This window comes from Maritalea myrionectae DSM 19524 (assembly GCF_000423365.1).
Taxonomy (GTDB): domain Bacteria; phylum Pseudomonadota; class Alphaproteobacteria; order Rhizobiales; family Devosiaceae; genus Maritalea; species Maritalea myrionectae.
Window position 1 is genome coordinate 57,672 of the sequence record NZ_AUHV01000002.1, and the last position, 230,686, is coordinate 288,357.

The window sequence follows — 230,686 nt, forward strand, 5'->3', positions numbered from 1 at the left end:
GCAGATTGTGGACATGCACCAATTGACCCTTGGCGATATCCATGCTCGCCACGCCGATCTTGGCGGCATATTTTAATATAGGCGTGCCGTTCGCAATATCATGGCGGGCAATCTTAAAGCCCATGCCCGCGTGCTGGTCCAGCACCACTGCTTCACCCTCGATAATCAATTTTTCGCCCGCACGAATGGGCCGCGCCACGCCCAATACATTATCCTTAGGGTCCAATAGAATTAGGCGGCTGTCTGTTTGCATTGGTGAAGCTGTTTTGTCTTTTTTATTCATAAGTTACACCTTTGCAATCGTGCAATTGTCGATGAACGACCAATCAAGTTCGAGGCCCAGACCCGGTTTTTCCGGAAGCTTGGCCATGCCCTGATTGATTTCAATGGGCGTCGCCAATCCAAAGTCAAATTTCGTGGTTGGTGTCAGCAGTTCAAAATAGCTGTTGTTGGAAATTGCTGCGCAAAGATGCAGGTTCACCAATTCCAACGGGTGAAATATCGTTGAATGCAACTCACAATTTGCACCGAAACTTTCGGCCAGATGCGCGGATTTTAATACGCCCGTCACGCCGCCCGACCAGGACACATCAGCACGTATGGAATCGACCACATTGGTCGACAGATATTCAGCCAAACTGTAGGGGTGTTTTGCCAGCACCTCAGTACCAACAATTGGTATATCCAAGGCAGCGGTCAACTTGCGCAGAGCCGCCGCATTTTCATCAGCTAGGGGCTCCTCTAGCCAAAGATAGCCGAGCTTTTCCAGTTCACGGCCCAACCGCAACGCTTCATCGAAGCTGTAGGGTGCGACCGGATCAGACATAAGCGTAAAATCTGGCCCCACTTCTTTGCGAACCGCACGATGAATTTCAATATCTTCACTGATATCCCTGCCCGGCGGATGTATTTTGTAGGCCTTAAAACCTTGCTGCTTTACGGCGCGCGCCTCGTCACAATATGCCTCGATTGAGGGCAAAACCAACGAGCTGCAATAGGTCGGCACTTCGTCAGTGTGCGCCCCAATATACTTATACAAAGGTTGTCCTGCCGCTTCGGCGCCGATCAACCAAAGACATATATCAATTGGTCCGTAGCTATAGATTGGCAAATGGTTCCACCATCTGTCTGCAACTCTAAATTGTTGCCAGATCTTTTCGCGATCAAGTGGATTTTGCCCCAGTAATAATGGTTCAAACGCGGCTTTTGCAAGATGGCCTGATCCTATCGCAGAGGCGCCAGCAAAGCCAAAAGAGGCAACGTCAATGCCAACATCTGTTTGCAAAGACAGGACAAGAAATTCGATGGGCCGCGACACGGCATGACCGTTGAGGGCCCCGGCCGCTAGGAGCGAACTATCCAGTCGACAACAATTTATGTCTAAACCGGTTATCCGCATCTCTAAAATTTCCCATATTTCAAATAGGCTTCCTGCGGATCAGTTCCGGCCAAAATGGCGGTGCGTACTTTATTTTCGGTTCCCATCGCTTCAATGGATTGGGCGACAATGTCAGCCACATTGGCTTTGGGCAGGCGCACCAGCCCATCCAAATCGCCGAGCAAAAAATCGCCCGGCTGGATCAGCACTTCGCCGATGATGATGTCCACATCAAAGCCCGTTGGCAGCCAGCGCCCCACAACATCGCGAGGTGTGTGGAAACGTCGCCAGGCCTGAAAACCTTGTTTTTTGAGAAAATGAGTGTCGCGGATGCCCCCATCGACAACGCAGCCAAGCACGCCCCTATCCATCAATGTTTCAGAGGACAATTCTCCCATATGGGCGATCGTGTGGTCATGGGGCTGTGATACCCAAATATGGCCCGACTTGGCTCTGGACAGCAATCCTGTCCATTCAAGCAGCGTCTGATGACCATCGGCAGTTTCGTCGACGCGCCCCTCAATCGTGAACACTGGCCCGCAAAGCACCTGATCAGGCAATAACGGGGTGATTTCGTGCGGCAAGGTGAAGTTGCGCAACCCCATTTTGCGCATAATGTCGTGCACGACGCCAGTGTAGCAGCTGCGTAGAGATTCAAGCAGTTGGTCCTGAGAATTAGCCATATGCCCTACCCCGCTTTATCCAGCTCGCTGCGGCTACCTTCGACCGCCATTTTGTCAATGGCGCCAAAATCCCAGTCTATGCCCAGTCCGGGTGTTTGCGCAGGCATGCCGAAGCCATCTTTCATTGCCATGCCTGATGTGGTGATCCGATCAAGCTGGGGGATATACTCCAGCCAGCGGGAGTTGGGCACGGCACAGCACAAGGAAACATGCAGCTCCATCAAAAAGTGTGGGCAAACCCAAACGTTAAATGCTTCAGCCATATGCGCGACTTTGAGCCAGGGGGTAATGCCCCCAATCCGTGCCACATCCACCTGCACAATGGAGGCGGCATCGCGGCGCAAATATTCATTGAATTGCGAAGCGGAATACATGCTTTCGCCTACGGCAATCGGCACATTGGTGGACCGTGCCAGCACCTCATGACTGCCAACGTCATCCGCATGCAACGGTTCCTCAAACCAGGCGATATTGTATTTTTCCAATAAGCTGGTACGACGCCGCGCCTCGGATAGTGAAAAGGCTTGGTTGGCGTCCGTCATGATTTCAAATTCATCACCCACCGCTTCGCGCACCGCTTGCAGACGCGCCTCATCATGGGCCGCCAGTTCGTGGCCGATTTTGATTTTGGCACCTTTGAAGCCTTCGGCTTTGCGCGCCAATGCATCAGCCACCAACTCTTCGGGGCTTAAATGCAACCAGCCCCCTTCCGTAGAGTAAAGAGGCATACGATCTTTGGCCCCACCTGCCATTTTATAGAGTGGCAGGCTGGCCTTTTTGCATTTTAAGTCCCACAGCGCGGTGTCAATGGCGGCGAGCGCCAGTGAGGTTATGGCCCCCACGCTCGTGGCGTGGGTCGCGAAAAGCAAATCGCGCCAGATTTTTTCAATTTCCGTCGGGTCGCGCCCCAATAGTCGTGGTGCCAGCGTTTTTTCCAACAACGACATGATTGCCGGTCCGCCTGTGCCGATCGTATAGCTGTAGCCGATGCCAGTCGCACCATCACTATCGGTGATAAACACCATGGGTGTTTCCTGGCTTTCAAAGCTTTGAATGGCATCCGTGCGCTTCACCTTCGGCGCAAGATCAACCATCAGCAGTTTGACATGTTCAATTTGAGCCATCGGAATGTCCAAGCACATTTTGGCCGGTCTCGGCATCAAACAGGTGAGTACGATCCAGCGAGAGGTTGAAGGTCAGTCGTTCCTCGCCCTCGATCGGACGCGGGTTCAGCATTTTGCCCTGTACTTCATTGTTGCCAATGGTTGAGAACAGGATGGACTCCGTGCCCAACGGTTCGGAAATGCTTACGCTGAGATCAAAACTGACAATTTCGCCCACATCTGACATGCCGTGTCCCTCGGGGGTCAGATCATCGGGCCGCACGCCAACAATGACCTGTTGTCCGACCTGGACATGGTTCCTTGCCCGGTTCGGCACCGGAATAGTCAAATTACCTTCAAGATCTATATGCGGCACGCCCTCTTTCTCGATCACCTTGCCAGACAGCTGGTTCATAGGAGGGCTGCCGATGAATGAGGCCACGAAAGTGTTGTTGGGGTGATCGAACACCTTAAGCGGGCTGCCCACCTGCTCGATATGGCCATCGCGCATGATCACGATCCGATCGGCAAGCGTCATGGCTTCAACCTGATCGTGGGTCACATAAACAATCGTGTTGTTGACCCGCTTGTGTAGCTTTTTGATCTCCGTGCGCATTTGTACGCGCAGTTTGGCATCCAGATTGGACAAGGGTTCGTCAAACAAGAAGACATCCGGGTTGCGCACAATAGCACGTCCCATGGCCACCCGTTGACGCTGGCCACCTGACAATTCGGCCGGCAGCCGATCCATCAACATGCCCAGGCCCAAGATTTCCGCTGCCTCTTCAACCCGCTTGTTAATTTCGCTTTCCGGATGTTTGGCAATTTTCAGTCCAAATCCCAGATTCTCGCGCACACTCATATGCGGATAGAGCGCATAATTTTGGAACACCATTGAGATGTTGCGGTCCCGCGGCGGCAATTTGTTCACCACCTTGTCGCCGATTTTGATGGTGCCATCGGAGATTTCTTCAAGCCCGGCAATCATTCGCAGGGTTGTGGATTTACCGCACCCGGATGGTCCGACCAGCACGACAAATTCAGAGTGCCTAATTTCAAGGTCAATGGCATGAACAACTTCAAGCTGCCCATAGCGTTTTACAACTTGCTGGAGTGAAACTTCAGTCATTTTTATCCCTTTACGCCGCCGAATGTGAGGCCGGCAATGAGGTGTTTTTGAACGATAAATGTCAGCACGAGAGCTGGAACAATGATGATAAAGGCCATGGCGCACATGCCGGCCCAATCGGTGGTGAACTGCGCGATGAAATCGGTCAGCCCCACCGGCAGTGTTTTGCTGTTTGTGGACCGGGTCAGGTTGCTGGCCAGAGCATATTCGTTCCAACTGGTGAGGAAGGCGAAAATACCTGCGGAGGCAATGCCGGATTTGGCCAGCGGAAACTCAATTCTCCAAAAAGCCTGCCACCTTGTGCAACCATCCACCTCAGCCGCTTCGGCCAGTTCTTTCGGGATTTGACGGAAAAAGCCGTCAATCAACCAGATGGTGAAAGGCACATTCAGCGCCACATAGACAAGGATCAAACCAAACTGTGTGTCGATCCAGCCCAGACGTGCCCATAGAATGAATAGAGGCAAGCTCAAGGCGATGCCGGGCACGGTGCGCGACAACATCAACCCCAGAAACAGAGTGTTTTTGAACCGAAAGCGATAACGGGCAAAGGCATAGCCGCCAGAAATCCCCACCACAATGGCAACCAAGGTGCTGGTGGTGGCAATGATGATTGAGTTACGGAAATAGGCCACGACCGGGATCGCGATCTGCGTTTCACCAATGCCAAAGATTGCGCGGAAATTATCTAGGGTCAGCCGCTGTGGAATCCAGATCGCTGGTTTCGCCAAAATTTCCTGCAAGGGCCGGAAACCGGATAGAATAACCCAAATTCCAGGCATGGTGATGATCAACATCACAATAAATGTGCCGATCCAGTTCAATGTTGTTTTGGTTTGCGAGCTCATTATTGTGCGCCTCCCATATAGCGCCGGGCTGCGACGAGTTTGGTGTAGAAGAAATAAGTGAACGCAATCGAGAGCAGGATGGAAACATAGGCCATGGCGTTTGCTTTACCCATGCTCGCGCTGTCATAGCCAGTGCGGGCAATCAAGGTCCAAAGCAACTCGGTGCGGCCTGCAGGCCCGCCCCCGGTCATGGTGTCGACCACATCATAGGCGCGCGCCACATCCAGCGACCGAATGGTCATGGCGATATAGGCAAACGGCATCAGATAGGGCAACGTGATGTGTCGGAAAGTTTGCCAAGCATTGCAGCCATCCACTTGCGCCGCCTCCAGCGGGTCTTTGGGCATGGCAAATAGCCCGGCCAGCAGCAAAATGGCGAAGATGCTTGTGCTCATCCATATCTCGGCAAAGGCAATCGCACCCATGGCCAATGTGCCATCAACCAACCAAGGGATGGCTTGATCCGTAATGCCTAACGATTGCAAGGCATTGTTCATGAGCCCGATATTGTCGTTGAAGATAAATTTGAACTGGAACCCTACCAAGATCGGCGAAAACATCATGGGAAACATCATGATGGTGCGCAGCGTACGCTGACCCCAAGTGATCCTGTTGATCAGCAAGGCAATGCCCAGGCCAAACAGAAACTCAAGATTTATAACGATGGCAAGGAACAGGACGGTACGGCCAAAGGCCACCCAGAAATCCCAGTCTGTAAAAATGCGCTCATAGTTGCGAAGCCCCACAAACTTCCACAAAGTGTCCGGCCTTGTCAGTTTGTAAGGGGTAAAACTGGTGTAAAGAGAAAAGAGTAGCGGGAACAGTACCACAATCAAAATCATGATAATGGCTGGCAACAACAACACATAAGGTGTTGCCTGTTCCGAGAACATCTTTCTCTTGATATTTGTCAAAACTGACATTTCATCTCCAACAATTCTGCCCAATTTTAGCAAGCAGCGGGACAATAGTCCCGCTGCTTTGTTTGTGTTGGGGTAAGGCTAAGCCTTAGCCTTCGTCCTCAATCAGCTGGTTAGCTGCTGCTGCAGCGTCATCCAACGCTTGCTGGGCGTTTTTTTCGCCAACAATGGCAGCTTGCAGTTCAGGGAACAGCTCATTGGAGATAGGAATCCAGAGATGTGTTGATGGCACAGCAAATGCATCCTCTGCCATAGAGGCACCGAATGTTTCAAAAACATGTACCAGCCAATCATCACCGGCTTGCTTGGATTCTTCAATGATAGCTTCGATGGCATCGGGGCGTGTGGGCAATAGGCCCGTACGCGCTTCTATCATTTGGCTGTCAAAGTTGGTCAAGAATGACACAAACGAAGCGGCAGCCTGCTTGTTGTCACACGCTTCAGTGATGGAGAAGGAGTGAGAGCCTGACCAACCAGTGCGTTTGCCGCTGGAGCCTTTTGGCGCCCTGATCAGACCAACATCACCCTGGATTTTGCTGTCATCGCTGTTGAAATAGCTTGCCCAGCCGCCCCAATCGAGGTTGAGGGCCACGTTGCCAGACGCAAAGCCAAGGCCCGTATCGTCCCAAAGATAGTTGGGCACACCGGCAGGCACTGCTTTTGCTTCGTACAGATCAACAAACCATTGCAGCGCGCGCACGCCTTCTGGTGAGTTAAAGGCCGCTTTGCCGTCCGCGTCAAAGAATGTGCCGCCTTCAGCGATCAGCATTTCATAGAACCGGCCAGAAATGCCTTCGTCCTTACCCACATATTGGGTGCCATAAAAGTTTGGCGGATCCGCGAAGAAAATGGCCTGGTCCTTGACCTGAGCCCATGTTTCGGGCGGCATTAGATCATAGCCATATTCAGCCTTAAAGTCGGCCTTATTCTTCTCATCCTCGTACAAAGACTTGATGTAATAAAGGTTGGACACGTCTGAGTGGCGGGCCAGTTGCACCAACCGACCATCAACAGTGCTTGCATTAATCACATTTTCTGAGATGGCGTTGATCGCTTCATCATCCATAATGACATTCAAGTCGACATAGAGGCTGCCATATTGAGGCGCGAAGCTGGTGTGGTTTGACCCCACACACCAATTGATTGAGCCCGACGCAATGTCTTGTTTAATCTCACGGTCCAGCTCAAAATGGTTTTTACGGGACAGGATTTCGACCTTAGCACCGGTCATTTCCTCCCATTCGGGGATGCGGGTATAAAGTGGCTCATATTGAGCACCCCCGATCAGTTTGACGCGCAGCGTATAGCCATCAAACTCACCGGCATGGGCCATGCCCCCTGCCATGGACAGTGCAGTTGCACCTGCCATAAGCGTTGTTGTTATTTTTCCTAACAGTTTCATCAATTCCTCCCTTGCGTGAAAAGCTGTTTAAGCCGTTAAAGAGAACTCCTGCTCGATTTGAGCATTTTGTTCTCCAATGGTCGGTGCGGGCTTGGTGCTCTTGAGCACCTCGCCGTCAACACGAATGGGCGAACGCATCGCTTTGATGGTTTTGCCTTCGCCAAGATCCAAAGTCTGGATCAAATCTAATTCTTGAAAGCTGCTTGATTGGAACATTTCTGGCCAATTCAACACCTCGGATGCCCAGATATCCGCATCCACGAATAACTTCATCCAATGTGCCGTATCTCTGGTTTTGAGATGGTCAGCTAGAAGTTGCTTAATCTCGTCTCGTTGCTCAAACCATTTGTCCTTGTCGTGCATCGCGGCAAGATCGGGCGCCCCGATCAGTGCGCCAAGCTGGTCGACGGGGGTCATGGCAATGGCCACATAGCTATCTTGGGTGGCATAAACCCCATAGGGTGCCGCGAGATAAGCATGGGCGTTGTTCACTGCGCTGCGTTTAGGCAGACTTTTGTCAGCATCATTCAGATGAGTGGTGAGCACTTCAAACTGGAAATCAATTAGCGCTTCGAGCAGGCTGGTTTGAATATGGGCACCACGGCCCGATAATCCGCGCCGGACAAGGGCCGCCAAGATGCCTTGCACGGCCATATTGCCGGCCAGTTGATCAGCCACAGCCAACCCCATGGCCGTGGGAGCCTGATCGGCATCGCCAGATAGCCACATTAATCCGGATTTGGCCTGAGCCAACAAATCCTGGCCGGGCAAATCCTTCCAATCTCCTGTTTCACCATAGCCGGAAATAGAAGCGTATACGAGCCCGGGATTGATAGCCTTGAGGCTTTCATAATCCAGACCAAGCTTTTTCATCACATGGGGGCGGAAATTCTGGATCACCACATCCGCCTTGGCACAAAGCTGCTTAACCTTGTTCAAATCTGCTGAATCTTTCAAATTCGCAGCATAGCTTTCCTTGTTGCGGTTAATAGCGTGAAACAGTGTGTTGGTGCCCGCAACGTCAATTTCAGATAGATAGAGATAGCGGCAAAGATCCCCCACTTCGGGGCGCTCAATCTTTATGACGCGCGCGCCAAAATCAGCCAACTTCAAGCCCGCCAGCGGCCCGGCCAGAAACTGGGAAAAATCCACCACCAAGAGGCCTTCCAGCATATCTGAATTTATGTGTGCCACGCCGTTCATTGAGGCAAGCTCCGCTTATAGTGTTCATTGATTTTCCGAATGGCTTCGCCAACGCTGATTTCTTCCATCAGCGCATTGCGCACAAACTCGCCGGCGCGGTCCTGAAACCACATATACCCCTTGTGACGCGGTCGTAGGTATGACCGCTCCAGCGTTTCCAGCGTGTTGTTAAAAAAGTCTGCCGATTGGCTGTTGCACCGGGCGTCAGTCCACGCAACCCGGTTACCAGGCTGTCCACCTGCATCAAAAAACAAACCTTTTTGGCAGTCTGCCGATGCAATCCAAAATGCATATTCGAGTGCAATTTGTTGGTGTCGTGAACGGGAGGAGACCGCAATGCCCGTTCCGCCAATCGGCGACCCTTTCGGGCCATTTGAACCAAAGGCCGGAATATTTGCGGCCGTAACCAGATGCGGTCGAAAACCTGTGCGGGCATAATTGGTGTAGCCATAGAGATATGGGCAATAGCTTTGCGCCGAACGGCAAGACAGCCATTCATAGGCGGCAATCGGATCCATATCAAAGCTTTCACGCGGCAAATGCCGCGCAACGCGCATCATTTGCGCGATGGCCCATTCGCCCACATCAACATCCATTCCCTGTTCGTCCTGACCAAAATCTTCATCAATATTGGCCAACACATTGAATAGGCTCATCAAAGCGTTGATGGGAATTAGCGGCCAGATCACTTTGCCGGCCTCTGCGAGTTCAACCACCTCATCCCAATGCTCCGGCACTATTGGCAGGAGATCGGGTCGCACAGCGGAAACAGGGGTGGCTGCATCTATTGCTAGCGCCCATTGATGGCCATTAAATGCATAGGAGGGATGCGAGAGCCCTGCTGACTGCGATTCGAGCGTGGTCAACTCGGGATCAAAACCCTGCCCGTCAAAATGGGTCAAAATCCCCGTGTCAGCGATATCGCCCACATGCGGGTGATCGATCACCATCAGATCATATTCCGCCATTTCTTCAATGGGCCGATCAGCGAAAGCTTGTAGTGATCGCTTTTCCCAAACGATGCGGACGTTTCGGTCGTGACGGTCACAAAACACTTCCGAGGTCACCACCATCGGGTCGAAGCCGCGTATGTGGTCCCAAGTCATGCCGCGCAGGGTGATCAATTCACTCACTATCACCCTCCCCAGCCTTGCGACCCACCTGACTTTGCTCAGCGCTTGCCTGCTTATACTTGACGGTCATCAGATGCTCGCAATAGAGCACCTGTTCACCCTCACCCTTGAAAACGGAGTAGCTCACCCGCACAAGGCCCATATCGTCATATTTGGGTTCTTTGGAAAGATTTTCGCGGATTGTGTAAATCGTATCACCAATGAATACCGGCTTGATAAAGCGCAGTCGGTCATATCCATAGGAAAAGGAATTGAGGCAATTGGTGGCCGCTAGTCCAAGACCATAAGCAAAGACTTGGGCGCCCGCCACAAGACGTCGGCCGAAAACCCCTTCTTTCTCAGCAAAGTGCGCGTCAGCCACATAGGGGTGCAAATCCATCACCATTGTGTTGAATTGCATCGCCTCCCCTTCTGAAATGGTACGGCGCAGGCTGCGTAAGCGATCTCCAATTTCAAAATCTTCGTAATACCAATTTTCGGCATTCCAGACCGGCACCTCGCCGTGCGCCTCAGGCATATCTTTTGGCGGTCGCACATGAGTGCCAATTTGAATCGTCATCGAACCCTCTCCTCCAACTTGAAAGCACTTTAATCTTGATTTTTTCATATGTCAAATATAGTTTTATATACAAAACATGGAGAAAAGATATGAACCAAGAGCCTAGATTCTTTGAAGAATTCAGCCTGGGGGAGAGAAGAACCACTTTGGCGCGCACGATCACTGAAACAGATTTTGTTGTGCATGCAGGGCATAGTGGGGATTATTTTCCCCACCACATGGATGAAGAATTTTGCAAAACCCAACCGTTCAAACAGCGGATTGCCCACGGGACCATGACTTTTACAATCGGGATTGGTTTAACAGCCACCACCATCAATCCCCACGCAATGACATACGGCTATGAACGCTTGCGTTTCCCCAAGCCTGTCTTTATCGGCGACACCATTCATACGGAGATTGAAATCAGCAAAGCTATTGACGATCCGAAACGAGCGGCATTTGGCCAGATCACGGAAGCCTGCTCCGTGCTCAATCAACGCGGCGAAACGGTGCTGTTTTGCGAGCATATTCTTCTGGTCAAGAAGCGAGATGCGTAGGTAATGCCGGCCAAGTTGCGCTTGTAGACTTCACTGAGCAACTGCAACAGTTCCGCCGAAGCTGGGACTTATGCCGCATCAAACTTCCACGCTCTTAGTCTGCTTTTGGCATCTCGACAAACACACGACGAGTTATGGTCCAAAGGGAAGTGTGACACCTTAGTACTACTTACAGTCACACCTCCCAATAGCCGACATCAAGTACCCGTCATTGTCCCTGATGCCCTCGGCCCGAAGTCGGCAGTCGAGCCTGGACGCGAAGGTGGACCAAACATATTGTCTGCGAGTTATGGCGATTTCGCCGAGTGGGGACTTATTCAGTCAATTGTGGCGAATGGGACGCAGCCAGGCAAACCTGATTGCGGCCATTTTCCTTTGCCTGATAAAGCGCAGCGTCGGCTCGACTTAATAATTTATCGATGGTCTTGTCAGTTTTCTGATAGCTAGCTACTCCAAAACTTGCCGTTATGCTGACCAAATGACCATCATCATTTGGAATGCGCAGTCGCATGAGTGATCGCCTGAATTCATCAGCAACCGCCACCTCCTCGCTGGCTTGAGGGCCGGGCAATAAAAACAAAAACTCCTCACCACCGATACGCGCAAACATCGCTGATTTGCAGTTTTTGATCGTCGGCACAAATTCATGCGCCATCCGGGTGATTTCCTGAAGCACTTTATCGCCAAGCGCGTGCCCATATGTATCATTGACCGACTTAAAATGATCAACATCCAGCATGGCGATGGTAATTGGTGGCACTACATCCTGCTGCAGATAGCTTTCTGCTTCATAAAAAACATGACGGCGATTGTAGGCACCTGTGAGTTCATCCGTTATGGAGAGCTTGCGCAAGGATTGCTCAGCCCGCTTTTGTGCGGTGATGTCTTGAAACAAAATCTGGATCACCGGCGTCCCGTCCCAAGGCAGCCGACTGGTCGTGATTTTGATCAATCTATCTGATCGGTCTTTGCAGGAGATTACACTTTCAATTTCGACGGCTTTCTGGCCCGCTGCGAATGCACTTTGCAGCAGTTCATTGACCTCCAAAAACTCATTTTCCCGAATGAAATCTAGAAAATGGCGCCCAAACAATTCAGACTTTTTTGCATGCAGCAATTGGCAGGCTTGGTCATTCGCATAAAGAATACCCTGCTGAGTGTGAAACAGAAGCCCAATGGGCATAGCGTCAAGCATGGCGCCCAATCGCTGCTCGGTATCGAACAGCGATTCCTGCGTTTTGACGATGGTGTTAACCGCGTCAATATCATCTGCAAACAGGTCGAAATCTTCCACTTTTTTTTCGCATATCTGTATGTTGAAGTAGAGTTAAGCCTAGTTGATTGAGGTTAAGAAATGTCACCTTCCCGCGGAAATATTTTGCCACCTGAAACATTCAACTCGATGGCGCAATGGATGTATCAAGATAGCTTGGGCACATAACTTTTCCTCGTTGCAGAGGATAATTGCTCAAATCAATCTTTCTTGTTGCGAGCAAATTGTGCCTTCAGCACGATCATTCAAAGACTCCGTTCACTTCCCGGCGCCATGGCAACAGTGTCTAAAAAGCACTGCTAATCGCTAGATCCTTCTTGCGGTTTTTCTAATCCTTTCGGCAAAGAAAGAGCCCCGACACCAACAAGAATTTTGGCGACAAGGTCTGCCTGCCTATTTGTGTCGGTCTTCACAAAGAGATTGCGCATATGAAATGCGACGGTGGTGTTGGAAATGCCGAGCCGCTCCGCAATGGTTTCGCGCCGATGTCCCTGCGTCAATTCTAGTGCGATCTCTGCCTCAGTTGGCGTTAAGCTGAAGAGAGAGGCGATTAGATCACGGGACAGGTGCGGACGGTGCGCCAGATCAGATAGAAAAGCCACGGCAACCGGCACCCCTTTTCCCGTTGGCATGGCGCCGGGAAGCGAACAGATTAGAACAAGCATGTCATGCACATCGGCAACGCCACCAACAGCCACGCCTGACACGAACTCTGCGCCATTCTGGCTGGCTTCGGTCGCCTCTGCAATTGCTGAATACATCTGTTTGGCTGTAGCGCGTTCGCGTAGTTGGATCTGTCCATCCACACTTAGCCCATCGGCCTCAATGGAAAAAACTTGGGCCGCCTCGTTCGCAAAAACCACCTGGTGATCGCCATCAAGAAAAACGATCCCCAGCGCCAGAAAATTGAGCGCGTGGGCAGCGGCGCTGTTCCAAACGGCATCACCGGCGGAAAGAGTTTTGAGGGCCTGCCACGTGCTGGCGACGTCCGCATCGAATTTGGATCGTATGCGTGCAACCTGCCCAAGGCGGGCATCAATGGAGGCCAGCATCAAATCATAATCGACGGGTTTGACCAGATAATCGTCTACACCAGCCAATTTGGCTCCAATTACATCTTCGCGCTCGCCCAATGCTGTCAAAAAGATAAACGGCACATCCGCCAAATCCGGCCGCTGAGTCCGCAAAATTTTCAAAAGCTCGCGTCCGCCAAGGCGCGGCATGGTGATGTCGCACATAATAAGATCGGGAACGAGCGTTTCCATTTCGCGCAGTGCTTCCACCCCGTTGGCCGCCAAGACCGGTGAATAGCCAGCAGCAGTGAGCTCTTCGCCAATGTCACCAAGAAGGTCTGGCTCGTCCTCTATGCACATAATAACTGGTTTTGGCTGATGCGGGATGGACGCCTACCTTTCTGATGGAAGTGTTGATTCTATTTTGGACTCCATGAAATCGCCCAAGGACTCTTAATTCAAGTCTTGCACATCGCTGCCCAAAGCTCACCCCGTTCGTTTGGAGGGGGGATTGTTGTGCAGTTTCGTTTATGTGAAGGTATAAATTGCCGGGGAGAAGAGCTCATGAAACGCATCGTTTTTGCTATTGCTGCGGCCACTGGCCTGTTGTTTGGCAGTCCTGCTAATGCCGTTGATGACGTTATGGTCGTGTTCGACGGGTCCAACTCGATGTGGGGCCAGATTGAAGGCGTCGCCAAAATCGAAATTGCCCGTGACGCGATGGAAAATCTGATGGGCGATTGGATCGCCGACGCCAATATCGGTCTTATGGCTTATGGTCACCGTCGCGAGGGCGATTGTTCGGATATCGAAACTCTCATCGCACCGGGGCGTGTGGATAGAACTGAATTTCTTGAGCAGGTTCGGCAAATCACTCCGCGTGGCAAAACGCCATTAAGCGCTGCCATCGAACGAGCAGCTAACGAACTAGCATTTCGCGACAATCCGGCAACTGTGGTTGTTATTTCTGACGGGATCGAGAGCTGCGAGCGTGATCCTTGCGCCTTGGCAGACGATCTAAATAGGGCTGGAATTGGTTTCACGGCGCATGTGATTGGCTTTGGGCTTGGCAGCCAGGAAGAAGAAGATTCACTCGCCTGCATTGCGGAAAAAACCGGTGGCAGGTTTATTGCCGCGTCGGATGCAGGTGAGCTGCAAGCGGCCCTTGGCGAGGTCAGCGCGACCGTGGCCACCCCCACCGAACCGAAACCTGAGCCAGAGCCAGAATATGACGTTAGCATTACTGCACCAGAAACCGCTTTGGCGGGGTCAGACATTGAGGTGAGCTGGCGTAACGCAGTGGATGGCCGCGATATCATCACCATCGTGCCCGCCGGGGCGGATGAAAGCGAGATCGAAAATCACATCCGCGTCAAGGACGACAGTTCTTCTGGCCTACGGGTACCCGGTGAGCCCGGCCTTTATGAAGTTCGTTATGTGCTTGATGAAGAGCGCCGCACATTGGCATCGACTCCAGTTGAGATCACGGAACCCGAGGTGACTGTTACGGCTCCGGAAACGGCCTTGGCCGGGTCAACCATCGAAGTCAGCTGGAGCAAAGCTGTGGATGGCCGCGATATCATCACCATTGTGCCCGCCGGGGCCGATGAAGACGAGATCGAAAACCACATCCGCGTCAAGGACGACAGTTCTTCGGGTTTGCGGGTACCTGGCGAGCCTGGCCTTTATGAAGTTCGCTATGTGATCGATGAGGGACGCCGCACGTTGGCATCAACCCCGGTCGAAGTTACTGAGCCAGAAGTGAGCGTTACAGCGCCGGAAACCGCCCTCGCCGGGTCAACCATCGAAGTCAGTTGGAGCAAGGCAGTCGCAGGCCGCGATATCATCACCATTGTGCCCGCCGGAGCTGACGAAGACGAGATCGAAAATCACATCCGGGTCAAAGACGACAGTTCTTCTGGATTGCGGGTGCCTGGTGAACCCGGTCTCTATGAAGTTCGCTATGTGATCGATGAGGGACGCCGCACGTTGGCATCAACCCCAGTTGAGGTCACTGAACCCGAGGTGACTGTGGCGGCTCCGGAAACCGCCCTCGCCGGGTCAACCATCGAAGTCAGTTGGAGCAAAGCTGTGGCTGGCCGCGATATCATCACCATTGTGCCCGTCGGGGCCGATGAAGATGAGATCGAAAACCACATCCGGGTCAAGGACAACAGTTCGTCTGGTTTGCGGGTACCCGGTGAGCCCGGCCTTTATGAAGTACGCTATGTAATCGATGAAGGTCGTCGCACATTGGCTTCAACCCCAGTTGAGGTCACTGAACCCGAGGTGACTGTGGCGGCTCCGGAAACCGCCCTCGCCGGGTCAAGTATTGAGGTGAGCTGGAGTAAAGCAGTCGCAGGTCGCGACATTATCACCATTGTGCCCGCCGGGGCTGACGAAGACGAAATCGAAAACCACATTCGCGTCAAGGACGACAGTTCTTCTGGTTTGCGGGTGCCTGGTGAACCCGGTCTTTATGAAGTTCGCTATGTGATCGACGAAGGTCGCCGCACGTTAGCGTCTACGCCTGTTGAGGTTACTGAACCTTCGGTCCAATTGACTGCGACTGAAACAGTGCGCGCCAAGGGTGATATTGCCGTGACGTGGCAAGGCGACACCAACAGCCGGGATATCGTCACCATTGTGCCAATGGGCGCTGAGGACGACGCTGTCGAGCAACATAAGCGCGTCAGAGACGATACCGAGGCGACATTGCGGGCACCAGAGGAAACCGGAATGTATGAGGTTAGATACGTCCTCGATGAAGGACGCCGGACACTGGCACGGGCCATCGTGGAGGTGGTCGCCGAAGATGCTGCGCTCGATACCGGTGGTTCGCTTGATGTGCCCAAAACGGCAGCACCCGGCGAAACGGTGCAGGTTGGTTGGACTTCTTCATCAGAGAGTGATCGTCAACGTATCTCGCTTGCCAGACGAGATCAGGCAGATTTCACCTGGATCGAGGCCAAAAAGACCGACAACGAACCGCCGCTCATGTTCACGATGCCGGATGAACCCGGCACTTATGAGTTCCGCTTGCTCGACCTTGCCGGCCCGACGGTGTTAAGTCGGGCGATCATTGAGGTGCAATGATAGAACTATCTTCTGGCGTCCCTATATGTGGACATAAGCGCTCGGATTTGTTGTTCTGTATCCAGCAGTTGAAGAGTTTCGTATTGGGGGCGTCATTGCGACCATATCAGTTTTTGAAATACGCTCTGATGGCTGCCGCTTTCTTGGCTGGCGCAACCACGCTTGCCTTTGCGCAGACAGCTGAAAGCCTGCCTATGCCGACAGGGCAAACGGTGCTGCGCATAGAAGGCGCAATTGCGCGGACAAATCTGAATGGCCAAGCGGTTTTTGACCGTCAAATGTTAAACGAACTCGAGCGGCATGAATTGGAAACGCACACATCCGTGACAGATGGCCCCCAGCATTTTGAGGGTTTTTTGATGCGGGACCTTTTGGACCTGGTAGGTGCCGAAGGTGAGATGGCGACAGCGCACGCGCTCAACGATTATGTGGTCGATATTCCCATGAGCGATTTTAAAGATTTCGATGTCCTCGTCGCCATGGAGATGAATGGCAAGCAATTGACCGCCCGGGATAAGGGGCCGCTCTGGATCGTCTATCCGCGTGACGATGTCGAAGAACTTCAGGACATCCGATATGATTATCGCTGGGTATGGCATCTCGACAGCCTAAAAATCCAATGACGCCGAGCCGACGGGCCGCCATAGGCTATGTGCTCACCGGATTCGCGATCGTGAGCTTTGCCGTGTTGTTGGGATTTGCGCTGATGCGCCTATCGAGCACGGAAGCTGAAACGCGACGCAGTGTTACCGACAACATGGTATGGGTGCTTGAGCGCACACGCTCCACCACCCTGTTGCTCGATAAGGCCGTCGCGAGCGATGTGGCGAACATGCCCTATGAGGCCGACCGCCAGTTGCAATATGATCTTCTTCTCAGTCGCCTGTCTCAGTTGCTGGAGGGCCCGCAGGCACGCCACTTGGAGCAGATCGGTTTTAAGCAAACCATCGCAGACCATCAAAAAGCGGTCCTGGCGATTGAACGTGACATTGCTGATCTGAAACAAGGTGACGTTGATGCGGCCATGCAGATTCATGAGGTCACGGCACCGCTTGTTACCGATCTCGGGCACGCGGCCAACCGCTCGATGGTTGTGCATTGGGATGAGACAGGTGCTCGTAGCGACGCGATTAACGCATCGATTGCTCAGGTCATCGTCTCTGTCATTGCCTTATATGGTTTGGGTTTGTTGATTTGCGTGATCATGGTGCGCGCCCTACTCGACAAACATCTCGCGCAGCAAGCGCTGCTGCACGAACAAAAAATGCGCGAAGCCTATCGCAGCTTTATAGATTTGGTCTCGCACCAGTTCCGCACGCCACTCGCCGTCATCGATTCATCCATGCAACGCATCAGTCGGGATCGCGCGGCAATGACACGGGACGAGATTGTGCAGCGGGCCGGACGCGTGCGGCAGGCGGTCGCGAACTTGACCCGGCTCATGGAAATGACGCTCAAGTCCATACGCTTGGAAGGTGGACAACTCGAAGTGAGCATGCAGACCTGCGACACAGCCGAACTGATCAATGGTGTGGCGGCGCGGCAGCGCGAACTTACCCCCGAACGGCGCATTGAGGTGCAGATTGCGCCGGAGACCCCCAAAAACTTGGTCACCGACCCTTTGTTGGTCGAGCAAATTCTGACCAACCTATTGAGCAACGCCATCAAATACTCTCCGGCGAATGAAGTGGTGAACATCGTAACCCGGGCTGAAGCGGATCGACTGGCCATCAGTGTGCATGATATGGGCATCGGGATGTCCAAAGATGAGCAATCACGCGTCTTTACCCGTTTTTTCAGAGCGAAAACCGCGCGCAACATTTCAGGAATCGGGCTTGGGCTGAATATATCTCAAAAGCTGTCCGATCTACTTGGAGGCACCCTGCGGTTTCAATCCCAACAAGGCGTCGGCTCCACCTTTACCCTTTCCCTGCCCCTGACAAATTGATCGCGGCCTGTTCAAACAAACGGGGCGATTCAGTGCCTGACGCTAGATAGTCGTGGGCACTGGGGTGCTGGATTCACCTTACTCCCCGGTCAGATTTCAAACATAGAAAAGCAGGTTGAAAATGACAAAGTTTTGCACGCTAACGACGATGGCAACAACACTTCTGGCGATGGCCATGGGGGCACCCATTTCCTTGGCAGCGCAGGAAGGTGACATTAAGCCCGGCGTCTATGCTTGGTTCAACGGGGCGAGCCCTGATAAACGGTCGCCTGCCGAAATTGCCGGTCAGTGTGCGCGCGCACCACATGTCCACTATCCAGATGGCTTTATGGTGGCCAAAAAGCTCAACACCGAAGCAGGCAATGACGGTGGCGCACCGTATGAATTTCAAGGGCACGGGCAATGCCAGTTTTCCAGCGGCCAAATGTCCTGCGATGTGGTCAGCGGTGCACCCGGCGAAGGGGGACGCAGCGGATCGCGAGAAGCGGCATACAGAATTTCAGCCAGCGACCATATTATCTTGTCCCGCCCCGGTGGCGACGACATAGGGGCGTATATCCCTTGCGACATCAAAGAGCTGGACCAAACAGCCGACGATGGCCGCAATGTACTCGATCAAATTGTCGTACGCGACGATGACGGTCCACTCCCCGATCTCGACCGGGCTTCAGCGGTCTCCGAATAACATTTAGTGCCCGGCGCGGGTCGTTCTCGGGGTGGTGGGGTCGACCCAGCCATAGGCCCGGGGCCGATCTTCGCCGCACCTGAAGCCCAGGGCAATCTTATCGGCCACACGGCGGGCCATTTTGTTGGCGTCAGGTGTGTTGCTCGCATCAATATACCCCACCATGCAGCTCTCCGCATCGGGGGCGTGCGCAACGGTACTCACAACCAAAAACTGGTGCTGCTGTTCCCCGGCGCCGACGAACCAGCGATGGATCGTGGCAAACGGCACCATATCGCCATTGAGGCGTTGGCCGCGCCATTCGACGGTGCGCGCCACATTATTGAAGGTTTGAAAACTCTCCCAGGGCCCAAATTGGGGGTTTTTGGTGTAATCGAGGGAAATTCGGCCATCATCATCTGACAGCATCAAATGCAAGTCGCCTGGACCAGGACATAGCAGTTGCGCATAGGCACCCGGGCCCTCTGGCGGGCTGGCGTCAATCACGGTGCAATCTGTCTCCCAGTTGTATTCCCAATAAGTGCTGTCCACTTCTAGCCCGTCCTGAGCCAACGCACTGACATTGCTCCCAAGGCCGCACATTGCGGCGAAAAGCAGCGCAATCCAAATTCTAAAACTCTGCATCATTGACTATATCCTCCACTCGGTGCCCCAACTGGCGTGTCAAGTTGGGCCATTGCTGCACTCATCGCCTCTGCTCGATCTGTGGCCGAGGTCGAAGCCGCCACGGTTTCGCGCTGTTCGCGAATAATGCCGGTTTCGATGTCGATCACCTGGGCAAAGACATATATCTCACCATCAACCTCGCGCTGCTTAAAATTCAGCCGGACGCGTGGCGGATTAAGCAAGCCAGTTTCACCAAGCGCACAGACACGTTCCAGGCTGTCCTCGCCTGGTTTGACGGGCAATATCCTGCCGGTTTCGCCCAGATGCAACCAGCTGCTCTCACGGCCACTGTCCTTCGCACTGGTCATCACGTAATCACTTAGCGTATAGCCTTGGGCCGCTGTCTTACCTTGGTCAGCAAGTGCCATCGCCAAGCCTTGCGCCGCGGCTGATTTCGTCATGTCAGAGTCGCTATCGCTGAGGTTTTCGCCCTGGCACCCCTCCATGTCGGGCATGGCAAGCGCGCGCGGCTCCATCGCTGCGGGATAGTCGAAGCTGAACCCCTGCACTTCGCCAGCCATCCGCCCGATCATGGACGCATGGCCATATACACGGAACGTCAATTCAGCCTTTTGGGTGCCAATGTCTTGGGCAACGTAGAGTGTTTCATCTGTAGCAGATTGCAGAAACAGCATGTTTTTGTCGTTTTGCGATAAGACGAATTGTCGGCCGCATTGACTGACTTTCACCTCATGCAGACCTTCGCTTTGCGGCTTACGGATGACCTGACCGGCGAGGCCCTCGCGATTATTAAAGGCCCGTGCGATGCGTTCCGCATCGGGCAGCGTGTTGCCGGGCATCACATCGGTTGTAATTTTGCCGCTGAACAACTCATAGGTGCCATCACAAGGCGGTGCCTGAGCGAAAGCGGGGTTTGCAAAGATCGTCAGGGCGAGAAACGGTACACATTTCATGCTGGAGCCTCACTTTCAATTTCTGATTGGTATGGGCGTTTAGGTCACGACATGAGGGCCGCTTTTATTCAGGGAAACACCCAATTTTCATGTTCGATTTGCATAATGCGCAGAGCCGGATCGGGAAGCGATCCATCAACCCGCAGATGGAAAACCACCAATTGTGGGCGCCCGAAATTCTTGAATGTCGCATGCACCGTGATCCGCCCTCGAAACATAGTCCGCTCATCTGGCGCAAAGACCTTCAAATCGCTGATCTGGGTATCCTGTGCATTAAATAGCGGATCGGCACCAACATTGCCCTGCGCCAGCCGCGCCACGACATCGGCGAAAAAATAGTTGCGTGCAACAGATGGGTGCAGCGGCCCAAGGGCACCGCCACTACTTGCACTCAATTGCAGATCATAGACATGGCGCACCAACGCCTCCGCGTCGCTAACCAGCGGATCCATTTCCGGCTGTAAACGCGAAACATCTTCACCCAAAAACTGGGCCGAAACCCAGCCTTTGGTCTTTTGGTCACGCCCTTCCACCAGGCACCATCGGGCCGGAAGGCTGGCGCGTTGGGCATCTGTGAGGGCATAATAATGCTCTTGGGTTAGAAACGGGACGCAAGTGATCATTTTCAACCCTGTGGCGTTGTGAGCGAATGCACCAATCGCCATATATTTGGTTCCCGGTCCGGCACGCACATTCAAATTGTCGTTGGCAGCAACGCCCCTGACCTGCCAAGCGTCTGGCCCATGCCCATCCATCTGTGCCAGACTAGAAGTTGCGGACAAAATCAGCAAGACAAGGGCCAGAAGATGCCTGATCATCATGAGGTGCCTTCAACGCCGGAAGCCGCCCCACTCTCACCGGCCGAGCCGAGTGCACGTTCTTTTAGCTTGCGGAATTTTTTCGACAATTGCTCAAGCTTGGCCTCCCATTCAGGGTCGGGACGTTGGCCCTCAATCGTTTTAAAATAGACCTGCATCATACAGGTGATGGCGAACGGCTCGAGCAGTGCCGCCTTGACGCTCCACGCGAAAAGTAGCGCAAAGATAAAGCCGCCTGCCGTCCATCCGCCAGGCATCAGATAAACGATCAGCGCCGCTGGCGCGAGCATCAACAAAAAGACCAAAAAGCCTAGGCCATAAACGATAAATGCCAGCCACGCGGCGTTCTTCAGCATCACTTTGTAGTTCTGGCCATAAAGCACCAATGCCTCCTTGGCAGACATCCATGCATTGTCAGATTGTGTGCGGATCGCATAGGCAAGGATCACCTCGTCCACGAAACCGACTGCGACGCTTAAAAACGCCTTCAGGATGCCGGCGAGCTGTTGCGCCCCCGGGATCGGCAATACGGTCAATATGCCCCGCACCAAACCAGAAATCGCCTTGACCACGCCCTTGATCAGCTGATCGATGGCGAACAGCACACTCGCCTGCCCGAAACGCTGTTTCACCACTGTGGTCGCATGCGTCAGCTGGCTACGCCCTTGCGGCAGTTTTTTGCCATCCATCAGTTCAAGGAGCACCGCAATATGGCCAGCCTTGACGATATAAAGAATATATTCGCGCGCCCAATACATAACCGCACCAAAGACGCCGAACCCGATGATGCCACCCCAAATGGTGCTGTTGGCCTGAAAATCCGGGCCGCCGACAATGCCGACGCCATAACCGATCCCAGCTCCAGTGCCGGTGACAAGGACATAGCCAATGGCAATCCCGAAATAAACCGCCATACGCAAAATGATGAAGGGCAAGGTGCGCCCCATCATTCCAAATGCACTGCCGATGTTGAAATCCCACATTTCATATCTTCCTTGTTCAAAAATTTGAGCCCGTTGTAGGCCAAACGATGCCACACCTGTCCCCGTTAGACCCCGTTTGTTTGAACGGGGCCCAACATCAATAGTTTCACAGCCAAAACAATCATCTAGGCCGTCGACATGCCGCTATCTGCCTCTCCATCCATTTTGAGATAGCTTTCCATCTCCTCGCGAATATCAGGCATCAACGCTTCAGCATGGGCGATCCGCGCATAGAAAAGTGTGAAATAGACAACCTTCACTGCCGTTACCAAGCGGGCAAGCACGGCGTTGCCCACAAAGCACAAAAATATGGCAATGAAGAACGGCATCCAACTGAAGACTGTTTCCGGGCCGAATGGCAGCCAAGCGGGAACGGTTGGGAACACATCACCGATTTTGCCGCCCGAAAAACCTTCCGGCATGGCGCCGCCGAAGAACAGGCCGATCGCGATACCAATCAAGCCACCCAGCACATAAGCAGGCCCAATAATGGCGCGCACCACGCCCCCCGCTATGTCGATGCCAAACACGCCAACCAGCGTTTCGGGCACATTGTCTTTTAACGCGGTGAGTTTTTGCGTGGCCTCGCTCGTCGACAATTTGTCTATGGCAAACACCGGCAGCAGAAAATGGTTCACCAGGTCCCATATCTCCACAAGCCCGCCCATGATGATGCGAATAAAAAAGCCGCCCTTGCCGCGCTGGCTGGCAATCCAAACGCTCAGCATATCCGCGAGGCTGAGCAACCACAAACGCCCGCGCATCCCTTTAAGCTGTTTTTTTACGCTCTTGCCATCCGGATCATTGCCAATCGCTGTTTCATAAACCAGGCGGCTGAGCGCCAGCTCGGTCATGTTGTAGTAAAAAAACTTGAATATGAAAGCGAAAATCCCGAATAGAATTAGCCAGGTGCCGAGGCCGCCTTTGCCGAGCACAATAGCCGCAATGCCCCCGAAAAACAGGCAAACGACCAACACGGCCATGGCACTCATCTTGAGAACAGGCACGATAATATCGTCATCTCGCGCGACAATGGTAAAAGTATGCTTGAGCAAATAGCCAAGTTGCCCAACCCGCGCGCCAATACCCGGGCGTTCAAATTTCATGGTTCATCTCCTCCTTGCGCAGTTGCAGGTCGAAACTTCAGCGGAGATGCTAATCGTAGGACTGAGGGGCAAGCCCCGTTCGTTTGAAGGGGTCAAAGGAGGCGCCCAGCCGAGAAATAGGCCTTACCTTGCTGCGCACACTGCGCTTCTGTCGCTGTGCAAGTTTACTTCGAGCAGTGGATTGCTGCGATTCTAACGGGAATTGGCCAGTCCACATATTCGAACAGCGAGAGCCGGTGAAGAACTATGGGGCAATCCAGGATAGGGAATGACTGTTGGGCTAGATGGTAAGCCGAAACAACACCGCAGGAATTTTGCCGTGAAAATTCAAATACTAACCTGAAAGAATGGCGGAGAGGAAGGGATTCGAACCCTCGAGACGGTTCCCCGCCTACTCCCTTAGCAGGGGAGCGCCTTCGACCACTCGGCCACCTCTCCGGGGTCGTGAATAACCTTAAGCTCATCATGGATGCAAGCCATTTTTTCAAAATTTTGACAATGTCTTGTGTACGCTTATGCTTGAAAGTTGCGTCGCGGGTTCATAATTTGGAAGTCATAATAATATGTGGGCGGCAGATGTGCCTATTTTCGGACACATATTAAAGTTTGCGAAACGCCCCTTTGTAAAAATCAGTTTCAAGATCGTGGCGCTTATCCGTCGTTTATTACTGACGAAAATTTGCTGCGAATCGTGTTTTAATAAGTTGTTTTTGGGAATGAATATGCTGCTAAATGCGATGAAACCACTGTTCAAATATGTGCTGGCGCTGGCCCTGGTGATGCCGACGACTGTTGGCTTCGCGCAGGCGTTTAACCCTGTCGGCACGTGGCGCACACGACTTGACGCGGAAGTGCGGATTGATCGGTGTGGGCGGCAGTTTTGTGGGGTGGTGACCAAAGCAGCCAAGCCGGGCTTAACAGATAAGCGCAATCCAGATCCGAAATTGCGCAATCGCCCTATTGAAGGCATCTTGCTGATCACTTTTAGCAAAAGCGAAGAACCCAAAGCATTTGTGGGCGAGCTTTATAATCCGCTGGATGGCAAAATGTATGAAGGCACGGCTAAAATGCCCAATCCTCAAACCATTCGCCTGAAAGGGTGTTTGTTTTACAGCATTCTTTGCCTGAAAGAGGATTGGGTTAAGATCGCGCCTTAACCCAAATCCGATCGGTTTTGTTATTTTGAACGCTGATTGAACAGCACTTTTTGGGCGTCCTTGTCGTTGGCAAGGTTAAGCTGCTCGCGGGCTTCCTTGCCCACTTCCATGCCCTTGGCCACAGCGTCGCGAGAACCCAGGCGCACCAGCCAATCTTTCACATGGGGAAACTCTTCAATATCCATGCCTTGGCCTTCCCAAAGGGTTGCCCAGCCATAAATGGCCATATCGGCGATGGAATAGTCGCCAGCCACAAAGTCGTTGTCAGCCAGGCGCTTGTTCAACACACCGTAAAGGCGGTGCGTTTCATCTTCATAGCGCTTCATGGCGTAAGGCAATTTTTCTGGCGCATATTTATTGAAGTGGTGGTTTTGCCCCAACATCGGGCCGAAACCGCCCATTTGCCAGAACAACCATTCATCCACCTTCACCTGCGCCCGCTCGTCGCTGGGGTAGAACTTATCGAACTTCTTGGCCAAATATTTCATGATGGCCGCTGATTCGAACACGCTGATTGGTTCGCCGCCCGGCCCTTCTGGATCAACGATCGCAGGAATTTTATTGTTTGGTGAAATTTTCAAAAAATCGTCTTTAAACTGGTCGCCCGCACCAATGTTCACCATGTGCACATTGTAAGGCACGCCCAACTCTTCCAAAAGGATTGAAATCTTCCATCCATTTGGCGTGGTCCAATAGTAAAGATCGATTGGCTTGTTTTGTACCGTTGACATAAAGTGCCTCACTGGTTTGAATAAGTTAAGGTCGGTTTATCGTAATTTTACGATAAACTATCAACCCCATTTCAAACACAAAAACGTGTACAGCACGAATTTGTTTCATATTGTCCAATCCTTGGATAATTATTGCGCGCATCATTGGATCAAAAGGACAATATTTTGGACTGGATCATTCTGTTTTTTGCCGGGCTTGGCGCCGGGGCGTTAAATGCGTTGGCTGGCGGCGGGTCATTTGTGATTTTCCCGGCGTTGATGCTGGTGGGCGTGCCGCCTGTGGCCGCCAACGCCACCAACACGTTTGCTTGCCTGCCCGGCTATGCCAGTGGCGCCATTGGCTTTTACGACGCGATCATGGCCAACAGGCAAAGGATCGTGCTTTATTCTATTATCGCGCTGGTGGCGGGTTATTTGGGGGCCGAAGCGCTGTTGCTCGTGTCCGACGCGCAATTCAGCACCATTGTGCCCTGGCTTATGCTGTTCGCCGTGCTCGCCTTCAGCTTTGGCGGGCAGTTGAACAGCTATTTGGTGTCGCGCAGCAGCGGCAGCAAGCGCGCGGCCCGCGCGGGGGCCATCGGCACCGCCCTGTTGCTCACCGCCATTTGCTTTTATGGCGGCTTTTTCAATGCCGGGCTGGGCATCATCCTTTTGGCGTTTCTGGTGCTGGCGGGCTATAAAGACATTAATGGCATGAACGGCATCAAGCTGTGGCTCTCCACCTTGGTCGCCCTCACCGCCGTGATCCGGCTGGCCATTGGCGGCTCGATATATTGGTTGGAAGGCTCTGTCGCCCTTGTGGGCGCCACCCTAGGCGGCTACCTCGCCGCCCGCCTCTCCTATCTGATCCCCGCCCTCTATGTGCGCCGCTTTGTGATCGTCTATGGCTTGGGGCTGACGGTCTATTTCTTTTGGCAGGTTTACGGGTGAGGTTTCACCCAAACCGCACAATCATGAAACGCAGCGCCGCCAAACGGGGGCACGGGGTCGGAACCGATTAAAGTGTTGATTCCTTTGCCGCCTTTATGGGCCTTGTTTTTAAACAGACTTTCGGCGATCAGCACGCCGCGTTGCATGCCGTCGAAGATTTTGGCTTTGAGGATCACTTCGCCGCGTTTGTTGCCGACGGTGACGTAATCATCTTCGTTGATGTTGAGCGCGGCGGCATCTTCTGGATGGACGAACACGGTCGGTTCCGGGTGGCGTTTTTGTGAACCGGGCGTTTCGGTGAAGCTGGTGTTTAGGAAAGCGCGGGCTGGGCTGGTGGCCAGGCGGAACGGATGCACCTCGTCGCAGGCTTCAATGGTTTCCCAATGGTCGGCGAATTTGGGCAGAATGGCCGGGTCGCATACAAATTCTACCGCTTTGCGCTCTTGCGTGGCGGGCCAGTCTGGCGCGAATTTGAAGCGGCCATCGTCCCATGCGAAGCCATCGCGATAATGGGCGTCGGCCACAGTGTCGGCGCGTTCGATATAGCCCTCTTCCGCCACCTCGTTTAGCGAGCCAAAGCCTGACTTTTGGAACGTCTCGTCGATCAGTTCGCGGTCTTCCATCTCAAAGGCGGCACCCTTGGCGTTCAACCGTTTGGCCAGTTCCTTGAACAACCAGTGATTGGAGCGGGTTTCGCCCGGGCCCTCTTGGATTTTCGGGCCGTAGAGAATACGCGTATGACCGCTGCGGGTATAAAAATCTTCATGTTCGGTGAACATGGTGGCGGGCAGCACAATGTCGGCCAGTTCGGCGGTGTCGGTCATAAATTGCTCGTGCACCACCACAAACAGATCGTCGCGCTTAAAGCCTTGGCGCACCAGTTCCTGATCCGGCGTCACAACCGCCGGGTTGCAGTTTTGAATCAGCATGGCTTTCACCGGCGGACCGTTTTTCAGTGCCTTTTGATCACCGGTCAAAATCGGGCCAAGTTCGCACATGTCCAGCAAGCGCTGGGGCTTGGTGGCGAGGTCTGATCCGGTGATCAGACTTTTATCGATGCCCCATGTGCCCGAGTTGGAATGGAACGCCCCGCCCCCGTCATATTGCCATGCGCCCAGCATGGCGGGCAAGCACAGCGCTGCATGCATGGCGGTGGCGCCATTGCGCTGACGGGTGAAGCCATAGCCGAGCCGGAAGAAGGCACGTGGGTTGTTGCCTAGCAATGCAGCCAGCTCTTCGATTTGGGCGACTTCCAATCCGGTGATCTCCGCGGCGCGTTCGGGCGTCCAGCTTTCAAGATGTGATTCAAACTCTGGGGAGAAGTCTGTGTATTTGCTCATAAATTCGCGATCGGCTTTGCCATCGCGCAACAAAATATGCATCAGGGCGCAGGCCAGTGCGCCATCTGTTCCGGGCTTCAAGAGCACGCCCATATCGGCCTGTTGCATGGTGGCGGTGCGGTAAATATCGACCACCACCACTTTCGCGCCGCGCTCTTTGCGGGCCTTCATGGCGTGGGTCATCACATTGACCTGGGTGTGCACCGGGTTGGTGCCCCAAATCACGATCACGTCCGATTGCGCCATTTCTTCCGGGTTCACGCCCTGCAAGCGGCCTGTGCCCGCCACATAGCCGGCCCATGAAATCATGGAACAAATGGTGCCATATTGCCGCGAATAGTTTTTGGCGTTGCGCAGGCGGTCAATCCCGTCGCGCATCACATAGCCCATGGTGCCCGCATAATAATAAGGCCACACGCTTTCCGCGCCGAACGCCTCTTCGGCGGCGAGGAATTTTTCGGCCACAATATCCAGCGCCTCATCCCATGAAATGCGCTCAAACTTGCCTTCGCCTTTCGCCCCCAGCCGCTTCAGCGGATAAAGCAAGCGATCTGGGTGGTGCGTCCGCTCCGCATAGCGGGCGACCTTTTCGCAGATCACGCCTGCTGTGTATGGATCATCCTTCGCCCCGCGCACCCGGCCCATGGTGCCATCTTCCAAAATCTCCACATCCAGCGCACAGGTGGATGGGCAATCGTGAGGACAGACGGTGCGTTCAATGCGGGCAACGGACATATGAAGGGACTTTCAGGCAAGGTTCAAGGCATAAAAAAGGGTCGCCGAAGCGACCCTTAAAAACTAACAAAATCGCAGCGATTAGCCAACGATTTCGTCGTCAGAGAAGAAATATTTGATTTCTTCCGCAGCAGTTTCTGGTGCGTCTGAACCGTGCACTGAGTTTTCGCCGATTGAAAGCGCGAACTCTTTACGGATTGTGCCTTCAGCCGCGTCAGCTGGGTTTGTTGCGCCCATCACTTCGCGGTTTTTCGCAATGGCGTCTTCGCCTTCCAAAACCTGCACAACAACGGGCTCAGAAATCATGAAGTCAACCAATTCACCAAAGAAAGGACGCTCTTTGTGCACTGCGTAGAAGCCTTCAGCTTGCTCGCGTGTCATGTGAATGCGCTTTGATGCAACAACGCGCAAGCCAGCTTCTTCAAACTTGGCGATGATTTTGCCAGTCAAGTTGCGCTTTGTGGCATCAGGTTTAATAATAGAAAATGTACGTTCCAAAGCCATTGAAATACCCTTATTTTGCTTTGTGGGATGTGGCCTGCGTTTTATAGACCTTATCGGGATATGACAAGCACCAAGATCATTTAGCTATGACAGACTGATGACAGGGGCAAAATGCCCCTATTCGATCAGCAATTCTTGGGATTCGATCACTTGTCCTGATTGATCCTTCACCTCAAAGCGCAATCGGTCGAGATCTTTGGGCGCATCGAACCACACTTCCATATTAAGCGGTTTGATCGCCATGGTGCACATGCCGCCTTCAATCTGCACAGTGAACGTGAGGTCGGCCACAAAGCGGCCCACATCCAATGTGTGTCCCGCCAAGCTCCAGCAGCCATTGGGGGCGAAGTACATATATTCAAATTTGATTTGATCGGTGCCGATACGTCTTACAGATGGGATGTTCTCGGGTGTTAACCCGAGAGATGGTTTGGTGTTAAACATTGGTTTTTGCGGGCCAGTGTTGACGCCCTGAGCGCTGGCCGCTAAGGGTTGTGCAAAAATAAAGAGCAAAGTCAGTATTATGGATTTCGGCAGTTTCATTCGAAGACCTGTTTGAAAATTTTTCAATGCACACCTAAAACATCAACGCTTAAATAATGGCGCGCCATTTGGTGTGAATGCTCAAACTAATCTCGAATAATGAACAAAATTAGGCCGTTCGAAAGCTGCTCGAAAAATGCTGAAAATATCCAATCTAAATTACTCCATTGAAGGTCGTACGCTGTTTGACAATGCGAGCCTGACTTTGCCCACCGGTTCCAAGGCGGGTTTTGTGGGCCGCAATGGTTCGGGTAAAACCACCCTGTTCCGCATTCTGAAGGGCGAAATCCCTACAGATTCCGGCACCGTGGAAATTCACCACCGCGCCAAAATGGGTTCCGTCGCCCAGGAAGCCCCCGCGACGCAAGACAGCGTGATGGATATTGTGCTGGAAGCGGATAAAGAGCGCCTGAACCTTTTGGCCGAAGCCGAAACGGTGACCGACCCGATGCGCATTGGCGAGGTGCACACACGCTTGGCCGAAATCGAGGCCCATTCCGCCGAGGCACGTGCAAGCGCGATTCTGAAAGGCTTGGGCTTTGACCAGACCAAGCAGAACGAGCCTTGCGCTAATTTATCTGGCGGCTGGCGTATGCGTGTTTCGCTGGCTGGCGTTTTGTTTGCCAAGCCAGACCTGTTGTTGCTCGATGAACCGACCAACTATTTGGATTTGGAAGGCACCTTATGGCTTGAAGGCTATCTGGCGAACTATCCCTATACGGTCTTTATGATCAGTCACGATCGCGACCTTCTGAACAAAGCGGTGAGTTCCATTGTGCATTTGGATAAGGGTGGCCTCACCTTTTATCGCGGTGCCTATGACCAGTTTGAAGAAAACCGCCGCCTGCAGATGGACATCAACAATAAGCAGCGCGAAAAGCAGCTTGAGCAGATCGCCCATATGCAGAGTTTTGTGGATCGATTCCGCGCCAAGGCCACCAAGGCCAAGCAGGCGCAGTCACGCCTGAAGCGCATTGAAAAGATCAAGCCGGTGGAAGCCCTGTTTGATGAACATGTGGCCCCCTTCACCTTCCCTCAGCCCAAACGCGCGGTCTCTGCGCCGATCATTGATCTTGAAAACGCCTCGACTGGTTACGACGGCAAACCAATCTTAAGCCGTATGAATGGGCGTATCGATCCTGAAGATCGCATTGCGCTCGTTGGCATCAACGGCAACGGCAAATCCACCTTTGCCAAATTGCTCGCGGGCGAATTGCAATTGATGGATGGCCGCCTCACCAAGGCGCGAAAGCTCAATGTGGCCCACTTCGCCCAGCATCAGATGGATATGCTCAAGCCCAAGCAAACACCGCTGGAGCATGTGGAACCGCTCATGCCTTATGATAGCGAGGCCAAGCGCCGCGCCCGTGTGGCACAAATGGGCTTGACCACATCGCGGATGGATACGCTGGCGGAAAATCTTTCCGGTGGTGAGAAAGCGCGACTTTTGATGGGGTTGGTGACGTTTAATGGCCCCAACCTCTTGATCCTTGACGAACCGACCAACCATTTGGACATTGATAGCCGTGACGCTTTGGTGCAGGCGCTCAATGAATATGAAGGCGCAGTTCTGATCATCTCCCACGATCGGCACCTGATCGAGGCCACAGTGGACCAGCTTTGGATTGCCGCGGAAGGCACTATTTCGGTGTGCGATTATGATCTGGACACCTACCAACGCTCCCTCACCGGCACCCGTGATAAGCCCGAGCCGAACAAGGCCAACAGCCCCGGCGACAAGAAGAAGGACCGCAAAGTTGCCGCGGAAAAGCGCGCCCAACTCGCGCCCTTACGCAAGGAAATCAAGCAGTTAGAATCAAAGGTTGAAAAACTGAATCAGCAGTTGGCCAAAACCGACAAAGCGCTTGAAGACCCGGACCTTTTTCAAAAAGATCAGGAAAAAGCTGTGCAATTGGGCAAAGATCGGGCAGATTTAGCCAAAGATATTGAAACAGCGGAAGAGCTTTGGCTGGAAAAGCTGGCAACATTGGAAGAGGCACAGGACGAACTTGGCCTCTAGCGGGGGTAAGTATGAAGCGTTTTGTGTTGAGTCTATTGATTTTGCTGGGGGCGGCATTCGCCCCCGCATTGGCGCAAGACCTCACTGATGATCAATATGACGAAGCGGTGGAATTTGCGCAAAACAACACACGTTTCGTGCTTTATCACGAATTCGGCCACTTGGTGATTTCCCAATTTGGCTTGCCGATTTTGGGCAAAGAGGAAGATGCGGCGGACAATATCGCTTCGGTCATCCTGCTGAGCGAGCGCGACGAAGAATTTGACAACATCCTATTCGACGCGGCCGACGGCTGGTATTTATCAGACATCTCCAACACCGAAGATTTCGAGGAAGCTGATTTTTACGACAGCCACAGCCTCGACATCCAGCGCTCCTATCAAATTGTCTGCCTCATGGCCGGGCAGAGCATTGAGACCTTTGGCGAATTTGCTGCAGAATATGGATTGGATGAGGACCGAATTGATCTGTGTGCCGTGGACTACGAGCAGTTGGAGCAATCTTGGGCTGTGATGACCGAGTCCTTTATCGACCCCTCGCGCGGTGAAGGCTACACCGCCAAGATTGTCTATGACGAACCCAACGATGAAACCGAGCTTTCCGCGACTCTCGTTAAAAACTCGGGCATGATGGAAGAGTTGCAGCAGCGTTTTGCGGACACCTTGCCAGAAGAAACAGTATTCCGCGCCACTTCCTGTGACGAGGCAAATGCATATTACGATCCCGAAGTACCTGAAATTGTTATGTGTTATGAATTGACGGACTTGTTCCTTGATCTGGTGATCGAGGATATTCTGGCAGAAGAATAGCCTACGCCTTTTTCACCCAGCGGCCATTGGGCTCTTGCTGCCAATAGGTCAGCTCGTGCTCTTCCGAAAGGGCTTTCCACGCCTGCCGCGCGCGGGTGACGGCGTCGGGGTCATGGCCGTTGAACATGAACACAACCCGCTCATATTTATCCGCTTTTTCGGGGACCGCGCCCTCGACATAAAAGCGGATTTGAGCGTTGTTGGGGTTTTCGGCGCTATTCGCAATCAGCACTGGCATTTCGGCCAGTTCATCCACTTCCATTTGATCGCTCAGCACCATATGGGGCAAAAAGCTGTCGGGCCGAAACGTCCATAGCGCCTCATCCAGTGCACTGAGTTTGGTTGGATTGGCGCACTCCACCATAGCGCGCCAGCCCCTTTCAAGCGTCTTTTCAAGCAAGACAGGCAGCACGGCCTCCAAAGGCTTTTGCTCCAAATGGTAGAACAAAATTTCTGTCACGCTGCCTGCTCCTTTTGTTTTGGTTATTCGTAGTGATTGCGCATCATTTGGTCGAGCAAATAAACACCAAAGCCTGTGGCCCAGCTTTTATTGACCGCCGTTGCTGGCACATTCATTGCCGTTGATAGGTCAAGGTGCGCCCAATCGGTTTCGCCCACAAAACGCTTCAAAAACTGCGCCGCAGTGATGGCCCCTGCCCAGCGGCCACCGATATTTTTCATATCGGCGTTTTTGCTGTCGATCAGCTTGTCATAGGCGGGGCCCATTGGGAAGCGCCAGACTTTTTCGTCTGTTTCCAAGCCTGCTGCCGTGATGTGCTCGGCCAGTTCATCGCTGTTCGAAAACAGTCCCGCATGTTCATTGCCCAATGCCACCATATTGGCGCCTGTCAATGTCGCAAGGTTGACCATAAATTTCGGCTTGAACGTTTCTTTTGTGTACCAAAGCGCATCTGCCAGCACCAAACGCCCTTCCGCGTCAGTGTTGAGCACTTCGATGGTTTGGCCAGACATGGAGGTGACAATATCGCCCGGGCGTTGGGCGTTGGCATCCAACATGTTTTCAACCAAGCCGATCACGCCAATCACATTGATTTTGGGTTTGCGCAGCGAAACGGTTTTCATCAATCCGGCCACCGCACCAGCGCCGCCCATATCGCCTTTCATGTCTTCCATGCCACCAGCGGGTTTGATGGACAGGCCCCCACTGTCAAACACAACGCCTTTGCCGACGAACGCCACGGGCGCCTCATCTTTCGCGCCACCATTCCATTTCATGATCGCCAAGCGTGGCGGACGAACTGACCCTTGCGCCACGCCCAACAGTGCGCCCATGCCCAATTCTTTCATTTTGGGCTCATCAAGCAGTTCGACTTCCATGCCATCTGCTTCAAGGCTTTTGACAGCGTCGGCAAATTCCAACGTGCCCAAGGTGTTGGCGGGTTCGTTCACCAAGTCACGCGCAAACAATGTGCCTTGTGTCACACAATCACGGGTTTTATGCGCGGCCTTGGCGCCGGCGACATCATTCACCTCAAGGGTCAATTTCAGTTCGGCGGGCCGCTCCTCATCCTTTGTTTTGGTTTTATATTTATCAAAACGGTAGTTGCTGAGTTGAAGGCCAGCAGCGATTTCCGCAACATTTTCTGCTTCAAAAATATCGCCATCCAAGATCACGCGCGTGTTTGCGCCCGGTCGAGTGCTCAACTGGTCAATGAGCTTGCCGCCGAATCCGGCAAATTCATATTTTGGGCTGTCTTTGAGCAGACCGTCCGTGCCCGCGATTACAAGCAAATCAGCATCGAGATTTTGTGGTGCCAATATCGGCAAGAAGCTGCCTTTTTTGCCTTTGAATTTTGCCGCGCGCGCCAGCTTTTCAATATCAAGACCCGTTTGATCCCAAATGGCTTTACTCTCGCCGCTGAATTTGAGGTCCGCATCTACGGTGATCACAATGTTTTCGCCTGCGCCCTTGCCATGTTCGGCAATGGCAATTGTCAACGTTTGACCCATTTCTCTATCCCATTTGTTTGGAGGTGCGCGCTTGGGCGCTTTTTTTGGATTTTTAATAAACTGCGTCAGAACGCAGAAAAGTGCAACCAGGATCAAAAAAATTTCGATAGATAAAATTGCTGCTAAAAAGGATGGTGGCGCCGCCAAAGCTGTGGCAAAAGTTATGTATGGAACTGCTGACTCGCTACATACTTAAAAAATATTTGGTTGCGGCAGCAGGCATCGCATTTTTGCTGTGCTTTCTCGGCTGGCTCATTCAACTGCTAAGGGCCGTCGACTTGGTGACCAATAAGGGTCAAGGCATTAGCGCCATGATCTATCAGTCATTCCTGAGCATTCCTGATATTTTGAACATTGTGTTATTTCTTTGTGTGGCGCTGGGCGTTTCGCGCACAGTGCGCGGGTTGCAGTTGTCGAAAGAGATTTTCCCGATTTATGCCGGGGTCGGCCTTCGCCCGTTAATCCGCTCTTGGACCATATTCATCTGTCTATCCATTTTTGCCAGCCTGTCCTTGGCCCATTTTATCGTGCCAACAGCCAAATATCATATTGCCGTGCAAAGCGATCAGATTAACGCGGATTTGGTGGCCAACTCATCACGACCGGGCCGTTTTACTCAAGTTGCCCCCGGCTTGACGATGATGATCCGAGAGCGTGCGCCAGATGGCACGGGCCTAGGCTTTTTCATTTATGACACGCGCGATCCATTGCGGTCGCAAACCATCGTGGCCGAAGAATCGCAACTCGCTCAGGTGGACGATGTGCTCACGGTGCGGTTAAAGCGCGGCGCAATCCAATATTATACCTACGCCAATGGCAAAATGAGTGGCTTGGAATTTGAAACATATTCCTTGGCCTTGGCTGACATTACCGACAGCAATTCGGCAAGCAGTGTTCTCTCCAACTCGTTGCAACTGCTTATGCGGGGCAGCGCCGACGGCCTTTCAGCGCGCGAACAATACAGCCTTCATCTGCGTAATGCAGGTGCCCTTTATGTATTCACCATGGGCCTGCTCGCCTTCTTCATGGTATCTCGTCCCAACACAATGCGCGGTAGGTCGCGTGTCAGCGTCGATTTCGTCGTGTTGAGCATCGCGGTGGTCGTTAAAGTTGTTGGCACCGGGGTCGAGCAATTCGTGTTTAGCTCCCCGGCCCTCGCGCCCCTGGTGTATGTCCCGGCCCTTTTGCCGCTATTGGTGGTGTTCCCCTTGGCCTTGCGGCAAGGGTTATTGCGGCGCCCACCGAAACTGGGAGGCGCTACATGACCTATCTCGGCCTACATGTGAGCATCAAGATCTTCAAATCGGTCCTTTTGGTGATGAGCCTGTTTTTTGCGTTGGTCGGCTTGATCGAAATTGTTGAATTTGGCAACCGGGCGGGCGCTGGCATTACCTCAAATCCGCTCACGACCCTTTCGTCTGCTGCACTCACCGCTGCAGTGTGGAGCATGGACCTCCTCCCGATTTCCTTTGTAATTGGCGGCGTGATCGCCATCAGCGATTTGCAAAATCATCGCGAACTAATCGTCGCCAAAGCTTCTGGCATTTCCATTTGGGGGCTTGTGCGTGCGCCGCTGATCTTCGCTATTCTTGTTGGCCTGAGTGTGAGTTATGCGCTTGACCCCATCGTGTTGCGCTTAAATGATGTGGTGGACGCTCAAATAAAGGCTCAATCCTCCACGTCCGGCACACTCAATCGTCGTTCCGGCTGGATCGAACAGCAAAACGCGGATGGCCGCTATATCATAAAGGCCGATGAGATCTTAAACACTGGTGACGCCATGAACGGCGTTCGGATATTCATGTTGGGCGGCAAAAATGGCGACAATCGCCAGATTATCGCGGCGCAGGCGCGCTATGAGAATTATGAGTGGGAACTGACCGATGGAACCATCAGCGAATCCGGTGTCCCGACCAAGCGATTTGAGACCTTCACCCTCGCCACAACGTTCAGCGCGGAGCAATTGCGTTTGCAGCTGGGGTCTATCTCGCGAATGTCCATTTTTGAGTTGAAAGCGCAATTACGTGATAAAACCATCACAACCCCCGCTGAATATGCCGCGCAAATGCGAATGCGGCGGTTGGAGGCCTTGCCAATTGTGCTCGTTGGCACATTATTAATTGCGTTTGCATTTACATCGGGTTATTCACGTCTGGGCACGTCGGGTACTCACATAATTTACGGAATTTTGTTAGGGTTTGTCGTGTATATTTTGACTAAGCTTGCCGACCGCGCTGGGGAATCCGGTGATATCAATGCGTTGTTGGCGGCATGGGGACCGGCGATTGTAGCAATTGTGGTTGGCACAACTGTTCTTTTGCAAAAGGAAGATGGATGAGCGTGACGCGTATATGCACGCATAAGGGGAAGTTCAAGTCTGCGTTGCTTGGCCTTGGTTTGCTGGCGACCTGCGCATTTGTGCCTGCCGCAATGGCGCAACAGACCGAGCTTCTGCCCTCCAACTATTTTGCTGGCCAAGCCCTTTCCACGACAAGTGATCTCAATTTTACCGCGCAAACACTTACGGTATTGCAAGAGCAAAACCTGATCATCGCCACTGGCGATGTTGAGCTTTCGGCAGAAGGCTATCTCATCAAGGCGCAGCGTGTGGTTTATAATCGCAACACGCGCGAAGTCGAACTTGTGGGTGACGTTGCGGTAAGAGACCCGGACGGGTTGGTCTATGTTGCCGACAAAGCCAATCTAACGGGCGATTTTCGCCAGGGTTTACTTGAGAACCTGATTTTTCAGGATGAAGCAGGCTACTGGCTCTCCGCCGCAGAAGCGGAAATCAAACCCAATCGCAGCCTTGACCTCAACGATGCAGACATTACCCCTTGCGGCACTTGTATCGATGAAAATGGACGTGAAATTGGCTGGCGGATCAAAGCGGTGCGCATTGTCCGCAACACCGAAGAAAAAACAATCTATTTTGAGCGCCCCTCTATGGTGTTCGCTGGTGTGCCGATTGCGACGATCCCCTATCTCACAATCCCAGACCCCTCTTTGACCGATTATGACGAACTGCTTAAAGCACGGCTGTCCTATTCCTCAGAGTTGGGCGTAGGCATCGCCTATCCTGGCTTTATCTTGCATGATCCGCGCACCAACTTAACGCTGACACCAACGATTTTCACCAACCAAGGTGTATTGGGTCAATTGGATTGGTCGCGTTCAACCAGAGTGACTTCTGTGAAGGTCACTGGCTATGGGATTTATCAGTTCAACCCTTCAGCCTTTGCAGGCAAGTTGGGTGATCGAAATATGCGAGGTGCAGTGCAAGCCTCAGCCACATATACGCCGACTGAACATTTGACCATTGGAGGCGCATATACGCTTTTCTCTGATCGCTCCTTCTTGACCGACTATGATGTTGGTGATCGCGAAGGCGACTATGCGGTCAATCGTGTTTATGGCACCTACCTCGAAGAGGATAGCTATGTCGATGCGCGTGTTGAGCAATATGTGGGCCTAGACGAAAACGGGGCGAGCAATGAAGCGCAGCAGGCGTTAATTGCCCCTAAAATTGAGGCCAACCATGTTCAGCAGCTGGCCAATGATTGGGGCGAAGTACGTCTATCTGGCAAGTTGATCCATCTTGAACGCGCAGATGATCACGCCACCATTGTAAACGGCACGCCACACGTGTTTGGTTTTGAAGGGGCGAAGTCGCATTTGACGCTTGAAGCGGGCTGGTCGAAGCAATGGGTTGCGCCGGGCGGACTATTGATTGCCCCCTATTTGGGTGCCCGCGCTGACGTGGCCCAATATGATGGGGCGAGCGGATATGCTGGTGCGCCAGCGGCCGATCTGGTGTATAGCGCCACACCAATCGCAGCGCTTGATGTTAGTTGGCCCCTGGTGGGCACCGACAGCTCTGGCACCAAGCATTATTTTGCCCCGCGCTTGCAGCTTGTTTCCCGCGGCGGCCCCACAAATACCGGCATCACCAATGATGATGCGCAAAGCTTTGTGTTTGATGACAGTAATCTGTTCAGTTTCAATCGGTTCTCCGGCGAAGATCGGCAGGATAGCGGCACGCGATTGGCGATCGGCGGCCAGTATAACGCTGACTTTGGGAATGGCCGCTGGGTCGATATTGTCGTGGGTCAATCTTTCCAATTGGGCGGCACCAACGCCGCATCTGTTGCCAATCCCAATCAAACGGGCATCGGCAGCGGTGCAGATCAATCCCCTTCCTATATTGTTGCGGGCATCCAAGGCGCGCCGTTTGACGGCGTCACACTTGGCGCCAAGACATTGATTGATCCGCAAAATGGGCAAGTTGCCAGGGGCTCAATTGCAGGAAAATATACCACCGACATTTTCAGTGCCGGCGCATTCTATAGCTATGCCCACCAGAATGTCTCACCAGGCGCGACGCAGGAACGGCATGAAGTGGGCGGCGACGTCCGCATATTCATTGATGATTATTGGAGTGTTGGCGCCTATTCCAACTATGATATCGCGGATCAAAGCTTTGTGAGCTACGGCAGCGATGTCAGCTATGATGATGGCTATTTGGGTGGGACGATCTATTATAACCGTTCATCCGCCAATACGCTTGATCCCAAGGACACCATAGGGGCGAAACTCAACCTGAAAATGATTGGCGATTACGCTTACGACTATGATTTTTAGTGGTGACTCCATAGACTACCTCAAAAAATAGCCGCATTTGGTCTGCATGTGTGCTAAACACCTTCCGAGATTAAATTGGGAACTATCGAGTATGCGCATTTTCAGCCTTGTCTTCATCGCGATGTTGAGTTTAACCACTTTCGCACCAGCCAGCTTTGCGGCCACAGTTAAGGTTGTCGTCAATGGCAAAACCATCACCGACACGGATATCAGCCAACGGGCAAAATTCATGCGGTTGGAGCGACGTGGAAAATCTAATAATGACCGCTTGCGATTGGCAAAAGAAGAGCTGATTGACGAAGCCTTGATGATCGGCGAGATGGAACGCATCGGTCGTTCGGTTCCCGATTCAGCCGTGCGCGATGCATATGCCAAAGTCGCCGTTAATCTTAAGCTTTCGACATCGAAGCTGAATGAGATTTTGAATGCCGCTGGGGTACAATCAAAGACCTTGAAAGACAAACTGCGAGCGCAGCTGGCCTGGCAAGGCGTGGTGGCCAACGTGTTGCGCCAAAAAGTACAAATCTCAGATTTGGAACTCGACCTCGCGGCCCGCGAAGAAGTCGGTGAGACCACAAATTACGATTTCATGCTCACCGAAATCGTGTTCCTCAACACAACGGGGACAACGCGCTCACGTACGAACGAAGCCAATCAATATCGTCGCAACTTCAATGGCTGCGACAATGCAGTTGATCTGGCGCTTTCCTATCGTGACGCTGCGGTGCGCAAGATGGGCCGTCGTCACTCGACACAATTGGCCAAGCCGGTTGCACAAGAACTTGCCAAGCTGAATGTGGGCGGCATCTCGAAGCCTCGCACAATTGCCAGCGGCGTACAGATGTTGGCCATTTGCGCCAAGACAGCAGCAGAAGATTTGACCTTCGTCAAAAACAAATTGCGCAATGAAGTTGGTACAGAAAAGCTGAAAGACGAAGCTGAGGAATATCTCGCGACATTGCGTGAACGTGCGTCTATTGAATATAGGTAAATCATGGGTTTGGCACCGCTTGCTGTTTCAATTGGAGAGCCTGCGGGCATCGGTCCGGATCTGATTTTACAGAGCTTTGAAAAACGGGTGGCCAACCGGCTGCCCGTTTTTTGCGTCTTTGGCGATCCCGATTTGCTGCGGTCACGGGCCGAGCAGTTGGGATTGGACATAAAGATTGAGGCCACAAATCCAGCCGCAGCGCCTGAGGTCTTTGAACACGCCCTGCCTGTGGTGGATTTGGGACATCGCGTTGCAAATCAGCCGGGTGTGTTGGTGCCAGAAGCTGCCAATATGGTGATTGATGCAATCAGCAAGAGCGTCAATGCCATCAATGAAGGGCAATGCCGTGGCTTGGTGACCGCGCCCATCCATAAAGCGAACCTTTATAAGGAAGGCTTTGATTTTCCGGGCCACACCGAATATCTGGCAGCGCTTTGCGCTGGAGACGGCATCCCCCTCACCCCAATCATGATGCTGGCTCATGGGGATCGCCGCGCGGTGCCGGTGACCATTCATATGGCACTGCGGCAAGTGTTTGAAACGCTAACGCCGCAATTGATCATGGAGACTGTCCGGATTGTTCATCGCGACCTGCAGAACAGGTTTCGTATCGAAAACCCACAAATCGGGGTGACAGGCCTTAACCCACACGCGGGCGAAGATGGCACGATGGGCAGTGAAGAGATTGACATTGTCGTGCCCGCCCTACAGCAACTGGAAGCTGAAGGTATCAAGGTGGCCGGGCCATTGCCAGCCGACACCGCCTTTGCGCCGCATATCTGGTCCCAATATGATGCGATGATCGCCATGTACCATGATCAAGCTCTGATCCCCGTCAAAGCCATTGGTTTTGACGAAGGCGTCAACATCACCTTAGGCCTGCCGATTGTGCGCACGTCGCCAGATCACGGCACCGCACTTACCTTGGCTGGCAAAGGCACCGCGTCGCCGAACAGCTTTTTAAAAGCACTTGCCATCGCAGATGAAATGGCACAAAAGCCTGAGACGCAGACATAGTCCCCCGTTCCCGATTGGTTGTGCATTATGAGCCAGATAGATGAATTGCCACCTTTGCGCGAGGTGATCGCCAACCATGGTTTGCGGGCCAAAAAAGAACTGGGGCAAAACTTTCTGCTCGATTTGAACCTTACCGCTCGTATCGCGCGCATTGCAGCGCCGCTGGATCAACACACCATTATTGAAGTTGGCCCTGGCCCAGGCGGGCTGACACGTGGGTTGTTGGCGTCAGGCGCGAAGAAAGTTATCGCGATAGAACGCGATGACCGTGCCCTGCCCGCTCTGGCAGAAATTGAAGCGGCTTATCCTGATCGATTGCAAGTCATCGCTGGTGACGCGATGGAGGTGGATTATCGCGCCTTGGCTGATGGTCCGACGAAGATCGTCGCCAATTTGCCCTATAATATCGCGACGCCGCTGCTCACAGGCTGGCTCGACGATCCTTGGCCCCCCTATTTCGACAGTTTGACCTTGATGTTTCAAAAAGAAGTGGCAGACCGGATTTGCGCCCCGAGCGGCAGCAAAGCGTTCGGCCGCCTCTCAATCTTGTCGCAATGGCGCTGTGACGCCAAAGTCGGCCTCAATGTCGGCCCAGGCGCGTTTACGCCGCCGCCGAAGGTTAGCTCAGCCATTGTGCATATGGTGCCGAAGCCGAGTGCCAATCAGGTGGCGGCGAACACTATTGAGCATGTAACGCGCGCCGCCTTTGGACAACGTCGCAAAATGCTGCGGCAAAGCCTAAAAGCGTTGAATGTAGATTTACCGGCCCTGTTTGACGCATTGTCACTGAAAGGCACCGAACGTGCGGAGCAACTGGATGTGGAGTGTTTTGTCGATATGGCCAGGTGGGTTGAGGCAAATCGCTAGGAATCTACCCCTAAAATGCAAAACACCCGCTCGAACCACGAGCGGGTGGACACAGCAATATTCGTGCCTAATATTGAGTATCGTGAGCGCAAATACAAAAAGATGGTGGACTGGCAAAACATCCAAATTGGCGGAAAATTTCCAAAATTTCAGTTCTGCACATCTCTTTGTCAGCACTAATTAATTAGCACGTTAGACAATCATTGTACAGGCTTGTGAACGTTTCGCGCCATAAAAAATGCGTGATGGTGAACGACGTTCACCATTTGGCGCGCTTTTCACCCAGTCACAAGATTGAATCAAGTTCGCTTTGCAAGCCACTGATAAAGTTGGACAAGTTTTTCTGCCGTGACGGCATCATACGTGCCGAATGAAGGATGGATGCAACGGCGGCACAGCTATCATCGAGATCGTGGTTCACGATGATGTAGTCGTAGCTTTCCCATTGCTTAAGCTCTTGTTGCGCTGTGGTCAGGCGACGACGGATCACTTCGGCGCTATCATCCGCACGGCGCTCCAGGCGGTGTTTCAGCTCCGCAATGGAGGGCGGCAGGATGAAGACGCCGATGATGTCTTCAGGGCACCTCTCATACAATTGGATGGCCCCTTGATAATCGATGTCGAACAAAACATCGCGCCCGGCATCAAGCTCAATTTCAATGGCTGCTTTCGGCGTACCATAATAATTGCCGTGCACTTCGGCCCATTCCAGCAGTTCACCCTTGTCGCGCATCTCGTTGAACTCGTCGACAGTTTTGAAAAAATAGTCCACGCCATCTACTTCGTTGGCCCGCTTTGGCCGCGTCGTGACTGAGATCGACAATTTGAGATTTGGATCTTGCTGCAAGATGGTGCGCGAAATTGACGTTTTGCCTGCGCCGGATGGCGACGAAAGAATGAGCATCAAGCCCCGACGATCAAACATGGAAGGTCCTATTCTATATTCTGTACTTGTTCACGTAATTGGTCGATTGCGGCTTTGAGATCAAGGCCAATTGCAGTCAGATCCACATGATTGCTCTTTGAGCATAGGGTGTTGGCTTCGCGGTTAAACTCCTGAGCCAGAAAGTCCAGCTTGCGCCCCACGGCACCGCCGCCATTTAAAAGCTTGCGCGCAGCGGCCACATGGGCGGCAAGACGGTCCAGTTCCTCGCGGATATCGGCTTTGGTCGCCAGCACCAGCGCTTCGGCGTGCAGTCGATCCTCGGCTAAGCCGTTGTCGCCCTCTTGCAACAAGGCAATTTGCCCTGTTAGCTTTTCCAAAATGACCTCGCGGCTTCGCGCGGGATGCTCTTCCGCTTTTAGGGTGAATTCAGCTATTTCGACCAAGCGCTGGGTCAGGAAGGCTTGAATGTTTAGACCCTCCGCCTGACGCGATGCGATCAGATCGGCGATTGCGGCATCGGCTGCCGCCAAGATTTCATTTTTGAGTTCCGCCAATTGATCATCGCTGAGCTTGGCTTCGTTGAGCTCCAACACGCCTTTCAGGGCCAAAATCCCGTCAAGTCGTGGACGATCCGCTTCCACTTTGCCGCTCAAATCATCAATCGCGGCCAGCACCGTGCTCAACGCCTGGGCGTTGACGGTGACTTCACTTTGCAAATGTTCATAAGTGAGGTTGAGATTGACCTGCACTGCCCCACGGGTCAACGCTTTGGTCAACTTCTGCCGGAGCACATTTTCCAAATCATCAAGCCCCTGCGGCACCCGCAAGCGCAGGTCTAACCCGCGTGAGTTGACCGACTTGATTTCAAGATTAAAAGACGCGCCAGAAATGCCCCCTGATGCCCGGGCGAAACCGGTCATGCTAGCGATGGGTTTGGACATATCAGCTCTCCTTTGCGCCTTTTCTTGCGCCTCTTTTATTGATTGCTGCTGTCTTCGTCCAGCTTTTCAGCTTCTTCTTGCTCCAGCGCTTCTTTTTCTGCCTGTGCCGCCGCCTCCTCTGCCGCGATACGTTCTTTTTCGATTTTGCGCCATGCCGCCACGTTCGCCTGATGCTCTTTATATGTGTTGGCAAAGGCGTGGCCGCCGCTGCCATCTGCCACAAAGTAGAGCGCGTCAGTCTCTGCCGGGTTGGCCACAGCCTTCATGGATTCAATGCCAGGATTGGCAATGGGGCCAACCGGCAAGCCATCAATTTGGTAGGTGTTATATTCAGTTTTGGCGTCAATTTCAGAACGCTTTAGCCCGCGTCCCAAAACGCCCTCACCCTTGGTGATGCCATAAATGATTGTTGGGTCTGATTGCAGGCGCATGCCTTTGTTCAAACGGTTGATAAAGACACCAGCCACTTCGGGGCGCTCTTCGGCCAAGCCGGTTTCTTTTTCGACAATAGAGGCCAAAATCACCAGTTCTTCGGGCGTTTCAATCGGCAGACCTTCAACGCGGTTTTCCCAAATCTCAGCCAGCGCTTCGTCATGCGCCACTTTCATTTGCTCCAACACGCTTTGGCGGGTTGCACCACGCTCAAAGTTATAGGTGTTTGGCAACAAATCACCTTCGGCTGGAATTTCGTCAATTTCACCTGTCAAAAGCTCGGCTGCTTTAAGGCGTTCCACGATTTGCCACGAGGTGAAGCCCTCAGGAATCGTCACATTATATTGGATGGCTCGGCCTTCGGTCAGTTCGGTCAAAATATCCCGCATGGATGAATTTGCAGCAATGCGATATTCGCCGGCCTTAATCTCGGTATCTTTATCCAGCGCCACGGTGCCAAAGCGGAAAATGAATGAGTTGGTGATGACACCTTCATCCTGCAGTTTGCGGGCAATGGTGGAAACGCCTGCGCCTTGAGGGACGGCAAAAATGATTTCGCTGTCCACAGGGCCATCCGCATTGAACTGGCTAATGCCATAATAAATCAGGCCGCCGCCAATCACGAGCCCCAAAATAATCAGGGACATGAAGGCATTTGCGACCTGCACAAATTTATTTGGCTTTTTGCGGATTTTGTTTTTGCGTTTTCCAAACATGGCACCCTGCTTATTATGATTTTGGCGCTATACTGAATAGATGATTGGGGCAAAAACAAGAGCGAAGATTTATCTTCCCCGCTCTTTTTGTCGATCCAGGCTTTTAAACCCTAGCTAACTTTTTTGAACACCAATGAGGCATTTGTGCCGCCAAAGCCAAATGAGTTGGACAGCGCCACATTGATCTCTTTAGCTTTTGACTTGTTTGGCACCAAATCGATCTCAGTTTCGACCGAAGGATTATCAAGATTAATGGTAGGTGGCGCCATATTATCGCGCATCGCCAAAATGGAGAAGATCGCTTCAACGGCACCCGCTGCGCCCAACAAGTGGCCAACAGCTGATTTGGTAGACGACATGGTCACGTTCTTCGCGTGATCGCCCATCAATCGGGTCACCGCACCCAGTTCGATCTCATCGCCGAGTGGCGTTGATGTGCCATGGGCGTTTACATAGTCGATCTCGCTCACGTCCATTCCAGCGCGTTTGATCGCTGCTTGCATGGAGCGGTAGCCGCCATTGCCATCGGCCGCAGGGGCCGTGATGTGGTGGGCGTCACCGGAAAGGCCATAGCCGACCACTTCGCCGTAGATTTTGGCGCCGCGGGCTTTGGCATGTTCATATTCTTCCAAAATGACGGTACCGGCACCTTCGCCCATCACAAAACCATCGCGGTCTTTGTCATAGGGGCGCGAGGCGCGTTGTGGATCGTCATTAAAACCTGTTGAGAGGGCGCGACATGCCGCAAAACCTGCCAAGGAAAGGCGGTTGATCGGCGATTCTGCGCCGCCAGCGACCATAATATCTGCATCATCCAGCGCGATCAGCCGTGCCGCATCGCCAATGGCGTGCGCTCCAGTTGAACAGGCGGTTACAACAGAATGGTTTGGTCCTTTCAATCCATGACGGATTGAAACATAGCCAGAGGCCAGATTAATCAAGCGTCCGGGGATAAAAAACGGGCTAATCCGCCGCGGGCCTTTTTCAGCAAGCGTGATGGACGCATCATAAATGCCCCCTACGCCGCCAATGCCCGAGCCGATTAAAACACCGGCCCGTTCTTTTTGTTCGTCTGTTTGCGCTTCAAAACCACTGTCTTGAAGCGCCTGACCTGCGGCCGCCATGGCATAAACAATGAAAGGGTCTACCTTTCGTTGTTCTTTTACATCCATCCAGTCATCAGGATTGAACTTGCCATCTGCACTGTCACCAAGCGGAATGCGGCAGGCGATCTGACATGCCAAATCTGACACGTCGAATTCGTCTACCTTTTTGGCTCCGCTCTTTCCGTCAAGAATATTCTTCCAGACGGTCTCAACATTCGCGCCCAAAGGGCTCACAATGCCAAGACCGGTGACAACAACTCTGCGCAACTTCATCTATGATGTCCTACGGCCGCTTACGGTCTTACTTCACAGCCTTTTCAAGGAAAGAAACTGCATCGCCAAATTTTTGGATAGATTCGGCGGCATCATCAGGGATTTCAACGCTGAATTCTTCTTCAAACGCCATAACCAGTTCAACCTGATCGAGCGAATCCGCGCCAAGATCATCAATAAAGCTGGCTTTTTCTGTCACTTTGTCGGCATCTACATTCAAATGCTCAACAACGATCTTGCGAACGCGATCTGCAATATCGCTCATATTTGGTTCCTCTTCACCTAAAAGTCTTCAATTTAGTTCAACGGCACCACATTTTGTGGCGAGTTGTCCGTTTAAATGCACCTCATCTTGAATAAAATCAAGGTTAAGGCTTGTTTGGACCCGTGTTCGACGGGGCATTATCATACTTTTCCACATTTGACCATATTGAGAAACAAATTCTCACCATGGTCTAAATCATGGCCATGCCACCATTAATGTGCATGGTTTGGCCGGTCACATATGATGCTTCGTCACTGGCCAAAAACACTGCGCCTGCAGCAACTTCGTCTGCTGTACCCAAGCGACCTGTCGGAATTGTGGCCAAAATACCATCCCGTTGCTTTTCATTCAATTCATCAGTCATGGCAGAGGCGATAAAGCCCGGTGCGATGGTGTTTACCGTCACATTGCGGCTCGCCACTTCTTGGGCGATCGCTTTAGACATGCCGATCAATCCAGCCTTAGATGCAGCATAGTTGCCCTGGCCGGGGTTACCGGTCACGCCGACAACAGAAGTGATGCCGATGATGCGGCCATAACGCTGCTTCATCATCACTTTAACAGCTGCACGCGACAAGCGGAACGCTGCGGTCAAATTCACCGCAATTACATCGTCCCACTCTTCGTCTTTCATGCGCATAAAAATATTATCGCGGGTGATGCCCGCATTGTTGACCAGGATATCCAGGCCGCCCATGGCTTCGACAGCGGATGGAATCAACGCATCAACACTGTCTTTATCCGAAAGATTGCAAGGCAAAATATGTGTGTCGCCAGAAATGCCACTCGCCACTTCTTCCAGTACGTTCACGCGTGTGCCGGAAAGGCCCACGGTTGCGCCCGCTTCGGCCAGTTTTTCGGCGATGGCACGACCAATGCCGCCGCTTGCGCCGGTGACCAAGGCTCTTTTGCCGCTCAAATCAAACATTTATTCTTCCCTTATCATTCCGGGGTTGTGTAACAAATTCTAGGACAGGCTTTCAACCAAGCTGTCAATATCCGCAGGCGTGTTCACCGCAATGGCCTTTGCATCGCGGTTGATGCGACGGGCCAAGCCAGTCAGCACTTTGCCTGTGCCCAGTTCGACAAGCGTATCAATGCCGCCCTCGCCGGTCATCCATTCAACGGACTGCGACCAACGCACTTTGCCACATACTTGCTCCACGAGGCGTTTTTTAATTTCGCTCGGGTCTGAAATGGGCGCGGCCAGCACGTTCGACACTACAGGCACCACCGGCTCTTTCAAATCAGCGCTGGCCAATGCAGCTTCCATGGCCTCAGCAGCTGGGCCCATCATGGTGCAATGGAAAGGGGCTGACACGGGCAGCAGCATGGCGCGTTTTGCGCCTTTGGCTTTGGCCATTTCTACAGCGCGCTCCACCGCAGAGGCCGCCCCTGAAACCACAATTTGTCCAGGCGCATTGTCGTTGGCAACTTCAACCACGGACCCTTGGGCCGCGGCTTGCACCACATCTTCCACATCGGCATATTCGAGGCCGAGGATCGCGGCCATCGCGCCTTCGCCAACGGGCACAGCTTGTTGCATGGCGCGACCACGCACCTGCAACAGACGTGCGGTATCGCCAATGGATAGTGCGCCAGCGGCACACAGGGCTGAATATTCGCCCAAAGAGTGTCCAGCCACATATTTGGCCACATCGCCAACATGAACGCCCTTGCTTTCCAGCACGCGGATCACGGCCATTGATACAGCCATCAAGGCGGGTTGAGCGTTTTCGGTTAGCCGCAAGGTCTCATCGGGGCCGCCAAACATGATGGACGACAATTTGGTTTGAAGCGCGTCATCGACTTCCTCAAACACTTTTTTCGCCACATCGAAGTTTTCGGCCAGCTCTTGGCCCATGCCGACGGCTTGGCTGCCCTGCCCGGGGAATGTGAATGCGGTAGAACTCATAATTTAAGGCCTCACTTAAATCCAAAAAACTATAGCTGAATATCGTATGTCAGCCAGTCGGTTTTACGCGCCATGCGATCATAAACAGCACGCGCACGGTAATTATTATCTGCAGTCACCCAGCGCACAATGGACCATCCATTTTCTTGCGCCAACCGCTTAATTTCATTGATCAGCTCCTCAGCCGCGCCAGTGCCGCGGTGGGATGGGTCAACAAAAAGGTCATCCAGAAACGCCCCTTTCGAGGCCGCCAAAGGGCGCAAAAACGGGCGAAAGTGGGCGATGCCGACAACATTTTTCTTTTTGTCCGTTGCCACAAGCCCTTGCAGCTCATTGGTGTCGTCCATCAACCAAGACCAGACTTGTTCACGCATGTCGCCATTTTGGGTCGAATTGTAAAAACGCGCATAGGCGGCGTAAAGCTCCGTCCAGCGCTCTTTATCTTTGGCCTGCAATGGGCGTACATTTGACGTGGACATAGATTGGCCTCTCCCCGTTTTTCTTATAAATTTTCGGGGAGTTTATAGTTTGCTCAGATTGAGACGCAAGGACAAACTCGGCCAATTGCGATTTCGCCTGTGTGTAAGTATGGGGATTGACCAGCCAAAAAAGCCGAGAAAATCGGTGCTTTAGGCTTGCTTTTTCAACCTGTCCGATTTACATAGCCCAAGTTCGTTTGGCCGGGGGCTGAACGGAGGACTGTTTGTTATTGCCGATTGGCAAGCGCAGCAGATGATGCCAGGAAGGGCATCGGCCTCCCGTGTTCCCGCTCTTTGTAAGATTTCTTTGACGCCTTTTGAAGGCTTCAAAGGGGCTTTGCGCCGGCGGATGAACGAAAGTGTAAACCAAACAAAAGGCGAATAATATGCCATTGTACGAGCATATTTTCCTGGCACGTCAGGATATTTCCACATCACAGGTGGAAGAGCTAACCAAAACAGTTACAGACCTTGTCACCACAAATGGTGGTTCAGTGAACAAAACTGAATATTGGGGTCTGAAATCATTGACATTCCGCATCAACAAAAACCGCAAAGCACACTACACTTTGCTGAACATTGATGCGCCAGCAACCACAATTGCTGAGATGGAGCGTCAAATGCGCATTAATGAAGATTTGTTGCGCTTTATGACTGTTCGCGTTGATGAGCACGAAGAAGGCCCATCGCCAATGATGCAAAAACGTGATGATCGCAATGATCGTCGCGGCCCACGTCGTTTCTAAGGAGAGTTGAGCATGGCTATTCGTGATCTATCCGGTACACAAACACGTCGTCCTTTCCAGCGTCGTCGTAAAACATGTCCTTTCTCTGGCGCTAACGCTCCACAGATCGACTATAAAGATGTTCGCTTGTTGCAGCGTTATGTTTCAGAGCGTGGCAAAATTGTTCCAAGCCGTATCACTGCTGTTTCTGCGAAAAAGCAGCGTGAATTGGCACGCGCAATCAAACGCGCACGTTTCTTGGGCCTTTTGCCTTACGTTGTAAGTTAAGTTCGGTTCGCCGAACGTTGGGGAAACCTCCCCTAACCGCAAATTGCGGGACAGCATTGGAGATTTAAAATGAAAGTTATCCTTCTTGAGCGCGTTGGTCGTTTGGGCACCATTGGTGACGAAGTGACCGTTAAAGACGGCTTTGCACGTAACTATTTGTTGCCAACTGACCGGGCATTGCGTGCCAACAAAGCAAACCGCGCCCGTTTTGAAGCTGAGCGTGAAGAAATTGAAAAGCGTAACGCTGAGCGTCGCGATTCAGCGATGGCTGTTGCCGAAGCTGTAAACGGCAAATCAGTCACCATCCTGCGTCAGGCTGGTGAAACTGGTGTGCTTTACGGTTCAGTTTCTGCTCGTGACATTACAGACAGCTTGGCTGAAGACAACATCAAGGTTGGCCGTTCACAGGTTGAGTTGAACGCACCAATTAAAGCTGTTGGCTTGCACAAAGTTGCGTTGAACCTGCACGCTGAAGTGATTTCTGAAATCACTGTAAACGTTGCACGTTCGCAAGACGAAGCTGATCGTCAGGCACAAGGCGAAGACATGACCGTCATGAATTTCGACGAGATCCCTCAAGAAATTGAAGACGCCGCCGAAGAAGCTGCTGAAGAAGCAGCGGACGAAGCTGAAGCTGCCGAAGAGGCTGCTGCGGAAGAAGAAAAAGCTGAATAAGCATTTCTTTGCAGACAAATTTATGAAGGCTGGAGTTTTGCTCCAGCCTTTTTTGTTGCCATTGAGAAACGTTGTGTGTTTTTCCGCCTATTGTATCTTTTCCCCATTGATCACAGGGCAACGAATAGGCAAAACAATAAAAGTGAATTCATCTGGGTTGTGACTGGCCAAACCCGTCATAATATGGACAATTGGTTCGGGGTCAGGACCCAAGGGGTATAAGAATGGAAGCGGCACAAAAGTTTGACGTAGCGCAGGCCGAGGACTATCGGCAGGCGCCACACAATGTTGAAGCAGAGCAAGCGCTTTTGGGCGCGATCCTTGTGAACAACGAGGCATTTGACCGTGTGTCAGATTTTCTGCTGGCCGAACATTTTTATGAACAAGTCCACGCGGACATTTATTCGGTGTGCACAAAGATTATCCGCACCGGCAAACGCGCGACCCCCATCACCGTCAAAACCTTTTTGCCGGATGATTTGACGCCCGAGTTCTCCATGACGCAATATTTGGCGCGTTTGGCGGCCGACGCGACCACCATCATCAATGCGTCTGACTATGGACAAACCATTTATGATCTGGCCATCCGCCGCAGGCTGATCATCGTGGGTGAAACACTGGCTAATGAGGCCTATACGGCAGATTTTGACAGCCCGCCTTCCCTGCAAATTGAAAACACCGAAAAAGCGCTGTTTGAACTGGCTGAAAAAGGCCGGTCAGATGGTGGCTTTGTTGATTTTAGTGCGGCCCTGCGCGAAGCGGTGAATATGGCGGGCGAAGCCTATCGTCGTGATGGGTCGCTCTCTGGTCTTGCTTCTGGTCTAGTGGATATGGACCAAAAAATGGGTGGCCTGCAACGATCTGACTTGATCATTCTGGCGGCGCGGCCCGCGATGGGTAAAACATCTTTGGCCACCAACATCGCGTTTAACATCGCCAAGGCTTACGAGCCAGAGGTGCTGCCAGATGGCACCATCAAGCCCGCCAATGGCGGCGTGGTCGCCTTCTTCTCCTTGGAGATGAGCGCGGAACAGCTCGCCACGCGTATTTTGGCGGAACAGTCGGGTATTTCCTCGTCCGATATTCGGCGCGGTAAAATCCACGAAAACCAGTTTTCCAAGCTGGTTGAAGCCTCCAACATCATGGCCAAAGCGCCGCTTTATATTGATGATACTGGTGGCTTGGCCATTTCCCAGTTGGCCGCCCGTGCCCGCCGTTTGAAACGTCAAAAAGGCATGGACCTGCTGATCGTTGACTATTTGCAGCTTCTGTCTGGTTCTTCTGCAAAATCTCAGGCCAACCGGGTGCAGGAATTGACCGAGATTACCACCAGCTTGAAAGCCTTGGCCAAAGAGCTGGAAGTCCCCATCATCGCCCTCTCCCAGCTTTCACGTCAGGTGGAAGCACGGGATGACAAACGGCCACAACTTGCTGACCTTCGGGAATCGGGGTCAATCGAGCAGGATGCCGACGTGGTGTTGTTCGTTTATCGGGAAGAATATTACCTCAAAGGCAAGATGCCACAGGAAAACACACCTGAATTTTTCGAGTGGCAAGCCAAAATGAATGAGGTTGAGGGACGCGCCGAAGTGATTATTTCCAAGCAAAGGCATGGTCCTACAGGCACAGTACAGCTACACTTTAATGCGAATCTTACACGTTTTGGCAATTTGGCCAAAGATGAGTATCTGCCAGAGCAGTTGGAATAGTTTGATCTGCATCTCATTTGCCTTGTATTGAGCCATTGGACACACATATGACCGACATCTCCGCTTCCTCGCTCTTGAGTTCAGGTCAACTCACAATTGATTTGAACGCAATTGCGCGCAATTGGGCCGCCTTGGACAAGATCTCCCCCGGCACCCTCACCGCTGCTGTGGTGAAGTCGAACGGGTATGGGTTGGGCCTTGAAGAAGTCGCCAAAGCGCTTTCGAATGAAGGGGCGCAGTTCTTTTTTGTGGCCAACCCGGAGGAAGGGTTGCGGCTGCGTGCAGCGCTGCCCGCCGCACACATTTTCATCCTGGGCGGTCTTTGGCCGCGCACCGCTGAGATTTACGCCCAGGCGCGCTTGATGCCTGTGCTAAATTCCATGTCGATGCTGGAAGAATGGCTGGCCTTTTGTGTGGAACAGGGCGAAGCCTATCCTTCAAGCCTTCATTTCGATACAGGCATGAATCGATTGGGCTTTCGGCTTTCTGATGTGAGCTGGGTGCGCCAGCAATTGGAAAAAACCGGTTATCAGCCGCAAATGATCATGAGCCATTTGGCCTGCGGTGATCAGCCCACTCATGAGAAAAACCGCACCCAATTGGCATTTTTCCAGTCGATCATGGCGCATTTTCCAGAAACGCCGGCTTCGCTCGCCAACTCCGCCGGGTTGATGGGATCAAAGCAAAACCACTTCCAATTGGTTCGTCCGGGCATTGCCCTTTATGGCGGTCGCGCCATCTCTGGCCGCAAAAATCCCCTGTCGCATGTGGTCAATCTTGAAGTGCCGATTTTGCAGGTGCGCGATGCCAAAACAGGCGAATCTGTTGGTTATGGCGCAGATTATACCTTGGAGCGGGACAGCCGCATCGCCCTCGCCTCTATTGGCTATGGTGATGGGTTTTTGCGCGCCCACAGTTCGTCCAACAATCATTTAGGCGCACGCGTGGCCATTAAGGGCCAGTTGGTGCCGGTCCTTGGCCGTGTCTCCATGGATACGACCGCCATTGACGTCACCGATTTGGGACCAAACGGCCCAGTGCCGGGTGAGATGGTTGAAATTTTGGGGCCAAATGTCTCTGTCGATGATCTGGCAGATGCGGCAGGCACCATCGGCTATGAGATTTTGACTGATCTACACGGCCGCTACCGCCGCACCTACATTGGAGCGTCAGACTAGTGGTTAAGCAAAAGGCGCAGTTTATTTGCCAGGCTTGCGGCAATGTCACGTCCAAATGGGCCGGTCGTTGCGATGGATGCGGCGAGTGGAACTCCATTGTTGAAGAACAAGTCAATTCAGGGGTTGGCTCGGGCCCAAAATCCGTCACAGCATCCGGTCGTCCGATTGAATTGGTGTCGCTCACTGGAGCCACTGACGATGCCCAGCGCATCACCACAGGCATTTCAGAGCTGGATCGTGTCACAGGTGGCGGCTTTGTTGTGGGGTCGGCCAGCCTTGTGGGCGGCGATCCAGGCATCGGCAAATCGACGCTTTTGTTACAAGCGGCCGCCGCGTTGGCCGCAAAAGGCCACAATGTCGTTTATATTTCAGGCGAAGAAGCGATCGCGCAAGTGCGGTTGCGGGCAAGCCGCCTCGGCGTGGAGCATACGCCCGTGCAATTGGCCAGCGAAACCCATGTCGAAACCATTTTGGCCACACTTGAATCTGCAGGCAAGCCAGACCTGGTGATCCTTGATTCCATTCAAACCCTATGGACTGATCGCATTGATAGTGCGCCGGGCACCGTGACCCAAGTGCGCACCAGTGCGCAGGCGATGACCCGATTTGCCAAAAAATCCGGCGCAGCGGTTGTGCTGGTCGGCCACGTCACCAAGGATGGTCAGATCGCTGGGCCACGTGTGGTTGAGCATATGGTCGATGCGGTGCTCTATTTTGAAGGCGAAGGCGGCCACAATTTCCGCATCTTGCGCGGGGTTAAAAACCGTTATGGCGCGACCGACGAGATTGGCGTGTTCGAAATGGCGCATATGGGCCTGCGCGAAGTGGCCAACCCTTCAGCCCTCTTTCTTGATCAACGGGATAAGGAAGCGACGGGCTCAGCCGTTTTTGCGGGCATGGAGGGCACACGCCCGGTGCTGGTGGAAATCCAGGCCCTGGTGTCGCCCTCGCCTTTGGGCACGCCGCGCCGCGCCGTTGTCGGCTGGGATAATGCGCGCCTCTCCATGGTGCTCGCGGTGCTCGAAACCCATTGCGGCGTTCGGATTGGTGCAAACGATATTTACCTCAATGTGGCGGGTGGACTGAAGATTTCTGAACCTGCGGCCGATTTGGCGGTCGCTGCGGCGCTGGTCTCTTCGCTGACAAACGCCCCATTGCCTGCAGACGCGGTTTATTTCGGTGAAGTCAGCCTGTCCGGTGGCATTCGACCTGTATCCCATGCGGGCACGCGCTTGAAAGAAGCGCAAAAGCTTGGCTTTAGCATTGCGCACACGGCAGAACTCAAAGATGTGGATAAAGGGCTCAGCATGAATTTGGGCACCCACAAACAATTGGCGGACCTTGTGGCGCAAATTGCCAGCAAGGCGCGGGCAAACCCGCAGCGCGAGCCTGTCGAGTAGGCCGTGGTCCACAGGTTATTTTAATTCTCAGCTAAGCCTTGGCAGGCTGGCCGATAAAGGGTAAATGAAGCACAGAGTGGTTCAAAAGGGATTTATTGATGATCACCACCTTTGATATTATCGTTGGCGTCCTTGTGTTGATTTCGGCACTTCTGGCCACCATGCGCGGCTTGACCCGCGAAGTTTTGTCGCTGGTCACCTGGGGCGGCTCCGCCGTGTTTGCCTGGTGGATGTATGCCAATAATCCTGATTTGGCCCGCAGCTACGTGGCCGACCCAACTGTCGCGGATATTGTGACGGTTTTGGCCAGCTTCATTGTCGCCTTGATCATATTGCATCTTTTGACCATGTGGATCGCCGATTTGGTGAGCGACAGCAAGATCGGGCCATTGGATCGCTCGCTTGGCTTTGTATTTGGCGGCATTCGCGGCGTGCTGATCGTTGTTGTGTTGCTGATTTTCGGCCAATGGCTTTTCGCCAGCGAGCTGCAGCGGTTCTCTGCCGACAGTAAAACCATGCCAATGCTCACCTCATTCGGAGATGATTTGATCGCAGCCTTGCCCGATAATGTGGAAGAAATGGTCACGGATTTCTTGCGCGGCAGCAGCGCGCCTGAGCAAGAGGTGCCTGTGACTGAAGGCACCGATCAGTTGGAAGAAGAATTGGGCACAAGTTCAACATAGGGCCCTTTGCGCCTAATTGTTGAGCGGTGCCGATGGTGAGGTCAGTTGACTCTCATCAAAGAGCGGCGTATTGAGCCGAAATTATATAGGTAACCCCTTTCATATCATAGGGCGGGAATGCTGATGCACGCACCACACGCAACCGGTCAGGCCGGTATCCAAGATGAAAACGAACCGTTTGATCTTGATGGGGACACTTTGCGTGAGGAGTGCGGCGTATTTGGCATATTAGGCGATCAAGATGACGCCGCTGCCCTCACCGCTTTGGGCCTTCACGCTTTGCAGCACCGGGGCCAAGAAGCCGCTGGCATCGTCACCTTTGATGGCGAACAGTTCCGATCCGAACGGCATATGGGCCTTGTGGGCGATCATTATACCGATGCGGCCACGCTGGAAAAGCTGCCGGGCAAAGCTTCGATCGGCCATGTGCGCTATTCAACAACAGGTGAAACCGCGCTGCGCAATGTGCAACCGCTATTTGCTGAGCTAAGTGCTGGCGGCATCGCCGTGGCGCACAATGGCAATTTCACTAACGCTCTGAAGCTGCGCAAAGAAATCATCAAAGACGGCGCGATTTGCCAATCGACTTCTGATTCAGAAGTTGTGGTGCATTTGATCGCGCGTTCGCAAAAAGAACGGTCATCGGATCGCTTTGTCGACGCCATCAGCCAGATGGAAGGCGGCTATGCCTTGATCGCCCTCACCCGCACCAAATTGATTGGCGCGCGTGACCCCAATGGCATTCGTCCGTTGGTGTTGGGCGATCTGAACGGCGCCCCCATTTTGGCCTCTGAGACCTGCGCGCTTGATATTATCGGCGCGAAATTTGTACGCGACATCAAAAATGGCGAAGTGATCATTTGTGAGCGGCAAGCCAATGGCGAAATTACCATTCAATCGCTGATGCCGTTTGGCGAAAAGCCTGAGCGCATGTGCTTGTTCGAATATGTCTATTTTGCCCGCCCTGACAGCATTGTGTCAGGTCGTTCCGTTTATAATGTGCGCAAAAAGATGGGCATCAATCTGGCGCGTGAAGCCAAAATCGATGCGGATGTTGTTGTGCCGATCCCCGATGGCGGCACGCCGGCAGCGATTGGCTACGCGCAAGAAAGCGGCATCCCGTTTGAACTGGGCATTATCCGCAACCATTATGTAGGCCGTACCTTTATTGAGCCGAGCCAGCAAATCCGCGCATTTGGGGTGAAGTTGAAGCACTCCGCCAACCGCGGTCAACTTGATGGCAAGCGTGTGATCTTGGTCGACGATTCTGTGGTGCGCGGCACCACCTCGTTGAAAATTGTGCAAATGGTGCGTGAAGCCGGGGCGAAAGAGGTTCATCTTTGTGTTTCCAGCCCAAAGATCACCCATTCTGACTATTACGGCATCGACACGCCGGACCCATCCAAGCTGATTGCCAATCAATATGTCGATCATGACGCCATGTGCGAATTTATTGGCTGCGACAGCCTGCATTTCTTGTCAGTAGACGGGCTCTATGACGCTGTTGGCGGCATTAAGCGCGATCCTCAAAATCCGCAATTCACAGATCACTATTTCACAGGCGAATATCCAACCCGCCTTGTCGATCTGGAAGCGGAAAAAGGAAATCTCAAAAAACGCTCCATGCTCAGAGAGGCAGGATAATCCATGACAGATAAAAACGATCTTGCTGACCGCGTGGTTCTGATCACCGGCGCCTCTCGCGGTATTGGCTATTTCAGCGCCATTGAAGCCGCCAAGCGCGGTGCACATGTGATCGCCATTGCGCGCACTGTTGGCGGCTTGGAAGATTTGGACGATGAAATCCAAGCAGCTGGTGGCAGCGCCACTTTGGTGCCGTTGGATTTGTTGGACGGCGATGCAATCGACCGCATGGGCGGCGCGATTTTTGAGCGCTGGGGCAAGCTGGACGGGCTTATGGCCAATGCGGGCATGTTGGGCTCCATTAGCCCCGTCAGCCATTTGGCGCCGAAAGAAGTCGATAAGGTCTTCAAACTGAATGTGACCGCCAATTTTCGCCTGATCCGCTCGTTGGAGCCGTTGCTCAAGCAGTCTGATGCGGGGCGTGTTTTGTTTGTGTCGTCCAGCTCAGCCTATAGCTGCAAGCCTTATTGGGGCCTTTATGCGGCCAGCAAAGCGGCGCTCAACGCTATGGCCAAGTCTTATGCTGGCGAAAATGCCAACACCAAGCTCAACATCAATGTGATCAATCCCGGCCCCACCCGCACGCAAATGCGCGCCAAAGCGGTGCCTGGTGAAGATCCGGAAACAATTCCACATCCGCGCGAGGTTGCGCCGAAATTTATTGATTTGATTTCGCCAGATTATACTGAAAATGGCCAGTATATTGACCTCAAAAACGACGGCAAAACCTCACCGCTATGAGCCGTAAAACCGCCCTATTCATCGGCGGTTTTGCCTTGTTCGCCCTCGGCGTTTGGCTCGGCATGCATGTGGAGTGGTGGGTAGTTGTCGACGCTTGCTATGACGCCGGTGGTCGCATCAATGTGGCGCGCGGTTTCTACAATTGTGAGCTTGAATAAGCTCACCCGCAACCGCCTCCCCTCCGTCACCCTCGGGCTTGACCCGAGGGTCCAAGCAGCATGTCGAAAGCGAAAAACACCTTTAATAGCTCCTGCCTCTTCAAGCGGGCGGTCATCCGAAATTGCCGGGTCAACCCCGGCTAATTGACAGCAGAATACTTCTGTCTTCGTCTAGTGCGCCCGGAAGCCGATGGCCAATGCTGCCGCGCCGATAATCACGGCGGCGGAGCGGTTCATCCATTTATAGACACGGGTGGAGGAGAGCCATTCGCGGGCGCCTGCAGCAAGGAGCAAATAGGGCACAGCCACAAGCAACAGAATGGCGGCGGTACATCCCAAGATCACAAAATAATCTGAAACGGTGATCGCGCTCATATCGAGCAGTACTGGTGCCAGCGCCAGATAAAACAGGATCGGCTTTGGGTTGCTCAGGCAAATGATATAGCCGTTCAGCGTGAGCGCAAATATGCCCCGCTTGTTGACCACTTCAGTTTTCTTTGGGGCATCACTGCTCATCCAGAAGCGATAAGCCAAGTAGAGCAGATAGGCCGCGCCAATAAATTTGGCGACCAGAAATGCGTCTGCATATAGCTCGCTTACGGCGGCAAGGCCCAGAATGGCCAATGTGAGCCACGTCAGGTCACCAAAGGTGATGCCCACCAGCATGGCGAACGCAGGTTTAAAACCGCGGCCAAGGGCCGTGCCCAAAAGCGCCATGATGCCGGGGCCCGGAATGGCGACGGCAATGGCAAGCGCAATGCAATATGCGATTAAAGAAACGGTGGTCATGTTCGGAACTCTGCAGGGTGAAACGAGGTTCGACGCTAATCCGGCTTTGGCGATTGGTCAAGTCATCTCCATCAATCCAGCGAATGGACCCATCGCGATAAATCATTTTTCTTGATGCAAGACTTATGACCTATTTGTGCCGAAGGAGTAGCCCCATGCTTTTAGGTTTTATCATCGCCACGTGTTTGATCACCATTGTGCCCGGCCCATCCATTTTGCTGCTGCTGGTGGTGAGCATTCGCCAAGGTACGATTGCCGGGCTGAAATATACGCTTGGGGTGCTGGCGGCGGATTCTATGCTGCTGACCATATCATTGCTCGGCCTTGGGGCGGTGCTGCAAAGCTCTGTGATGGCGTTCAACATCATCAAGTGGGCGGGTGTGGTCTATTTGATCTATCTGGGCATCAAGCAATTGCGGGCGCCCGCACAGATCACGATCAAGGCCGATCAAAAAGTGCTGCACCCCTTCACCCAAGGCTTCGCCATCACCGCGCTCAACCCCAAAGCCATCGGCTTTCTGGTCGCCTTCTTTCCGCAATTTATCGATCATCGCGGCGACGTTATGGCGCAATTGCTGGTGTTGGTGCCGCTCTTTATGGGGCTGGTGTTCTTAATCTTCGCCATCTGCGCTCTATTGGCGGGGTATAGTCGGCTTTTGTTTGAAAACCGGGCCGGACAGATCTCCATCAAATATGGTGCTGCAGCGGGGCTCATTGGCTCCGCCCTCGCCGCTGCCTTCGTGCAAAAGGCATAGGGGCATCTTGTTGCCCTCACCAAAGGCGCGTAGGGTTGACCGCGTGCACGGTGCACGGGAGCGTCTCGACAATGCGGTCTTTATATTCTGCCCTATTCTTGGTTGGCCTCTTTCTCGCCATGCCCTCCGCGGCCCTTGCGACCGAGGCCTGCGCCATTACGTCAAACATCGCAAGCGCAACGGGCGTCGACCTTTATGCTGCCCCCGATGACACGTCAGAAATCATCCGCGAAATCCCTCTGGACGATCTTGTTCTCTATCCGAATGAAGAATTGGCCCAGGCGCAACATGAGGGTTGGGTTTGGGTTCGGCATGACGCCACGCAAGAAGATATTTGGCAATGTGGCGAATATGGATGGGTGAGAATTGAAAACCTCACCGACTGCGGCTAGCCATTGGCGCAAAAAAAAGGGCCGCTTTCGCGACCCTTTGAAATTCTATGATGGCTTAAACTTGCCTTTTTCGTGGTAAGGATTTTGCCCACCACGGATCCAGATGCGGATCGGCACACCTTCCAAACCAAACGCTTCACGCAAGCCTTTGACCAGATAACGCTCATATGATTTGGGCAGCGCGTCTGGCCGCGAGCAAAAGATAATAAAGCTAGGTGGCCGGGTTTTGGCTTGGGTCATGTAGCGCAATTTGATGCGGCGTCCAGACACGGCTGGGGGCGGATGGCTCTCGGTCATGCCGGTCAACCATCGATTCAAGCGCGCTGTGGAAATCCTTGAATTCCAAGTCTTTTCCACTTTATGCACGGCTTCCATCAAGCGGTCGATATTCTTGCCACGCAGGCCAGAAATAGTCACCAGAGGCACGCCCTTAAGCTGCGGCAACAGGCGCTCACACTCCTCTTTCATCTCTTTGAGTTGGCCTTGCTTGTCCTTCACCAAATCCCATTTGTTCAGGGCGATCACGATGCCGCGGCCCTCACGTTCCACCAGATCGGCCAATTGAAGATCCTGCTTTTCGAACGGGATGGTCGCATCCAGCATCAGCACCACAATCTCAGCATATTGGATGGAGCGCAGCGCATCGGCGACCGAAAGTTTTTCCAGCTTTTGGTGTACTTTGGACTTTTTGCGAATGCCTGCCGTGTCCACCAGATTGATGGTTCGGCCTTGCCATTCCCATGGCACCATGATGGCGTCGCGGGTGATCCCGGCTTCTGGGCCGGTCAGCACGCGCTCTTCGCCCACCATTTTGTTGATCAGCGTTGATTTGCCCGCATTTGGTCGGCCCACAATGGCCACGTTCAAAAAGCGGTTCGGGTCATAAGTGCCCTTGCCGTCTTCAACGCCTTTGCCATCTTCTTCCAGCTCAACATTGATTTCGGGCATCATGCTTTCATCAAGGTTGGCCACCGCCGCCTCAAATTCAGCTTCGCCTTCTTTCAGGTTTTCTGCTGCCTCTTCAATGGTGGTGGCGACAATATTGTAAAGATCAGCCAGGCCCATGCCATGTTCGGCGGAGAGCGCAATCGGTTCGCCAAAGCCCAGTTTGAAGGCCTCGTAAAGGCCTTCATCAGCCAATTGGCCTTCATATTTGTTGGCGACAAGTGTCACCTTCTTGTCGGCCTTGCGCAGCAAGCGGCCGAAATGCTCGTCCATCGGCGTCACGCCAGCGCGGGCGTCGATCATAAACAGAATCACGTCCGCCACGCGGATCGCTTCTTCCGTTTGCTGGCGCATGCGCGCTTCCAGGCTGCCATCGTCCGCATCTTCATAGCCTGCGGTGTCGATCAGATTGAAGGTGAGATCGCCGATGCGGCCCGTGCCTTCGCGCCGGTCACGCGTTACGCCGGGGGAATCGTCCACCAGCGCCAGTTTTTTGCCCACCAGGCGATTAAACAATGTCGATTTACCGACATTGGGGCGCCCAACGATCGCAACAGATACAGTCATTTTGATGGCTCCAATTGGCCAGAATTAAATGCGCTATGCGCTTATTCGCTCGCGCCCGCAGCGTCCGTGCCGGTAATGCCTTGCGATTCAAGCTGCGCGACATAAAGCCCAATACGTTGGGCCAGATTGCGCGGCGCGGCCGGATCGTTTGCCACCGCATCGAATTGCGTGCGTGCTTGTTCAAACTCGCCAGCCTGATAATAGGTCAAGCCAATGGCTTCGCGGGCCGCGTTGCGCAGCGGATGGCCATCCACTTGCAAGTCGCCCACCCGTTGGGTCACGGCCAGCGGATCGCCGCCATCCACCAGCAAATAGGCGGCAAACAAAGCGGCCAACTCGCGCAAGCGTTGATCGCCCTGCGTGTTGGCAATGCCATCATAGGCAGCAACCGCTTCATCGATTTTGCCCTGTTGCGCCAATGCGGCTGCTTCGCGGAAGCTGGCCAGCGCCGGATAATTGCCTGCACCGCTCGCTTCAACTTCGTTGAGCGCGGCGATGCCCTCTTCATAATTGCCCTCTTCCACAAGGTCGAGCGCAGCCACAAATTGTTCAGCCGAGTTGTTTTGCTGCGAAGTCTGCCACCAGCGCCACGCTTCATTGCCGGCGACCACCAGCACAATGACCACGGCTGCGCCAATCACCCATGGGCCAAATTGGCGCCATAGCTTGCGCATGCGTTCATTGCGGAGATCTTCATTGACTTCGTTAAAAATTTCGTCTGACATTTAGATATGCTCTTTATTCGGGCCGTGTTTGAGTGCCGCACCATAGTGTGATGCAAAGGAAAATGCAATTTATCTTGGGCAAATTGCCGCGAATTTTCTACCCCCCTTTGAATTTTTCCAAATGCAGTTAAAATCAGCAGCTTATGGACGGATTAAACACACAAGAAATCGCACACTTCAAAGAAGTTTTGCTGGCAAAGCAGCAAGAGCTTCAAGCCATTGACGCCTTAGGCGAAGAGGCGCGCAAAGCGGTTGAACTCGACCAGCAATCTGTTGGCCGTCTTTCCCGCATGGATGCCCTGCAGGGCCAAGCCATGGCACAAGCCCAAAATCGGCAACGCAAACGTGAATTGACGCGCATCGAAATGGCCCTCACCCGCATCGAAAATGATGATTATGGCTTTTGCGAAGACTGCGGCGAGCCCATCGCCAAAAAGCGACTAGAGGTAGACCCCGCAGCTCCCTTTTGCATTCACTGCGCCCAGTCAAACGATTGATCACTTGATGATCATTCGGCTGGCGGCAACGCTCGCTGCCTGTTGCGCGTTGAGATCCTCAGCGCCATTTCAGTTTCACCGCCCATGCTCTTGCCGGCAGGGAGACCGGGCCGCTGGCCCCAAGTTTATCGGCGAGATGATCTTTCAACATTTGCTGGCGCTCGTCTGGCAGGCTCTTAACATATCCCGGCGCGGGCCCCGCTCCCAATGTGAACGGATGCCAAAATGCTTCGAAATCGGGAAACCGCGTCTCTTCCTCAATCGCGACAATCTCGGTGTCGGTGGCACCTGCGTCGCGGCAGAGCTGATCCAACCCCTCTTTCTGGCAGAACGGAAACCGTTCGCTTTCATCAAGCTGCGCCGCTTCCGGATCGATCGCAGCGGCTGATTTCCAAAACGCATCAATAAACCCCATGCCGCCGCTGGGATAGTCCCAAACATAGAAGGCGGCAGTGCCATTTGGCCGCAAAACCCGCCGCATCTCATCCAGCGCCTTCAGTTTGTCCGGGATGAAATTCAGCACTAGCGCGGAAACCACCCAATCCACTGACGCATCTGCAAGGGGAATGTCTGTGGCCTCCGCCACTTTAAACGAAACCCGATCATCCGCGATTTGCGCCGCGGCGTGGGTGATAAAATCCTCAGATTTGTCGGTAGACACGATGGATCGTGGGTTCGCCGTGGCAAGGATCGCCTCGGTCAGTGCACCGGTGCCGCATCCGATCTCGAGCCAATCGGCGTTCTGGGGCGGATCAACCCAACCGACAAACCTCGACGCGATCTTGCGGCTCCATCGGCCCATATAATGTTCATAGCTTTGGCCCGCGCTCCATGCGTCAAACTCAGATTGTGTCATTGTTTCGCCTCCCCCTATTTGGGTGCGATTTATGATATCGTCTCCGCATCCAAAAAAGGAACATAGCATGAAATTCGACCGTGAATTGATTTCAAATGGCAACCCGATGGAAGCCATCGTCGGTTTCTCGCGCGCCGTGCGCGTCGGGCCCTTCATCTCAATCGGTGGCACCGCCCCGGTGGATGCAAACGGGAACACCGTCGGCATTGGCGATGTTGCCGCCCAAACAAGGCAATGCATCGAGATCATCAAGTCAGCATTGGAGCAAGCAGGCTCAGGCTTACATCATGTGGTCCGCACACGTGTGATCCTGACCGACATTGACAATTGGAAGGCCGCGATTGACGTGCGCAAGGAATATTTCCGCGATATTCGCCCGGTCGACACGATCATGGCAATCGACAGGTTTGTGAACCCAGACTGGCTGGTGGAGATCGAAGCAGATGCGGTGATGAGCAGCTAATGTTCGCGACAATCGCCTGATTGCTAGATAAATGAAGCGATCACCCCAGTCTAGCTCCACTTAATCGAACAGCCCATCGACGGGAATTGCTCTTGTGGCCCTTGCCCGGTTTTTGCGATGGCCTGCATGGCATTGATCAGTTCCTTGGTGCGCCCGGTTGAATCTCCCATGCCTGCATCATCCAGGCGGCCGCGATATTGAAGCTCGCCATTTTTGTTGAGGCCAAAAAAGTCTGGCGTGCAAACGGCCCCGTAAGCGCGGCCAACCTCCTGCGTTTCGTCAACCAAATAGGGGAACGAAAATCCGAAGTGGCTGGCGAACTTTTTCATGTTCGGCGGGCTATCGTCGGGGGTATGTTGATAGTCGTTTGACATCACCGCCAGCACATTGATTCCCTGGCTCTGCAATTCTTTCGCATCGGCAGCCAACCGCTCACCAATCGCTTTCACATAGGGACAGTGATTACAAATAAAGGCGATCAGCAAACCGTTCTCGCCCAAATGATCCGACATGGTGAAGCTGTTGCCATCAGGGTCTTTGAGCGTGAAATCAGGTGCTTTCCAGCCGAAGTCGCAAATGGGGGTATCAAGTAGCATGGTTGGTATCCTTCATGTGGTGCTCAGTGCCGGGGATTGGGGCCCGACCCAATGGCCGGGCACCTGAATTGCCGCGTTGCCAATTAAGCGGCATTGGCTTGGTCGGCTGACCAGGCGTTGGGCGCGAAAGCCTTATCAATATCTGTCTCAGCAATATGGTTTGTGTAGTTTGACATGACTTTAAGGCTGGTGCCAAGGATGACATCCAGAATATGCCGACGGGTGTAGCCAGCATCCAAAAAGGCCTGGACTTCGGCATCAGATGGCCAACCGCGACTCTCATTGATCACACCAGCGAAAGTGCGCAAGGCTTCAAGCTTGGCATCAGCAATTGGCGTGTTTGTGCGCAAGGCCTCAATGATTTCAGCGGGCACTTTGGCCATTTGTGAAATCGATGTGTGTGCGGCCATGCAGTACTCGCAGCCGTTCAATCGGTTGTTGGTCATCAATATGATCTGACGCTCGGTTTCAGAGAAGTCAGCTTTGTCGAAAATGCCAGAAAGCGTCATGTAGCCTTCAAGTATCTCAGGCGCTTCCGCCATGGTGCCCAAAAGGTTGGGCACAAAACCATAAATGGTTTTTGCCTTTTCAAGCAGAGGTTTGGATGCTTCTGGCGCCGTGGACACGGCGTAAGTGCGAAATTCAGTCATGGACTTAATCCTTTGATCGGTTTCAAACTCGACCGATTGTTTATAACGATCGGTATAAACAAACTGCATAGTTTATAACGATCGGTCAATACAAAAGTCGAAAAATCTATAACGCCATGTTTTTACTTATTTTTGTGGGATACTGGACGTTCTTCAGCGAGCACAAGACCGCCCGGATCAGGCTTTGTGTTGAATGATCGGTCTAAAAAAAGTATGTTGCATTGAGCGATCATTTACCTGGAACGCAGCACCATGCCTTGGAAGAAAAATTTTGACTTGGATGAAGCCACCTTAAAAGCCACAGAGGTTTTTTGGGCCAAAGGCTATGAAGCCACATCGATCACTGATCTGGTGAATGCGATGGCGGTGAATAAGGGCAGCCTCTACAATGCCTTCGGGAGCAAGAAGGATTTATTCGTCCGCGCGTTGATGCAGTATGACCGCCTGTACCGTCAGAGATTATTGACTGAGATGGCGGCCATCGATGATCCGGTGGCGTCGATAGAGGCACTGTTTGATCGAATGATCGAAGAGAGTGAGGCCGACCGTCAACGCAAAGGTTGCATGCTGGTCAATACCGCACTCGAACTCCCGCACCATGATCCCGACATACAGAAGATGGTGACGTCTGCACTCCTAGAGTTCGAATTGTTTTTCGAAACATGTGTAAAACGGGGTCACCAACAAGGCACAATTTCCAACAAGGTTGACGCTCAGGCAGCAGCGAAGTCGCTGCTTGCCCAAGTTGTTGGCCTGCGCGTGCTGGCGCGCGGTGTATATGATCGCGAAAGCCTCAACGCCATTCGCGATCAAGCCTTACAAATCGTCAAAGGCTAAATGAGCCGAATTACCGGCCCGGGTTCAAAGCAGAAATGCACTGCAATCTCGCCCTACCCTAAAATAGTGGCACGCCGATCAATGCGCCATGCGCCCAGAAAGCGAACAGGACAAAGGCCACACCGCCGATCACGATGGCGATTACATCGTTGGTCACTGGTCCTGCAACTGGATTAGGTTCGCCCCGGCGTTTCACATTGATCCGGTTCCAAACGGCCCAGCCCAAAAAGCTCAAGAATAGAATGAGAGAGGCAAGATCGCCATTGACCAGCAAGTGCGCCAGCGCCCAGATTTTGACGGACAGGATCATTGGGTGCTTCACCGCCGCTTTAATTTTGCCGGCCGGCACGTAAGCCGCTGCCAAAACGATGAAGGCGATCAACATCAGGGCGTAGGCGATGTGGCGGAAGAAATAAGGTGTTTCATAAAGGATCACCGGGTCCATGCGCGCTTGGCCATAGCCCCAAACGATCAGAGCAAGACCAATCAGCGATTCAACCGCATAAAGGCCCTTCCACGTCATCTCACCGCGCTTGGCGATGAATTTTTCTCGGAAATCCGGCACCAACATGCGTGCCGAGTGAACGCCTAAAAACAAAACAATGCCCAAAATTAGCCAAACCATCTTATCCCCCTTTGGTGATTTGCGCTCAATGTAGGAAGGTTCTTTCATGGATGCAACGACTATAAGCCGTGTACCAAGCACTTATCCCTGCCCTTGACCAAGGTGTAAGAAACTGCCAGCACTTGTTTTTTTAGTTGTTTTTTGCGAGGCACCTATGTCTGAGTTCATCATCACCACCTATGATTGGGTTCCCGAAGTGCCGCGGGGCTATGTGCGCGATTTGCGCTTGCGCTGGGCGGCGGAGGAAGGGCAACTGCCCTATCGCGTGGAAAGCACCTCATTTCAAGATCGCGGGCCGGACCATTTTGCCAAACATCCTTTTGGTCAGGCACCAATGCTGACACACAAGGACCAGACAATTTTTGAAAGCGGTGCCGCGCTTTTATATTTGGGCGAGCAAAGCGACAAGCTGATGCCAACAGATCAGGCGCGCCGCTACAATGTCACCCAATGGGTGTTCGCGGCGCTTAACTCCATGGAAATGGCCAGCGTGCCCTGGTCACTGTTCAAATTCTCCGGCACGGACAATGATCAGTCCGGCTATCCCATGTTCGACAATTTCCTCACCAGCCGCCTGACCAACTTGGAAAAAGCCCTCGCGGAGCGGGAGTGGTTGACCGATCAATTCTCGGTGGCCGATATTGCCATGGTGGATGTGCTGCGCCTGATTGACCGGTTTGACGGCTTGGCCGGCTATCCGACTTGCCGCGCCCTGAAAGAGCGGGGCGAAGCCCGCCCTGCTTTTATCAAGGCGCATGCGGATCAGCTGGCGCATTTCAAAAGAGGTGACGGTTAGCCATCTTAATGCGGCATGGCCTCGGCAGCGGACCCGTCAAACAAATCTTTCTCCGCCAAAATCAATTTGGTCAGAAATCGCGCAAAAGCCTGTAGTCGCGGTGTATGGCGCATATTCGGATTATAGAGCAACCAAAGATCGCGATCTTTTTCTGATTTGAAGGGCGCAATGCGCTGCAATATTGGGTCATCATCGCCAATGCGACAGGGCAACTGCGCCATGCCCAGCCCTGCGCGCACTGCTTGATGCAAGGCAACATTTGAGCTGACGCGCACCGATGGCTGAGCATCCGGATAATAGTCTTTGACCCAGCTGGGTGTACGCTTGTCTCCCATGCGTCCGATCCATCTATGCACCGCGCCTGGTGCGGGCAAATAGTTTTTGGCGGCATAAAGTGCCAAATGCCGCGCCACCAGCTTTCGGCCCACCAAGCCTTCGGCTGGCGCGGCGGTCACCCGCAACGCGATGTCTGCATCATGCTTTTGAATGCTCACAATATCGTCGGCACTGTCGAAATTGACGCAAATGTCTGGATATTGGGCTTTAAACGCGCCCATTTTGGGTAAGATTACCGTTTGCAACAGATTTTCTGGTGCGGAGAAGGTCACCGCTCCCGTAAAGCTTTGATCATTTGCCCGCACGAGTTGATCTGCGTCTGCCAGCGCGTTCTGCATTGTTTTTGCGGCCGAAACCATGAGCAACCCCGCCTCGGTTAACTCATAACCTTCCGGCTTGCGCTCAAACAGGCGTGTACCAAGGCCTGCTTCAAGGGCCGCCAATCGGCGCGACACGGTGGCGTGGTTCACTTGCAGCTGTTTGGCCGCCCGCGAAATGTTCTGCGCCTCGTATATGGCAAGCAAAAAGCGATAATCGTCCCAATCATGCATGATAATTTTCGCACTCCATATTTGCATATAATGATAATTTACGCACGACCATAGAGCGCCTATTTCTGTTCTTCAACTTGAAAGGACAGAACATGAAGTCATTTATCCGTGCAAAATCTACGCTCATGACGCTCGGTTTAGCGTTGAGTACTGTCGCAACCCTTGCGACAACTGCCCCCGCACGCGACCAGATCGTGCTTCCCAAATCCGCCAGCTTTCCCGAAAGTATCGCCATCGACAGCGCCGGTGGCATCTATACGGGCAGCGTGACCTTGGGGAACATTATCTATCTCCCAGCCGATGGCGGCGCGCAAAAAATCTTCGTTGAGGGCGGCACAAATGGCGCCATATCAATTGGCGGCCTCTTGCTCTCGCCGCAGCAGAGCATTCTTTACGCCTGTAGCTCAGACTTGGGGTTGAACAGCTTAAGCGGCTCCGCAGCTCCGGGCCTGCTTGCGTTTGACGTGGCGAGCGGCGCGTTGCAAAAGCGTTGGGACCTTCCCGGCGGCGGCCTGTGCAATGATTTGGCGCAAGGGGAAGACGGCACCATTTACGTCACCGACTCTTTTGTGCCGCGTATCTTGTCACTCAAACCCGGCGCGGACGCATTTGAAACTCTGGTACAAGACGAGCGGTTCAGCGGCGAAGGCTTCAATCTGAGCGGCATTACAATTTTGGACAATGCCCTGATCGTCGCCAAGTTCAACAGCGGCCAGTTCTTCCGTATTGATCTCACCAGCACCCCTACTGTGGCGCAAGAACTCCAGCTCAGCCAACCCATCTATGCCCCTGATGGCATACGCGCCGTCGATGGCAACGGTATATTGGTGGCAGCCTCCAGTGGCCAAGTCGTGCACATCGAGATCGATGGGCTGGAGGCGAAGGTCACACCGCTCGATTATGCCTTTGATGCCCCAACATCGTTGGCTTTGCATGGCGAAAAAATCTACGTGTTGGAAGGCAAGCTCAACAAGCTGCCGGCGTTTGATCCGACAGCAGTCGCGCCAGAGCAGTTCACAATTTCAGTGTTACCTCGATAGGTAAAAAGAAACGGCGCGTCGATTGATGCGCCGTTTGAATTTTTGAGGTGTTTGTCGCCGACTTCCGGCCCTACGCCGCGCTGCGCTGGCTTCGGGCGTTCGGACCTAAAATTGCTCCACCGGAGCAATTTTCCGCTACGCGTCGGTCCTCACTCCCATTCGATCGTGCCTGGGGGCTTTGAGGTCACGTCGTAGACGACGCGGTTGATGCCTTTGACTTCGTTAATGATGCGTGTGGCAGTGCGGCCGAGGAATTCCATATCGTAATGATAGAAATCGGCGGTCATGCCATCTACGGAGGTGACGGCCCGCAGGGCGCATACGAATTCGTAGGTACGGCCATCGCCCATCACGCCGACGGTTTGCACCGGGAGCAGCACGGCGAATGCCTGCCAGATCTTGTCATATTGGCCGGATTTGCGGATCTCATCGAGATAGATCGCATCGGCCTTGCGCAAAATGTCGGCTTTCTCTTTGTTGATACCGCCGGGGCAGCGGATGGCCAGGCCCGGTCCGGGGAACGGGTGGCGGCCCACAAAGCTGTCGGGCAAACCAAGCTCGCGGCCCAGTTCGCGCACTTCGTCTTTGAAGAGTTCGCGGAGCGGCTCAACGAGCTTCAAATTCATCTTTTCCGGCAAGCCGCCCACATTGTGGTGGGATTTGATGGTCACGGAGGGACCGCCGGTAAAGCTGACGCTTTCAATCACGTCGGGATAAAGTGTGCCCTGCGCCAAAAACTCAGCACCGCCCACTTTTTTCGCTTCTTCTTCAAAGGTTTCGATGAACAAGCGGCCAATGATTTTGCGCTTTTCTTCCGGGTCAGACTTGCCGTCCAACTCGCCCATAAAGGTGTCTTCGGCATCCACATGCACCAGCGGAATATTGTAGTGGTCACGGAACAGGGTCACCACCTCTTCTGCTTCATTCATGCGCAACAGGCCATGATCCACAAAAATACAGGTCAGCTGATCGCCAATCGCTTCGTGGATCAAAACCGCGGCCACCGACGAATCCACGCCGCCGGACAGGCCGCAAATCACTTTTGCGTCGCCCACTTCTTCGCGGATACGCTCAACTGCCATTTCGCGATAGGCGGCCATGGTCCATGAATTGTCGCATCCGCAGATTTTATGGACGAAATTAGAAATCAGTTTCGCACCATCCGGGGTGTGCACCACTTCGGGGTGGAACTGCACCGCAAAGCGCTTTTTCGCTTCATGGGCAATCAGCGCAAAAGGTGCGCCGGGCGATTTGCCTTTCACCACAAACCCTTCGGGAATATCCACCACGCGGTCACCATGGCTCATCCAAACGGGGTATTTCTGCCCGACTTCCCACACGCCTTCAAACAGCGGGCATGGCGCGATGATTTCCACATCAGCGCGGCCAAATTCGCGGTGGTCGCCGCCTTCAACTTTGCCGCCGAGGGACATGCACATGGCTTGCTGGCCATAGCAAATGCCAAACACTGGCACATCCAGCGCCCAGATGTCGGGATGGATTTCTGGCGCCATTTCATCGGTCACGCTTGCCGGGCCACCGGAAAGGATCACGCCTTTGGGCTTGAGGGTTTCAAGCTTGTCGCCAAGATTGTTGAAGGGATGAACTTCGCAATAAACGCCCGCCTCGCGTACGCGACGTGCAATAAGCTGGGTCACTTGTGAACCGAAGTCCACAATGAGGATATTCTGGGTGGTGTCGTGGATGATGTCTGTCATGGCGACGCTTTACCCGCAATTGTGAGATTCCGCAACCGGGATTCACGCCGATTCTGGCAAAAAGTGAGTGCAATTGACGGTTTTATTTGCCCGGGCTGCCCGGCAACTTGAATTTACCGCCAAATCACCAGCAACGCGCCGATAAAGACAAGTGTTGCGCCGAGCATCGCCTGCACATTCACCGGCCGTATTTTGTGATCAAACAGGCCGAAATGGTCATAAAGCAAGCTGGCGCAAATCTGCCCCACAATCACCACCAGAATAAAGGGCGCCACGCCCAGTCGCGGCACGGCAAAGATCGACACCAAGACTTGATAGACGCCGATCAGTGCGCCCAGCCACACCCAGGGTGGCATGGTGCGCACCGCCTGCACATCGGGCATCGGCACCCTTGTTAGGATGGCAACCAAACTGATGGCGCAGGTCGCAATCAGAAAAGCAATCAGTGTCGCAATGATGGGATTGCCCAGGCCTACAGCCATACGGGCATAGATGGGACCCTGCGCCGCGATCAATGCGCCGCCCAAAATGGCGGCGACCATCAGCCCGCCGATTAGCCAGCCTGTTGGCATCGGCGCTCATCCAGCGTTTTGTACATATAGGTGGTGGCGTGGAATGCGTCGTCGGTGGCGTTTTTTCCAAAATTGGGAATGATCCCGGCCACCTTATAGCCCATGCGGTGATAGAACGGTTCTGCCCCGCCGCCTGTGCGTGTGTCCAGCGTGATCTGCCAGCGATGATGGGCCCTTGCCTCCTCTTCCAGCCGCGCGATCAAGTGATGGGCAATGCCTTTGCGGCGATGGTCAGGATGCACCATCATTTTAGAGACTTCCCCACGATGGGGCTGATTGTCGGGCATCCCTAATATCAATTGCGCCGTGCCCACGGCCCGCCCCTCTTCCAGCGCCAAAAACAAGGCCCGGTCGCCGCTTGCCACGGCGGGTCGGATCGACTCTTGCCAGAATTGACGCGCGCGCTCAGCGCTCAAGGGGGCGATAAAGCCAACCGCGGCGCCATTGTTCACCGTTTGCTGCAAAATCTCGACAAGCTGATCGAGTTGCTCGTCAAACGCCTCCAGGGTTGCGCGAATAATCTTCATGGTGCCTCACACAAGAACAATAAAATAGTCCGCACCGCTATCCGGTGGGGTGATAAATTCCGAACTGGCGAACAATTGATAGCGCAGGCAATCGCCTGCCTTCAGGCTAAAGTGATGGTCATCGACGCGGATAAAGAGCGCGCCCTCCAGCATGATCAAATGATGCTCTAACCCCGCCAGCGACGGCTGGTCATAGATAATCTGCTTGCCCGGTTCCAACGTGCCGCGAATGACTTCGGCTTTGAGTTTTTCAGCGGGTGGCGACACTTTGGTGCGTGTAAACCCGGATTTGGCGTCGTGCCACACCTCTTGGTCAGCCTCGCGCACCAAGGGCACAAACTCGTCTTCCACCATCGCCATCAGCCGCGACATGGGCAGGCCATAAACCGCACACAATTTGCCCAACACTTCGGCGGTTGGACTCACCTCACCTTTTTCCAGACGTGACAGGGTGGCGCGACTAATGGCGCTTTGCTGCGCCAATTGATCGAGCGTCAAATCGGTGTCTAATCGCAATTGCTTCAGCCGTGCGGCCAGATTGGTTGAAAAACTGTCCATATTGCCTCCATTTCTCTAAAATGAGATATTTTCTCATAAATGGCAATAGCTAATTTGTGCCGGAAAACGGCGCAATCGGGCTTATTTCCTGAATTCGCTTGACTTTCATCGCGCTAAATGTTGAATGGGCGCATTATTGGACCGGCCCGAAAATGATTTTTTGGCCACGCGCTATCAGAATGGCAATCAATGCCATATGCCGAGCAACGTGACTCGGATGCTGCCGGCGCCAACAAACGAAAGATATCCCATTGAGTTTTGAATTATTCGGCTTAGCAAAGCCGATTCTTGCCGTTTTGCCTAAACTAGGCTTGAACGAGCCCACCCCTATTCAATCAAAAGCCATTCCGGCTGCGTTGGATGGGCGTGATATTGTGGGCCTCGCCCAAACAGGCACCGGCAAAACCGCGGCGTTCGCGCTGCCGATCGTGCATAAATTGCAAGCCCAGGGCGCGGTGCCAAAGAACAAGCGTTTGCGCGCTTTGATCTTGTCACCAACCCGTGAGTTGGCTGCGCAGATTCACGAATCTGTACGCAACTATTCGGCCCGCACCAATTTGCGTGTGGCCACTATTGTTGGCGGCGTGTCTTATCGCGTGCAGAAAAACCAGTTGCAGCAGGGTGTCGACATTTTGATCGCCACACCAGGCCGTTTGCAGGACATGTTGAAGCAAAATGCGCTGACATTGGATGATGTGCAGATTGCCGTTCTCGACGAAGCCGACCAAATGCTTGATATTGGCTTCCTGCCTGCCATCAAAGAGATTTTGAACCTGACACCAACTGAGCGTCAGACCCTTCTGTTCTCTGCTACTATGCCAAAAGAGATCCGCAAGCTGAGCAATTCACATTTGCACCAGCCGCTTGAGCTTTCTGTGCCATCGAACAAACCAACTGCCGACAAAGTCGAGCAAATGGTTATTTCCATGGGCAAAGGCGACAAGATTGAAGCGATCTCTGACGTATTGTTGGAGCATGATGACAAAACAGCCATCGTATTCACCCGCACAAAGCGCGGTGCTGATAAAGTGACCAAGCGTCTTGGCGTGTCCGGCATCAAAGCCGCTGCGATCCACGGCAACAAGTCACACAATCAGCGCGAGCGTGCGCTCAAGCAATTCAAAAAAGGTGCCTGCAAAGTGTTGGTCGCGACTGACATTGCTGCGCGGGGCATTGACGTGCCTGGCGTTGGCTTGGTGATCAATTATGAATTGCCTGAAGTGGCTGAATCATATGTGCACCGTATTGGCCGTACGGCCCGTGCTGGTGCATCTGGCTTGGCGATTTCCTTCTGTGATGCTGAAGAGCGCCCCTATTTGGGCCTGATCCAGCGTTTGATCAAGTTGGATATTCCTGCAGTTGATTTGGAAGGCGAAAGCGTGGAAATCGAAATCCCACGTGGCGCCCCACCAAAACGCAACCAACGCCGCGGTCGCGGTGGCCCACCACGCGGTGGCCGTAACAATGGCGGCGGCGGTCGTGACGGGCAGCACAAAAATTCTGCCCCAAAAAATGCCCCCCGCAAAGGCGGCAAGCCACGCAGCCGCAAGCCACGTCGCGACGCAGCGTAGTTTGGTTGACAGGTAAAAATTTGAAAGCCGCTGATTTTTCAGCGGCTTTTTTTATGGGTGTGCTTTTGTGCGCGCACCCGCCGCCGGTAGTGTGCTCACGCCAAGTAGCGCCCCCGCAATCTTTGGGCGCAGCTACTCAGGCACACCTTCACTTCCACATCCCCATCGCTGCAAACCCCTTTTTTGGGATGGTGAAACATGTGGGTGGTGTCAATGCTAACAAAATGGGTGCAGTGGGGTGCGGAAACTCAAATGACACCAACAGAAATCGTAATCCACGGCCGGAGCATCCATGCATAGCTTTGACCGAGATCAACACGACCTAACACGCCCATGCTAATCTTTTTGGCATGACCCAGGATGAAATCATCGATTGGCTTTTGGCGGGTGATCCGGCCATTCAATACCAAACCTACCGCGATTTGCTTGGCGAAGAACGGCCCGAAATTCGTGCGCGCATTGCAACGGAGGGGTGGGGCGCGCAGTATTTGGCGGCGCGGAAGCCCGACGGGGTGTGGGGCGATCGCTTCTATCAACCCAAATGGATCAGCTCGCATTATACGCTGCTGGATCTGAAATTGTTGAATATTGCCCCCGATCATGACCCTATCCGCGATAGCATCCGCAAGATTTTTGCTGAGCAAAAGGCCGATGATGGCGGGATTCGGTGCGGGTATTCCCACCCCCGCAGTGATGTTTGCGTCAACGGCATGGTGCTGAACTATGCCAGCTATTTTGGCACCCCTGCCCCTGATGTGGCATCAATCATCGACTTTTTGCTCGGCCAACACATGCAAGATGGCGGTTTTAACTGTATGTCTAACCGTTCGGGCGCGCATCACAGCTCGTTGCATTCCACCATCTCTGTGCTGGAAGGCATCCACGAATATTTGCGCAATGGCTACACCTATCGCGCCGACGAATTAAAGGCCTGCGCAGCTGCGGCACGCGAGTTCATTTTGCTGCACCGTTTCTATAAGTCGGACCATACGGGTGAGATTATTCGCAAAGACTTCTTGCAACTCAGCTTTCCACCGCGCTGGTACTACAATATTTTGCGGGCCCTCGATTATTTTCAGGCGGCGCAGATCCCATGGGATGATCGAATGCAAGATGCAATAGATGTCTTGCGCACCAAGCGGCGAAAGGATGGCCGCTGGCGCACCGAGGCTGCGCGCGCGGGACAAGTACATTTCAAAATGGAAAAAGGCCGCCAACCCAGCCGCTGGACCACTTTGATGGCGTTGCGGGTTCTTCACGCCTATGGGCAACAGGACGGCAAATGATTTGTGTGCTGATCACGTGAGGCGCAAATAGGAACGTGCTTTGTTGAGCAGTTTCAGCATTAGAAAAGACAAGATGTAGGAACTGACGACCACCGCCATGAACTTTTTCGCATCTGTGCTCGGCCAAAGATAAATCATCACTGCGCCGTGCCCGACCAGCATCGCGATAAGTGCAATTTTGACATGGCGAAATGTCGAAATAAGCAGGCCGAGCGCCGTTATCGCGGCAAACAGCTGGTGCGTATAGTGAAGTGTAATGCCAAACCCTACGCCTCGCGATGTGCCAAAAACATTTATGATTGACGCGATGATTTGGGACAATATCCCCCAGTCAATAGCCGCAAGCAATACAATCAAAAATGCGCTGAGAAGAATATTTTTCGACGTTGCCATAAGTGCGATTTTCAAACTTCTCTTAGAAGACGTCGAATATTCAGACGCTATACGGCCGCTTTCAGCTCGCCTGCATGGTTTTCTATCGTCGGCAATTGGTCGAATTTGGCAATCGCTGCGCAAAGGGCGGTGAAGCAATTGCGGTCAATGGCGTCATCCACCATTTCGCGCATAATGCCGAGTGCTTTTTCAACCGGCATGGCCGCGCGGTAAGGTCGATCCGCGGTCAAGGCGTCGAAAATGTCGGCAACGGTCACGATGCGCGTGTCCATATCGATCTGATCGCCCTTAAGACCGTTGGGATAGCCTTTGCCATCCAAACGTTCATGGTGACCGCCAGCGACAGGTGCGATGTCGCCAAAAGCTTTGATGTTGGCCAATATCTCCATGGAAAAAACGGGGTGCTTTTTGATTTCTTTGAACTCATCCTCATCCAGCCGCCCTGGCTTATCGAGCACGGAGTTGGACACACCCAGCTTGCCAATATCGTGCAACAGGGCCGCACGGCGCAACCAGCGGCGTTTTTCTGCTGAATAGCCCATCTGCTCGGCAATCAGATCGGCGAATAATGTCACCCGTTCGGAATGGCCCGCTGTGAAGGGGCTTTTGCTGTCGACCACCTGCGCAAAGGCTTGAGCAATGTCGTCCAAATAGTCTTCGTCGGCGATGCGTGCGCCCTGGCCGGGCTCAAATTCATAAATGACATTTGAAAGGTCATCTCGTGCCAAGGTTTTCCAATAGGCTTGGTCATCGGCCAACGCCAAAAAAGCATCGGCCACCTTTGGATCAAACCAACTGCCGGACCGCGATTGCACGGCATTGATCGCTTCATCACGACCGTCATTCATATAATAAACGTCAACCACTTGCCCCAGCAGTGCGATTTGCGAATAAAGCGGGATTTCCGGGCCTTTCAGCTTGTCGGGCTGTCCCCGACCATCCCAATGTTCATCAAGATTCAAAATCCCCTGCTGCACATTGTCGTTGAAGTGCATTTGCCGGGCGATTTCTGCCCCGCGCTGACACCGTGTTTCCAGCAGTTCACGGGTGATCTCGCCACCATGGCGCAGCGTGCTGACAATCGAGCGGAATCGGTCGGCCATACTGGCTTTGACCCCCGATTGGGTGATCACAAAATTTAAGACCTGCGGCAGGCTCCCATCAACCTTTTTAAACTCTCGTTTAAAGGTCAAATCGTCGGCCAGATAGTGCGCGCAGATGCGCGCTGCATTGCTGGAACAGCCCAAGTCTTTCAGCAAAATCGTGTAATAGAGGTCGGACAATTGCGCTTGGGTCAGCCCAAGTTTTTGCCCGACATTGATGCCGGTCCAACACGCGCGGACGCAGTGGCCAACGGGCTGACCTTCAGTGATGTCCAGCGCATGGCTGAGCGCGGAAAGCAGTTCGGCCACGCGGATTTTGGTTTTTGGCTGCGCAGGTGCCATCTTCGCCTCTGACGAAAGGGATTTTCGCCAAGTTAGGCTGTTTGCTTTAACGTTCCACTAAAGCAGGCAATAATTTTAGGCGTTACGCTGCATCACGGCGAAGTAAAATCCATCCGTGCCGGTTGTGCCGGGCGTCAGGGTAATGGATTTGAGGTCTGATGACCAAGGTTGCGGCTTATCAAAGCCAAACAAATCCTGCCAAACCTCCCCTGCCGACACCAGTTCAAAGCTTGGATTTTCATCCAGAAACGCATAAATCTGGCCCTCATTTTCCTCTGGGAAAACGGAACAGGTGATGTAAACCAAAAAGCCGCCAACTTTGACAAAGGAAATGGCTTGCGAAAGCACTTCTTCTTGCTCTTGCAGGCGCACATCGAGTTGTTCGCGGCTTAGGCGCCATTTGGCGTCGGGACGGCGGCGCCAGGTGCCGGATCCGGTGCACGGCGCATCAACCACAACTTTATCCATGCTGTCGAGCAGGTCGTCCAGCGAACCATCTTCGGGCTGGCGCACTTGAATATTGCGTGTGCCCGCGCGCTTGATGCGCTCAAAAATGGCCGACAGGCGCTTGCGGTCGCTGTCATAAGCAAAGATTTGGCCCTTGTTTTCCATCGCAGCAGACATGGCGAGGCTTTTGCCTCCCGCGCCGGCGCATAGGTCAAGCACCTTTTCCCCCGGACGGGCAAAGATGAGATCGGAAACGATCTGACTGCCTTCGTCCTGAATTTCATACCAGCCTTTTTGAAAGCCTTCTTCTGCCTGCACATTCGGCGTGCGCGAGTCGCGCGTGCCCGCGGGCATACGAACACCGCTTAAGGCGGTTTCAGTGGCCACCGGCTTGACGCGTTTTAAGGCTTTGAGCACCTTGTCGCGGTTCGATTTGAGCGTATTCACCCGCAAATCAACTGGCGGACGACTGGCCAGGGCAACGCCCTCATCAACCCATTCCTCATCAAAATTGCGCTCAAACGAATTTTGGCACCATTCGGGAATGTCCGCCTGCACGTGCAGTGGCGCATCGGCCAGCGGATTGGCGCGCGTCAGCATCGCGGCCTCTTTTTCGCTCACAGGTTCGGGCGCAAACTTATCGCCCTCAAATTGAGCGTTGAGGCTTTCGGGCGTTTCGCCCCACTCGCGCACCAAGGTCGCCAGCGCCAAATGCCGCCCGGTGTTGCCACCCGCAATATGGGCATTGCTCAGTTTTTTGCGCAGGGCATCATACACAATGTTGCCAATGGCGGCGCGGTCGCCCGACCCGGCAAAGCGATGCGACAAGCCCCAATCTTTCAGGGCATCGGCCACAGGCCGCTTGCGCTGTTCAATATCATTGAGCACTTCAATCGCTGCACTTAATCTGCCCGGTAAACGCATTCTCGCCTCACAAAACCCAAATTAGCTCAATCACGAGGTCAATCCAGCCGATGGTCAACAAGGAAAGGCCCGCAAAATAAGCGTAGAACCGGCGATATACACGGTTTGTGGTGCAATGGATATAGGCATGCACATATCGCGTGATCACAAAGCCAATCGCACACAGCAAAAAGATGCCCGGCACAAACCGCACCGCAAGGCAAATCGCCACGCCGGCATAAAACAGCACCGGCAATTGGAATTGGTTGTTGAAATTATTGGCCACCTGTTGCGACTGTTCCGGCCAATTGCCGTCATTCAGCGCGATGTCCGCCACTTTCACTTCGCCCGATTGCACCAAGGGCAGCCGCAGCCGCCCCAGGTAAAATAGAACCCCAAGCGTTAGAGCCACTTGTGCAAAGGTGGTCAGCAAAAGCAGCTTTTCAAAACCTGTCATTAACGCCCACCGCGATAGTTCGGGCTTTCACGGGTGATCGACACGTCGTGCACGTGGCTTTCACTCAATGATGCGCCAGAGATTTGCACAAATTGCGCTTCTTCGCGGAATGATTTCAAATCTGGCGATCCGGTATAGCCCATGGCCGCGCGCAAGCCGCCAGCCAGTTGGTGCAACACATTGCCCGCCGGGCCCTTATATGGCACTTGGCCTTCAATGCCTTCAGGCACCAGCTTCATGCTGTCGCTGACTTCTTGCTGGAAGTAGCGGTCGGCAGAGCCGCGCGCCATGGCGCCAACAGAACCCATGCCGCGATAGGATTTATAAGAGCGGCCCTGATAGAGGTAAACTTCGCCGGGGCTTTCATCTGTACCCGCCAAAAGCGAACCGACCATGGCGCAATTTGCCCCACCGGCCAATGCTTTAGCCAAATCCCCTGAGAATTTGATTCCGCCATCGGCGATGATCGGAATGTCAGACTTTGCCGCCTCTTCAGCGCACGCCATCACGGCGGCCAGCTGAGGCACGCCCACACCAGCGACGATGCGTGTGGTGCAGATTGAGCCAGGCCCAATGCCCACTTTCACGGCGTCTGCCCCCGCATCGATCAGTGCGCGTGTCGCTTCGGCTGTGGCCACGTTGCCTGCAACGATCCGCACTTTTGAATTTTCTTTCTTCAACCGCGACACAACTTGCGCTACTTGCGTGTTGTGGCCGTGTGCTGTGTCGATCACCAACAGGTCAACCTCTGCATCGATCAAGCGCAGTGAGCGCTCATAGCCTTTGTCGCCTACTGTTGAAGCAGCAGCACAGCGCAAACGGCCTTTGCTGTCTTTAATCGCGTTCGGGTTCAGTTGGGCTTTTTCAATGTCTTTTACGGTGATCAGGCCGACACAGTGATAGTTTTCGTCCACCACCAGCAGCTTTTCAATCCGGTTGGCGTGCAGCAGGCGTTTGGCTTCGTCCTGCGTTGACCCGTCTTTCACTGTGATCAGATTTTGATGGGTCATCAATTCAGAAATGGGCTGTTGCATGTTGGTGGCGAAGCGCACGTCGCGGTTGGTCAAAATGCCCACGAGCTTGCCTATATTACGGCCGCCCATGCCACCATTCTCCACCACAGGCACACCAGAAATGTTGCGCTGCTCCATGATCGCCAAAGCTGCTTCCAAGGGCGCCTCTGGGCCAATGGTGATCGGGTTGACCACCATGCCGCTTTCAAAGTGCTTGACCTGCTTAACCTGCTCGGCCTGTTCTTCCGGCGTCAAATTGCGGTGGATAACGCCCATGCCCCCTGCTTGGGCCAAGGCGATGGCCATTTTGGATTCGGTCACCGTGTCCATCGCGGAAGACAAGATGGGCAATGTCAGCTCAATGTCTTTGGTCACGCGGGTGCGGATGTCGACATCTGCAGGCATCACGCTGGATTCAGCGGGCTGCAACAGCACGTCGTCAAAAGTTAAAGCGATATCGCCAGTTGCGGTGGAAATGATTTTTGCCACGGGTCGAGCCCTCCGTCGGAAGCAGATTTTTCGGAACGATCACAGGACGGTGGGGGAAGCGCCACCATACTATGGTTGGCGAGGGTCAATACCACGCGACTCTGTGTTTGCATAGAGGGGCAGCGCTTAAATTTTAAGAAGTTTTTAAGAAAAGCATTCCCGCCCCTTCCCGCCATCGTTTCCTATTAACGACGCGCTAGTTGGCAGTATTGACGGTCCTTTTTCCAAGCTTTTTAAAAATATCCAGCAAAATCAACCTTATATTAACCCTAACAAATACATAACGGTGGAAATTCAATCATTTGGGGAGAATCCATGTCTTTATTTAAAACATCAATTCTGATCACCACATCAACTTTGCTGATGAGCGGCGCGGCACTTGCAGCCGATCCGGTTGAGTATCCACCATTGCCTGAAGAATATGAATCAAACGGCTTTGATTGGGATGGGTTCTATGCTGGTATTGGTTTAAGCGGAAGTTCACTGAGCAACGATACCAACACAGTTAATCGGGCTTATGTTGATGCTATTATTGGTTTTAATGCCACTTACAATGATTTCCTTGTTGGTGTCGAGGGCTGGGCAAATGTCCATGACGCTATCAATATTGCCGACTACGGTTATGGCATCGGCGTCGAAGGCCGAATGGGTTATCTAGTGACTGATAGTGTGCTTGTATACGGCGGAATTGGCCAATATCTTTTTGACGGCGGCGCACTATATTCAACAGCGGGTATTGGCACAGAGTTTGCCATTTCTGACGAAATGTCCTTGGATCTCGAATACAAATATTGGTATACACAAGCAAATGATTATTCCGGCCACAGTTTAGGCGCTTCTGCCCTCTGGCACTTCTAATCTACGCTACAGCAGCATTTTTTAAATCCCCGGCCGTTGGTCGGGGATTTTTTGTTTGTAAAATTAGACGTAGATTGAAATTCCAACTTTAAATTCGGTTCTCCTTTGGTCATTGCTCGGCTTGATTTCGGCGTCCAAATTACGCCCGATCACTGCACAACAGATAAGGCCAAACGCCAACAATTTCTAAACCTTGAGTTGTGATTCTCAATCATTGGTCCATTTCCGCATGCAAGAAACCTCAGGCTAAATATCTTTTATTAAACAACAAAACTGAGCAGAGCCAGCTCATCTAGAGCCACATATTGTACTTCCATCAAGAAAACTTATCCCCGCCCCTCTGGACCATGATAAAATCAAACTCATCTCCTGCCCCAAGCGGATTGTTGACGGATGATCGGGGTATATGCGGCCAGCTGGCCGCGCGAAGGGAGAGACGGTGGGTTTGCCGGACGCGGTGGCCGCGCCGCCATGTTGGTTTTTCCCGACACCGAGGGCGTTCTTCTTAGGATGGGGATATTGGGTCAGCACCCCGAACCAGATTGGCTTAGCGAAAAATGCCGTTGGCGCGAGATGGGAATAGGCTCAATTTCTAGCGCAACATTGCGAGTTTTGCACCATCTCGTGCCCCGCAAACTGACGGATATTGTCCGGCAGCCTAAAGTGCTGCCTATTCGTTTTGATAGGAGCCGAATGCATGGGGATGCTGTTTGCCATTGTCGCCAATTTCATCCCACGCCGCGCGGGACGCGGTGAAAATATGGTGCGCGACGCGCAGATTTTCACCGCCTTCGGTGATCAGGCCGACGGGCACATAGAGTTTCGTGTCATCGTTCCGGCCGGGCAAGGTGGAGCCGCAAATTTGGCAGAACCAGCCTTCCCAATCCGCATCGGGCTTTTTCCAATATTGGATATGCTCCTGCCCCCGCAGCCAGGAAAATTCCTCATTCATGGCGAGCACAAGCGCCATGCCATTATTGCCTGTCGCCTTGCGGCAAATCGAGCAATGGCAAATAATAACGTCTTGAATGGGCTTATGAATTTCAAACGCCACCGCGCCGCAATTGCATTCACCTTTGGCCATAAATCTCTCCCTGAGCTTTTCTCACTATAAGATGGTGCACATGAATTTCAACGGGATTGGCCAATGCCTAAACACGTAAAATAAGTCATCCGGGGTGACAGGAAGAAATAAGACCGATAGACTGGTTGGACCACTGAATCAAAAAGCAACAATCGTATGTCAGATCGCATCACGCCACTTATTTTGGCGGTGGCGCTGTTTATGGAGTTGATGGATGCCACCGTCATCGCCACAGCCCTGCCCGCCATCGCTGCCGACATTGGCACAGACCCCATTTCGCTGAAACTTGCGCTTGCCTCCTATCTGGTGGCGCTGGCGATTTTCATTCCCATCAGCGGGTGGATGGCCGACCGTTATGGCGCGCGCAACGTGTTTCGCGGGGCGATTGTGGTGTTTATGCTAGGTTCGATTGCCTGCGCCTTCGCAGACTCCTTGTTCTCCTTTGTGGCGGCCCGGTTCCTGCAAGGTATGGGTGGCTCGATGATGACGCCGCTGTCGCGGTTGATCCTTATTCGCAATACGCCGAAAAAGGATCTGGTCAATGCGTGGGCGTGGCTCACCATGCCCGCCCTGTTCGGCCCGCTGGCTGGACCACCGATTGGCGGGTTTTTGACCACATATTTCTCCTGGCACTGGATTTTCTACATCAACATTCCCATCGGCCTGATCGGGCTTGTGTTGGTGACAAAATATATGGGCGGCACAGGTTACCGCGAGCGCCGCAAGCTGGATGTGATCGGCTTTCTGCTCACCGGCACGGCCTTCTCCGGCATCATTTTTGGTCTGTCGGTCATCTCCATGCCCGCGCTGCCGCCGTGGTTTGGGGCGTCCGTTGCCCTGCTCGGCTCGCTGTCCGGCATCGCCTATTATTTCCACGCGCGTCGCACCGAAAATGCGGTGCTGGACCTCAAAGTGTTTGAGGAGCCGATATACCGCACGTCGATCATTGCTGGCTTTATCTATCGCGTGGCGGGCGGTGCGTTTCCGTTCCTGTTCCCGCTGATGCTGCAAGTGGGCTTTGGTTATAGCCCGTTTGAGTCCGGCATGATTTCGTTTATCGGCGCCGGCGGCGCGATCTTGATGAAGTTCTTCCTCAAGCCTGCGTTGCAAGTGTTTGGATTTAGAATCCTTTTGATCGTTGGCGTCGCCATGTCCGCATTGCTGGCAGTCACCCATGGCTTCTTCACGGCGCAAACGCCGATCTGGTTGATCATGTCGATTCTGCTGTTTATGGGCTTCTTCCGGTCGATGTATTACACCTCATTGAACACCCTCACCTTCGCTGAAACGCCGGAAAACCAATCCGGCTCAGCCACTGTGATCAGCTCCGTGAGCATTCAGTTGGCGTTCGCGCTGGGCGTGGCCTTTGCGGCCTTGTTGCTGGATGTGTTCTCACTGATCAACGGCACTGAAGTGGGAGTGCGTGAAATGCAACTGGCGTTCTTCATTCTCGCCGCCATCACTGCTCTGGCGATGATCCCAATTTTGGGGCTGTCAAAGCAGGTTGGTGATGACGTTGCCGGGCATAAGGCCAAGGTGAAACCTTTGGCCTAGCGTCAGCCTTTGAAGCCTTTGGCGATCAGGTAGCTTTCGGAGGAATCCTGACGCGATGCTGGGGGCTTGGCGTGGAAGGTCGATTTAAAGTGGCGCTTGAGGTGGGCGAGCAACTCGTTTTCGGTGCCGCCTTGGAAAACCTTGGCCACGAAAGCGCCGTCCGGCTTTAAGATTTGGATGGCGAAATCAGATGCCAGCTCCACCAGCGCCATAATGCGCAAATGGTCTGTGGCTTTGTGGCCGGTGGTCGGCGCCGCCATATCGGAAAGCACCAGATCAACTTTGTGGCCGCCCAGCGCATCGATCAGCATGTCGGGCGCGTCGTCATCGTTAAAATCTTTCTGGAGGAAGATGACACCGGGCATGGGTTCCATTTCCAAATAGTCGATGCCCACGATTTTGGGATCATCGGCGTCCGCGCCCATAATCTCTGTGGCCACTTCGCACCAGCCGCCGGGCGCACAACCAAGGTCCACCACCCGCATGCCGGGGCGCAAAATATTGTGCTTTTCGTTCAGCTCAATCAGCTTATACGCAGCACGAGAGCGTCGCCCCTCTTTATTGGCGCGCAGCACGTAGGGATCATTCAGTTGGCGTTGCAGCCAGAGCGTTGATGAAATCTTGCGGCCCTTGGCCGTTTTCACCCGCGTCTTCAACCCGCGATCGGAGGCTTTCGAATTTGCTTTACCTGCTGCTTTCGCAATGGCCTTGCCACGGGCTTTCTTGCCGCCACCGCCGACTTTACTTGGCTTCTTGCTCATGCTTTCGCCCCTTTTTCGCGCCGCCGATAGGCTTTTTTGCCAAATTGGGCGCCATGTCCCTTGCCGGGCCGTTTGGACCATACACGGTCCTCCGACATCAGGGAAATCAGAATACCTTCGCGCAACCCCCGGTCGGCCACGCGGATGCGGTCGCAGGGCCATTCGCGGCGGATGGCTTCAAAAATAGCACAGCCGGGAATCACCAAATCGGCGCGTTCTCGGCCAATGCACGCATTGGCAACACGGCGGTCATAATCCATATTCAGCAACACACGCATGGTGTCTATTACGTGCTGCTCACCCATCCAAAGCCCATCGACTTTGGATCGGTCATAGCGTTCAAGACCCAAATGCAGGCCCGCCAATGTCGTGACCGTGCCCGAGGTGCCCACCAGATGCATCTTGCTTTCAGCAATGGCGCGTTTCAGCTTTTCGCGACCTTTAAAGCGTTTGAGATGCTCGCGCACATAGTCGATCATGTCTTCAAAGCTTTCAGGGGTAACATTTACCCCGTCAAACTTTTCAGCAATGGAGACCACCCCCACCGGCAGGGATTGCCAAGACCGGATCGACGCTGCCATTTTGCCGCGGGCCTTGGGGCGTCCGCCCCGAAAATCAAGCCACGCCAATTCAGACGACCCACCACCAATATCAAAGATCACCGCGCCGCTGGCCCCTTGATCCACCAGATCGGCGCAGCCGTTTACAGCCAATTGCGCCTCGGTTTTCCGATCAACAACTTCAAGCTCAATCCCGGTTTCCGATTGAATGCGCTGCAAAAACTCAGTGGCGTTGCTGGCCGACCGACACGCCTCGGTGGCGATAAGCCGCAGCTTGGCAATCTTATGATTGCCAATCTTTGTTTTGCATTGTTTGAGGGCATCAATGGTGCGGTTCATTGCAGCTGGCGACAGCGCGCCGGTGGTCGACATCCCCTCGCCCAATCGCACAATTTTGGAAAAACCGTCCACAACTTTGAAGCCGCTATCGGTGGGACGCGCCAGCAACAGCCGACAATTGTTGGTGCCCAAGTCCAAGGCCCCATAAATATTGGGTTTAGTGGAACCGCGCGCGCTTGTGTGGCGTTGGCCATTTCGTTTATGGGTCCGCGAATGGCCAGGAGATCGCCCATGGCCACCTCTGGCGCCTTGGTCCTCAGGACCAGTTGCCAAATGCCCTTCACCTGTGCCCTTTATAGGGGGCTGTGATGGGCGTTTCTGGTTTGCGGACCGATTCTTATCGGTCACTTTAATTGCTCCATCCAGTCCGGGTCGCTACGCTTCTGCGGCGCCCCAATGACGATGTGTTACGTGTTGAAATTAAATCTAAAGCAAAGGCCAGCGATGCGCAATGGTGAAAGATATTCAGAATTTGGGAAAAAACTTAACTTTTTAAAGAAGAATATATTCTAAATTCTCGATATAAGAACAATTTCATTACTGGCGTCACGTATCGTCCAATTCTATGTTGGTGATCATATGTTTAAAAGACTAATAGAGACCATTCGATCCGAGAAAAACCTATCCGCGACCATCCGGGCGCAGCTTGTTGATGGGCTTTTTCACCCGTTTGCCTCCCTTATTTCCGGCGCAGTTGCCGGTCTTTTTATCGCGACGGTTCTGTCCTTCACCGCGAATGATGCGCTGGTGGAGAACATGGCGTATGCCGTTGTTATTATTGCATTGGGCCGCATCGCGCTTGGCGTTTACTATTTGCGCTCTGGCCAACCTGTTACACCGCAAAATGTCAATCAATGGGAATGGGCCTACGCCATTGGCGGCACCGCGTTCTCATTGTGCTTGGGCATGGTGACATTCTTTGCGGTATTGCGCATCGACAATGGTGCCATCCATTTGATGCTGACCACGACCACAGCGGCCTATGCGGCCTCTATTGCCGGTCGAAATGCCAGCCGCCCTTGGGTGGCGCTGGGTCAGCTTTACTTTGCATCCGTGCCTATGGGCCTGGGCTTGGTGCTGCACGATACTGTGTTTTATGAGGTTGTGGGTGCCGCGTTGCTGATTTTCATGTTCGGCATGACGGACATTACCTTGGCCGTGCGCAAAACCATTATCAATGCGCTTGAAACTCGTGAACTGAACAAGGAATTGGCTGACTCCTTCGAACAACAAGCAAATCTGTTCGACGGGGCGCTGAAAAACATGTCACACGGCCTTTGCATGTTTGACCGGGATAATAAGCTCTTGGTTTGGAACCCCATCTTATGTGAAATTTTAGGGTGCCCACCTGATCGATTGCGCAAGGGTGAATCATTTCAAGAAGTGCTCACGCTGATCCATCCGGCAGACCGGGATCATTTTGCCTTCAATGGCAATGTTGAAACGGACAAGGCCAAGGCGAACTTTGAGCAAACGGTTCAGCTAGAGGATGAGCGGTTTGTTGATGTGTCCTCGCGACAAACTTCAACGGGCAACCGCGTGTTGGTGTTTGCTGACGTCACCGAGCAGAAAAAAGCCGAGGCGAAAATCAGAAGCCTGGCTTTGGTCGACCAGCTGACGGGCTTGATGAACCGCACCTCCTTGCAAACTGCGTTTCGCGACGTGTTGGAGAACAACACCACTGATCAAGAAGTTGCTGTTTACTTCATCGACCTTGATCACTTCAAAAATGTGAATGACACATTGGGCCACCCTGTGGGCGATGATTTGCTGCAGCAAGTGGCCAAGCGCATTTGCGATGTCTGCATGGATGAGTGTGACGTTGGCCGGATGGCTGGCGACGAGTTTTTGGTGATCCAAAAACTCTCCCCTCACGCGCGCACCCCTGAAATTTTGTCCAGCCAGATTATTGATGCGCTCAAGCAACCGTTCAATGTTGCCTCTCACTATGTTCGTATTGGCGCTTCGATCGGCATTGCGATTTCACCGAAGGACGGCACAGATTCGGGCCTCTTGTTAAAACGTGCCGATATGGCGCTTTATGCCGCTAAGAACTTTGGCCGGAACCGTTTTGAGTTCTTTGAACCTAAAATGGACCAAAAGGCACAACAAGTCCGCGCGATGGAATTGGACATCAAATATGCGCTGGAAGCGAACCAATTCCGCCTGGCCTTTCAGCCTATTGTTGACGCGAACACATTTGAAATTTCGGGATTAGAAACGCTCATTCGCTGGACACACGAAAAACGTGGCCGCGTTGCCCCGTCCGTGTTTATTCAGGTGGCCGAACAGACTGGCCAGGTGATTGAGATTGGTCGTTGGGTTTTGCGCGAAGCGATACGCCAAGCCTCAAAATGGCCAACGGACACGCCAATTGCAGTCAATTTCAGTGCCGTGCAATTCCAAGACACTGACTTTCCTAAATATCTGAAATCGCAATTGCGTCGCTATAAACTGGCGCCGGAGCGGGTGGAACTGGAAATCACAGAAACAGCGTTTTTCCAAGATGAGGTTGCCACACTGGATATTTTGAATCAGTTCCAAGCGATCGGCGTCAAAATCTCGCTGGATGACTTTGGCACAGGTTTCTCCTCACTGTCTCAGCTGCGCACGTTCCCCTATCACAAGATCAAAATTGATGGGTCCTTTGTGCGGGACCTGGAAACAAATGCCAGCTCCAAAGCAGTGGCAACGGCCGTGGCCCATATCGGCCAAGCGCTCAATATCCGCGTGGTGGCAGAATGTGTTGAATCGAAAGAGCAGCTTGAATATTTGCGCGACGCAGGCGTTAGCGAAATTCAAGGTTTCCATTTATGTCGTCCATTGAACAATGAAGACATTGTCAGCCTATTGGAAATTGGCAAAGGGAAGTTTGACCGCGATTTTTTGAAAGAGATCGCTGAGCGCAGCGATAAAACCGCCGCGCAATAGCTTTCAATTTGCATAGCTTATGAATTACCGCGCCCGCTACTCTGCAGCGGGCGCAGCTTTTTTAGACTGGGCAGCAACAAGTCGCTGCATCACTTTTAGCTCTCGGGAAGAAATACGCATACCGGCATCCGCCCACAGCGAGACCACGTCATCCAACTCTTCAAATGGAATTGGATTGGCCCGCTTCACGGCCTTACGGTAGGTGCAAAGGGCAGCTTGCTTTTGCTCGTTCTTGGCAATGAAACGCTGAACCGTTTTCAGCCCCTCACCCTTTTCTGCCAAAATATGCACAACGCCCATTTCGTATAGCTCTTCTGCGCTGAGCGTGCGGCCCGTGCGCACCAATTGCTCGGCTTTGGCAAAGCCCAAGGACCGCCCCAGGAAGGTGAGCGCGCCCATGCCGGGGAACAGGCCAAACATTTGCTCAGGAAACCCAAACTTGGTGCCCTTCTCGGCGCAAATATAGTCAAACGACAATAGGGATTCAAAGCCACCGCCAAGCGCATCGCCCTGCACCAAACCAATGGTCAGGAGTTCGCTATCAATGCTGCGCCAGTTCTTGTGCAATATTTCGACGCAGGATCGACCATAGGCATAGAGCCCGTCGCGATCCTTTGAGTTGATACAGTGGGAGAAATAGTCAAGATCGCCGCCCAAACAGAAGAAATCTGGATGCCGAGACCCGAGCACAACAAATTTGAAGTGCTCGCCCATTTCCTCTTTCAATGACCGAATATTGTAATGCCAGCCATGGAAATCATCGAGCAAAGCCGGATTATAAGCGGCCCGCCCCTCGAAATTCATGAAGCTCCACAAGGTGCTGTGGGAGATATCAAATGCATTCTCCAGTTGACCAAGCTCTGGCCAAAACCGGTTTGAAAGATTTGAAGGTGCTGCTGATCGCGGCATCAGCACCGTGTTTTCATTTTTTGGATTTTGTTCGCCTACAAAGTCGGAACTCGGCAGGCTGAAAGCTGCATTATCTGACATGATACTAAATACTAAAACATTTTTAAAAATAGGGGTTCAGTTAACAACATATTAACGGAATTTTCAATCAATTTTATTTAAATAGCAATATGCAACAATTAACCATGATTGTGTCAAAATTGTTACCAATCAACGTGTTAAACAAAACAATTAAAGAAAAATAGTAAATTTACCCACAGTTTAATGCCGATTTTTGCATGTGAAGTGCTGTTTTTCGTGTTGCTGCAGTTGGTTAGGTTTGTCATAAGCAAGAGATGACCCGACCAATCCTTTATAGCTTTCGTCGCTGTCCCTATGCCATGCGTGGGCGGCTGGGCATTCAAGCCGCGCAATTAGAGGTTGAATTGCGCGAAATCTTGCTGCGGGACAAGCCTGAGACGTTTTTGCAGACATCCCCCAAGGGCACCGTTCCCGTGTTAGATTTGGGCGATCAAGTGATTGAAGAAAGCCACGACATTCTGAAATGGGCGTTGGCGCAAAGCGATCCGGAAGATTTGCAGCATGGTGGGCAGGATCTCGATGAGATGCACGCTCTGATTGAGCAATCGGACAAAGAGTTCAAGCCCCTGCTCGACCGCTATAAATATCCAACACGATATGAGCTTGACGGCGGTGCGACAGCCCGCGATCGCGCCCTTCCCTTTCTCGACATGCTTGATGCCCGCCTTGCGGATGATGGCTTTCTGTTTCACGGTCGAATCAGTGTCGCAGACTTAGGCATTTGGCCATTTATCCGCCAATTCGCGCATGTCGATCGTGACTGGTTTTGGGCGCAAGACCGTCCCCATTTGATCGCTTGGCTCGACTATTTTTTGAATAGTGACCGCTTCGGTCAAATTATGCCCAAGTTCACGCCATGGAAAATTGGCGATGAGCCGGTACTATTTCCTATAAAATAGTCCCTAAAGAGCACCTGTTTGCTTGATTATGGTGTAGGGCATGGCTAAAGCTACCTCCCATAAAATGCAAAAGGATAGTTGATCTTGGCTTCTCATCAGATTTTACCTGCCCAACTTGCGCAGCCGCTCATTCGGCGCGCAGTGGACAATGCTTTGCTGGAGGATTTGGGGCAAGCTGGGGACATAACCACGCAAGCAACCCTCTCCCCTGACGCCACAGCCGTCGCGGTGATGAATGTGCGCGAAGCTGGCATCATTAGCGGCATCGAGCTGGCCCGAGCCGCCTTTGCGCAAATTGGCGATGGGCTGAAGTTTGAAGCGCATGTCACAGACGGCGATGCGGTGCTGCCCGGTCAAGACATTGCCACAATATCCGGCAACGCTCGCCTTATCATGTCGGCCGAGCGCGTTGCGCTGAACTTCATGTGCCATATGAGCGGCATTTCCACCTTCACCAAACGTTACGTGGATGAAGTTGCCGGCACTGGGGCCAAGATTTGCTGCACCCGCAAAACAACACCCGGCCTACGGGCGTTTGAAAAGTTTGCTGTGAAGTGCGGCGGCGGTGCCAATCACCGATTTGGCTTGGATGACGCGATCCTGATCAAGGACAATCATATTGCGGTAGCGGGCGGCGTAAAGCAGGCTGTGCTCGCTGCTAAAGCTTTTGCTGGCCATATGATTGCGATTGAAGTTGAAGTGGACACGCTGGAGCAATTTGCCGACGCGTTGGACGCAGGGGCAACCGCAGTGTTGCTCGACAATATGAGCCCGAAGCAATTGCGCGAAGCGGTGCACGCTTGCAAAGGGGCAGCCCGCCTTGAAGCCTCTGGCGGCATCAATCTGGATAGTGTGCGCAAAGTGGCAGAAACGGGCGTTGAGTTCATCTCCACCAGTCAAATCACGATGGCGGCCTCGCCGCTTGATATTGGCCTTGATATCAAGATCAACGACCAGGAATAGCAGTTTCATGCCCCAATTTGATGCGATCGCCACGCAAATGCTTGAGGCGGCTCTCGCAGCGAGCCATGTCATTCTCAAGCATTATCAGGGGCATATTGCGGTGGAACGCAAAGATGATGGTTCGCCCGTGACCGCTGCGGATGCTGCGGGGGAAGACATCATCATCAGTAAGCTGGCAGCGCTCGACATTCCGATTTTGGGCGAAGAGAGCGTGGCAGAAGGCAACATCCCAACATTGGGTGAGCGTTTTTTTGTGGTCGACCCGCTGGATGGCACGAAAGAGTTTATCAAGCGCAATGGCGAGTTCACGGTGAACATCGCTTTGGTGGAGCACGGTGTGCCGACCTATGGCGTCATTATCGCACCCGCCAAGGACACGGCCTATATCGGCACGCCTGGCGGCGCGTTTAAATCCACACTTGAGGGTGACAAACCCATCAATTGGCAACAAATTCACGCCGACCCAAATATGAAGTGCAAGATCGTCGCCAGCCGCTCTCATGCCCATGGCGCCATCAAGCACTTTTTGGATGAAGCTGGCCCTTGCGAAGATGTCTCGGTTGGGTCTTCGCTCAAATTCTGTTTGGTGGCTGAGGGCACGGCCCTTCATTACCCCCGGTTCACGCCCACTTGTGAGTGGGATATCGCCGCGGGCCATGCGATCTTGTGCCATGCCGGTGGGGCTTTGATTGAAGCCACAGGCGGGAAAATGCGCTACGGCAAAACCGAGACGGACTTTCTCAATCCGTTTTTTGCGGCTGCCGCTTCCCCTGCGCTGGCGGAAAAATGTGCTGACATTATGCGCCGGGCTATTGAAAAGGTCCGGTAAGACCTTATTTACGCTGTATTCTAATCCAATCGAAACGCATTCGCGTTATGAAAAGGAACAATGGGTGCGCTCATTTACCTTTTGTTGCCCTTTTACAAAAAAGTGAAGTCAAGTCTCTTGTCATTATGATTTTCCGTCATATATAGAGTTGATATATATCGATCCTATATGAGGCGACTATTTATAATGAATGTAAAAACCATCTGTCTCGCCATTTTGACTCAAGGCGAAACCACCGGATATGACATTCGCAAGCGCTCTACAGAGGGCGACTATGCCTATTTCATGGAAGCCAGTTTTGGTTCCATATACCCTGCTTTGTCCAAATTGGAGGAAGAGGCATATGTCACCAGCCGCACCGTGGCACAAGAGGGAAAACCCTCTAAACGTGTCTATAAGATCACGCCAACCGGGCGCGAGTTTTTCATCAATTCGCTTTATGACGAATTGAATGATGATGTCTTCCGCTCCGAGTTTTTGCTTTTCCTCCGCTTTGTTGAAGACCTGCCCCGCTCGTTGGTGGAAAAACGCGTCAATGAACGCATCGCCAAATGCAACGACGCGATTGAGAACGTCAAAAAGCTGGAAGAAGAATTTACCAAGCCCTCAGAACGCTGGGTTTTGAATTTCGGGCAGCACTGCATGCGCAGTGCCCGCCAATATCTAATTGACAATAAACAAGAAATAATCGCGCTGGCCAAGCAAGAAGATGTGCCTGCCCGCGCGGCCGAATAGGGACGAGATTTATGCGATTTCTAATGTCATATGGCGTTGCATTCCTGCTGTTGGTGGGTATCGGCGGTTGGATGGCCTCTGGTTACCTGGTGCAAGGCGGGCAAGGCCCCGGCAATGGCGAAACACAAGCGCTTGATGCGGTCGACTTGCCCGGCGCGGACAAAGCCAAAGACTTAATGACAGAGTTTGGCTTGATCAAAAGCGACGAAGAACAAGCTGCTGAAGATGAAGTGGCCCAAGCAGAAGCTGAAGCCGAAACAGCCGCTGCCGAAGAATTGCAGGCGGTGCGCACCCGCACATTCACAATTCAGCCTTTGCCGCTGGAAGTGACCCTTCGCGGCAACACGGCGGCAAAAGCCACCCTCTCCATTCGGGCCGAGACCACCGGCATTTTGGAGAGCCGCCACGTTGATAAAGGCGATGTTGTGAAGGCAGGCGATCTGCTGTGCTCGATCGATGCGGGCACGAGACAAGCACGCCTGGCGCAAGCTGAGGCAAGCTACGAACAAGCGAAAGCCGATTTCGAGACCAACAAAAAGCTGCGTGAAAAGGAATTTGCCCCGACAAACTCAGCCGCGGCTTATGAGTCCAGCTTGAAAGCAGCTAAGGCGCAGTTGGATGAAGCCAAGGCAGAATTGGCCCGCACTGAAATTTACGCGGAAGCCGGTGGCATTGTGCAGGAGCCAATGGCACAGCCGGGTGACATGTTGTCCGCTGGTGGCCCTTGCGTGACGCTGGTGCAGATGGACCCGTTGATCTTTGTTGGTGATGTCGCAGAAAGCAATATTGATGCGGTGCGCATTGGCTTGCCTGTGACAGTTAAAACCATCACTGGACGGGTAATTGAAGGCAAAGTGGCCTATATTAGCCCCACAGCCAACACAGCGACACGCGCTTTCCCAGTGGAAGTTGAATTGCCGAACCCCAATCATTCGGTTCGCGCAGGACTTACCGCTGAAGCAAGTGCTGTTTTGGGCACTGTGCCGGCGCATTTGATCCCCCAATCTGTGCTGACATTGGACAATGACGGCACCTTGGGCGTGCGCGCGGTGAAGGACGGTGAAGTCAGCTTTCATCCGATTGAAATCGTCCAAGACAGCCAACAAGGCATTTGGGTGACCGGATTGCCCGAAAGCATCAACATCATCACCGTTGGGCAGGAATATGTTGTCGCTGGCCAACAAGTGTTGGCCGACAATGAAACTGAGGAGACAACATCATGATTGGTGCCCTCGAGAACATTCTTCGGCGTCCCAAAACCGTCATTGTTGTGATGCTGGTGATGCTGATGGCAGGTATCTCCGCCTATATTAATCTGCCAAAGGAAAGCCAGCCCGATGTGGATGTGCCTTACCTTTATGTATCTGTTTCGCAGACGGGTGTGTCTCCATCGGATGCGGAGCGGCTATTGGCACGTCCGTTGGAAAACGAGTTGCGCAACCTTGATGGGTTGAAATCAATTTCATCGACCTCAAGCACCGGCCACGCGTCTGTGTTTTTGGAGTTTGACATTAATTTTGACAAAGATCAGGCGCTGGTCGATACCCGCGAAAAAGTCGACACTGCCAAGTCGAAGCTGCCTGACGATGCCAACGAACCGACCATCCATGAGATTTCTGCAAATGGTTTTGCCACCATTACAGTTGCGCTTTCAGGCGATGTGCCAGAGCGCACTTTGTTGCGCGTGGCGCAGGACTTGCAAGAAGATTTGGAAGGCATTTCCACGGTACGTGACGTCAATATGGCGGGTGACCGCGAAGAAGTGTTGGACGTTGTTGTCGATTTGCTGAAGCTGGAAAGCTACAATTTGACGACCAATCAGCTCTTTGATGCGTTGGCCCGGAACAACCTTGTTGTGCCTGCTGGTACATTGGACACCGGCCAAGGCAAATTCGCCTTGGAAGTGCCTGGTTTGATTGAGAATGCGGCTGACGTGTTCACCCTCCCCTTGAAAACTGATGGCAGCACCATCGTCACTTTTGGCGATGTAGCGTCCATTCAGCGTACATTTAAAGATGCGACAGACTTCACCCGCGTGAACGGTGAACCTGCGATTATTCTTGAGGTGAACAAGCGCCTCGGTTCGAACATCATCGACACATCTGATAATGTGCATAAGGTTGTGGAAGCCGCCAAGGCCGAATGGCCGACGACGATCCACGCCTCCTTTATGCTGGACCAAGCCAAGTTCTCGAAAGATATGCTGGATTCGCTGCAATCTGCTGTGTTGACGGCGATTGCATTGGTGATGATTGTCACCATCGCCATGCTGGGCATTCGCCCTGCGATCATGGTGGGTGTTGCCATTCCAACCAGCTTTATGATGGCGTTCTTCTTCCTGCAATTGCTGGGTTACACCGTCAACATGATGATCATGTTCGGCCTTGTGCTGACCGTGGGCATGTTGGTGGATGGGGCCATTGTGATTGTGGAATATGCTGACCGAAAAATCTCGGAAGGCATGGAGCGACGCGAAGCCTTTATCCGCGCGGCAAAGCTGATGTTCTGGCCCGTTGTGTCCTCCACGGCGACCACATTGGCAGCCTTCACGCCGATGTTGTTGTGGCCGGGGATCATCGGTAAATTTATGAGCTATTTGCCGATCATGGTGATCATTACCCTGATCTCCTCCTTGATCACGGCGATGATTTTCTTGCCCGTCATTGGCGGTTTGGTCGCGCGTAAACGCGTGAGCGAAAAAGAAATCGCCGCGGCAAAATCATTGTCAGTGCACAACCATTTCGACCCGAAAAAAGTGCCGGGCCTGACGGGGCTTTACATTCGATTTATGAATATGATTATCCGTCGCCCCTTGTTCGTTCTTATTGTGGGACTGGGCGTTATTGGCGGCGTGTTCTACACATTTGCCAACAACCCAACGGGCGTTGAAGCGTTTCCCAAGATCGAGCCGGAATATGCCACAGTGGCGGTTACGGGCCGGGGCAACTATTCGCCGGTGGAAATCCGCGATCTGCTGATTGAGGTTGAGCAGCAAGTGCTCAAAGTTGAAGGCATTGAAGATACTGTACTCAACTTTGGCTCAACCGGTGCGGTGACTTCAACACCACCAGACACCATCGGCAATTTGCAGCTGGAGTTTGAACCCTTCCGCGACCGTCGTTATGCGACCGAAATCTTTGCGGACATCCGCGCCAATGTGGCGGATATTTCCGGGATTGGCGTCGAACTGTTGGAAGCCGAAGAAGGCCCCCCAACGGGTAAAGACGTGAATATGCGTGTTGTGGCCCAAAGCTATGATGAATTGGCACCTGTTGTGGCCAAGATCCGCAATTATATCGAAAACGATATGGGCGACATGATCGAGGTTGAAGACGGGCGTCCCCTGCCCGGCATTGACTGGGAAATCAAGGTTGACCGCGAAAAGGCTGCCCTGTTTGGACTTGGTGTGCGTGAATTGTCACCTTATGTGCAATTGGTCACGTCAGGCGTCGCCATTGGCAGCTATCGTCCTGATGATGCCAATGACGAGTTGGATATTCAGGTTCGTTTGCCGAAAGAACAGCGCACATTCGACGCGCTAGACAGTTTGCGGATCATCACCAACCAAGGTTTGGTGCCAGTCTCCAACTTTATCGAGCGTAAAGCGGTGCCAAAAGTGGCGAACATTGAACGCCGCAATGAGAAGTACACCATGAGTGTGCGGGGCAATGTGGCAGAAGCTGAAAATGAAGATGGCTCACCTGTGACTGCCGCGCAAAAAGTGGATCAACTGAAAGAGTGGATTGACGGGCAAAGCTGGCCATCAACCGTAGACTTCGAGTTTGCGGGTGCTGATGAGCAAACCCAGGAAACCAACGCCTTTATGCAACAGGCTGGTTTGGGCGCCATGTTCTTGATGTTCTTGATCTTGTTGACCCAGTTTAACAGCTTCTATCAGGTGTTTATCACCCTTTCGACGGTGGTTATGTCTGTTGCAGGCGTGTTGCTGGGCATGATGATCACGGGTCAGGCATTTTCTGCCATCATGACTGGTGTGGGTATCGTGTCGCTGGCCGGTATTGTGGTGAACAACTCAATTGTGTTGATCGACACCTATAACCGTTTCCGCAAGGAAGACGGCGTTGACCCGATCACCGCATCTTTGATGACCGCATCGCAGCGATTGCGCCCGGTCTTGTTGACCACCATTACGACCGTCTTCGGCCTGATCCCGATGGCGATGGGTGTTTCAATTGACTTTTTCGCCCGCGAAATCGTTATTGGTGACCCATCCGGTGCGTGGTGGATTCAATTGGCCACAGCCGTGATTGCCGGGTTGAGCTTCTCAACGCTGCTGACCTTGATCATGGTGCCCGTGATGTTGTCTGCCCCAGCTGTTTGGAAAGACTTCTTCGTTTGGGTCTGGACATCAACAGTGGGCCGCAAAGCCGCTGCTGCCAAGGCCGAGGAAAACGTTGACGCTGAACAGGCTGAAGATGGTGAAGTCGATGCAGACCAAGTTGCAGCGCAGCAAGACGCGGCGCCCCAGGATCAGCCTTCCGACGCGACCATCCCCGGCGATACGGATAGTGCCAAGCAATATATCCGCAGGCCGGTGGAAGGCGCCTTGCTGGCTGAAGAAAAGAATGGCGTGACCATCGTGTCGCGCCCGACCCCGGAAGCGGCTGAATAGGTTCAGCCTTTTCAACCTCCAAAGCAAAACGGCCCCTTGCGGGGCCGTTTTTTTGTGTCGTGCGAGATGAGGCTATTGCGATGGTTCTTTATCTTTGTCGATCGAGATAAAGCCTTCGCTGCCAGCGGTTTCACGCGCCTTGCGCAAACGTTCGCCCGCCTCGTCAACTTCACGCTGGCGGTTCCACATTTGAGCATATAGCCCGTCTTGCGCCAGCAAGCCTTCATGATTGCCCCGCTCGGCGATCTTGCCATCGCGCAGCACAATGATTTCATCGGCATTGACCACGGTGGACAGACGGTGGGCGATCACCAATGTTGTGCGATCTTGCGCCACGGCATCCAGCGCTGACTGGATTTCCTGTTCGGTTTGAGTGTCGAGCGCCGAGGTGGCCTCGTCCAAGATCAGGATTGGCGGGCTTTTCAGAATGGTTCGTGCAATCGCCACACGTTGCTTTTCACCACCGGAGAGCTTGAGACCACGTTCACCCACTTGCGTATTGAAGCCGTCGGGCAGGCTTTCGATAAAGTCAGAGATTTGCGCCAAGCGTGCTGCCTCGCGCACTTCCTCATCCGATGCATCGGGGCGGCCATAACGAATGTTATATTCGATGGTGTCATTAAACAGCACGGTATCCTGCGGCACCATGCCCACAGCCGTCCGCAATGACTTTTGCGTCACGTCACGCACATCCTGCCCATCGATTTCGACGCTGCCTTCAATCACGTCATAGAAACGATAGATCAGCCGTGAAATGGTGGACTTGCCTGCGCCGGACGGCCCCACGACCGCAATCGTTTTGCCCGCAGGCACCTCAAAATCAATGCCTTTCAGGATTTCGCGATTGGAATCATAGTGAAATTTCACATTGTTGAATTTCAGGACCGGGCCGGTCACCTTGATTGGCTTGGCGTTGGGCTTATCCTCGATTTCCGCGTCTTGATCCAAAAGCTGGAACATTTGCTCGATATCGGTCAGGCCCTGGCGAATTTCGCGATAAACGAACCCGATAAAGTTCAACGGACGATAGATTTGCATCATGTACATGTTGATCAGCACAAAGTCGCCAACGCTCATATCGCCGGACATGACACCGTTTACCGACATCATGGAGATGACGATCATCCCCACCCAGAAAATGACGCCTTGGCCAAAGTTCAAAAAGCCGAGCGAGGTCCACATGCGGGTGGCGGCGCGCTCATATTTGCCCATGGCCCCATCAAAGCGGCGGGCTTCCATCTCTTCGTTGCCGAAATATTTGACCGTTTCGAAATTGAGCAGGCTATCAACCGCTTTGGAGTTTGCGTCCGTGTCGCTCTCGTTCATGGCCCGGCGAATACCGATCCGCCAGTTTGACGCCTTGATGGTGAAATAGAGGTAGCCCCAAATGGTCACCACCAATACCGCAAGAAAGGTCAACCCGAAGGCGAAGGTGAAGATGGTGGAGATGATCAAAAACTGCACCAGCGTAGGTGCCGTGTTCAGCATTGTGAAGCGCACAATGGTCTCGATCCCCTTGGTCCCCCGTTCAATGACGCGGGAAAGGCCGCCAGTGCGCCGCTGCAGGTGATAGCGGAGACTTAATGCATGGAGGTGCTGGAATGTACGGTGCGCCAACTGGCGCACAGCGTGTTGCCCCACGGAGGCAAACAGCACGTCGCGCAATTGCATAAAGCCACTTTCGAGGATGGAGCCGACGCCATAGCCGATCACCAGCAATATGGGCAGGGATATGCCCAGCCACATGGCCGTTTCCATGCCATCTGGTTGCCCGAGAATATCAACGATCCCTTTATAGGCGAGCGGCACGAGCGCCTCTGCACCCTTTGCAGCCAATAGAGCCAGGATGGCCCATACGACGCGCAATTTAAGCTCAGGGCGGTCGCTTGGCCACATATAGGGCCAAAGGTTTTTCACTGTCGAAAGTACGTCACCTTCTTCGGCGCTGACAGTCTGCTTTTTATTTTTATCGGCTTGATTGTCTGCCATTAGCTATTTGTACTCGCTTTTAGTTTTTCTGTGCTGGCCGCATCGTCGACCAAAATCTGTTCTATATTTGCGATAAGCCGCTCTAGGGGCGCTGCGCAGATGGAATAGCAGTTCTTTGTGCCCTGTCCTTTGCGCTCTATTATCCCGGCTTCCAAAAGCACTTTTAAATGCTGAGAGATTGTTGACTGGGCCAAGTCTATACAGGTGGTCAAATCCCCACAGCAGGGTGTTTTTTGCTGTGTCAAATAACGCAATATCGCCACACGTGCCGGATGCCCGACAGCGCGGGTGAGTTTGGCCAATTCTTCATCTTGAGGATCAGATAGCATACGCTAACTCCATAATGCGGAAGACAATTGAAAGCTGAGCAGGCGCAAATGGCCCCGTATCTTGGTGGTATTTCATTTCAAGTGAGGGCGGAACTGATGCCCAGCCGTCAAAATGAAAAACCCTTCATCGTATTTTTACGATAAAGGGTTTAACACCAAACTGCAAGGGGCAATTTTATTCGCTACGTTCCACATCGTCAGGTAGATCAAATACCTGCCCGGGGAAAATCAAGTTCGGGTTGCTGATCTCATTGGCATTGGCTTCATAAATCGTGGTGTAACGAATGCCTCGACCATAGACCCGGCGGGCAATGGTCCACAAATTATCGCCCTTGCGGATGATGGCTTTGCCAGACACGAAACGACCTTCGACATCGTCCACGGCGACCGCGGTGATGGTTGGAATTTCAGCTTCCGCTGATGTCGTTTCTTCGTCCATCTCAGCATCGTCCGCCGCAACCATCTCTTGCTCAGCTGAAGCGGTGCTGGCATCCGAGCTTGCGGACGCTTCAGGCGCTTCTGCCATATCGGTTGCATCTTCCGCCGGTGCTTCGTCGGCCATATCCGGTTCAGACGCCGGAGCCGCCTCTTCACTATCAGCCACATCCATCGCTGCATCCGATTCAGCAGGTTCTTCAATTGGCATCGCACCGTCTTCAGAGGTGGTTTCTTCACCTTCGGTGGCATCCATGACCGCCTCTTGTGTCGACGTCGCGTCGGCTGGCGTGTCTATCACAGTTTCAGCCGTAGCCGGTTCGTCACCAGCTTCCATCTCGACTTCCGTTTCAGCAGATGCCGACGGCGTTTCCGCCACAGAAGGCGCTTCCGTTTCCTCTGTCATATCCGCGTCAGTAGACGTCTCGGTCGCGTCCGCGACAACCATATCGTTGGTGTCAGCAGGCGCTGTTTCCTCAGCCACGTCTGCCAGCGTGTCAGATTCTGCAGTCGCCATCGGAGCAGTTTCTTCCTCCGATTCAGCAGTTGTCACCTCGTCACTCGAGGCGACAGATGCATCATTGGTCGCCACGTCCTTAGTGCTTTCATCTGAAGCACTCTCATCGGTTGTGGTTTCCTCCACAGCAGTTTCTGCATCAGCCTCAGGCTCCGCTTCAGCTGTTTCGACACGTTCAACAACGAAGTTGACCTCCGCCCGCGCAATCACGCTGGCCGTGTTGGGGTCAATTAGGTCAGCTCGTACACGTTGGCTTGGTTCCGTCAGAACATCATCGGTTTCCACCAGCCAGCGACCATCCTGCACTTCGGCATCGGCCACATATTCATTTTCAACATAGAGCCGGACAATGCCACCTTCCGGGCCACCACCCGCGATGAAGTTCTGTTGCCCGTCAATTTCAATTGCATCAATTGTCGGCTGTACGAACGCTTCAACGGCCTCAAGCACGTCTGCTGCGCTATCCGGCTCGGCGGCGGCGGTGCTATCGCGATCATCTGTTTCCAGCGCCGCCACGTCCATGTCGTCACTGGTCGCCTCTTCGCTAGGTGCAGCGTCGTCAGTTGCGGCTTCGGGCTCAGGTGTATCGGCTGGCGCGTTTGCTGCTTCCGTTTCTTCGGCTTCCGCCACCTGAACATCGTCGGCTTCACTCGCATTTTCCGAGTCATTTGAATCGGTTGGAGCAGGCTCTTCGCTTGTTGAGTCAGCAACTTCAACTTCTGATTCAACTTCCGTTTCTTCTGTGAAGGTTGCCTCTTCGGTGGCTTGAGCGTCGGCATTCACCTCCGCTTCGGCAACCTGCTCAACCTCTGCGGCTTCGGCGGCTGGTTCGGCTTCAGTTGCCTGCTCTGCGTCCGCATTGTTCATTTCTGCGCTATCGTCGCTTGGCGCTTCTGCAACCTCAATGTCCTCAGCACCTTCAGTTTCAGAAGTCGCCGTTTCCTCTGTCATATCGGTGGACGATTCTGTGGCCGCAGGCGTATCGCTTGTCGTCTCGGCAGGTGCCTCAGTTTGGGCATCAGCTGTTTCGATCGGCGCTTCGGTCGCGTCGTCGGGCTGTTCATCAAGCCCTTGAATAATCTCGCTGGCTTCGCCAGGTACGGCGGCGATCACGATGGGCTCTTTATCCCGCGCCTCATCAATCAACACAATTTCCGACTTCGCGGATTTGATGATGCCGCCCGCTGGGGTTGCCGCTTGCACAGTGATTTCAACACCGCCAGAAGCCAATGGCTGTTCAGGGACAAATACCCACTCACCTGTGCGTTCCGGCTCGGTTTTGCCCAATATCTCGCCATCTGCCAAAACAGAGACTTCATGCTCAGGATCGGCGGTACCAACAATGACAACCATACCGTCTGGCGCCGCGCGGGCGATGGTGAAGTCTGGCACGACAGGCTCTGTGGCCTCGGCCATATCAGTATCAGCGTCTGGCGCGGGATCTGCTGCCAAACGCTCATCTTCTGTCTCAACGGCATCATTGGCTTCAGTGGCCACATTTGCTGACTGGTCCGGTGAAGACCGCCCCATAACCTGCGACGCAACGCAGCTTAGAAATGGTCCGTCTTTTTCCGAACATGAGTTGATGGCCGGCGCCACAACGACGCCACCAACAATCAATGTAGTGGCCGCTGTAAAGCCCAAAGCAACGTAAAGATTAGATTTTGATGCCGTATCCGCCAGTTTCGCCTCCCCTTAGTCTTAAAACTACCCTGCACTTCGGGCAAATTACTCCATTAAGACTCGGTTTTCATAAGTTTATAAGTCACTGATTCATACAGCGCCTCGAACGATGCATCAATGATATTTGGAGAAACACCTACGGTAAACCAGCGTTCGCCAGTATTATCTCTCGATTCAACCAATACACGGGTGACCGCGCCCGTGCCGCCGTTTAAGATACGCACCTTAAAATCAACCAATTCAAGGTCATCAATGCGGTCCGAATATTTGCCCAAATCTTTACGCATGGCCAAATCGAGCGCATTGACCGGACCGTTACCTTCGGCCACAGACATGAGCATTTCACCATTCACCTCGATCTTTACAATCGCTTCGGACATGGTGATCAAATCGCCATTGGCGTTGTAGCGTCGCTCAACTGAGGTGCGGAAGCTTTCCACCCGGAAAAACTCAGGCAGTTGGCCAAATGTGCGACGGGCGAGCAAAGCAAATGACGCATCAGCGCCATCATATGAATAGCCGCGTGCCTCACGTTCTTTCACCTTGCGCAACAGCTGATCAAGGCGCGGCTCATCTTTTTCAACCTTCAGGCCCACGCGCTCTAAAACAGTCAGTAGATTAGACTTTCCGGCTTGCTGCGACACCATCACATTGCGCTCATTGCCCACCAAGGCGGGATCAATATGCTCATATGACGATGGGTCCTTGAGGATTGCTGATGCGTGAATGCCTGCCTTGGTGGCAAAGGCAGTCGCGCCCACATAAGGCGCTTGCCGCGCCGGGGCACGGTTGAGCAACTCATCAAACTGCCGCGATAAGGAAGTCAGCCCCTCGAGTTCCTTCTGCCCAACGCCAATTTCCAGCTCATCACAGAATGGCTTTTTAAGCGCAAAAGTTGGGATCAAGGAGATCATATTGGCGTTGCCGCATCGTTCGCCAATGCCATTCAAGGTGCCTTGCACATGGCGCACCCCTGCCCGCACAGCAGCCAATGTGTTGGCCACGGCTTGCTCCGTGTCGTTGTGCACATGGATGCCAAGATGGCTGCCTGGCACAGATTGCTGCACATGGGTGACGATGGCTTCAATCTCATCAGGCATGGTGCCGCCATTTGTGTCGCATAAGACGACCCAACGGGCACCTGCATCATAGGCTGCTTTGGCGCAGGAGATCGCATAATCCGGATTGGACTTGTAACCATCAAAGAAATGCTCGCAGTCGACGATGCATTCCTTTTGTGCGCTAAGCGTTGCTTCAACGCTGGACTGGATTGCTTCGATATTCTCGGCCTGCGAAATGCCCATGGCCATTTCGATCTGCTTGTCCCACGCCTTGGCCACAAAACAGATGGCTTTGGCCGCCGAGTTGAGCAAGCCCTGCACACCGGGGTCATTTTCTACGGAGCGGCCCGCACGTTTGGTCATGCCGAAGGCGGTGAACGTAGCGTTTTTGGTGCGGTCTTTTTCGAAAAATTCGGTGTCGACCACATTGGCACCCGGATAACCGCCTTCAATATAATCAACGCCTAAATTATCGAGCAATTTGGTGATGGTAATTTTGTCTTCAACTGAAAACTCTACGCCCGCTGTTTGGGCACCATCGCGCAATGTTGTGTCGAATAAATATAGGCGTTCTTTGGTCATGTTCAGTCCTGACTATCGGGCCATTCGGCTGTGTCGTGATCGGGGTGCTGGAAGTTTTTCATGGCAGAAAGCTGAGCTTGGAACTCAGGGTCTTCCGGGCGGATGGGCAATTCGTGCAGATCATCAAAACTTTTGATGCGTGCTGCATAATCGAGCTGCTTTGTGGGGGCGACTTTGTTTGGATCGTCAAAGCTGCCGATGGACAAAGAAATACCATCGCGGTCCCACTCATAGGTAAGCGGGGTGCCGCAATCTTTGCAAAAGCCGCGCTTGGCGACTGTGGAGCTTTGAAAATAGCTTGGCTGTCCCCGCGTCCAGGTCACCTTATCGTTGCTGAAGGTGGCGAATGCGCCAAAATAGCTGCCAGACTGTTTTTGGCACATGCGGCAATGGCAGATGGACCCGCCAAAATCATCGCCCAGCGCTTTGTAGCGCACTGCGCCGCACTGGCAGCCCCCGGTGTGAATTGATTCGGACATTTATGCGACCTCCCAATTGGTGATGCGGTTGCCCGCCTCGTCTTTTCCGTCTTTCAGTTTGATGCCCATGGCGGTCAGTTCATCGCGGATCGCGTCTGCTTCGCCCCATTCTTTGGCGTTCAGATGATCCAAACGCGCTTGAATTTTGGCTTCGATCTGATCGGCCTGCTCATGCTCTGGCCCCGCATTTTGGGCCGCTTGATAGGCCAACATGTCATCAAAGGTGATGAGACCCAAAAGTTGCATCGAGCCAAACAAGCGCCGCGCATTATGCTCACGATCACCGCCCGCGTGGCGATGCAGCTCGGCCAGCACACCGGACATGTTCATATCGTTGGCCAAATGCGCCAACAGCTTTGAACATGGGCCAAGCGCCTCATATTCGGCGCGGTTTTCCTCCACAAAATCCAACCCCAACTTCAACATGGTCGCTTTCCAGCGATTAAGGTTTTTCTCCGCCTCTTCAAGCCGTTTCAGGGTGAAATCGATCGGCTCGCGATAATTTGTCATGATCAAACCAAGGCGCAAAACGTCGCCCGGCCATTTGCGGTTGCCGAAGCTTTCGGTCTCCAGCAAGTCAGCAATAGTGTAAAAATTGCCCAGGCTCTTGGACATTTTTTCACCTTCGATCTGCAAAAAGCCGTTATGCAGCCAATAGTTGGCCATGCGGTCTGTCCCATGAGAGCAGCGCGATTGGGCAATCTCGTTTTCATGGTGCGGGAACACCAGATCAATGCCGCCGGCATGGATGTCAAAAATCTGACCAAAATAGCGCTCGGTCATGGCCGAGCATTCCAAATGCCAGCCCGGGCGGCCTTTGCCCCAAGGGCTATCCCATCCCGGCTGGTTTTCATCTGAGAGTTTCCAGAGCACGAAATCGCCTGGGCTTTTCTTATGTTCTTCCACCTCGATGCGCGCGCCTGCCTGCTGCTCATCAAGATTGCGGTTGGAGAATTTGCCATAGTCGGCCATGGAGGTAACATCGAACAGCACTTCGCCGCCCGCTTGATAGGCATGGCCCTTGTCGATCAACGTTTCGATCATGGTGATCATTTGCGCAATATTATCGGTGGCGCGGGGTTGCAAATCCGGGTCCAGATTGCCTAGCGCGTGCATATCGGACTGATATTGCGCGGCGGTGCGCTCGGTGACCTCGCGAATGGCTTGGTTCAGCTCCATGCCCGGATGCTCTTTTGCGGCGCGGGCGTTGATCTTGTCGTCAACGTCCGTGATGTTGCGCGCATAGGTGACATGTTCAGCGCCATAAACATGGCGCAGCAGCCGATAAAGCAAATCGAAGGCCACGGCGGAGCGTCCATTGCCGATATGGGCATAATCATAAACGGTGGGGCCACACACATACATGCGCACATTGTTGGGATCGATCGGATCGAAGCGCTCTTTTTGGCGTGTCAGTGTGTTGTACAGTTGAATTTCAGTCATGTCCCTCAGCCCAATATTGATTTTGCGGCCAGCCATAATCGGCCGTCAGCGGCGAGGATTTTGCAATGTCATGGAATTAGGAAATACAAAACCGCGCCGCTAAGATTTAGCGGATAATAATGCAGCCAATAATACAGATTTGGTTACGGTTTTGCTTCATGGGCGCACTTTGAGCGAAAAGTGCCAAGAAAATCAAGCCGAAATAGATTTTTTTAGCGCAAAACCAAAAAAGGGGAGCCAGACGGCTCCCCTTAAATTCTTATCATTCAGATGATTTTAGCTTTTTTTCTCACGATATGTGTCGTGGCACTCTTTGCATGTGCCGCCCAAATCACGCGGACTTGCACCTGCATTCGACGCGGCTTCCAGCTTGTCGAACAAAGCGACAAACTGATCCCATTCTTCCCAAATCAATGGTGTCGCTTCTGAATCAGCGCTTGTTGAGCCTTCAGGGAACAGCATTTTCAGCTTTGCGGCCAATGGCGCAATATCGCCAGGCTTGCCCGCTTTGAGTGCAGCACCCATGTCTTTCATGGTTTGCTGACGCTCAGCAATTACGTCTTCTTGGGCGCTGATACCAGATACAGCCCCCATGGCGAGTGCGATTGAAGTGGCAGCCACCGCGATCATCTTGAATTTCATTGTCTTCTCCCTATCACTTGCAAGTATGCGATTGCACAAAACTTATCGAAGTATGCCATTACAAAGTTACATTTGCATCAATGAAAACGCGCATCGCAGTGCGATGCGCGCTCACATTTACGTGATAGAAGGCGACAAAAATCTGGCTTTTATGAGACTTCAGCCAATTCCTTTTGGTGCAGCCAGTCTGCATGCTTTGGTGCTTTTTTGGTGCGGGACCATTCTTCAAGCATATCCCACTTCACCTCATCAAGCCGCTTCAACAGCTTCTCTTCTTCGGGATCTGGACAGGCCAATTCAACGCGGTGACCGTTGGGATCAAAGAAATAGATGGAGTGGAAAATTGAGTGATCTGTGACGCCCAATACGTCCACACCATTCTTTTCCAAGTGCTCTTTGAACTCGATCAATTCATCACGGTCTTTCACTTTGAAAGCGATATGCTGCACCCAAACCGGGGTGTTTTCATCACGGCCCATTTCCGGTTTTGTGGGCAATTCAAAAAAGGCCAACACGTTGCCGTTCCCTGCATCCAGGAACAAATGCATATAGGGATCAGGCTCATGGGTTGAGGGCACATGATCCTCAGCGATCGCGAGCACAAAATCCATATTGAGCATTTTTGTATACCACTCGACGGTCTCTTTAGCGTCTTTACAGCGATAGGCAACGTGGTGAATTTGTTCGATCTTCATTCTTTCCTCCAATTAGTTACAACGGTAACTATATCGACATAATAGTTACGCGCGAAACTAATTGCAACCGCAAATTTGCGGCTGCCCTTTTGACTTTAGTTGAAGGACAAAATGGGTTTGCGGCGAAGCCTAATCGGGCTTGTTCAAAAGCCGAACCGTTTGCTTGATTTCACCAAATGGTGCATCGCCATTGTCGGTCAAAAACTGAATCGAAACCTGATCGCCAGACTTTAAAAAGGGCGTACGCTGCTCGGCATCGGCTGCTTTTTCCGCCATGCGCGCTTCCACAATGCAAGAAAAGCCGATTCCATCGCTGGAAATGGGCAAGATTTGATCATGCGTGTTGGCGACCGTACCGCCGCCCAAAATGGTCCCGGCGCTCAAGCTGCGGGTTTGCGCTGCGGTCTTGATCAGTTGATAGAAGTCGAACACCATTTCTTTTTCCGTGCGTGGCTGGCCATAGAGCAATCCATTGACGCGGCTTTGCAACTGGCCCGTGACGCGCCCCTCGCCCCATGCGGCGCCCAGCTCGTCAGGCGTGACCACAACTGGGCCAAAGGCTGAAGCGGGTTTCGAATGAAAAAAACCAAACCCTTCCTGCAAATCACCCGCCACAAGCCGACGCAAGGACACATCGTTACACTGGGTGATCAATCGCACGGCGTTGCGGGCATCATCATCGCTTGGATTAAGCGGTACATCGCCCAAAATCACCGCGATTTCAGCTTCATAATCCAGCGCCAAATCATCGTCAGTGACTTCAATATCCTTTTCGGCCCCCAACAAATGATCTGATCCGCCCTGATACATAATGGGCTTTTCATCTTGCGGGTCCTGCAACGAGCCCTTTGCGGCGCGTACACGCTGCAAATGCGGTAAATAGGCTGAGGCATCAATCCACTGGTAGGCGCGCGGCAACGGCGCCAAGGTGAGATGCGGCTCAAACGCCTTACCAGCAATGTCGCCCTCATTGAGCTTGTGATAAAGCGCATCCAGCGCAGCATAAACATCCGACCAATTGTCCAGCGCCGATTGCAAGTTTGGCGAAATGGCAGAGGCAGAGGTGCATCGCTTCAAATCTTTGCTGACGATCGCCAACTGTCCGTCGCGTGTGCCATTGTCCAATGTTGCCAGTTTCATAAAGCCCCCTTGCTGGTGCCGGTTTGTCTAGAGTGCATTTGGGTCTAGACCCTGAGAATCAGAATTAATATGTTTTTGCCACAATAATTTGCCAGTGACGGATAGTTTTTGCCACCAAATCGTCTTAAAGAGCAGTCAGTGTGGCCCGATAAATCAAATGAATGGTCTTATGCTTCGCTTTGCAACCCTCGTGGTCTTATGTTTTTCAGTTTTTCTGCCGCAGTCGATTGCCTTTGCGCAAGCTGATAGCTGCCGTGGTTTGCAACGCGAAATCCGTTCATTCGAACGCAATCGCAATTTCCGCAATTATCGCGACAACTATAACGCATTGCGCGAGGCGCAAAAAGAAGTGAAGGCTTGGGAAAGCGAATTTGTGCGCCGCGGGTGCCAAAAGGCGCTCAACGCCGGCAAGCGCTTGGATTCCACCTGTCGCTCCATTGGCCGCAAAATTCAGAGCGAACGCAGGGACTACTCAAGTTTGGCAGCGCGCGTGCAAGAAGGGGCAGAAGTGGCCAAGGCCCGTGAACAAGCCCTACAACAATATGCGCGGTTTGGATGTGGCAACAATGACAGCGGCAACCGGACCATAAATAATCGCCAGCCCGAGCGTAAATCATTGTTTGAACGGATCTTCGGATCGAACGATGACAATGATATTATCGAGGAAGACTATTACGACCTCTATAATCGCGAGACCTATCGCACCGTTTGTGCGCGCAGTTGCGATGGCTTTTATTGGCCCGTGAGCTTTTCCACCCTTCCCGAATACATCCCGGACGATCAAGCCGTTTGCAAAGGCAATTTCCGGCAGGGTGATGTGAAGCTCTATTATTATTCCAATTCGGATGGGTCGCCCGAAACAATGATCGACCTTAACGGTACCCCCTATAGTCAAAGTCCGAATGCCTTCCGGTATCGTCAAGTTTATGATGAAACCTGCCAGCCGCAAGATGCTGCAAGCTATGGCAAAATTGAATTGGCTGCGGGTGGAAACTCATCGAATGCCGTGATCACCTTCGGCGACTTGAGCTTTCCCCTGCCTCGTCGCGATCCGCGCAAAAGACTGGAAATTGAGGTCGCAGCGGCCAGCTTTATTCCATTGCCGCGCCCCGACCCCAGACTTGAAAATGGCGGCAACAACGTTCAAGTTACTGCCGCCAGCTCTTATTCCGGACTTCGCCTTGTGAATTTCGGCGACAAAACCGTTAGGATAGTCGGTCCAGACACGCCGTACGTCCCAGAAGTGGCAGAAGGGTCTTAAGCTCTGGTCCATGGCTTTGACCTGTGAGCGCCAAGCGCAAAGGCATAAACAATTGCTTGCCTTTGCGGCCTGTTTCGGCCTTCAAATCATTCGTCCATTCTGACCATGTGTTCTCGTCCCACGGCTCTTGTGGCAACCGCTCGGCAGCGGTGGCGATAAAGTCTTTATCCTCATCAGCAACCACAGTTTCAACCGGGCCTGAGACCAGCTTTTGCCAGTCGCGAATATCGTGAACCTTTTGCAGATTTTCATGCACCGCGTTCCAAAGCTGTTCGGCATCGTCAACGCCCAGTTCAGCCAAGCGATCCTTCACGTCATCATAGCTCAAGCCATGCACCATGCGCGCATTGAAGCCATCCAATTCGGCAGGATCAAAGCGTGCGGCGCTACGCGACACCATGGAGATGTCAAAGCTCTGTGCCAACTCGTCCAGGCTTTCATGCGGTGCAACCGGCTGGCTGGTGCCGGTTAGAATAGCGATCAACGCAACTGCCAGCGCTTCATAGCCCTCTTCCCGCAAATTGGTGATCGACAACGATCCCTTGCGCTTGGAGAAGCCTTCGCCTGTGGCGTCGGTGAGCAAATTGTGGTGGCCAAAGGTTGGGGGCGTTGCGCCCAGGGCTTCGAACAGCTCAATCTGTGCACCCGTGTTGGTGACGTGGTCTTCACCGCGGATCACGTGGGTAACGCCCATATCGATATCGTCCACCACGGACGGCAACGTATAAAGATAAGAGCCATCTGCACGGATCAAGACTGGATCGGACATTGTGTCTGTGTTCACGACCTGATCGCCGCGGACCACATCATCAAAATGCACTTCTTTGCCTTCCAGCTTAAAGCGCCAGTGGGGCTTGCGGCCTTCGGCTTCAAAAGCGGCTTTTTCTTCGTCGGTCAGCTTGAGTGCGGCGCGATCATAGATCGGCGGGCGGCCCATGGCGCGGGCGCGCTTGCGGCGGCGGTCCAGCTCGTCCGCGGTTTCATAGCACGGATATAGACGACCATCAGCAATCAGCTTGTCTCGGGCAGCATCATGCGCGGCTTTACGCTCTGACTGACGCTCCAAGCGATGGGGTTTGATGCCGAGCCAGGCGAGGTCTTTTTCGATGGCGTCAGCATATTCTTTTTTCGAGCGCTCCAGATCCGTATCGTCAAAGCGCAGAATGAATTGGCCACCTGTTTTCAGCGCAAACATCCAGTTCATCAAAGCTGGGCGCGCATTACCGAGGTGAATATATCCCGTTGGGGATGGTGCAAATCGCACGACTGTAGACATAATTTTTCCTAATTTCCTTCGTCGCGAAAACCGTTTGTGATGGGGTATTTGCGGCCCAGGCCGAACGCTTTTTGCGTCAATTTCGGCCCAGGCGCGGCCTGTCGACGTTTGTACTCGGCGATATAAAGCAATTTTTGCACTTTGGCGACCACTTCCGGGTCATGCCCCTCGCCTACGATTTCATTAAAGCTCTTTTCGCCTTCCACAAAGCCTTCCAAAATCGCATCCAGCACTGGATAAGGCGGCAGACTATCCTGATCTTTTTGATCTGGTGCCAACTCTGCGCTTGGCGCTTTTTCAATGATGGATTGCGGAATCACCCGCCCCTCAGGGCCAAGGCAGTTTTTCGGCATGTTGTGGTTGCGCCAGTCGGCCAGATGATAGACCTGCATTTTATAAAGGTCTTTAATCGGGTTGAACCCGCCGTTCATGTCGCCATAGATCGTGGCGTAACCCACAGCCATTTCGGACTTGTTGCCGGTGGTGATGAGCATGGAGCCAAGTTTATTGGAGACGCCCATCAAATAGGTGCCGCGCATACGCGATTGTAGATTTTCTTCCGCCAGCCCTGGCTTGAGACCTTCAAACAGAGGAGCCAGCGCATCGGTCGCGGCCTCCACTGCATCGCCAATGGCGACGACATCATAGCGCACGCCCAATGCTTCAGCGCAGTCTTTGGCGTCTTTCAGACTGTCTTCCGAGGTGTATTTGTAAGGCAGCATAATGCAGTGCACATTTTCTGCGCCGATGGCATCCACCGCGATGGCCGCCACAACGGCAGAATCGATACCGCCTGAGAGGCCCAACACCACTTTTTGGAAATGGTTTTTGTGCAAATAATCGCGCAAACCCAAAACGCAGGCGCGCCATGGAGCGCCATCATTTGAGGCCAGCGGTTCAACCTTGTCGGTGTCGCACACCCAGCCGGTTTCGGCGCGGTGCCAATCGGTAATGATCAGTTCTTCTTCAAAGCTTTTGCCAATAAAGGCCAAGGATCGATCTGCATTCACCCCGAAGGACGCACCATCAAAGATAAGCTCGTCTTGGCCGCCAATCTGGTTGAGATAGAGCATCGGCAGGCCGCTTTCGACCACACGCTCTACCACCACATTCATGCGCAAATCATGCTTGTTGCGCCAATAGGGTGAGCCATTGGGGCAAAGCAAAAGTTCTGCGCCGGTTTCGGCCAAACATTCCACCACTTCCTTGCGCCACACATCTTCACAGATCGGCACGCCAACGCGCACATTTTGAATGTTGAAGGGGCCGGGCAAATTGCCGGGCGTGAAATAACGCTTTTCGTAAAACACGTCATCATTGGGCAGATCGTGCTTGGCGCGCCAATCGACAATGTCGCCGCCTTCTGCCAACAAGACGGCGTTGTAAAGTTGGAAATTATCCACCCAAATCGATGGGATCAGAAGTGAAATGTTTTTATCGCGCCCATGCGCGGCCAATTCCTTGGCGGCTTCCATTGCCTTTTTGACAAATTGGGGTTTGAACAACAAATCCTCAGGGAAATAGCCTGTGGGGAAAAGTTCGGGGAACATCAATATGTTCGCGCCTGCGGCCACCGCATCGTCGATCGCGGCTTTGCCTTTTTCTACATTTTTGGAAAGTGCGCCAACTGTAGGGTTAAGTTGCGCCAATGCAATTCGCAATTTATCAGCCACGCGGCCCGTCCATCATGAAGGTTCAAAACAGCCCATGCTTTAACGCTTTGCCCCTTTAAGGGCAAGGGCTCACATATAAATAAGGCCGGGGGAAACCCGGCCTTGAACAGTGTGTTTGGTGAGGATGTTAGAACGAGTAGGACAGTTCCGCCAAAATACCGTAGCGCCACATTGAGAAGGCCTGCAAATCGGTGACATAATTTTGCAGGGCAACTGTGCCATCGGTCTCGTAGGTGCCGTCTGGCTCACTGTCCACCCCGTCGGTAACGGTAGCGACTTCGTAGCGGGCTTCGCCACGTGCTTCCAAATACCATGCACGGCCGCCGACATTGAAATTCCAATTGTCAATGCTGGTGCCGACCATCACTTGCGCGGTGCCACCATAACCATTGCCGCTAAACTCAGTCGGGCCGGATTGAGTGACTTGATAAGTACCAAAATCAGTGGTTGGCACGATCCGTGCTGCCAACGTGCCATTGACTTGCGCATAAGGAATTGCTGCGGCCTCAGCAGAGATGTGGAATGCCCCCATATCAGCCTCACCCACTACGCCCAAGCGCAACGCATTGACGTCGAGATTATTGACAGTGCTGTCACCGCCATAAATGGGCTCGCCTGTGCCGACATCCCAAGACACGTCCGCAGCGCTATCGATGGTCGCGAAGTTGCCCCGGCCCATATCTGGCGAGTCGTTCCAATACTGATAGCCAGCGATCAAACCCAAACCGCCAGAATTGTCGCCATCCTCAAAGTGAATGGGCATATAGCCAAAGTCACCCATAAAATAGGCGACCTTGCCATCAGTTATTGCGGCGTCGGTTACGCCATCAGCACTGTTTGAATAAGTACCATTGATCAATGCGGAGTAACCGCCAACCAAGTTCACGAATGACTTGGTATAATCATCGTCAACACGCAAATAGAGCTCGCCGAAATGCGTTGTGTCGTTTGACGTGAAGCTTTCACCAAAGCTTTCCACATTTTGCCCGCCTTGTGCATACCAATATCGAACACCGGTTGTGAGGCCGACCCCTTCAAACGAGGAATCTTCCCACCCCTGCTCCGTGTAGCCGCCGCGCAAATCTGATGGAAAATCTGCTGCCAAGGCCGATTGCCCTGCAGTTAATCCGACAAGAGCTGATAAAATATAGCAAACTGATGTGTGCCGCATGATGCACTCCGAACTCAAAACAATTGTGCATATTTATGGGCTATTAAGGTTAATGTGCGGCTAAGTTTGTCTTAACAAAATAATAAGGGCGCCACAAAATTTGTGACGCCCCTATATCATTTCTAGCGTGTGTTTGCTTTAGATCGCAGCCAGTTCACGTGGACGCTCGGTCCGTTGTGTTTTCATTTCCTCGGCCACCAAGAAGGCCAACTCAATAGATTGAGAGGCATTCAAGCGCGGATCACAATAGGTGTGATACCGGCTGGACAATTCAGCTTCAGTAACCGCAGACGCGCCGCCAACACATTCAGTGACGTCCTTGCCTGTCATCTCCACATGCACACCGCCTGCATAGGTGCCCATTTGACGATGAATTTCAAAGAAGCTCTTCACTTCGGACAAGATCCGATCAAACGGACGGGTTTTATACCCAGTCGATGCTTTGACCACATTGCCGTGCATTGGATCGCAAGACCACACCACTGTGCGCCCTTCTTTTTCCACCGCCTCGATAAGGCGCGGCAAGTGCTCTTCAACTTTGTCGGATCCAAAACGGGTGATCAGCGTCAGGCGCCCTGCTTCATCTTCTGGATTCAGCTTGTCGATCAAACGCAACAGATCGTCCGCTTCCATTGTTGGACCGCACTTCATGCCAATTGGGTTTTTGATGCCAGCAAAATATTCCACATGTGCTTCATTGATGTCGCGGGTGCGATCACCAATCCAAAGCATATGGCCTGATGTGGCATACCAATCATTGGTGATTGAGTCACGACGGGTCAACGACTGTTCATAGCCCAACAACAATGCTTCGTGGCTGGTATAGAATTTGGTCTCACGCAATTGCGGTGTGTTATCCGCATTGATGCCCAAGGCGCGCATAAAGTCGATCGCGTCATCAATTTTTTGCGCCACGCCCTCATACTTTTCGTAAGAGTTGGTGCCCTTAATGAACTCCATAGTCCAATCGTGATTGCGCTCCAAATTGGCATAGCCACCAGAGGCAAAGGCACGGATCAGGTTCAATGTCGCTGCGGATTGGCGGTAGGCCATGATCATACGTTGCGGATCGGGCACCCGAGACGCCTCGTTGAACTCGATATCGTTGATGATGTCACCGCGGTAGCTTGGCAGCGTTACGCCGTCGATTGTTTCATTGTCTGATGAACGCGGCTTGGCAAACTGCCCGGCAACACGGCCAACTTTAACAACCGGCTTGGACCCTCCATGGGTCAACACTACGGCCATTTGCAAGAAGACACGGAAAAAATCCCGAATATGGTCGGCATGGTGCTCGGCAAAACTTTCGGCACAATCGCCACCTTGCAGCAAAAAGGCCTTGCCTTTTGCCACGTCTGCCAATTGATCCTTTAAACCGCGCGTTTCGCCTGCAAATACGAGCGGCGGAAAGTTTGAAAGGCGCTCTTCAACAGCAGCCAGCTCCGCCTTATCTGGATAAGCCGGAACCTGGCGGATGTCTTTCGATCTCCAACTATCAGGTGTCCAGTTATGCATAATTTTTACTCGCTTTCACATTTTCTAGTTACATAACCCGTAGGATTTACCAGAATTTCCCGACAGAAACCAGTTATTAAGGCCAATTTGGGTTCGGCAATCGCGAAAAAATGTCGCTTTGCTTTTGCCTGACAATATCGGTATGAACCAAACTGTTTCCCAACGCCGGAGTTGAACATGCGCGACCTCAACCATTCTCATAAGTTTACCGACATTCATTCGCGGTTGAGCGTTGGCCCGAAAATCAGCTATTTGCGCGACTGGATTTATGGCGGGATTGACGGCGCTGTAACGACATTTGCCATTGTGGCGGGCGTTGTCGGCGCAGAACTATCCGCAGGCGTTGTTGTGGTGTTGGGCATTGCCAATTTGCTCGCTGACGGTTTTTCCATGGCAGCCTCGAACTATTCTGGCACAAAAGCTGAAATCGACGACTATAACCGCGTGCTCGAAGTGGAAAAGCGTCATATACGCCAACATCCAGAAGGCGAGCGCGAGGAAGTGCGGCAAATTTTTGCCAATAAAGGCTATTCTGGCGAAGAGCTTGAGGAAATTGTCAATCTGATCACAACGCACGAAGATATGTGGCTGGAAACCATGATGGCTGAGGAATATGGCCTATCAAACGTTCAGCGCTCCCCTATTCGGGCGGCGCTGGCTACTTTTTGGGCCTTCCTTTTGTGTGGTGCTGTGCCTCTCGTTCCCTATTTCCTTGGCCTGCCCGCCGGCGCAATTGTTGCCGCGACCATGACTGGTGTTGTGTTTTTGGCCATCGGCGCTGTGAAGTCGTTGTGGTCAACTTGGAGCTGGTGGACAAGTGCATTGGAAACATTTGCCATTGGCATGTCTGCAGCTGGCCTTGCCTATCTGGTCGGCGCGGCATTGCGCGGCTTGGTTGGCGCATAGGAGACAAAATGTCGAATGTGCTCGTGATTTCCGCTCACCCGTTAAAAGACAGTCTTTGTGCTCATCTCACCGAGCAGATCAAGGCCGGGTTGGCGACACGGGATGCGATGGTGGCGCATCGCGACCTCTATGATCAGCATTTCGACCCGCGTTTACGGCCGGAGGAAAGAGCCAGCTTCTACAAGACCTATGATCAATCGCGCCTCAAAGAGGAAATTGCCGAGCTTGAGGCCGCGAACATATTGATCCTGGTTTTCCCAACTTGGTGGTTTGGTTTTCCGGCCATTTTGAAGGGCTGGTTTGATCGGGTATGGGCGCCAGGCGTGGCTTTTGATCACGCCGCGGACCTGTCTACGCTGCATCCTAAACTGGACAACCTCAAGCATGTGATTGCTGTTACAACGATGGGTTCACCCTGGTGGGTTGATCGACTTATCCTATGGCGTCCGGTGCGCCGGATACTAAAGACCGCGCTTGTCGGCGTGTGTGCCCCAAAGGCCAAGTTCGACTTTATCGTTCAATATCAGGCGGAGAAGATGGATCCTCGTAAGTTAGATCGCCTCTTGCATCGCATCCAAACGACACTGGCCCGCGCCATTGGTTAGAGGTATGTGGATCGGTGCGGTCCTTCGTTGCCGATTTGACCGTCGTCTAGCCCGAAGGGTGGTCATTTAGTCTTCTGGCAGTTCTCCTGCGGGCGGCTCCCACAATTCAATAGCGTTGCCTGCCGGATCAAGGAAGCGGAAAAACCGGCCATATTCCTCGTCGTCCGCACCAATTTCCTGTACGCCACGCGCACGCAATTCTTGGATGAAATCATCAATATTTTCCACCCGCAAATTGATCATGAACTGATTGGTCTTGGGGCCAAAATATTCGGTATCGGGCTTAAATGGCGCGATCACCGATGGCCCAGCCTCCTGATGAAGCCAAGCGCCCAAATTTATGTCGAACATTTCTTGGTAAAATGTGGTGAGTTCATCGCCTGCATCGCTGCGGAAAAACACACCGCCAATTCCGGAAACCTTACCCATTTCTGCCTCCCTGATTGGGCAGATTAAAGCGGCATGTTCGGATCAAGGCAAGGTAAAAGGCGTCGGGCCGAAGCCCGGCGCCTTTCAAAACTATTCGACCTTTTTGCCATATTCCAGCACATAGCTGGGTTGTTTCATGGTCACCAACTCTTCCGCCGCCGTTGGATGCACTGCAATGGTGCGATCAAAGTCTGCTTTGGTGGCCCCCATGGTGACCGCAATACCCGCCATTTGAATGATTTCGCCCGCCGCGTGACCAACGATGTGCACGCCCAAAACCTTGTCCGTATCCGCATCAGTAATCAGCTTATAGATTTCTTTTGCGGGTTTGTCGGTCAACGTGTTCATCATCGGGCGAAACGCGGCTTTATAAACATTGACCTTGTGGTAGCGATTACCAGCCTGGGTTTCTGTCATGCCGATGGTGCCCACCTCCGGTTCAGAAAATACGGCTGTGGGGATCAAGTCATGGTGCACGAATGTGGGATTATCATTGTAGAACGTTTCTGCAAACGCGGCCCCTTCCCGGATCGCAACCGGCGTCAGGGCAGCGCGGTCGGTCACGTCACCCACAGCAAATACAGTGGGGCATGATGTGCGTGATTGCTCATCAACGATGATCTCTTCACGCGCGCCGACTTCAATGTCGGTGTATTCAAGGCCCAACCCTTTGGTGTTCGGCGTGCGGCCCGTGGCAAACATCACCTCGCCGAAGGATTGCGATTTCCCGGTATTATAATTGACTTTGATCGCCCCTTGCTTCGACTTTTCCAAAGACTCAAGATCGGTGTTTGTCAAAATCTCAATGCCGCGCTCTTGCATTTGCGAAGCAACTGCGTCGCGCACGTCCTGATCAAAACCACGTAGGATTTGCGGCCCGCGATAAGCCAATGTCGTCTTCACACCAAAGCCAGCGAAAATACCGGCAAACTCGACCGCGATATAACCGCCGCCAACAATCAAGATTTCTTCCGGCAAATTTTCAAGGTGGAACGCTTCATTTGAGGTAATGCCCAATTCCGCGCCCGGAATGTTTGGCACAAAGGGGGTGCCGCCCGTGGCGATCAAGATGCGATCTGCCGTTAGTTCTTCGCCATCCTTTTGCAGCTTCACTGAAGTGCCACTGGTCAACTCCGCCCGATCTCGAAACAGCGTGACGCCCGCATTATCAAGGATATTGCCATAGATACCCTCAAGCCGTTTGATTTCTTTATCTTTATTGTCGCGCAGGGTTGCCCAATCAAATTGCACGTCTTTCATGGACCATCCGAAGCTTTTGGCCACTTCAAATTGCTCCGGAAACCGCGAGGCATAAACAAAGTGCTTTTTCGGCACGCAACCGCGAATAACGCAGGTTCCGCCCAAGCGATATTCTTCGATGACCGCAACTTTCGCGCCATAGCTTGACGCCAAACGCCCAGCGCGCACGCCGCCAGAGCCAGCACCAATCACTATCAAATCAAAATGACGTCCCATGAAATAACTCCATATTTAATTGCCTGTGATTGACCACAAAAAAGCCCCTTGGGCAACCCAAGAGGCTTCACATAATTGTGCTGATGGAAGGACTAGTTAAGTTCAACACCTTCTTCAGCCAAAGCTGATTTCACTTTACGCTCATATTCAACCAAAAAGTTGTTTTCCCAAACTTCTACGGCAGCTTTCAAATCGCTATTAATGCTGACATTGTTGTTCAGGAGTTTTTGGCCCGTGTCACTCTTGTAAAATTCTACAATTTCACCAAGTTCTTCAGGCGTAAACCGAATGGCGTAAATCCGGGCAAATTGCTTATAAAGGGGGTTGCCTGCGTCGATATACTCCTGCGCAACCTCCCGTGCCGTTTTTACGATCGTTTCAGTCATCTCTGGATCTTGTTGTGCAAGTGCTTGAGCCACGCGGCGTATGGAGTTGAGAAGAGACACTTCATAGACTTTGCCTGTGTCTGTCATTTCGACATACTCTTCCGCCACCGCCAGATGTTCGGGGGTTATCTCTTGTGAAGATGCTGTGGCCGATGTGGCGATTGACAAGAGACCTGCGACCAAAAGTGCAATTATTTTGTTCATATCCATTTACTCCCCGCTTGCTTATCCAAGCTGTTTTACCCCTGTCGCGTCAGCCAAATAAGCTTTTGCACAAAGGCCCAAAAACAAGCCATGTTGCACGACACCGGGAACATTCAATAGTTTTTCTGACACTGTTTGTGCATTGGAAATACGGCCAAAAGATGCATCAAGAATAAAATGCCCGCCGTCGGTTTCAAACGGTTTGTCACCACTTTGACGCAAAACCAACCCGCCCTCAGCACCAGTTTGTTGCATCACATCAGAGACAGCATTTTGCGTAGCGCCCAGACCAAACTTGTTCACTTCAATGGGCAAAGCAAATTTGCCAAGCGTTTCGACCAGTTTTGATGTATCAGCGATTACCACCATTTTGTCAGAGGCCGCTGCAACGATCTTTTCGCGCAGCAATGCACCACCGCCACCCTTGATCAGTTGCATCTGTTCGTCGATCTCGTCAGCGCCATCAACCGTCACGTCCAGTCGATCGATTTCATCCAATGTCGTCAGCGGAATATTGAGCGCTTGCGCCTGTTGCATCGTGGCAATAGAGGTTGGAACACAAAGGCACTCAAACCCTTTGGCCACCTCTGCCCCCAAATAATCAACAAAGTGCTTTGCGGTTGAGCCGGTGCCCAGTCCGATTCTCATGCCAGATTTCACTTCGGACATGGCGGCGAGTGCTGCTTGTTTTTTTAGTTCGTCAGACAAGATAATCTCACAATAATTGTAAAAGCCGATGATTTGCTCTCGACTTAACAAAGAACGGCGCAAATTCACAATAAATTTATTGCTTTGCCAAATTATTTTGGACAAGAACAGTTAAGTTTCATATTGTTTTAACCTAAAACTTGCTTTTTAGGAGGGGTGCCGTTCGGACGAGGGCTTTGCCGAACACAGCACATTTTGAATTCATTTGGAGATGATGGGGCTATGAAATTGCTCAAACGCACAATTATGCTTTTGCTCAGCGTGGCATTGGTTGGAGGCACTGTTCTTGAGGCGTCCGCGGACCGCGTTTATGACTCACGAAATAACCGCTGGGTCGATGCCAGTGAGATGCAATCCTCAGGTCGGCGCGGTTCTAGCGTTCGGCGCACGACAGTAGATTACGAAACCAAGCTTGCCAAAGGCACGATCGTCGTCGAAACTTCAGAGCGTCGCCTTTATTACGTTCTTGGCGACGGGAAAGCTGTAAAGTATGGTGTTGGCGTTGGGCGTGACGGTTTCCGCTGGTCTGGCACACACCGCATTACCCGCAAAGCAGAATGGCCCGGCTGGACACCTCCACCAGCCATGCGCAAGCGTGTACCTGGTCTGCCTGCTTATATGCCAGGTGGCCCGAAAAACCCACTGGGCGCCCGTGCGCTCTATATTGGCAGCACAATTTACCGATTGCACGGCACATCTGAGCCTTGGACAATTGGCCAAGCTGTTTCATCTGGCTGTATTCGACTGACCAATGACGACATTATTGATCTATATAATCGTTCAAAAGTGGGCGCACGCGTGATCGTTCGCCACTAAGGTCAATTGCTGATCAACAAGAATTGAACCGGGTTTTGCAAAAAGCCCGGTTTTTTCGTGCGCTTTTGATTGAACCGCAAACCCTTTGAAGTTAGCTTTCACAACATGAGTGATAATTCTTCCAGTAGACCGCTGATCGATCAGTTTGGTCGCGCAGTTACATATTTACGCATTTCGGTGACTGATCGCTGCGATTTCCGCTGCACCTATTGCATGGCGGAAAACATGACGTTTTTGCCAAAGTCAGAAGTGCTGAGCTTGGAAGAGATAGAGCAAATCGCTTCGATTTTTGTCGCCCGTGGCGTGACGAAGCTGCGCCTGACAGGCGGTGAGCCGCTGGTGCGGCGCGACATCATGACGTTGATTGAGCGATTGGGGCAGCAAAAGAATGATGGCCCGCTTGATGAACTGACCTTGACCACCAATGGAAGCCAGCTCAAACGCTTTTCCAGCCAGTTGGTGGCGAGTGGAGTTGAGCGGATCAATGTTTCTCTGGACACTTTGGACGCAGACAAGTTTGCCAAGATCACCCGCTGGGGCCGCTTGCAGCAGGTGTTGGACGGCATCGAATGCGCGCTTGAAGCCGGTTTGAAGATCAAGATCAATATGGTGGCGCTGCGCGGCGACAATGATCATGAAATTGTGCCGATGATGGAATGGGCGCACAGCAAGGGCATGGATTTAACCCTGATCGAAACCATGCCCATGGGCGCGGTGGACATTGATCGTCAAGATCAATATTTGCCGCTGACCGAGGTGATCGATAATATTGGTGCGCGCTATACCCTTGAGGATTTGCCGTTAGATACTGGCGGTCCAGCACGGTATAAACGCGTCAGTGAAACAGGCGGGCGTATTGGCTTTATCCGCCCCCTCACCCATAATTTTTGTGAGAGCTGCAATCGGGTGCGCCTGACGGCGACGGGCGAGCTTTATTTGTGCCTTGGACAAAATGACAAAGTGAATTTGCGCGACGCGTTGCGCCAGGATGGGCCACAAGCTGTTGCCGATCTGTTGGATCACGCCATGGCGATCAAACCCAAAGGGCATGATTTTGAAATTGACCGGCTAAAGCCCCAGCGCCATGTGGGCCGCCACATGTCAGTGACCGGCGGCTAAGCCCTATTTCTTTTGTTTATCGAATTCGGAAAAGTCTAAGGGCAGCGCCGTTGTGTATTTGATTTGCTCCATGGCAAAAGCTGAGCTCACGTCACTCATGGACATTTCAGAAATCAGCTTTTGATAGAAGCGATCATAATGCGCGATATCTGGCACCACAACGCGTAGAACATAATCGACATCGCCGCTCATACGATAGAACTCGACGACTTCGTCATGGGCTTCGACCACGCTGGCAAATTTCTTCAGCCAAGCGTCGTTGTGCTGATTGGTCCGCACAGAGACAAAAACGGTGACGCCCGCATTGACTTTTGCGGGATCGAGCACGGCCACACGGCGCTTGATCACGCCATCTTCTTCCATCTTTTGAATGCGCCGCCAGCAAGGCGTTGTCGACAAGCCAACTTTGCGCCCAATCTCGGCCACAGGCATCGTGGCGTCTTTTTGCAATAGGGCGAGAATTTTACGATCAATCTTATCAAGCATAGCGCACCAATGGAAAAATCTTCTATTCGGAGATGTTTAAATACGCCAAATCGCAAAAGAGGGCAATATTAATTCAACAAATCGACATAAAATTCTAAAACGGCCAAAATTGCGTCAGCCAGCCAAGGCTTGAGCTTTCTGCAGCGCCGCGGATAGCCCGCCATTTATGCGGCGATTCAAACTCGCTATCCCAAATGCCGCGACGGTCCCGGCGCGCCAGTACTTCATCAATGGCATAATCATTGTAAGACACCGCCCATCCCTCGCGCACCAACCACGCATTGAGATCTTCGCGCCCCAAATAACAGACGGCCAGCAAACGGCGATATTGATCCCGCCGATCACCCGTACAGGTGATCTCTTGCGCCGCAATTTTTGACTTTAACGCGGAGCGCGCCGCTTCACCGCATGCCCAGTCTTTGCCATTACGTTGGCAATTCTGTTTCAACTCAGGTGCGTCTATACCCACGAGGCGTACGCGCTGATTTTGCAGCCGAACACTGTCGCCATCACTCACCCTAGCGACTCCATAGAGCGACTGATTGGACGGCGTCTGCGTACCGACCACCATTGCAACGAGCAGCCCCGCAATTATGACAAAAGTGGCAGCCCGCCGAAGGGAAAAAAATCTGCGCTTCATGCTTATCCTAAGTTTTTTCGTAACGGGGAGTTAACCATCACCCGTTAGAGTAATTTTAACCGTAGTTTTCGGACAATTTGTGAGTATTGCGTTCTAATGTCCATAGACTCTTCACCAGAGGCAAAAAAAGCTGTGCGCTCTGATCGCGGAAAATCGCATCAGCGTGCAGTGAGCGATGCGCGTCAGCGCCTGACCTCCAGTTCAGGCACAATGGCGTCCTATGACTATGAACTGCTGCGCGATTATGCTGGCACTCGCCTGTCCGGCAAATATGCCATGCCCATTTTGGTTATTGCCATCGCGCTTTTGACCTCAGTTTGGGTGCCGCTGATTTATTTGGCCACTTGGGCCGCGATTGTGATGGTCGGCCACACCGCTGTTATGGTTTCTTGCAAACAGTTTTTGAAGGCAGGTCAATCGCGCTTTAATGCACGGCGGCAGACCACGACATTTGTGATTGTCGAGATCGTTTATGGGGTGAGCTGGGCAACGATCGCCTTTTTGCCGATCACCGCGGCAGCACAAGAAGTTGCTGTCATTCAGTGGGCAATATTGCTCGTTGGCGTTGCGGCAAATGCCATCTCTTCTCGCGCAGTGCCTTCAGCGACATTGGCCAATTCTGTCCCAGGGATTTTGACCGTGGGCGGTATGTTGGTGCTGTCAGGCAGCATGTTGAACTATGCATTGGCCGTTCTCGCTGTCGGGGCTGGGGTTTTCTTCAACTTTCTGGCGCGCACCTTGCACAAATCTGCCATCAAATCGCTGGAGCATCGGGCTGAAAAAGACATGCTGATTTTTGAGCTTGAAGAAGCCAAAAGCATGTCTGACGAAGCGCGACGCGAGGCCGAACAGGCCAATATCGCCAAGTCGCGCTTTCTGGCGACCATGAGCCATGAATTGCGCACGCCGCTAAACGCCATTATCGGCTTTTCCGAGGTCATGTCATCGGAGGTATTGGGGCCAATTGAAAACCCCAATTACAAAGAATATGCAGCAGACATACACGCCTCTGGGCAGCATTTGCTGAACCTGATCAATGAGTTGCTTGATCTTTCGCGGATTGAAGCGGGCAAGTATGAGCTGAACGAAGAAGCTATTTCTCTGGTCAATATCGCAGAAGATTGTCGGCGCATGCTGGAGATTCGCGCGCGCTCAAAAGGCATTGAGCTGGTGGCCGAATTTGATGAGAAACTGCCAAAATTGTGGGGCGATGAACGCGCGATTCGTCAGGTATGTTTGAATCTCTTGTCTAACGCCATCAAGTTCACGCCGCAGTCTGGCCGAATTATCTTTAAGGTCGCGGCTGGCGACAATAACTGCCAAATGATTTCTGTTCGCGACAATGGCCCAGGCATTCCAGAAAGCGAAATCGCGACGGTTCTCTCGTCATTTGGCCAAGGCTCTTTGGCACAAAAAACAGCAGAGCAAGGCGCCGGCCTCGGCTTGCCGATTGTTCAGAAAATCATGGATCTGCACGGTGGCCGCTTCGACCTTTTCTCAAAGCTGCGGTTTGGCACCGAAGTGATCGCTACCTTCCCCCGCTCACGCGTGATGGAAGCGATGGCGCCCGTACGTGCCGAGCGCCGCAAGTTGCAAATCTATAAATCAGGTGCCGAACAGCAAGCCTAAAGGGCTGAGCCTAATGGGTTGACTGCTTGCCTGCCACAGCGGCCTCTTCAAAGGTGGCCATATTTTTGTGCAGATGCAGCGCGGTTTGCACCATTGAAGCTGCCAACGCGGCCCCCGAACCTTCGCCTAGACGCATGCCAAAATCAAACAATGGCTTCTTGCCCATTTTGCTCAACACGTCGCTGTGCGCTGCTTCGGCTGATTGGTGCGCAAAGATGCAGTGATCTAGCGACATGGGGTTTGCTGCGTGCAACACGGCGGCGGCAGAAGTCGCCACGAACCCATCAACAATAACCGGCAGTTTATTGTGACGCGCCGCGATGATCGCGCCCGCCATTGCCGCAATTTCGCGCCCGCCGAGACGGGCCAAAATTTTCAATGGTGTATCCAAATCATCCTGGTGCAACTCAAGGCCACGATTCACGGCGTCGGCCTTGCGCTTAACCCCCGCATCATCGACGCCGGAGCCGCGGCCGACCCAATCTTCACCCGTGCCGCCAAACAGCGCGGCATAGATTGCTGCTGCGGGCGTGGTGTTGCCAATGCCCATTTCACCGATGCACAGCAGGTCCGGCTTGCCCGCAATGGCCTCCATGCCATAGGCAATGGTGGCGGCGCAGGTGCGATCATCCATGGCTGCGGTTTGGGTAAAATCGCCTGTCGGCATTTCCAACGCCAATTCAAACACGCGCAAATTGATTTCGTGCTTGGCACAAATTTGAGAAATCGCCGCGCCACCATTGGTGAAGTTGGCCACCATTTGCTGCGTCACTTCCGGTGGGAACGCCGAAACGCCCTGATTCACCACGCCGTGATTGCCCGCAAAAATGGCCACCATAGGATTGTCCAAGGTGGGGCTTTTCTTTTCCTGCCAACGGGCGAGCCATTCAACCATTTTTTCCAATTCGCCCAACGATCCTGCAGGCTTGGTCAGCTGCGCATCGCGCGCTTGCACTGCCTCAACAGCTTCCTCGCTGCCATTCGGCAACAGCATCAGCAATTCTTTGAAATCGTCAAAAGGGCTTTTCTGGTCTTGTTCGGTCATGGTATCGACTCGCATATGGTTAAATGGACGTCCCCTTTTATCCAACATTTAAGGAAAAGCAATTGACCAGCACGCCGCCCCCTCATGCGAACCCGATCAATGACAATGATGACGGGGCAGCGCCACCGCCGCCAAAACGGCTTTCAGCGGCGGATGCGATTGTGATGGGCATGCGGTTTTATTCCCGTCTGCCTACAGGTGACAGCCCACATTTGCCGCTGAATTTTGGCAAAATGATTCAATTTTTGCCCATAAGCAGTTTGATAATTGGCGTTTTCCCGGCATTGACGATCTTGTTGCTCGGCGCCTTTGGCGTGCAATCCTTGTTTGTGGCTACACTTGCGATTGCCATGAGTGCCGTGATCACCGGGGCGATGGCCGAAGATGCCTTTGGCGATGCGATGGACGGCTTGTTTGGCGGGCATGATGTGGCGCGACGCTTGGAGATCATGAAAGATTCGCGGCACGGCACCTATGGCGTGTTGGGGTTGATCGCCCCTTTCATGCTGCGCGTGATCACGTTGGGCACATTAATCGCCATGAGCCCGGTTGCGGCGGCTCTTTTGTGGTTGGCGAGCGCCATGATCGCGCGACAAACGGCGCCTATAGTGGCGGTCATCTTGCCCCCTGCCCGCAGCGACGGCGCGTCGGCGGGGGCGGGCATTTTATCAAAGCGCGATTTTATCAGCGGCCTTGTGCCCGCGTTGATTTTGTTCTGCTTACTCGTGTGGCTGTTTGCCGGGCCAATTGCCTTGTTTCTGGCGCTTATTTTAGGGGCTGGCCTGAGCGCATTCTGGGTCAATCTGCTGAAGCGATTTTTGGGCGGTCAAACCGGCGACACAATTGGTGCGTTACAATTGCTTCTTGAAATTGCCGCATTGAGTGCCTTTATCTTGATGTAGGTTTTGGCCACACTTTGAAAGGATGTCCTTTTGCTTTTTATCGGCATCGCGCTGCTGGTGGCGTTTGCACTTGCTTTTCTGATCTCCTCAAACGCAGGGGCCGCCATAGGCTTGGCCGAGCAGGATTTCGGGCAATTGATCATTTTGATCGCCGTGCTGGTGCTGGTCGCAGGTGGTGCCTTTGGGCGACGCATCCGGCTGGGTGAAATGTTCACCGGCATGGTGATGTGGGGCGCGATCTTTGTGGCGATTATTGTCGGCTACAGTTTCCGTACCGATTTTGAGCGCTTTGGCGCACGCATTTGGACACAATTATCGCCGGGCACGGGCTTTACGGACAGCGAAACAGGCACGGTGATGTTCACCCGAAACGCCGATGATCACTTTGTGATCAATGCCAAGGTCAACGGCAACAATGAGCGCTTTTTGTTCGACACTGGCGCAACCACCATTGTGTTGACGGCCGACAGCGCCCGCGCTGCCGGATATGATCCGGCACGATTGATCTATTCCATCCCCGTGCAAACGGCAAACGGCCAGACCGAAGCTGCTTTAATCAAACTCGATCGCATTGAGGTTGGCGGCATTGTGCGCGAAAACATTGATGCCATGGTAGCGCGACCAGAGGCGTTAAACGCCAATCTATTGGGCATGAATTATATGCAAACGCTGCAAGGGTTCAGCGTTGAAGGTGACCGCCTCACATTAACCGATTAGGCCGCTTGTCGTGCGGCGATCAGCAGGCCAAACGCCTCTTCAATCAGCTCCACGCCGCGCTCCGATTTTACCGCTTCGACGGTGAGCAATTGGCGGTAGCGACGTGCGCCGGGCTTGCCAAATCCAAGGCCGAGCATGTGGCGCACAATTTGATTCAATCTCGCGCCCTTAGTCATTTGAATTTCAGCATAATTTGTCATCACTTCACAAAGTGATTCAAGGGAGATGGGCGGTGTGTCGTCGCCGAAAATCTCGGCATCCACGCCCCATAAAAGGCCAGGATTGTGATAGGCGGCGCGGCCCAACATTACGCCATCCACATGCTGCAAATGGGCTTTGGATTGCGCCAAATCTTCGATGCCCCCATTGATCATCAAGGGCAGATCGCCGACATGATTTTTCAATCGATAAACGCGCTCATAATCCAACGGCGGCACTTCGCGGTTTTGCTTTGGTGAGAGGCCCTTCAGCCATGCCTTGCGGGCGTGGACATAAAGCGCATCCACTTTTGCTTCAAGCATATGATCCACAAAAGTGCGCAGATCTTCTTCGCTATCCTGATCATCAATGCCGATGCGGCATTTGACCGTGACCGGCGTATCCGTTGCGTCACGCATGGCGCGGACGCACTCGGCCACCAGCGCTGGCTCGGCCATCAAGCAAGCGCCGAAGCGGCCTGACTGCACGCGATCTGACGGGCAACCAACATTGAGGTTGATCTCGTCATAGCCGAACTGATCGCAAAGCTTGGTGGCCGCCGCCAGCTCCTCTGGATCAGAGCCCCCGAGTTGAACAGCGATGGGATGTTCCACATCGTCATTATAGTTGAGGAGCCAATCAGCACCGCCACGAATAAGCGCGGCGCTTGTCACCATTTCCGTAAACAACAAGGCATGACGCGACAAATGCCGATGGAAAAATCGGCAATGGCGATCTGTCCAATCCATCATCGGGGCCACAGAAAATTTGCGCGCTTGCTGGATGCTCATGCTGCTTTATTCACAATAGTTGAGTTTGAGTGGGCGCTAGTACCATAAAAATATGGCTTTGTCGCCTATTTGAACCAAAAGCGGGGTTCATGCGTTGTTGTTGTTAGGAGGTATTTATGCAAGACCAAAAAAATGAACAACCTGAGACAGTAACAAAAACCGAAGCCCGCCAGGGGCAACGTGGCTTTAGCACGCGGGTTTTGGCAATTTCGTTGGCCGTAATCGTTGTGGCGTTTGCCGCCATTTACATCTATGCGGAATCGAATGACAGCGAGACCCCAAACTTGGTTGATACACCAAGCTTGGACACCAGCCAGCTGACCACCACGGGCTGGTTTGCCTAACTGAAGCGTACCGCATTAGATATTCAGGGCCTTGCACGATGCTGGGTCTTAAGGATAAAAGCGGCACCGTCCCCCTCGCTTTAGGTAGCGCAAATTTGTTGGAGAGCCCTGATGACAAAGCTGATTTCCATTGGCGAATGCATGATCGAAATGAGTGCGTTGGAAGATGGGCTCTACAAAAAGGGATATGCGGGCGACAGCCTTAATATGGCTTATTATGCCCGTAGCTTCTTGCCTCAATCGTTTGATGTCGACTATTTCACCGCCCTTGGTGATGACGTTGAAAGCGAGGCTTTGGCCAAGAGCCTCGAACGCCACGGTATCGGCACCGATTTGATCAAATATCTGCCGGGGAAATCACCTGGCCTCTATATGATCTCGTTGGACAATGGCGAGCGGATGTTCAGCTATTGGCGCTCGGCTTCGGCGGCCAAGGAAATGGCGCAGGACATCGGTTTTCTAGAGCGCACATTGCTTGGGGACCACGCGCTGTTTTTCTCCGGCATCAGCTTGGCCATTTTGCAGCCAGATACACGCGCCCAGTTTCTTGACGTGCTCAACACGGCAAAGGAAAATGGGCAACAGGTGATTTTTGACAGCAATTTGCGCCCTTCCCTATGGCAAAATCGCCAGGAGATGGCCGATTGGACAGCAAAGGCCTCAGCGGTGTGCACGATGGCCCTACCGACCGTGCCGGACGAATATGTATTGTTTGACGAAAAATCGTCTGAGCAGGTGGCGGAACGGTATTTACGTGCCGGATGCACCGAAATTGTGGTGAAGGCGGGGCCAGAAGACGCATTGTTGACCGATGGTCAGCAAAAAGAATGGGTTGGCCCCGGCCAATCTATACAACCTGTCGACACCACAGGTGCCGGCGACAGTTTTAACGGCGGCTATATTGCGGCGCGTTTGTCGGGCAAAAATATGGTCGACGCTGCGCAGTTTGCGCACAAGGTGGCCGGACAAGTTATCCAGCACCGTGGCGCACTTGTCGCGGACATTAAATCACTGGTGAAGTAGCCCAGTTTTTTCAAGCACAAGCGATTTTTGTGCTGTTGTTCAAGGGCCTTGGCACAGATCCCTCTTTTAGCGGCACCTGATCTGTGCAATGCTACACCTTAACTGCTTTATGACGCGCGTCGCGCGAAAAAGATGCGTGCAAACGTACAACTGCATAAAGCGCGAAACATTCACAGGAAACGTCTTACTTGAGGTCCTTATGAGAATTGCAATGCTTGCGCGCAACTCTTCGCTTTACTCCCACCAGCGCTTAAAAGAAGCAGCGGTGGCCCGCGGACACGAACTCGATATTATCAACACACTTCGATGTTATATGAACATCGCCTCCCGACGGCCCGAGGTGTTCCATAATGGTGAAAAGCTGACGGGCTATGATGCGGTTATTCCGCGTATTGGCTCTTCCATCACCTATTACGGCCTCGCCGTGTTGCGCCAATTTGAAATGATGGGTGTTTATCCGCTCAATGAATCTGTGGCCATTGGCCGCTCACGCGACAAGTTGCGCTCCATGCAATTGATGGCACGCGATGGCATTGGCCTGCCCGTGACAACTTTTGCCCATGACCCGCGCCAGACCGAAGAAGTGCTGCGGTTGGCAGGTGGTGCGCCATTGGTGATCAAACTATTGGAAGGCACCCAAGGCATTGGTGTTGTTTTGGCTGATAGTAACCGATCCGCAAAATCAGTGATTGAAGCTTTCCGCGGGGCTGGCGTGAATATTTTGGTGCAAGAGTTCATCAAAGAAGCTGGCGGCACCGACATTCGGGCCATCGTGATCGGCGGCAAGGTTGTCGCGGCTATGGAACGGACGGGCGCAGAAGGCGATTTCCGCTCAAATCTGCACCGGGGTGGCTCGGCCAAACGGGTGAAGATTACGCCGGAAGAAAAATCAACAGCCATCCGGGCAGCCAAATCAATGGGCCTTAATGTCTGTGGTGTGGATATGCTGCGCTCCAACCATGGTGCGGTGGTGATGGAAGTGAACTCTTCACCCGGCCTTGAGGGCGTGGAAACAGCAACTGGGCTCGACATTGCTGGCAAGATCATTGAGTTTATGGAAAAGCACCATAAACCATGGGCCACAAAGACGAAGGGCAAAGGCTAGCCAGATGAAAGCAGAGGCGTTTGAGATTGGCGGCGAGCGCATTTTGCCCGGCGAGCGACGGACTGTTGACTTACCTGTCAGCGTGCTTTCAGACCATACGCCCGTCACCATGTCGACCCATGTTATCAATGGCAAACGCCCCGGCCCGATCGTTTTTGTCAGCGCTGCGATCCACGGCGATGAAGTGATCGGCGTGGAGATTGTACGCCGCGTGCTGCAATCGCCAAAACTGCGCGGGCTGCGCGGCACCCTCATTTGCATCCCGATTGTAAATGCCTTCGGGTTTTTGAACCATTCGCGCTATCTGCCTGACCGCCGCGACCTTAATCGCAGCTTCCCCGGTTCTGAAACGGGCTCATTGGCGGGACGGCTAGCGCATCTGTTTATCTCTGAAATCGTCAAACGATCAGATTTTGGCATTGATCTGCACTCTGCCGCGAGCCATCGCGATAATTATCCACAAATCAGGGTCACGCCAGGTCGCCCGAAACTGCGTGAACTTGCCGACATGTTCGGCGCGCCTATTCTTTTGACATCAAAGGTGCGTGAAGGTTCGCTGCGCGAAGCCGCTTCCGCAGTGGACTGTGACGTTCTGCTCTACGAAGCGGGCGGCGGTCTGCGATTTGATGAGTTTGCCGTGCGCGTTGGCACCACCGGGGTGCTACGCACCCTTCATGGCCTTGGCATGATTGCGGGCAAGCCTATTGCCCCCTCCAAAGCCAATCCCCTTGTGTGCAGCGACAGCTATTGGATGCGTTCGCCCGCTGGCGGGCTTTTGCGGACATTCAAAAAGTCTGGCGACACTGTTGTAAAAGGCGATGTGTTGGGCGTTGTCTCCGACCCGTTTGGCGAAGTGGAAACCCCCATTACGGCCAACACCGATGGTGTGATTATTGGCCGAAGCGAGCTTCCCATTGTCAATGAAGGCGATGCGACGTTTCACATTGCGCAGCCCGCACGCCATCGCAATGCGGAAACGGCGCTAGACCTTTATACCGCAGACGTTGAAGGCTCGACCCTATTTGACGAAGACGAGATTATTTAGCTGCCCGTCTCGCCATCCGATTTTGGCTTTGCACGCGATCTAGGCTTTGGCTTTGCCTGTGCTTTACCGGTGAGCTGATCCATAATTTTGGGATCAGCGGTGCGGATATTGAGATCGCGTTGTGGGAACGGGATTTCCACATTGTTTTCGCGGAACACATTGTCGATGGCGAAAAGCAAATCGGTTTGCACACGTGGGTAGATTGTATAATCGTTCACGTGGATGCGCAGTTGGAAATTGATTGAGCTATCGCCAAACCCTTCGAAGAACACAAAGGGTTCAGGCCTTTTCAAGACATTTTCATGATCGTGCGCCAACTCCAGCATCAAATCACGCACCAATTCAAGATTGCTGCCGTAAGCAACGCCGATGGGGATATCCACCCGCCCCGAGCGGATTTTGTGCGTCCAGTTGCCAACAGGCGCGTTGATGAAGTCGGAGTTGGGAATGATGATGGTCTGGTTGTGAATTGTGTTGATCTCTGTCGCGCGCACGCTGATTTTTGACACCGTACCGGAGAAGCCACTGGCTTGCACAAAGTCGCCCACCTTGATGGGGCGCTCCACAAGCATGATCAAACCAGACACAAAGTTGGAAACCACGTTTTGCAGGCCAAAACCAATGCCCAATGACAGCGCACCGGCAACGATGGCAAGACTGCCCAAATCCACCCCTGCCCCGGTGATGCCTAAAAAGATCGAGAGCGCAATACCGACATAACCGACGCCGGTACGGATGGAATCCTTTACGCCATGGTCAGCTCGCGTCCGCTCCAGCACCGTGTTGCCCAACCAGCTTTGGAACAGGCGTGTGACCGCAACGCCGATGGCGAAAATGATGATACCGTAAAAAATACTGGCAAGGGAAAACTCAAAACTGCCGATTTGAATGCCGACGATCGCTTGTCGCATCCAGGCGAACAAATCTTCAACCCGTGAGCCCCATTGCAACAAAATGGCCGGAATGGCCGCCAGCAACACCAAAATGAAAAAGCCAATGCTGGCAAAAAGGGCATACTGATCGACATCGGTCTCATCCAGTGAAAACCGATCCTTCAGCCACTGGCCCACGCGGGTGGGGGCCAGCACACCAGGCTTCCCCGCCTCAGAGGAAAGCAGGTAACCCAAGAATGCTGTCGCAAGAATGGTGCCTGTGACCACCAATTGCTGCGCCATAAAGCGCGCAAGGCCAATATAGCCAGCCACAGCGGCCAAGATGATGGCGATGGACGCCAACAACAACGGAATGCGCACCCAAGGCGGCAGGCTGCGGGACACATCATCCTCACGCTTGTCGCGCACCCGGGCCAACAAGAGCAACAATATTGCAATGAGCACGGAGGCCAAAAAGCTATTGCCAATGGTGAAGGCCAATGGCGCATTAACCAATTGGCCGAGTTGACGTGTCAAATAATCCAGCGCGTGCACAAGCGCCAAGGAGCTGACGAGCACGTGAATGCGCTGGGCGGCGAAACTGGACAGTGGCACCAGCCGCAACTCTGAATTACCGGGCGAAAAGACCGCGCGGCTCAGGCGAAAAGCGAACGAAACGCCAAACACCACAATAAATAAGGTGCGCACAAAAACACGTAGCTCGGCATTGAACAATGATGCAAAATCCATTGCCCAATAGCCCAGCGCGAGGGCCAGGCCCAACAGGCCAACGGGAATGATGGTGGTGGCGAACGGCAGGATGAGTGCGTTGAGCCGAGATGTGCTAGACGACAGGATGCTATTGGCGCGGCGGGTGAGCACAAGTACGCCGAGCAGCAAGATGCAAAAGAAAGCAAACACCAAACCAAATGGGCGCGGATCGGGTGCGACTTTTACGGTCCACCACGTGCGCAATTTGGATTGGAACCGGGAGATGGCTGTGAGGCTGTCACCCGAAATACTGGCCAAAAGATCGATGGTTATGGGCGAGCGTTGCGACAAGCGATTGGTGAAAATCTGCCGCCGCAAGTCCGCAATCCGCTCAAAGGCTTTGTTGATATTTTGATCTAGTTCATCAGCGCGCGTTGTGACGATACGCAGTTCCTGGCGTTGCGCCATGGTCTCTTCTCGGTCGCTACGCACTTGAAGGCTTTCGGATCCCCCTTCGGCCGGCGCTGGTCCTAAGGCTTCCAATTGAGCGGTCAGTACCGTGATCCGCTCTTCGACAGGCACGACAACCGCATCAATCGCGGATTGTAGATCAAGCAGCTTTGATCTAGCGCCAATCAAAGTGTTGTCATTGTCCGCGTTGTCGATCGTGCGGCCAATAAACTCAACACTGCGCTCGATCTTGTCGAGCTCCTCCAGCTTTTGCTCAACATCAATGGCTTGTGCAAATGCAATGCTGGTCATAAGGACCAGAGCGACAAGGGCCATCATAGCCCGATGCAAGATCGCGTAATTAGCAGAACTGTCTATTTTCATAAGGAGAATTTAGGCTGGCTGCCCTGATTTGGCAACTTGAATTCGGTGTCCAAAGATGCGGTGGGATTATGAATTGGCTTCAATCATGTCCACTGCGTTTTCCAGTTGCTGCTTTGCATCCACCAATGCGTTTGCGCGGCAAAGATCTGTCGCTTCCACCAAGAGTTCGATGAGCATGTTGAATTCTTCCGCGTTCAGATCGGCTGATAGAGACTGGTTTTCGAGCTCTTGCACATGGTCCAAACATGATTGAGCATCGGCATAGTCAGCCATGTCCTGCGCCTGAGCAGAACCAAATGCCATGCTGCCCACAAGTGCGGCCGCAGTAAAAATTTTCAATATCGCTCTCATATTGCACCTAACCGCAAATGGACCATAAATATGAAACGCAGCGCAGTCCGCATTGGTTTCAATTATATTTATGTGGGTGGCGCAAACGGGCTTTTTTAGGGCCGTGTGCTGCGCGCGTTTAAAATAACTCAAAGTGTGATTTTAATATCGCACCTGAAAAATGGATGCCGTTATTCAAATCCATCGCCCATGCCGCCTTTGGCCAACAATTCATCAATTGTGCTGCCGGGAATGCCGTTAGACAGTGCGCTAAACTCGGCACCGTCAAACATCTGCTGCGCCGCATCAACGATGGTTTTGTGGACGGCGCGCGCTAAGCTGCTGCCCAAGCTGATCCGCGCGACGCCAATTTCGGCAAAGTCGGCAATTTTGTATTGGGTGAAAGGCCCCGCGCACAGCGCATTGACCGGTATATCGACCGATTTGACAATGGTCGCAAGATCTTCAAATGATTTGGGCATGGGCACATAAACCACGTCCGCCCCCACCTGTTCAAAGGCTTTTATCCGGCGGATGGCTTCATCTAATCCATAGTGCCCCACCATGACGCCGTCGGCGCGGGCGGTGAGCGTGAAGGTCATACCTGTCTCGTCGCAAGCCGTTTTCTTGGCGTCCACCGCTGCCTCAATACGTTCCACTGAAGCCTTAAAATCATATGCTGTTTGCGTTGGGAACTGAATATCTTCAATGCCACACCCGGCTACCCCCATCGCAACGGATTGACGGACGGTTGCTTTGACATCATCCAAGCTGTCGCCAAAGCCGTTTTCCAAATCCGCATTAACAGGCAGAGTTGTGGCCCCATTGATGCTGACAGCGTGTGCAATTGCCTCTTCACGGCATAGTTTGCCACCATCAGGGCGGCCCAAAGTGAAGGCATGAGCAGCCGATGACGTGGCCAGCGCTTTGGCGCCGAGGGCGGCCATAAGCTGGGCGGTACCTGCATCCCACACATTTGCGAGAATAAAGGGCCCGTCTTTGTGCAATTGGGCAAACCGAACTGCCTTGGCACAATCGGCTGGTGTTATGGTTTCGCTGTGGGACAATGACGACGACGATTTGTTCATGGTAAATACTCTGACAAAGAATGTGGGGAGTTTGGCCCAGTTCGTGCAATTTGACAATTGAGAAGCGGCAAAACTCTGTCCTCAGTCAATACGCCAAGCAAAAATTAACCTTAGCGTGAATTATTCCCCTTCTATTTAACAGGTTAAACCCAATCGACACACAGTGCGCCTAAGTTTTTCGCAGAGATGGAATTAAAAGGACGAGGGATATGCTCGATCGACGGATTGATGGGATTTTGACCGACTGGCAGGGGCACTATGCGTCATTGTTTGGACAACATCCGCTGCGGTTACAACATAAATTGGGTGACACCGGGCTTTTCACAGATGAAGCGCTGGAAAGCATTTTGGAAAATGTCGACCGAAACGATTATCACGTCAATTATATGGATCCGAAAACCGGCGTGCGGCGCGAGGGCGAGTTTGGCAATGCCTCTGGCAAGCAGATATTAGAGGCCGTAAAGGCTGGCAATATTTGGATCAATTTGCGTGCGCCGGGCCGGCAAAATCCGGCCTTCGACGACATGTTGCGCGGCATCTATGATGATTTTGAAAAGCATGTACCCGGGCTGAAAACCTACAAGCAGAACATGACCATTCTGATCTCATCGCCCAATGTGCGCGTGAAATATCATGTGGACGTGCCCGGCCAATCATTGTGGCAGGTGCGCGGACGCAAGAAGGTTTTTGTTTATCCCGCTGAGCCGCCCTTTTTGAGCGCCAATGGCATTGAAAAGGTCGTGATCAACGAAGCCCATGAAACCGACATCCAGTTTCAAGAGTGGTTTGACGATTATGCAACCGTTTATGATTTGGAACCGGGCGAAATGCTGCATTGGCCGCTGAATTGCCCGCACCGGGTTGAGAATTATGACTGCATGAACGTGTCTGTAACCACAGAACATTGGACGGATGCGCTGCGCAATAAATATGCGGTGAACTTTGCCAATGGCATGTTGCGCAAAATGGGGCTTAAGAACCTTGATCGCGGCACACGTGGGCTAACGTTTTACACCAAACTGGTTTTGGCCGGTGCAGTTAAATTTTCCGGTATCCAGCGCAAAGATGTTAAACCTTATAATGTAGACTTTGCGGTGGACCCGGATGCGCCAGACGGCGTGAAAGACATTCCGGCCTATCAGTTTACTAAATAGCTTCGGGGCAAAGCTTTTATGACCTTTGAGACAAAGGTGCTTCGTTCGGCAAACGAAATCCGAGCGATAAAAGACCAATGGCAGGCACTGGAAGATAAATCGGAAGGGGTTGCGCTATTTCAAAGTTTTGAATGGTGCGCGCACATCCTTGAGCTTGATCGCGCGAATGGCGACGAGGATTATTATGTGATTTCAACATTTGAGCAGGGCCAATTGGTGGCCTTGCTGCCTTTGTCGATTTGGCACAAAAAGGGCCGAAAAGTGCTCACCGGGTTGGGCGAGCCTTATCAGCAATATACCGAAATGTTGGCCGACCCCGCTTTTGACGCAACAAAACTGTTTGCGGCGATGCACGACGTGATCAAACAATCTGATGCTGACTATGTGCATTTCGGGCAAGTACGGTATGACGGGCCGCTTTATGCGGGCAGTCGCACCTTTTTCGATCATGCAGAGGAAGAGAAAGCAGCGCCCTATGTGGATTTGACCCAATGGGACAGCTATGAGACCTATTACGCGGCTTTGAAAAAAGCGACGCGCAAACGCTTGCGCAATGCGTATAATCGCTTCGAACGCGAAGGTGAGCTTGCGCATTTTCATGCCTTTGAGGGCAGCATGCTTGGCGCGGTGATCGACCGTTCGTTTGAAGGACGCGTTGAATGGCAGCAACGCATGGGCCTTACATCACGCGCCTTTCAAGATGACTCATTCCGCGCATTTCTCAATCGGTTTAAAGACTGCACCGATGACAGCGTGAAGCCACTTGCATTTTGCCTGACGTTAAATGGTGAAGCTGTGGCTGATCAGTGGGGCTTTGTCTATAAAGACCGCTATTACGCTTATATGTCCACCTGGAATGAAGAGCATGCCTATGCTGGCCCCGGTCGCTTGCACCTGGGTGAGATCGTCAAGAGTTGCTATGACCTTGGCATCAAATATGTTGACTTTATGATCCCCTCTGTCCCCTACAAAATGATCTATGCGACGGGTGAAGTTGAAGCGAGCGACTTGATCAAACCGCTTTCGACGACAGGTTTTATCTATGCCAATATCTGGCTGAAACATATGCGCCCAAAGCTGAAAGCTATTATGCAGGCGATGCCCGCGGAACAGCGCAAAAAGATCATCAATACAGTGTTTAACCGAAAGTGATTGCTGGCATTAGCGGGATTTAAACCGCTTATGCGCTATTCCAAGTCGGAAACTGGAGAACGACTTATGGGTGAACGCCGCCAATTGGCGTCTAAATCCGCTTTGATTTTTGCTGTGCGCATTGGCGGCGCTGGCGTCATCTTTTTGGCGCAGGCGATGATCGCCCGCCTGTGGGGTGCCGCACAGCTTGGCGAATATTTGCTGGCGATTGCCGCGGCAAACCTGATGGCAATCGCATTGCCGATGGGTTTTCAAACGGTTGGGGCCTATTTTGCTGCAGAATATAAAGCCAAAAAAGATGGCGCCACCTTGTCGCGCTTTGCCATTTTGGCCTATGGCATGGCAATTTTCCCCGGCCTGTTATTACTCTATGTTGTTGGCCAGCTCATTCACTTCATTGGCCCAGCGGGCACCCTGCTGCAAAGCATTTGGCCGACGATCGCGATGATGGCGTTCGGCACAGCCATCGTCAATTTGAACGGTGCAATTTTGGTCGGGCTTAAAAAACCCTTCTTTGGTCTTTTTGCAGATACGATTTTTCGCCCGCTCTTCATTGTACTGGGCATTGTGATCGTGCTGTTTATCGGCGTTGAAAACGACCGTGTGGGCGCGTTGATCTGGTGGGTTGCCCTATTCTATCTGGGCTTGGCCACCGTCCACTTCTTTATCACTGTTCGCGCCATCCGAGCCTTGCCGCGCGATGCGCCTGTCCCCACGTTTGAAGCCAAGCGATGGTGGGTCTACGCCCTCCCCTGGATTATTGTCGCGCTCAGTTCTGACTTCTTTTTTGATATTGACCTATTGCTATTGTCCACCTTGCTGGACAAGGAGCAAATTGCGATTTTCGGGGTGTGCGCCCGCATGTTTGTGCTGGCCTCGTTCGGCATTATCGCGATTGGCGCGGTGGTGTCACCAGACTTGCTGGATGCAGAAGAAAGACAAGACTTTGAAGCCCTTGAGGCCAAAATCGGCGACGCCAATATGGTGGGCACGGGCCTGGCCATTGTACTGACCATCGGTGTGATGATCTTCAGCCCGGTTGTGTTTTATTTCTTCGGACCCGAGTTTGACCAAGGTGTCGTGCCGCTCACGATTTTATGCAGCGCGCTCGTAGCGCGTGCCGCTTTTGGCCCCGGTCCTGTTATTCTGTCCTCACGCAAAAAGCCCTATGCCAGCCTGCCCGCCATACTGCTGGGCCTCATCGTTCTTCTGGTTGCCAACTATCTTTTGGTTCCGCCGTTCGGATTGGTGGGCGCTGCGAGCGCAGCCGCCATTTCCTTTATTATTGGCGCAGGGGCCATTTGGTTCACAACGTGGCGCTTGACGGGACTGAACGTCTCACTGGCGCCTGCCCTCAGGAAATATCTGACCCGCAGCGCCTAGAAATAGGCTAGCGGGTCAACGCCGATCACCGCCCCATGGGCATGCAAAATGGCCATATAGAGCACGGCGCCGATCACCAGTTCAATCCAGAACTGGCCATCCAGGGCGCGGCGCAGCCGTTGGCCAAATGAGCCTGCCTCTTTTTGCAACGCCTGCTGATATGCCGCGGCGGAAAGCTTTGTCGCCTTTGTTTTGTTCAGACGCATCATGCCCAGCACGGAGAATGCCAGCATAATGCCAAACAACAAAATGTTGGCCAGTTCGCCATTCACAATGATATGGGCAAACGCCCACAGGCCAAACGCGACGATGATCGGATGGCGAACAAGTGTCAAAATGCCGGGCTTTTTGTTTTCCACATCGATGTTGCGACGAAATGACACCGACAAGGAATTGGGCCGCATCGCCCCCATGACAAACAGGATTACAGCAACAAGCATCAGCCCCATGGCAATGCGCACCGTTGTTGGATCGGCGGCATAATAAACCGTTTTGGGCGCACGCAACGCGGCGGAAATCAACCAAACCAGCAAAACTGTTGAAAGAATCGAATAGCCGATTATGTATGTCTTACGGTTGGTTAGCGAAATGATCTTGCCCCGCAGGTCACCAATTTGAGGCAGAATATGCGCGAAGAGGAAGACAAAAAGGGCGAGCAAAAATTCGGTCATTGTTCAAGGCTTTCGCATGATGAGTTAGCAAGGTTGTAGAACATATGGAATGTGGCGAATGCAATGGGGTTGAGCCTCAGAATCCATGTGACATTTTCACCTGCACGTTTTATGATGAGGCGAATTCTCAAGTTAGGACAAAACGATGCGTTTAACAAAACAGTCCAATTATGCTGTGCGCATATTGATGTATTGCGCCAGCAATGAAAAGCTGAGCAAGATCTCCGATATTGCGGAGTTCTACGACATCTCCGAAACGTTCTTGTTTAAAATTTTGCAGATTTTGAACGCCGGCGGTTTTGTTGAAACCGTGCGCGGGCGCCATGGCGGGATCAAGCTGAAGCGACCTGCGGAAGAAATTGGCTTGGGCAAAGTGATCCGGGCCACGGAAGATAATTTCGACATGGCCGAATGTTTCGACCTTGATTCAAACACCTGCCCCTTGATCGGCACCTGCGGGTTTAACCACGCCCTTTACCGCGCATTGAATGCGTTCTTCGACGTATTGGATGAATATACGATTGCGGACCTGACCGACAATCGCCGCAATATTCGCGTTTTGTTGGAGCTGGATAGCGTGGTGCGCGACGCGCCAAAACGGGTTGATGCGTAAGTCACTGAATGTCGCCACTTTCGGGTGGTGAGTTGATTCACTTTTATCGCGGAAATGCTTATGGCGTTCGCCCAAAAATACGAAAAAGCGATTGAAGAACTTCGTGCCTCCAAGATTTGGGGCGCCAATCACGATCAACCGCTCAACAAAATCTATCGCAAACTGGGCCTGAAAGTGCCCCCGCCGCACTATGCATCATTCGGCCAAGTGTTTCTGGCCCATGGGGTGTTTTTCCAGATTATGTGGATTGTGCTTTGGACATTCAATCCATTCAGTTGGCCGGGCATGACGGCCACCTTTATGGTTGGGACCGGATTACTGGGCGGATTGATCTATTCAGCGATTATGGCGGCTTACTATCGCTGGGATCGCAAGCGCCATAACCTTACCCCTTGGGATGAGCTTTAGTCCTGATCCATCGGCCATGTGTCGCTGAGGCGGTAGCCTTCTGGCCATGGGTCTGACGGGTCCAGCATGTGTTGATGGGTGCCAGTGATCCAGGCGCGACCATTGATGCGCGGCAGGATGGCGTTGCGGTCGCCACATTTGACCTGTTCGGCAATATCGCAATTGAACTTTGAGCCTGTGATCGAGGTGGCAATATATTTGTCGGTTGCCTCCATCTCACCTTTGGCCAGCATCAGCGCCATGCGGGCGGAGCAGCCTGTGCCTGTTGGGGAGCGGTCGATTTTGCCTGGACGGATGGCCACGGCGTTGGCACCGGAAAGACTGTTTCCTTCACGGGTGGTTTTGCCCATAAACTGGCAAAAAGAGATATGATCCCAATCTGGGTTTTCCGGGTGGGAGAAGCCAAGCTGTGCGTTGGCGGCAGCGGTAATTTTTGTGCCGAGGTCTGCCAGTTTTTTGGCATTTTCCGGTTTGATCTCAAGGCCCAACGCTTCGGCGTCGACCATCACAAAGCTGTCGCCGCCATAGGCGGTGTCGACGATGATTTCGCCCAAGCCTTCGACTTGAAGCGGCACCTGCAATTGGTCGACAAAACTCTTCACATTGGTGACGGTGATGCTTTCGGCTTTGCCATTTTTGCATTGCGCCACCACTTTGATCAGGCCGCCCGGTGCTTCCAAGGTCAGATGCGTTTCCGGCTCGGTCATCGGCAGAATGCCGCTGTCGAGCAGCACGGTGGACACGCAGATGGAGTTAGAGCCGGACATGGGGGGCGTGTCGGCCGGCTCCATGATGATGAAGCCCATTTGCGCTTCAGGATGCTTTGGCGGCACCAACAGGTTCACATGGCGGAACACGCCGCCGCGTGGCTCATTCAGCACGAAATTGCGCAAGGTTTCATCCTGTTCGATGAATTTGCGCTGCTCCCAAAGGGTTTCGCCCGGCGGGGGCGCAACGCCACCGACAATCACATCGCCCACTTCGCCTTCGGCGTGGCAGGACACCACATGGATGGTTTTGCTCGACCGCATATTAGCCTCTCAATTCAAATTCGGGTTCACCCAACACGTCAAAATCTGGCTCTACGCCCAAGCCTGGCGCGTCCGCTGGCGACATGAAGCCATCCACGCGTTTAGGGGCGCCTGCGGCGAAATCGACGGTGCCATAGGAATTGAAGTCGGTAGCAGAGAACGAGAACGCTTCCGGGGTGGATGCGGCCAGATGGGCGATGGTGGCGGTGACGATGTCGCCGCCCCATGTGTCCTCAATGGTCATGGCCAGACCTGCATTGACGCAAATATCACGCATCAGGCGCGCCTTGGTGAGGCCGCCGACTTTGGAGATTTTCAGATTGATCGCGTCCATTGCGTCGTCGGCTAAGCCTCTGCGCAGCATGGCTTCATCAAAGATGTTCTCGTCCATAATGAAGGGACGCGCGGTGCGGCGGCGGATGGACAAGCACTCTTCATAAGTCATGCAGGGCTGCTCGATATAAACATCCAAATGAGCCACGGCGGCGGCGACACGTGCGGCTTCGTGACGGTTCCAGCCTGTGTTGGCATCGGCCACCAGCACTTCGCCGCGGTCCAGCACCTCGCGGGTGGCGTGGATGCGGGCAATATCGTCATTGGCGTCGCCGCCGACTTTTAGCTGGAATTTGGTGTAGCCTTCATTGCGATAGCCATCGATTTTCTTGGCCATCACTTCCGGGTCTTCCTGCGAGATGGCGCGGTAAAGCGCGACCTTTTCCTGCTGTTTGCCGCCCAACAGGGTGTAAACTGGCAGGTCGGTGGCTTTGCCCAAAATGTCCCAACAGGCAATATCGATGGGGGCTTTGGCGTATAGGTGACCGCGCAGGCCCGCATCCATGGCGTTGTTGATGATGTTCAAATCGCGTGGATCAAGGCCGATCACATGGGGTGCCAGCTCTTTCAGCCCTTCGCGCACGCCTTTGGCATAGCTGGGCAAATAGGCGGAGCCGAGCGGACAGCATTCGGCATAGCCTGTGATGCCTGCATCTGTTTCCACCGCCAGAACGGTTGAATCAAACACTTCGACAAAATTGCCGTTTGACCAGTTGTAGCGGCCTTCTCTCAACGGCAAATCAATTTGATAAACGCGCAGTGCAGTGATTTTCATAAATTCCTCCCTCGCCCCTTTGCCTATGGCAAAATGAAGCCATGTTTGAATGGGTCACGATCATCGACAAAGATCGTGTTGTAGCCGGTTTTGCGGGCCCAGCCGCCAATAGATGGAATGATGGCATCGCGGTCACCCACTTTGGTGGCGGCTTCAACTCGGCCGCGGAACAGCGAGCCGATGATGCTCTCATGCACAAAATCTTCGCCCACGGCCAAATCACCAAGCGCGACCCAATGGGCCATGCGGGCCGATGTGCCGGTGCCACAAGGTGAGCGGTCGATGGCTTTATCGCCATAAAACACCGCATTGCGGGCCGTAGCTTCGGGGTCGCGGGCGGCGCCTGTCCAAAGGATGTGGCTCAAGCCGTTGATCTCAGGATGTTCGGGATGCACAAACTCATATTTCTCATTAAGGGCGGCGCGCAATTGCGGCGACCAGCGGATCAAATCGAGCGATGACAGGCCTTCAATATCCTTGAAGTTTTCCTGCGCTTCAACGATGGCGTAGAAATTGCCGCCATAGGATACGTCGACGGTGATTTCGCCCAAATCAGGTACAGTGGCGGTGAGGCCTTTGGCATAAAGGAAGCTCGGCACATTGGTGATGCGGACTTCTTCCACATAACCGTCATTCATAGTGTATTCGGCCTTGATGCGCCCGGCGGGGGCGTCGAGATAAAGCACGCCCGGTTCTTTTGGCGTGACCAACCCTTCTTCCAGCGCCATGGTGACAGTGCCGATGGTGCCGTGGCCACACATGGGCAAGCAGCCGGAAGTCTCGATAAATAGAATGGCGATATCGCAATCGTCGCGGGTGGGCGGATAAAGGATCGCGCCGGACATCACATCGTGGCCGCGTGGTTCAAACATCAGGCTGAGCCGCACCCAATCATATTCGGCCAGGAAGTGGGCGCGCTTTTCGATCATGTTCGCGCCTTTCAGGTCTGGCCCACCGCCCGCCACAAGGCGCACGGGGTTACCGCAAGTATGTCCATCAATGCAGAAAAAGCTGTGTTTCGCCATGGGAGTTTCCTAAAAACGAGACGGATTAAAGGGAGTTAAATCAAGTGACGGGGTTTGCCCCTCGATCAGTTCGGCCATCAGTTTGCCCGTGGCAAAGCATTGGGTGAGCCCCAAATGACCGTGACCGAAAGCATAGCTGACATTGGGCGTGTGGGCGCTTTTGCCAATGGCGGGCAATGTGTCTGGCAAGGAGGGTCTAAAGCCCATCCATTGGGTGCCCTGCTCTGTTTTCAAGTCTGGCATAAAGCGCTTGGCTTTTTGCAGCATAATCTCAGCGCGTTTGTAATTTGGTGCGGCGTCCAGCCCGGCAAATTCAACTGCGCCGCCGACACGGATACCGGTGGAAAGCGGAGTCATAACAAAGCCATGCTCGCCAAAGATCAATTGACGCTTCAGGTCGAACGCTTCGACGGGCAAAGTGGTGTTATAGCCGCGCTCGCTTTCAAGCGGGATTTTGTCGCCCACCTGCTCGGCCAACTGATGCGACCATGCGCCAGCGGCAACCACCACGTGATTGCCCGAGAGCATATCGCCATTGGCGAGCATCACCTCACCCGCTTTGGAAATGGCTTGAACCTCGCGCTCCACCAGCTCGCCGCCATCCTCCTGCTGCACCATGCTCCACAGGGTTTGGGCAAATTCAAACGGGTCATTGACCGTTTGCCATTTGGGAATGAAGGTGGCGCGTTTGATGTGACTGGAGAGGCCCGGCTGCAAGTCGGCCAAGCGGGTGGCGTCCAGATGTTCAAACTCAATGCCGAACTCCTGCCGCGCTTTCCAACTGGATTGGCTGGCGGCGAACTCGCGCTCGCTTTCATAAAGATGCAGCGCGCCATCGGTGCGGATCTGATTGCCGATCTGCGGAATCTGCGCCATGCGATCGACTTCGCTGGCAGAAAGGTCGAGCAAGGCTGATTGAGCGACAATGGATTTGCGATATTGATCCGGCCATGAGGCGCGGAAGAATTTGAGCAGGTAGGGCACAATATTGAGCGCATATTGCGGGCGCACCGAGAGCGGGCCCAGCGGATCAAGCAGCCATTTTGGCGCTTTGCGCATGATGCCCGGCGAGGCCAGTGGGAGAATATCGGCCAAGGCAAACGCCCCGGCATTGCCCAGGCTGGCTTCTTGCGCCACGCCCTTGCGGTCCACCAAAGTGACTTTACGCCCGGTCTGCTGCACATAGTGGGCGATGGCCAAGCCAATGATGCCGGCGCCGATAATAATCACATCATGTTTGGGTTGCGTGGCCATAAGCGCCTCTTAAAATTGAAGAAATGCCCGGCGGCGTGCACCGCCGCCGGACGCACACCTTATGGGAGGGTGTAAGCTGTTTTAACGGTGGTGTAGAATTCCGCTGCGTAAGTGCCCTGCTCGCGTGAGCCAAAGCTGGACCCTTTAGTGCCGCCAAATGGCACGTGATAGTCCACGCCAGCGGTTGGCAAGTTCACCATCACCATGCCGGCTTCGGCATTGGCTTTAAAGTGAGACGCGTGCTTAAGCGATGTGGTGCAGATGCCGGATGACAGACCGAACTCGGTGTCATTGGCCACGGCAAGCGCCTCATCATAATCCTTCACGCGCACGACGCTGGCCACGGGGCCAAACACTTCTTCGCGGTTGATGCGCATGTCGTTGGTGGTTTCAGTCACCAAGGCAGGCGCCATGAAGAAGCCTTCTGTGTCGCGGTTCAGGCGCTGACCGCCGATGACTTTGCCGCCATCTTTGGCTGCGATGTCCACATAATCCAGGTCTTGCTGAAGCTGCTTTTCGTCCACAACCGGGCCAATATGGGTTTCTTTGCGCAAGGCATGGCCCACATTGAGATTGTTCAACCGCTCTTCAACAGCCGCAACAAATTTGTCGTGGATGCCTTCGGTCACGATCAAACGTGATGAGGCGGTGCAGCGTTGACCAGTGGAGAAATAGGCACCGTTTACGGACACATCAACGGCGATGTCGAGGTCTGCATCGTCCAGCACAACCATTGGGTTTTTGCCGCCCATTTCAAGCTGCACTTTTTTCAGCAATTTGCCGCAATCGGCGGCGATGGCACGGCCTGTGCCGACGGAGCCGGTGAAGCTGATGGCGTTGACTTTGTTCGAACCGATCAATTCTGGTCCGACAACAGAGCCGCGGCCAAACACAAGGTTGAACACGCCTTCTGGCAAGCCAGAACGGGAGATAATGTCAGCCAAAGCATGGGCGCAACCGGGCACCAATTCCGCAGGTTTCAGCACAACAGCATTGCCGAAGGCCAAAGCAGGCGCAATTTTCCATGCGGGAATTGCGATGGGGAAGTTCCACGGTGTAATCAGGCCGACAACGCCAACGGGCGAACGGGTAACGTCCACACCAATGCCGGGGCGCACAGAGGCGAGAATATCGCCAGTTTGGCGCAAGGTTTCGCCCGCAAAGAATTTGAAGATTTGGCCAGCGCGTGCGGCTTCGCCAATACCTTCAGGCAAGGTTTTGCCCTCTTCACGTGACAGCAATTCACCCAGTTCCGCTTTGCGCGCCAAAATCTCACTGCCGATAAAGTCTAGCACGTCAAAACGTTGCTGTGGTGTGGATTTCGCCCATTGTGCGGCGGCGCCAGAGGCCGCGTCGATTGCGCGGGCCATATCATCAGCGCCACCCACGGCGGCATGCCCCAAAATGTCTGAGGTGTCCGATGGGTTCACATTGGGGGTGCTGTCAGATGTCTCATGCCAGGCACCGCCAATAAAGCTTTTATATTCCATTAGTTACTCCAATCTACAGGATCGTGGTTTGGCGTATTTTCGTATTATTCACTGAGAGCCAACACGTCCGGTTGCTGGCTCCAATCTTTATACCAAGCGCGGAACAAAGCATATTGTTGTTCAACGTAATTACGCTGGGCATCCGACAATTTGTCGGTTTCGTTGAAGTGCAGCTCATATTCGCTGTCGCCGTTGAGCACCATCAAATGCTTGTAATAAAGCACCAGGTCTGCGCCCTCATCGAACGAGGACAGAACGGCCAAGGCTTCATCCAGCTCATTGGCTTTTACCCGCGCGGTGGCGTTGCCAGTTGCTGCTTTTTGCGACAGGGCTACGAGGTGCAGGACTTCTTTTGGCAAGGCATTGCCGATGCCGGTGATGGCACCGCCTGCGCCGCAATTGACGAAGCCATGTACAACAGTTGTGTCCACACCGATCATCAGTGTCACATCGTCGGATTGGCTGGTGATATATTCAGCAGCGTAGCGCAGATCGTCTTTGCCGCCGAACTCTTTAAAGCCGACCAGATTTTTATGATCCTCGCGCAGATCAAAGAAAAGGTCTGCACGGGTGGCAAAGCCATAATAAGGGCTGTTGTAAATCACGGCGGGCAGATCAGGCGCGGCATTCAAGATGCCTGCAAAGTGGGCCCGTTGTGCGGTGATGGAAGTGCCGCGTGACAGAACGCGCGGGATCACCATCAAGCCATGTGCGCCGACTTTTTGAGCGTGGGCGGCATGTTCAGCAGCGATCTTTGAATTGACCGCGCCGGTGCCCACAATAGTTGGCACGCCAGCTTCCACCAAACGGGCAACGCCAGTTTGACGATCTTCATCAGTAAGCAACGGCCAATCACCCATTGAGCCGCAATAGACCACGCCAGACATGCCAGCTTCGATCAGCTCTTTGCCTTTGCGCACCAATGCATCAAAATCAGGCGTGCGATCCGCCTTACAAGGGGTCATCAAAGCTGGGATACAGCCGGTGAAAATATTCGCAGTCATTGCTCTTGTTCCTTCGCCATAGCTTTCTCGTGGCACAGGCCGCTTTTTTTGGCCTGTACGGATTCGGTTATCAGTGGTTATAGAAAATCTATCGCACGTTGGCCAAAAACTTGGCGGTGCGCTCGCTTTTCTGGTTGTTAAATATTTGGTCCGGCGGGCCGATTTCTTCCATCACGCCTTCATGGAAGTAGGCCACACGATCACTCACATCGCGGGCAAAGCCCATTTCGTGGGTGACGCAAATCATGGTCATGCCCTCTTCTGCCAGAAGCCGCATTGTGTCCAACACTTCGCCCACCAATTCTGGGTCCAGCGCGGATGTGGCTTCGTCAAACAGCATATATTCCGGTTCCATGGCCAATGCGCGGGCAATGGCCAAACGCTGTTGCTGGCCGCCGGACAAAGCTGAGGGGTAGACATCAATTTTGTCGTTCAAGCCCACATGCTCAAGCTGGGCACGGGCAATCTCTCGGCTCTCCGCCTTGGATCTTCCCTTCACAATGCGGGGGGCTAGGGCAACATTTTCCAATGCGGTCAAATGGGGAAAAGAGTTCCATTGTTGAAACACCATGCCCATTTTTGTGCGCAGCTTGTTGAGGTTGGTTTCTTTGGCGTGCACAGACACGCCGTCGACCTTCACTTCGCCCTTTTGAATCGCCTCCAGCCCATTGATGCAATAAAGCAAGGTGGATTTTCCTGAGCCCGACGCACCGATGATGGACAGCACTTCGCCTTTTTCCACATTCAGATCAATGCCTTTAAGCACGTGCAAATCACCGAAATATTTGTGCAGTTCTTTAATTTCGATCATGACTGCCACTTCCTTTCAAGATGTGCTGCATAGCGGGAAATTGGGAAGGACAATGCGAAATAGAACGCACCGGCCACCGCGAGCACAAGCAAGGGTTGTTGGGTTCGCGTGATCAAATCACGCGCGACTTTCAAGAGTTCTGGATGGCCCAAAACGGACACAAGAGCACTATCTTTCAACACGCCAAGCGCAACACCGACCCATGAGGGGAACACAGCGCGCAAGCCAATTGGCCACACCACATGGCGCATGGTTTGAAAATAGCTCAAGCCCAAAGACCGCCCTGCCCGACGCATTGGTTTGCCGACAGATTCGATGCCGCCGCGGGCCACATTGGCCACCAAGGCTGAGGTGTATACACCCAGAATGATCACGCCAGCTGTAAAGGGGCTCACCGCCAAACCGATGACGTTGAACAGATTGTAGAACAGCACCAATTGGATGATCAGCGGCACGGAGCGAAATGCATCCAGCACAAAGCCAATCGTGATTGAGCCGACGACTTTAGATTCCGACAAGATCCAGCCGAAAAAGATGCCCATGACCGTACCTGCCGAGATCGACAAAACGGAAATCAAAAGGGTTTGCCACGCGGCCTGCGCCAGATACCAAAGGTCTTTTGGTCCAAAACCGGAGAAAAATGAGATGGGTTCGTTCATCTGAATATCCTCCGCTTAATATCGGAACAAACGCCAAGCCAAAAGCCTGGAGATGCCGAGAATGAGTTTCACCATCACGTAATAGATGAGCGCGGCGACCGCGAAATACTCAAAAATACGGAAGGTCTTGAAGGCTTGTGCCTGAGTTTCGCCGGCCAATTCACGGAAGCCGACAATCATCGCCAGTGAGCTCATCAATACCGCCCACACCAACTGGTTGGTCAACGGGTGATAAACGATGCGGAACACTTGCGGGATAATGATGCGGATATAGGCTTGCGCTGATGACATGCCCAATGAACGCGCCGCACGCAATTGCGTATCGGGCACAGCTTGGAAGCCACCGCGGAAGTTTTCTGCCAAATAGCCAGCATTGTTAAAGGACAAGCCCATCAACACGATCAGGTAAGGCGTCAGGTTCAACCCGAATGCGCCAAGGCCGAACGAAAAGAAAAAGAGCTGAAACAAGGCCGGTGTATTCCGGGCTGTTTCGATCCAGCCACTTGCTACCCAGGCCAGCGGCTTCGGACCGCCGATGCGCAGCAATGCAAGCACCAAGCCAATGGCAATGCCAATAATCATTGAGAGCACCGAGACCTGCAAAGTGACCAAGCTGGCTTCGAGCAACTCAGGCAGTTTGCGGAACACCGGACGCCAGTGGAACGTGTAATCGAAGTTCACTGCGTCGCCTCCTTTGGTTAGGGTCTGGACCCGAGGTTGGTGATATCCACCCGCAACACACGAGGGGGCGTGTCGCGGGCAGACAATTCAATTCGCTTAGTACATCACGCCTGGGATGCGCAGTTCTGGCGCTGTATCGCCAACATATTTCTGCCAAAGCTCTTCATAACGACCTGAGCGCACCTGATGGGTGATGAACAGGTTGATATAATTGAGCCAAGACACGTCTTTACGCGGCGCTGCCACTGAGGTGTAGTCAGTTGTCCATGGCATACGTGGGCCAGGCACAATTGAGTCGTACTGGTCAGAAACAGGCTTTACAGCTGTGTTTGTGGTGATGCCGGCATCGGCTTTACCTTGGGCAACAGCGAGGAACACTTCGTTTTCGCTTTGGTAACCTTGGTAAAGGTTGCTTTCGCCCCACTCTTCAGCAATTTTCATCCATTCCTGCTCAGGCACGGTGCCCACAGCAGCTGCAACGCGCTTGCCCTTCATGTCTTCCAGGCTCTCGATGCCACTATCTTTACCCACAACTGCTTGCGCAAAGTAGATGGCGTAAGGAATTGAGAAGCCAACTGTTTTCGCACGTGCGAGGGAATCTGATGTACCACCGAATACGACATCGGCACGGTTGGTCACGATGGCAGGCAAACGCTCTGCCCAAGTCACCGGCACGATTTCAGCGTCAACTTCAAGCGCTGCCGCCATGTCGTTACAATATTCAACGTCAAAGCCTGCAGGCTCATTGTTGGCGTCGCGATAACCGATGGGTGGGAAATCCAACACCACCGCACAGCGCAACACGCCATTATTGATCACATCGTCCAGCTTGTCTGCGAACGCTTGTGGTGCGGCCAATCCAGCCATCACTGCCGCCATTGCGGCCACTTTTAGAAGTTTCATACGGTCCTCCCGAATAAGTTTTTGGCGATTTGCTCTCACGCACACCGGACGCCCTGCTTCAACTGCAATAATTTGCGGCACCACCAGGAAATGCTTCGGCACAGCGAAGTGCACAAACCAAACCATCCAATGCGCGATCAACATTTCGCGCTCTACGCCTCTTTCTATAGCAATCAAATTGGATACAATCTACAATATTCTTTATATTTTATATCATTCTTTTGGATAAGATGTAGACGGCAATGAAAAAGCGTATATTTTTCAGATGGTTATGATTTTAAAAATTGCAGGCAGTTTGCAGAAGCCCATTTCGACACTACATGTAAGCCAGATTTTTTCAGAGATAGGACGCCCAATGACCGCACAAACAGCCCGATTTTGGAACAAAAAGGCGCAAGGTTATGCCGCCAAACCACTCAGTGACGTCCAGTCTTATGAAGAAATGCTCACCGAGATTGGTCTGCATTTGTCGGCCAGCGACAATGTATTGGAGATTGGGTGCGGTACGGGCAGCACGGCGGTGCGCATGGCCGAGCAAGTGGCCAGCTGGACGGCGTCCGACATCTCATCAGAAATGATCCGCATCGCCAAAGGAAAGCCTGCGCCAGACAATACCGAATTTGTGGTTGCTGATGCGGACAGCAGCTTTGAGAAAGCGCCTTTTGACGTTGTATGTGCGTTCCATATTCTGCATCTGGTGCCGGACACGGAACAGACATTAAAAAGCCTTTTCAACCAGCTGAAACCGGATGGGCTTTTCATTTCAAAAACAGTTTGTCCCGGCGACATGGGCATTATGCCCCGCTTGGTTTTGCCCGCAATGACCCTGTTTCGGCTTGCGCCGCCCAATGTCCATCTGCTTCAACGCGCTTCGCTCACACAGATGGTAAAAAAGGCTGGTTTTGAAATTATTGAGCAAAAGACATTTGGCGGCCATACGGCAGCGCCTTTCATCGTGGCCCGCCGCCCTGCATAGGGCAATTGAGCCGCATTATGAAACAATACCATGATACAGACTTGGCGGAATCCATGTCTGTCAGATATGTTGGGATCAAATTGTTTTTGAGCATAAGAGTCTTATGAAATTTAACGCAACCAATGTGCGCGCGTCGGCTTCCGCAGCCGATCTAATCTTTGAAGCCCTGCGCGAAGCGATCTTCACCGGCGAAATTGGCGCGGGTGAACATTTGCGGCAAGACGCGCTGGCAGAGATGTTCAACACATCACGTATCCCGGTGCGTGAGGCGCTTTCCCGGCTGGAGCAGCAAGGGCTGGTGAAGACAGAACGCTATAAGGGCACCACGGTCACCTCCCTCTCTGTCGATGAGGTGCGTGAGGTTTTTGAGTTTCGTGCGCTGCTGGAGGGCGAAGTGATCCGCTATGCGGTGGAGAACATGGATGATGAAACGATTGAGAAAGCCCGCCGCGCCTGCGATGCCTTCGCCACCGAAACCGATTCGGCACGATATGGTGAACTCAATCGTGATTTTCACTATGCGCTTTATGCTAAAGCGGAGCGCCCCTACCATTTGAAAATTGTCAGCCAGGCGCTTGATCGCATTGAGAGCTATTTGCGGGCGCAATTGGTGCTGACGGATGGCATGGAACGGGCGCGGCGCGAGCATATGGGCATTTTGGAAGCCTGCATTGCGCGCGACAAGGAACGAGCCGCCGAACTGACGCGTGCGCATATTTTGGGCGCCAGCGCCTCGCTGATCAGCTTTTTAGAAACGCGCGAGAACAGCAAATAAAAAGGCGCGTTTTGCAACGCGCCTTAAAAGATTCGATCTGAGTTATTGCTTACGCAACTTGCTCTTTGTCGAATGGCTTATTGTCACGCAACCATGTGATGACGTGCTCTGGGCTCGACACTTCATAAGGGTCTGTTGGGCAATCATCTTCAAAGCCCGCCTCTGGGAACCAGCCCACAATTTCACCATCTTCAATGATGGCGGCATAGCGCCATGAGCGATAGCCAAAGCCAAGATTGTCTTTTTTGACCAACATGCCCATCTTACGGGTAAATTCGCCAGAACCATCAGGGATCAAACCCACATTCTCAACGCCTTGGTCTTTGCCCCATTTGTTCATCACGAACGCGTCGTTCACGCTCAAGCAATAAATGGCGTCGATGCCCTCTTCCTGAAACTCACCAAACAATTTCTCATAGTTTGGCAGCTGATAAGTGGAGCATGTCGGGGTAAACGCACCTGGCAGTGAAAACAACACCACACGTTTACCTTTGAAATAATCGTCTGTTGTCTTTTCTTCCCAGCGGAATGGGTTTGGGCCTTCAATTGACTCATCGCGAACGCGAGTCTGGAAAGCTACCTTTGGAAGTTGCATGCCTACATGAGCCATTATCATCACCTCTTTCGATCAAAATTCTGTTGATTGTTCGCCCAAAAGTGCCCTGCTGCTCCAAATGATGAGCACCACTTATTTGTTTCAAATGAAAGCACTATAGAATGCGAACAATTCGCAGCTGCGCTCTTAACGCACTTTGATGAACTTCTCAAGATGTCGGCGTCGACATGCGCCATTTGGTCGCCTATTTCGCCAATTTATGCACGTATTATTTGCCATGGTTTCAGCCCCCTCAAATTAGTGCGAAAAAAAATTTGACCTTTTGATAAAAATAATTCAAGATTTTCAAATCGGATCACGACGCGTGAGCGCTGAAAAAGTTTGAGGAGACTTTTGTCCAGCACAATTGCTTACCAACAGGTCGTGGCAAATTAGGGAGGGGAAACGATGTCTGATCGACAGCCATTGTCGCGCGATGTGCAGAGTGCACGCTTAGACTCCGCGCAATATGATGAGAATTTTTCGGATTTACACGCACCACTAGACTGGCACGAAGCGAAGGTGGAAGCGGAGCGCTGCTATTTTTGTTATGACGCACCGTGCATGACCGCCTGCCCAACCTCTATTGACATCCCCCTCTTCATTCGGCAGATCGCCGCTGATAACCCCACCGGGTCAGCCAAGACGATTTTCAATCAAAACATAATGGGCGGCATGTGCGCCCGCGTTTGCCCCACCGAAACCTTGTGCGAAGAAGTGTGTGTGCGCGAAGAGGCAGAAGGCAAGCCTGTTAAAATCGGTCAGTTGCAACGCTATGCGACGGACCACTTTATGGAAGGTGACCGTCCTCACCCCTTCACCCGCAAGGCGGCGACTGGCAAAAAGGTTGCCATTGTGGGCGCGGGCCCTGCAGGCATGAGCTGTGCCCACCATTTGGCGCGCGAAGGCCATGACGTGACTGTATTTGAAGCACGCAACAAGGCGGGTGGTCTGAACGAATTTGGCATTGCCAGCTATAAATCGACCGAAAATTTCGCCCAACGCGAAATTGAGTTTCTTTTGGAAATTGGCGGGATTGAAATCAAAACTGGCCAGCGGCTGGGGCAGGAAATCGCGCTCGACCAATTGGCCAGCGATTATGATGCTGTGTTTTTGGGTCTCGGGCTAAAGAACACAAACCGTCTCAATCTTGAAGGCGAAGATGCGCCCGGGTGTGAAGACGCCATTGATTATATTGCGGCCCTTCGTCAGGCCGAAGACAAATCCAGCCTCTCTGTGGGGCGCAATGTTGTGGTGATTGGTGGTGGCATGACGGCCATCGATATTGCCATTCAAACCAAATTGCTTGGCGCAGAGAATGTGACCATTTGTTATCGTCGCGGACAAGACGCGATGAATGCCAGCCTTTATGAGCAGGAATTGGCGCAAACCCATGGCGTTAAGATTATGCACTGGCGGCAGCCAAACAGCATTCAATTAAATGGCCAAGGCGAAGTTTGCGGGCTGGAAGTAGAAACCACATCGAATGAAGGCGGCAAGCTTTCTGGGACAGGCGAAATGCAAATTATTCAAGCCGATCAAATCTTTAAAGCCATTGGCCAAAAGTTTGATTCAAGCCTTTTGAGCGATCATCAGGTGGAACTTGAACATGGTCGGATCAAAGTGAGCGACACACGGCAAACCTCGCACCAAAAGATTTGGGCGGGCGGCGACTGCATCGTCGGCGGCGAAGATTTGACCGTGGTGGCCGTTGAAGACGGCAAAGTCGCAGCACAACATATCAATTCAGTTTTACAGGGTTAGGAGGAGAAACATCATGGCTGATTTAACCTCAAATTTTCTAGGCATTTCGTCTCCCAACCCATTTTGGCTGGCATCTGCGCCCCCTACCGACAAAGCATACAATGTGGAACGCGCATTTGAAGCGGGCTGGGGCGGTGTCGTTTGGAAGACACTCGGCTCAGAAGGCCCCCCAGTAGTGAATGTGAATGGCCCGCGTTATGGCGCGATTTATGGCCATGACCGGCACCTTATCGGGCTCAACAATATTGAATTGATCACCGACCGCGATCTTTATGTGAATTTGAAAGAAATCACAGAAGTGAAAAAGCGCTGGCCCGATCGTGCGATCATCGTATCGCTGATGGTGCCTTGCGAGGAAGAAAGCTGGAAAGCAATCCTGCCGCTGGTGGAAGAAACAGGTGCTGACGGGATTGAGCTGAACTTTGGTTGCCCACACGGCATGAGCGAACGCGGCATGGGCGCCGCTGTTGGCCAGGTGCCGGAATATATCCAAATGGTCACTGAATGGTGCAAAAAGTACTATTCAAAGCCCGTTATCGTGAAGCTAACGCCGAACATCACCGATGTGCGCTATCCAGCGCGTGCGGCCAAAAATGGCGGTGCGGATGCGGTGAGCTTGATCAACACCATCAACTCCATTGTTGAAGTTGATCTGGATAATTTTGCCCCTGTGCCGACGATTGACGGCAAAGGCTCGCACGGCGGCTATTGCGGACCAGCGGTGAAACCCATCGCCATGAATATGGTGTCGGAAATCGCGCGCGATCAAGAAACAGCCGGACTACCGATCTCAGGGATTGGCGGCATCACCACATGGCGTGATGCAGCTGAATTTATCTCCCTTGGTTGTGGCAATGTGCAGGTGTGCACCGCTGCCATGACCTACGGCTTTAAAGTGGTGCAGGAGATGATCACCGGGCTTAGCGATTGGATGGACGAAAAAGGCATTAAGTCCATTGATGAGTTTGTGGGCCGTGCCGTGCCGAATGTGACGGACTGGAAATATCTCAACCTCAACTATGTCACCAAAGCCAAGATCAATCAGGATTTGTGCATTGAATGTGGCCGTTGCTACATTGCCTGTGAAGACACATCGCACCAAGCGATCACCAATATGCTGGATGGCAAACGCCACTTTGAAGTGATTGACGAGGAATGCGTGGGATGTAATCTATGTGTGAATGTCTGCCCGGTTGATGATTGCATCACGATGGAAGCCATCGACGGAACAGATCCACGCACAGGTAAACCGGTTGATCCAGAATATGCCAACTGGACAACGCACCCGAACAATCCCAGCGCCAAGACGGAGGCGGCAGAATAACGCAAGATCCCGCCCTAACAGCTGAGCGCCCTTATTTTAAGCGCACAATAGATGGCCGCGAAAAACTTCGCGGCCATTTGGCTATGATACTCTTCTCGATGCTGATCGCTGCCTCGTTTTCATTCGGCGCCTTGGCAGCACCTTTTATTGATGCGGGCGCCTTAAGCGCTTCGCGCTTTGTTTTGGCCTCCATCGTGATGGCCTTGATTGCCTATTTCACCCGTGTGCCGTTGACCCAAGGCAAAAGATTACTGCCCGCCAAACCCTATCGGTTCTTGATCCTTGGATCGTTGATGGGTGTCTATTTTGTGACCATGTTCGAAGCCTTGCAAATCGCTTCTCCTGTATCGACAGGGGCGGTGTTCACATTGATGCCGATTATCTCGGCCGGATTTGGCGTAGTGTTTTTGGCCCAACGGGTATCGCCACGCATGATGATCAGCCTGACCATTGCGGCCATCGGGGCGATCTGGGTGATCTTTCGCGGCGATTTGGACGCTTTATTGTCATTCAATATCGGCACGGGCGAGGCCATCTTTTTTATCGGCGTGGTGGCCCACGGGGCCTATGCGCCGCTGGTGCGGCGGCTTAATCACGGTGAGCCTGTGGTTCAATTTTCATTTTGGACATTGGCCGCCTGCGCCTTCTGCCTCAGCATCTACGCGGTTTACGGCATTATGGAAACCGATTGGCTGAACCTGCCAGCGGTCGTCTATTGGGCCGGTCTGTATCTAACGATTTTCACCACAGCCCTCACCTTTTTCCTGCTGCAATATGCCAGCCTGCGGCTGCCCGCATCGAAGGTGATGTCCTATGGCTATCTCACGCCGAGCTTTATCATTTTGATTGAAGGCGTGAGCGGGCGCGGCTGGGTAAACCCAAGCGTCGCCGTCGGGGCGCTGGTCACTGTGTTGGCGCTGGCGGTTTTGGCTTTTGCCAAGGAAGGCTAGTTGCTAGTCGATTTTCAGCAAGGATGTGAAAAGCTGCTCCAAATAGGCTTTGGTCGCCTCGAACTGAGCCGGATCGTCAATACCCTGCCCCATCACCACTTTTACCTGCACTTCGAAATCCGCATAGTGCTGGGTGGTGGCCCAGATCGAGAAAATCAAATGCCGCGGATCAACCTGCTTGATCCGACCTTCCTGCATCCATTTGCGCATGATGGTCGATTTTTCGAGCACAAGATCGTTGATTTCGCCCTCTAGAATGGGCTTGATGCGCGGCGCACCTTGCACAATCTCATTGGCGAACAAGCGACTTTCGCGCGGAAAGTCCCGCGCCATTTCGATTTTGCGGCGCACATAATTCAAGATTTCTTCCAGCGGATCACCTTCAGCGCTCAACTCCCGCAGCGGGGCGAGCCAGGAATCCAACAAACGCGACAAAAGCGTTTCGTGAATGTCTTGCTTGGATTTGAAATAATAGAGCAAGTTGGGTTTAGACATTCCCGCCTCTTCGGCGATCTGGTCAATTGTGGAACCCCGGAAACCATTTTGGGAAAAGACTTCCAACGCGGCCTCAAGAATTTTTTTCTCATTCGCACGTTGAATACGTGTGCGCCGCTTTGGCTTTTGAATTCCAGCCCCAACCATGGACAATCCCTTCATCTCAATTCTTGTGTTTGGTCATCCCGTTGCAACAAAAGTTGTCGTATCGATAAGGGATTTTCCGAACATCACCGCTTCACATAAACTTATCTCACGCGAGCGTCTAGCGCTTATTACCAAGACCTTAGTCTACAAATAGCTAACCGCTAATATGCTGACCTTCCCCAAGTAATCGTCAACGCTGCTACCCACTATCATTATAATTTAGATTCTCGAATTCTTTTCGCCGCCTCGCCAACATCTTTTTTTCGACCATACGCCGCGCCAAACTGCTACTTTACTGACCCGATTGACTGAGACAAGCCGCCGCGATGACCTAAAACATGTGTTAAGTTAAACTCATAATATTTCATGCAAATACAGCGCAGTTTGCGCTTGACCATTAGCATAGACTTGTTAAACTTTGATCAAGCAGTCAATTTTTTGCATAGTATTTTACACCTTGCAAGCACTTGGTTGATCTGCAACGATTTCGCGAGGGGGAGGCGCGTTTAAATGTCTGACGCCACAAATGTACCTAATGATCTAAACGCATTTTGGATGCCGTTTACAGCCAATCGGCAATTCAAGAAACAACCACGTATGTTTGTGGGTGCAAAAGATATGCACTACACCACCAGCGATGGCCGCGAAGTGCTTGATGGCACCGCAGGCCTGTGGTGTTGCAACGCGGGCCATTGCCGCCCGAAAATCACCGAAGCGATCCAGCAACAGGCTGGCGAGTTGGACTATGCCCCCGCCTTCCAGATGGGACACCCGAAAGCCTTCCAGCTTGCCAACCGATTGGTCGATGTGGCGCCCGATGGCATGGACCATGTGTTCTTCACCAATTCCGGGTCGGAATCGGTGGAAACTTCGCTCAAAATCGCCCTCGCCTATCACAAGGTGAAAGGTGAAGGATCGCGCACGCGCCTTGTGGGCCGTGAGCGCGGCTATCATGGGGTGAATTTTGGCGGCATTTCTGTGGGGGGCATTGTGGCCAACCGGAAAATGTTTGGCACGCTGCTGACCGGCGTTGACCACCTGCCGCACACGCACTTGCCGGATCAGAATGCATTTACCCGCGGCGAACCAGAACATGGCGGCGATTTGGCCGACGAGTTGGAGCGCATTGTGGCGCTGCATGACGCGTCTACTGTTGCGGCCGTGATCGTCGAACCCGTCGCCGGCTCAACAGGCGTGTTGATCCCACCAAAGGGCTATTTGAAACGGCTGCGCGATATTTGCACCAAGCACGGCATTTTGCTGATTTTTGATGAAGTGATCACCGGCTTTGGCCGTTTAGGCTCTCCCTTCGCGGCACAGCACTTTGATGTGATGCCCGACATGATCACCACTGCCAAAGGCTTGACCAACGGGGTGATTCCCATGGGCGCCGTTTTTGTCAGCAATGAAATTCACGATGCCTTTATGAATGGCCCGGAACATCTGATCGAGTTTTTCCATGGCTACACCTATTCGGGCAACCCGATTGCCAGCGCCGCAGGTTTGGCAACGCTGGAAACCTATGCTGAGGAAGGGCTGCTCACCCGCGCGGCGGATCTGGATTCCTATTGGGCAGACGCATTGCACTCGCTCAAAGATGCAAAGCACGTGATCGACATTCGCAATATTGGCCTGATTGGTGCGATTGAGCTTGAAGGGATTGCGGGCGAACCGACCAAGCGCGCCTTCTCATGTTTCCTCGACGCTTATGAACGCGGTCTATTGATCCGCACGACGGGCGACACGATCGCCCTCTCCCCGCCATTGATCATCGAGAAATCGCATATTGATCAGTTGGTGGACACCCTACGCACCGTTTTGAATGAGGCCGCATAAATGAACATTATCCAAAACGCCATCAATGGCGAAAAAGTCACGTCCACCTCCTCGAACCGTGTGCCCGTATTTAACCCGGCGACCGGTGAGCAAAGCGCAGACTTGCCGCTTTCCACCGCTGATGAGGTGAACGCAGCCGTTGCGGCAGCGAAAGCTGCTGCACCTGCGTGGGGCGACATGCCGCCGCTCAAGCGCGCACGTTTTATGTTTAAGTTCAACGAGTTGTTGAACAAGCATGCAGATGATATTGCGCGGGAAATCTCTAAAGAACACGGCAAAACCCATGATGATGCGCTGGGCGAAGTGGCCCGCGGCATTGAAGTGGTGGAATATGCCTGTGGCATTCCTTCTTTATTGAAGGGCGATTTTAGCCGCAATGTTGGACCGTCGGTCGACACAGTTGCAGACCGCAAGCCGCTGGGCGTTGTGGCGGGGATCACCCCTTTCAACTTTCCAGCAATGGTGCCGATGTGGATGTATCCCGTGGCCATCGCGTGCGGCAACACTTTTGTGTTGAAGCCATCGGAGCGCGATCCATCTGCCCCGATGTTGGTGTGGGACTTGTTTAAAGAAGCTGGCTTCCCCGATGGTGTGCTCAATGTGGTGCATGGGGACAAATTGGCGGTTGATACGCTGTTGGACCACCCTGATGTGAAAGCCATCAGCTTTGTGGGCTCTACCCCAATTGCCGAATATGTTTACAAGCGCGGCACCGATGCAGGCAAACGCGTTCAGGCCCTTGGCGGCGCGAAAAACCACATGATTGTGATGCCTGACGCGGATATGGACAAAGCTGCGGACGCTCTGATGGGCGCGGGTTATGGTTCGGCTGGCGAACGGTGCATGGCGATTTCGGTTGCGGTGCCTGTGGGCGAGAAAACCGCTGATGCGTTGGTGGCCAAGCTTCGGCCGCGCGTGGAAGCGCTTAAAGTTGGCCCTGCCAGCGATGGCGACGCTGAAATGGGCCCACTGATCACTAAAGCGCATCAAGATAAAGTTTTGGGCTACATTGATGAAGGCGAGAAAGCTGGCGCCGAATTGGTGGTGGATGGCCGTGGCTACGCCCCTCAGGGCTATGAAAACGGCTATTACGTCGGCGGCACACTGTTTGACCGCGTCACCACTGATATGTCGATCTATAAAGAAGAGATTTTCGGCCCCGTTCTGTCCGTTGTGCGTGCCAAGGATTATGGCGAAGCCGTGGATATGATCAACAGCCATGAATATGGCAATGGCACGGCGATTTTCACCCGCGATGGCGATGCGGCCCGTGAATTTGCTGACAAGATTGAAGTGGGCATGGTGGGCGTGAATGTGCCGATCCCCGTGCCTGTTGCCTATCATAGTTTTGGCGGCTGGAAGCGTTCCTCATTTGGGGCGCATGGCATGTATGGCCCAGAGGGCGTTCATTTTTACACACGGCTGAAAACGGTCACCACAAGATGGCCGGGCGGCATTAAAGAAGGTGCAGTATTCACCTTCCCATCGTGAGCGAGACAATAAAAATCTAAGGGAAGAGACCAATGACAACACCAGGGACAAATCACAAAATCAACGGCGACCGGCTTTGGGACAGCTTGATGGAAATGGCGAAAATCGGTCCCGGTGTGCGCGGTGGCAATAACCGCCAAACCGTAACCGATGAAGATGGCGAAGGGCGCCATCTTTTCCGCAAATGGTGCGAAGATGCAGGCATGAGTATGGGTGTTGACCAGATGGGCAACATGTTTATGCGCCATGAAGGCACCGATCCGGATGCCCTGCCCGTTTATGTTGGCTCCCACCTCGACACCCAGCCCACTGGCGGCAAATATGACGGAGTGCTGGGCGTGTTGGCCGGGTTGGAAATCATCCGGTCACTCAATGACATGAAGATCAAGACCAAGCGTCCAATTGTTGTTACCAACTGGACAAATGAAGAAGGTACACGATTTGCCCCGGCGATGCTCTCGTCCGGGGTTTTTGCTGGCATGCACACCCAAGATTGGGCCTATGATCGCGAAGATGCCGAAGGCAAAAAGTTTGGCGCTGAGCTGGAACGGATCGGCTGGAAGGGCGAAGAAGAAGTGGGCGACCGCAAAATGCACGCCTTCTTTGAATTGCATATTGAGCAAGGTCCTATCCTTGAAGCCGAAGGCAAAGACATTGGCGTGGTGACCCACGGCCAAGGCCTTTCATGGACGCAGGTGACGGTGACCGGCAAAGAGAGCCACACCGGCTCCACCCCGATGCCCATGCGCAAAAATGCCGGCCTCGGTATGGCGCGGATTTTGGAGCTAGTGGATGAAATCGCCTGGTCGCACAAGCCAGACGCCGTGGGCGCAGCGGGCCATATTGATGTTTACCCGAACTCCCGCAACGTGATCCCCGGCAAGGCCGTGTTCACCGTTGATTTCCGGTCGCCAAACTTGAGCGTGATCCAGGATATGGAAAAGCGTTTGGCCGAAGGCGCAAAGAAGATTTGCGACGAAATGGGACTTGAAGTTGAACTTGAAAAAGTTGGTGGCTTCGATCCGGTTGAGTTCGACAAGGATTGTGTGAAAGCCGTGCGCGACGCAGCGGAGCGCTTGGGCTATTCTCATCGTGACATTATTTCCGGCGCGGGCCATGATGCTTGTTGGATCAACCGCACCGCCCCTACCGCTATGGTGATGTGTCCTTGCGTTGATGGCTTGAGCCACAATGAGGATGAAGAGATTTCACAAGAGTGGGCCACGGCCGGAGCGGATGTGTTGTTCCACGCGGTGGTGGAAACGGCGGAGATTGTGGAGTGAGTTTGACTGGCCCAGGGCACAGCTCCGGGCCAGCGACTACAGGAAAAAGCTGCATTTTGACAGCAGAGGGTTATCGACAGCCCCGCGTCCGACAAACGATCGGACACAATAAAACGACCGGAAAAATCCGGCGCATACATTAGAGATCAACTCTAAGATCTAAGAGGAACTAATAACGGCTCAAAAGAGCGACCCATAGGAGGAAGATATGGCATCGAAAGTGATCAAAGGCGGGACAGTTGTCACCGCAGATTTGACTTATCAGGCAGACGTCAAAACAGAAGGCGGCGTGATCACCGAGATTGGGCCCAACCTTTCTGGCGATGAAGTGCTGGACGCGACAGGCTGTTATGTGATGCCGGGCGGTATTGACCCGCACACCCATATGGAGATGCCCTTTATGGGCACCTATTCCAGCGATGATTTTGAAAGCGGCACCCGCGCGGCGCTGGCCGGCGGCACCACCATGGTGGTGGATTTCTGTCTGCCGAGCCCTGGCCAATCGCTGTTGGAAGCGCGGCAAATGTGGGACAATAAATCCACGCGTGCCAATTGTGATTATTCATTCCATATGGCCGTAACCTGGTGGAATGAGCAGGTATTCAACGAGATGCCTGAAATCACCAAACAGGGCATCAACACCTTCAAGCATTTTATGGCCTATAAAGGCGCCTTGATGGTGGAAGATGATGAAATGTATGCCTCCTTCAAGCGCTGTGCCGAGATTGGCGCCCTGCCCTTGGTGCATGCGGAAAATGGCGATGTGGTGGCGCAATTGCAGGAGCAGTTGCTGGCCGATGGCAATAATGGGCCGGAAGCACACGCCTATTCTCGTCCACCGGAAGTGGAAGGCGAAGCCACCAACCGCGCGATCATGATTGCCGATATGGCAGGCGTGCCGGTTTATATTGTGCACACCTCCAGTGAGCAGGCGCACGAAGCCATTCGTCGCGCGCGGCAAAACGGCATTCGTGTGTTTGGCGAACCACTCATTCAGCACCTCACCCTTGATGACAGCGAATATGCCAACAAGGATTGGGACCATGCGGCCCGCCGGGTAATGTCACCCCCGTTCCGCAATAAAAAGCACCAAGATAGCCTTTGGAACGGTCTGCAATCAGGCAGCTTGCAAGTTGTAGCGACGGACCATTGTGCGTTCACCACCGAGCAGAAGCGCTACGGCGTGGGCGACTTCACCAAGATCCCGAACGGCACAGGCGGTTTGGAAGACCGGATGCCGATGCTGTGGACCTATGGGGTGAATACCGGCCGCTTGACCATGAATGAATTTGTGGCGGTTACGTCCACCAACAGTGCGAAAATCCTCAACATGTATCCTAAAAAGGGTGCGATTTTGGTGGGGGCCGACGCTGATTTGGTGGTTTGGGATCCGAACAAGGAAAAGACCATCGAATCCAAAACACAGCAATCTGCCATCGACTACAATGTGTTTGAAGGCAAGCATGTGAAAGGCCTGCCCCGCTTCACCCTGAGCCGCGGCAAAGTGGTGATTGATGACGGTGCAGTGAAAACTGAGGAAGGCCATGGCAAGTTTGTGGAACGCGATTCCTTCGGTGCCACCAACAAAGCCTTGTCGAAATGGAAAGAGCTGACCGCACCGCGCAAAGTTGAACGTACCGGCATTCCGGCAAGTGGGGTTTAATCCGAATAATGGAGCAGAACACAGTAATCCAGACACAGAATCTGGACCTCACCTTTGAAACCAATGATGGCCCGGTTCATGCCCTAAAAGGAATTGATCTGAGCATTGATCGGGGCGAATTTGTCTCATTTATCGGCCCTTCCGGGTGCGGCAAGACCACGCTTTTGCGGGTGATTGCGGATTTGGAAAAGCCCACGGGCGGCTCCATTGAAGTCAATGGCATGACGCCTGAAGAGGCGCGGATGAAGCGGGCTTATGGCTATGTGTTTCAATCGGCAGCGCTTTATCCATGGCGGACCATTGGCGACAATATCGCCTTGCCGCTTGAGGTGATGGGCGTTGACAAAGCCAAGCGCGAAGAGCTGGTGAAAAAGAACCTTGAATTGGTCAATCTTGATGGATTTGCCAACAAGTTTCCATGGCAGCTTTCGGGCGGCATGCAGCAGCGTGCCTCCATCGCCCGGGCGCTGAGCTTTGATCCGGATATGTTGTTGATGGACGAACCCTTCGGCGCGCTCGATGAAATCGTGCGGGATTATCTCAACGAGCAATTGTTGGATCTTTGGGCCAAAACAAAAAAGACCGTGGTGTTTGTGACCCACTCGATCCCTGAGGCGGTGTTCCTGTCCACCAAGATTGTGGTGATGAGCCCCCGTCCGGGCCGAATACACGAGATTATCGACTGTGATTTGGGGGACAATCGCACATTGGATATTCGCGAAACCCCGCGTTTCATCGAAATTGCACATCAGGTGCGCGAAGGCCTAAAGCTGGGGCATGCCGATGACACATGATCGAGAGGGATTTTCCGCTTTTTTACATGATCGGTTAATCCCGATCGGTACGGTGCTCATTGGCATTTTCATGCTGTGGTATGTGTTCACGGTGGTGCTCAACGCGCCCTTTGAACGCGATCAGGCTGCACGGGCGGACACCGAAATTTCAACCACCCAGCTCATCGCCAACACCATGGCGCAAAAGCGACCCATTTTGCCTGCGCCGCATCAAGTGGCCGTGGAGATTTGGGAAACAACCGTTGAAAAGAAAATCACGTCTAAACGTTCATTGGTTTATCATACGTGGGTGACGCTCTCTTCAACTTTGCTGGGTTTTGCCATGGGCACTGTGCTCGGCATTTTACTGGCCGTCGGCATCGTTCATTCGCGGGTTTTGGACAAGAGTTTGATGCCGTGGATCATCACCTCACAAACCATCCCCATTTTGGCCATCGCGCCGATGGTGATTGTGGTGTTGAACGCGATTGGTATTTCGGGGCTCTTACCCAAAGCGGTGATCTCCATGTATCTGTCGTTCTTCCCGGTGGCTGTGGGCATGGTGAAAGGGCTTCGCTCGCCCGAAGTGATGCATTTGGACCTGATGCACACCTATAATGCCAGCCGATCCCAGGTGTTTTGGAAGCTACGTTGGCCTGCTTCAGTGCCGTTTCTGTTCACGTCGATGAAGGTTGCAGTCGCAATCTCATTGGTCGGCGCGATTGTGGGTGAATTGCCCACTGGTGCATCGGCAGGCTTGGGCGCGCGGCTTTTGTCTGGCTCTTATTACGGCCAAACAATTCAAATCTGGTCAGCGCTCATTGCAGCCTCTTTATTGGCCGCCGCTTTGGTGATGGTTGTTGATGTTATTGGTCGCACAGTGACCCGACGCATGGGGATGGCAGCATGAATATGACTTGGATTATTGTCGCGCTAGCTTTCTGGATTGCCACTTGGGCGATCAACCAAAAGCTGGCCAAAATGCGCTTCGACGACAACACCGTGCAAACCAGCGTGGATATTTTCATCCCCATTCTATTTGGCGCAGCTTTGCTGATGCTGTGGGAAGGATTTTGTCGCGGGTTTAACGTGCCAACCGTGTTGTTGCCGCCGCCATCTATGATTTGGGGCCGGATCACCAACTCAGTGGATATTTTGTGGGCTGACTTTCAGCAAACCTATTTGAAGGCTGTTCTTGCTGGATATGCCATTGGCTGCGGTTCAGGCTTTGTTGCCGCTATCATTGTGGACCGCATCCCGTTTTTGCGCAAAGGCCTGTTGCCCGTGGGCAATTTGGTGGCCGCATTACCGATTGTAGGCATGGCCCCCATTATGGTGATGTGGTTCGGCTTTGACTGGCCGTCAAAAGCCGCCATCGTGGTGATCATGACCTTCTTCCCCATGTTGGTGAACACGGTCTCTGGCTTGGCCGCCACAGGTCACATCGAACGGGATTTGATGCACACTTACGCCTCAAACTACTGGCAGACGCTGCTCAAAGTGCGCCTGCCTGCGGCGATGCCGTTTATTTTTAATGCGCTTAAAATCAATTCCACATTGGCATTGATTGGCGCGATTGTTGCCGAGTTTTTCGGCACACCGATTGTTGGCATGGGTTTCCGCATCTCCACCGAGGTGGGGCGGATGAATGTTGACATGGTCTGGGCTGAGATTTTTGTCGCGGCTCTCGCCGGCTCCCTCTCCTATGGGCTTCTTGCCTTGCTGGAACGGGCAGTCACTTTTTGGCACCCTTCCTATCGGACAAAATAATAATAACAACCGATTTGGAATTTATAGAGGACTTTGAAGAGGAAACAGGATGAAAAAAACACTCGCACTGACTTTAGGGCTGGCAACCAGCCTTATGGCCGCAACAACAGGCTTGGCACAAGACAAGCTTACGCTGCAGCTCAAATGGGTCACGCAAGCCCAATTTGCCGGATATTATGTTGCACAGGACAAAGGCTATTATGATGAAGCTGGTCTTGATGTGGAAATCAAGGCAGGCGGTCCAGATATTGCGCCACCACAAGTGATTGCTGGCGGCGGCGCTGACGTGATCGTTGACTGGATGCCATCTGCTTTGGCTTCACGCGAAAAAGGCGTGCCTTTGGTCAATATCGCCCAACCTTTCAAACGCTCCGGCATGATGCTGACTTGCTTGAAAGAAACCGGCATCAAATCACCAGACGATTTCCCCGGCAGAACGCTTGGCGTGTGGTTCTTTGGCAATGAATATCCATTCCTATCTTGGATGAGCCAGTTGGGGCTACCGACTGACGGCAGCGAAGGCGGTGTGACCGTTTTGAAGCAAGGCTTTAACGTAGATCCATTGTTGCAAAAACAAGCCGATTGCGTATCCACAATGACCTACAATGAATATTGGCAGATCATTGACGCAGGCATTTCTGAAGATGAATTGGTGACCTTCAAATATGAAAATGCGGGCGTTGCCACGTTGGAAGATGGCCTATACGTGCTGGAAGAAGACCTTGATGATCCAGAAATGGTCGACAAGTTCGCGCGGTTTGTTGAAGCCTCAATGAAGGGCTGGAAATACGCGGAAGAGAACCCAGACGAAGCTGCTGACATCGTGCTAGAAAATGATGATACTGGCGCTCAAACTGAAGAGCACCAGCGTCGCATGATGCGCGAAGTTTCTAAGCTGACTGCGGGCACAGATGGCAGTTTGGATGAAGACGATTATAACCGCACAGTGGCTACATTGTTGGCTGGCGGTTCTGATCCGGTGATTTCAGCGCCACCTAAAAATGCGTGGACATCAATTGTGACCGATAAAATCGGCATGTAAGCCATATCGTTCACGATCGTAAAAAAAAGCGCGGCTCTTTTCACAAGGAGCCGCGCTTTTCTATTTGAGCATCAAATGCGCAATTGATTATTGATTGTGCGCCGCAATCGCATCCTTTGCCGATTGCAACAATGCCTCACCCTCGATACCGGCCTTATTGGCCTCATCAACCCAGCGGGTAATAACAGGCTTCAACGCTTGTTCAAAAGCATCTGTCTGCGCTTGTTCCAAAACGATGTGTTCGTTGCCCGCCGCGGTGGCCTGCTCGATACCTTCAATATCGTTTTCCGCCCAAACCTGGCCCAATTGCGCGAGCCATTCGGGACCAGAATGATCTTTAAAGATCTGCTGAATATCCTCCGGCAAGCTATCCCATTTGCCCTTATTCATCGACATTTGGAACACCAATGTGCCGAAGCGGGTTTGGTCTGCGCCTTCAATTTGATATTGGGTTTGCTGTTCCAGCTTCAGTGAAGGGATAATCTCAAACGGTACAAAAGCCGCATCAACTGTCTTTTTCGACAAGGCTTGCGGCAAACTTGGCACTGGCATCGCGACGGGCGCGGCATCCAGCGCTTCAATGGTCCACGCGCCTGTGCGTGATGGCGTGCGGATTTTCAACCCCGCCACATCTGCCGGAGTGCGCACGTCCTTGTCGACAGTGTGCAAGCCATTGCCCTGGTGCACATGCAAAAACATGACCTCAAGGCCTTTATATTCTTCGCGCAAGTGATCTTCAAACAGATCATGCATGGCCAAATTGGTGGCGGCTGGATCGTTGCGGTGCACGAAGGGCAATTCAAACACTTCCGTGCGTGGGAAAAGGCCAGCGGTATAGCCATTCACGGTCCACACGATATCGACAACCCCATCACGGGCCTGGCCAACCAACTCAGGTGGTGTACCGCCCAGTGACATTGAGGGGTAGATTTCGATCTCAACGCGGCCATCAGAGGCCTTTTCAATTGCTTCAGCCCATGGCGCAACTGTTTCCAGATGCGACGGGGTTTGTGGCCCCAAAAAGTGATGCAATTTGAAATTATACTCGGCCGCGAATGAAGCAGAGCTTACAAGCAAACCTGTGGCAAGGCCAAGCATAGCGGCGATTTTTGGGGTGTTCATCTCAGGTTATCCTTTCCGGTTTCAGTTCCAACTGAAACAATTTGAGGGACATACTGGGCTTTCGCCCGATTGGGCGCACCATTCACAATTTAGATGCAACAAGCAACTGCTAAATGCGCGGTATGGCCGAAAGTTGACGCACCAATTCGAGACCAAAACGTTGTGGCAGGCGTTGGTGCGCCTGCCCTATTCGGTGAAATGAACGGTCGATTGTCGTTCCCGATTAATCTCAAGGCGGGTTACGTCGGGGCGTGCATAATGGCCAGCCACATCAAAGTTTTGTCGCGCTTCACGCACCATCCGATGGTCCAGCTCGACGCAGAACAGCCCCTCTTGTTCAGTTTGTGGGGACAGCAGCCAATCGCCATTGGGCGCCGCAACCGCGGAGCCGCCATTGGCAAAATAGTTGGGCGCATTTTCCATCATCAGCTCATAGACGGGTAGATCGTTGGGCATATCTGATGGGCGCATAATACCTGACGCCGACACGACGAAAGACCGCCCTTCCAGTGCAACAAATCGAGTGATGTCCTGCGTTAAACCGTTGGAGCCTGGCCACACGGCAATGCGCAGATCTTCGCCCTGACCGTAAAGCGCCGCACGAGCCAAGGGCAGCCAGTTTTCATAGCAATTCAGCCCGCCCAGAGTGAACGCGTTCAATTGATGGGTGCGCAAACCATGACCATCGCCCTGCGCCCAGACCAAACGTTCTTCGTAAGTGGGTTGCAGCTTACGATGGACCGAACCGACTTCGCCTGTCTTATCGATGTAAACCAGTGTGCAATAAAGACTGTGGCCGCCTCTGTCTGGCGCGCGTTCCATCACCCCAAGATAGGTTGCGATTTGATGCTCTGCGCATAGTATTGCCAGCGGGGCCAAATCACCGCGCTCAATCACCACACCTTGATCGAGATAATGGGCATACATTTGTTTTTGCAGCGGCGAATTAAACCGCGCGCCTTCGGTGCGTTCCACCCAAAATGGGTAACCCGGCACCAAGGCCTCACCAAACACAACCAGATCGGATTTTTCCTCGTCCGCCTGCCGAATAAAGTCGGCGACTTTTTGCAAGGTGGCGTCGCGATTTAGCCAAACCGGTGCGATTTGCGCGATGGCGACTTTAAGCTCGTTCATTTTCAATCCCCACTTTTTTACACAATGTGGGCAAGGGAAAATGTGACGGTCAATGAGAAATGCAAAAGCCACACTTGGCTTAAAGTGTGGCTAGTTTGCGTTTCGCAGGGCGAGATCAGCAGGAGTGCTGGGTATCTTTAAGTTAATGTCCTGCCACTCGCCGCTACGAAGTTTAGCAAGGGCATTATCACCCTATTATAGAGGCGTTGACGAATATATTCCGCGAAGGGCCGCATTTGAACTAATTGAATCAATCAACTAGGGAAAATTGCGCCAGTTACAACCTCAACTACTTTGCTGCGGTGACGCCGTTTGGCGGCATGCAGGTGTGCGGCGCCAAAGCGCGATAGGCGTGATATTGGGACAAGAACACTTCGCCGGTCAGGTGTTGCAAAAAGTCGGACTTTTCCAGCTTGTCCATCACCGGGCCTTTGACTTCACTAAAGTGCAACTTCACATCCAAATTGGCCAAACGCTCATTGATCGCTTCAAGACTTTCCAGTGCGGACATATCGATTTCGTTGACCGCCGGACACATCAAAATCACATGTTTAAGGTCTTTATTTTGGGCAACAAGATCATAAACCTTATCTTCCAAGAACCGAGCATTGGCAAAATAGAGCGATTGATCGACCCGCAGCGAAAGCACTTCCTTTGAGGTGATGACATCGTGGCGATCGACATTGCGGAAATGCTCGGTGCCTTCCACACGCCCCACAATGGCGGTGTGTGGTTTTGATGTTTTGTACAAATGGATGGCGATTGAGGTAATCACACCCGCTGTCACACCAAATTCGACCCCCCAAATCAGCGTAATGGCCATGGTTGCGGCAACGGCGGCGAAGTCGGCCTTGGAGTAGCGCCAGGTACGCCCCAGGATCGAAAAGTCGACCAAGCTGAGCACGGCCACAATGATGGTGGCGGCCAACACTGCTTTGGGCAGATAGAACAGAAAGGGTGTGAGGAAAAAAGTGGCCAGCGCAATACCAACAGCTGTGAAAGCCCCTGCAGCAGGCGTTTGCGCCCCAGCGTCAAAGTTTACGACCGAACGGGCAAAGCCGCCAGTGACCGGATAGCCACCGCCGAAGGCGGAGGCCAAGTTGGAAGCGCCCAGGCCCACCAACTCTTGGTCCGGATCAATGCGTTGACGGCGTTTGGCCGCCAAAGTTTGCGCCACGCTGACCGATTCAACAAAGCCAATAACCGAGATTAAGGCTGCTGATCCTGCCAAGGCAAAGACCAACTCTAAGTCGAACGCGGGTAAGGCCAGCGCGGGCAAACCTTGCGGCACGCTGCCCACCAACGCGACGCCTTGTGAATCCAGTTGAAATGCTGCGGCAATGGCAATGCTGATGGCAACAGCAAATACCGGGCCGGTTTTGGCCAAAATGTCAGCCAAACGCTTGCCGAGGCCTAGTTTGATCAGAAGCGGTTTGAGCCCTTTGCGGACCCAAAACAAGAATAAGGCGGCGGGGATGCCTATTGCGGCGGTGATCCAATTAATCTCCCCCACATGGGCGACCAAGGAGGTTATCAAGTCCAACAAATTATGCCCGTGGGCATCCACGCCAAACACGTGTTTGAGCTGACTGGTCGCTATGATGATACCAGAGGCGGTGATGAAGCCGGCGATGACCGGATGGGAAAGGAAATTCGCAAGAAAACCCATCCGGAATAGGCCCAACGCCAGCAACATCACGCCTGAAATGAACGCCAATAAGATTGCAGCAGCCGCATATTCAGCCGTTCCTTGCAAGGCAAGTTTGCCCACAGCGGCAGCAGTCATCAAGGAAATCACTGCCACAGGACCAACTGCCAAGGTGCGTGACGAACCAAAAAGCGCATAAGCGACCAAGGGCAAGATGGATGCATAAAGCCCCATTTGCGGCGGCAGCCCGGCCAACAAGGCATAAGCCAAGGATTGCGGGATCAACATGATGGTCACGATGATCGCGGCGATCATATCCGCCGTGAAAATCTCGCCATTATAGGTTTTTCCCCAATCAAAGACGGGCAGCTTTTTGATGCGATCAAGCATTGGCATTCACTTTCAACTCAAAGAAAAATTAGCGGTTTGCGCGAGACTCGTCGTCGAGTTCCCATAAAGCGTGGGCGCGCATACCAGAGCGGCAATATCCCAAAATCGGCTTTGGCAGCTCGTTGAATGCCTTAGCAAATTTGTCCACATCATCGCCGCAGGCCTGGCCGGGTTTGATCGGCACATGTGCGGCTTTGATGCCCACAGCTTCGGCCTGTTTTTGCAGGTCCGAAAATTGTGGCTGGTTGCCTTCTTCATTGTCAGGACGTGCGCAAATCAAAGATTTGATGCCGTGATCTGCCAGGACTTGCAGGTCGGAAAAGCCCACTTGGCCTGAAATGAAATAGTCTTTGTTGATCTGTTTCAGTTGCATCGGTTTTCTCCTATTTCAACTTGTTGACGGGCACTTTGAGGTACACGTGACCATCATCATCTTTTGGCGGCATTTTGCCCGCGCGCATGTTCACTTGAAGTGATGGGATGATCAGCTTTGGCATATCCAGCGACGCGTCGCGCTCTTCGCGCATTTTGACAAACTCATCTTCTGAGATTCCGTCTTTGACGTGGATATTGTGCTCACGCTCCTCTTTCACAGAGGTTTCCCACTCAATGTCGCGGCCGTTTGGACCGTAATCGTGGCACATGAAAAGACGAGTCTCGTCAGGCAGTTGCAGCACCCGTTTCACGGAACGATAGAGGGTCCGGGCGTCGCCACCGGGGAAGTCTGCGCGAGCGGAACCTCCATCTGGCATAAACAAGGTGTCGCCCACAAAAGCGGCATCGCCAATGGTGTGGGTCATACATGCCGGCGTGTGGCCGGGTGTGTGCATGACATAGGCGGTCAGTTCGCCAATTTTATAGCTGTCGCCATCCTTAAAGAGCTTGTCGAACTGGCTGCCATCGCGCTGAAACTCGGTGCCTTCGTTGAAGACTTTGCCGAATGTGTCCTGCACAATGGTGATGTTTTCACCAATGCCCAACTTGCCGCCAACTTTCGATTGAATATATGGCGCTGCTGACAAGTGGTCTGCGTGGACGTGGGTTTCGATCAACCATTCCACTTCAAGACCTTCATCCTGCACATATTTGATGATGCGATCTGCGCCATCATAAGTGATGTGACCTGCTGCATAATCAATGTCCATGACGCTATCGACAATGGCGCATTTTTTGCTGTTCGGGTCCTGAACCACATATGAAATCGTGTTGGTTGGTTCATCAAAGAACGGTGTCACGATCGGTTTTTGCTCAAGATCGGGTGTAAATGGGAGAGCTTGTGTCATTTATATTCTCCTAGTTAATTCGAGTTACGTACGGTTTGCGCGAAGGTGGCGCGTGACCGCAAAAACTTTGCGAAAATGATGCCGCCAATCATGGCTGCAACGAAAATGAAAGGTTCAGGCAAACCAAGGCCGAGCGCCGGGATGGACCCGCCTGGGCAGTAGCCTGTTAAGCCCCAACCGATGCCAAATACTGTGGCGCCGCCAATAAGGGGCAAATCGATTTGCTTGGCTTGGGGCAGACTGAACACTTCAGCCCAAACTGGTTTTGGCCGTTTCAGCACAAAGAAATAGCCCACAACGGTGACCAACCAGGCCGAAATCATCACCAGCAAGAGGCTTGGGTCCCAATTGCCTGCAACATCAAAGAAGTTGAGGACTTTGGCGGGATTGGCCATGCCAGACAGGGCGATGCCCATGCCGAAAACCAAGCCGATGGCGTAAAATGAAATCAAACGCATCTTAGAACACCCCCAAAATGTGACGCACCACATAAACGGTGATGAAGGTTGAAAGCATGAAGGTGGCCGTGGCCGCGATGGAGCGAATGGAAAAGCGCGCCATGCCGCAAACGCCGTGCCCTGATGTGCAGCCTGAGCCGTAATTGACGCCGATACCGACGATCACACCGCCTAGGATCATTGCCCAAACTGGCACTGGGTTTTGAAAATCAACCGGGGTGCCTGAGATCAAAAAGATCGCAAGTGGCCCGGAAATTGCGCCAAGCAAAAAGGCAGCTCTCCACCCTTTATCGGCTGAGAATGGCGGCAAAAGACCCGCCAAAATCCCAGTCATGCCTGCGATGCGCCCATGCAATCCCATGAGCAACACAGATGCGATGCCAATCAGCCCGCCGCCTATTATGGCTTCAACTGGCGTAAATTCAGTCATATATACGTACCCTATCGTTCGTTTATTCTATTTGTGTCATCTCACATATTGGTATATAAGCAAACTCTAATATATTGCAAGTCCTGATTTTCATAAAATTTGAATTTGCGGAATTGAAAAAATTTGTTAAAAAACAACAACAGTTTAAGGGAAATAGTTGTGAGTGCACCGAGCGAGTTTGAACTTTTGCAAGAACGGGCAACCGAGGCCTCGGAGCTTCTGTCGGCAATGTCCAGCCCCAAACGCCTCTTGATTTTGTGCAAGCTGGTGGAAGACGAAATGTCTGTGCTGGATTTGGCAGGGGAAGTTGACCTGTCCCAGCCTGCGCTTTCGCAACATTTGGCAAAATTGCGCAATCTCAAACTGGTCAAAACACGGCGCGACGGCAATGTGATCTATTATTCCCTTGCCTCAGGCGAGGTTGAAGCGGTGTTGTATACGCTCTATGGCATCTATTGTGGCCCGGACAGCGTGGCCTAACCAAAGGCCTAATTGATTTATCCTTTGCGAAGCGCCAAAGTGCGCTCAAATTCGTCAGTGCGGACTGAATGTTGCAGCGCGACCCACAAAAGGACCCGCAAATGAGTGCCAATTCCAAATTCAAAACACCAAGCGGCCATGCGCTGAAGGCGCAAAAGGGACAAGACCCTATTGTTTGCCTCACCGCCTATACGACGCCTATGGCGCGGCTGGTGGATAAGCATTGCGATGTGGTGCTGGTGGGCGACAGTGTGGGCATGGTGCTGCACGGCTTTGAAAGCACGCTCAGCGTCACCATGGACATGATGATCATGCACGGACAAGCGGTGCGCCGCGGCGTGGACCAGGCGCTGCTGGTGGTGGATATGCCGTTCGGCTCTTATGAGCATAATAAAGAGCAGGCGTTTGAAAATGCAGCGCAGCTGATGCGCAAAACAGGGTGTGAAGCGGTGAAACTTGAGGGCGGCGCGCATATGGCGGAGACGATCGCCTATCTCACCCAGCGCGGCATTCCGGTGATGGGCCACATTGGCCTCACCCCGCAATCTGTGAAAGCGATGGGCGGCTATTCGGTGCAAGGTCGTGGCGATGACCACAAACGCATCATGGAAGATGCCAAGGCTGTTGAAGACGCGGGTGCCTTTGCCATCGTGTTGGAAATGGTTACGCAGCCTTTGGCTGATGAGATCACCAAACTCGTTGGCGTGCCGACCATCGGCATCGGTGCCTCTGTTAATTGCGACGGCCAGATTTTAGTTGTCGATGATCTATTGGGCCTATTTTCCAGCTTTAAACCCAAATTCGTCAAACGCTATGCAGAGTTGGCAGACGAAGCCGACGCAGCGATCGAACATTATGCCCGCGAAGTGCGTGCACGCAGCTTCCCCACAGATGCGCATGTTTATGCCGCCAAGGCTAAAAAGAGCTAGCGCATGCAGATTGTTCGGACCGTCAAAGAGCTCCGTGCTGTGCAAAAAGACTGGCACGCGCGCGGCAATGTCATCGGCTTTGTGCCGACAATGGGTGCGCTGCATAAAGGGCATCTCAGCTTGGCAAAGGCTGCACAAGCGCAAAGCGATAAAGTGATTGTGTCAATCTTTGTCAATCCGACGCAATTTAACGACCCTAAAGACCTGCAAGCCTATCCCCGCACGGAGCAATCCGATCTTGAACAGCTCGACCCGTTAGGCGTTGACCTTGTTTATCTGCCCAGTGCTGATGAAATGTATGGCCAAGGATTTGCCACCAAAGTGAGTGTGGAAGGTTTGACCGACTGCCTTTGTGGGGCATCGCGGCCAGGCCATTTTGACGGCGTGGCCACTGTGGTCAGCAAACTGTTTTTGCAAACGGGAGCAGACAAAGCCTTTTTTGGTGAAAAAGACTTCCAGCAATTGCAGGTCATTCGTCGAGTGGTGGCAGATCTCAATATCGATATTGATGTCATTGGCTGCCCAACGATGCGCGAGCATGATGGGTTGGCCATGTCATCGCGCAATATGCGTTTGAGCGATGAAGGGCGACGGATTGCGCTACAACTACATCAAATCATGCAACAGAGCGCCGAGGCGATAAAGGGTGGCACGCCCATGGAAAAGGCAATGTCGACCGCTAAATCGGAACTGGCTGACGCAGGATTTGGCAAAGTGGATTATTTTGAAGTGCGGGAGCTGGAAAATCTCGAACTGGCCACCAATCTGGATCGACCAGCCCGTTTGTTCGCCGCCGTGTTCTTGGAAGATGTGCGCTTGATTGATAATATTCAGATATAAAAAAGGCGGTGTCTCCACCGCCTTTTTGTTATGCTGATTTTTCGTTTTCCTCATCACCATAATCAATGAAGCCGCCGGACTGGCGTTTCCACAGAGACGCATAGTGACCGTTTTGCTCGAGCAACTCGGCGTGGGTGCCGTCTTCAATGATTTTGCCTTGATCCATCACGATCAACCGATCCAACTCCGCGATGGTGGATAGGCGGTGGGCGATGGCAATCACGGTTTTGTTTTCCATCAATTGATGCAGTTGCTCCTGAATGGCGGCTTCCACTTCACTGTCCAAAGCCGAAGTGGCTTCATCCATGATCAGGATCGGCGCATCCTTGAGCAACACGCGGGCAATGGCGACACGCTGGCGCTGGCCGCCAGAGAGCTTCACACCACGTTCGCCCACATGGGCGTCATATCCGCGACGGCCCTGCGGATCGACCAAATCGAGGATAAACTCGTGGGCTTTCGCCTTTTTGGCCGCAGCAATCATCATTTCTTCAGTGGCATCCGGACGACCATAAAGCAGGTTTTCGCGCACCGACCGATGCAACAATGACGTATCTTGTGTCACCATCGCCAATTGCTCGCGCAATGTGTCCTGCTGCACTTCCGAAATGTCTTTGCCATCAATCATGATGGTGCCCCGCTCCACATCATAAAACCGCAGCAAGATGTTCACCAATGTCGACTTACCGGCACCGGAGCGCCCCACAAGCCCAACTTTTTGGCCCTGTGGTATATGCAGATTCAAATTGGTGATGATGCCTTTTTCAGCACCATAATTGAAGGTGACATTGTTGAATTTGATGTCGCCATCCACTTTGCCAATCGGCTTTGCCCCTTTTTTATCGGAGACCAAGCGCGGCAAGGAGATGGAGTTAATCCCATCCTGCACCGTACCTATATTTTCGAACAGCGCTGACATTTCCCACATGATCCAGTGAGACATGCCCCAAATCCGCAGCACAATGCCGATGCCGATGGCAACAGGGCCCGGCGTCATTACACCGTTGAGCCACAAATAGATGCCCATTGCGCCCACCGAAAACAGCAAAAGCGAGTTCAGCCCATCAATAATGATGTCGAGGCTGGCACCCAAACGCATCTGTTTATAAACGGTTTGCAAAAACCCATCCATGCCGTCGCGGGCATAGCTTGCCTCACGACCCGAATGAGAAAACAGTTTCACGGTCGCGATGTTTGTGTAGCTGTCCACAATGCGCCCTGTCATAACAGAGCGAGCATCCGCCTGCTTTTGCGATACGTCGCGCATGCGCGGCACGAAATAGCGCATAACGGTGATATAGACGACCAACCAAACCGCAAAGGGTGCCATCAGCCGCCAATCAGCGCTGGCCATCACAAATAAGATGCCGATGAAATAAACCGAGATGTAAACCAGGATATCCAAAATCTTCATAACGGTTTCGCGCACCGCCAACGAAGTTTGCATCAGTTTGGTGGCAATACGACCAGCAAATTCATCCTGAAAATAGGTCATGGATTGGCGGATCAAATAGCCATGCACATCCCAGCGAATGCGCATCGGGAAGTTACCGAGCAATGTCTGGTGCATCACAAAGGATGAGAACGCCGCTGTGGCAGGTTTAATCACCAAGATGATTGCCGCCATCATCAACAATGTCGGCCACTCATCTTGCAAAAATGTCTCAGGATTGGAGGTCGACAACCAATCAATCACATTGCCCAAAAAGCCGAACAGCGCCACTTCCAGAATGGCCAAAATGGCAGCGCCGAGCGCCATGAGCACAAGCCAAAGCTCCAGCCCTTTTGAATAGTGCCGACAAAACGCCACGAGCGTTTTAGGCGGCAGCTGCGGTTCTTTGGCTGGAAACGGTTCGACCCGCCGCTCAAACCAATCAAATATTCTTCTTATCATTATTCTCGACCTTTTTAGAAAGATTATTCTTTCTATATTCTAGCTGTTATTAGATTTCAAGAGCTGGGGATTGCGGGATCAGCGCCTTCCATATTGGCAAAACCACCCGATTGACGACGCCAGAGTGATGCATAATGACCATTGGCTTTCAGCAGTTCCTCATGCGTGCCCTCTTCCACGATACGTCCCTGATCCATCACCAACAGCCGATCCATTGCAGCGATCGTGCTCAAGCGGTGCGCAATCGCGATAACCGTTTTATTGGTCATCAAATGTTGCAGCTGTTCCTGGATGGCCGCTTCCACTTCACTGTCCAGTGCGGAAGTTGCTTCGTCCAAAATCAGGATGGGCGCATCCTTGAGCAACACCCGGGCAATGGCGATACGTTGACGTTGGCCACCAGAGAGTTTGACGCCGCGTTCACCGACGCGGGCATCATATCCCTTGTTGCCGTTTTCATCTTCCAAACCCAAAATCACATCGTGGATCTTGGCCTGCTTGGCGGCGGCAATCATGTCCTCATCGCTGGCATAGGGGCGGCCATATTTGATATTTTCGCCCACAGAACGGTGCAGCAAAGAGGTGTCTTGCGACACAAAGCCGATGGCGCGCCGCAGACTATCCTGCGTCACATGATCAATACGATGACCATCGATCTTGATCTCACCAGCCTGCGCATCAAACAGCCGCAACAACAAATTGACCAAGGTGGATTTGCCCGCGCCAGAGCGACCAATCAGCCCGATCTTTTCCCCTGCTTTGATGGTGAGGTTCAGATTTTCGATGACACGCGGCTTGTCCTTCACCTTGTCGGAATCATAGGCAAAGTGAACCTGATTGAACTCGATCTGCGCGTTTTCGGCCTCTAGCTCTGGTGCGTCCTCATCGTCCAGCATGGTGATGGGACGGGCGATGGTATCCATACCGTCTTGCACATTGCCAATGTCGCGAAACACACCTGAGGCAACATCGAGAATCCAGCCCGAAATGTTCACAGTTTGCCAAATAAAGGGAATGATGGTCGCGAGTTTACCCGGCGACAAATCACCATTATTCCAAAAGATTATAGCCATATAGCCTGCCCCAACCATCAACAGGGCGTTGATGACATAAAGCAAGCTCCACATTTGTGTGAACTCACGCATGAGCCGGTGCAGCACTTTGGTGTGGCTCTTAACCGACCCAGCAACATATTCATCCTCAAACTTGCTCGATGCAAAGGTTTTGAGGGTTTGAATGTTGGTATAGCAATCCACGATCCGCCCGGTCACAACCGAACGGGCATCGGAGTTTTCCTTCGAGCGGCGCGCAATGCGCGGCAGGAAGAACACCATGATCGCGGCATAGGCAACAAGCCAAATCAAAAGAGGCACGATGAAAATCGGCTCAACTTCGGCCAACACTGTGATGGCCACAATCAAGAAAATGATCATGTACCAAACAGAGTCGATCACCTGCATGGCGCTATCGACTAAGGAGTTACCCGTTTCCATGATTTTGTTGGCAATACGCCCAGCAAAGTCACGCTGGAAATAGGACCAACTTTGGCGCACCACATGCCAGTGGCTCTGCCACCGAGTCCGCGCCATCATGGGCGGAAAGATCGTGTGAAACTGAAGCAAAGCGCTCAGGATGAAAGACGCCGGGCGCGCCAATATCACCAAAGCGAAAGCAAGCAGCATCATGCCGTGGGTCGCAAATACGTTGCCGGGTGTGCCATTGGTCGTTAGCTCCACCAATTGCCCTAAAAACACAGGAATCATGGCGTCGATGGTGGCGCCAACTGCGACCAAAGCCATTTTGGCCGCCAAACCCCAGCGGAATTGCGTTAAGAAATAAATATAGAAATCCTTCACCCCTTGCGGTGGGTGCGGATTTTTTGCAAGCTCGGTCGGCGGATAAATCCGCTCGAACCAATTAAAAATAGAATTTAACATGGTGAACCTTTAAGATTAGGCGCTAGGCAATTGCGACCCAGCCGTTCAGAATATCGCCAAACACGATTCGTGGCTGTTGCCTTCATGCAACAGTGCGACAAAATGTTCCATTATTGAGCATCGCCCCACCCACAACCGGATAAGAAACATGCGCAGCGAAGAGCAAAAAAACGTTTATTTAGAAGACTATAAGCCGAGCGATTACCTTATTCCGAAAACGGAGATGTGGATCGACTTCGCCCCCGAACGAACACGTATCACGACAGATTTGCACATCGAACGCCGTGCTGGTGCCGCAGAAGACGCGCCGCTTGAGCTGGATGGCGAGCACATCGAATTGGTCTCGATTGCCATTGGCGACGAGGTTTTGGGCGCTGGTCAATATGAGCTGAGTGACAAAGGCCTCGTGCTGCTGGCCCCGCCCGAGAGCTTTGTGCTGAGCACAGTTGTGGACGTTGAACCAGAGAAAAATAAAAGCCTTGAAGGGCTTTACCGCTCTTCGGGCAACTGGTGCACCCAATGCGAAGCTGAAGGGTTTCGGCGCATCACCTATTTCCTGGATCGCCCTGATGTCATGTCGGTGTTCACCGTAAAGATGGTGGCTGACAAAGATCTGGCGCCTGTGCTGCTATCCAACGGCAATCCGGTTGATCGCGGTGAGATGAGCAACAATCGGCATTTTGCCGAATGGCACGACCCGCACCCGAAGCCGAGCTATTTGTTTGCGATGGTGGCGGGCAACCTCGATCATATCTCAGAAAAGTTCACCACAAAATCCGGCAAAAAAGTTGATCTCAACATCTATGCCGAACCGGGCAAGGCTGAACTTTGCACCTATGCCATGGATGCGCTTGTCCGCTCCATGAAATGGGACGAAGACAGGTTTGGCTGTGAATATGATTTGGACGTTTTCAACATTGTTGCCGTGAGCGATTTTAATGCCGGCGCCATGGAAAACAAAGGCCTGAACATTTTCAATGACCGCTTTGTTTTGGCTGATCCTGCCACGGCGACCGACGAAGATTATGCCCTTATCGAGCGCATTATCGCCCATGAATATTTCCACAATTATACCGGCAACAGAGTCACTTGTCGCGACTGGTTCCAATTGTGCTTGAAAGAGGGCCTGACCGTTTTCCGCGATCAAGAGTTTTCCTCGGATGAACGTTTCCGGGATGTGGAGCGCATCGATGATGTGAAGGGTTTGCGCCAGTCTCAATTTATCGAAGATAGCGGCCCCCTCGCCCATCCGCCGCGCCCGAGCCAATATGAGCAGATCGATAATTTCTATACGACGACTGTTTATGAAAAAGGCGCCGAAGTGGTGCGCATGTTGATGACCTTGCTGGGCAAGGAAACCTTTCATAAGGGCGTCGATTTATATTTGGACCGCCATGATGGAGATGCGGCAACCATCGAACAGTTTATCAAATGCTTTGAGGATGTGAGCGAGCGCGATCTGAGCCAGTTCCAGAAATGGTATACGCAGGCGGGTCGTCCAGAGGTGACCTATAGCAGCGCCTATGATGCGGACGAGAAAGTGCTCACGCTTAACCTCACGCAAAATGTGCCTTCCACGCCAGGGGACAGTGAAAAGTCGCCCATGGTGCTGCCGATCAAGTTTGGTTTGGTTTCAAGCAATGGCGAAGACTTGTCATGGGAGCGCGCGGAAGGCGCTGAAGTCCATGACGATTTGATCGTGCTGGATCAAAGTGAAGCGAGCATCACGATTCATGGCGTTTCAAGCGCGCCCGTATTGTCGCTGTTTAGAGAGTTTTCGGCGCCCGTTTCGGTGCAAACGCGTGCGCCGCTTGAGGAAGACTTACATCGCGCGAGATTGGATGGCGATCCCTTCAACCGTTGGGAAAGCCTGCAATCGGCCATCTTGAATATTGTAACGCCATCTATGGCGCAAGACGGGCCAAATCTGGATGAAGACAACCTCGAAAAGGTTGCGTCCGCCCTGAGCCAAACACTGGAAAGCCAGGAGCTTTCTCCCTCGTTCAAGGCACTTTGCTTAAAACTGCCGACCTACCAGGATTTTGCCCAACGGCTGGGCAAGAACATCCACCCGGAACGCATTAAGCAAGTGAGACGCCAAGCGGTGCAATTGGTGGCAAACAGCCTACGTGGTCAGCTGGTCACGCTATATTCTGCTGTAAAACTGCCTGAGACGTACAAGCCGGACGCAAAACAGTCTGGCTTGCGTGCCCTGCGCATTCAATCGTTGGCACTGCTCGCGGCATTAGAGGACAAGCAGATTTTTGAAATGGTGGAAAGCCATTACCAAGCGGCACAAAATATGACGGATCGGCAGGCGGCCTTGGCGATCATTTGTGCATACGCGCCGGAACGCGCCGAAGAACTGCTCGAGCACTTTAAGGCAAACTATGCAGAGCCGATGACGGTTTATGATAAGTGGCTCGGCCTGAGTGCATCAATTGACGACAACCGCGCAATTGATCGGATCAAGATGTTGATGGAAGACGAACGGTTCTCACTTGAGACCCCCAACAGGGTGCGCTCACTCGTGGGCAGTTTCATTCAAGGCAATCCGACCCAGTTCGCGCGCGAAGATGGCGCGGGCTTCGACCTCGTCGCCGACACGATTTTGAAAATCGACAAGTTCAACCCGCAGGTCGCGGGCCGTTTTGCGGTGGCGTTCAGAATTTGGCGGAATTACGAATCAAATCGCCAAAATGCCGCCCGGAAGGCGCTTGAAAGAATGAAAGATGAGGAAAGCATTTCGCCAAACCTATCTGAAATGGTGAACAAAACATTAGCGGGCTAAAATATTTTCCCCGATAAGTGATTCAAAAGACTCACGGTTTTTACAAGGGCAAAATTTGCCTACTCTAAAGGGGTCGACAAGGCCCCTTTTTTTGATTCAAATTGGTTCTATCGAAGGGCAATTTGATGCTCTTTGGGGGCACTTTTTAAAATCTTTGGAGAGTTCAAATGTTGTCGATGGAGACATCCGACGCAGTCGGGACAGGATTCTTTAATAAGCTTTACAAGCGATTGAAAAACCTGAAAAAGAGATCTTCTGCTGCCTTTGGACATCCGCACAAAAACACCAAATCTTTGCTCACTGAAGCTGGCACAAAGAAAGTGATTGCGCCCCCTCCTCACACCGCAATTCGTCCCCCAAAATCTCTCGTTCCAACAACGAGAAAACTCGCGCTGGCATGGTTTATTGCCGTGCTCGGCGCGGTATTTTTTACCAACGGGATGGGCGTTGGCATGCAGTTGTTTGCGGTGGGCACATTGAGCGCCCTCGGCGGCATCGCTCTTTTGCGGATGAGTGCGCAAGATGAGCGGCAGCAACTCGAATATTTAATGCGCATTCACGAAACCAATGAGGACAAAGAGCTGTTGCGGGCGTTGAACAATTTGCCCCACGGCATCGCCTATTGGGATCGCGACGGCAATTTGCTCTGGCACAACCACGCCTACCGCGACATGATGGGCCTTTCAACCGGCACCAAATTGCGTGGCCGTAAGTTCACCAACATCATGTCGATGGCCGCAAATCCCAACCGGTTTGAAACTGTTTGCGACATGGAAGATCACCGCATTGCCACGGCGGCATGCCTGGATGGCCGACATATTCGCATCGAAGATATTGCCCAAGCCAAGCGCAATTTTGTGACCATCATCACCGACATTTCCGAAGAAGTGCGGGCAAAGCACGACAATAATTCACTGGAAAAAGAACGGCAAAAACTGATCCGCCAGTGCACTGCAGACAAATTGGCTGCAGAAGCCGCCAGCCGCTCCAAAACATCTTTCTTGGCGCATCTAAGCCACGATATGCGCACCCCCCTCAACCACATCATCGGATTTGCTGACCTGGTGCAGCATGAGCCATTCGGTCCGCTTGGCGACAAGCGCTATATTGGTTATCTCGGTGACATCAAGAGATCCGGCGAAGCATTGCTGGACTCATTTGCCGCCATTCTTCAGCTTTCTGAACTTGAATCCGGCCAAACCGCACAAAACGAAGAACCACTGGCTGTTGATGATTTGTTGAAGTCACAAACCGCAAAATATAAAGCCCGCGCCGACCGTATCGGTGTTGAGTTTGTTGATTTTGCCAGTGCCAATGGCAGTGTGTTTGCGGACAAGAACCTTATGGGCCGCATGCTGGGCAATATTTTGGACAATGCAGTAAAGTTTACGCCCAAAGGCGGCAAGATCGCCGTCAATTCATGGGATGGGGCCGACGGCATCATCATCGAAGTGACTGATACGGGGATCGGTATTCCCCACGAACGCATGGCTTTGCTCAACCAACCATTTGTTCTGGGTGAAGCGGCCTTCGCGAAAGAACAGAATTCACTTGGCTTAGGCATCTCCACTGCTCGCGCCATCGCTGAACTAAGTGGCGGACGCATTCATATCGACAGCGCGGTGGGCATCGGCACCACCGTGTTGATCAGCCTGCCAAAATATGAAGTCGTTGCTGAAACTGCACTTGATCACGTGGCCTAAGGGCTAAACCACAAACTGTTCCATCAATTGACGCACGCGCTGTTGCTTTGCCTTCAAATCTGTTTCCAATGCCTCCAATGAGGGGAAGTGGGTTACACGGATCAAAAGCTCTCTAAAACCTTCACTCCACGTGTCCACCTTCAATGGATCATTGAGACATGCGCTCATTAATTGCAGGACCGCGCTATATTCGGCGTGAATCTCTTTAAGCTCCACCGCTTCAGGCAAGAGTTCTGTTTCCGAAAGCCGCTCAAATACCCGCGCCGGAGGTGCTTGTGGCACGTCTAACTGATCACCAAAAGCCAGTTGCGCGAATTGGGCGATAAACTCCAAATCAATAACCCCGCCGATGGCCAGTTTAAGATCCCAAGTGGACTTGGCTTGGCGGTCCTTTTCAATGCGGCCGCGCATATCCCACACATCTTTAACCAGCTGATCTTTGTCGCGTGGGGCAATGAGTGCGTCTGATATCACTGTGTGTATCCGATCGCCCAGATCGCCGTCGGCAAAAACCACACGAGCGCGGGACAGCGCCATGTGCTCCCACGTCCACGCCTGTTCATGTTGATAGCGATCAAAGCCAGCAAAGCTGGTGGCCAATGGTCCGGCATTGCCGGATGGACGCAGGCGCATATCCGTCTCATAAAGCACGCCCTCCGCTGTCGGCGCTGAAAGCGCAGCGACGAGGCGCTGGGTCAGACGGGTGAAATAGTGGGGCGTTTCCAACGGACGCTGACCATCAGACCCTTCAGTTCCTTTTGGCGCGTCATAGAGCAAAATGAAGTCAAGATCAGACGTCGCGGACATTTCAGCACTTGCCAATTTGCCGAAGGCCAGCAGCGCCACCTGCGCACCGGGCACTTTGCCGTGCTTATACTCAAACTCCTTACGCACGCCCTCAAACAGCCATTCCATCAGGTTTTGCGCCAGCGCGGAAAATTGTTCGGTGGCTTGTTCCGGCGTCACCGTACCCGCGATAAGCCCGGCACTGGTCAGGAAGATCTGCTCCTGGCCAAAAATGCGTGAGCGATCGATCAGGTCTTCATAGTTGCGGGCCTCACCCAAAAAGTCATTGGCCTTTTGGGTCAATGCAGCAACGGTGGGGATTTCGTCATAAAAGGCAGGATCAATCAACCCATCAACAATATGCACGCGCCGCAAGATTGCGTCGGTCATGCGCGGCGCCGATGCCATAAAATCGACCAGCAAATGGCGCAAACGTTCATTGTTGCGCAGCAGCGCGAAAAGCTGCACGCCAGCGGGCAATTTGGACAAGAAGATATCAAATCGATTTAGCGCCTCATCGGCGTTGCGGGCATTGGACAAAGACTGCAAAAGATGCGGCACCAGCGCCGTCAGGTTCTGTCGCGCCTTATCGGCCCGCGTGGCGGCATAGCTGGCATAATGCCATTTTTTGATCGTGGTGATGGCGCTGCTGGGGTCACGAAAACCCATGTCCGACAGGGCCTGCCACGTGTCTGGATCGTCGTCGCTGCCGGTGAAAACCAGCTTTTGCACCAATTGCTCGTCGCCATCATCGGAGAACAACTCACCATAATGACCAACCACCCGCACCAGACAATCTTGGTAGGCGGATTTAAACGACGACACATCTTCGAAATTCATCAAAGAGGCAATCGGGGCAATGGCTTGATCATTCTCTCCCAATTGGTGGGTTTGCTCATCACGCAGCATTTGCACCCGATTTTCAACGGCGCGCAAAAACCAATAGTTTTTCTCCAACTCATCTGCGATGGTCTTGGATATCCAATTGCAACTCGCCAACGCCTCGAGCGTGTCGCCAGTTGATCTGGTCCGCAATCCGGGTTCGCGACCGCCTGCGATAAGCTGTTGGGTTTGGGCGAAGAACTCAATCTCGCGAATACCGCCAAAGCCGAGCTTGACGTTGTGGCCATATACCTCGCGACCAACAATGTTTTTGGCGACATTGATCTGGCGCTTGATGGCCCGAATATCGTCAATGGTCGCGTAATCGAGATGTTTGCGCCAGATAAAGGGGGTGAGTTCTGCCAAAAAGGCGTCGCCTGCCTCAAGATCACCCGCGCATGGTCGCGCCTTGATCCATGCTGCACGCTCCCAGTTTTGCCCCCGGCTTTCGTAATAGGTCATCGCGGCGCGGGTGGAAATAATCGCTGGCGTTGAACCGGGATCGGGCCGCAGGCGAAGGTCCGTGCGGAACACATAACCATGCTCGTCGCGATCCTGCATCAACGCCACCAATTGCCGCACAATTTTCTCATAGATGCGCCCGTGACGCGGATCTTCAATAATCGGTGAGCGATCGGGATCGAAGAAAACAACAATATCAATGTCAGAAGAATAGTTGAGCTCAAGGCCACCGTGCTTGCCCAAAGCGAAAATACAAATGCCAAGCTGGCTGGAGGGGCGCTTGTCTTTAGTGAGTTCAAACTTGCCCTGCTCTGCCAAATCGCGGGCCAGAAAATCTAGGATCGCATCTAAAGCGCGATCAGCAAACAAAGCGAGCGCACTGGTTGTTGTCGATGTGCGTGTCGCCTGCCCGATTTCAGCCAGTGCAGCAATCAGCGCCAGCCGGCGCTTGTTCTGCCGCAATGCGCGGGAAAGTTCGTGTTCATCGAGCGTTTGGCCGAGTTGATCGGTGTCGGCAAGCAAATCCTTGATGGTTTGGTCGAAGGGTTCTGCCAAAGCGGTCACCAGCCACTCGGCTTCCTGATGGGCGCAATCCAGCAAAAATGGCGAGGCCGCAAACACTGGCGCCAAAAATGCTTTCACATCAGCACTTAGATCGGCACCATGTGCATCTTGCCAGGTGTCGAATTCTTCCGCAGAGCCAACATTGAAGCGAAGGGGTTTCAATTCGGCCATCAGCGGTTTGGACATATATTAGCTTTCCTTTGGCAGGGTGATCAGCACTTTTGTGCCCGGATCATTGTCCTTTATTTCTAGCGTGCCTTTATGCAATCTTGCAACGGCAGAAACCAAAGAAAGCCCCAATCCAGACCCGGTTTCAGATCGGCTCGCCTCCAGCCGCACAAACCGCTCCAGCACCCGTTGACGGTCCTTTTCCGGAATGCCTGTGCCGTTGTCGCTCACACAAATTCGGATGTATTCGGCATGCTGTTCAAGGCCAATCTCAATCCTCGGCGTGCCTTTCGCTCCCTTGGCGTATTTGATTGCATTTTCAACCAGATTAACGATGGCTTGCCCGATCAGTTCACGGCTGGCTTTGACGTGAGGTACTGTCGCCAGATCGGTGGATAATTCGATTCCGGAATCTTCGGCAACGGGTTGATATAAATCGACAATATCTTCAATGATCTGATCAATCGCCACAGGTTCAAATGAGCCATCAGGCGCGCCCGCTTCGACACGGGCGATCAACAACAGCGCGTTGAAAGTGCGGATCAATTGGTCGCTTTCGTCAATGGTCGCTTGGAGCGCCTTGCGCATTTGTTCCGGATCATCATCATGCTGCAACGCCCGCTCGACCTTATTGCGCAGACGCGTGAGTGGCGTTTTCAAATCGTGCGCCACATTGTCCGTCACCTCTTTGAGGCCGGCCATCAGATTTTCAATTCGATCAAGCATCTCATTGAGATTTTTCGACACGCGGTCATATTCATCATTGCGTTTGGTCAGTGGTAGCCGCTCGGCCAAATCACCCGTCATGATTTTTTTCGAGGCGGCGGAAATCATATCCAGACGGCGCAAAATATTGCGGGCCAGCAGCGTGCCAAGCAACACCGACAATATGATGATCCAGAGAACGCCCCAACCAAATGCCTCAAAAATAATCGCACTGAACCCGCGACGTTCTTCAATGTCGCGCCCGACCACCAGATAAAAGCCTGAGGGCAATTGAAAGCTTTTGACCAGCGCAAGGCCACGGTCCGGCCGCTCCTCGCGCTTGTCACGCTCGCGGCGTTCATCATCATTGTCGTTTTGCTCAGTGGACCACGGCTCTTCAACCTCATAGCGGAAACTGTGAATGCCCGGCGTCTGCAACACAAAGGTGGGTATTTGATCCACGTTGCCTGCCAGTTGCTGGCCAGTGGGATCAGCAACGTAATAAATGCCCGGCCCCGGCCGATCCGCCATGCGCTGCACGCCACGGATAAGCCCCGGCGTACCAGAGCGCTGATAGGTGCGGTTTAGCTGCCCCAACTCACGGTCGATCGCCCCAATTTGCTGCTGTTGGATAAGAATGCTGGTTTGATAGGCGATATAGCCAAGGATAAACACTGAAAACAACACAAAGAGCAGCACGAAGAAGCCACTTTGCCTAAAGGTCGTTGTTTTCCAGATACGCCAAATTCTATTCACGGATCATATATCCTGCGCCGCGAATGGTATGAAGCAATTGTTGGGCTTTGCCCTTATCAATTTTGGTGCGTAGGCGAGACATATGCACATCGATCACGTTGGTTTGTGGATCAAAATGATAGTCCCACACATTTTCGAGCAGCATGGTACGGGTGACCACTTGGCCCGCATGTTTCATCAAATATTCCAGCAGACGAAATTCACGCGGCTGCAAGGTGATGGCCTCACCCGACCGCTCCACATTGCGCGAGAGACGGTCCAAGGTCAGATCGCCCACCTGATAAGTAGTGGCGGCCTCCGCCGGAGATGCGCGACGGGCCAACACTTCAATGCGGGCCAGCAATTCAGAAAATGCGTAAGGCTTTGTCAGATAGTCATCACCGCCCGAGCGCAGACCTTGTACGCGGTCATCCACGGCACCCAAGGCGGAAAGAATAAGCGCGGGGGTTGTGTTGTTTTCGGCGCGTAGAGATTCGATGATGGACAGGCCATCGCGACGGGGCAACATGCGATCCACAATCAAAACATCATAGTCCATCGATGATGCCATGGCGTAACCGGTTTCCCCGTCAGCGGCGTGGTGCGTCACATGACCCACCTCATCGAGTGCCTGAATCATATAATTCGCAGCGTCACGATCATCTTCAATCAACAAAACCTTCATAGCGCTACGTCCGATACTCGATGAAATATTATCTGCCGCGCCCATGGGCGCGACAGATGTTGGCTTAAACTTTATTCAATCGCAAGACCGACGAAGCGTGTAACACCTTCGCGGGCCACTTTGACCAAGATCGTTGAACGTCCTGCTTCTTGCACATTCTCGATCTGAGTCTCAAAATCCGCGATCGTGTTCACTGGCTCGCCATTGGCTTCAAGCACGATGTCGCCCGGGGCAAACCCTTTTTCGACAGCACGGCTTTCAGGGTCAATGTCCACGATCATCAGGCCATCGCCATCATCGTTCGGCATCAATGACAACCCAGTTGAGGTGTCGTGTGGCTCTGATGGCTCAATCTGAGGTGTTTCTTCCTCGTCATTGATCGCCTGCTCATCTTCCAAACGGGCCAATTCAACACGCAACTCAATTGATTCACCGTTGCGCCAGATACCGATTTCTACCGTTGTGCCTGGTGAAAATTCGGCGATTGTTCGCGACAGGTCGCGTGCATCGTCCATATCCTCGCCATTCACAGACGTGATGATGTCGCCGGACTCAATACCTGCTTTTTGTGCAGGGCTATCTGGAGCCGGTTCGGTGACCAACGCGCCACGGGCCTTATCCAAGCCAACACTATCCGCGATGTCTTTTGAGACGTTCTGGATGGATACGCCAAGATAACCGCGGGTGACATTGCCGTCGTCCATCAAATCAAACACAACTTGTTTGACCGTTGAAGCGGGAATGGCGAATGCGATGCCAACATTGCCGCCACTTGGTGAGAAGATAGCGGTGTTCACGCCAACCACTTTACCGGTTGTATCAAATGCCGGACCGCCAGAGTTACCGCGGTTTACCGCCGCGTCAATTTGAATAAAGTCATCATAGGCATTGGCATTGATGTCACGGCCACGGGCTGAAACGATACCAGCCGTTACTGTGCCGCCAAGGCCAAACGGGTTACCAATGGCGACAACCCAGTCACCCACGCGGGCTTCATTGTCGGAAAATTCGACAAATTGCATGTCGCTGGCCGCTTCAATTTTCAGCAAGGCCAAATCCGTGCGCGGGTCGGTGCCAACAATATTGGCGATCATCTCGTCGCCGTTGTCCATCACCACCATCACTTCTTCAGCATCTTCAATTACGTGGTTGTTGGTGACCACAAAACCGTCTGCTGAAATCACAAAGCCTGAGCCAACGGCTTGGCCGAACCGCTCGCGCGGGCGATCACGATCACCGCGGCGGTCTTCAAACTGCTTGAAGAAATCCTCGAACGGGTGCCCTTCGGGCAAATCAGGCATACGGAAACCTTCACGATTGCCCATAGGGCCACGGGCTTGTTCGATGCGGGTTTTTACTCGGATGGACACCACAGCGGGGCTAACTGTTTCCACCAGGTCTGCAAAACTAAAGGGGGCCACATTCTCAATGGAGATCTGGGCATTGGCTGGCGCTGTCGAAAGCACACCAGTGGCAATCGCGCTGGTTGAAATCAACGCAGCGGCAGCAATTGCTGCAAAACTGTTACGTTTGGTCTTTGATACTGATTGCATCAAAATCCTCCTTATCGGGATTGGAATTGCTATGCCCGCCAATATGGAGAAGTGCGCCTTGCGACATGATTACATGAAGATTAAATTTTTGTAATGTTGCAGGCTAAACTATGGCAAACAATGGCATATTCTTGTCGTATTCTTTGGCACTCGAGGCGGCTAGGCCAAAATGGTTTGCGCCAGCAGCCACAGCGCCAAAATCGTCAGTATCAGCTTAAAGATTTTGCGAAAGATTTGTTCCGACAGACCATCCAACATTTTTGACCCCACAAGTGTGCCCAAAAAACCCGTCGCGACCATCATGAGAATAAGGGGCAAGTACGTCGCGAACTGGAAGCCCAAAAGCGTGAACGCGGCCAGTTTCAATATGTTTTGCACGGTCATCAACGCGGCATGGGTGGCGATGATTGCGCGGCGATCTGCCAAGCCTTGCAAAAAGCCGATCACCAACGGGCCGGACACACCTGTAATCATGCCGATAGTGGCGGTCACCGTGCCGGTCAATGCTGTCAGGGGAGATGAAGTAAGCACCGCTTTTAGCTTCGGGCCCCAAGCGATATAGATGAGGAACAGCCCGATCAGTCCGCGAAACAAGTTTTCGGGCAAAAGATGCGCGATCTGTCCGCCTATGGCGACGCCAAGGGCACTGCCAATGCAAAACCAAATGAAAAATGGCCAGACAATGTGGGGGAAACGGACCATTGCACGGCCGCCATTGCTGCCGAGCTGAACGGCGCCATGCACCGGCACGGCGATCAGCGGATTCATCACCGTCGTCATCAGGGCAATCAACATCGCGCCGCCGCCAAGGCCAAACGCCGCTGTGGTGGCTGATGTGAAAAAGCTTGCAAAGATCAATAGCAACGAGAAAGACGGTGCCAAATCGGATGGCAGGAGCGCCATGAACATATCCATGGCGCTTTTTATCCCGAAGCGTCTGGCATGACAAGATTGGCTAGTCGTCTATGAGCGCCGTGCTGATATGTGATTGCTGTTCCAATGTCTTGTGCACTGGGCACATATCAGCGATTTCCAGCATCCGTTGGCGTTGTTCGGGCGTGATGTCGCCGACAATTTTGATTTTGCGATCAAAATGGTCAATTCGCTTTTTGCCATCCTCGCAATCTTCACAATCGTTCACATGACGCTTTTCATGGTCGACGTAGGTTTCGATGTGCTCAACGTCGAGCTTTTTGCGATTGGCATAAAGCCGCAGGGTCAAGGTGGTGCACCCACCCAGCGCGGCCCCGAGCAAGTCGTAGGGCGATGGTCCACGGTCGGTCCCGCCAACGGATTCGGGTTCGTCAATCTGCAACGCGTGTCCAGCCGCATTCACATTGAGGTGCAATGGCCCCTCGCCGCTCTCCGCGGCGATGATGTGTCCAGCATCTTCGTAATATTTGTCCGGGCTGGGGAAGTGTCTCGCGGCCCATGCGGAAACCACGCCTGCCAAATAGGCTGCGTCTTCGGGTTTGGACAGCAAGTGATCCGCTTGATCGAGCGAGACAAAGCTTTTGGGGTGACGCGCGGCAATGAAAATGTCTTGAGCATTTTCTATACCGACCACCGCATCAATTGGGCTGTGACAAATCAGCAAATCAGCGCGTAAATCGGGCAAGCGCTTGGGCAGGTCGAAAGCGTTGACATCGTCCACAAACTGGCGGCGAATGGTGAAGGGGCGCCCGCCGAGCAGAACTTCGGCTTCACCGTCGCGCGTGATCGCTTCGCGCTTATCGCCCAAAAGATTCAGCACATGATCTGGCGCCGCTGGTGCACCGATGGTGGCCACCGCCTTGATGTTGGACATATCCAACGCTGCCATCAACGCTGCTGTGCCGCCTAAGGAATGACCGATCAGCATTTGCGGGGGCTGGTGATGTTCGGACAACCAGGCGCACGCGGCCTGCAAATCTTCAAGATTGGTCGAAAAGTTGGAGTTCGAGAACTCACCGTCAGAATGGCCGAGGCCTGTAAAATCAATGCGCAGGACCGCAATACCCGCATTTTTTAAAGCATTTGCAATGTGACGACTGGCAGCAAAATCCTTGGAGCACGAAAAGCAATGAGCAAAGACTGCGTAGGCACGAATTGTCGATTTCGGCACATCCAGCGCGGCGGCAATTTTAATGCCACGACTGTTTTCAAATTCAATCCGCTGACTGGCGGCTGGTTTGATCTTTGTTGGCACTATCTGTCTCGCTTTCTGTTAGTTCAGCCAAAACCTGCTCTTCTTCAGGCGTCATGGCTGCAGCATTTGACACTTTGCGTTGCCGCATTGAAACAACAAACAAGATCACAAGGCCAATCACAAATATAAGAGGTGCCGCAATCCACAAGACTAAATTGTGGCCCGAAAAGGTCGGTTTGAGCAGCACAAACTCGCCATAGCGCGCGACCACATAATCGACGACCTCGTCATTGCTGTCGCCCGCGACTAAACGCTCCCGCACGACAATGCGCAGGTCGCGAGCCAAGTCGGCATCGCTATCGTCAATCGATTGGTTTTGACACACCAAGCACCGCAACCCCTCAGAGATGTCACGGGCACGCTCCTCAAGGACCGGGTCGTCCAACACTTCATCGGGTTGCACCGCGAAGCCTTGCGGCACGAAGCTCACAATTAGAATCAAGATCATCAGAAACCGATTCATTTTGCAGCTCCAACCGATTGTTTTTGAACAAGATTCGGAGCGGCAATGCGGTATTTTCTGTCCGTCAGCGAATAAGTGCCAGCGGCGGCCATGACCAGACAACCCAGCCAAATCAGCAGAATCCATGGCTTGGTCCATATCCTCACAACGCGCCCATTTTCGCCCACACGGTCGCCAATAGAAATATAGACCTGCGATAGACCAAAGGTTTTAATCCCCGCCTCGGTTGTCGGCATTTGCCGTGCAGGATAGGTACGCTTCTCGGATGAGACCATGTCTTCGCGTTTGCCAAGAGGTGCGACAGCGAAGGTTACGGTCTCGGAGGTAAAGTTTGGTCCAGCTAGATCCACTTCCTCTACAAACCGAACTGAATAGCCATAGGTTTCGATTTGCTCGCCCGGCTGCATCGTTGTGATGGTTTCCGTTTCATAAGCTGATACCAAAACCACACCCAACACAGTGAGGCCCATGCCAATATGCGCGAAGCTGGTCGACCATGCATTTTTGGGCAAACCAGCAAGGCGGCGCAACGAGACGGAAGGTGCGACCTTGAAGAGTTTCGCCCGCTCGGCTAAATCGGCCAGCGAGCCGATGATCACCCAAAATCCGAGCAGCATGCCCAACGGTGTAAGGCTAAAGCCATCCCACAAATAGGCGACAAGGATAATCGTCAACACAAAGCTCAACACGATGGCCCCAAACAGCCGCTTACTCGCCTGCGCAATGCTGGCGCGCTTCCAGGGCAAAAATGGCCCGAATGGCAGCACCAACAAGAGCGGCACCATCAATGCGCCAAAGGTAAGATCAAAGAACGGCGCGCCAACGGAGATCTTAATGCCGGTGAAAGCGTCCAGCGCCAACGGATAAAGTGTGCCCACCAACACCGCTATGGTCGCGGTAGCAAGGAACAAATTGTTGAACACGAGCGCGGCTTCGCGCGAAATCGGGGCGAACAATCCGCCCGCTTTAAGTGCAGGTGCACGCCACGCGAACAGGATAAAGGCGCCGCAGATGAAGAAGGTCAACATGCCCAAGATCACCAAACCACGCGACGGGTCGGTGGCAAATGAATGCACGGAGGTGAGAATGCCCGACCGCACCAAGAATGTGCCCAAAAGGCTCAGGGAGAAGGTGATGATGGCCAGCAGAACTGTCCAAATTTTAAGTGCGCCGCGCTTTTCCATCACCAAAGCAGAATGCAATAAAGCTGTCCCGGTAAGCCAAGGCATGAAGGAAGCATTTTCCACGGGGTCCCAGAACCACCAGCCGCCCCAGCCGAGTTCGTAATAAGCCCAATAAGATCCCATTGCGATGCCCAAGGTGAGGAAAATCCAGCTCAGCATGGTCCATGGCCGCACCCAGCGTGCCCATGCAGCGTCAATTTTGCCCGAAATCAATGCCGCAATGGCGAATGAAAAACACACGGAAAATCCAACATAGCCGAGATAAAGCAACGGTGGATGGATCGCCAGGCCGATATCTTGCAAGATCGGATTTAGATCGCGCCCTTCAAGCGGCATCTCCGGCAAACGTTCAAATGGGTTGGACGTAAAGATTGTGAACCCGATAAAGGCAAATACCAGAAAGCCCTGGCTGCCAAGCACAAGGTTCAATGTCGCCTTCGGCAAGTTAGATCCACCAACGGCTACAGCTGCGCCAAACAGGGTCAAGATCAAAACCCACAGGAGCATGGAGCCTTCGTGATTGCCCCAGACAGAAGTGAACTTATAAAGCGTGGGTTGCAGCGAATGCGAATGCTCATAAGCCAATTTCAGTGAGAAATCAGATGTGACAAACGCCACGACGAGGGCGGCAAAGGACAATAAAACCAGCAAAAACTGCAAGCCGCTGGCTTGTTGCACAAAACTATAGCCCCCTTCATTGGGACGTTGCCATGCATAAATGGCCACCCCAACCTGGACAATGGCCAGCGCGAAGGCCAATACAAGCGCAAAATGACCCAGTTCAATGCTCAACATAATATTTATCCCGATGCCTGATCTGTGTGGCCGGGGCATAGCCCCTGCTCTTCAAATTTATCAACCATTTCCTTAGGCACGTAGTTTTCATCGTGCTTGGCCAACACGTTAGTGGCTTCAAACAGCCCCCCATTTGTCATCGCCCCTTCGACGATAACTTCCTGACCTTCCCGGAACAAATCCGGCACGATCCCACTAAAGTGCACAGCAATATCGACCTGACAGTCCGTCACCAGGAAATTATGCGATGTGCCATCTTGCTCCCAGCTATCAGACTTTACAATCCCGCCAAGGCGCACAGCTTGATCCACCGCGATATTTTGCGATTTGATCTCACTTGGAACAACAAAGAAGGAAGCCGTGCCACGCATGGCGATGGCAATAAAAACGACCGCCGTCAGCACAACTGCTGACAATCCACCAATGATGGCCAAACGCTTTTGCTTACGTGTCACTCGCTTTGATCCTTTTCGATTTGTTCTACGTCCTGCGCTATCGCTTGTTCTAAAGCCGCTGCGCTAGATTGATTGTTTTCAAAGGCCGCGCGTGCCCGCGCGATATCTTGTTCGGCCACATCAAGTTGCCCCAATACAACTCGTGATCGGATCAGGCGCGCCCATTCGTCGACAGTCCCGCCGTCTTCATAGAGCCTCTCCGCCAGGCCTTTGACCATTTGGGCGATCATCTCATTGCGGTCAGCTTCATCCATTTCAGCAGCTGCAGCAACATCATCTTGCGATGGACCGATCTCGCCCAGCCCTGCGCGTGCGGCGGCAAGCCCATTTTGCGCCGAGCTAATCCAAGGCTCATCACCTTCGGCCAACTCCAAAATATCCAACCATCTTTTCTTGGCCAGCTCAAACTCGTCATTGTTTAGCGCAATATTTGCCAGATAAAAACGGGAGCGCACGTGACGTGGATCAAGATTGGTCGCTTTCTCCAGCAACTCGAGCGCTTCGGGTGTGGGTTTCCCGTCAGCCTTCATCAGATGTGCCTCGGCCAAATCCGTGATGTTTTCCGCATTTTCGCCCTCAATCCGCGCAATATTCTCAAACGCAATAATGGCTTTATCGATGGCGCCTTGACGCACATATACAGGCACCAGCACGCGCCAGCCGCGGATATCATCCGGTGTCGCTTGCAATTGCGTTTCAATTTTGGCAACGGCGTCGTCCACATCCAAGTTTTCAATGGCTGCCAAGCGGGTGGCAAGGGGCTGATTCTTCAGCGCTGGCGTTCCTAAATAATAATAGGTGCCCAAACCAATGGCCATAAATGCCACTAGCGCGACAAGCGTATAAGCCAAGGACCACTGCCCCTGGGCATTCTTATTTTGCGCTTGCTTTTGTGACGCCAATGCTTCGCGTGCAAGCTCTGCGCGTGCAACCCGGAATTGCTCGTCATCCAGAAGCCCAGATTCCTTGTCTGTCTCCAAGGCCTTCAATTGGCTTTTATAGAATGCGGCGTCTGCGTTTTGTGTGGAGTGATCTTCATCATGGTCGGCAGCATGCTTTTGGCCGCGCGACCGTGAAGATATCAACAAAACCAGCGCCACAACGGACGCGAGCAGGATTGCAGTTAACCAGAACGAATTCAATTTGGACAACCTTTATGCATGTATTTGCAGTCTGATGGTCTACTTACCTCAAAAAGTGGAAAATCTTAAGCAAATATGATCAGGCGGATTGACGCATCGCGCCGGACGTGGTGCAACTCAAGGGCGTGGGGTGGAACACAATTAGTTGATATGGCAGACAAATACGATTTGGTCATCTTTGGGAGTACGGCAACAGCCCGGGTTTTGGCCTTTCGCCTTGCACAATCGCATGATCTACGTGTTTTGCTGGTGTTTGACCGTGATCAAGCCTATCGGCTCGCGCCTTCCCCTCAACTTTCTGCGGGATATTGCACCTCTCCGCTCTTCTTTAGGCATGTGCGCGAAGGCGCTCTTGCTGCCCAACGTTTGGTGTCACCACTAAACGACGACAAACTGGTCCAGACAAAGGCCATTGGTGCATTTGCAAGCAGAAGACAGCATTTGCCTTTGCTCGAATTCGCTGAAGGTGCCGCCATCCATGCAGATGTTGTGTGCGAACGGCGCGTGCATTCGCAAAGCCAAAGCGAACAATTGGTCTTCCCTGAAGCTCAAATATTCGATGGCGCGTTGATCAGCCGCGCCATGGCTGCGTCCAATGAGGAACATGGCCACTATGGTTCGGTTGAACGCTCGTCGTTGAACACTGCCCATATCACACGAGATGGTCGATTTTCTGGTCGGGCCGACAATCAGGCACTCAAAGCTGAGCGTGTTCTGCTTTTGGATCAGGACATGATCCATGAGGAGTTGATGGCGGCGCCCCAAGACACGCCAATTGTGCCCCACATGCAGCAAATCATGCGTTTTCAGCAACACAAGCCATCAAGTCTCGCCGTACAACAAGATGTAAGCACGGGGCTTTGGCAGTTCCATCAAAGCGATGCTGATCTGTTGTTCAGCGCGCCCGGGCGCGTAGACCAGCTGGCGACGCACCTCTTCAAACATCACCCCGACATTGCAGATCGGCGCGTGCGCCAAATCGATCAGTTGCGCATGTTAAATGCCAAGGATGGGTATCCGATTTTTGACGTGGTGGGCGCGCGCAAAGCGCTGTGTTTTCTCGGTGCGCAGCATTTCGAACTTGCCTTGGCAACCGAACTTGCCAAGCATATCGCCCAGCTTCTATCGGGAAACACACAACCAGCAGACCCGTTCTGGCAACACGCGCAGCTTGATCGGCAACGCGGCGGCGATGGCACCCTGCTCCGCGCCGAAATGGATGGCGCTCATGGCTAAGCGCATCCAGAAAATCGGCAAGCAAAAGTTTGCGCACCTTATTGATTTTGATCGCCCGATCGAGTTCACATTGAACCAGCGCAAGCTCAGCGCCTTTTTCGGTGATACTCTTTATTCCGCTTTGGTGGCCAACAATATTACTGAGGTCAATGGTCCCTTCGGTGAAAGCTTATCTCTTAATAAATCCATGCCAATCTTTGCGCGCTATCAGGCCAGCTCGTCTAAGCAAGCAAAGATCTTGATTGCTGATTTGGTCTTGCATGACGGCGATGCATTGGAAATTGATGTGGCCCCTCTGGGGCTTTGGGCGCGCATTCTGCGGTTCTTTCGCGGCAAAAATCACCCACCCTTGGCCATCAATTGGAACCAAAACGAACATTTCGATTTGCAACATGCCAACAGCCTGACGCAAAAAACGGTTGTCGTTGGGGGTGGGATAAGCGGCATGAAAGCAGCGATTGAAGCCGCCCAAGCTAATCACGACGTTTTACTGCTCGAAAAAGATCAAATGTTGGGCGGGATCTGTGCATATTATGGCAAGGCGGCAGATGAGACAGATCCCGATGAGCTCTTAAGCACGCTCGTGGACCAGGTGGAGACACAAAGCCGCATTCGCGTTTTCACGGGCAGCAAGGCAATAGATATTCGGGACAAAAGCCTGTTGGTCCAACACAGCTTGTTTCATGATGGCGGACAACGCACTGAACTAAGCTGGGTGAATTTCGATCACCTCGTCATCGCGACAGGCGGCGATCATCATGGCTTTACACTGGATAATCATCTGCCCCATCGCGTTTTGGACAGCAAGGAAGCGTTTCACGATCTATGGGCTTATGGCTTGGTCAGGTTTGAGCAAAACCTAATCTACACCCTCGAAAATGGCGCATATCGCCTTGCCATGCACCTCAAAGAGGCAGGTCTAGATGTGGTCAAAGCATTTGATGGGCGGAATAGTCCGAATTCTCGCCATATCGAGTTTGCGAAAGCGGTGGGCGTAAAGTTGGGATTTGCGGTACGCCTGCAATCGGCAGCGCCGTTAAGTGACAAGGTGCAGAGCCATTTCAATCCCACCCATTATGATGCGCAGCACCAACAATTTCAGATTGAGGCGCAGGCGTTGATGATTGGCTATCCGCCGCAGCCTGATAATAATCTATGGGTGAAGGCTGGCGGCAGTTGTGCAATAGATTCAAGGTCAGATCGTATATTGCCCGATGCTGGGCCTGCACATATCGCAATTGTGGGCACTGCGGCGGGTTACAGCTCACAATATGATTGCCTCACAAGTGTAACCGAAGCCTTATCGCAGCTTGGGCTGCGTGGGCTTTCGCATGGTGCGGCACAAGTTCATAATTCCCAAGTTTATGAAAGCCCTGCAGCCTACCGCCAAGCCCTGCCCCAGATCGCCAGTCGGCGCAACAGCATGTTTTATGACTACCCCGAGGCGACCAATTACTTCTTACGCGCTTTGCCGTTAACAGACCAAACACTGCGGCAATATTTCGCCAATGGTTACTATGAGGATGTGCAGACGCTGCCTGAATTAAGCAGCCAAATTCCAGCTCATTTTAAAGATATGATTGCCAATGGGCAGCAGGCGGAAATCCGGCCCAAAAATGAAGAACGCTTGCGCGCAGGGCAAATGCTTTTTGTCGCTGGTCAAGAAAAAACGATCGGCGTGATCGGGGTGATCACTCAAATCGATGGTGACAAGATTTTGGCCTATTGCAACGGCGACATTGCTACCGAAGGACTGAATATTTCGGTGGAGCGCAGAAACGGGCAAATGTCACCGGCGCACATAAATGCAATTGTTTAGTCTTTTGTGTGGTTGAGCTTGCGTCGCTCGATATTGTCTTTGTTTTTCGCCATGATTTGCGCGTACTCAGCCCCGAACCGGATCGCGCAGAGCTTGATGGCGATATCCACCTTTGCAATCGCAAGGGTATCACCAAATGCCGCAGCTTTTTGATCCACCAATGCCCGCTCAAGCAACACTTCCAGAAGCTTGCCCAGCTCAGCCCAAGTTCTATCTACAACAGTGTTCACTGCGAGCGACTCTTTAGCATTTCGCGCTGCATCCAATAAATACACACTGTTGTAAGCCTGCAAGACCTTGTCTGTGGTGAACAATACATGTGCATTCTGTGTCGGCGTGCGCAAAACGTTCGTGACGTTGGGCACCACTTCCGAAAGGCGCTTTTCCAGTATTTTGGCTGCCCTGGCGGTTAAAACTTCAATGCAATGGTTCCACTGGCTCGATTTGCCCAAATCCAGATAGGAATGAAGCACCCGCGCAATACGGTGGAAGCGATCAATTGCCAAGCACATCAAATCGATATCACAGAAGAGGCCAGCTTCTTTTTCAATGGTGTCGACCAATTGTTGAAGATTGACGACCATGGCATCGCCATAGGGACCATAACCAGATTTGCGCACAGTCTGTTCAGTTTCACCATAGCAATGATCGAGCACACCCAGCATAAATTTGCCTGGCCATGCTAGATTGTAGACGAATGCCGTGCACCACAGCTTCTGGGCCGGGCCTTTTGGAAGGTCGATTGCCTCAACAAGATCGGAATATTCTTCTTCCGTCTCATATTGCTGCGTATGTAACGCGAGTTGTTTGGCCGCCCGCAGCTGATCGAAGTATTTTATCGCCGTCAGTATCAGCGGAAATGACTCATAAACCTCATAGCCGCCCAATTGGATCGTCATACGACGTTGCGTTTCGCCGTTCTCTTGCGCCGCTGCATATTGGCGCTCTAGCGGTTCAACAAGATTTTCAAATGCTGCGGCCACTAGACTGTTGATTTGCTTAGGATTCTCAATAGCTTGCGACTTGAGCTGCTCCACAAGACTGGGCGCACCTTCTCGCTCCAACCAAACCCAAAACTTCTCAAGATGTTTTTTTTCGATCGCGGTGGCGGTGATCATCGGGGATGATCGCATCATCACTGGATCGAGCAAGTCAAAGACGGCGCCGAGCACACCATATTTGGCGACCCTATCATTAGATCTATTCTCGCCAAACGCGTTCAACGGGTCTAGCCCTGACCCAACGGGATCAAGGCCCTCTGTTGAAAACTGATACGACGAGGCAAGGGGCATATAAACGCATCTTTACTAATAATACGCCTTAACTATAAGCGGCTTTAGTAAATAAACGCTTTCTGCCAGCTGCTTAGACGGTTTCCACTTTCCATTCGCCATTTGCCACACGGCAGGCAGTGCCTGTGGAAACGTAGCGTTTGCCAGTGATGATAACAGTGTGTGTAAATTCGCGGCAATCACGGCCATTGACTTTGACATAGGGGCCAACAGTCACTTCACCTTTGGCTTCGCTGTCGCCTTGCCAGGTACGGAACGCACCAACACGTCCGAACTGAAGCGCGTAATATTGTGCGCTGGCTGCTTCGCTGGTCTCTTTTTCGCTCAACAATGCCGCAGCTTCTGGCTTGATAAACGCCAGGATTTGGCCTGAACGAAATTCATCGCTGGGCGCAGAACTGACGGTTGGTGTTGTGGTCGTCGCGGCGGAGGCCGTCGCGGAATTATTGCTGGCATAGGTCGTGCGGCTCGTACCGATATCGAGGCGTGCGCAACCTGCAACCAACGCAGTCGCACCCAGTATCACCGCAAATTTTGCGAAATCTCTTGCTTGCTTTTTCATGCCCTCACCTTTGTCATGCAATTGCGGCCAAATTCGGCGCTTTACCCTAATCTGCAGGGTAGCGTCAAACAAACAGCCAATCCCGAATCTTTTGGACAGTCAAATTTGACTTGCCCTCCACTTAATTGAACAAGTTCTTTAACAATATCAAGACCAAGCCCACTTCCTTGTGTGCTTTCGTCCAAACGATGTCCCCGTTCGGCTATAGTCTTTAGCTTTTGATGGGGGACGCCATCGCCATCGTCCTCAATGGTTATTTCAACGCGTTCACCCGTGAACTGACAAGAAATTCTTACTTCCGTACTGGCCCACTTGCCTGCATTGTCCAAAATATTGCCAAGCACTTCGTCAAGGTCGCCCGCGTCCATGCGCACACTCAGCGGACGTTCGGTTTGTGTGCCGCTCCAATGATATGCGATTGGGTGATGGATTTTGCGCATCGCCGCCAATAATAGGTCTATGGCCGGGTTTAACGGCGTATGTTGCGTTTGAAGCTGGGAGCGAGCTGCCATCTGCGCGCGCTGCAAATAGCGCTGCACAATGTCTTCCATGCGGGAGAGTTGCGTGCGAACCATGCTACTTTCAATTTGCTGTTTTGCCCGCGCTTCATTGCGCAACACGGCTAGTGGTGTTTTCAGACCGTGGGCCAAATTACCAACATGGTTTTGCGCTTGACGCACAATCTCCTTGTTGGTCGACAACAGCGCGTTCAACTCGTTTTTGACCGGCGCAACTTCATGCGGATAAATGCCTTCAATTTGCTCGGCCTCGGCATTTTTGACACGGCCGATTTCCTCGCGCAGTTCTTTCATCGGCCCGAGAGACAAACGGGCGATAAAGGCTGCAAGTAAAGCGAGCACAATACCTACCGCGCTCAACGCTAAAATCGTCTGATTGCGAAACAGCGCTACATCGCTGTTTAACTCATCCCAGTTGGCGGTAACGAGCACACGGTAATTGCCATTTTGGGTAAAAAGCTTACGTTCCGACACGCGCTGCAAGATGCCGTCTGCATCGCGCACGTCAGCGCGTCGACGATTTTGTTCATCAAATGGCGCTTCCAGGTCAGGCACATCCACACCAAATGTGGATTGTGAGGTGGCCAGCGGTTGGCCTTCAATGTTGGTGATTTGCCAATACCAGCCGCTGCCCAATTCCTGATAGCGAGGGTCAATATCTTGAAACGCCCAGTCCTCTGGGTCATCCTCGTCTAAAATCGAGCCTATAAGCTGGTCAGACTGACTTTCGATCACATTATCAATATTGCGCTCCAGCGCACGGGCATAGACCATTGAGAGCGCCCACGCCGTCGCGCCCAAGCCGATCACCAAGCAGATAGCGGTCGCCACAAAGATACGTGTAAAGATTGAAACGCTTTTCGTCATTCAGCCGACAGTTTGTAACCAAGGCCACGTACAGTTTCGATCAAGCCATCGGGCAGCTTTTTGCGCAACCGTCCGACAAACACTTCAATCGTGTTCGAATCCCGATCAAAGTCTTGATCATAAAGGTGTTCGGTAAGTTCGGTGCGCGAAATCACCTTGCCATTGTGATGCATCAAATAGGACAAAAGCCGATATTCATGCGATGTGAGCTTTATCGAGGCGCCATCAAGTGTGACCTTGTTGGCGCCAATATCTAGGCGCAAGGGTCCAATTTCGATGGCGTTTGAGGCATGTCCGGCTGCGCGGCGCACCAATGCACGCAAGCGCGCCAACACTTCTTCCATGTGGAACGGTTTGGCCACATAGTCGTCAGCCCCGGCATCAATGCCCTGCACTTTATCACTCCAACGATCACGCGCTGTGAGCAACAATACGGGCATATCTCGCCCTTCCCGGCGCCATTCCTCTAGAATTGAGATCCCATCCTTGACCGGCAAACCAATATCGAGCACCACAGCATCATAGGGTTCAGTGTCGCCAAGAAAATGGCCCTCTTCCCCATCGAATGCTTTATCGACGACATAGCCGGCTTCCTCGAACGCGGCACAAAGCTGTTGGTTTAGATCTGGGTCATCCTCGACCACCAATATGCGCATAATACTGACCCCAAATTATTGAATGACCCTGCCACTGACCGCATCTACGTTTAGGCGGCGCTCAACACCATTGTCATTCACAATCATTAGTGCATAAACAGGACCTGCTGGCCGCACACACAATTCTGCGCGCAGAACCCTGTCACCCCGCTTCAGCTTAATCTGTTTTTTGATTTGTACAAATGACTGAATTTCACCATTTTGCACCGCGCGGTTGATCACCATGCGGTCCACCGTGCAGCCAGCGTTTTGGGCCTGCGCCGTGGGGATCGAAATCAGCGCAACTGCCATCAAAATGGCAGTCGCAATTCGGTTGAAGAGTCTTTTTTGTGTCATGGCATCATTGTTAGCAGCATGAAGCTGAATACAAAATGAACGTCAGTTGAACACGCTTTCTTTGAGCCCTTTGCGCAAAAAGATGATCGCAAACGCCTCCATGATCAATTGGCCAACATTGGCCTGATCAAAATTTGGCACCTCCACGCCTGCCAGTTGCGCCACGCCAACAAGCAACATCAATGCGGCGGTGATATAGGTTTTATATCCTTGCAGATAGACCATTTTATTCCTCTTAGTTTTCGATGAATTGGATTGTGCGATCTTGAGCGCTTGTTGCCGCGTGCTTGCCACACGGCGTCGCCATCCCCGCCCAAACGTCGAGTAGTGACGCAGCCGCCGCAAAAATTGTAGACGCTGACTGGAAAGCTGCTCGATCAGGTACCCCTCTGACCGAAGGTTCAACGCTGCCTTAATCGCGGCGTGCGTTACCGGGCCCATGCGCCCATCCTTCGGCACGCGCACCAAGGCTTGAAGGGTCTTGATCGCGCGTGCGGGTCCTGAATTCACGGCAAAGTCAAACAAGCAGAAGGCTAAACCAGACGGCAGGTTTGCCCCGTGAATTGGGCGCCAATAATATTGATGGTAGATCTTTGTGGCCTCGCTTTTACGCATGTGGCGCACTTCCGACTTCGGCAACTTGTTGGCGGGTTGGATATTGCGGTGTCTGGCTAAAGTTGTTCGCGTAATCCCATATTTGGTTGCACCGCCGGGATCGTTTGGGTGATCCACATAGCCACCTTCCTGCGCAAAGACATGCGCGAGGGCCGTTTGGAAACTGTTCATGGGCTGACCTTTATGAAACGGAAAAAATACTCGGAACCAAGCCCTCAAGCGGGTCAATCTTGATCCGATCATTGAACACCGAAGGCAAAGCGAACAGCAGCTCATCGCCACTGTTGGCGTAGAAGGGCAGCAAATCGACAAACTGATGCTTGGCCGCGCGCGATGCCGCGGCATATTGGGCACCAACATGCACCCACCCGTCGCTTGCGGTGAGCAGTTGATAACCGGACACGGCCACCCCATCGACCTGCACGTCGCATTCGCTTGCAGAGAGCAGCCAGGTGCCTGTTTTCGCTTTTACATAGATGGATGCCGACTGCCGTGTGCCAAACAATCCGTCAAAGGCAAGCTGTCGATATTTTGAGACGCCGCTTTGTGTGTTTTCATAATAGCCGCTTGATGCCGCAGTGCATTTGGCGACCCAGAATTCCGGGTGGTAGCGGGCAGCCCAGCTTTCGCGCAGCAAATCCGCCAAAGCCTGTACCTCAGTATCCAGCGCCGTCCCTGCACCGCCATAGGTGCTGCTGTCATAATGAAACTTTGCATGGCTGCTGAAACTCGAGCCATTCTCATTTTTCAGATAGCTCGGCGCAACAAATGCCGTCACTGTGCCTGTTTTTTCGGCGGCGAAGCGGCCACTGTCGGGTAAAATCGAGGCTTTTTGCGTCACCCCTTGCACTTCGCCGGCGACACCGTTGGGCAATTCAAGCTGCCCGGTTTGCGCGTTACCTTTAAACAATGTAGCCCAAGCGCTGCCATCGGGTGAGAGCCGCAGTGTGAGATCATCATCATTCAACAGGCCCATTTCCATGCGGTTCGACCAGTTGGATTGCAGGGCCAATATCGCCGCATTTCCCAAAGCGGCCTTATTCAAGGTGACCCGCGTGTCGCCCGAACCGCCATCGGCTGGATATTCTGCCGAAAACAGACTGGAAGGCGTTTTGGCCAGGAGTTTATTATAACTGTCTGCGGTGGCGCCAAGCCCTAGAAGGTTCAAGTTGTTCAGCTCGTCAAAGCGGGTCAAAAATGATGTCCAGGCCCCTGCTTCAAAAAGATAGAGCGATTGATCGTTCATATTCCACGCCAACCATCCGTCTTGCGGCACGGCGTAGCGCCACCCGGCGTCAGTGTAAAACGCCACTTCACCGCCATGGTCGCCCCACTCGCCGTTTGGCACATCGGCCAACGCATAGGCTTTGCCGACAGTGGCAGGGTCCGGCGGCGTGGTCGCGTCTAATTGCTCCAGTTGAATTTGACACAATAAATCGAGCGCATTCAGCGCTTCGTTATGGGTCACATGTTTCAGGGCCTGGTCCGGCTGAATCAGCGGCAGCCCCAATTTTGCAGTATTAGTCACTAAACTCGATCCTTTTCCCATGGCCAGCGCCCCAAATGGCGCTGTGTTGGTCAATCTCAATCCAAATGCCATCTGCGAGGGCGCCAAAATCGCCGATTTGGGCTGCAGAGGTGTAGGTGAAATTCGATTGTGAAACTTGCGTCACGCGTGCCACCGTGGGGCCAACACCAATGCGCAGATTGAATTGCAGATTGTCTGTGTCTAACGGCACGTCAGCGCCTTGCCACATGTCCCCGCCAATGCGCGTGCATCGCACCCACTGAATGTTGATGTCTTGGGTAAGCGGGTCTCGCTTTGCGCTCACATGTACAGGGGCAAGCGGCAACAACGCTTCCAGTTGCGGCGTAAAGCTGAGCGAGATTGCCTCCGGGCTAGCCGCTCCGGCATAGGCATAGAGCTCAAGGTTTGCACCAACCAGTTCACTGTTCATATCGAGAGCTTTTGTGTCCCAAACCACAAGAACGCGGCCACCTGCAACACTGGCTTGGCGTGCCGCAAATTGGGTCTTGCCCAGACCGCGCAGCAATTGCGTCAATCGATAGGTTTTGGGCGCGACCAGCGTCGCGTTGGCAAAGCCTATTTGTTCCCATGTGCCGTCAGCGCATTCAACCCATAGGCGGTTTAGCCCCTGCAGAACGGCGGACGCGCTTGCAGAAGACAAATGTCCCTCGAGCATCCGCACCAATAAAGATTGATCATGCGCCCACATCGCGATCTGGTGCGCGATCGGCACGTCCTCTTGCAGAATCCCAACGGCATTAGGGTTGTCTATTTCCGCAAGGCCCTGCCCTCCACTATCGGTCAATCGAATGGTGCCCGGCCATGGTTTGGCATAGGCAGCGGCAAGCATCTTGGTCGTGAGCTCAGACGCGTCGGCATTTGGCACTTGCGCCAGCACAATCATGGGCGCGCTTTGTGCTGGTTCAAGCGCTCGTCCGGTGCGCGTTGTCTCACTCGTACCGCCATGACCATCAATGTCCGCTGGTACGGTTAGGGACACACGTTGAGTGTGGCCGGTCTGCATAGCGTCTATGGTCGCCGCTAGGGTCGTCTGCTCCACCGCCAACACATCACCAATATGATAGGCGGCCAATGAAGGCGGCAGATCAAACCGATAGCTCACTTTCGCGTCTTGTCCGTTGCGCCATTGGGCGGCTGCGATGTGCCCTGCTGTGGTCGGGTCGAGTGTTGTTGGCCAATTCAAGCTCGCCCTGTCGCCGCTTTCTCGCGCGCTGTCGTAGAATGCGGTCGCCCCCGCATAGTCCGCCAGGCGTTCCGCATATTTGAGATCGAGGCGCCGCACCTGATCCTCAGCGTCAGGATATTTGATATTGACGATTTCATTGTCGATCACCGCCAGTTGATCATAGGAAATCTGGTGCGGAATATGCCATCGAGAATTTGTGAGTGTGAGCTGCCCGCCAACATCGTCGATGAACAAATCCTCGCTTGCCAACAGGCCCGCCAATTCTGCCCGTACGGTTGCGGCCCCGGCGGTCACCTGTCCTTCAATAAACAAGCTCGAACTGGCTGTGGTCGCCAAGTCGATGCCCGCTTCCTTGGCGATGGCAACTGCCATTTCGTCAATTGTCGCCCCGCCCAAGCGGCCATTCAGCCAATGACCCGTAAAATAGGCGGCACCGTCAGACCATTCGTCCCGGAGCAGCGGAAATGCTGGAAAGGGGCGCGCATCCCATGCCCACAAATAGACCCGATCGGGATCTAACATTGACCCGCCATAAATGGTGGAAATCGGATTGTTCGTGGCGGCATAGTGGGCACCATTTTCGCGCCAAAACTCAAAATGCGCCCGCACAAACTGGCGTTGCATGGCCGGATCTGGCGACCCATCGGAAAAATATGGAGATTTATGCTCAACACTTTTCGGATCGGAAAATGCGTTGGGTTGATTGGCCGCCAAATCAACTGCACCGCAGCCCAACTCTGTCAGCCATAGTGGCTTGCTCTGCGGCACCCAGGCACTTGCGGTTGCATCCTTCACGCCATTGGGGCGATCATGGTGCGCATTTTCCCACCAAGATTTAAAGTCCTTAAATCGCCATACCCAGGCTTCGCCGGCGGCGCCATCGGCAATCGGTGTGCGGTCTTGTTGGGACCGAGCTTCGGCTGAAGCGTAGTACCAATCATAGCCTTCACCCGCATAAATATTGCCCGCCAGATAGTCCAAATCTTTTTCATGCGCTGCGATATTCTTATCCGCATGTTCGGCCGAAGGTCGCCAATCACCAAGTGGCATATAATTGTCGATACCCACCGCATCGATCTGCGGGTGCGCCCAAAGTGGATCAAGATGAAAATATTTCCCACCCGGCTCATCGCTTGGTTGATAGCCGTGATATTCGCTCCAATCGGCGGCATAGGTAAGCTTGCAGCTTGCGCCTACGATCTGCCGCACGTCCACCACCAAATCTTGTAGCGCCGACACAAAGGGAAAACTGCTTTGACTTTCTCGGGCAAAGCTTAACCCCGGCATTTCAGAGCCGATAATCATCGCATCGACACCACCCGCCGCCCGCGCCAGATTGGCATAGTGCAGAATAAAGCGGCGGTAGCGCCATTCGTTGGGCCCGCTATAGAGCATTTGCTCACCATTCACGCCAAAATCCGAGGGCTGACAGGCCCCCATAAATTGAGCGACTTGGCTGCTTGCCGCCGCTGTTTTGTCGACACTGCCCGGTTGGCCGATCGCTGGGTCTATGGTCACACGTCCACGCCACGGATAGGGCGGCTGATTTTGGGCGCTGTCATAAGGGTTCGGCAGCGCATTGTTTGCCGGGACATCCATCATCATCAGCGGGTAGAGCGTGACGTTGATGCCGCGGGAATTCAGGTCCTTGATCGCGTCTATGATGGACTGATCGGATGGCGTGCCACCATATGCGGGGCCATCGCCATTGTCGCTCGCGATCTGCGCAGCAGAACGCGTCAGCCCGGCCACGCGCCACTCTACATCTTTGATTTGACGTTCATGATCGATCACACGCGGCGCAACTTCACATGTAGAGCACCTCAAATCATCGCCAAACCAGCTGACCACCAGCGCAACATGTTTTAGATTTGGGCAAAGTGACGTCAGTTCGTCAATGGACACGTCCCAATTTGAACGCCCAACAATGTGATGCGCATTTTCAGTTTGGGTTTCGCCATAACCCATCAGCCACACACGCGGCGCTGGATCATAGCCAAATTCGGTTGATCCTGGGATCACACAAACTGCTTTGAGATTTCGTTCTAAATCACCAACAGGGCGGCAAAGCTCTGCCGAGATTTGCGGTATGCGATTGCCAAATTGGCTAAGATCAAGGTTTTCAAAAACGATATAACAAAGACCTCGATAGGCCGGGCAATTTTCAGTGCCTTGCAGCGCCGCGATCAGGCTATCATGGGATTGATCAGCGCTGCCTTTATGAAAACGGTAGGTCAGATTGCGCGTATCCAACAATTGACCATCAGCCCAGATGCGGCCGAGATGCGCCACCTCGCCTTCACAAAAACCAACTGCCAAGTTGGCGATGATTTTGCTGTCATCCTCTTGTGTCGACATGGATTTAGCGCCACTGGAAGCTGTTGTGCGCCGTTCAAGCTCAGTGGCCCATATGATGTTGCCGGAAAGGCGTGACCAACCATAAAGGCGTGAAATCGGCGCCCCTTCGCGGGAACCGAGCAGGCGCACTCCACCTTGATGGTCGGGTTGGTCCTCGCCGAACAATCGATTGTCAATGGCACTGCCGGCCAGCGCGCCCAATGCGCGCCCAATGGTTGCGCCCACAGGGCCGCCAATGGCAGCGCCAAGCGCTTGCCCGCCAACTGAAAGTAGAAGAGTTGCCAAAAGAAATGCCTTAATTTTGAAAGTTGTAACGCGCCACAAGTCGGCGCTGCCATGGGGTGTCGAAAGTCAGTTGAATGGTCCCCACCCCTTCTTGCGCGTGGATCATTTGGGTCGGCGCAATAAGAATAGCGCAGTGCTTCGCCGGCAGGTCTCGTCGCATGCGAAACAACAAAATATCGCCCGGGTGCGCTGTGCCGGGCGCTTGTCGCACTAAAAAGCGGTCCGCCATGCGTTCGAGTTCACCGCCGGAATGGGGATCGCGCCAGTTGGCAGAATAGGCTGGCACTGTGAGGGGCAGCGCTACACCTAGCTCGCGGCCCACCCCCAAGATAAGCCCCAAACAATCACAGCCAATGTCTTTTGCCGCTGCTTGATGCAGATAGGGCGTGCCCAGCCAGCTTTTGGCGCAGTAAATTACGCTTTCAGATGTCGTCATTTAAACAACACCCCACCATTCAACTCGTCCCCTGCGCGCGGATAACGCAGAACAAAATCATCACCGGGAATATGGGGAAAGCCTTGGAAATTGGCGCTATTGCTGAAGGTATCGCGGCAGGTGGCAAACTGCTTGTCGCATCCAATTGTGACCCGGCCTTGGTCACCTGCCGCAAGCGCCGCATTTGTTTGTGCGCCCAATGTCAAAATGTCTACACCGTCTTCGCGGGCATGGCCGTATATCACTGACTTGTCATTCTTGTGTGCGCCAGATTGCCAAACCATAGTGCCATGGGCGGCCCATTGCGCTGGCCGCGCTTCAAGGCCACTCACTTCAATTTGTCCATCGCCAATCAGCTCTGTGATTGTGATCGAACTGGAGAAAGCTGGTGCCGTGGCATCTATGCTGCACCGCGCATCACCGAATTGAGCATCGCAATGGCGTTGAAACAGTCGACCGCGGGTTTGGTTGAGCTTGGCGTGATGCGACCGCAATTCGGCTTCAAAGCGACCGTCAATCTGTTTGATTTCACCAATATAGTCGCGTCGCATCAAGTGGCGTTCGCTTGGCGCGCGCCAATTCACCCACCACCAGGCCACTTCGGCATTGGCAAACAGGCCCGCCCGCAGCGCTGCGCTGGTGATGCGCTCATCATCCACAAAGCCGAGCACCTCGGCGGTGTCGATGGCTTCATTGCGCTTGGCGGTCATCGCGCTTGGTTGGAACCCTGCCTTTGGCTCAAATGTAAATCCGTCAAAACTGATTTTTTGATCGTGGTCGGTAAACCCCAATTGCTGTTCACTGCGCAAAGTCACCAACCAGCAGTTGCAAAGACTTGTCGCGCCACTTTTAAGGTGCGCGTCAAATTCAGGTGAAAATTGTCTCACGTCAAAATCTCGATAAGGGGAATGGAAGGGATTATGCCAGCATCAAAGCTCGACAGTTCGACATCGAGATGATCAACATCGAACCGCACAGGCACATCGAACGTGCAACCGGCGGTCAGGCTCGCCCCGATGGCAGGCGCGCTCGTAAAACTGATCAGTCCGGTAGTCGCGTCAACGGTAAAGTCTGTGCCCGCAGTCAACTCCGTGCCATTCATCGCCGCGCGTACCGAGCCAGCGACAGGCTTGGTCAAAGGCCGGAAATATGGATCGTAGGTGCTGCCATATTGCTTGGACAGTTGAAACTCGGTTTGGCTGCCGTCACCAAAGCCGAGATCCTGATCGAATGGCGTGACCATGTCTTGGCTCGTTTGAAAGTCGAGGGGATCGCGGAACAAAAATCCATGAAACCTCCCGCGCCGCTCTTCAAAAAACGCCAATATGTGATGCATGTCTGCAGCGCTCTTCACGCCATAGCCCGCATTATATTTGCGGCGCGACCGCGACCAGCGGGTGTTGCGCTCTTCAGCGCCCGACACCAGCGACACAATGTCGGTCGACCATTGAGGGCCGCCGCGGGCGCCCAAGGCGATATTGATGGGAAAACGCACATGATGAAATGCCATTAGGAAGCTCGCTGTCCTCGTTTGATTGCCTGCAATAGCCCGGCAGAAATCTCGGCTTCTGCCTGCGCAAAGCTGCGCGCATCCTGGGCGTTTACCGTCATTGAAATCATAATGGGGGCTTGGCCAGCGCCTGCCGCCACGCCCAGTTCGCCGCGGCTGTTGCGTTTGAGCGGCATGATTGCCTCGGCCCCGGCCTCACCCGCCAGGCCGACCGCGCCCTGCATCGGGAAGTAGCTGGGCGCGTTGATCACGCCGCCTTTGGCAAAAGGTTTAATCGGCGGCAGTGCGCTGTTGGTGCCCTTAAAAAGGTCGGCAACAAGCCCTGTGATCATATTCCCTAGGGGTTTCAACGCCGCCTTTACGGCGATGCTGGCAAATGAACGCGCAATATCGACCAGCAGGTTTTTCAGCGACTTTCCTTCTACCAACGCGTTTGTGAACGCATTGGTGATGGTGTCGCCAACACTTTTGGCCAGCTTGTCGATGCGATCTAGCTCTGCCGGGATTGAGTGGAGTTCTTCCTTCGTTTTTTCCAGGCTCTCAAGTTCTTGCATTTTGGTCTCCATCTGGAAAATTCGCCATCAGCTCTGTCAGCTGCCCCCGCTCAAGCGGCGCAGCAGTGCCACGACCATGGCCTTTGGCTTGTGCTGCAAGTGTCAGCTCGCGCGGGCTACATGCCCAGAACGCTGCTGGCGACAGCCCCATCAGCCCAAATCCTATTTGCGCCAGCTCCATCCACGGAAAGGGCGGATGTTCGTGCATTATTGCTGCTCCAACGGGGCTGAAAAGGTCAAATGCAGCAGTTGCGCCATGGCCTTGGCTGCGCCCATTGCCCCGCCTTCAATGTGTTTTTTTTCGAGGTCCTGATCGCTAATCGGGTGTCCCGCCCCGCGCAAACCAGCGCCCAATATGGCGATGATATCTCGGGCGCTGATCCGACCTTCCTGAAAGCGTTGGCCCAAACCGTTGAGGTCATTGAGCTGCAGCTTTGCTTCCAACTCGGCCAACGCGCCCAGGGTCAGGCAAAGGGTGTGCTTTTGGCCATCAATCATCAAATCGATTTCACCACGTTTCGGATTGGCCATTAGCTGATCACCGCAAATGTAATTTCGCCTGCACTTTCCAGCGCAACGTCAAAAGTCACTTCACCATTGTGATTGGCGGCAAATTCAAGCGCTGTGATCTGAAACTTGCCTTCGATTGTGCCAAAGTCGGGCACGATCACCTGCCAATCGCGCACGGTGCCCGCGAAGAAAAGCTCGCGTATTTTTGCATCGCTGGTTGCGTCTTTGAAAATGCCGCTGCCCGACAGGCTCGCGGTTTTCACGCCGCCGCCTTGCAACAACTCGCGCCATTGGCCTGCAGATTGGCTATCCGTCGTATCAATCGATTGGGCATTAAATGCCAGTTGTCGCGAGCGAATACCCGCCACTGTGATAAAGCTGCCTGTGCCGGTTTCGTCCAGCTTGAGCAGCATGTCTTTGCCGCTTTGTGCGCCCATAATATCCTCTTTGGTTTAGCTCAATGGCTCAATGGTCACGCGCAGGCCAATCAAGGTTTTTGCCCAGCCTGTGCGTTGCTCAATGCTTGTTTTGGTGTGTCGGTGATTTTGCCGCACAGCGCGAAAGCTGACGCCAAATGGATGGGCCAAAAACAGGTCCACCACACGCTCGGCAACTTGAAATCCAAGTTCTCGCGCGCCGCGAGCGTGCCAAAATTCAAGCTCCACCTCATGATCGTAGAGCGAGGTGGCGATGGCATCGCGCGGCGAAAAATCATGGCTTTTGATGATGATAAAGGGTGGACGTTGCCCCCGCCGCGGCGCGTCAAAAACCTTGTTGCTGCCAATTAGCGCGGTCAGCGCCGCATCATTGCGCAACAATTCGACCAGTTCTGTCTGCAAGTTGAGTGCGAAATCAGCCATGGTGTGCGCCCTCCCACTCAATGTGCTTGGCGCCGCAAACGAGATAAGCATTTCGCTGGCCGAGATTTTCAAGGTGATCGATCTGATAATGCGCGCCCTGCCATTCAATCAGGTCGCCGACTTTCAATGTCGCGTCATAGCGCAACGTAAATTCAAACTGCGTGGCATTTGACGTTCCAGCGCCCGTATAACCATCTTGGCCCGATTTCACCTCTAGCCGGGCCCAACTTTGGCCTAGGGCTGCCAAGGTGAATTCTGTGCCGCCGGAGGCATTGTCGGTTTCGATTTGCCGCCATAGGCTGACGCGGTTGCGCAAGCTGGCAAGGCTTGGTTGTTTGCGATGGATGCTCAAAGCCGCACCTCACAATATCTGCCGATAAGCTGATCGAACTGAGCGGGGATGATCGCACCGCTGCCCGCCAGCATCACCGCTTCACGGTGCTCGTACCAGTGGCCAATCAGGCGCAGCATCGCCAGACGCAAATCCTCAGGCACATCACTTGCCGCATCGCCAAAGCCAGTCTGATACGTAATTTCAACGGCATCATGATCGCGTAAGCGCGGAAACGTGCTGTTGGTTGCTGCCAAGTGGATCGTACATTTGCCGCTTTGCTTATCTTGGACCACTTCGGCCAATGGCCATATCGTCTCGCTCCCATCCGGGGCAAACAGACTGATCTTAATCAGTTCTTGAAATGGCCCAATCGGAAGACTGACGCCCTTCTCCGGCCACAGATCGCTCACCCACTTCCACTGTTGGGAGATCATGGCTTTGCGGGTTACACTTTCGATATGGCTGCGCGCGGCTGCAATAAGGGTGCCCAAAAGCGCATCATCGTCAGCATTGTCTAGCCGCAAATAGGTTTTGACTTCGGTCAGGCTGAGCGGCTCAACCGCCGGGCCAGCAACTAATATGGAGGTCATGGCACCCTTTCTTTTTGGAATAAAAAAGGCCGGTCAGAAGACCGGCCAGTTGGGGAGGGAAAGACATATCCGGGGATTAAGACGTGCCAAATTTCAACAATTTGATGGCGTCAAAATCGTGCACACCGCCGCCCACGCGTTTGGTGGTGTAGAACAACACATATGGCTTGGCGGAATATGGATCGCGGATCACATTGACGCCCTGGCGGTCAACAATCAGATAGCCGCGGCGGAAATCGCCAAACGCAATAGGTGTCGCATCAGCGGCAATGTCGGGCATGTCTTCCGCTTCCACCAAGTTGAAGCCCATAAAATTGGCATTACCGCCAGGCTGGGTGGCGGGTTGCCACAAATAATTGCCATCAGCGTCCTTGAGTTTGCGCAAAGCAGCTTGCGTCGTGCGGTTCATCAGCCAGCTTGCATTTTGGCGATATCCGGCCTTAAGGGTGTAGACCAAATCGATCAGCACATCGCTTTCGTCCGCTGCGGGCAGATCTCCGGCAACACCGGTAACATTGTAGCCCAAATTGCCCCAGCTCCAGCTGCCTTCCGCCACTTGAGGGGTGGACAAAAAGCCCGTCGGCTTTTTCACGCCGTCGCCAATGATAAAGGCTGTTGTTTCTTGCTCAGCAAATGCCGTTTCAACTTCGTCGGCGATCCAGCGCTCCACATCCACCGCTGCATCATCCAAAAAGCTCGCGGTTGCGGCGGGCATGGCGTAAAGCTCGGTGGTTGGAAACTCAATTTCGGCCAGTGTTTGGCTGTTGGTTTCGGGCCGCGCGTCAGCTTCGCCCACCCAGCCCACAGCTGGTCCAGTGATGGACACGGGCTTCTTATAAATTGAAGACGACACTTGCCGCACGCTGGCGATGGCGCGGATAGGAGAAATCGCTGTTAGGCGACGGGTAATGTCAGTGTCCGTCTCGTCCGGCACCAAATAACCGCCATCTGGGTTGGACCCAATGGAGAGCGACTTTTCCTCGCCCTTTCGCACATAGGCAGAAAAGGCATCCTTATATTCGCCATCCAGGAACGGTGCAGCCTCTTGGCCGAGCGTTGGGCGCAAAGACTTCGCAACCATGCGGTCCATGCTTTGCTTTTGGCTGTCCATCGCGGCGTTCAGTCGATCCAGCTTTTGATCAAACAACACATCGTCACGTTGTTTTTCCAGGTTGCTCAATCGCTCGTCATTGGTGGATTTGAACTCTTCAAAAGCGCCCATAAAATCGTCAAACATGGCGCTGATTGATCCATCATCGGTCGCGCCTGTGTGCGCTTTGACTTCGAGATCGGTTTGATTGGTTTTGCTCATTTGTGGTCCTTAAGGTTTGGAGGCAAAAATTTGACTGGTCCGGCGCAATTGTTGCGCTAGGTCGGCGGGGTGAATGCGTGCGCTTTCAAGCATGGGAAATGTCACCACGGAGATTTCCCACAAATCCACTTCCCACAACCGCCTTGGTTTCGATGCGTTGGCCCGGCTGGCCCGCACGGTGCGAAATCCAATGGACAATCCATCGACGCTGCCATGCTCGATCAGCGCTGCCAGCGCGTCAGATCGCGGTACTTTTGACGTGAGTTGGCCGCGCACTTTCAGCCCGATGTCGGTTTCAAAAATGTCGAACCATCGGCCAATTGGCTCTTTCGGGTCATGCTGAAACAGCATGCGTACTTGGCGAGCAGGTCGATTTTTGAGGCTTTTCGCAAACGCGCCGGGCATCACCACGTCGCCACCTTTATCGATCTTGCCAAAAATGCTGGCATAGCCCTCAAATCGGCCAGACGCGCTGATGGTTATGCTGCGGCTCAATGGCTCACCACCTTGCGCAATCGTGGCGAGCGGCGACGCGCCTTCATCGCCATCAAGTTTTGGGCGAATTGCCGGAATGTCTGCTGCGCATCCTGCTTTGAAATATGCTCATTGTTCGATGATTTGAAAAATTGCTTTAAAAAACGCATGTTTAGCTCCCGTTTTTGAAAAGTCGATTCAGGGCCGCGATTTCTTGTACAAACAGGTTGAAACGACGGTGGGCATCAGCCAATTGCCGCATGTTCCAAACCAGCAGCGTCGAGGCACCGCTTGCCCATAAAAAAAGCGCTAAATGCGCCAAATCTCCGCGTTCAATGATGGTGGATGTAAGTTCACTCATGGTCCTCCCCTTCGTGGTGTTGTGGGCGAAAGCCCATCAATTCGCGCTTTTCGGCGCGGGTTAGTGCGTTGAGGCCGTCGATTTGCGCCCAACCTGAAAGGCGCTCCATGGCAATGGCTTCGATAGCTTCAAAATCTGGTTTGATGTGCAGTTCTTGATCAAAATGTTCGCTCAGCCATTGGCCCAGCGCTGCCGAAATGCGTGTCATCAGCGGGATCATGGTTTGGCGCCAAAAGGCACGGTTTGCCTCGCGATAATTGGCGTAGGTATTGTCGCCGGGCAGGCACAGCATCATGGGCGGCACGCCAAATGCTGTGGCAATGTCGCGGGCGGCACTGTCTTTTGCCGCCAGAAAATCCATGTCGCGTGGCGAATAGCCGATCGACTTCCAGTCAAGGCCACCCTCAAGCACCATGGGGCGACCAGCGTTGGCTGCCCCTTGAAACCCATCCGCCAGCTCGGTTTTGAGCCGCGCAAACTGCTCATCACTCAGATTGCCATGTTGCGCATTGTAGACCAGCGCCCCCGAGGGACGCGCCGCATTGTCCAACAACGCCTTGTGCCAATCGCAGGCGCTGTTGTGTGTTTCGATCGCCTGCATTGCCGCTGCCGCTGGGGCGAGCCCCGTATGGTCACTCAGCGGGTGCAGATTTTTTAAATGCAGCAAGGTATGTCCTTGCGCGCCCTCAGCTTTGATTTTTCGTTTGTGGCCATCGACTTGATAGATATAGGCGTTAACCCAACCATCTTTGCCCACACATGGGGTCACACGGTCTGGCCGCAACACAAACATTTGCGCCAACTCATCCACCCGCACCATCTCGATATAGGCACTGCCCGCCAGCAACATGTAGGTGATCAATTCTTCCGTCAGGTCGGGCCAACTGGTTTCATTGTTTGGGCGGCTTAAAAGCGCCAAAGCCGGATGATTGCTTTGCTTCTTTCCATCTTGCATCAGGTGCAATGGCACGCGCGAAGCGCTTTCGGCGATTAACCGCACGGCGCGATAGGCAACAGGATTGCCCATCATGCCCAGCTTGGCATGGGCGGCGAAGTTTTTGGCCGACCATTGTGCCGATTGTTGCCGCATCAACGTGACGAAGGAACTGTTCGCCGCCTTTGTTTCGGGCACAGGCGTACGGTGTCGGCCGCGCCAGCGGTCGATCCATGAAACCATGATGATGTCTCCAATATACTTAGAAGTTGCGGATGCGCGGGCGTGTGTCGCCACCAAGCGCGAGTTCGGTTATTGCCCACACAAGGGCATCCATACGGTCAGGCGAACCTTTGGCGTTGGTGCCCGGCGCAAAGGCACACATTTCATCTTCCAGTTCGCGCAAATCGCCCACATGGCGCACCAGGCCGCGCTCATAAAGCAGTGCGACAGGTTCAGCGCGGGCAAACTTGCCGCGATGGGCGCGCACTTGTTTGAGCGGCAAGGTGGGTGCCAATTGCTTGAGGTTTAGCCCCACCAGATCACCGCCCTGGTTGGTCTCTGCCACCACCAGATCCGCGTCGAACTGCTCGAACGCGCGGATCACTTTACGCGCCCATTTCAGTGCTGGCGCTGGCTTAAACGACAAATCGGCCAACACAAAAGTTGTCTCTCCCAATTGCCCCGTCACCACAATTCCGCACTGGTCAGAGTGCTTGTTGCTCGTCACAGGCGGATCGACGGCGATAATCACGCGGTCAAATTGGGTTGGCGCAGTTGCGCGTATTTGATCTAATTGATCGTGACTCCAAAGCGCGCCGTCGATCGTCTCCACCAGTTCGCCCTCCAGCTCCTGCCGTCCCAAGCGTGTGCCCGCATATTTCGCGGTGACCGTGGTGAAAAAGTTTGGTGCCAAATTGTGGGCATTGTCTGTGGTGCGGGCATGGGTGACCACACAATTTGGGTCTGCCATCAGTGCTTTGAGCGCCGGAATGGGGCGCGGCGTTGTCGTGACCAATTGCTGTGGATTCTCGCCTACTCGGAGAGCGAATTGCAGCATATCCCAGCACATTTGCGGGTCTGGCCATTTACAAAATTCATCGGCCCAGGCCGCCGCAAATTGTGGCCCGCGCAATGCGTCCGGGTCGTGCGCCGAAAACAATTTTGCAATCGCCCCGTTTGGCCATTCCAACTCGCCGCGTGATTTGTGAAACACCGGCCGCTGGTCCGCCGGGTGGATTTGCAGGAGGCCGGAAACGCCCTCAATCATCACGGCGCGGGCATCAGCTATATCCTCGCCCACAAGCGCAATCGGGCTAACCGCCTGTTGGTTCAGGCCCAGTGCCTTTTCGCGCACCCATTCGGCCCCAGCGCGTGTTTTACCCGCCCCGCGGCCACCCAGCAGCAACCATGTCAGCCAATTTCCTTGAGGGGCAAGCTGATCAGGCCGCGCCCAAAATCGCCAGTCATGCGCCAGCGCGCGCACCTCCTCATCGCTGAGGTCGGCAATAATCTGTTTATTTCGCGTCACAGCGCAACGTATCGATCCGGTCAAGAATGCGTTGACGTAAAGCGGTCAACTCTTTTGGCGATGGCGTGGCCGTTTTCTTCGTTTCTCCCGCCGTGTCGTCCGCCTTGTCAAACAGCTTGAGCAAATTGGCAATCGCCGTCAGGTCAGCGGTTTTGGCCCCTGCCAAGTCCTGTTCGATTTCACTCAGTTTGAGGTCCAAAATCGTGGCTAGACGTTGGCGGAAACCATCAGCATTGAGGCGCTTCTTACGATGCGTGCGTTTTTCCCATTTTTGGTGACACGCTCGGGCATAAAGCGTCGCTGGCGATAAATCGTAGGTAGTGCAAATTTCGCTCACCCGCATGTCGGTTGATTGGTAGGCCTGCTTGATCGCGTCCCACTCCGCCTCGCTACGTTTCAATTCATTTTCCCAATAAAAAACCCGCCTTTTGGGGCGGGTGTGCATTCAATAATATCTGGTGGCTTGCGCCTTATGTGTTGGCCGCACTTCTTCGACCATATCCAAACACTAGCAAATGAGCGTCACGCTGTCAAGGACAATTTTCCTATTACAAGACTTTTTTCTCATTTCAACCAATTGAAGGCATCTTTGATAAATTGCTGTCCGTTGCTGTGCACCGGCGTACCATGAGCCATCAGCACCTTCTCGCTGGGCCAACTTTCGATTTTATCAATGGCTTGTCGCGCGGCTTTTCGATCTTTGAAGGCCAACCGGAATTTGCGCGGCACAGTCGGTTGATCCTCGGTCATTAAATCTAGCATCGCCACTATTCTGCGCCAGCCTCGATACCAATCCTTTGGCATTTGTTGCAGCAGGTCGGTAAATAAAACCGTGCGGCTTTTGCGATGATAGAATACCACTTCATTGGTTAAAACATTGCCATCTGCCACCACCTGATCGATTTGGTCGACCCATTCCATGTTCGGCGTATCACCCAAAATGCCATCAAATTTTAGATCTTCCCGTTTGGAGACTAAACCCGGCGCCGCGTAGAGCTTGGCCAATGGATAAGCGTGGCGCCATTCGGCTAGAAAGCTGTGATGTAAATTATTGGGTGCGATAAGGTATTTCACTTCACCTAGTTCGTTCACAGCATCGCGCAACGCTTGATCTAGCTCTATAGGTGACCAGACAAACAAGCTCTGGTCGGCCAAGCGTATGACCGCCGCGCGTGTCGGATAGTGAAACCCTGCTGCTGCCACGATCTCGGGGCCGTCGGTGATCCAAATGTCTTCCGCGAATTCCTCTAAAGTCACAATAAATCCCCGCTCTGTTGCAACTTAAACGCTATTCGTCGCCTTCTGGTTCCGCAGTAGGGTCAAATTCGGGCCAGCCAACGATATGGTCTTCCCACTCATCTTCGCCCACCAATTCCTCGTTCACCGCACGATCTTTGACTGAAATGCCCGCTTGATGCACCGTTTCGGTCGTTCCCGAGACCAGCGGGTGCCACCATGCAAGTCCCTTACCTTCAAGCAAACGGCGGTAGGCGCAAGTTACGGGCATCCATTTAATCTCGCGCACATTTTGCGGCGTCAGCTTGATACAATCGGGCACCAGCTTTTGGCGGTCCATATATTGGGTGCAGCTACAATCATTGGTGTCCATCAATTTGCAGTGCACGTCAGACGTCACAATTTGACCCGTGTCCTCGTCTTCCAGCTTGATCAGGCAGCACCGGGCGCAACCGTCACACAGGGCTTCCCACTCGCTATCGCTCATATCGTCGAGGGATTTTTCTTCCCAAAAATTCATTGTAATTCGCCTGTGTTTTTGCTCAAAAATGGGTCAACATATGTTATGTCTGTGCTTTGGGTAGAAGCGCTTAGCACTTTTTGGTGCAAAAAGCAGCAAATTTACTGAGTGGTGAATCGGTGCAAGATCCGTTTTATACAAAGACAAAGCGTAAAAAGGCGTCGCAGTTTATTCGGTTCGACGCTTGGCTCGATTCTTCACTTTATGACTTTTTCCAATCCTTGGGCCGTGGCTACCAAACCTTCAGCGATATCATGGCCAAATTCAAGGTCACCGGGTTTCGTCGGCTCATTGTTGAGCTGGTTTCAGATGGCTTGAGTTTTTTCGCCATGGGCCTTGTTTTGATGGCGGCGTTGGCCCTGCCCTCTTTTAACGCGACAGCCAGCGGCGAGTTCAACCAGGCTGAGGATTATTCGGTCATCTTTTTGGATCGATATGGCAATGAAATTGGCCGGCGCGGCATCCGCACGGACGATTCCGTGCCGCTCGAAACGCTGCCGACCTATATGATCCAGGCTGCGCTGGCCACTGAAGATCGGCGTTTTTACGACCATTTTGGCATCGACTTGGTGGGCATCACCCGGGCGATGATCACCAATGTGCGCGCCAACTCGGTGGTTGAAGGTGGCTCCTCAATTACCCAACAATTGGCGAAAAACCTGTTTTTGACTTCGGAGCGCACGTTCGAGCGTAAGATTAAAGAAGCCTTTTTGGCGCTCTGGCTCGAGACCCACTACACCAAAGATCAGATTTTGAAGCTCTATTTTGACCGCGCCTATATGGGCGGCGGCAACTTTGGCGTGGCAGCGGCTGCCGAATATTATTTCGGCAAGAAGGTGCAGGACATTTCCTTGTCAGAATCAGCGATGTTGGCCGGGCTCTTCAAAGCCCCAACCAAATATGCGCCGCATGTGGATTTGGCGGCAGCGCGCGGACGTGCCAATGAAGTGCTGACCAATATGGTGCAGGCCGGATTTCTCACTGAAGGTCAAGTCACCGCCGCACGGCGCGCGCCAGCCACGCCAATTGAACGACAAAATGAAATCGACTCGCCCAACTATTTCCTGGATTGGGCATTTGAGAACGTCAAAGAGCTTGTTGCCGATGCGGATGACTCGGTCAGTTTCGTGGTGCGCACAACCATAGATCCTGTGCTGCAAAGCCATGCCGAGGATAGTGTGAATTCAATTCTGCGGGAAGAAGGGCAAGCCTATCGCGTGAGCGAAGGCGCTATGGTGGTGCTGGAGCCAAATGGCGCCGTGCGCGCCATGGTGGGTGGCACAGATTATGGCAAAAGCCAGTTCAACCGGGCCACTAATCCCGAGCGGCAGCCTGGCTCCTCCTTTAAGCCATTCGTGTATGCGACAGCGCTTGAAACCGGGCGTTTCTCGCCCGACACAGTTATCAATGATGGGCCGATTTGCATTGGCGATTGGTGTCCGCGCAATTATGGCCGATCTTATTCTGGTCGGGTGACCTTGAAAAACGCTTTGCGCCGCTCCATCAACACCGTGCCGGTGCGCTTGTCCCAATCTACAGGACGCGCGCCCATCGCGGAGTTGGCGCATAAAATGGGCATTGAAAATGATTTCCCGATAACACGTTCGTTGCCCTTGGGGGTGATTTCGACAAGTGTGATCGATATGGCCTCGTCCTATGCTGTGTTTGCCAATGGCGGTTTTCGCGCCAAAGCATATGGCATCAGCCGGATCACAACGTTGCGCGGCCAGAGCATTTACGATGCCAGAGATAACCCACCGCCGGAGCGGGTTTTAAGCGAACGCACGGTCACTGGCATGAACAATATGCTGCGCTCCGTTGTCACCGCGGGCACTGGTAGGCGCGCCGAGGTGCCTGGCACACCCGCTTCTGGCAAAACAGGCACCACCCAATCTTATCGGGACGCATGGTTTTGTGGCTATACGGGCAACTATGTCGCTGCGGTGTGGTATGGCAATGACAATTATAGCCGCACAAACAATCTGACAGGCGGGCGCCTGCCCGCGCAGACATGGCAGAAATTTATGGCCTACGCCCATTCAAACGTGGATATCAAGGATCTCCCCGGCGCAGATTTTGAGCGCATCGATACCCCAAGTGTTCCGGCAGACGGCATTGGCGAAGATGGCGAACCGGTGTTGCAACGCCCGCCGTCGCTGACCCCTCGTGCAGGTGAAAAACTGCGAGAACTCCATCGCCTATTTGATCAGTTGCACACATCGATTGAGGCCGAGAGCGCCCCGGACAACCAGCGCCAAGCCGCGCTTGAAGATGGCGGAGCGGCCAAACTGTGAAGCAGCTTATCTACCCAATTGTCTTGGTGATCACCGCTTTAGGTGTGGGATTTGGGCTGAGCTATTATAGCCTTGAACAAGGTCGCGAGCTGACCGCGACACATTATGGCGTTTGGTCCGGATGGCCCGAATTGGGCACAGCGCAAATTGATCCCTATGCCCGCGCTCATTTGGCCCGCCAAGGTATGTTGCCGCTCGGCAAAGGCGAAGGCGTGCGGTTTTTTGCTCAAAGAGACACAAATGGCGACACATTGAGCGGCCGTTGTGAATATAGTGTGCGCGGGCACATGCCCAATCATGCGCTTTGGACCATCCAGGTGCGCGATCCCGGCACAAACCAAGTGTTCGGACATGCGGAAAGTGGCCAAATGCAATTTTCATCGGATGGCGCATTTGACTTGGCCATCGCACCCAAGGTCAAACCCGGCAATTGGGTCAACACCGATCGATTGGGGCGTATTGAGTTGCTCCTCACTCTATATGATACCAACGCATTCACCAATTTGGGTTCTGAAGAAATCGAACTGCCACAAGTGCAATTGGAGGCCTGTTGATGGCGCGGTTTGCACTTTGGCTTTTGGCCGGACTGATATTGGGCGGCATTATTCATCTCAGCGTTATTTTGCTGGTGCCCAGCTTTGCAGAGCGAGATGCATGGTCGCGGCTTGCGGGCATCGCCCCGGATCAAGCATTTGTTGCGCTTGATCCTGATGACAATGAATTAGGACGCGCGCTGCAGCTTGACCCTGCCCTGAACTATGGCATTTGTCAGTTTGATTTGGCGCGAGGGCCAATTTTTATTGACGGCAATTTACCCCATAGTTTTTGGTCAGTGGCCATCGCAGCACGTGATGGACGCGTGATTTATTCAACCACCAGTCGTGCTGGCAGTGGCGACAACATCAAGATTGGCGTGTTCAACCCCGTTCAATCGCGCCTCTTGGCGGAAGAAGGCTTGGAAATCGGGCAAGGATTTTTGATCGTGAACGCACCAACCGACCAGCTTACGGCCATAATACGCCTTTGGCCGGAGCATGATGCGTTGAAAACACGTTACGATGAAGCGTTAAGCCAAATCAGCTGCACACATGATGCGGCTATTTAAGAATGACCGCTTCTTCGGGGGTGTTGTAATCCATATTTTCATAGCGGGATTGAAGCGCAGGTAGCTCTTGGTGCGCCTTATAGGTTTGGTCAGTGAATGGATCACAGAACTCACCTTGTTTGGCGCGGTCTACGAAAACGGCCAATCGGTTCAGAGCAACATTTGATAGGCCAGCTTCTTGATGCGGCGTTTCCACAAGCAGTCGATTTAGCGCTACATCATAGCTCTTATAGCGATAATCCAAAGCGCGTGTGAACCATGCAATCACATTGGCATTTTCAAATTCACGCGCCCGCACTTCTTTGCGCACCGCATCATTGTTCGGATAAAGGCCTTTAAGCGCCACAGTGCGGCGACGTTCAATTTCCATAACCTCGCAAATGGCGTGGAAAGTGCCCGGCACGGTTTTCAAATCAGTCCGCGCATCTTCTGCGATTGTGACATATCGGGTGGTGGTTGAATTATAGTCCGAAAGGCGCAAATGGGTGTAATAGCGGTCTGTTGTGTAGGAAAGGTCCGTTGGTTCGGTTAACCGGGTGCGCTGCAGCTCGACTGCGGCGTCAAACATCCAGTCATTTGCGTGGGGGGCAATCAAGAATCGCCATACGCGATTGCGCATGAGCTTTTCTTCATCAGTCAGTATAAACCGCGAAACGGGTTCACCCCGTTCATTCGCCACCATGGCACCAACGCGCGGCAAAATCTCGTCATGAATGACGCTATCTTCGGCGCGACCAAAGTCACCGACCGGACGCGCGCACGCGTTCAGGGCCAGCAATGGCACCAATAAAGTCAGCATAGCCTTAAATCTAGTGCGGTTTACGCACCTTATTTTTCCGGCGTTTTTGATCACTTGCGCTGTTGGCTCGTTCATAACGTATACCTGGAAAAATAACGATATTTTCCGCGTTCCCACTTAATTTATGTGCTCGCGAAATTCGGCGCTGCGGTTGAAATGATAATACTTTCCCCATGGGGGCCTCTTTTTGAAAAAATCTGTGTCTATGTCGTCATAAAGCTCTCGATACTCACAATCGGAAATACGAACATGTTAATGTTTGTGCAAAAATGATTAAGAAATCGTCAAGGTTAATAGTCTGCTAACGAATTAATGAAAAAAGTGGGTAAGTGATTTGTTTTGACCCACTTTGGTAAAATCAGGCAAGAGATGATCGGCTTCCAACCCTACGAAACGTTTAAATTGTTAATCGAGAACGGCGGCATTGAACGCGCGAACACCCTGTTGGTGGCCGCTTGCGACGCATTTGCACAGCGGCCTAAGCCCGACTATGCGGAGCTGCAACAGTTTGAAGAATTGGCAGAACGGCTGTTTCCATCGGCCGAATCGGAGGCCCGCACACGCGCCGCGCTCAAATTAATGAACGCACCTTACCTGTCGCCACGGCTGGAAAGGTTGGTGATGGACAATATCGGCGAGGATGTGGATCAGTTCTTGTCTGAAAGTGAAGAAGTCTCTGACGACATTTTGTTGTCGATCATTGCCAAGAATGACGCTGACCAGATTGCTAAAATTGCCACGCGGCCCAATTTGAGCAGCAAGCTGGTCGCCACCCTCTTCCCCATCAATAGCCGCAAGGTTTATCGCGCACTGGCAGCCAACCCCTCTATTGAGTTTAAAGGCCCCTATTTGCGCGCGATCTCAAAAGCTGCGGGCATGGATCAAAAAGTGGCTTGGTCCCTCGCCGCGCGTGATGATTTCGACAAGGCCTATTTGCTACACGCCTTCTTTGATCTGAAAGAATCAGATCGGATCAAGGTGCTGGCAGCATTCGAGAATCGCTATACGCCTAAAACGCCGATGCACCGCACGTTTGAGCATATTTCAGTCGCCACCAGCGAATTCACCCAAGCCATGATGAAGCTGCTTTCGAAGAATCAGCGCCCAAAGGTCACTCGGCTGTTGAGCCAGGTTACTGGCCTCGATGAACTGAAATGTGGCGAAATTGCCCATGATGTGAGCGGCGCAGCGCTCTTTGTGGTGTTGCGTGCATTCGGTTGCAAAGCGCAGGATGGCTTGAAAGTGCTGATCCACGCCAGTTCGCGCGATCGCGACAATTCCAAAGATTTGAAGCAATACGCACATTTGTTCCAGCATCTAAAACCCGAAGCCATGGTGTTTATTCTTTCGCTTTGGCGCGGCGATGTTGAATTGAGCGATCTGGATAAGAAAACTGAGCATATGCCGGCCGGACGCCAAAGCATCCGCACATTGGCGGCTGCCTCCGCAGCAAAACAACGGGCGCAAAGCTCGGATGTTCTGGATCGTGCTGCAAATGCGGTTAGTCGCTTGCGCAATTCGCGCTAGGCGGACGATTCACTCACGTTTAAACCAATATCCGTGTCGCGGGTTTCAAGGCTGATGACCCAGAAATCGGGGTCAAATGCTTGCTCCTGCTGGATGCGTGCGTTTACATCCTGATAGGTGGCGTGGTCAAAACGAGCTTCAAAAATACGCTCCTGGCTATCAGGTTCGAGCTGCATGGCGGGCACATAAAGGCTGCTGCTGCCATCCAGATGATCAACTTCAATCCAGATTTGGCCCGCAATCTCATCGCCACGCTGTCGGATGACGCACATATTTCCCCGCTGGGTGTGCAGCCGCACAAAGGCCGAAACCCATAGATCTGCGCGTAAGCGTTTCATGTGTTCCCGGTGCTATTCAAAGCTGGCATTGGCCGCGAGCAGCATATCAAACAGTTCTGGCGAAATTTCTCCAGTTTCGCGATAATTGTTGAACACCTCAAATTGACGGATTGCGCGTTCGGTTTGTGCACCGGGCACCCCATCAATGGCGCCTTGCAAGAAGCCAAGTGAATAAAGCCCCTTTTGGATTTTGATCACATATTCGCGGGAATAGCTTTGTGTGCTGGCTTGCGGTTGCTCCTCAACCGCCCGCATGGCGATTTCAGCCAGTGGATCATTGGTTGCGCTTGCCGCAGGTGCGCTGGCCGGTGCCGCGCTCTGAGCGCCGCTCACAACATTTTCCAGCTTGGTCAACAGCTCGTCACTGACTGCGCCTGTTGGTGTCAGACCATATTGGCTCTCAAAAGCTCGTATCGCCGTTGCGGTTTTCGGTCCGTAATAGCCGTCGACCGTCTCCTTAAAGATGCCGAGCTTGGCCAGGTTTTTTTGCACATTGAATGTGGTTGGGTTGCCAGTCACCTCGGCCGGAATGCGAACAGGGGTCGTGTTCGGCGCCGAAATTGAACTGGTGGGCGCGTTATCTGTTGCCGGGGCCGGTTGTACTACGCTGCGCTGAACGGGCGCTGGTGGCACGATTGCGGGAGGCGTTGCGGTTGTTTCGGTCTGGGCCTCAGCTTCAACTGCACCCCAAAATGGCGCAGGATGCAGATTTTTTTGGCCATAAAGCGCATTCCAACCCGAGACGCCAATCCCGACAGTCAGCAAGACAGTGCAAATTGTATTTGTTGGGTGGGTGCGCACGAATGCCCATGCGCCACTCAAAATCTGCATGGTGACCCCTTGAATATCTCGCTCATCTCCTGAATGTCCAACGCTATATGCGCTCATATCCCCGATCCCCTTTTAGCTTACTTTTGCGGCTTTTTCTTGTTCAGCTTCCTTGGCGGCCCGTTCCGCTTCGGCTTTGAACTGCATGTCGCTGATCGCCTCAACGTTTTCGGCTACATCGTCCAAGGTTTGTTCTGCGTTTACTGGCAACAACACGCTCATGGTTGTGCCCTGCTTCAGGCGAGATTTGATTTTAAACTCGCCGCCATGCAATGCGGTTAAACCTTGCACAATAGACAATCCCAAGCCTGTGCCTTCATATTCGCGTGTGAGGCCATTGTTCGCCTGGAAGAAAGGCTCACCAATACGTTCAATATCCGTTTGCGCAATACCGATACCTTGATCGAGCACGCTAAGCTCAATGCGTGTGCCCATGGGCCGGATACGCAAGGTCACTGTCGCGCCTTCCGGACTAAACTTGATGGCGTTCGACAGCAGATTGATCAAAATCTGACGGCAGGCCCGTTCATCTGCCACCATGGGCGGCAAATATTTGCCCTGCTCGGCATTTAACGTAATGTTTTTGGCCTGCGCCGCGCTGGCGACAATGGCAAAGCACGGTTCGATCAATGCAGCCGGATCGAATTGATTGGTCTGCAGCTCGAACTTCCCGGCTTCAATCTTTGACATATCCAACAACATGTTCACCGTATCCAGCAAATGCACACCGCTTTGGCGGATCATGGTCACATATTCTTGGTGGTCTTTGCTCAGCTCACCGCCAATGTTGTTCAACATCATATCTGAGAAGCCAACAACAGCGTTGAGTGGTGTGCGCAACTCATGCCCCATGGTCGCCAAAAAGCGCGATTTGGACTGGTTCGCCTGCTCTGCTGCCAGGTGGGCTTTTTGGGTGATCACTTCTTGATCTTTACGTGCGGTGATGTCGCGAATGATTGCCACAACTTCATGACCCGCTCCAGCACTGTCTGCTTCTTGCACCGGCGACAAGGAAACCTCGACCCAAATAAAGCTATATTGCTCTTCACGCACGCATTGCATCCGCATTTCCACACTGCGCGGCACACCTTTAACGCGCGCCTCATCCAAGGCCTTCAAATAGCCGGGACGGTCTAGAATATGAATACGTTCAACAAATCCGTTGCCCGCCAATTCATAGCGTTTGCACCCGAAGAATGCCTCGGCTGTGTGT

The 230,686-nt window shown here is 53.0% G+C and carries 223 protein-coding genes, 1 tRNA gene and 1 pseudogene (2 of these 225 only partly in view); 84 read left to right on the forward strand and 141 right to left on the reverse strand.

Annotated features, from left to right (window positions below; translation table 11 throughout):
- The 11 genes from G549_RS0100280 to G549_RS18315 all read right to left on the reverse strand — a co-directional run.
- Window positions 1–283, reverse strand: the 5' portion of a protein-coding gene (locus tag G549_RS0100280) for a UxaA family hydrolase (RefSeq protein ID WP_051213031.1). It extends 68 nt beyond the left edge of the window; the window shows 283 of its 351 coding nt (coding positions 1–283); its start codon is at window positions 281–283; its stop codon lies off the left edge, out of view.
- Window positions 284–286: 3 nt separating this feature from the next.
- Window positions 287–1,039: an enolase C-terminal domain-like protein gene (locus G549_RS0100285; protein WP_246778321.1), complete on the reverse strand. Its 753-nt coding sequence runs from the start codon at window positions 1,037–1,039 to the stop codon at window positions 287–289.
- Window positions 1,040–1,401: 362 nt separating this feature from the next.
- The gene (locus G549_RS0100290; protein WP_027833347.1) at window positions 1,402–2,061 is read right to left on the reverse strand and encodes an RraA family protein; all 660 of its coding nucleotides are present in this window, start codon (window positions 2,059–2,061) and stop codon (window positions 1,402–1,404) included.
- A 5-nt stretch (window positions 2,062–2,066) separates the two neighbouring features.
- On the reverse strand, window positions 2,067–3,185 hold the full coding sequence (locus tag G549_RS0100295; RefSeq protein ID WP_027833348.1) for a mandelate racemase/muconate lactonizing enzyme family protein: 1,119 nt from the start codon (window positions 3,183–3,185) through the stop codon (window positions 2,067–2,069).
- Complete coding sequence (locus tag G549_RS0100300) at window positions 3,172–4,293, reverse strand: ABC transporter ATP-binding protein (protein ID WP_027833349.1); 1,122 nt, start codon at window positions 4,291–4,293, stop codon at window positions 3,172–3,174. The genes G549_RS0100295 and G549_RS0100300 overlap by 14 nt, the downstream gene beginning before the upstream one ends.
- A 2-nt stretch (window positions 4,294–4,295) precedes the next feature.
- Window positions 4,296–5,141, reverse strand: coding sequence for a carbohydrate ABC transporter permease (locus tag G549_RS0100305; RefSeq protein WP_027833350.1), 846 nt, complete (start codon window positions 5,139–5,141; stop codon window positions 4,296–4,298).
- Complete coding sequence (locus tag G549_RS0100310; protein WP_027833351.1) at window positions 5,141–6,034, reverse strand: carbohydrate ABC transporter permease; 894 nt, start codon at window positions 6,032–6,034, stop codon at window positions 5,141–5,143. The genes G549_RS0100305 and G549_RS0100310 overlap by 1 nt, the downstream gene beginning before the upstream one ends.
- A gap of 115 nt (window positions 6,035–6,149) precedes the next feature.
- Entirely contained in the window at window positions 6,150–7,463 is a 1,314-nt protein-coding gene (locus tag G549_RS0100315) for an extracellular solute-binding protein (RefSeq protein ID WP_051213033.1), read from the reverse strand.
- Window positions 7,464–7,490: 27 nt separating this feature from the next.
- Window positions 7,491–8,666 carry a CaiB/BaiF CoA transferase family protein gene (locus G549_RS0100320; RefSeq protein ID WP_027833353.1) on the reverse strand — a complete coding sequence of 392 codons (1,176 nt, stop codon included), beginning with the start codon at window positions 8,664–8,666 and terminating at the stop codon, window positions 7,491–7,493.
- A complete protein-coding gene (locus G549_RS0100325; RefSeq protein ID WP_027833354.1) occupies window positions 8,663–9,799 on the reverse strand; it encodes a type 2 periplasmic-binding domain-containing protein in 1,137 nt (378 codons plus the stop codon). The genes G549_RS0100320 and G549_RS0100325 overlap by 4 nt, the downstream gene beginning before the upstream one ends.
- The gene (locus G549_RS18315; RefSeq protein ID WP_051213036.1) at window positions 9,792–10,358 is read right to left on the reverse strand and encodes a MaoC family dehydratase; all 567 of its coding nucleotides are present in this window, start codon (window positions 10,356–10,358) and stop codon (window positions 9,792–9,794) included. The genes G549_RS0100325 and G549_RS18315 overlap by 8 nt, the downstream gene beginning before the upstream one ends.
- Window positions 10,359–10,447: 89 nt before the next feature.
- On the opposite strand from G549_RS18315, the gene G549_RS0100335 reads away from it, so the two are divergent.
- The gene (locus G549_RS0100335) at window positions 10,448–10,897 is read left to right on the forward strand and encodes a MaoC family dehydratase (protein ID WP_027833355.1); all 450 of its coding nucleotides are present in this window, start codon (window positions 10,448–10,450) and stop codon (window positions 10,895–10,897) included.
- Window positions 10,898–11,210: 313 nt separating this feature from the next.
- On the opposite strand, the gene G549_RS21045 is transcribed toward G549_RS0100335, so the two are convergent.
- Window positions 11,211–12,191 (reverse strand): sensor domain-containing diguanylate cyclase, encoded by a 981-nt coding sequence (locus G549_RS21045; protein ID WP_027833356.1) that lies wholly within the window; start codon window positions 12,189–12,191, stop codon window positions 11,211–11,213.
- Window positions 12,192–12,469: 278 nt separating this feature from the next.
- On the reverse strand, window positions 12,470–13,543 hold the full coding sequence (locus G549_RS0100345) for a response regulator (RefSeq protein WP_051213039.1): 1,074 nt from the start codon (window positions 13,541–13,543) through the stop codon (window positions 12,470–12,472).
- Between the two features lie 204 nt (window positions 13,544–13,747).
- On the opposite strand from G549_RS0100345, the gene G549_RS0100350 reads away from it, so the two are divergent.
- The 4 genes from G549_RS0100350 to G549_RS0100365 all read left to right on the forward strand — a co-directional run bounded on the left by G549_RS0100350 (window position 13,748) and on the right by G549_RS0100365 (window position 18,912).
- A complete protein-coding gene (locus G549_RS0100350) occupies window positions 13,748–16,279 on the forward strand; it encodes a vWA domain-containing protein (protein WP_027833358.1) in 2,532 nt (843 codons plus the stop codon).
- 128 nt (window positions 16,280–16,407) lie between these two features.
- Window positions 16,408–16,902 (forward strand): putative pterin-binding protein, encoded by a 495-nt coding sequence (locus G549_RS0100355; RefSeq protein ID WP_051213042.1) that lies wholly within the window; start codon window positions 16,408–16,410, stop codon window positions 16,900–16,902.
- Entirely contained in the window at window positions 16,899–18,227 is a 1,329-nt protein-coding gene (locus G549_RS21050) for a sensor histidine kinase (RefSeq protein WP_051213045.1), read from the forward strand. The genes G549_RS0100355 and G549_RS21050 overlap by 4 nt, the downstream gene beginning before the upstream one ends.
- A gap of 148 nt (window positions 18,228–18,375) precedes the next feature.
- Complete coding sequence (locus tag G549_RS0100365) at window positions 18,376–18,912, forward strand: hypothetical protein (protein ID WP_027833360.1); 537 nt, start codon at window positions 18,376–18,378, stop codon at window positions 18,910–18,912.
- A gap of 3 nt (window positions 18,913–18,915) precedes the next feature.
- On the opposite strand, the gene G549_RS21055 is transcribed toward G549_RS0100365, so the two are convergent.
- From G549_RS21055 to G549_RS0100400, 6 genes are all read right to left on the reverse strand, one after another.
- A complete protein-coding gene (locus G549_RS21055) occupies window positions 18,916–19,539 on the reverse strand; it encodes a hypothetical protein (protein WP_051213048.1) in 624 nt (207 codons plus the stop codon).
- Window positions 19,536–20,492 carry a hypothetical protein gene (locus G549_RS0100375; protein WP_027833361.1) on the reverse strand — a complete coding sequence of 319 codons (957 nt, stop codon included), beginning with the start codon at window positions 20,490–20,492 and terminating at the stop codon, window positions 19,536–19,538. Before G549_RS0100375 ends, G549_RS21055 begins: the two co-directional genes overlap by 4 nt.
- Before the next feature lie 68 nt (window positions 20,493–20,560).
- The gene (locus G549_RS0100380; RefSeq protein ID WP_036220676.1) at window positions 20,561–21,310 is read right to left on the reverse strand and encodes an SH3 domain-containing protein; all 750 of its coding nucleotides are present in this window, start codon (window positions 21,308–21,310) and stop codon (window positions 20,561–20,563) included.
- The gene (locus G549_RS0100385; protein WP_027833363.1) at window positions 21,310–22,293 is read right to left on the reverse strand and encodes a hypothetical protein; all 984 of its coding nucleotides are present in this window, start codon (window positions 22,291–22,293) and stop codon (window positions 21,310–21,312) included. The genes G549_RS0100380 and G549_RS0100385 overlap by 1 nt, the downstream gene beginning before the upstream one ends.
- Before the next feature lie 125 nt (window positions 22,294–22,418).
- Window positions 22,419–23,399: a hypothetical protein gene (locus G549_RS0100390; RefSeq protein WP_027833364.1), complete on the reverse strand. Its 981-nt coding sequence runs from the start codon at window positions 23,397–23,399 to the stop codon at window positions 22,419–22,421.
- 348 nt (window positions 23,400–23,747) lie between these two features.
- Window positions 23,748–23,837: transfer RNA gene (locus G549_RS0100400), tRNA-Ser, on the reverse strand.
- Between the two features lie 299 nt (window positions 23,838–24,136).
- On the opposite strand from G549_RS0100400, the gene G549_RS0100405 reads away from it, so the two are divergent.
- Window positions 24,137–24,556 carry a DUF2147 domain-containing protein gene (locus tag G549_RS0100405; protein WP_027833366.1) on the forward strand — a complete coding sequence of 140 codons (420 nt, stop codon included), beginning with the start codon at window positions 24,137–24,139 and terminating at the stop codon, window positions 24,554–24,556.
- 20 nt (window positions 24,557–24,576) lie between these two features.
- On the opposite strand, the gene G549_RS0100410 is transcribed toward G549_RS0100405, so the two are convergent.
- Window positions 24,577–25,287 (reverse strand): glutathione S-transferase N-terminal domain-containing protein, encoded by a 711-nt coding sequence (locus G549_RS0100410; protein ID WP_027833367.1) that lies wholly within the window; start codon window positions 25,285–25,287, stop codon window positions 24,577–24,579.
- Window positions 25,288–25,419: 132 nt separating this feature from the next.
- On the opposite strand from G549_RS0100410, the gene G549_RS0100420 reads away from it, so the two are divergent.
- Window positions 25,420–26,217, forward strand: a complete 798-nt coding sequence (locus tag G549_RS0100420) for a sulfite exporter TauE/SafE family protein (protein WP_245985740.1) — start codon at window positions 25,420–25,422, stop codon at window positions 26,215–26,217.
- Here G549_RS0100420 and G549_RS18335 read toward each other — a convergent pair.
- The 3 genes from G549_RS18335 to G549_RS0100435 all read right to left on the reverse strand — a co-directional run bounded on the left by G549_RS18335 (window position 26,208) and on the right by G549_RS0100435 (window position 29,339).
- Window positions 26,208–28,292, reverse strand: a complete 2,085-nt coding sequence (locus G549_RS18335; RefSeq protein ID WP_051213054.1) for a molybdopterin-containing oxidoreductase family protein — start codon at window positions 28,290–28,292, stop codon at window positions 26,208–26,210. The genes G549_RS0100420 and G549_RS18335 overlap by 10 nt on opposite strands.
- 81 nt (window positions 28,293–28,373) lie before the next feature.
- The gene (gene ndk, locus G549_RS0100430; RefSeq protein ID WP_027833369.1) at window positions 28,374–28,796 is read right to left on the reverse strand and encodes a nucleoside-diphosphate kinase; all 423 of its coding nucleotides are present in this window, start codon (window positions 28,794–28,796) and stop codon (window positions 28,374–28,376) included.
- A 117-nt stretch (window positions 28,797–28,913) separates the two neighbouring features.
- The gene (locus G549_RS0100435; protein WP_027833370.1) at window positions 28,914–29,339 is read right to left on the reverse strand and encodes a hypothetical protein; all 426 of its coding nucleotides are present in this window, start codon (window positions 29,337–29,339) and stop codon (window positions 28,914–28,916) included.
- A 136-nt stretch (window positions 29,340–29,475) separates the two neighbouring features.
- Between G549_RS0100435 and G549_RS0100440 the strand changes: the two genes are divergently transcribed.
- Both G549_RS0100440 and G549_RS0100445 read left to right on the forward strand, forming a co-directional pair.
- The gene (locus G549_RS0100440) at window positions 29,476–31,359 is read left to right on the forward strand and encodes an ABC-F family ATP-binding cassette domain-containing protein (RefSeq protein WP_027833371.1); all 1,884 of its coding nucleotides are present in this window, start codon (window positions 29,476–29,478) and stop codon (window positions 31,357–31,359) included.
- 11 nt (window positions 31,360–31,370) lie between these two features.
- A complete protein-coding gene (locus tag G549_RS0100445) occupies window positions 31,371–32,168 on the forward strand; it encodes a DUF4344 domain-containing metallopeptidase (RefSeq protein WP_027833372.1) in 798 nt (265 codons plus the stop codon).
- A gap of 1 nt (window position 32,169) precedes the next feature.
- On the opposite strand, the gene G549_RS0100450 is transcribed toward G549_RS0100445, so the two are convergent.
- Both G549_RS0100450 and G549_RS0100455 read right to left on the reverse strand, forming a co-directional pair.
- Window positions 32,170–32,628, reverse strand: coding sequence for a DNA polymerase III subunit chi (locus tag G549_RS0100450; RefSeq protein ID WP_027833373.1), 459 nt, complete (start codon window positions 32,626–32,628; stop codon window positions 32,170–32,172).
- A 23-nt stretch (window positions 32,629–32,651) separates the two neighbouring features.
- The gene (locus G549_RS0100455) at window positions 32,652–34,139 is read right to left on the reverse strand and encodes a leucyl aminopeptidase (protein WP_027833374.1); all 1,488 of its coding nucleotides are present in this window, start codon (window positions 34,137–34,139) and stop codon (window positions 32,652–32,654) included.
- Between the two features lie 167 nt (window positions 34,140–34,306).
- Here G549_RS0100455 and G549_RS0100460 point away from each other — a divergent pair, with 167 nt between their 5' ends.
- The 6 genes from G549_RS0100460 (at window position 34,307) to rsmA (ending at window position 41,655) form a co-directional block, all read left to right on the forward strand.
- Window positions 34,307–35,404 carry an LptF/LptG family permease gene (locus G549_RS0100460; RefSeq protein WP_036220678.1) on the forward strand — a complete coding sequence of 366 codons (1,098 nt, stop codon included), beginning with the start codon at window positions 34,307–34,309 and terminating at the stop codon, window positions 35,402–35,404.
- Complete coding sequence (locus G549_RS0100465) at window positions 35,401–36,477, forward strand: LptF/LptG family permease (RefSeq protein ID WP_027833376.1); 1,077 nt, start codon at window positions 35,401–35,403, stop codon at window positions 36,475–36,477. Before G549_RS0100460 ends, G549_RS0100465 begins: the two co-directional genes overlap by 4 nt.
- Window positions 36,474–38,780, forward strand: a complete 2,307-nt coding sequence (locus tag G549_RS0100470) for an LPS-assembly protein LptD (protein ID WP_027833377.1) — start codon at window positions 36,474–36,476, stop codon at window positions 38,778–38,780. The genes G549_RS0100465 and G549_RS0100470 overlap by 4 nt, the downstream gene beginning before the upstream one ends.
- 91 nt (window positions 38,781–38,871) lie before the next feature.
- The gene (locus tag G549_RS0100475) at window positions 38,872–39,771 is read left to right on the forward strand and encodes a peptidylprolyl isomerase (protein ID WP_027833378.1); all 900 of its coding nucleotides are present in this window, start codon (window positions 38,872–38,874) and stop codon (window positions 39,769–39,771) included.
- Window positions 39,772–39,774: 3 nt separating this feature from the next.
- Entirely contained in the window at window positions 39,775–40,788 is a 1,014-nt protein-coding gene (gene pdxA / locus G549_RS0100480; protein WP_027833379.1) for a 4-hydroxythreonine-4-phosphate dehydrogenase PdxA, read from the forward strand.
- 27 nt (window positions 40,789–40,815) lie between these two features.
- Complete coding sequence (rsmA, locus tag G549_RS0100485) at window positions 40,816–41,655, forward strand: 16S rRNA (adenine(1518)-N(6)/adenine(1519)-N(6))-dimethyltransferase RsmA (RefSeq protein ID WP_027833380.1); 840 nt, start codon at window positions 40,816–40,818, stop codon at window positions 41,653–41,655.
- A 286-nt stretch (window positions 41,656–41,941) separates the two neighbouring features.
- Here the strand turns inward: rsmA and gmk are convergent, their stop codons facing one another.
- The 8 genes from gmk to G549_RS0100530 all read right to left on the reverse strand — a co-directional run bounded on the left by gmk (window position 41,942) and on the right by G549_RS0100530 (window position 48,668).
- On the reverse strand, window positions 41,942–42,580 hold the full coding sequence (gmk, locus tag G549_RS0100495) for a guanylate kinase (RefSeq protein WP_036220682.1): 639 nt from the start codon (window positions 42,578–42,580) through the stop codon (window positions 41,942–41,944).
- Window positions 42,581–42,588: 8 nt separating this feature from the next.
- Entirely contained in the window at window positions 42,589–43,482 is an 894-nt protein-coding gene (locus tag G549_RS0100500) for a YicC/YloC family endoribonuclease (RefSeq protein WP_036220684.1), read from the reverse strand.
- 35 nt (window positions 43,483–43,517) lie between these two features.
- Window positions 43,518–44,561, reverse strand: coding sequence for an endolytic transglycosylase MltG (mltG, locus tag G549_RS18340; protein WP_084633999.1), 1,044 nt, complete (start codon window positions 44,559–44,561; stop codon window positions 43,518–43,520).
- Between the two features lie 179 nt (window positions 44,562–44,740).
- Window positions 44,741–46,003, reverse strand: a complete 1,263-nt coding sequence (gene fabF, locus G549_RS0100510) for a beta-ketoacyl-ACP synthase II (protein WP_027833383.1) — start codon at window positions 46,001–46,003, stop codon at window positions 44,741–44,743.
- A 34-nt stretch (window positions 46,004–46,037) separates the two neighbouring features.
- The gene (locus G549_RS0100515) at window positions 46,038–46,274 is read right to left on the reverse strand and encodes an acyl carrier protein (RefSeq protein WP_027833384.1); all 237 of its coding nucleotides are present in this window, start codon (window positions 46,272–46,274) and stop codon (window positions 46,038–46,040) included.
- Window positions 46,275–46,464: 190 nt separating this feature from the next.
- The gene (gene fabG, locus G549_RS0100520) at window positions 46,465–47,202 is read right to left on the reverse strand and encodes a 3-oxoacyl-[acyl-carrier-protein] reductase (protein ID WP_027833385.1); all 738 of its coding nucleotides are present in this window, start codon (window positions 47,200–47,202) and stop codon (window positions 46,465–46,467) included.
- Window positions 47,203–47,241: 39 nt separating this feature from the next.
- The gene (gene fabD / locus G549_RS0100525; RefSeq protein ID WP_027833386.1) at window positions 47,242–48,189 is read right to left on the reverse strand and encodes an ACP S-malonyltransferase; all 948 of its coding nucleotides are present in this window, start codon (window positions 48,187–48,189) and stop codon (window positions 47,242–47,244) included.
- 29 nt (window positions 48,190–48,218) lie between these two features.
- Window positions 48,219–48,668 (reverse strand): GNAT family N-acetyltransferase, encoded by a 450-nt coding sequence (locus tag G549_RS0100530; RefSeq protein ID WP_027833387.1) that lies wholly within the window; start codon window positions 48,666–48,668, stop codon window positions 48,219–48,221.
- Window positions 48,669–49,054: 386 nt separating this feature from the next.
- Here G549_RS0100530 and rpsF point away from each other — a divergent pair.
- The 10 genes and pseudogenes from rpsF to G549_RS21740 form a co-directional block, all read left to right on the forward strand.
- A pseudogene (rpsF, locus tag G549_RS18345) lies at window positions 49,055–49,405 on the forward strand (30S ribosomal protein S6); the annotation flags it as partial.
- Window positions 49,406–49,426: 21 nt separating this feature from the next.
- Window positions 49,427–49,681, forward strand: coding sequence for a 30S ribosomal protein S18 (rpsR, locus tag G549_RS0100540; RefSeq protein ID WP_425462121.1), 255 nt, complete (start codon window positions 49,427–49,429; stop codon window positions 49,679–49,681).
- Between the two features lie 69 nt (window positions 49,682–49,750).
- Window positions 49,751–50,356, forward strand: coding sequence for a 50S ribosomal protein L9 (rplI, locus tag G549_RS0100545; RefSeq protein ID WP_027833389.1), 606 nt, complete (start codon window positions 49,751–49,753; stop codon window positions 50,354–50,356).
- A gap of 224 nt (window positions 50,357–50,580) precedes the next feature.
- On the forward strand, window positions 50,581–52,065 hold the full coding sequence (locus G549_RS0100550; RefSeq protein ID WP_027833390.1) for a replicative DNA helicase: 1,485 nt from the start codon (window positions 50,581–50,583) through the stop codon (window positions 52,063–52,065).
- Between the two features lie 47 nt (window positions 52,066–52,112).
- Entirely contained in the window at window positions 52,113–53,243 is a 1,131-nt protein-coding gene (gene alr / locus G549_RS0100555) for an alanine racemase (protein ID WP_027833391.1), read from the forward strand.
- Window positions 53,243–54,643: a DNA repair protein RadA gene (gene radA, locus G549_RS0100560; protein ID WP_027833392.1), complete on the forward strand. Its 1,401-nt coding sequence runs from the start codon at window positions 53,243–53,245 to the stop codon at window positions 54,641–54,643. Before alr ends, radA begins: the two co-directional genes overlap by 1 nt.
- Window positions 54,644–54,741: 98 nt before the next feature.
- The gene (locus G549_RS18350; protein ID WP_051213057.1) at window positions 54,742–55,326 is read left to right on the forward strand and encodes a CvpA family protein; all 585 of its coding nucleotides are present in this window, start codon (window positions 54,742–54,744) and stop codon (window positions 55,324–55,326) included.
- A 123-nt stretch (window positions 55,327–55,449) separates the two neighbouring features.
- Window positions 55,450–56,970, forward strand: coding sequence for an amidophosphoribosyltransferase (gene purF, locus G549_RS0100570; RefSeq protein WP_051213437.1), 1,521 nt, complete (start codon window positions 55,450–55,452; stop codon window positions 56,968–56,970).
- A 3-nt stretch (window positions 56,971–56,973) separates the two neighbouring features.
- Entirely contained in the window at window positions 56,974–57,711 is a 738-nt protein-coding gene (locus tag G549_RS0100575; protein WP_027833394.1) for an SDR family NAD(P)-dependent oxidoreductase, read from the forward strand.
- Entirely contained in the window at window positions 57,708–57,869 is a 162-nt protein-coding gene (locus tag G549_RS21740; protein WP_156905440.1) for a hypothetical protein, read from the forward strand. The genes G549_RS0100575 and G549_RS21740 overlap by 4 nt, the downstream gene beginning before the upstream one ends.
- Window positions 57,870–58,040: 171 nt before the next feature.
- Here G549_RS21740 and G549_RS0100590 read toward each other — a convergent pair whose 3' ends face one another.
- Entirely contained in the window at window positions 58,041–58,658 is a 618-nt protein-coding gene (locus G549_RS0100590) for a LysE family translocator (RefSeq protein ID WP_027833395.1), read from the reverse strand.
- A 155-nt stretch (window positions 58,659–58,813) separates the two neighbouring features.
- Here G549_RS0100590 and G549_RS0100600 point away from each other — a divergent pair, with 155 nt between their 5' ends.
- On the forward strand, window positions 58,814–59,413 hold the full coding sequence (locus G549_RS0100600; protein WP_027833396.1) for a LysE family translocator: 600 nt from the start codon (window positions 58,814–58,816) through the stop codon (window positions 59,411–59,413).
- Window positions 59,414–59,484: 71 nt separating this feature from the next.
- A complete protein-coding gene (locus G549_RS0100605; RefSeq protein ID WP_036220695.1) occupies window positions 59,485–59,805 on the forward strand; it encodes a hypothetical protein in 321 nt (106 codons plus the stop codon).
- A 45-nt stretch (window positions 59,806–59,850) separates the two neighbouring features.
- Here the strand turns inward: G549_RS0100605 and der are convergent, their stop codons facing one another.
- On the reverse strand, window positions 59,851–61,317 hold the full coding sequence (der, locus tag G549_RS0100610) for a ribosome biogenesis GTPase Der (protein WP_027833398.1): 1,467 nt from the start codon (window positions 61,315–61,317) through the stop codon (window positions 59,851–59,853).
- Window positions 61,318–61,358: 41 nt separating this feature from the next.
- On the reverse strand, window positions 61,359–62,042 hold the full coding sequence (locus tag G549_RS0100615) for a tetratricopeptide repeat protein (protein ID WP_027833399.1): 684 nt from the start codon (window positions 62,040–62,042) through the stop codon (window positions 61,359–61,361).
- A gap of 143 nt (window positions 62,043–62,185) precedes the next feature.
- On the opposite strand from G549_RS0100615, the gene G549_RS0100620 reads away from it, so the two are divergent.
- Window positions 62,186–62,539, forward strand: coding sequence for a TraR/DksA family transcriptional regulator (locus tag G549_RS0100620; RefSeq protein ID WP_036220697.1), 354 nt, complete (start codon window positions 62,186–62,188; stop codon window positions 62,537–62,539).
- A 58-nt stretch (window positions 62,540–62,597) separates the two neighbouring features.
- Here G549_RS0100620 and G549_RS0100625 read toward each other — a convergent pair whose 3' ends face one another.
- Window positions 62,598–63,395 carry a class I SAM-dependent methyltransferase gene (locus G549_RS0100625; protein WP_027833401.1) on the reverse strand — a complete coding sequence of 266 codons (798 nt, stop codon included), beginning with the start codon at window positions 63,393–63,395 and terminating at the stop codon, window positions 62,598–62,600.
- A gap of 67 nt (window positions 63,396–63,462) precedes the next feature.
- Between G549_RS0100625 and G549_RS0100630 the strand changes: the two genes are divergently transcribed.
- Window positions 63,463–63,858: a RidA family protein gene (locus G549_RS0100630; protein WP_027833402.1), complete on the forward strand. Its 396-nt coding sequence runs from the start codon at window positions 63,463–63,465 to the stop codon at window positions 63,856–63,858.
- A 50-nt stretch (window positions 63,859–63,908) separates the two neighbouring features.
- Here the strand turns inward: G549_RS0100630 and G549_RS0100635 are convergent, their stop codons facing one another.
- Complete coding sequence (locus G549_RS0100635; protein WP_027833403.1) at window positions 63,909–64,454, reverse strand: thioredoxin family protein; 546 nt, start codon at window positions 64,452–64,454, stop codon at window positions 63,909–63,911.
- A gap of 83 nt (window positions 64,455–64,537) precedes the next feature.
- Entirely contained in the window at window positions 64,538–65,104 is a 567-nt protein-coding gene (locus G549_RS0100640; RefSeq protein ID WP_027833404.1) for a carboxymuconolactone decarboxylase family protein, read from the reverse strand.
- Window positions 65,105–65,380: 276 nt separating this feature from the next.
- Between G549_RS0100640 and G549_RS0100645 the strand changes: the two genes are divergently transcribed.
- Entirely contained in the window at window positions 65,381–65,941 is a 561-nt protein-coding gene (locus tag G549_RS0100645; protein ID WP_169449582.1) for a TetR/AcrR family transcriptional regulator, read from the forward strand.
- A gap of 58 nt (window positions 65,942–65,999) precedes the next feature.
- Here G549_RS0100645 and G549_RS0100650 read toward each other — a convergent pair whose 3' ends face one another.
- On the reverse strand, window positions 66,000–66,566 hold the full coding sequence (locus G549_RS0100650; RefSeq protein WP_027833406.1) for an NnrU family protein: 567 nt from the start codon (window positions 66,564–66,566) through the stop codon (window positions 66,000–66,002).
- Window positions 66,567–66,720: 154 nt separating this feature from the next.
- Between G549_RS0100650 and G549_RS0100655 the strand changes: the two genes are divergently transcribed.
- The gene (locus G549_RS0100655) at window positions 66,721–67,362 is read left to right on the forward strand and encodes a glutathione S-transferase family protein (RefSeq protein WP_027833407.1); all 642 of its coding nucleotides are present in this window, start codon (window positions 66,721–66,723) and stop codon (window positions 67,360–67,362) included.
- A gap of 5 nt (window positions 67,363–67,367) precedes the next feature.
- On the opposite strand, the gene G549_RS0100660 is transcribed toward G549_RS0100655, so the two are convergent.
- Window positions 67,368–68,249, reverse strand: coding sequence for a LysR family transcriptional regulator (locus tag G549_RS0100660; protein ID WP_027833408.1), 882 nt, complete (start codon window positions 68,247–68,249; stop codon window positions 67,368–67,370).
- Window positions 68,250–68,341: 92 nt separating this feature from the next.
- Here G549_RS0100660 and G549_RS0100665 point away from each other — a divergent pair, with 92 nt between their 5' ends.
- Window positions 68,342–69,289, forward strand: a complete 948-nt coding sequence (locus G549_RS0100665; RefSeq protein ID WP_027833409.1) for an SMP-30/gluconolactonase/LRE family protein — start codon at window positions 68,342–68,344, stop codon at window positions 69,287–69,289.
- Window positions 69,290–69,438: 149 nt separating this feature from the next.
- Here the strand turns inward: G549_RS0100665 and guaA are convergent, their stop codons facing one another.
- The 4 genes from guaA to G549_RS0100685 all read right to left on the reverse strand — a co-directional run bounded on the left by guaA (window position 69,439) and on the right by G549_RS0100685 (window position 72,664).
- Complete coding sequence (gene guaA, locus G549_RS0100670; protein WP_027833410.1) at window positions 69,439–71,007, reverse strand: glutamine-hydrolyzing GMP synthase; 1,569 nt, start codon at window positions 71,005–71,007, stop codon at window positions 69,439–69,441.
- Between the two features lie 113 nt (window positions 71,008–71,120).
- Window positions 71,121–71,579 carry a DMT family transporter gene (locus G549_RS0100675; RefSeq protein ID WP_027833411.1) on the reverse strand — a complete coding sequence of 153 codons (459 nt, stop codon included), beginning with the start codon at window positions 71,577–71,579 and terminating at the stop codon, window positions 71,121–71,123.
- On the reverse strand, window positions 71,561–72,106 hold the full coding sequence (locus G549_RS0100680; RefSeq protein WP_036220700.1) for a GNAT family N-acetyltransferase: 546 nt from the start codon (window positions 72,104–72,106) through the stop codon (window positions 71,561–71,563). The genes G549_RS0100675 and G549_RS0100680 overlap by 19 nt, the downstream gene beginning before the upstream one ends.
- A gap of 6 nt (window positions 72,107–72,112) precedes the next feature.
- Window positions 72,113–72,664, reverse strand: a complete 552-nt coding sequence (locus G549_RS0100685; RefSeq protein WP_027833413.1) for a helix-turn-helix domain-containing protein — start codon at window positions 72,662–72,664, stop codon at window positions 72,113–72,115.
- Between the two features lie 311 nt (window positions 72,665–72,975).
- Between G549_RS0100685 and G549_RS18355 the strand changes: the two genes are divergently transcribed.
- Both G549_RS18355 and G549_RS0100700 read left to right on the forward strand, forming a co-directional pair.
- Entirely contained in the window at window positions 72,976–74,235 is a 1,260-nt protein-coding gene (locus tag G549_RS18355; protein ID WP_169449583.1) for a DEAD/DEAH box helicase, read from the forward strand.
- 350 nt (window positions 74,236–74,585) lie between these two features.
- The gene (locus G549_RS0100700; protein ID WP_027833414.1) at window positions 74,586–75,521 is read left to right on the forward strand and encodes a prenyltransferase/squalene oxidase repeat-containing protein; all 936 of its coding nucleotides are present in this window, start codon (window positions 74,586–74,588) and stop codon (window positions 75,519–75,521) included.
- A 12-nt stretch (window positions 75,522–75,533) separates the two neighbouring features.
- On the opposite strand, the gene G549_RS0100705 is transcribed toward G549_RS0100700, so the two are convergent.
- The 5 genes from G549_RS0100705 to guaB form a co-directional block, all read right to left on the reverse strand.
- Window positions 75,534–75,914, reverse strand: coding sequence for a hypothetical protein (locus G549_RS0100705; protein WP_036220705.1), 381 nt, complete (start codon window positions 75,912–75,914; stop codon window positions 75,534–75,536).
- Between the two features lie 47 nt (window positions 75,915–75,961).
- Window positions 75,962–77,359, reverse strand: a complete 1,398-nt coding sequence (locus G549_RS18360; protein ID WP_051213063.1) for an HD-GYP domain-containing protein — start codon at window positions 77,357–77,359, stop codon at window positions 75,962–75,964.
- A gap of 75 nt (window positions 77,360–77,434) precedes the next feature.
- Window positions 77,435–78,730, reverse strand: a complete 1,296-nt coding sequence (locus G549_RS0100715) for an RsmB/NOP family class I SAM-dependent RNA methyltransferase (protein ID WP_027833416.1) — start codon at window positions 78,728–78,730, stop codon at window positions 77,435–77,437.
- A 7-nt stretch (window positions 78,731–78,737) separates the two neighbouring features.
- Complete coding sequence (locus tag G549_RS0100720; protein ID WP_027833417.1) at window positions 78,738–79,166, reverse strand: MAPEG family protein; 429 nt, start codon at window positions 79,164–79,166, stop codon at window positions 78,738–78,740.
- Window positions 79,166–80,668 carry an IMP dehydrogenase gene (gene guaB / locus G549_RS0100725; RefSeq protein WP_027833418.1) on the reverse strand — a complete coding sequence of 501 codons (1,503 nt, stop codon included), beginning with the start codon at window positions 80,666–80,668 and terminating at the stop codon, window positions 79,166–79,168. Before guaB ends, G549_RS0100720 begins: the two co-directional genes overlap by 1 nt.
- Before the next feature lie 315 nt (window positions 80,669–80,983).
- On the opposite strand from guaB, the gene G549_RS0100730 reads away from it, so the two are divergent.
- Window positions 80,984–81,526 carry an outer membrane protein gene (locus G549_RS0100730; protein WP_027833419.1) on the forward strand — a complete coding sequence of 181 codons (543 nt, stop codon included), beginning with the start codon at window positions 80,984–80,986 and terminating at the stop codon, window positions 81,524–81,526.
- A gap of 670 nt (window positions 81,527–82,196) precedes the next feature.
- On the opposite strand, the gene G549_RS0100735 is transcribed toward G549_RS0100730, so the two are convergent.
- A complete protein-coding gene (locus tag G549_RS0100735; protein WP_027833420.1) occupies window positions 82,197–82,610 on the reverse strand; it encodes a GFA family protein in 414 nt (137 codons plus the stop codon).
- 156 nt (window positions 82,611–82,766) lie between these two features.
- On the opposite strand from G549_RS0100735, the gene G549_RS0100740 reads away from it, so the two are divergent.
- A complete protein-coding gene (locus tag G549_RS0100740) occupies window positions 82,767–84,164 on the forward strand; it encodes an MFS transporter (RefSeq protein ID WP_027833421.1) in 1,398 nt (465 codons plus the stop codon).
- A gap of 2 nt (window positions 84,165–84,166) precedes the next feature.
- On the opposite strand, the gene G549_RS0100745 is transcribed toward G549_RS0100740, so the two are convergent.
- Both G549_RS0100745 and G549_RS18365 read right to left on the reverse strand, forming a co-directional pair.
- Window positions 84,167–84,925, reverse strand: a complete 759-nt coding sequence (locus G549_RS0100745; RefSeq protein ID WP_084633801.1) for an RlmE family RNA methyltransferase — start codon at window positions 84,923–84,925, stop codon at window positions 84,167–84,169.
- Window positions 84,922–86,172, reverse strand: coding sequence for a Ppx/GppA phosphatase family protein (locus tag G549_RS18365; RefSeq protein WP_051213066.1), 1,251 nt, complete (start codon window positions 86,170–86,172; stop codon window positions 84,922–84,924). Before G549_RS18365 ends, G549_RS0100745 begins: the two co-directional genes overlap by 4 nt.
- A gap of 231 nt (window positions 86,173–86,403) precedes the next feature.
- Here G549_RS18365 and G549_RS0100755 point away from each other — a divergent pair, with 231 nt between their 5' ends.
- Entirely contained in the window at window positions 86,404–88,755 is a 2,352-nt protein-coding gene (locus tag G549_RS0100755) for a putative bifunctional diguanylate cyclase/phosphodiesterase (RefSeq protein WP_027833423.1), read from the forward strand.
- A 36-nt stretch (window positions 88,756–88,791) separates the two neighbouring features.
- On the opposite strand, the gene G549_RS18370 is transcribed toward G549_RS0100755, so the two are convergent.
- Window positions 88,792–89,745 carry a crotonase/enoyl-CoA hydratase family protein gene (locus G549_RS18370; RefSeq protein WP_051213069.1) on the reverse strand — a complete coding sequence of 318 codons (954 nt, stop codon included), beginning with the start codon at window positions 89,743–89,745 and terminating at the stop codon, window positions 88,792–88,794.
- A gap of 254 nt (window positions 89,746–89,999) precedes the next feature.
- Here G549_RS18370 and G549_RS0100765 point away from each other — a divergent pair, with 254 nt between their 5' ends.
- The 6 genes from G549_RS0100765 (at window position 90,000) to G549_RS18385 (ending at window position 97,804) form a co-directional block, all read left to right on the forward strand.
- Window positions 90,000–90,644, forward strand: a complete 645-nt coding sequence (locus tag G549_RS0100765) for a glutathione S-transferase (RefSeq protein WP_084633803.1) — start codon at window positions 90,000–90,002, stop codon at window positions 90,642–90,644.
- An 84-nt stretch (window positions 90,645–90,728) separates the two neighbouring features.
- Window positions 90,729–91,607 (forward strand): carboxylating nicotinate-nucleotide diphosphorylase, encoded by an 879-nt coding sequence (gene nadC / locus G549_RS0100770; RefSeq protein ID WP_027833425.1) that lies wholly within the window; start codon window positions 90,729–90,731, stop codon window positions 91,605–91,607.
- Window positions 91,608–91,614: 7 nt separating this feature from the next.
- On the forward strand, window positions 91,615–92,436 hold the full coding sequence (gene cysQ, locus G549_RS18375) for a 3'(2'),5'-bisphosphate nucleotidase CysQ (RefSeq protein WP_051213072.1): 822 nt from the start codon (window positions 91,615–91,617) through the stop codon (window positions 92,434–92,436).
- A 186-nt stretch (window positions 92,437–92,622) separates the two neighbouring features.
- Window positions 92,623–93,171, forward strand: a complete 549-nt coding sequence (locus G549_RS0100780; RefSeq protein WP_036220707.1) for a PadR family transcriptional regulator — start codon at window positions 92,623–92,625, stop codon at window positions 93,169–93,171.
- A gap of 11 nt (window positions 93,172–93,182) precedes the next feature.
- Window positions 93,183–94,394, forward strand: a complete 1,212-nt coding sequence (locus tag G549_RS18380) for an efflux RND transporter periplasmic adaptor subunit (RefSeq protein ID WP_084633807.1) — start codon at window positions 93,183–93,185, stop codon at window positions 94,392–94,394.
- On the forward strand, window positions 94,391–97,804 hold the full coding sequence (locus tag G549_RS18385) for an efflux RND transporter permease subunit (RefSeq protein WP_051213078.1): 3,414 nt from the start codon (window positions 94,391–94,393) through the stop codon (window positions 97,802–97,804). Before G549_RS18380 ends, G549_RS18385 begins: the two co-directional genes overlap by 4 nt.
- A 72-nt stretch (window positions 97,805–97,876) precedes the next feature.
- On the opposite strand, the gene G549_RS0100795 is transcribed toward G549_RS18385, so the two are convergent.
- The 9 genes from G549_RS0100795 to G549_RS0100840 form a co-directional block, all read right to left on the reverse strand.
- Window positions 97,877–99,793 carry an ABCB family ABC transporter ATP-binding protein/permease gene (locus G549_RS0100795; RefSeq protein ID WP_027833427.1) on the reverse strand — a complete coding sequence of 639 codons (1,917 nt, stop codon included), beginning with the start codon at window positions 99,791–99,793 and terminating at the stop codon, window positions 97,877–97,879.
- Window positions 99,793–100,122 (reverse strand): ArsR/SmtB family transcription factor, encoded by a 330-nt coding sequence (locus G549_RS0100800; RefSeq protein WP_027833428.1) that lies wholly within the window; start codon window positions 100,120–100,122, stop codon window positions 99,793–99,795. Before G549_RS0100800 ends, G549_RS0100795 begins: the two co-directional genes overlap by 1 nt.
- Window positions 100,123–100,297: 175 nt before the next feature.
- Window positions 100,298–102,718 carry a LysM peptidoglycan-binding domain-containing protein gene (locus G549_RS18390; protein WP_169449584.1) on the reverse strand — a complete coding sequence of 807 codons (2,421 nt, stop codon included), beginning with the start codon at window positions 102,716–102,718 and terminating at the stop codon, window positions 100,298–100,300.
- Between the two features lie 92 nt (window positions 102,719–102,810).
- Entirely contained in the window at window positions 102,811–104,400 is a 1,590-nt protein-coding gene (gene cimA / locus G549_RS0100815; protein WP_027833429.1) for a citramalate synthase, read from the reverse strand.
- Window positions 104,401–104,402: 2 nt separating this feature from the next.
- Window positions 104,403–104,879: a GFA family protein gene (locus tag G549_RS0100820; protein ID WP_027833430.1), complete on the reverse strand. Its 477-nt coding sequence runs from the start codon at window positions 104,877–104,879 to the stop codon at window positions 104,403–104,405.
- Window positions 104,880–106,358 (reverse strand): cysteine--tRNA ligase, encoded by a 1,479-nt coding sequence (cysS, locus tag G549_RS0100825; protein ID WP_084633810.1) that lies wholly within the window; start codon window positions 106,356–106,358, stop codon window positions 104,880–104,882.
- Between the two features lie 240 nt (window positions 106,359–106,598).
- On the reverse strand, window positions 106,599–106,964 hold the full coding sequence (locus tag G549_RS21060) for a c-type cytochrome (protein WP_027833432.1): 366 nt from the start codon (window positions 106,962–106,964) through the stop codon (window positions 106,599–106,601).
- A 149-nt stretch (window positions 106,965–107,113) separates the two neighbouring features.
- Window positions 107,114–107,659, reverse strand: a complete 546-nt coding sequence (locus tag G549_RS0100835; protein WP_027833433.1) for a VOC family protein — start codon at window positions 107,657–107,659, stop codon at window positions 107,114–107,116.
- A gap of 129 nt (window positions 107,660–107,788) precedes the next feature.
- Window positions 107,789–108,799, reverse strand: a complete 1,011-nt coding sequence (locus G549_RS0100840; RefSeq protein ID WP_027833434.1) for a fumarylacetoacetate hydrolase family protein — start codon at window positions 108,797–108,799, stop codon at window positions 107,789–107,791.
- Window positions 108,800–108,968: 169 nt separating this feature from the next.
- Here G549_RS0100840 and G549_RS21065 point away from each other — a divergent pair, with 169 nt between their 5' ends.
- Window positions 108,969–110,060: a DUF2865 domain-containing protein gene (locus G549_RS21065; RefSeq protein WP_027833435.1), complete on the forward strand. Its 1,092-nt coding sequence runs from the start codon at window positions 108,969–108,971 to the stop codon at window positions 110,058–110,060.
- Here G549_RS21065 and gltX read toward each other — a convergent pair.
- The 4 genes from gltX to G549_RS0100865 form a co-directional block, all read right to left on the reverse strand.
- Entirely contained in the window at window positions 110,005–111,336 is a 1,332-nt protein-coding gene (gene gltX / locus G549_RS0100850; RefSeq protein WP_027833436.1) for a glutamate--tRNA ligase, read from the reverse strand. The two genes, G549_RS21065 and gltX, sit on opposite strands and share 56 nt — an antisense overlap.
- 8 nt (window positions 111,337–111,344) lie before the next feature.
- Window positions 111,345–113,009 (reverse strand): NAD+ synthase, encoded by a 1,665-nt coding sequence (locus tag G549_RS0100855; RefSeq protein ID WP_027833437.1) that lies wholly within the window; start codon window positions 113,007–113,009, stop codon window positions 111,345–111,347.
- 127 nt (window positions 113,010–113,136) lie between these two features.
- The gene (locus G549_RS0100860; protein WP_027833438.1) at window positions 113,137–114,180 is read right to left on the reverse strand and encodes a hypothetical protein; all 1,044 of its coding nucleotides are present in this window, start codon (window positions 114,178–114,180) and stop codon (window positions 113,137–113,139) included.
- Between the two features lie 138 nt (window positions 114,181–114,318).
- Window positions 114,319–115,698: a class II 3-deoxy-7-phosphoheptulonate synthase gene (locus tag G549_RS0100865; RefSeq protein WP_027833439.1), complete on the reverse strand. Its 1,380-nt coding sequence runs from the start codon at window positions 115,696–115,698 to the stop codon at window positions 114,319–114,321.
- A 174-nt stretch (window positions 115,699–115,872) separates the two neighbouring features.
- Between G549_RS0100865 and G549_RS0100870 the strand changes: the two genes are divergently transcribed.
- Both G549_RS0100870 and G549_RS0100875 read left to right on the forward strand, forming a co-directional pair.
- The gene (locus G549_RS0100870) at window positions 115,873–116,601 is read left to right on the forward strand and encodes a VIT1/CCC1 transporter family protein (protein WP_036220716.1); all 729 of its coding nucleotides are present in this window, start codon (window positions 115,873–115,875) and stop codon (window positions 116,599–116,601) included.
- An 8-nt stretch (window positions 116,602–116,609) separates the two neighbouring features.
- Window positions 116,610–117,206 (forward strand): NAD(P)H-dependent oxidoreductase, encoded by a 597-nt coding sequence (locus G549_RS0100875; RefSeq protein ID WP_027833441.1) that lies wholly within the window; start codon window positions 116,610–116,612, stop codon window positions 117,204–117,206.
- A 66-nt stretch (window positions 117,207–117,272) separates the two neighbouring features.
- Here the strand turns inward: G549_RS0100875 and G549_RS0100880 are convergent, their stop codons facing one another.
- From G549_RS0100880 to rpiA, 4 genes are all read right to left on the reverse strand, one after another.
- Window positions 117,273–117,635 carry a VOC family protein gene (locus G549_RS0100880; protein WP_027833442.1) on the reverse strand — a complete coding sequence of 121 codons (363 nt, stop codon included), beginning with the start codon at window positions 117,633–117,635 and terminating at the stop codon, window positions 117,273–117,275.
- Window positions 117,636–117,725: 90 nt separating this feature from the next.
- Window positions 117,726–119,111: a glutathione-disulfide reductase gene (gene gor, locus G549_RS0100885; RefSeq protein ID WP_027833443.1), complete on the reverse strand. Its 1,386-nt coding sequence runs from the start codon at window positions 119,109–119,111 to the stop codon at window positions 117,726–117,728.
- A 92-nt stretch (window positions 119,112–119,203) separates the two neighbouring features.
- Window positions 119,204–119,701 (reverse strand): DUF2059 domain-containing protein, encoded by a 498-nt coding sequence (locus G549_RS0100890; protein WP_027833444.1) that lies wholly within the window; start codon window positions 119,699–119,701, stop codon window positions 119,204–119,206.
- Between the two features lie 21 nt (window positions 119,702–119,722).
- Window positions 119,723–120,412, reverse strand: a complete 690-nt coding sequence (gene rpiA / locus G549_RS0100895) for a ribose-5-phosphate isomerase RpiA (RefSeq protein ID WP_036221072.1) — start codon at window positions 120,410–120,412, stop codon at window positions 119,723–119,725.
- A 219-nt stretch (window positions 120,413–120,631) separates the two neighbouring features.
- On the opposite strand from rpiA, the gene G549_RS0100900 reads away from it, so the two are divergent.
- Together G549_RS0100900 and moaA are read left to right on the forward strand one after the other, a co-directional pair.
- Entirely contained in the window at window positions 120,632–121,225 is a 594-nt protein-coding gene (locus tag G549_RS0100900) for a L,D-transpeptidase (RefSeq protein WP_027833446.1), read from the forward strand.
- A 105-nt stretch (window positions 121,226–121,330) separates the two neighbouring features.
- Window positions 121,331–122,344, forward strand: a complete 1,014-nt coding sequence (moaA, locus tag G549_RS0100905) for a GTP 3',8-cyclase MoaA (protein WP_051213084.1) — start codon at window positions 121,331–121,333, stop codon at window positions 122,342–122,344.
- 3 nt (window positions 122,345–122,347) lie between these two features.
- Here the strand turns inward: moaA and G549_RS0100910 are convergent, their stop codons facing one another.
- Window positions 122,348–122,830, reverse strand: a complete 483-nt coding sequence (locus G549_RS0100910; RefSeq protein ID WP_027833448.1) for an Lrp/AsnC family transcriptional regulator — start codon at window positions 122,828–122,830, stop codon at window positions 122,348–122,350.
- Between the two features lie 94 nt (window positions 122,831–122,924).
- Window positions 122,925–123,470, reverse strand: a complete 546-nt coding sequence (locus tag G549_RS18415; RefSeq protein WP_210162378.1) for a thermonuclease family protein — start codon at window positions 123,468–123,470, stop codon at window positions 122,925–122,927.
- Between the two features lie 96 nt (window positions 123,471–123,566).
- Between G549_RS18415 and G549_RS18420 the strand changes: the two genes are divergently transcribed.
- The gene (locus G549_RS18420; RefSeq protein WP_036220721.1) at window positions 123,567–125,099 is read left to right on the forward strand and encodes a sensor histidine kinase; all 1,533 of its coding nucleotides are present in this window, start codon (window positions 123,567–123,569) and stop codon (window positions 125,097–125,099) included.
- Window positions 125,100–125,109: 10 nt separating this feature from the next.
- Here the strand turns inward: G549_RS18420 and cobT are convergent, their stop codons facing one another.
- Window positions 125,110–126,144, reverse strand: a complete 1,035-nt coding sequence (gene cobT / locus G549_RS0100925; RefSeq protein ID WP_027833449.1) for a nicotinate-nucleotide--dimethylbenzimidazole phosphoribosyltransferase — start codon at window positions 126,142–126,144, stop codon at window positions 125,110–125,112.
- A 62-nt stretch (window positions 126,145–126,206) separates the two neighbouring features.
- Here cobT and G549_RS18425 point away from each other — a divergent pair, with 62 nt between their 5' ends.
- Both G549_RS18425 and G549_RS0100935 read left to right on the forward strand, forming a co-directional pair.
- Complete coding sequence (locus G549_RS18425; RefSeq protein ID WP_169449585.1) at window positions 126,207–127,046, forward strand: adenosylcobinamide-GDP ribazoletransferase; 840 nt, start codon at window positions 126,207–126,209, stop codon at window positions 127,044–127,046.
- 30 nt (window positions 127,047–127,076) lie between these two features.
- The gene (locus G549_RS0100935) at window positions 127,077–127,763 is read left to right on the forward strand and encodes a retropepsin-like aspartic protease family protein (RefSeq protein ID WP_027833450.1); all 687 of its coding nucleotides are present in this window, start codon (window positions 127,077–127,079) and stop codon (window positions 127,761–127,763) included.
- Here G549_RS0100935 and dusA read toward each other — a convergent pair.
- Window positions 127,760–128,752 (reverse strand): tRNA dihydrouridine(20/20a) synthase DusA, encoded by a 993-nt coding sequence (gene dusA, locus G549_RS18430; RefSeq protein ID WP_036220723.1) that lies wholly within the window; start codon window positions 128,750–128,752, stop codon window positions 127,760–127,762. The two genes, G549_RS0100935 and dusA, sit on opposite strands and share 4 nt — an antisense overlap.
- A gap of 116 nt (window positions 128,753–128,868) precedes the next feature.
- On the opposite strand from dusA, the gene G549_RS0100945 reads away from it, so the two are divergent.
- The 4 genes from G549_RS0100945 to G549_RS0100960 all read left to right on the forward strand — a co-directional run bounded on the left by G549_RS0100945 (window position 128,869) and on the right by G549_RS0100960 (window position 132,269).
- Window positions 128,869–129,096: a hypothetical protein gene (locus tag G549_RS0100945; RefSeq protein ID WP_027833451.1), complete on the forward strand. Its 228-nt coding sequence runs from the start codon at window positions 128,869–128,871 to the stop codon at window positions 129,094–129,096.
- A gap of 111 nt (window positions 129,097–129,207) precedes the next feature.
- Entirely contained in the window at window positions 129,208–130,119 is a 912-nt protein-coding gene (locus tag G549_RS0100950; RefSeq protein ID WP_027833452.1) for a sugar kinase, read from the forward strand.
- Window positions 130,120–130,318: 199 nt separating this feature from the next.
- A complete protein-coding gene (rimK, locus tag G549_RS0100955) occupies window positions 130,319–131,224 on the forward strand; it encodes a 30S ribosomal protein S6--L-glutamate ligase (protein WP_027833453.1) in 906 nt (301 codons plus the stop codon).
- Window positions 131,225–131,228: 4 nt separating this feature from the next.
- On the forward strand, window positions 131,229–132,269 hold the full coding sequence (locus G549_RS0100960) for a succinylglutamate desuccinylase/aspartoacylase family protein (protein ID WP_027833454.1): 1,041 nt from the start codon (window positions 131,229–131,231) through the stop codon (window positions 132,267–132,269).
- Here the strand turns inward: G549_RS0100960 and G549_RS0100965 are convergent.
- The 3 genes from G549_RS0100965 to G549_RS0100975 all read right to left on the reverse strand — a co-directional run bounded on the left by G549_RS0100965 (window position 132,266) and on the right by G549_RS0100975 (window position 136,104).
- Window positions 132,266–134,614: a mechanosensitive ion channel family protein gene (locus G549_RS0100965; RefSeq protein ID WP_169449586.1), complete on the reverse strand. Its 2,349-nt coding sequence runs from the start codon at window positions 134,612–134,614 to the stop codon at window positions 132,266–132,268. The genes G549_RS0100960 and G549_RS0100965 overlap by 4 nt on opposite strands.
- A 138-nt stretch (window positions 134,615–134,752) precedes the next feature.
- Window positions 134,753–135,025 carry a hypothetical protein gene (locus tag G549_RS18435; protein WP_036220725.1) on the reverse strand — a complete coding sequence of 91 codons (273 nt, stop codon included), beginning with the start codon at window positions 135,023–135,025 and terminating at the stop codon, window positions 134,753–134,755.
- Window positions 135,026–135,207: 182 nt separating this feature from the next.
- Window positions 135,208–136,104, reverse strand: coding sequence for an isocitrate lyase/PEP mutase family protein (locus G549_RS0100975; RefSeq protein ID WP_084633817.1), 897 nt, complete (start codon window positions 136,102–136,104; stop codon window positions 135,208–135,210).
- Between the two features lie 209 nt (window positions 136,105–136,313).
- On the opposite strand from G549_RS0100975, the gene G549_RS18440 reads away from it, so the two are divergent.
- The 3 genes from G549_RS18440 to G549_RS0100990 all read left to right on the forward strand — a co-directional run bounded on the left by G549_RS18440 (window position 136,314) and on the right by G549_RS0100990 (window position 139,793).
- On the forward strand, window positions 136,314–137,258 hold the full coding sequence (locus G549_RS18440) for a cupin-like domain-containing protein (RefSeq protein WP_036220727.1): 945 nt from the start codon (window positions 136,314–136,316) through the stop codon (window positions 137,256–137,258).
- Window positions 137,259–137,276: 18 nt separating this feature from the next.
- Entirely contained in the window at window positions 137,277–138,410 is a 1,134-nt protein-coding gene (locus tag G549_RS0100985) for a GNAT family N-acetyltransferase (RefSeq protein WP_027833458.1), read from the forward strand.
- Window positions 138,411–138,476: 66 nt separating this feature from the next.
- Window positions 138,477–139,793, forward strand: a complete 1,317-nt coding sequence (locus tag G549_RS0100990; protein WP_027833459.1) for a lipopolysaccharide biosynthesis protein — start codon at window positions 138,477–138,479, stop codon at window positions 139,791–139,793.
- Here G549_RS0100990 and G549_RS0100995 read toward each other — a convergent pair.
- Window positions 139,790–140,464, reverse strand: a complete 675-nt coding sequence (locus tag G549_RS0100995) for an NnrU family protein (RefSeq protein ID WP_027833460.1) — start codon at window positions 140,462–140,464, stop codon at window positions 139,790–139,792. The genes G549_RS0100990 and G549_RS0100995 overlap by 4 nt on opposite strands.
- A gap of 145 nt (window positions 140,465–140,609) precedes the next feature.
- Between G549_RS0100995 and rirA the strand changes: the two genes are divergently transcribed.
- The gene (rirA, locus tag G549_RS0101000) at window positions 140,610–141,077 is read left to right on the forward strand and encodes an iron-responsive transcriptional regulator RirA (RefSeq protein WP_027833461.1); all 468 of its coding nucleotides are present in this window, start codon (window positions 140,610–140,612) and stop codon (window positions 141,075–141,077) included.
- A 60-nt stretch (window positions 141,078–141,137) separates the two neighbouring features.
- Window positions 141,138–141,485 carry a DUF6404 family protein gene (locus G549_RS0101005; RefSeq protein ID WP_027833462.1) on the forward strand — a complete coding sequence of 116 codons (348 nt, stop codon included), beginning with the start codon at window positions 141,138–141,140 and terminating at the stop codon, window positions 141,483–141,485.
- On the opposite strand, the gene G549_RS0101010 is transcribed toward G549_RS0101005, so the two are convergent.
- The 10 genes from G549_RS0101010 to G549_RS0101055 form a co-directional block, all read right to left on the reverse strand.
- Window positions 141,482–142,516 (reverse strand): trans-3-hydroxy-L-proline dehydratase, encoded by a 1,035-nt coding sequence (locus G549_RS0101010; protein WP_027833463.1) that lies wholly within the window; start codon window positions 142,514–142,516, stop codon window positions 141,482–141,484. The genes G549_RS0101005 and G549_RS0101010 overlap by 4 nt on opposite strands.
- Before the next feature lies 1 nt (window position 142,517).
- Window positions 142,518–143,624 carry a cis-3-hydroxy-L-proline dehydratase gene (locus G549_RS0101015; protein WP_027833464.1) on the reverse strand — a complete coding sequence of 369 codons (1,107 nt, stop codon included), beginning with the start codon at window positions 143,622–143,624 and terminating at the stop codon, window positions 142,518–142,520.
- Between the two features lie 23 nt (window positions 143,625–143,647).
- Window positions 143,648–144,649, reverse strand: coding sequence for a 4-hydroxyproline epimerase (locus tag G549_RS0101020; RefSeq protein ID WP_027833465.1), 1,002 nt, complete (start codon window positions 144,647–144,649; stop codon window positions 143,648–143,650).
- A gap of 9 nt (window positions 144,650–144,658) precedes the next feature.
- A complete protein-coding gene (locus G549_RS0101025) occupies window positions 144,659–145,903 on the reverse strand; it encodes an NAD(P)/FAD-dependent oxidoreductase (RefSeq protein WP_027833466.1) in 1,245 nt (414 codons plus the stop codon).
- A 59-nt stretch (window positions 145,904–145,962) separates the two neighbouring features.
- The gene (locus G549_RS0101030) at window positions 145,963–147,393 is read right to left on the reverse strand and encodes an aldehyde dehydrogenase family protein (protein ID WP_027833467.1); all 1,431 of its coding nucleotides are present in this window, start codon (window positions 147,391–147,393) and stop codon (window positions 145,963–145,965) included.
- Between the two features lie 44 nt (window positions 147,394–147,437).
- Window positions 147,438–148,397: a dihydrodipicolinate synthase family protein gene (locus G549_RS0101035; protein WP_027833468.1), complete on the reverse strand. Its 960-nt coding sequence runs from the start codon at window positions 148,395–148,397 to the stop codon at window positions 147,438–147,440.
- Window positions 148,398–148,485: 88 nt separating this feature from the next.
- The gene (locus tag G549_RS0101040) at window positions 148,486–149,208 is read right to left on the reverse strand and encodes an amino acid ABC transporter ATP-binding protein (RefSeq protein WP_027833469.1); all 723 of its coding nucleotides are present in this window, start codon (window positions 149,206–149,208) and stop codon (window positions 148,486–148,488) included.
- Entirely contained in the window at window positions 149,205–149,867 is a 663-nt protein-coding gene (locus G549_RS0101045; protein WP_027833470.1) for an amino acid ABC transporter permease, read from the reverse strand. Before G549_RS0101045 ends, G549_RS0101040 begins: the two co-directional genes overlap by 4 nt.
- A 15-nt stretch (window positions 149,868–149,882) precedes the next feature.
- Complete coding sequence (locus G549_RS0101050) at window positions 149,883–150,548, reverse strand: amino acid ABC transporter permease (RefSeq protein ID WP_036220730.1); 666 nt, start codon at window positions 150,546–150,548, stop codon at window positions 149,883–149,885.
- Window positions 150,549–150,644: 96 nt separating this feature from the next.
- Complete coding sequence (locus tag G549_RS0101055; protein WP_027833472.1) at window positions 150,645–151,451, reverse strand: transporter substrate-binding domain-containing protein; 807 nt, start codon at window positions 151,449–151,451, stop codon at window positions 150,645–150,647.
- Window positions 151,452–151,806: 355 nt separating this feature from the next.
- On the opposite strand from G549_RS0101055, the gene G549_RS0101060 reads away from it, so the two are divergent.
- Window positions 151,807–152,427 (forward strand): class I SAM-dependent methyltransferase, encoded by a 621-nt coding sequence (locus tag G549_RS0101060; protein ID WP_027833473.1) that lies wholly within the window; start codon window positions 151,807–151,809, stop codon window positions 152,425–152,427.
- Window positions 152,428–152,530: 103 nt separating this feature from the next.
- Window positions 152,531–153,202, forward strand: a complete 672-nt coding sequence (locus tag G549_RS0101065) for a GntR family transcriptional regulator (RefSeq protein WP_027833474.1) — start codon at window positions 152,531–152,533, stop codon at window positions 153,200–153,202.
- Between the two features lie 49 nt (window positions 153,203–153,251).
- Here the strand turns inward: G549_RS0101065 and G549_RS0101070 are convergent, their stop codons facing one another.
- Entirely contained in the window at window positions 153,252–153,797 is a 546-nt protein-coding gene (locus G549_RS0101070; protein WP_036221079.1) for a peroxiredoxin, read from the reverse strand.
- A gap of 408 nt (window positions 153,798–154,205) precedes the next feature.
- On the opposite strand from G549_RS0101070, the gene G549_RS0101080 reads away from it, so the two are divergent.
- The 3 genes from G549_RS0101080 to G549_RS0101090 are packed head-to-tail and all read left to right on the forward strand — an operon-like array spanning window position 154,206 to window position 157,835.
- Window positions 154,206–155,561, forward strand: coding sequence for an NAD(P)-dependent oxidoreductase (locus G549_RS0101080; RefSeq protein WP_027833476.1), 1,356 nt, complete (start codon window positions 154,206–154,208; stop codon window positions 155,559–155,561).
- Between the two features lie 13 nt (window positions 155,562–155,574).
- Complete coding sequence (preA, locus tag G549_RS0101085) at window positions 155,575–156,885, forward strand: NAD-dependent dihydropyrimidine dehydrogenase subunit PreA (protein ID WP_027833477.1); 1,311 nt, start codon at window positions 155,575–155,577, stop codon at window positions 156,883–156,885.
- Between the two features lie 47 nt (window positions 156,886–156,932).
- On the forward strand, window positions 156,933–157,835 hold the full coding sequence (locus G549_RS0101090) for a DMT family transporter (protein ID WP_281273952.1): 903 nt from the start codon (window positions 156,933–156,935) through the stop codon (window positions 157,833–157,835).
- 3 nt (window positions 157,836–157,838) lie between these two features.
- Here the strand turns inward: G549_RS0101090 and G549_RS0101095 are convergent, their stop codons facing one another.
- The gene (locus G549_RS0101095) at window positions 157,839–158,477 is read right to left on the reverse strand and encodes a TetR family transcriptional regulator C-terminal domain-containing protein (protein ID WP_027833479.1); all 639 of its coding nucleotides are present in this window, start codon (window positions 158,475–158,477) and stop codon (window positions 157,839–157,841) included.
- Between the two features lie 510 nt (window positions 158,478–158,987).
- Between G549_RS0101095 and aptA the strand changes: the two genes are divergently transcribed.
- The 8 genes from aptA to G549_RS0101135 all read left to right on the forward strand — a co-directional run bounded on the left by aptA (window position 158,988) and on the right by G549_RS0101135 (window position 168,335).
- Complete coding sequence (aptA, locus tag G549_RS0101100; protein ID WP_027833480.1) at window positions 158,988–160,313, forward strand: omega-aminotransferase AptA; 1,326 nt, start codon at window positions 158,988–158,990, stop codon at window positions 160,311–160,313.
- Complete coding sequence (locus G549_RS0101105; protein ID WP_027833481.1) at window positions 160,314–161,804, forward strand: CoA-acylating methylmalonate-semialdehyde dehydrogenase; 1,491 nt, start codon at window positions 160,314–160,316, stop codon at window positions 161,802–161,804.
- Between the two features lie 32 nt (window positions 161,805–161,836).
- Complete coding sequence (locus G549_RS0101110; protein ID WP_027833482.1) at window positions 161,837–163,087, forward strand: Zn-dependent hydrolase; 1,251 nt, start codon at window positions 161,837–161,839, stop codon at window positions 163,085–163,087.
- A 208-nt stretch (window positions 163,088–163,295) separates the two neighbouring features.
- Window positions 163,296–164,750 carry a dihydropyrimidinase gene (hydA, locus tag G549_RS0101115; protein ID WP_027833483.1) on the forward strand — a complete coding sequence of 485 codons (1,455 nt, stop codon included), beginning with the start codon at window positions 163,296–163,298 and terminating at the stop codon, window positions 164,748–164,750.
- A gap of 8 nt (window positions 164,751–164,758) precedes the next feature.
- The gene (locus tag G549_RS0101120) at window positions 164,759–165,544 is read left to right on the forward strand and encodes an ABC transporter ATP-binding protein (RefSeq protein WP_036220734.1); all 786 of its coding nucleotides are present in this window, start codon (window positions 164,759–164,761) and stop codon (window positions 165,542–165,544) included.
- Window positions 165,534–166,433: an ABC transporter permease gene (locus tag G549_RS0101125; RefSeq protein ID WP_027833485.1), complete on the forward strand. Its 900-nt coding sequence runs from the start codon at window positions 165,534–165,536 to the stop codon at window positions 166,431–166,433. Before G549_RS0101120 ends, G549_RS0101125 begins: the two co-directional genes overlap by 11 nt.
- A complete protein-coding gene (locus G549_RS0101130; protein WP_027833486.1) occupies window positions 166,430–167,293 on the forward strand; it encodes an ABC transporter permease in 864 nt (287 codons plus the stop codon). Before G549_RS0101125 ends, G549_RS0101130 begins: the two co-directional genes overlap by 4 nt.
- A 49-nt stretch (window positions 167,294–167,342) precedes the next feature.
- Window positions 167,343–168,335 (forward strand): ABC transporter substrate-binding protein, encoded by a 993-nt coding sequence (locus G549_RS0101135; RefSeq protein WP_027833487.1) that lies wholly within the window; start codon window positions 167,343–167,345, stop codon window positions 168,333–168,335.
- Window positions 168,336–168,422: 87 nt separating this feature from the next.
- On the opposite strand, the gene G549_RS0101140 is transcribed toward G549_RS0101135, so the two are convergent.
- From G549_RS0101140 to G549_RS0101175, 7 genes are all read right to left on the reverse strand, one after another.
- Window positions 168,423–169,457, reverse strand: a complete 1,035-nt coding sequence (locus G549_RS0101140; protein WP_084633822.1) for a TRAP transporter substrate-binding protein — start codon at window positions 169,455–169,457, stop codon at window positions 168,423–168,425.
- 186 nt (window positions 169,458–169,643) lie between these two features.
- Window positions 169,644–170,591, reverse strand: coding sequence for a carbon-nitrogen hydrolase family protein (locus G549_RS0101150; protein WP_027833490.1), 948 nt, complete (start codon window positions 170,589–170,591; stop codon window positions 169,644–169,646).
- Between the two features lie 289 nt (window positions 170,592–170,880).
- A complete protein-coding gene (locus G549_RS0101155; protein ID WP_027833491.1) occupies window positions 170,881–172,629 on the reverse strand; it encodes a SulP family inorganic anion transporter in 1,749 nt (582 codons plus the stop codon).
- A 28-nt stretch (window positions 172,630–172,657) separates the two neighbouring features.
- Window positions 172,658–173,002 (reverse strand): protein tyrosine phosphatase family protein, encoded by a 345-nt coding sequence (locus G549_RS0101160; protein ID WP_027833492.1) that lies wholly within the window; start codon window positions 173,000–173,002, stop codon window positions 172,658–172,660.
- A 10-nt stretch (window positions 173,003–173,012) separates the two neighbouring features.
- Window positions 173,013–173,912 (reverse strand): MBL fold metallo-hydrolase, encoded by a 900-nt coding sequence (locus G549_RS0101165; RefSeq protein WP_051213090.1) that lies wholly within the window; start codon window positions 173,910–173,912, stop codon window positions 173,013–173,015.
- Between the two features lie 14 nt (window positions 173,913–173,926).
- Window positions 173,927–174,370: a DUF6691 family protein gene (locus G549_RS0101170; RefSeq protein ID WP_027833494.1), complete on the reverse strand. Its 444-nt coding sequence runs from the start codon at window positions 174,368–174,370 to the stop codon at window positions 173,927–173,929.
- 1 nt (window position 174,371) lies between these two features.
- A complete protein-coding gene (locus tag G549_RS0101175) occupies window positions 174,372–174,800 on the reverse strand; it encodes a YeeE/YedE family protein (RefSeq protein WP_027833495.1) in 429 nt (142 codons plus the stop codon).
- Window positions 174,801–174,959: 159 nt separating this feature from the next.
- Between G549_RS0101175 and G549_RS0101180 the strand changes: the two genes are divergently transcribed.
- The 3 genes from G549_RS0101180 (at window position 174,960) to panC (ending at window position 177,049) form a co-directional block, all read left to right on the forward strand.
- On the forward strand, window positions 174,960–175,280 hold the full coding sequence (locus G549_RS0101180) for an ArsR/SmtB family transcription factor (RefSeq protein ID WP_036220740.1): 321 nt from the start codon (window positions 174,960–174,962) through the stop codon (window positions 175,278–175,280).
- A gap of 101 nt (window positions 175,281–175,381) precedes the next feature.
- On the forward strand, window positions 175,382–176,209 hold the full coding sequence (panB, locus tag G549_RS0101185; protein WP_027833497.1) for a 3-methyl-2-oxobutanoate hydroxymethyltransferase: 828 nt from the start codon (window positions 175,382–175,384) through the stop codon (window positions 176,207–176,209).
- 3 nt (window positions 176,210–176,212) lie between these two features.
- The gene (gene panC / locus G549_RS0101190; protein WP_027833498.1) at window positions 176,213–177,049 is read left to right on the forward strand and encodes a pantoate--beta-alanine ligase; all 837 of its coding nucleotides are present in this window, start codon (window positions 176,213–176,215) and stop codon (window positions 177,047–177,049) included.
- A 28-nt stretch (window positions 177,050–177,077) separates the two neighbouring features.
- Here the strand turns inward: panC and G549_RS0101195 are convergent, their stop codons facing one another.
- Both G549_RS0101195 and G549_RS0101200 read right to left on the reverse strand, forming a co-directional pair.
- The gene (locus tag G549_RS0101195; RefSeq protein WP_036220743.1) at window positions 177,078–178,943 is read right to left on the reverse strand and encodes an ABC transporter ATP-binding protein; all 1,866 of its coding nucleotides are present in this window, start codon (window positions 178,941–178,943) and stop codon (window positions 177,078–177,080) included.
- 56 nt (window positions 178,944–178,999) lie between these two features.
- Window positions 179,000–180,742, reverse strand: a complete 1,743-nt coding sequence (locus G549_RS0101200) for an ABC transporter ATP-binding protein (protein WP_246778322.1) — start codon at window positions 180,740–180,742, stop codon at window positions 179,000–179,002.
- 286 nt (window positions 180,743–181,028) lie between these two features.
- Here G549_RS0101200 and pepN point away from each other — a divergent pair, with 286 nt between their 5' ends.
- Complete coding sequence (gene pepN, locus G549_RS0101205; protein ID WP_027833501.1) at window positions 181,029–183,671, forward strand: aminopeptidase N; 2,643 nt, start codon at window positions 181,029–181,031, stop codon at window positions 183,669–183,671.
- A gap of 452 nt (window positions 183,672–184,123) precedes the next feature.
- Window positions 184,124–185,374, forward strand: coding sequence for a sensor histidine kinase (locus G549_RS0101210; protein ID WP_162889260.1), 1,251 nt, complete (start codon window positions 184,124–184,126; stop codon window positions 185,372–185,374).
- A 3-nt stretch (window positions 185,375–185,377) separates the two neighbouring features.
- On the opposite strand, the gene G549_RS18445 is transcribed toward G549_RS0101210, so the two are convergent.
- From G549_RS18445 to ccmI, 10 genes are all read right to left on the reverse strand, one after another.
- Window positions 185,378–188,254, reverse strand: a complete 2,877-nt coding sequence (locus G549_RS18445) for a bifunctional [glutamine synthetase] adenylyltransferase/[glutamine synthetase]-adenylyl-L-tyrosine phosphorylase (protein WP_051213093.1) — start codon at window positions 188,252–188,254, stop codon at window positions 185,378–185,380.
- A 3-nt stretch (window positions 188,255–188,257) separates the two neighbouring features.
- Entirely contained in the window at window positions 188,258–189,697 is a 1,440-nt protein-coding gene (locus tag G549_RS0101220) for a sensor histidine kinase (protein ID WP_027833503.1), read from the reverse strand.
- Window positions 189,690–190,361: a response regulator transcription factor gene (locus tag G549_RS0101225; RefSeq protein ID WP_036221085.1), complete on the reverse strand. Its 672-nt coding sequence runs from the start codon at window positions 190,359–190,361 to the stop codon at window positions 189,690–189,692. The genes G549_RS0101220 and G549_RS0101225 overlap by 8 nt, the downstream gene beginning before the upstream one ends.
- Before the next feature lie 71 nt (window positions 190,362–190,432).
- Window positions 190,433–191,914, reverse strand: a complete 1,482-nt coding sequence (locus G549_RS0101230; protein WP_036220749.1) for a Do family serine endopeptidase — start codon at window positions 191,912–191,914, stop codon at window positions 190,433–190,435.
- Between the two features lie 159 nt (window positions 191,915–192,073).
- Window positions 192,074–192,823 carry a sulfite exporter TauE/SafE family protein gene (locus G549_RS0101235; RefSeq protein WP_036220753.1) on the reverse strand — a complete coding sequence of 250 codons (750 nt, stop codon included), beginning with the start codon at window positions 192,821–192,823 and terminating at the stop codon, window positions 192,074–192,076.
- 46 nt (window positions 192,824–192,869) lie between these two features.
- Window positions 192,870–194,102, reverse strand: a complete 1,233-nt coding sequence (locus G549_RS0101240; RefSeq protein ID WP_027833507.1) for a bifunctional alpha/beta hydrolase/OsmC family protein — start codon at window positions 194,100–194,102, stop codon at window positions 192,870–192,872.
- Entirely contained in the window at window positions 194,062–194,565 is a 504-nt protein-coding gene (locus tag G549_RS18450; RefSeq protein ID WP_051213096.1) for a cytochrome c-type biogenesis protein, read from the reverse strand. The genes G549_RS0101240 and G549_RS18450 overlap by 41 nt, the downstream gene beginning before the upstream one ends.
- Window positions 194,562–196,541 (reverse strand): heme lyase CcmF/NrfE family subunit, encoded by a 1,980-nt coding sequence (locus G549_RS0101250; protein ID WP_027833508.1) that lies wholly within the window; start codon window positions 196,539–196,541, stop codon window positions 194,562–194,564. Before G549_RS0101250 ends, G549_RS18450 begins: the two co-directional genes overlap by 4 nt.
- 8 nt (window positions 196,542–196,549) lie before the next feature.
- On the reverse strand, window positions 196,550–196,999 hold the full coding sequence (gene ccmE / locus G549_RS0101255) for a cytochrome c maturation protein CcmE (RefSeq protein WP_027833509.1): 450 nt from the start codon (window positions 196,997–196,999) through the stop codon (window positions 196,550–196,552).
- A complete protein-coding gene (gene ccmI, locus G549_RS0101260; RefSeq protein WP_036220755.1) occupies window positions 196,996–198,150 on the reverse strand; it encodes a c-type cytochrome biogenesis protein CcmI in 1,155 nt (384 codons plus the stop codon). The genes ccmE and ccmI overlap by 4 nt, the downstream gene beginning before the upstream one ends.
- Window positions 198,151–198,291: 141 nt before the next feature.
- Between ccmI and G549_RS21985 the strand changes: the two genes are divergently transcribed.
- Complete coding sequence (locus G549_RS21985) at window positions 198,292–199,377, forward strand: hypothetical protein (RefSeq protein ID WP_027833511.1); 1,086 nt, start codon at window positions 198,292–198,294, stop codon at window positions 199,375–199,377.
- Window positions 199,370–201,196: an FAD-dependent oxidoreductase gene (locus G549_RS0101270; RefSeq protein ID WP_169449587.1), complete on the forward strand. Its 1,827-nt coding sequence runs from the start codon at window positions 199,370–199,372 to the stop codon at window positions 201,194–201,196. The genes G549_RS21985 and G549_RS0101270 overlap by 8 nt, the downstream gene beginning before the upstream one ends.
- Here G549_RS0101270 and G549_RS0101275 read toward each other — a convergent pair.
- The 27 genes from G549_RS0101275 to G549_RS0101405 all read right to left on the reverse strand — a co-directional run bounded on the left by G549_RS0101275 (window position 201,193) and on the right by G549_RS0101405 (window position 222,582).
- Window positions 201,193–202,488: a hypothetical protein gene (locus G549_RS0101275; protein ID WP_027833513.1), complete on the reverse strand. Its 1,296-nt coding sequence runs from the start codon at window positions 202,486–202,488 to the stop codon at window positions 201,193–201,195. The genes G549_RS0101270 and G549_RS0101275 overlap by 4 nt on opposite strands.
- Window positions 202,489–202,561: 73 nt before the next feature.
- Window positions 202,562–203,050, reverse strand: coding sequence for a hypothetical protein (locus G549_RS21070; protein ID WP_051213102.1), 489 nt, complete (start codon window positions 203,048–203,050; stop codon window positions 202,562–202,564).
- A 41-nt stretch (window positions 203,051–203,091) separates the two neighbouring features.
- Entirely contained in the window at window positions 203,092–204,435 is a 1,344-nt protein-coding gene (locus G549_RS0101285; RefSeq protein ID WP_027833514.1) for a sensor histidine kinase, read from the reverse strand.
- Complete coding sequence (locus G549_RS0101290; RefSeq protein ID WP_027833515.1) at window positions 204,432–205,091, reverse strand: response regulator transcription factor; 660 nt, start codon at window positions 205,089–205,091, stop codon at window positions 204,432–204,434. The genes G549_RS0101285 and G549_RS0101290 overlap by 4 nt, the downstream gene beginning before the upstream one ends.
- 15 nt (window positions 205,092–205,106) lie before the next feature.
- Entirely contained in the window at window positions 205,107–205,382 is a 276-nt protein-coding gene (locus G549_RS0101295) for a PepSY domain-containing protein (RefSeq protein WP_036220756.1), read from the reverse strand.
- Window positions 205,383–205,469: 87 nt separating this feature from the next.
- Window positions 205,470–206,213 carry a glycoside hydrolase family 108 protein gene (locus tag G549_RS18460; RefSeq protein ID WP_051213105.1) on the reverse strand — a complete coding sequence of 248 codons (744 nt, stop codon included), beginning with the start codon at window positions 206,211–206,213 and terminating at the stop codon, window positions 205,470–205,472.
- Window positions 206,214–206,223: 10 nt separating this feature from the next.
- The gene (locus G549_RS21075) at window positions 206,224–207,570 is read right to left on the reverse strand and encodes a DUF2793 domain-containing protein (RefSeq protein ID WP_051213108.1); all 1,347 of its coding nucleotides are present in this window, start codon (window positions 207,568–207,570) and stop codon (window positions 206,224–206,226) included.
- On the reverse strand, window positions 207,563–211,420 hold the full coding sequence (locus G549_RS0101310) for a baseplate multidomain protein megatron (RefSeq protein ID WP_027833517.1): 3,858 nt from the start codon (window positions 211,418–211,420) through the stop codon (window positions 207,563–207,565). Before G549_RS0101310 ends, G549_RS21075 begins: the two co-directional genes overlap by 8 nt.
- Before the next feature lie 10 nt (window positions 211,421–211,430).
- Window positions 211,431–211,856: an NlpC/P60 family protein gene (locus tag G549_RS0101315; RefSeq protein ID WP_027833518.1), complete on the reverse strand. Its 426-nt coding sequence runs from the start codon at window positions 211,854–211,856 to the stop codon at window positions 211,431–211,433.
- Window positions 211,853–212,743 carry a DUF2163 domain-containing protein gene (locus G549_RS0101320; RefSeq protein ID WP_027833519.1) on the reverse strand — a complete coding sequence of 297 codons (891 nt, stop codon included), beginning with the start codon at window positions 212,741–212,743 and terminating at the stop codon, window positions 211,853–211,855. Before G549_RS0101320 ends, G549_RS0101315 begins: the two co-directional genes overlap by 4 nt.
- A complete protein-coding gene (locus tag G549_RS0101325; RefSeq protein ID WP_027833520.1) occupies window positions 212,740–213,366 on the reverse strand; it encodes a DUF2460 domain-containing protein in 627 nt (208 codons plus the stop codon). The genes G549_RS0101320 and G549_RS0101325 overlap by 4 nt, the downstream gene beginning before the upstream one ends.
- Complete coding sequence (locus G549_RS0101330) at window positions 213,366–213,920, reverse strand: phage tail tape measure protein (RefSeq protein WP_036220758.1); 555 nt, start codon at window positions 213,918–213,920, stop codon at window positions 213,366–213,368. The genes G549_RS0101325 and G549_RS0101330 overlap by 1 nt, the downstream gene beginning before the upstream one ends.
- Window positions 213,907–214,128 carry a phage tail assembly chaperone gene (locus G549_RS0101335; RefSeq protein WP_027833522.1) on the reverse strand — a complete coding sequence of 74 codons (222 nt, stop codon included), beginning with the start codon at window positions 214,126–214,128 and terminating at the stop codon, window positions 213,907–213,909. Before G549_RS0101335 ends, G549_RS0101330 begins: the two co-directional genes overlap by 14 nt.
- Window positions 214,128–214,451, reverse strand: coding sequence for a gene transfer agent family protein (locus G549_RS0101340; RefSeq protein ID WP_027833523.1), 324 nt, complete (start codon window positions 214,449–214,451; stop codon window positions 214,128–214,130). The genes G549_RS0101335 and G549_RS0101340 overlap by 1 nt, the downstream gene beginning before the upstream one ends.
- Entirely contained in the window at window positions 214,451–214,867 is a 417-nt protein-coding gene (locus G549_RS0101345) for a phage major tail protein, TP901-1 family (protein WP_027833524.1), read from the reverse strand. The genes G549_RS0101340 and G549_RS0101345 overlap by 1 nt, the downstream gene beginning before the upstream one ends.
- Window positions 214,868–214,882: 15 nt before the next feature.
- Window positions 214,883–215,290 (reverse strand): tail completion protein gp17, encoded by a 408-nt coding sequence (gp17, locus tag G549_RS0101350; RefSeq protein WP_027833525.1) that lies wholly within the window; start codon window positions 215,288–215,290, stop codon window positions 214,883–214,885.
- Window positions 215,283–215,642 carry a head-tail adaptor protein gene (locus tag G549_RS0101355; protein ID WP_027833526.1) on the reverse strand — a complete coding sequence of 120 codons (360 nt, stop codon included), beginning with the start codon at window positions 215,640–215,642 and terminating at the stop codon, window positions 215,283–215,285. Before G549_RS0101355 ends, gp17 begins: the two co-directional genes overlap by 8 nt.
- Window positions 215,639–216,214 (reverse strand): head-tail connector protein, encoded by a 576-nt coding sequence (locus G549_RS0101360; protein ID WP_027833527.1) that lies wholly within the window; start codon window positions 216,212–216,214, stop codon window positions 215,639–215,641. The genes G549_RS0101355 and G549_RS0101360 overlap by 4 nt, the downstream gene beginning before the upstream one ends.
- Before the next feature lie 76 nt (window positions 216,215–216,290).
- The gene (locus G549_RS0101365; RefSeq protein WP_027833528.1) at window positions 216,291–217,526 is read right to left on the reverse strand and encodes a phage major capsid protein; all 1,236 of its coding nucleotides are present in this window, start codon (window positions 217,524–217,526) and stop codon (window positions 216,291–216,293) included.
- A gap of 9 nt (window positions 217,527–217,535) precedes the next feature.
- Window positions 217,536–218,021, reverse strand: coding sequence for an HK97 family phage prohead protease (locus G549_RS18470; protein ID WP_084633835.1), 486 nt, complete (start codon window positions 218,019–218,021; stop codon window positions 217,536–217,538).
- Window positions 218,018–218,170 carry a hypothetical protein gene (locus G549_RS21745; RefSeq protein ID WP_156905442.1) on the reverse strand — a complete coding sequence of 51 codons (153 nt, stop codon included), beginning with the start codon at window positions 218,168–218,170 and terminating at the stop codon, window positions 218,018–218,020. The genes G549_RS18470 and G549_RS21745 overlap by 4 nt, the downstream gene beginning before the upstream one ends.
- Window positions 218,171–218,172: 2 nt before the next feature.
- Window positions 218,173–218,361: a hypothetical protein gene (locus G549_RS0101380; protein ID WP_027833529.1), complete on the reverse strand. Its 189-nt coding sequence runs from the start codon at window positions 218,359–218,361 to the stop codon at window positions 218,173–218,175.
- The gene (locus G549_RS0101385; protein WP_027833530.1) at window positions 218,354–219,538 is read right to left on the reverse strand and encodes a phage portal protein; all 1,185 of its coding nucleotides are present in this window, start codon (window positions 219,536–219,538) and stop codon (window positions 218,354–218,356) included. Before G549_RS0101385 ends, G549_RS0101380 begins: the two co-directional genes overlap by 8 nt.
- Window positions 219,539–219,557: 19 nt before the next feature.
- Window positions 219,558–220,826 (reverse strand): DNA-packaging protein, encoded by a 1,269-nt coding sequence (locus G549_RS0101390; RefSeq protein ID WP_051213117.1) that lies wholly within the window; start codon window positions 220,824–220,826, stop codon window positions 219,558–219,560.
- Complete coding sequence (locus G549_RS0101395; RefSeq protein ID WP_156905443.1) at window positions 220,813–221,226, reverse strand: hypothetical protein; 414 nt, start codon at window positions 221,224–221,226, stop codon at window positions 220,813–220,815. The genes G549_RS0101390 and G549_RS0101395 overlap by 14 nt, the downstream gene beginning before the upstream one ends.
- A gap of 164 nt (window positions 221,227–221,390) precedes the next feature.
- Window positions 221,391–222,083, reverse strand: a complete 693-nt coding sequence (locus G549_RS0101400) for a DUF4336 domain-containing protein (protein ID WP_027833533.1) — start codon at window positions 222,081–222,083, stop codon at window positions 221,391–221,393.
- Window positions 222,084–222,114: 31 nt separating this feature from the next.
- The gene (locus tag G549_RS0101405; protein WP_027833534.1) at window positions 222,115–222,582 is read right to left on the reverse strand and encodes a YcgN family cysteine cluster protein; all 468 of its coding nucleotides are present in this window, start codon (window positions 222,580–222,582) and stop codon (window positions 222,115–222,117) included.
- Window positions 222,583–222,665: 83 nt separating this feature from the next.
- Between G549_RS0101405 and G549_RS18475 the strand changes: the two genes are divergently transcribed.
- From G549_RS18475 to G549_RS21080, 3 genes are read left to right on the forward strand one after another with little or no spacing between them, the layout of a single operon-like run.
- Window positions 222,666–224,876 (forward strand): transglycosylase domain-containing protein, encoded by a 2,211-nt coding sequence (locus G549_RS18475; protein ID WP_246778323.1) that lies wholly within the window; start codon window positions 222,666–222,668, stop codon window positions 224,874–224,876.
- Complete coding sequence (locus G549_RS18480; RefSeq protein WP_051213120.1) at window positions 224,873–225,430, forward strand: DUF1214 domain-containing protein; 558 nt, start codon at window positions 224,873–224,875, stop codon at window positions 225,428–225,430. Before G549_RS18475 ends, G549_RS18480 begins: the two co-directional genes overlap by 4 nt.
- Window positions 225,430–225,981: a DUF1254 domain-containing protein gene (locus G549_RS21080; RefSeq protein ID WP_051213123.1), complete on the forward strand. Its 552-nt coding sequence runs from the start codon at window positions 225,430–225,432 to the stop codon at window positions 225,979–225,981. The genes G549_RS18480 and G549_RS21080 overlap by 1 nt, the downstream gene beginning before the upstream one ends.
- On the opposite strand, the gene G549_RS0101425 is transcribed toward G549_RS21080, so the two are convergent.
- Entirely contained in the window at window positions 225,974–226,780 is an 807-nt protein-coding gene (locus tag G549_RS0101425; protein ID WP_027833535.1) for a hypothetical protein, read from the reverse strand. The two genes, G549_RS21080 and G549_RS0101425, sit on opposite strands and share 8 nt — an antisense overlap.
- Before the next feature lie 369 nt (window positions 226,781–227,149).
- Here G549_RS0101425 and G549_RS0101435 point away from each other — a divergent pair, with 369 nt between their 5' ends.
- Window positions 227,150–228,307 carry a DUF2336 domain-containing protein gene (locus G549_RS0101435; protein ID WP_027833536.1) on the forward strand — a complete coding sequence of 386 codons (1,158 nt, stop codon included), beginning with the start codon at window positions 227,150–227,152 and terminating at the stop codon, window positions 228,305–228,307.
- Here G549_RS0101435 and G549_RS0101440 read toward each other — a convergent pair.
- The 3 genes in view from G549_RS0101440 to G549_RS21090 are tightly spaced (at most 15 nt apart) and all read right to left on the reverse strand, a layout consistent with a single transcriptional unit that may run on beyond the window.
- Entirely contained in the window at window positions 228,304–228,645 is a 342-nt protein-coding gene (locus tag G549_RS0101440) for a DUF1491 family protein (protein ID WP_027833537.1), read from the reverse strand. The two genes, G549_RS0101435 and G549_RS0101440, sit on opposite strands and share 4 nt — an antisense overlap.
- A gap of 12 nt (window positions 228,646–228,657) precedes the next feature.
- Window positions 228,658–229,533: a peptidoglycan-binding domain-containing protein gene (locus G549_RS21085; protein WP_084633837.1), complete on the reverse strand. Its 876-nt coding sequence runs from the start codon at window positions 229,531–229,533 to the stop codon at window positions 228,658–228,660.
- Between the two features lie 15 nt (window positions 229,534–229,548).
- Window positions 229,549–230,686, reverse strand: partial view of a PAS domain-containing sensor histidine kinase gene (locus tag G549_RS21090; protein WP_051213126.1) — the 3' portion only. It continues 677 nt past the right edge of the window; the window shows 1,138 of its 1,815 coding nt (coding positions 678–1,815); its start codon lies beyond the right edge, outside the window; it ends in the stop codon at window positions 229,549–229,551.

Coding starts and splice junctions, on each gene's coding strand:
- G549_RS0100290 (WP_027833347.1), bottom strand. CDS start 2,061: ATGGCTAATTCTCAGGACCAACTGCTTGAATCTCTACGCAGCTGCTAC.
- G549_RS0100295 (WP_027833348.1), bottom strand. CDS start 3,185: ATGGCTCAAATTGAACATGTCAAACTGCTGATGGTTGATCTTGCGCCG.
- G549_RS0100300 (WP_027833349.1), bottom strand. CDS start 4,293: ATGACTGAAGTTTCACTCCAGCAAGTTGTAAAACGCTATGGGCAGCTT.
- G549_RS0100305 (WP_027833350.1), bottom strand. CDS start 5,141: ATGAGCTCGCAAACCAAAACAACATTGAACTGGATCGGCACATTTATT.
- G549_RS0100310 (WP_027833351.1), bottom strand. CDS start 6,034: ATGTTCTCGGAACAGGCAACACCTTATGTGTTGTTGTTGCCAGCCATT.
- G549_RS0100315 (WP_051213033.1), bottom strand. CDS start 7,463: ATGAAACTGTTAGGAAAAATAACAACAACGCTTATGGCAGGTGCAACT.
- G549_RS0100320 (WP_027833353.1), bottom strand. CDS start 8,666: ATGAACGGCGTGGCACACATAAATTCAGATATGCTGGAAGGCCTCTTG.
- G549_RS18315 (WP_051213036.1), bottom strand. CDS start 10,358: ATGACGATTCAAATTGGCACTCATGTGCGACCGCCAAAAGATATGCCT.
- G549_RS0100335 (WP_027833355.1), top strand. CDS start 10,448: ATGAACCAAGAGCCTAGATTCTTTGAAGAATTCAGCCTGGGGGAGAGA.
- G549_RS0100345 (WP_051213039.1), bottom strand. CDS start 13,543: ATGTGCATAGAGGACGAGCCAGACCTTCTTGGTGACATTGGCGAAGAG.
- G549_RS0100350 (WP_027833358.1), top strand. CDS start 13,748: ATGAAACGCATCGTTTTTGCTATTGCTGCGGCCACTGGCCTGTTGTTT.
- G549_RS0100355 (WP_051213042.1), top strand. CDS start 16,408: ATGGCTGCCGCTTTCTTGGCTGGCGCAACCACGCTTGCCTTTGCGCAG.
- G549_RS21050 (WP_051213045.1), top strand. CDS start 16,899: ATGACGCCGAGCCGACGGGCCGCCATAGGCTATGTGCTCACCGGATTC.
- G549_RS0100365 (WP_027833360.1), top strand. CDS start 18,376: ATGGCAACAACACTTCTGGCGATGGCCATGGGGGCACCCATTTCCTTG.
- G549_RS21055 (WP_051213048.1), bottom strand. CDS start 19,539: ATGATGCAGAGTTTTAGAATTTGGATTGCGCTGCTTTTCGCCGCAATG.
- G549_RS0100375 (WP_027833361.1), bottom strand. CDS start 20,492: ATGAAATGTGTACCGTTTCTCGCCCTGACGATCTTTGCAAACCCCGCT.
- G549_RS0100380 (WP_036220676.1), bottom strand. CDS start 21,310: ATGATCAGGCATCTTCTGGCCCTTGTCTTGCTGATTTTGTCCGCAACT.
- G549_RS0100385 (WP_027833363.1), bottom strand. CDS start 22,293: ATGTGGGATTTCAACATCGGCAGTGCATTTGGAATGATGGGGCGCACC.
- G549_RS0100390 (WP_027833364.1), bottom strand. CDS start 23,399: ATGAAATTTGAACGCCCGGGTATTGGCGCGCGGGTTGGGCAACTTGGC.
- G549_RS0100405 (WP_027833366.1), top strand. CDS start 24,137: ATGAAACCACTGTTCAAATATGTGCTGGCGCTGGCCCTGGTGATGCCG.
- G549_RS0100410 (WP_027833367.1), bottom strand. CDS start 25,287: ATGTCAACGGTACAAAACAAGCCAATCGATCTTTACTATTGGACCACG.
- G549_RS18335 (WP_051213054.1), bottom strand. CDS start 28,292: ATGTCCGTTGCCCGCATTGAACGCACCGTCTGTCCTCACGATTGCCCA.
- ndk (WP_027833369.1), bottom strand. CDS start 28,796: ATGGCTTTGGAACGTACATTTTCTATTATTAAACCTGATGCCACAAAG.
- G549_RS0100435 (WP_027833370.1), bottom strand. CDS start 29,339: ATGAAACTGCCGAAATCCATAATACTGACTTTGCTCTTTATTTTTGCA.
- G549_RS0100440 (WP_027833371.1), top strand. CDS start 29,476: ATGCTGAAAATATCCAATCTAAATTACTCCATTGAAGGTCGTACGCTG.
- G549_RS0100445 (WP_027833372.1), top strand. CDS start 31,371: ATGAAGCGTTTTGTGTTGAGTCTATTGATTTTGCTGGGGGCGGCATTC.
- G549_RS0100455 (WP_027833374.1), bottom strand. CDS start 34,139: ATGGGTCAAACGTTGACAATTGCCATTGCCGAACATGGCAAGGGCGCA.
- G549_RS0100460 (WP_036220678.1), top strand. CDS start 34,307: ATGGAACTGCTGACTCGCTACATACTTAAAAAATATTTGGTTGCGGCA.
- G549_RS0100465 (WP_027833376.1), top strand. CDS start 35,401: ATGACCTATCTCGGCCTACATGTGAGCATCAAGATCTTCAAATCGGTC.
- G549_RS0100470 (WP_027833377.1), top strand. CDS start 36,474: ATGAGCGTGACGCGTATATGCACGCATAAGGGGAAGTTCAAGTCTGCG.
- G549_RS0100475 (WP_027833378.1), top strand. CDS start 38,872: ATGCGCATTTTCAGCCTTGTCTTCATCGCGATGTTGAGTTTAACCACT.
- pdxA (WP_027833379.1), top strand. CDS start 39,775: ATGGGTTTGGCACCGCTTGCTGTTTCAATTGGAGAGCCTGCGGGCATC.
- rsmA (WP_027833380.1), top strand. CDS start 40,816: ATGAGCCAGATAGATGAATTGCCACCTTTGCGCGAGGTGATCGCCAAC.
- gmk (WP_036220682.1), bottom strand. CDS start 42,580: ATGTTTGATCGTCGGGGCTTGATGCTCATTCTTTCGTCGCCATCCGGC.
- G549_RS0100500 (WP_036220684.1), bottom strand. CDS start 43,482: ATGTCCAAACCCATCGCTAGCATGACCGGTTTCGCCCGGGCATCAGGG.
- mltG (WP_084633999.1), bottom strand. CDS start 44,561: ATGTCCCTGATTATTTTGGGGCTCGTGATTGGCGGCGGCCTGATTTAT.
- G549_RS0100515 (WP_027833384.1), bottom strand. CDS start 46,274: ATGAGCGATATTGCAGATCGCGTTCGCAAGATCGTTGTTGAGCATTTG.
- fabG (WP_027833385.1), bottom strand. CDS start 47,202: ATGTTTGATTTGAGCGGCAAAAGAGCCTTGGTCACCGGCGCAAGCGGC.
- fabD (WP_027833386.1), bottom strand. CDS start 48,189: ATGAGTTCTACCGCATTCACATTCCCCGGGCAGGGCAGCCAAGCCGTC.
- G549_RS0100530 (WP_027833387.1), bottom strand. CDS start 48,668: ATGTCCACGTCAAATGTACGCCCATTGCAGGCCAAAGATAAAGAGCGC.
- rpsR (WP_425462121.1), top strand. CDS start 49,427: ATGGCTATTCGTGATCTATCCGGTACACAAACACGTCGTCCTTTCCAG.
- rplI (WP_027833389.1), top strand. CDS start 49,751: ATGAAAGTTATCCTTCTTGAGCGCGTTGGTCGTTTGGGCACCATTGGT.
- G549_RS0100550 (WP_027833390.1), top strand. CDS start 50,581: ATGGAAGCGGCACAAAAGTTTGACGTAGCGCAGGCCGAGGACTATCGG.
- alr (WP_027833391.1), top strand. CDS start 52,113: ATGACCGACATCTCCGCTTCCTCGCTCTTGAGTTCAGGTCAACTCACA.
- G549_RS18350 (WP_051213057.1), top strand. CDS start 54,742: ATGATCACCACCTTTGATATTATCGTTGGCGTCCTTGTGTTGATTTCG.
- purF (WP_051213437.1), top strand. CDS start 55,450: ATGCACGCACCACACGCAACCGGTCAGGCCGGTATCCAAGATGAAAAC.
- G549_RS0100575 (WP_027833394.1), top strand. CDS start 56,974: ATGACAGATAAAAACGATCTTGCTGACCGCGTGGTTCTGATCACCGGC.
- G549_RS21740 (WP_156905440.1), top strand. CDS start 57,708: ATGAGCCGTAAAACCGCCCTATTCATCGGCGGTTTTGCCTTGTTCGCC.
- G549_RS0100590 (WP_027833395.1), bottom strand. CDS start 58,658: ATGACCACCGTTTCTTTAATCGCATATTGCATTGCGCTTGCCATTGCC.
- G549_RS0100600 (WP_027833396.1), top strand. CDS start 58,814: ATGCTTTTAGGTTTTATCATCGCCACGTGTTTGATCACCATTGTGCCC.
- G549_RS0100605 (WP_036220695.1), top strand. CDS start 59,485: ATGCGGTCTTTATATTCTGCCCTATTCTTGGTTGGCCTCTTTCTCGCC.
- der (WP_027833398.1), bottom strand. CDS start 61,317: ATGACTGTATCTGTTGCGATCGTTGGGCGCCCCAATGTCGGTAAATCG.
- G549_RS0100615 (WP_027833399.1), bottom strand. CDS start 62,042: ATGTCAGACGAAATTTTTAACGAAGTCAATGAAGATCTCCGCAATGAA.
- G549_RS0100620 (WP_036220697.1), top strand. CDS start 62,186: ATGGACGGATTAAACACACAAGAAATCGCACACTTCAAAGAAGTTTTG.
- G549_RS0100625 (WP_027833401.1), bottom strand. CDS start 63,395: ATGACACAATCTGAGTTTGACGCATGGAGCGCGGGCCAAAGCTATGAA.
- G549_RS0100630 (WP_027833402.1), top strand. CDS start 63,463: ATGAAATTCGACCGTGAATTGATTTCAAATGGCAACCCGATGGAAGCC.
- G549_RS0100635 (WP_027833403.1), bottom strand. CDS start 64,454: ATGCTACTTGATACCCCCATTTGCGACTTCGGCTGGAAAGCACCTGAT.
- G549_RS0100640 (WP_027833404.1), bottom strand. CDS start 65,104: ATGACTGAATTTCGCACTTACGCCGTGTCCACGGCGCCAGAAGCATCC.
- G549_RS0100650 (WP_027833406.1), bottom strand. CDS start 66,566: ATGGTTTGGCTAATTTTGGGCATTGTTTTGTTTTTAGGCGTTCACTCG.
- G549_RS0100655 (WP_027833407.1), top strand. CDS start 66,721: ATGTCTGAGTTCATCATCACCACCTATGATTGGGTTCCCGAAGTGCCG.
- G549_RS0100660 (WP_027833408.1), bottom strand. CDS start 68,249: ATGCATGATTGGGACGATTATCGCTTTTTGCTTGCCATATACGAGGCG.
- G549_RS0100665 (WP_027833409.1), top strand. CDS start 68,342: ATGAAGTCATTTATCCGTGCAAAATCTACGCTCATGACGCTCGGTTTA.
- guaA (WP_027833410.1), bottom strand. CDS start 71,007: ATGACAGACATCATCCACGACACCACCCAGAATATCCTCATTGTGGAC.
- G549_RS0100675 (WP_027833411.1), bottom strand. CDS start 71,579: ATGCCAACAGGCTGGCTAATCGGCGGGCTGATGGTCGCCGCCATTTTG.
- G549_RS0100680 (WP_036220700.1), bottom strand. CDS start 72,106: ATGAAGATTATTCGCGCAACCCTGGAGGCGTTTGACGAGCAACTCGAT.
- G549_RS0100685 (WP_027833413.1), bottom strand. CDS start 72,664: ATGGACAGTTTTTCAACCAATCTGGCCGCACGGCTGAAGCAATTGCGA.
- G549_RS0100700 (WP_027833414.1), top strand. CDS start 74,586: ATGACCCAGGATGAAATCATCGATTGGCTTTTGGCGGGTGATCCGGCC.
- G549_RS0100705 (WP_036220705.1), bottom strand. CDS start 75,914: ATGGCAACGTCGAAAAATATTCTTCTCAGCGCATTTTTGATTGTATTG.
- G549_RS18360 (WP_051213063.1), bottom strand. CDS start 77,359: ATGGCACCTGCGCAGCCAAAAACCAAAATCCGCGTGGCCGAACTGCTT.
- G549_RS0100715 (WP_027833416.1), bottom strand. CDS start 78,730: ATGCGTTTACCGGGCAGATTAAGTGCAGCGATTGAAGTGCTCAATGAT.
- G549_RS0100720 (WP_027833417.1), bottom strand. CDS start 79,166: ATGACAGGTTTTGAAAAGCTGCTTTTGCTGACCACCTTTGCACAAGTG.
- G549_RS0100730 (WP_027833419.1), top strand. CDS start 80,984: ATGTCTTTATTTAAAACATCAATTCTGATCACCACATCAACTTTGCTG.
- G549_RS0100735 (WP_027833420.1), bottom strand. CDS start 82,610: ATGGCCAAAGGTGAATGCAATTGCGGCGCGGTGGCGTTTGAAATTCAT.
- G549_RS0100740 (WP_027833421.1), top strand. CDS start 82,767: ATGTCAGATCGCATCACGCCACTTATTTTGGCGGTGGCGCTGTTTATG.
- G549_RS0100745 (WP_084633801.1), bottom strand. CDS start 84,925: ATGAGCAAGAAGCCAAGTAAAGTCGGCGGTGGCGGCAAGAAAGCCCGT.
- G549_RS0100755 (WP_027833423.1), top strand. CDS start 86,404: ATGTTTAAAAGACTAATAGAGACCATTCGATCCGAGAAAAACCTATCC.
- G549_RS18370 (WP_051213069.1), bottom strand. CDS start 89,745: ATGTCAGATAATGCAGCTTTCAGCCTGCCGAGTTCCGACTTTGTAGGC.
- G549_RS0100765 (WP_084633803.1), top strand. CDS start 90,000: ATGACCCGACCAATCCTTTATAGCTTTCGTCGCTGTCCCTATGCCATG.
- cysQ (WP_051213072.1), top strand. CDS start 91,615: ATGCCCCAATTTGATGCGATCGCCACGCAAATGCTTGAGGCGGCTCTC.
- G549_RS0100780 (WP_036220707.1), top strand. CDS start 92,623: ATGAATGTAAAAACCATCTGTCTCGCCATTTTGACTCAAGGCGAAACC.
- G549_RS18380 (WP_084633807.1), top strand. CDS start 93,183: ATGCGATTTCTAATGTCATATGGCGTTGCATTCCTGCTGTTGGTGGGT.
- G549_RS18385 (WP_051213078.1), top strand. CDS start 94,391: ATGATTGGTGCCCTCGAGAACATTCTTCGGCGTCCCAAAACCGTCATT.
- G549_RS0100795 (WP_027833427.1), bottom strand. CDS start 99,793: ATGGCAGACAATCAAGCCGATAAAAATAAAAAGCAGACTGTCAGCGCC.
- G549_RS0100800 (WP_027833428.1), bottom strand. CDS start 100,122: ATGCTATCTGATCCTCAAGATGAAGAATTGGCCAAACTCACCCGCGCT.
- cimA (WP_027833429.1), bottom strand. CDS start 104,400: ATGACCAAAGAACGCCTATATTTATTCGACACAACATTGCGCGATGGT.
- G549_RS0100820 (WP_027833430.1), bottom strand. CDS start 104,879: ATGTCCGAATCAATTCACACCGGGGGCTGCCAGTGCGGCGCAGTGCGC.
- cysS (WP_084633810.1), bottom strand. CDS start 106,358: ATGGCTGGCCGCAAAATCAATATTGGGCTGAGGGACATGACTGAAATT.
- G549_RS21060 (WP_027833432.1), bottom strand. CDS start 106,964: ATGAAATTCAAGATGATCGCGGTGGCTGCCACTTCAATCGCACTCGCC.
- G549_RS0100835 (WP_027833433.1), bottom strand. CDS start 107,659: ATGAAGATCGAACAAATTCACCACGTTGCCTATCGCTGTAAAGACGCT.
- G549_RS0100840 (WP_027833434.1), bottom strand. CDS start 108,799: ATGAAACTGGCAACATTGGACAATGGCACACGCGACGGACAGTTGGCG.
- G549_RS21065 (WP_027833435.1), top strand. CDS start 108,969: ATGCTTCGCTTTGCAACCCTCGTGGTCTTATGTTTTTCAGTTTTTCTG.
- gltX (WP_027833436.1), bottom strand. CDS start 111,336: ATGTCTACAGTCGTGCGATTTGCACCATCCCCAACGGGATATATTCAC.
- G549_RS0100860 (WP_027833438.1), bottom strand. CDS start 114,180: ATGCGGCACACATCAGTTTGCTATATTTTATCAGCTCTTGTCGGATTA.
- G549_RS0100870 (WP_036220716.1), top strand. CDS start 115,873: ATGCGCGACCTCAACCATTCTCATAAGTTTACCGACATTCATTCGCGG.
- G549_RS0100875 (WP_027833441.1), top strand. CDS start 116,610: ATGTCGAATGTGCTCGTGATTTCCGCTCACCCGTTAAAAGACAGTCTT.
- G549_RS0100880 (WP_027833442.1), bottom strand. CDS start 117,635: ATGGGTAAGGTTTCCGGAATTGGCGGTGTGTTTTTCCGCAGCGATGCA.
- gor (WP_027833443.1), bottom strand. CDS start 119,111: ATGGGACGTCATTTTGATTTGATAGTGATTGGTGCTGGCTCTGGCGGC.
- G549_RS0100890 (WP_027833444.1), bottom strand. CDS start 119,701: ATGAACAAAATAATTGCACTTTTGGTCGCAGGTCTCTTGTCAATCGCC.
- G549_RS0100900 (WP_027833446.1), top strand. CDS start 120,632: ATGAAATTGCTCAAACGCACAATTATGCTTTTGCTCAGCGTGGCATTG.
- moaA (WP_051213084.1), top strand. CDS start 121,331: ATGAGTGATAATTCTTCCAGTAGACCGCTGATCGATCAGTTTGGTCGC.
- G549_RS0100910 (WP_027833448.1), bottom strand. CDS start 122,830: ATGCTTGATAAGATTGATCGTAAAATTCTCGCCCTATTGCAAAAAGAC.
- G549_RS18415 (WP_210162378.1), bottom strand. CDS start 123,470: ATGAAGCGCAGATTTTTTTCCCTTCGGCGGGCTGCCACTTTTGTCATA.
- G549_RS18420 (WP_036220721.1), top strand. CDS start 123,567: ATGTCCATAGACTCTTCACCAGAGGCAAAAAAAGCTGTGCGCTCTGAT.
- cobT (WP_027833449.1), bottom strand. CDS start 126,144: ATGACCGAACAAGACCAGAAAAGCCCTTTTGACGATTTCAAAGAATTG.
- dusA (WP_036220723.1), bottom strand. CDS start 128,752: ATGAGCATCCAGCAAGCGCGCAAATTTTCTGTGGCCCCGATGATGGAT.
- G549_RS0100945 (WP_027833451.1), top strand. CDS start 128,869: ATGCAAGACCAAAAAAATGAACAACCTGAGACAGTAACAAAAACCGAA.
- G549_RS0100950 (WP_027833452.1), top strand. CDS start 129,208: ATGACAAAGCTGATTTCCATTGGCGAATGCATGATCGAAATGAGTGCG.
- rimK (WP_027833453.1), top strand. CDS start 130,319: ATGAGAATTGCAATGCTTGCGCGCAACTCTTCGCTTTACTCCCACCAG.
- G549_RS0100960 (WP_027833454.1), top strand. CDS start 131,229: ATGAAAGCAGAGGCGTTTGAGATTGGCGGCGAGCGCATTTTGCCCGGC.
- G549_RS0100965 (WP_169449586.1), bottom strand. CDS start 134,614: ATGACCAGCATTGCATTTGCACAAGCCATTGATGTTGAGCAAAAGCTG.
- G549_RS0100975 (WP_084633817.1), bottom strand. CDS start 136,104: ATGAACAAATCGTCGTCGTCATTGTCCCACAGCGAAACCATAACACCA.
- G549_RS18440 (WP_036220727.1), top strand. CDS start 136,314: ATGCTCGATCGACGGATTGATGGGATTTTGACCGACTGGCAGGGGCAC.
- G549_RS0100985 (WP_027833458.1), top strand. CDS start 137,277: ATGACCTTTGAGACAAAGGTGCTTCGTTCGGCAAACGAAATCCGAGCG.
- G549_RS0100990 (WP_027833459.1), top strand. CDS start 138,477: ATGGGTGAACGCCGCCAATTGGCGTCTAAATCCGCTTTGATTTTTGCT.
- G549_RS0100995 (WP_027833460.1), bottom strand. CDS start 140,464: ATGACCGAATTTTTGCTCGCCCTTTTTGTCTTCCTCTTCGCGCATATT.
- rirA (WP_027833461.1), top strand. CDS start 140,610: ATGCGTTTAACAAAACAGTCCAATTATGCTGTGCGCATATTGATGTAT.
- G549_RS0101005 (WP_027833462.1), top strand. CDS start 141,138: ATGGCGTTCGCCCAAAAATACGAAAAAGCGATTGAAGAACTTCGTGCC.
- G549_RS0101010 (WP_027833463.1), bottom strand. CDS start 142,516: ATGCGGTCGAGCAAAACCATCCATGTGGTGTCCTGCCACGCCGAAGGC.
- G549_RS0101015 (WP_027833464.1), bottom strand. CDS start 143,624: ATGAAAATCACTGCACTGCGCGTTTATCAAATTGATTTGCCGTTGAGA.
- G549_RS0101020 (WP_027833465.1), bottom strand. CDS start 144,649: ATGGCGAAACACAGCTTTTTCTGCATTGATGGACATACTTGCGGTAAC.
- G549_RS0101025 (WP_027833466.1), bottom strand. CDS start 145,903: ATGGCCACGCAACCCAAACATGATGTGATTATTATCGGCGCCGGCATC.
- G549_RS0101030 (WP_027833467.1), bottom strand. CDS start 147,393: ATGGAATATAAAAGCTTTATTGGCGGTGCCTGGCATGAGACATCTGAC.
- G549_RS0101035 (WP_027833468.1), bottom strand. CDS start 148,397: ATGACTGCGAATATTTTCACCGGCTGTATCCCAGCTTTGATGACCCCT.
- G549_RS0101040 (WP_027833469.1), bottom strand. CDS start 149,208: ATGATCGAAATTAAAGAACTGCACAAATATTTCGGTGATTTGCACGTG.
- G549_RS0101045 (WP_027833470.1), bottom strand. CDS start 149,867: ATGAACGAACCCATCTCATTTTTCTCCGGTTTTGGACCAAAAGACCTT.
- G549_RS0101055 (WP_027833472.1), bottom strand. CDS start 151,451: ATGAAACTTCTAAAAGTGGCCGCAATGGCGGCAGTGATGGCTGGATTG.
- G549_RS0101060 (WP_027833473.1), top strand. CDS start 151,807: ATGACCGCACAAACAGCCCGATTTTGGAACAAAAAGGCGCAAGGTTAT.
- G549_RS0101065 (WP_027833474.1), top strand. CDS start 152,531: ATGAAATTTAACGCAACCAATGTGCGCGCGTCGGCTTCCGCAGCCGAT.
- G549_RS0101070 (WP_036221079.1), bottom strand. CDS start 153,797: ATGCAACTTCCAAAGGTAGCTTTCCAGACTCGCGTTCGCGATGAGTCA.
- G549_RS0101080 (WP_027833476.1), top strand. CDS start 154,206: ATGTCTGATCGACAGCCATTGTCGCGCGATGTGCAGAGTGCACGCTTA.
- preA (WP_027833477.1), top strand. CDS start 155,575: ATGGCTGATTTAACCTCAAATTTTCTAGGCATTTCGTCTCCCAACCCA.
- G549_RS0101095 (WP_027833479.1), bottom strand. CDS start 158,477: ATGGTTGGGGCTGGAATTCAAAAGCCAAAGCGGCGCACACGTATTCAA.
- aptA (WP_027833480.1), top strand. CDS start 158,988: ATGTCTGACGCCACAAATGTACCTAATGATCTAAACGCATTTTGGATG.
- G549_RS0101105 (WP_027833481.1), top strand. CDS start 160,314: ATGAACATTATCCAAAACGCCATCAATGGCGAAAAAGTCACGTCCACC.
- G549_RS0101110 (WP_027833482.1), top strand. CDS start 161,837: ATGACAACACCAGGGACAAATCACAAAATCAACGGCGACCGGCTTTGG.
- hydA (WP_027833483.1), top strand. CDS start 163,296: ATGGCATCGAAAGTGATCAAAGGCGGGACAGTTGTCACCGCAGATTTG.
- G549_RS0101120 (WP_036220734.1), top strand. CDS start 164,759: ATGGAGCAGAACACAGTAATCCAGACACAGAATCTGGACCTCACCTTT.
- G549_RS0101125 (WP_027833485.1), top strand. CDS start 165,534: ATGACACATGATCGAGAGGGATTTTCCGCTTTTTTACATGATCGGTTA.
- G549_RS0101130 (WP_027833486.1), top strand. CDS start 166,430: ATGAATATGACTTGGATTATTGTCGCGCTAGCTTTCTGGATTGCCACT.
- G549_RS0101135 (WP_027833487.1), top strand. CDS start 167,343: ATGAAAAAAACACTCGCACTGACTTTAGGGCTGGCAACCAGCCTTATG.
- G549_RS0101140 (WP_084633822.1), bottom strand. CDS start 169,457: ATGAACACCCCAAAAATCGCCGCTATGCTTGGCCTTGCCACAGGTTTG.
- G549_RS0101150 (WP_027833490.1), bottom strand. CDS start 170,591: ATGAACGAGCTTAAAGTCGCCATCGCGCAAATCGCACCGGTTTGGCTA.
- G549_RS0101155 (WP_027833491.1), bottom strand. CDS start 172,629: ATGCTTGATCGCATCAAAAAGCTGCCCGTCTTTGATTGGGGAAAAACC.
- G549_RS0101160 (WP_027833492.1), bottom strand. CDS start 173,002: ATGCAACTGAAACAGATCAACAAAGACTATTTCATTTCAGGCCAAGTG.
- G549_RS0101165 (WP_051213090.1), bottom strand. CDS start 173,912: ATGACACAAGCTCTCCCATTTACACCCGATCTTGAGCAAAAACCGATC.
- G549_RS0101170 (WP_027833494.1), bottom strand. CDS start 174,370: ATGCGTTTGATTTCATTTTACGCCATCGGCTTGGTTTTCGGCATGGGC.
- G549_RS0101175 (WP_027833495.1), bottom strand. CDS start 174,800: ATGACTGAATTTACGCCAGTTGAAGCCATAATAGGCGGCGGGCTGATT.
- panB (WP_027833497.1), top strand. CDS start 175,382: ATGAGTGCCAATTCCAAATTCAAAACACCAAGCGGCCATGCGCTGAAG.
- panC (WP_027833498.1), top strand. CDS start 176,213: ATGCAGATTGTTCGGACCGTCAAAGAGCTCCGTGCTGTGCAAAAAGAC.
- G549_RS0101195 (WP_036220743.1), bottom strand. CDS start 178,943: ATGATAAGAAGAATATTTGATTGGTTTGAGCGGCGGGTCGAACCGTTT.
- G549_RS0101200 (WP_246778322.1), bottom strand. CDS start 180,742: ATGGCTTTGGTCGCAGTTGGCGCCACCATCGACGCCATGATTCCTGTG.
- pepN (WP_027833501.1), top strand. CDS start 181,029: ATGCGCAGCGAAGAGCAAAAAAACGTTTATTTAGAAGACTATAAGCCG.
- G549_RS0101210 (WP_162889260.1), top strand. CDS start 184,124: ATGCAGTTGTTTGCGGTGGGCACATTGAGCGCCCTCGGCGGCATCGCT.
- G549_RS18445 (WP_051213093.1), bottom strand. CDS start 188,254: ATGTCCAAACCGCTGATGGCCGAATTGAAACCCCTTCGCTTCAATGTT.
- G549_RS0101225 (WP_036221085.1), bottom strand. CDS start 190,361: ATGAAGGTTTTGTTGATTGAAGATGATCGTGACGCTGCGAATTATATG.
- G549_RS0101230 (WP_036220749.1), bottom strand. CDS start 191,914: ATGCAATCAGTATCAAAGACCAAACGTAACAGTTTTGCAGCAATTGCT.
- G549_RS0101235 (WP_036220753.1), bottom strand. CDS start 192,823: ATGTTCATGGCGCTCCTGCCATCCGATTTGGCACCGTCTTTCTCGTTG.
- G549_RS18450 (WP_051213096.1), bottom strand. CDS start 194,565: ATGAATCGGTTTCTGATGATCTTGATTCTAATTGTGAGCTTCGTGCCG.
- G549_RS21985 (WP_027833511.1), top strand. CDS start 198,292: ATGGCAGACAAATACGATTTGGTCATCTTTGGGAGTACGGCAACAGCC.
- G549_RS0101270 (WP_169449587.1), top strand. CDS start 199,370: ATGGCTAAGCGCATCCAGAAAATCGGCAAGCAAAAGTTTGCGCACCTT.
- G549_RS0101275 (WP_027833513.1), bottom strand. CDS start 202,488: ATGCCCCTTGCCTCGTCGTATCAGTTTTCAACAGAGGGCCTTGATCCC.
- G549_RS21070 (WP_051213102.1), bottom strand. CDS start 203,050: ATGAAAAAGCAAGCAAGAGATTTCGCAAAATTTGCGGTGATACTGGGT.
- G549_RS0101285 (WP_027833514.1), bottom strand. CDS start 204,435: ATGACGAAAAGCGTTTCAATCTTTACACGTATCTTTGTGGCGACCGCT.
- G549_RS0101290 (WP_027833515.1), bottom strand. CDS start 205,091: ATGCGCATATTGGTGGTCGAGGATGACCCAGATCTAAACCAACAGCTT.
- G549_RS0101295 (WP_036220756.1), bottom strand. CDS start 205,382: ATGGCAGTTGCGCTGATTTCGATCCCCACGGCGCAGGCCCAAAACGCT.
- G549_RS18460 (WP_051213105.1), bottom strand. CDS start 206,213: ATGAACAGTTTCCAAACGGCCCTCGCGCATGTCTTTGCGCAGGAAGGT.
- G549_RS0101315 (WP_027833518.1), bottom strand. CDS start 211,856: ATGACGACATCTGAAAGCGTAATTTACTGCGCCAAAAGCTGGCTGGGC.
- G549_RS0101325 (WP_027833520.1), bottom strand. CDS start 213,366: ATGGCATTTCATCATGTGCGTTTTCCCATCAATATCGCCTTGGGCGCC.
- G549_RS0101330 (WP_036220758.1), bottom strand. CDS start 213,920: ATGCAAGAACTTGAGAGCCTGGAAAAAACGAAGGAAGAACTCCACTCA.
- G549_RS0101335 (WP_027833522.1), bottom strand. CDS start 214,128: ATGCACGAACATCCGCCCTTTCCGTGGATGGAGCTGGCGCAAATAGGA.
- G549_RS0101340 (WP_027833523.1), bottom strand. CDS start 214,451: ATGGCCAATCCGAAACGTGGTGAAATCGATTTGATGATTGATGGCCAA.
- G549_RS0101345 (WP_027833524.1), bottom strand. CDS start 214,867: ATGGGCGCACAAAGCGGCAAAGACATGCTGCTCAAGCTGGACGAAACC.
- gp17 (WP_027833525.1), bottom strand. CDS start 215,290: ATGGCTGATTTCGCACTCAACTTGCAGACAGAACTGGTCGAATTGTTG.
- G549_RS0101360 (WP_027833527.1), bottom strand. CDS start 216,214: ATGACCTCCATATTAGTTGCTGGCCCGGCGGTTGAGCCGCTCAGCCTG.
- G549_RS0101365 (WP_027833528.1), bottom strand. CDS start 217,526: ATGAGCAAAACCAATCAAACCGATCTCGAAGTCAAAGCGCACACAGGC.
- G549_RS21745 (WP_156905442.1), bottom strand. CDS start 218,170: ATGCGTTTTTTAAAGCAATTTTTCAAATCATCGAACAATGAGCATATT.
- G549_RS0101380 (WP_027833529.1), bottom strand. CDS start 218,361: ATGAGTGAACTTACATCCACCATCATTGAACGCGGAGATTTGGCGCAT.
- G549_RS0101385 (WP_027833530.1), bottom strand. CDS start 219,538: ATGGTTTCATGGATCGACCGCTGGCGCGGCCGACACCGTACGCCTGTG.
- G549_RS0101405 (WP_027833534.1), bottom strand. CDS start 222,582: ATGAATTTTTGGGAAGAAAAATCCCTCGACGATATGAGCGATAGCGAG.
- G549_RS21080 (WP_051213123.1), top strand. CDS start 225,430: ATGGCGCGGTTTGCACTTTGGCTTTTGGCCGGACTGATATTGGGCGGC.
- G549_RS0101425 (WP_027833535.1), bottom strand. CDS start 226,780: ATGCTGACTTTATTGGTGCCATTGCTGGCCCTGAACGCGTGCGCGCGT.
- G549_RS0101435 (WP_027833536.1), top strand. CDS start 227,150: ATGATCGGCTTCCAACCCTACGAAACGTTTAAATTGTTAATCGAGAAC.
- G549_RS0101440 (WP_027833537.1), bottom strand. CDS start 228,645: ATGAAACGCTTACGCGCAGATCTATGGGTTTCGGCCTTTGTGCGGCTG.
- G549_RS21085 (WP_084633837.1), bottom strand. CDS start 229,533: ATGAGCGCATATAGCGTTGGACATTCAGGAGATGAGCGAGATATTCAA.